Genomic DNA, 226687 nt, shown 5'->3' with positions numbered 1-226687 from the left:
GCCCCTCTCAGAGGGCAGAACCCGCGGAGTACCTCAAATGACCAGCACTTCGACCACCGTCACCCCCTCCACCACCCGCGCCGTCGCCGAGGCCGCCGCCGAGCCGGTCCGCCTGCACGCCGACCACAACGCGCTCAAGCGGCTGGGCAACTGGACCACCGCCGACCATTTCGAAGTCCGGGCCCGCCGCGGCTCCGTCGTCCTGGACCTGCGCTCGCCGCAGCTCCCCGACGGCGAGCTGGTCGTCGACCTGGACCTGGACCGCGCGATGGTGAAACTGCTGCTGCCCGACGGGGCGGTGGTCACCTACGAGGACGTCGCCTGGACCGGCAGCGGCAAGGTGAAGGACGGCGTCGGCCAGCAGTACGCCCGCTCCGGGGAGTACCCGGAGGGCGGCCGCCGGGTACGGCTCACCGGGCGGATCCACAACGGCGAGGTCCGCGTGGCCCGCGGCGGTGTGGCGATGCTGGCGGCGATGTTCAGCCGCGAGTACGTCGAGGACCTGAAGCGCGCGCACCGGGACGGCACCGTGCCGACGGTGGACGACCCGACGCGGACGGTCTGAGCGTTTTAAGAACACTGCGAAAACTGAAGCGGCCCGCCTCTCGTTCGGGAGGCGGGCCGCTTCGCGGTCTTCTGGGTGGTGGCGCTTGTATTGCTCAGAACCCGCTGTTGTGGTCGCGGTAGTTGGCGCTCGTGGTCTGCTCGGCAGTGAGGATGTCGGTCACCTGTTCTTGGGAGACGGCGTGCGTCCCGCCGAACACCGCGACGTCCGACAGGTCGTAGAGCCCTGCCTTCACCGCCGTCACGGCGTATCCGTTCGGGCTTGCCGGGTCGCTCAACAGCAGCGGACCGTTCGCCAGCGCCATGAAGGCGCCGCCGGTCAAAGCGTCAGGGAACTGATTCCCGGTGGCGACACCCATCGTCGCGGCGTGCAGTGCGCCGTCGGCGGTTCCCCAGCCGTGCTGCGCGACCATGAACATGGTCTGGTACCGGTCCTGGCCAACGATCGGCACGAACTTCCCGACCGCCCCGGGCAGCTGGTTCAGTGCCGCCTGTGCGCCGCCGCCGATCGCGGTGACCTCGGACCCGGCGAGCTTGGTCCGGACGTACGCGGCGGTGGCCGGGTCGAGGCTGGCGGAGGCGGCCGGTCCGTTGGACAGCACGATCGCGGCGGGCGTGTCAGTGGTGCTGGCGACGCTGGTGAAAGCGTTGGCGGCGTACGGGCCCGCGGCCAGCGCGTCCGCGAAGTCGTCACCGCGCGCCACGACGATGTGCGCGGGGTTGTTGAGCGCCCGGGGGTCGGTGGCGATGGCGAGCGCGGTGCCGGTGCGGGTGCTGCCGGCCAGCCGCACGACCTTGTAGCCCATCCCCTTGACCTGGTTCTCGACCGCGGTCGGGATCGCGCTGGTGCCGCCGAGGATGTAGACGATGTTGCCCGGTGCGAGCACCGAGTTCAGCCGCGTCTGCACGGTGGCGTCGAGGTTCGTGACGCCGGGTCCGCCCGGCGTCAGCAACAGGGCGGCGTTCTTCGCCTTGGCCAGCGGAATGCCCGCCAGGGCGTCGGCGAATTCGTCGCCGCGCGCCAGCACCACGGCGTTGGCCGGGGTGTTGGAGAACTCCTGCTGGGTCAGGCCGATCGCTGTCCCGTAGCGCGAAAGCCCGTAGTAGCGGTCGACACCCAGCGCCACCGGCGCCTTGACGGTGATGTTCATGGTGTCGCTGTAGGTCAGGCCGTCGGAACTGCTGGCGCTGACCGTCACCTCGTAGAACCCGGGCTGGTCGTACGAGCAGTCCGCGCTGCCGTTCACCCGGCTCCCCGGCGTGATGCCGGGGAGCGGGGCGACGGGCTTGTGGACCCAGTCGCAGCTGAACGAGACCGAGGTGATGGTCGCGCCGGATCCGGTCGGCGTCCCCGCGCTGAAACCGACGCCGACCTCCAGCGGCCCGTGCTTGGGCAGCGGGGCGGTCAGGTCGCCCAGCCAGTCCTTGGCCGCCTGCTGGTGGGTCGTGAACGTCATGCTCATGTCGAGCGGCCCGACCCCGGCCGACGCGGCCCCGGCCTCGGCCACGACTCCCGCGACCGCGAGCGACGACAGGATCGCGGCCGCCGCGGCCCGCCTGCGGATCCGTCTTGTCGACCCCACTGTTCCTCCCCAGCTGATAAGCCTGCTGACATGGTGCGCGGGGAGTCTCGCACGCGGCGGGAAGCTATGTCTGTACCGCCTTTGACGTACTACACCTGGTGTATCGCACCTGGCAGATCACGCCTGGCAGATGTGGTTGGCCTCGATCAGCCAGCGGTCGTCGTGGCGGGCCAGGAACCAGGTGACGAGGTGCTTGCGGTCGGCCGGCGTCGCGGCCTCGCCGGGCAGGACGGTCTCGCTCGCGGTCACGACGATCGCGTTGCGGCCGTCGGAGAGGAAGCGGACGCTCTGCGTCGTGTGCGGGCGCAGCGAGCCCTTGAGCGGTCCTGCGAAAGCCGCGGCCATGCTGCGGCTGATGTCGTCCCGGCCCCGGAGCAGGATCCCCGGTCCGATCACGGTCGCCTCGTCGGAGTAGCAGGCCGCGAACCGGGCCGCGTCCGCCTCGGCCCACGTCGCGGTCATCGTGTCGAACACGGCCTGCACGGCCTGCACAGCCTCGGCTGAGTACTCGGAACCCATCTTTGCCTCCTTGGTCGGTTGTGGACCCGACGCGGCACCCTGCCGGATTCGGACAGCGCGAGCTGTCCACAACGAGCTGTCCAAAACGCAGTAGCGCCGCGACGACTGGCAGAGGGCCCGATCGGGCTGAGCGCGAGGAAGGAACGAGCGACGATGGCGAGCAAGGAATCCCTGCGGGTGGACCGTTATTGGCGGACCGTCCGGCAGGCGACGATGAATCCCCAGCCGGACGACCTGGTGACGAACAGCCAGTGGGACGTGCTGACCGCCGAGCCGCGCGGCGTCGACTACCTGGAGGTGGACGCCGACGGAGTTCCGGCTCTGTGGCTGCTGCCGCACGGGGTCGCCGAGGACGCCCCGGTTCTGCTGTGCATCCACGGCGGCGGATACGTGGGCGGATCGATGTTCACCCACCGCAAGATGTTCGCGCACCTGGCGAAGGCGATCGGCGCCCGCGCGCTGGCGATCGACTACAAGCTGGTGTTCCAAGGCGGGACGTTCCCGACGCCGGTCGTCGAAGGCCTGACCGCCTACCAGTGGCTGCTCGACCAGGGGGTTCCGGCCACCCGGGTGATGTTCGCGGGCGACTCGGCGGGCGGCCAGCTGTCCGTGACCGTCCAGCTCCGGGCCCGGGCCGAGGGCCTGCCGCTGCCCGCCGGGGCGATGCTGATCTCGCCGTGGACGGACCTGGAGGTCACCGGCGAGTCGATGGTCTCCAACGACGGCAACGACGCGCTGTTCAGCAAGCAGTGGATCGTCGACATGGTCGCGGCGTTCCTCGACGGGACCGACCCGCGCTCGCCGGAGGCCTCGCCGGTGCAGGCCGACCTGACCGGTTTCGGGCCCCTCTACATCCAGGTGGGCGACCAGGAGCTGCTGCTCGACGACAGCCGCATCTTTGCCAAGCACGCGGAGCAGGCCGGGGTCGACGTCCGGCTCGATGTGTTCGCGGACCAGCAGCACACCTTCCAGATGGCGGCCGGGCTCGCGCCGGAGGCCGACGAGGCCATCGAGCGGCTGGCGGCCTGGGCTCGTCCGAAGCTGGGGCTCGGGTAGGTGCTCGTGTTCGTGTCGTAGGAGCCCGGGCCGGAACGCGTTCCGGCCCGGGCTGTCAGGCTCCTGTGATGGGACTCGTGCTGACGGTTTGTTGCGGGTTGCGGGTTGCGGGTTGCGCGTCGCGCGTTACGGATAGCGCATTACGGACTACGCATTACGGACCGCGCGTTGCTTGCCGGGGGCGGCCCCGGCTCACAGAGCCAGCACGATCTTCCCCCGCGTCCGCCCCGACTCGATGAACTCGTGCGCCTTGCTCGCGTCCTCCAGCGGGATCGCGTGCTCGACATACGGCCGCAGCTCGCCGGCGTCCGCCAGGGCCGCGAGCGCCTCCAGGCCGACATGGTCGGGCTCGACCGTCACGCCGGCGAACCGCTTGCCGGCGGCGAGCGTCGCCGTTCGCAGTTCCTCGCTGGTCCGGTCCACGACGGTGACCAGCAGTCCGCCCGGACGGAGCACCTCGATCGACCGCGGGCCGACCGGGCCGCCGACGGTGTCCAGGACGACGTCGAGGTCGTGGAGGGCGGTGGTGAAGTCGGTGGTGGTGTAGTCGAGGACCTCGTCGGCGCCCAGGCCGAGGACGAAGTCGTGCTTCGTCGCGCCGGCCGTGCCGATGACGTGGGCACCGCGGGACTTGGCGATCTGCACCGCCAGGTGGCCGACACCGCCGCCCGCCGCGTGGATCAGGACCCGTTGTCCGGGCTGGACGTCGGCGGTGTCGACCAAGGACTGCCACGCGGTGAGGCCGGCCAGGGGCAGTGCGGCCGCGTGGCTGTGGTCGAGGGCGGCGGGCTTGCGGGCCAGCTGCCGGGAGGGGACCGCGACGTAGTCGGCGTAGGCGTTGCCGGGGCGGGGGAAGAAGGGCATCCCGTAGACCTCGTCGCCGACCTGGAAGCGGTTCACGCCGGGGACGACCTCCTCCACCACTCCTGAGATGTCCCAGCCCAGGATGAACGGGGGCTCGCCGAGCAGGGGAAACAGCCCTGAGCGGACCATGGCGTCGACCGGATTGACCGCGGCGGCGTGCACGCGGACCAGGACTTCGGAGGGCAGCGGCGTCGGTTTGGGCACGTCGACGAGGTGCAGGACGTCCGGGTCGCCGAAGGATCGCTGCGAGATGGCGCGCATGTGCGGGGCTCCTAGCGAGGATGGATTGTGCAAATAAGGGGACTAATTCAGCTATCTGAAATAAGGGGTCTTGCGGGGCGAAGGCCTGACGGGCTCAGGCCGCGACCCGCTGCTCGGCGAGGAAGTCGGTGATCAGGCTCAGCCACCGCTCCGGCTGCTCGGCGAACGGCAGGTGGCCGGTGTCGATGGCGGCCAGGCGGGCGCCGGGGATGCCGTCGGCGAGCTGGCGGTGCAGGTGCGGGGCGACCAGCGGGTCGCCGGCGGTCGAGACGACGAGCGTCGGCGCGGTGACCCGGGCCAGGTCGTCGCGGACGTCGATGCGCCGGACCAGGTCCACGTGCTCGGGCGTCCCGGGCGGGACGGCGTCGGCCAGCGCCTCGATCCCGGCGCGCAGCGCGTCCGGGAGCGTGGCCTGGAGCGCCTCGGTGCTGAAGGCGGCCAGGACCAGGAACTCGGCGAGCTGCTCGCGGTCTGCGGACTCGTACAACTCGCCCCACAGGCGCGCCGCCAGATCCAGGCGTGCGTCCCGGTGGGCGAAGGTGGCGGTGAGGATCAGAGCACTGACGCGATCCGGGTGCCGGACCGCCGCGCGGACGGCGATCGGGCCGCCCAGCGAGAAGCCCGCGAGGGCGAAGGTGTCGAGCCCTTCGGCGTCGGCGGCGGCGATCAGCTCGTCGGCCAGCACGTCGGCGTCCAGCGGTGTCGCCGAGCGGGGCGAGTCGCCGGCGCCGGGCCAGTCGACGCCGACGACGGTGTGGCGGGCGGCCAGCCCGTCCAGGATCGGGCCGTAGTTGGCGGCGGTGCTGCCGCCGGCGCCGTGGGCGAGCACCAGGCCGGGGCCGGAGCCGCGGACGGTGCGGGCGAGCGTGGCGGCGGGCCGGGTGGCGGGTGGGGCGGCAGGTGGGGTTATGGACCGGGCGCCGGGCCGGGTGCGAACAGGCATGAGAGTCCCCTCCGAGTTGTGTAGTGGTCGCTACACAAGAACCGTACCATCTTTCTTAGCGATCGCTATACAATGAACTCATGACTCCTCGCGGACGCCCCAGAGGCTTCGACCGGGAAGCCGCGTTGGACGCGGCGCTCACCGAGTTCTGGCGCCACGGCTACGAGGCCACCTCCGTCGCCACCCTGACCAAGGCGATGGGCATCAACCCGCCGAGCCTGTACGCGGCGTTCGGCGACAAGCGGAAGCTGTTCAGCGAGGCTGTGCAGCGCTATGCCGACACCCACGGCAGCTACGGTGCCCGCGCGCTCGCCGAGCCGACGGCCCGCGAAGCGGTGGAGGCGATGCTGCGCTTGGCCGCCGCCGAGTACCCGGCCGCCGACCACCCGCCCGGCTGCTTCGTGATCGACGGCGCGACGAACACGACGGAGGCGTCGCAGGACGTGGCGGAGGAACTGCGCGGCTATCGCGAGGGGACGAAGAAGGCGATCGCCGAGAAGATCGCCGCCGACGCACGGGACGGCCTGCTGCCGAAGGACACCGACGCGCCGGCCCTGGCCACCTTCTACGCCGCCGTGATCCAGGGCATGTCGACGCAGGCGCGGGACGGCGCGACCGAGGCGGAGTTGCAGCGGGTGGCGGATGTGGCGCTGACGGCGTGGCCGGGGCGGGGTGCGTGATTCGGCGTGGTTGTGGGCCGCGAGGTCGAGCTCAGCGGTGAACTGTGCGACCGAACTGAGCTCTGATCCTTAGATCTCTGAACTCTATGCCGAGCTCAGCGCGGCGTGTCTTCGTCGGTCTTGAACGGCGCACCGTGGCCCGGCACGATGAGGCCGGCGGCGGCGATCACCCGGAGCCGGGAGGCGCGAAGCTGTTCGCGATCCGGCGCGACGGGATCGTCGGCCGGCCCCTGTGCGTGCCACCACAAGTCCCCGGCGAAGGCCACTACGCCGGAGCTCGTGCCGGCGAGCAGCGTGATGTCCTCGGGGCTGTGACCCGGAGTCCGGATGAGTCGGAGCGACGGAGTGAGGTCGTAACCCTCCGCGTCACGGTTCTTCCACTGGTCGCCCAGGTACTCCACCTTGTGGTCGTGGACCCGGGCCCGGGTGAACAGGGCGACGTTCATCGTGTTGTCGGGGTGATGGTGGCTGAGGACGACATCGGTGATGTCCTCCGGGCCGAGGCCCAGCTCCGCGAGCGGGGCCAGGATGCGGTCCCGGTCCGCCACCATGCCCGGATCGAAGATCACGTGGCGTCCGGCGTCGGAGACGTAGGAGACGGTGGCGGCCACGCCGGGACCCGTGGCGCCCACGTAGCCGGTGGTCAGGACTTTGTATTCGGCACTACGGCCGTGCGGTGCGTCTGTCACGGCTCTGATCCTCGCGGGCCCGACCGCGCCCGACGAGTGGCACATCTGCCCACCATCGCAGGATTGGTGCCAGCCGTGGCACACTGCGGCCGTGCCCCCTTTCAGGACCGTCGCCGCCTACGCCCCGCCCGGGGTCGGGATGCTCGCCGTGGGCATCGTCAGCGAGGTGTTCGGGCCGCACGAACCGGCCCTGCCCGGCTTCGACCTCGCCCTGTGCACCGACCGCCCGGGGACCGTCACCGCCGACGGCGGCGTACCCCTGGCCATCCCCCACGGCCTCGACCGCCTCGCCACGGCCGACCTCCTCATCGCCCTGCCCGGCACCGGCTTCCGCACCCCGCCCACCCCCGCCGTCCTCGAAGCACTGCGCTCCGCCCACGACCGCGGCGCCCTCGTCGCAGCCCACTGCGTCGGCACCTTCACCCTCGCCGCCACCGGCCTCCTCGACGGCCACCGCGCCACCACCCACTGGCGCTTCGCACCCTTGCTCGCCGACCGCCACCCGCACATCACCGTCGAAGCCGACGCCCTCTACATCGACGAGGACCGCATCCTCACCGGCGCCGGCGCCGCAGCCGGCTTCGACCTCTGCCTCCACCTCCTCCGCCGCGAACACGGCGCCACCCTGGCCAACACCATCGCCCGCGACATGGTGCTCCCAGCCCACCGCGACGGCGGCCAAGCCCAATACCTGCCGGCCCCCGTCCCCGAACACCCCCACAACAACCGCCTCACCGAGGTCCTCACCTGGGCCCACGAGCACCTCCACGAACCCCTCCCGATAACCGAACTCGCCCACCGCGCCCTGATGAGCAAACGCTCCTTCGCCCGCCACTTCACCGCCACAACCGGCACCACCCCCCACGCCTGGCTCAGCAACCTCCGCCTGACCCGCGCCGAAGAACTCCTCGAAACCACCAACCTCCCCATCGAAGAGATAGCCCACCAAGTCGGCTACAGCAGCGCCGCCGTCCTCCGCGAACAATTCGTCCGCCGCCGAGGCGTACCACCCCGCGCCTACCGCCGCGCCTTCGGGACTTCTGCTACGCCCGGCCGGCCACCGCTGACAGAACGATGAAAGCCGGTTCCCATCGAGTTAAGAGCGGAGCCGCAGCCAAGGCAGCAGCGCGCCAGCGGCCCGCAAATGACCCGCATGGTGGCGCAATCGATCTCGCGTGCAATCTGTGCAACGAAGCCTGGCGACGGCACGGATCCGGTGCAACCCTTCTCAATGTCCTGCACTACTGACTAAAGGGAGGGCGCCATGGCTCTGCGGTTCCTGGGTATTGACCCCGAAACCGGCGACAAGGATTCACCCACTATCTGGATCGAGGAGGAGAGCGGCGATCTGATCATCCAGTCATACCGTGCGGACGCCTTGACGCTGGCAGCAGCCGCCGAGGTCGGTTCGGTGCCGGGCCACCCCACCGAGGTTCCCGAGCACGAAACCGTGATCCGCCTGCCCGCCCGCATGCTTCAGTTCCTGCCACGTACCTGATGGGAGCACTGTGATCCCCCCGGAGTCCGACCCGTTCGACGATCTGATCGCCGCTGCCGAACGTTCCGCAGTCCACTTGGAGCTGCGCGACACGTACGCTGTCGATCCCGAGTCGAAGGACTACGCCGCGTGGCTGGCCGGGGATACCAGCTCTCGAACCCGCGACAGCGATAGGGAGCGCCGTAAGCCCTGGCTCGACCTGGTGCGCGACACGGTGGCCCGAGGTGTGGAGATGCGCCGCGCGCGGGTGGTCTCGCTTCCGCCCACCGACTACATCAGGTTCGAGCACTCCGGCGCGCCGCTGAATATCGAGGCGGGCGAGCAGGTGCGGTGGCTGGACCGGGCCGATGCCGTGGACCTCCTCCTTCCAGGGGCCGACCTGTGGCTGTTTGATCGCAAGGTGGTCCGCTTCGGACTGTTCTCAGGTGACGGCGCGCTGCTGGGGTACGAGATCATCGATGACTCTGCGGTGGCATCGCGGGTAGCGACGGCGTTTGAGGCCGTCTGGGAACGCGCCGTACCGCACGACCGATTTCGCATCTAGCGCCGGTGACGCCGTCCCCGTCCTCAAGCGCTCAGGCCGCGCGCAAGGCCCTAGCCGGGCGTCTCCGCGAAGTTATGCGGGACGCTCGGCTCAACGGGCGTCAACTGGCCGATCAGGCGGGCTGGTCCACTGCAAAGGTGTCACGCATCCTCAACGCCATCAGTCCGGTCTCGGAGGACGACGTACGCACTTGGTGTCGCGTATGCCGGGCTGAGGAAGCGACCGGCGACTTGCTGGCTGAGCTGCGTACTGCCGAGCAGGCCTACGTGACATGGAAGCGGCTGCACCGCACTGGCCTGTCGAAGGTGTATGAGACCTCGACACCGCTGTTTCAACGAACCCGGCACTTCCGCGTGTACTCCCCACACGTCGTGCCCGGCCTACTCCAGACCGCCGAGTACGCCGAGGCGGTATTGGCAATGATTGCGGAGTTTCAGGGCACTCCGGCCGACGACATCACCGAGGCGGTAGCCAAGCGGCTCCAGCGCTCCCGGGTGATCAGAGAGGGTGACCACCGGTTCGGCATCCTCATCGAGGAACAAGTCTTGCGGCACAGGATCGGCGACACAGCGGCGATGACGGCGCAACTTGGCTACCTCCTTGAGGTGATCTCGCTGCCTTCCCTCGTTCTCGGCGTGATCCCGTTCGGTACTCCGCGCGCCGGAATGTGGCCCATCGAGTCCTTTTATGTCTACGACGACACGATGGCGACTCAGGAGACTTTAACCGCGTCGATCACCATCACCGCGCCTTCGGAGGTGGCCTCGTTCGTCAAGGCACACAAGGCGCTGAGCGATCAGGCCGTGTACGGCAAGGCGGCGGTACACCGGATTACAGCGGCGGTTGAGGCGCTATAGGAATCGGCGTGTAACCCATGCAATGTTGCTCGACGTGGCTCCGGTGACGGCTCCATTGTCGAGCCATGACCCCTCAAACCACCCAATACGCCGCCGCCCTGGAGTTCGAGGGCGATCTACTCATCGGTGCCGAGCTCGACGCCTTCCTAGCCACTCAGAAGGACGACAAGTCCCTAGCGACTCCAACGGCGGCTGTCCGGGACGATCCTTGTCTTTGCCACGGCTGGGGCACCGTGGTCACGAACGGCAAGGATCACCCCTGCCCGAAGTGCAAGCCGGATTGGTACGCGTCATGGCTGCGCGCTGCGCTGCCTGGTGATGCGGTGGTCCTCGAAGGCGACGAGGCGACCTTGTGGGAAGTGCTCTCGCGCAAGCACCCGGCGGCCGAGACCGCGTACATGCTCCCCTCGGGCCTGTGCTGTGAGCCTGTGGCTCTGATCCGGCCCGCCATAGGCCGAACGGCTGCATGGGTGGCACGCGAGCGGCTGAGGGTCGTCGAGCGTGAAGGGTTCGAGCTTTGAGTCTCAATCAGACGCCTGCTGCGACCACGAGCCCGACGCCGGCTGATTTGCGCGAGCTGGCCAGGCGCGACTACCTGCGCTTGTTCCACCACGCGGCACGGTGCCCTGACTGCACACCCGGCAACCTGAAAGCCAACCCGCCAATCCCGCCCAGAATCCGAACGATCTGCGCCACCGGCATGGAACAGCGTCGCGAGTACGAAGCGGCTTACAGGGCGTGGGAAACCGCGTCGAGGGCCGAAGAGAAAGGGCAAAGCACATGATCAACCGCAAGGCGATCGGAACACTCCTTCTCGCGGTGGTCGTCATCATCGGGACTAGCGCGGGCTCTGACTTGCCACCGGCCCGAGGAAAGGCGGCGGATCGAGCCGAACGTACGGCGTGAGGACTTCCGGGCCATAGGTGCTCCCTGCGCTCTCTGTGCGACGCTTGTCGCACGTTGTCGCACGTCGGGAGTCAGAACACCAAAAAGCCGGTCCGCCCTTTTGGGTTAGAGACCGGCTCTGACCTGCTGTTTTCCTAAGAGCGGGCGACGAGAATCGAACTCGCGCTCTGAGCTTGGGAAGGTCTAGGTATGGGCTCGGCGATCGAGGTTCTGAGCATGTAGGGCGCTCACCTGCTCGCCAGCGAACACCTGTCCGTTAGTGGCCGTCAGTAGCCGCGAGATCAGCTCTGCACGGGCACGCTACGGGCACGGTGAGCGCCCTTCACTGAAACACAACCGCTTCCGAATTGGACCGAAGGTTTCAGAAGTCTGAGCTTCTCGCGGAGCTTCGAGCTACCCAACATCCATGGGCTAGCCCGGTGCGTTCCAACAACCAACAGGTCAGTTACCCTTCTTATCGCACATAGAAACCGAGGGTGGGCGATGTCGACCAATATTCCATATCGTATTTTCGAAGTACTGTTTGTGGGCGGCACATGATTTCCGCTCGACGATATCTTCATCCTTGACCATGATGATCGTTCTGTCGTCATCGACGAGAAAGGTGATCCAAACCTGAGAGTCGCTGATGACGTAGCCAGTGACGACTCTGCCCGAGTTAATCTTCATTGATTCGGCTGGAAGCCAGACCTGGTCATTCAATGAGTTTACAATGAAGGGTCCTATCGCAAAGATTGCGATGCCAATCGCGGCAGCGTCGAGACTTAACCGTCCTCGATGCTGAAGTAAGTCAAAGCGCTCCTTGGTCGCCCTGTAAAGATCACGTTCGTGCTCTCGTAACTTCTGCAAGTCCGCGAGATCAACCGCTCTCTGGCTAGTCAGGTCGCTGATATCCGTACGGAGCGACTTTCGTTTCACCTCAAGTCGCTCAAGCTCAATATCTTTAGAGTGCGGGTCGCTGCTGGATATCTTTCCGTGTGCGGATCTTCGCTTATGGTAAAACGACATGCAAAGCGCGTACAAAAGCGATGCCAGCGACGCGCATGTGCCGCTCCAGGGGGCAATCATTGAGAGGAGAAAAATTGCCAGGCAAATCCAGATCCATAAGCGGGCCCTTACTCTCCAGGTAAATAGATCTGAGCGTTCAGTGAGACCCAGAACGCTGAAAGTGATAAGCAAGGAGAAGAGTGGCAACCCCTAGGCTAGGATGCCGCCAACCGTTTTTATCGGATCGATATTGCCGATTAGTGCAAGACTTGTATCGATATTGCCATGGGATGCCGTAATTGCTCTGGCGATAATAAAGAGAAAGACGAAGAGGCCGGCAAGTACTGGCGCGATTCCAAATATTCGCTCGCGAAAGTCCCTGGCCTGCTCAAACTCGGCTGCGAGGTCTTCTATCCTCTCGCGCTGATTTCTAGCTTGCGTATTTCCGCCTTGAGTCGTCTTATTTCGCCTACCGCCCCAGGACACGGCCATCAACTGTAGCTGTACGGACTGGCTGAGTCATGGGTATCGCAGGATCCGCCTGTGCCAAGACGTGACTACAGCCAGTGGACGGATGTGTGGCTTGCGCTCGGTTGCTTGGGCTGGGATGTTTGTGGCGGCTTCATGTGGCCCGGGTCTGGCGGCTAGAAGTGGCCCGGTCTCTTGGCTATCCAGATGCTGGGTTTCGATCTGAGTGGCCCGGGCTGGGCCCGCAGGGCGGTGGCTAGACCTGCGTTGATGCGGCTGTGCGCCCGCGAGACGGGGTGGGCCAGCCGAGACCGCCACTAGATAAAACGGGCACGAGTGCAACTGGCCCAGGGCCACTTCTAGCCGCCAGACCCGGGCCACTTCAAACCGCCGCAGACACACGCGAGTGGGGTACGCCAACAGGTCCAGCGACGACCCAGCAGACCAAGAGCGATCAGAAGGCATGCTTTCCCGCTGCGCCGGCTGCCGCGCCCGGGATCGGCCGCCAGGCCGCACGCCCGGGATGCGGCGGGTCGGCGGCGGCGCGGTAGCGCCGCCTTGATCTGATACAGCTCAATTCGGCATTGCGCCGTGGTACGGGTCGCCGTGTTCCAGGTAGAGCGTGGCGGCCTGCAGGCGGGCGTCGATGGCGGCTTTGACACGGCGGGCCAGACGCGGGATCAGCAGGGTGTCGACCAAGTCGGGGTCGTGGAAGGCGATGCCGGCGATTTCGGCAGGGTCAAGCTTGATGCGGTCGCGGTATTCAGCTGCTAGCTCTCCACCGTCGAAGACGAACAGCAGCTTGTCGCCCTCGCCTGCGGCCGGCGCCCAGTCGGCGACCAGGAGGGCGCCGATTGGCGGCTGGATGCCCAACTCCTCCAGGACCTCACGTGCCGCGCCTTCGACCGGGCTCTCGCCGATCTCGACATACCCGCCTGGCAGGTCCCACCCGGGCCTGTACGACGGCCGAACGAGCATGATGCGGCCCTCGGCGTCGAAGAACAGCACGCCTGCGGCGACTCGTGGGGTGGCGAGCGACTCGGCTGGGTCCGGCTCGGTCATGAGTCGACTCTAGACGCGGTCACGAACGGATCAGCGGGACTCGATCACGTGAATACGCTGGGCGAGGTCGGCGAGGGCGGCGAGGGCGAAGCCGGGCTTGCCGTACTGACGTCGGATCCACGACGTCACAAGCTGGCGCGAGAGACGGGCGTCTGCGGTGACGGGTATCGAGAACCGAGGGCGGCCAATGTCCCGATGATCGCCAGTTTCACTGGTTCTGGCGGTTGGATCGACGGGGCCGAGATAGTCCACTCGTCGACCCGTGCGGCGATCAAAATCCGTCGCAAAACATTGCGAGCCCAGTGCCGGGATCTGCATCCTGGCCTGGGCTCCAACTGCGTGAGCGGGCGACGAGAATCGAACTCGCGCTCTGAGCTTGGGAAGCTCATGTTCTACCATTAAACTACGCCCGCGTCGGCGGCCTGGCTGGTGGTCAGCCGGGTGGTCGCCGTTCGAGCGTTCACTGTACCCGATTGTGCGTCGCCGTGTTGCCGACATCGGGGGTGGGGGTTGGTGGCGTCGTGTTGTGGGTGGTGGTGGGGGGTTTGGTCGCGCAGGGTAGCGTTGACTCCCGTGTTGCTCTCAGACAAGGACATCCGGGCCGAGATCGGGTCTGGGCGGGTCGTTCTGGATCCGTTCGAGGACGCGATGGTTCAGCCTTCCAGCGTTGATGTGCGGTTGGACCGGTACTTCCGGGTGTTCGAGAACCATCGGTATCCGTTCATCGATCCCGCGGAGGAGCAGCCGGAGCTGACGCGGATGGTGGAGCCGGACGGGGACGAGCCGTTCATTCTGCATCCTGGGGAGTTCGTGCTGGCGTCCACGTTCGAGGTGGTGACGTTGCCGGACGACCTGGCTGCGCGGTTGGAGGGGAAGTCGAGTCTGGGGCGGTTGGGGTTGCTGACGCATTCCACCGCCGGGTTCATCGACCCCGGGTTCTCCGGGCATGTCACGTTGGAGTTGTCCAACGTCGCGACGCTGCCGATCAAGTTGTGGCCCGGTATGAAGATCGGGCAGATGTGCTTCTTCCAGCTGTCGTCGGCGGCGGAGCATCCGTACGGGTCGCTGGTCAATCAGTCGCGGTATCAGGATCAGCGGGGGCCGACGCCGTCGCGGAGCTTTCTGAACTTCCATCGGACGGACATCGGCGCGGCCGACCGCGTGGCGTAGGACCGCGTGGCGTAGGGCCGCCTGGCGCAGGGCTTCGGGCGAAGTCCCGCCGACCGGGTGAATCTGCGCCCGGACACGAGTAGTGCGTGCCCACCGCTGACACAGTGACGATGTGGTCGCCTTGTCAGTCCGCTGGCCTTTCGCGCGTACCGCGGACTCGTCCGCGCCGCGTCCGGACCGCCTGCTCAGGGACAATCCCGTGCTGCTGTTGTCCGCCCTCCAGGCTCCCGACACCGTCGCGGGGCTGGTCTCGGAGTGGAATCCGCGGTGGAACCCCGACCTGGCCGCGGCCACGGACAACGCCATCCGCTGGCACGGCCCCTTCCGCCTGACCCCCATGCTCCGCGCGGAGGCGGGGCTGCCGGCCACCGGTCCCGCGGCCTCCCTCGGCTTGGCCTACGTCGCCGAGGTGCGCCGCGAGCGGGCCAAGATCGGCGACAGTCGGCACGCGGACCGCCTGCGCCGCTGCTATCCGCACGGCCTGCCGGCTGGCGCCGAGGCCGAGGCCTGGCACCTGGTGCGCGGACTGGCCAAGCGCCTGCGCGGCGTCGCCCGCCTGCCCGGCGGTCCGGTGCACGCCCCGCACCAGCACCCCCCGCTCCCCGGCGACACCGACCACGCCGTCTACAGCCACGACATGCTGCCGTGGATCGTGCTCCGCGAGATCCTCTGCCCGCTGGCCCCCGGCCTGGCCCGGGAGGTTCCGGACCGCGGCGGCTACATCCTGCGCCATCGGGACCTGTTCGAGGTCCGGGTCGGCGCCATCGGATCCGGGGCGGATGCCGCCGGCTCGAACACCGCCCGCTCGAACACCGCCCGCTCGCTCGCCCCGGACTCCGGAGCGGAAGGCGCCACCGCGCGCCTCCCCCACGCCCTCCGCGACCGCGCCGACGACGCCTGGCCGCACAGCGTCTACACGTTCTGCGATCTTTCCGTCCCGCTCGTCGGCGGTGCGCCCGGCAGCACGCCCGCGGCCGTCGCGGTGCGCTCCGCCGCCGCGCTCATCGCCGAGGTCACAGGCGGTGTCCTCGTGGACGCGGACGGTTTCCCGGCCGAAATCCGGACGTTCTCCGCCCGGCGTGGGATCAGCATCGGTAACACCCTTACCCCCCGTGTCAGGGGTTACCAGAACCGCGATACTGAGGTAGGCTAACTTTCGTCCCGAGGGCCGTCCGGGCCCCGGGGACGAACGCCTTCAGGGGGCCTGCCCAGCCGTGAAGTCAGCCACCTTCTCCTCGCTGTCGATCCGTAACTACCGGCTTTTCGCCAGCGGCATGGTGGTCTCCAACACCGGCATCTGGATGCAGCGGATAGCCCAGGACTGGCTCGTCGTGTCGATCACCGGTTCCGGCACCGACCTCGGCGTCGTCACCGCGCTGCAGTTCGGCCCGGCGCTGACCTTCAGTCTGTGGGGCGGCGCGCTGGCCGACCGCTACCGCAAGAACCGGCTGCTGATGCTGACCGCGACGCTGACCGGGCTGTGCGCGCTGGCGCTGGGCCTGCTGATCGTCTCCGGCGCCGTCCAGCTCTGGCACGTCTACCTCATCGCCCTGGTCGGCGGGACCGTCACCGCCTTCGACAACCCGGCCCGGCAGTCCTTCGTCGTCGAGCTGGTCGGGCCCGAGGCGCTGCCCAACGCCGTCGCGCTCAACGCCGCCACCTTCAACCTGGCGCGGATGCTGGGCCCGGCGCTGGCCAGCCTGGCGCTCGCGGTGATGGACGTCGGCTGGGTGTTCATAGCCAACGCGATCGCCGGCGTCGCGATCATCACCGGGCTGGCGCTGATCCGCCGGGAGGAGCTCTACGCGCCGATCCCCATCATGCGGGCCAAGGGCCAGTACCGGGAGGCCTTCGCCTACCTGCGGACCCGGCCGGACCTGCTCGCGGTGCTGTTCTGCATGTTCTTCCTGGCCACCTTCGGCCTGAACTTCCAGATCACCAGCACCCTGATGGCGGTGCAGACCTTCCACCTCGGCAAGGGCACCTTCGGCCTGCTGAACATCCTGCTGGCGCTCGGCGCGCTGTCCGGCGCGCTGGTCACCGCCCGGCGGCGGCGGGTCGGGGTGGCGATGGTGCTGCTCAGCGCCTGCGGCTTCGGGGTGGCCGCCACCGTGGTGTCGCTGATGCCGGACGCGGTGCTGTACGGGGCGCTGATGCTGCCCGTCGGCGTCATGATCATCATGGTCACCACCTCGGCCAACGCCACCATGCAGACCGGCGTCGAGCCGGAGATGCGGGGGCGGGTGATGAGCGTCTACATGGTGGTCTTCCTCGGCGGCACCCCGATCGGGTCCCCGCTGGTGGGCTGGATCGGCCAGCACTTCGGCGCCCGGTACGCGGTCGGCGGCGGCGGGCTGATATCGATCGTCGCCGCGGTCGCCGCCGCCTACGCGCTGGCCCGGGTGAAGGGCCTGTCGGTGCGGGAGCGCCTGGCCGCGCACACGCCGCCCCGGGTCGCCGAGCGCTTGGCCGCCTGAGTCCGCACACGTTGCGCAGGGGCCGCGCCGGGACTGCGCGGGGGCGGCGCGAACAGGCGAAGAAAAACCGTTGTCGCTTATCGACACCACGCCGGTCACACGCCGTATTGTGGGTGCTCTCACAAGGTGTGAAGCGCGCTGAGCGGTGCGGGCGTCCGTGTGCGGTGCCGGTGCGTGGGGGAACCTCAAGGAGACGCATGCGCTTGTTCGTGGCGATCACGCCACCCCGTGCGGTCCTGCTGGAGGTGCGGACCGCGGTGGACGCGCTGAAGCGGGGCAACACCCCCGGCGTCAACGCCCTGCTGCGCTGGACCCGGCCGGAGACCTGGCACATCACGGTCGCCTTCTACGGCGAGGTGGCCGAGGACAAGGCCGATGACCTGGCCGAGCGCCTCGGCCGGGTGGCGGCCCGGACCACCCCGATGGAGCTGTCGCTGGCCGGGGCCGGACGCTTCGGGCCGCGCGCGCTGTGGTTCGGCGTGCAGGGCCAGTGCGACCGGCTGGGGCGGCTGGCCGAGGCGGCCGGAGCGGCGGCCCGGCGCTGCCACATCCGGATCGAGGACCGCCCCTACCGGCCGCACCTGACGCTGGCCCGGGTCAGCGGTGTGCCGCGGGGCTCCACGCAGGACGACCACAGCGGGCCGCTGGACCTGGCGCCGCTGGTGGAGCGGCTGCGGGCGTTCCGGTCCCCGGGCTGGCTGGCCGGGGAGGTGGAGCTGTTCACGGTGGTCGACGGCGCCGAGGCCGCGCACGTCGGATCGGCGGCCGGCGGCGGACGCGCCGGTGCCCGGGGCGCGGCGCGGGCCGGTGGTGGAGTTGGTGGTGGAGCCGGTGGCGGCGGAGTCGGCGGCGGAATCGGAACCGGGGGGTCCAACGGATCCAGCGGGTCCAACGGGTCCAATGGGTCCAATGGGTCCAACGGCGTCCACACCGCGGTGAACGGCGGACACCTCGCCAGCGGCGTGTCGCCGGCCAAGCGCTACGAACGGGTCGCGCATTGGCCGCTGACCGGCCGCTGACCGGGCGTGGCCGATGGCCGGCCGCCGATTGCCGACCGGAGTGCAGATCAAGTGCTGATCCGGCCGCCGACCAAATCGCCGACCAACCGCTGATCCGGCCGCCGACCATGCAGCGCCCGGCCGCCGACCCGGCACCGCTGATCGGCGGCAGGTCCGCGCGCATTACCCTGGAGCGGTGAACACACGTACCCGCTCCAGGGTCGTCACTTTCGTCCTGGTCGCGATCCTCGCCGTCGTGGTGATCGCCGCCGCGCTGCGCTGACGCGACAGCGGGCGGCGGCCCACTCGGACCGGGCCCCGATCAGGCCAGGCGCTCCACCACGTAGTCGATGCTCGCGGTCAGCTTGTCGACGTCCTCCGGCTCGACCGCCGGGAACATCGCGATCCGCAGCTGGTTGCGGCCGAGCTTGCGGTAGGCGTCGGTGTCGACGATGCCGTTCTCCCGCAGCGCCGCCGACACCTTGTCCGCGCTGATCCCCTCGGCGAGGTCGATGGTGCCGACCACCTGCGAACGCTGGGCCGGGTCGGTCACGAACGGCGTGGTGTAGTCCGTGCGCTCGGCCCACGCGTACAGCCGCGAGGAGCTGTCGGCGGTGCGGGCGGTGGACCAGGCCAGGCCGCCGTTGCCGTTCAGCCAGTCCAGCTGCTCGGCCATCAGGAACAGCGTGGCCACCGACGGGGTGTTGTAGGTCTGGTTCTTCGAGGAGTTGTCGATCGCGGTCGGCAGGCTGAAGAACGGCGGGATGTAGCGGTCCGAGGCGCCGATCTCGGCGGCGCGGGCCAGGGCGGCCGGGGAGAACAGGCCGATCCACAGGCCGCCGTCGGAGGCGAAGTTCTTCTGCGGGGCGAAGTAGTAGACGTCGGTCTCGGCGACGTCCACCGGCAGGCCGCCGGCCCCGGAGGTGGCGTCCACCAGCACCAGCGCGCCCTCGTCGGCGCCGGCCGGCCGGGTGATCGGCATCGCCACGCCGGTGGAGGTCTCGTTGTGGGTCAGCGCGTACACGTCGACGCCGGCCTCGGCGACCGCCAGCGGGTGGGTGCCCGGCTCGGAGGAGATCACCGACGGCGCCTCCAGCCACGGCGCGGCCTTGACCGAGGAGGTGAACTTCGAGGAGAACTCGCCGAAGTTCAGGTGCTGGGACTTGGCGCGGACCAGGCCGAACGCGGCGATGTCCCAGAACGCGGTCGAGCCGCCGTTGCCGAGCACCACCTCGTAGCCCTCGGGCAGCCCGAACAGCTCGCTCACGCCGGCGCGCACCCGACCGACCAGGTTCTTCACCGGCGCCTGCCGGTGCGAGGTGCCGAGCAGTTGCGCGCCCTCGGTGGCCAGCTTGGCCACGGCCTCCGGCCGGACCTTGGACGGACCGCAGCCGAACCGGCCGTCGGAGGGGAGCAGGTCAGTGGGGATGGTGATGTCAGCCACGCGGTTCTCCGAGCTGTAGTAGCTGTAGTGGATAGGAGAAAACGGTGGCCCGGGGCGTCGTTGGCCAGGCCTACACGCATCGTAACGGTCCTGTGTCCGAGATTTGGCGTCCGGTCCGTGAAACGAGACACGCAAGTCCCTGCGCCAGGCTGCTCAGCTGGAGCCGGGCGTGGCACAGCGAAGGGACGAGTCACGCTGCGGGCCGAGGTTGTAGGGCTCTTATGGATTCACGAAACCGCTGCGGTAGGCGATGACCACGGCGTGGGTGCGGTTGCGCGCGTCGAGCTTGGCGAGGATGTTCGCGACGTAGGTCTTCACGGTCTGGGCGCCGAGGAACATCTCCTTGGCGATCTCGGCGTTCTCCAGCCCGGCCGCCATCAGGCGCAGGACCTCGCGCTCCCGCTCCGACAGCCGCTCCGCGACGGCCTCGGGCCGGCGCCGGTGCCGACGCGCCAGCTCCCGCACGGCCTCGGGGAACATCAGCGTGTCGCCGACCGCGGCCAGCCGGACCGCCTGGACGATCTCCGCCGGGCGCGAGCGCTTGAGCAGGAAGCCGCTGGCCCCGGCCAACAGTGCGTCGTAGACGTAGTCGTCGTTTTCGAACGTGGTGATGACGACCACGCGCGGAGCCGGCGCCGGACCCGCGGCGTCCAGGATGCGGCGAGCGGCCTGGATGCCGTCCAGCGCGGGCATCCGGACGTCGGTGAGCACCACGTCCGGCCGGAGCGAGCGGGCCAGCGCCACCGCCTCGGCCCCGGTCCCGGCCTCCCCGATGACGGCGAGATCGGGCTCGGCGGACAGGATCACGCGCAGGCCGGAGCGGACGAGCGATTCGTCGTCGGCGATCAGGATTCTGATCGGGGCGTCAGCGGTCGACGGCGGGACCGGGACGGGGACGGAGACGGGCGGCGGATCGGTGGTCATGCGTCCCCCTCGGAAGCGGTGGTGTCGGTGGTGTCGGTGGTGTCGGTGGCGGCGGTGGCGGCGGTGGTGTCGGCGGTACTGGCGGCGGTGGAGGCGTCGGCGGCCTCCACGAGCGGCTGCCGACGGGCCGGTACGAGCGGCAGGCGTGCGTGCAGCCGCCAGCTGGTCGGGGTCGGACCGACGGTCGCGGTGCCGCCCAGCAACGCCACGCGCTCAGCGATGCCTTCGGCGCCGCGACCGCCGCCGGAAGTGCGGAAACGCGTGCCGGGGCGGCGCTGGGGGAGCGGATTCTCCACGGTCACGGTCAGTCCCGTGGCGGCGGTGTCCGCGTCGCCCTCCAGCGCCACCGTGAGCGTGACGACGCCGCCCGGGGCGTGGCGCAGCGCGTTGGTGAGTCCCTCCTGGGCGATCCGGTACGCCTCGCGCGAGACCACGGCCGGTACCGCGGCCAGGGCGGCCGCCGGATCGCCGGGAACGCGCAGCTCGACCGGGGTGCCGACGGCGCGGGCCGAGGCGGCGAGGCGTTCGAGGTCGTCCAGGTCGGGCCGGGGCGTGCGCTCGGCGTCCTCTTCGCGCAGCAGGCCCAGGACGTGGTCGAGTTCGTCCATGGCGCCGCGGGCCGCGTCCTCGATGGCCCCGAGCGCCCGGCGGGCGAACGCCGGGTCCTGGTCCAGGACCCGGCCGGCGGCCGCGGCCTGGAGGGTCACGATGCTCAGCGCGTGGCCGACCGAGTCGTGCAGCTCCCGGGCCAGCCGGTTGCGTTCGGCCAGGCGCAGGTGGGCGCGCTCGGCGGCGGCCAGCCGCTCGGCCGCCGACGGGCCGAGCAGGCGCGGCGCCGCGGCCTGCAGGACCCGGGCGCCGGCCCAGGCCCAGGAGGCCAGTCCGGCCAGCAGGAACAGCGCGGCCGGGGGACCGGCCCAGGCCGGGACGTCGCTCATCCAGGCCCAGCCGCTGCCCGCCGCCACCGGCCGGACCAGCAGCACGGTCGCGGCCGGCGGGACGGCCAGCGTCGCCCCGGCGACCAGGGTGCCGATCCCCAGGTGCAGCACCGCCCAGGCGGCGGTGCGGCCCCGGGCCGCGCCCGCGTCGCTCTCGGTCGCCGGCACCTCGGCGGTCAGCAGGGCCCGGACGGCGGCCACCTCCAGCGGCCGCACGAACCGGGCCGCCAGCGCCGCGCCCCCGGCCACCAGCGGCAGCGCGGCGAGGAAGGAGCCGAACTGCAGCACTGCCTGCTCCGCGTGCCCCGGGTCCGGGACCAGCAGGCCGGCCAGAGTGTTCATCACGAGGTAGAACGGCGTCACCAGCGCCCCGCCGAGGATCAGGAAGACCCAGCGGCGCAGCGCCACCCGCCCGAACGCCGCCGCGGCGACGGCCCGGAGCTCCCCCTTGAGGCTCATTCCGCGATCATGTCACGCTCGGTGTCCGCGGCGAACGCCTCGTGGTCGCCGGCGGCGGTGGCCCGGACCAGTGCCAGACCACTGATGGCGGCGGCCACGACCGCCAGCGCGTGCAGCACGGCCGCGACGGCGAGGTTCTCCGGCAGGGCCACGTCGGCGGGGCGGATCGTCAGCAGGATCAGGGTGATGACCAGCTTCCAGCCGCTCCAGGCGAACAGCGTGCCCGATCCGATCCACGCGGCGCCGGCCGGGATCCAGCGCGGGAGCCGCCCCGGCCGGTCCCGCCGCAGCCGGGATATGGAGATCGCCATGATGACGGCCCACAGGCCGGAGACGCCGTTCAGGATCCGCCAGCTCGCGTCGGCGTCGACGGGATGGGCGACGCCGAGCCGGGAACCCGCCGTCCACGAGAGCCAGAACACGCCGACGACCGCGGCGAGGGCGGTGGCGATGCCGAGGGCGGCCGGCGGGAGATCGCGGCGCCGACTTGGGGCGGTGCCAGTGCCGGTGGCGGTGCCATTGCCGGTGCCAGTGGCGGTGCCGGTGCCAGTGGCGGGCAGCCGCACCGTGAACATGGCGGGCCAGCGTCGGCGCAGATACGCGGGCAGGCCGAGCAGCAGGCCCAGGCCCATGCCGATGAACCCGGTCTGGACCAGCGCGGCCTCCCAGCCCGGCATCGCCGCCGGATCGGCCTGCTGCCCGGCGGCCTGCTGCCGGGGCTGGAACACCGAGGTGAGCACCGCGTAGGGCAGCAGCGGGACCAGGAACCCGGTGGCCACCCAGGCGCAGAAGGCCAGCGGCCGGCCCGGCAGCCGCCGGCCCCACGGCCGGACCAGGCTGAGCGCGACCACGATCCCGGCCACGGCCATCCCGATCGTGGCCGTGTTCAGCAGTACCCAGCCGGCCAGGTTGAAGCCGGTGCCGACCGGCAGGACGCCGAACAGCGAGCCGATGACCCACGACGCCTTGATCACCACGTACGGCGTCAGCGTCACCGCCGCGCCGTAGGCGGCGATCCGGCCGATCCGGTCCCAGCGGGTCACGGTTTCCGGCGCCGGGGCCTGACGCGGCGGCGCGGTCCGCACCGCGATCACCGGGTGCTCCCGGGCCCCGCGGCGCACTCCCGCCGCGCCGACGCCTCGACCACCAGCAGCGCCAGCGCCGTCGCCAGCACCGCCCCGGCCAGCATCTGCGCCGCGCCGACCCCGGCGATCCCCCGCAGGTCCTCGCCCCGGGTCACCGGCGTGGGCACGGTGCCGGCCAGCTCCCACCACAAGCCCCAGGAGAACATCGCCGCCGTCCCGGTCCACGCCGCCACCAGCGCCCACCGCGCCGGGGCGCCGTCCCGCCGCCGCACCAGGATCACCGCCCCGATCACCCCGGCCAGCGGCACCAGCGCGAACACGCTCTCCAGCACGAACCGGCTCGCCGGACCGTCCGGATCCGCCGGGTGCCCCGCCGCCCCGCCCGCGGCCCAGTACAGGTGCACCCCGATCGGCACCAGCGCGAACACCCCCACGCCGGTGACCAGCGTCCGCCGCACCCCGTCCACGACGCCGCCGGGCAGATCGCACAGCCGCAGCGCGAACAACCGCCCCCACCGGTCTCGCACATGCAGGACGAAGCCCCCGGCCAGCGCCACACCCTGCACCCCGAACCCGCCGTAGACGAGGGCGAACACCCAGCCGCTCAACGACTCCGTCCCGCCCCCGCCCCGACCGCCCGCCCCGACGCCCCCCGACGCCGCCCCGGCCAACGCCGCCACCGGCGCCCCGACCACCACCGGCGCCAGAAATCCGGTGGCCACCCACATCGGGAACACCAGCACCCACGCCGGCACCCGCAGCCCCCACGGCCGCACCAGGGCCAGCGCCACAGCGACGGCGGTCCCGTCCATCAGCACGGTGACCGCGTTGGCACCGGCCATGGCGCCACCGCGCAGGGCGGATCCGTGCACGCCGACACCGACGCCGCAGATCCACAGCGCCTTGAGCGTCAGGTACGGGACCGCCGCCACGATCGTGACCGCGCACAGCGCCGACCGCAGGCGGCCCGGCACGGGGGAGGGAACGGCAGATGGAACAGCAGGCGGAGCGACAGGCGGAACGGCAGGTGGAGCGACGGGTGGTGCGACAGGTGGTGCAAGAGGTGGCGCGGGGCGGCCGGACAGGTCATCGGCAGCCGGCGCGCACGGCGGCCCGGAAACTGGAAGGGCCGGCGACGCGGGAGTCGGGATCGCGGCCAGGTCATCGGCGGCCGCCGGGCTGTCGGCGGCACCGGGTATTCGGGCTGTCCCGGCCGCCCCGGGTATCTCGGGCGAGAAGCCTGGGTCCGAGAAGCCCGTGCCCGACAAGCCTGTGCCCAACGAGCCCCGGTCCGACAAGCCCGGGTCCGAGAAGCGCGCGTCCGAGAAGCCTGTGTTTGACAAGCCCGGGTCCGAGCAGTCTCGGTGTGAGAAGTCAGTGATCGTCATAGCCCGAGCATCGCTCCGGACCGATCTGCCCAACTTCCCCCACGCAGGGGAAAAGGCTCCCCCATTTGGGGGAGCCCTCATCATCGTGCCGGACGGCTCTCGCGCCGTCCCGCTCGGGCGCTCAGCCCTTGTACGTGTGGAACCCGCTCGGCGGGACCATCGTGTCGAAGCCCTCGACCGTCTCCGGCTTGCGGGAGGCCGGGCCGGTGTAGATCGCCGAGGGGCGGATCAGGCGGCCGGTCTTCTTCTGCTCCAGGATGTGGGCGCTCCAGCCGGCGGTGCGGGCGCAGGTGAACATGGAGGTGAACATGTTCGCCGGGACCTGGGCGAAGTCCAGGACCACGGCGGCCCAGAACTCGACGTTGGTCTCCAGCACCCGGTCCGGACGGCGCTCGCGCAGCTCGGCCAGGGCGGCCTCCTCCAGCGCGGCGGCCACCTCGTAGCGGGGCGCGTTCAGCTCGCGGGCGGTACGGCGCAGCACGCGGGCGCGCGGGTCCTCGGCGCGGTACACGCGGTGGCCGAAGCCCATCAGGCGCTCGCCCTTGTCCAGGACGCTCTTGACGTACTTGCGGGCGTCGCCGATCTCCTCGACGGCCTCGACCATGTGCAGCACGCGGGCCGGGGCGCCGCCGTGCAGCGGGCCGGACATCGCGCCGACCGCGCCGGACAGGGCCGCGGCGGCGTCGGCGCCGGTGGAGGCGATGACGCGGGCGGTGAAGGTGGAGGCGTTCATGCCGTGCTCGGCCGCCGAGGTCCAATAAGCGTCGATGGCCTGGACGTGCTTGGGGTCCGGCTCACCGCGCCAGCGGATCATGAAGCGCTCGACGATCGTCTCGGCCTTGTCGACCTCGCTCTGCGGCACCATGGCCTGGCCCGGGTGCTCGATCGAGCGGGCCGACTGGGCCACGAACGACAGCGCCATGACCGCCGCGCGCGCCAGGTCCTCGCGCGCCTTCTCGTCCGACGTGTCCAGCAGCGGCTGCAGACCCCACACCGGGGCCAGCATCGCCAGCGCGGACTGCACGTCGACGCGCACGTCGCCGGAATGCACCGGCACCGGGTACGGCTCCGCCGGCGGCAGACCCGGGTTGAATTTGCCGTCCACCAGAAGGCCCCACACGTTGCCGAACGTCACGCGCCCGACGAGGTCTTCGATGTCGACTCCGCGGTACCGGAGAGCGCCGCCTTCCTTGTCGGGTTCGGCGATTTCGGTCTCGAAGGCGACAACGCCCTCAAGGCCCGGTACGAAGTCGGACATGTGTACTCCCTCTGTTTCTTTTGTGTGCCGCTCTAGTGCTGTGGCTCGATGCGGCCAGCTGGCTTTTGCCACGGTGTCGCCTTCCCTGGCGGCATCGCGACGACACGGTGGTGTCGTGATTAGTGCGTCTCTCCTATAGTGACCCTCCACACAGCGTGCTCTGTACCGGGGGCGGTGCTGTGTCTGGAATGTCACACGCGTTACCGTGGCTCCGTGGACTCTGAAGCGCTCGCCGCGCTCCGCCGGGAATACGGCATCGGAACGCTCCGTGAACAGGACGCTGCTCCCGCACCCCACCTCCAATTCGCCGTGTGGCTGGACGACGCCGTCCGGGCCTCATTGCCCGAGCCGAACGCCATGGTGGTCTCTACCACTGACCCGGACGGTCAGCCCTCCAGCAGGTCAGTGCTGTTGAAGGGGTTCGACGAAACCGGATTCATCTTCTACACCAACCTCGGCTCCCGCAAGGGCAGGGAGTTGGCGGCCAACCCGCGATGCTCGCTTTTGTTCCCTTGGTACACGCTGCATCGCCAGGTGATCGTCATCGGCGCGGCCACCAAACTGGACCGCGAGAGCGACGCCGAATACTTCGCCACCCGCCCGCACGGCTCGCAGATCGGCGCCTGGGCCAGCGAGCAGTCCACGGTCGTCCCGGACCGGGAGTGGCTCGACAAAAGGGCCGTCGAGCTGGCCGAACAATGGCCCGAGGGGGTGCCGGTGCCGCTGCCCGAGTTCTGGGGCGGGTTCCTGGTCCGCGCCGAGACGGTCGAATTCTGGCAGGGCCGCCCCGACCGGCTCCACGACCGCCTGCGCTACAAGCGCGACGACCAGGCCGGGGCCGGGTGGGCCCTGGAGCGGCTCAGTCCCTGACGACGTCCGTGGCGCCGGCCGGACCAGGTGCATCAGCTGCACCAGCCGTACCAGCTGCGTCAGCGCCGCCTGCGCCCTCCGGCCGCACAGCCTTTGGATCGACTGCGATCCACACCGCCTCGGCGCTCGCCACCGGCTCCCCCGAAGGGCCGTAGAGCGCCGAGACCGTGAACGTCTTGCGCCCCTCGGTGCGCAGATGCCGTCCGAGCACCACGTGCGGTGCGCCCGCGACCAGCGGCTCACCGTCGTTGAGCAGTTCCACGCTCATCCGTCCGAGCACCACCGGACGGCCCTCCAGGTCGCCGGCCGACCAGCCGCCCGGGCAGTCCAGCGCGGCCCACACGAACTCCGGCCCCGAGGTGTCCTCGGCCGGCGTCCACGGCGCGGCCACGACGCCGCGCCGACCAGGCACCGGACCAGCGAAGATGTGCAGCCCGGTGGGATGTTCCGGACCGCAGACGAAGCAGGTCGGGAACGGGTGGCCGACGGAACCGGCGTAGTCCTTCGACGCCGTCACCGCCTCGTCGTACGACACCGGCTCGACCAGTTCCCCCGCAGCCTCCACCAGCTCGGCCTCGGCGACCACGGTCCCGCCGTCCATCAGCCGCAGCACCTCGGTCTCCGGCGGCTGCCGCAGCGTCAATGACTTCTCCAACGGCGGCGGTTTGCGCAGCGTCACCTGCACTTTCGCGCCCGGCGTCGGTCCGAATTCGGCCAAGAACCGTTCGGCGAGAACGCCCGCGACGTAGCCGCCGTTGCCCGAGAGCGGGGGACCGTTGAACCGTCGCGCGATCATCACCATGTCCCCAGGCTCTCAGATTCGTGGCGGCTTGAAATTCTTAGGGACTCTTAAGCGAGAAGGCGCCCCACGAGAAGCAGATCGGCAACCAGTTCCTTATAAGCCGTCTCCTGGTTGTCCGCGCGCAACACCGCGGACGGATGCGAAGTCGCGACCAACGAGACCGCGCGCCGCCGCGACGGATCGGTCCCGAACCCGGCGTCCCCGCTCGGCGGCCACACCATCACCTTGCCCCGGTCCCGCGTCACCCGGAACTGCGGGCCGACCAGGGCCCGCCCCGCCGTCGCGCCCAGCGCCACGATCACCTCGGGGTCCACTATGGTCAGCTCCGCGCGCAGCCACGGCTTGCACGCCTCGATGTGCGTGGCGTCGGGCGTCTTGTGGATCCGGCGGCCGTTGGGCCGGTCCTGGAGGAAGCGGAAGTGCTTCACGCTGTTCGTGACGTACGCCTGCCGCGGGTCGATCCCCGCCTCGGCCATCGCCCGGTCGAACAGCTGCCCGGCCGGTCCGACGAACGGCAGCCCCGCGCGGTCCTCCATGTCTCCGGGCTGCTCCCCGACGAACACCACACGCGCAGCCGGATTCCCTTTGGAGAACACCGTTTGAGTCGGCCCGCTCAACGACCCGGGCTGGGCTTGATGCAGTTCGCATCCCTGACAGGACAGAGAAGCGGTGCGCAGCGCGTCGATCGAGACCCCGCGCGGAATCGGCAGCGACATCGTTATCGTTCCTTGATTTACGATGGGTGTTCCCCAGCTGAACCCAAGGACCCATTATTACGCAGGGGCACTGACAGAATCCTCAGATACCGGTTTCTCAGTCCCGCCACTCTCGCAGCGGCCGGATCGCCAGCACCGAGGCCGCCAGCCGCAGCAGGCCCCCCACCACCCACGGCGTCGCCAGCCCGAACCGCGCCGCGACCACCCCGCCGACCAGCGCCCCGAGCGGCTGCATCCCCCACACCACCATGATCCCGGCGCTCGACACCCGGGCCAGCAGATGCGTCGGGACCAGGCGCTGCCGCTGCGACACCACGGCCACGTTCCACAACGACGCGCTCAGGCTGGCGACGCCGAGCAGCACCGCGAGCACGATCGGGTTCGGGCCGAGCAGGCCCACCCCAATGCAGGCCAGCGGCGTCACCGAGGTCGTGAAGCGCACGACGACGCGGCCGCCGAGCCGGGCCACCGCGCGGCGGCTGACCAGCCCGCCGATCACGCCGCCGATCGCGGCGGCGCTCAGCAGCAGCCCGTACCGGTGGACGCCGACGTACAGCACGAGCGTCGCGTAGCCCATCGTGTTCCCGAAGTTCGCCACCGCCGACAGCATCGTCGTCGTGCGCAGCAGCCGGTGGCGGGCCAGCCAGGTCAGGCCTTCCTTGATCTCCGCGCGCAACCGGCGGCGCGGACGGTCCGGATCCGGGGTCGAGGCCGGCGCACCCGGCTTGGGCAGCCGCGCGATCAGGAGCATCGACACCCCGAAGGTCGCGACGTCGGCCCAGAATGGCAGCGTCGGAGCCAGCGCGAACAACGCCGCGCCCAGCGCCGGTCCGGCGAAGTCCCGGGCCACCGATTGCGCCGTGAACAGCCGGCCGTTCGCCGACACCAGGTGTTCGCGCGGCACGATCGACGTCATCAGCGGCTGCGACGCGCTCTTTGCCAGCGCCGCTGCCATGCCCAGTCCAAAGGCCAGGACATAGAGCGCGCCCAATCCCCAGCCGGCACCGCGAGCCAGCGCGAGCAGCCCGACCAGGGCCACGCACACCAGCTGCCAGCCCTGGGCCCAGATCGAGAGCCGTCGGCTTTCCGAGCGGTCGGCGATCGCGCCGGCCTGGAGCGAGAACACGAGCCAGGGCAGGGTCCCGGCGACCGTGAGCCCGGATATGAGCCGTGGATCCCGGGTGTAGCCGGCGGCGAGCGACGGCAGCGCGGCGACGAAGACGCCGTCGCCCAGGACGGAGATCGCTTCGGCGGTGAACAACAGGTGCCAGTCGCGGCCGAGCTTCTTGCCCGCGGTCTGGTCCGGCCGGGGGTCGGGCGGCTGGGGAGCCGGAGTCGTGGAACGCGCTGTGGAAGGCACAGAGAGTGAGGTCATGGAGAAAGACTCGAAGACCGCCCCAGGACGGAGCTACGATTTACCCCTCGCTAAATCCACCGGGGGATCAAGGGGGGCGGGCGATGGGGAATCCGGTCCGGATACCGATCAGCAACCACGAGATGGCGCGCGTGCGCTTCGCGATCTCGCCGGTCTACGAGGCGCTGCAAGCCGTCGACGTGCTGCACGTCCCCGGGAAGCACGGCATCCACCTGCCTTGGGTGCGCTGGGCCCGCCCGCTGCTGCACCAGGTGCCGGACCTGGAGATCCTGACCGGGTTCATCGGCCGCGACCCCCGCCCCGGCGTGCTGGTCCCGGTGCCGGACGTGCACATGCCCGCGCTGGAGGACGAGCTCGACACCATCCGCACCTCCGACCCGGCCAGGGTGCGGATGTTCTTCGACAACAACGAGCCGCCCGCCGACCGGTTCCAGCGCGAATTCTACGACGATCCGCCAGCCGGGCTGGCGCGGCTCGCCGCCGTCCTGCACCGGGTCTTCGACGTGCTCGTGGCGCCGCACTGGCCGCGGATCCTGGGCGTGCTGGAGGCCGACATCGCCTACCGCTCGCGGGTGCTGGCCGACTCCGGCGTCGCGGCGGTCTTCGACGACCTGCACCCCGAAGTGCGCTGGGCCGACGGGGAACTGCGGCTCAGCGGCGCCGGATTCAGCGCCGAGCTGTGGCCGCTGGCCGCCAAGCACGTGGCGCTGGACGGCCGCGCGCTGGTGCTGGCGCCGGGCGTGTTCAGCTGGCCGGACAAGTGCGTGAACACGAAGCCGACCACCGCCGGCATCCTGCACTACCCGGCGCGGGCGGTGGGCACGGTCTGGGAGACCCGGCGGCCGGCGCCGGACGCGCTGTCCGCGCTGATCGGGCGGACCCGGGCCGAACTGCTGGTGCGGCTCGCCGAGCCGGGGACGACGTCGCAGCTCGCGCAGCGTCTGGGAGTGACGGCGGGCGCGGTCTCGCAGCACCTCGGGGTGCTGCGCGGGGCCGGGCTGGTGGCGACCCGGCGGGACGGCCGGGCGGTGCTGCATCTGCGGACCGAGCGGGCCGAGGCCCTGCTGCGCTGACCGCCGCCGTACCGCTGCGCTGACCGCCGCCGTACCGCTGCGCTGACCGCCGTTGGACCACCGCCCGGAACGCCGCAGGTGGTGCCGCGTAAGGGTGGTGCTGGGTGGCGGGCATGGGAAACGCGTGGACGGTGCCCTCACCTGTCGGGGGAATGCGCAAGAATAGAGCACCGCTGTGCGTACCGGGCTGCGATAACCGGCGGCGAGTACCGAGAACAGCGGCCGTCGGGCCCGCGGGAAGGGACGGAGAACGTGAGCAGCGACCTCATCGACACCACCGAGATGTACCTGCGGACCATTTACGAGCTTGTGGAGGAGGGCATCGTCCCGCTGCGGGCCCGGATCGCCGAGCGCCTGGGGCAGAGCGGTCCGACCGTGAGCCAGACCGTGGCCCGGATGGAGCGCGACGGCCTGCTGACCGTCGAGGGCGACCGGCACCTGGAGCTCACCGAGGCCGGCCGCGAGCAGGCCACCCGCGTGATGCGCAAGCACCGGCTCGCCGAGCGGCTGCTGACCGACGTCATCGGCCTGGAGTGGGAGGACGTCCACGTCGAGGCCTGCCGCTGGGAGCACGTGATCAGCGAGGCCGTCGAGCGGCGGCTGCTGGAGCTCCTGGACCACCCGACCGAGTCCCCCTACGGCAACCCGATCCCGGGCCTGGCCGAGCTGGACTCGTCGGTCGGGGAGCAGGAGGCGTTCCTGGACGGGGACGTGGCGAACCTGCGGGACGTGGTCGAGCGCGGCGGCCGGACCGGCGCCGCGCAGAACCTGGTGGTCCGCCGGCTCGGCGAGCCGCTCCAGACCGACCCGCAGCTGATGCTGCGGCTGCGGCGGGCCGGCGTGCAGCCGGGGCAGACGGTGCGGGCGACGGTGTCGCCGGGCGGCGTGCTCCTGGGCTCGGTCGGCGAGACCGCGGAGCTGGACCTGGACCTCGCCGGTCATGTCTTTGTCACGGTCCGCGCGGCCTAGTCCCTGACGGCCCCGGACTGTCCGGGCGCTCCGGGCGCGAAGGGTCCCCGTTCTGGGGTACTCGGACGCGCCCGGATCGACTGACCCGGATCTTCCCGGGTTGGCGCGGAAATTCGAGTACGAATCCCCTGTGTGGGTGAATCCACGCTTTGTGATAGTCAGACCGCCCACAGTGAGCAAGAATGGCGAGGCTGTCCAAGAGTCTTTGGGGGTTCGCCGCTATGTCCTCGATATCCGTCCCGGATGCCGATTCAGGCGGGCCGATGCCTTTTTCTTGTGGGTCTCGGCGCCGTCGCCTCGTTTCCTGGGCCGCCGGAGCCGCCGCCGTGGCCGCGGCCGCCGGTACGACGACTTTCAGTGCGGCGCCCGCGCAGGCGTCGGTCCATGGCGTGGCCGCACCGGCCGCCGCCCCTGCCGCTCCCGCCGCCCCGCCGTCCCCGGGCACCGCCACCGCGGTCGCGGGCAAGGTCGATCTCGACCTCCAGCTGCTCACCGGGCTCCTCGGCGCCCTGCACCTCGGCGGCCCGGCCGGCCTCGACGTCCCCTTGGCGAACCTGTCGCTGGGCACCGCGAGCGCTCCGAACGCGAACGGGGACTCCGCGAACTTCACCAACTCGGTGCTGCGGCTGCGCGACGACCTCATCAGCACCCTGCACCTTCCGGGCCCGGAGGCGGACCTGCTGAAGGCGGACGCGGTCTCCGGCACCGCGCGGGTGATCCGGGGTCCCGGGGGCTACACCCAGGCCTATGCCACGGTGGCGAACCTGCGGCTGTTCCTGCCGCTGCTGAACCTCCCGGGGGCCAGCGCCGACAACGGGATCCTGAAGATCGACGCCGTGTCCGCGCAGGCGACCTGCGTGCCCGGCCAGAAGCCCAGCGTCTCGGCGAAGCTGCCGACCACCATCCTGCTGCTGGGGCGCCAGATCCCGGTGCCGTTGAGCGGCGACATCCCGCTCGACATCGGGGTGGCGAAGCTGGACGTGCACCTGTCCCCGGTGACGACGACGGACACCCAGGGCGCGTCGTCGGCCGTGGAGGCCAGGATCACCGTCGACGCGGTGGGTCTGGCGAAGGTCAGTGGGGCCATCGTGCTCGCCTCCGCGGCGTGCACGATGCCGGGCGCGGCGGCGGTGGGGAGCGGCGCGAACCCGGCGACCGGCGGTGCGGCGGGCACCCCCGGGACTTCGACGACCGGGACTTCGACGACCGGGACCACGGCGGTCGCGGCGGCGGGCAGTGCCAACGGGGGCACGGGGACCACGGGAACCACGGGAACAGCCACCGCGACGACCTCGGCGCCCCCCACCGGCGCGGCCGGCGGGAACGCCGACCACGACCTGGCGGCCACCGGTGCCAGCGGTTCGCTGCTGCCGATCGCGGGGACCGCGGCGGTGCTGGTGCTCGGCGGCGCGGGTCTGCTGGTGTTCCTGAAGCGCCGGACGGCGGGTGCCGCTCCGCCCGAGGATCCGGGCGCGGAGTAGGCAGAGCAACCGGAGAAAACCAGGAAGCCTGAGAAAACTGGCCGTCGGATAGGACCGGGCTGCCGGAGAAAATCGGGAACCGGCAGCCGGATAGGACTGGGCAGCCCGAGAAAACCGCGCAACCGTACCGGACCGGGCAACCGGAGCCATCAGCCGAATCGGCCGGCCGTCGCCATCGCCATCGACGTCGCCATTGCCGCCTGCTCTAGAACCGTTCCCGCCCGCACGCGTAAGCCAGCGTCGGGATCAGCTCCGCCGCCTCCGGCAGCCACCGGTTCGACTCGCCGGGCGGCCGTGCCCACTGCACATGTCCGCCGGTGCCCATCCGCGACGGCGGCGCCACCACGTAGTCCTTGTCGCCGTAGCACTTCAGGTCCAGTTCGGCCCGGCCCCAGCCGGCGCGCATCAGCATCTCCGGGACCTTCGGCTTGGCTCCCGGCAGCACGAAGAAGTACAGCCGCCGGGTCGGTGTCGCCGCCACCGGGCCCATCGCCGCGCCGGCCCGCTCCAGTCGGGCCAGCGCCAGGCAGCCGGCCTGCTCCGGGACGTCGATTACGTCGAAGGTGCGCCCGGTCGGCAGCAGGATGGCGGCCTCGGGGTGGTCCTGCCACCAGCCGTGGACCCGGGAGGGCTGGGCCGTGATCTGCTTCTGCCAGTCCCGGTGCGCCGGGTGCGCGCCCAGGGCCTCGCAGGCGATGTTGGTGCAGGAACAGCGCCAGCTGCCGTCGGCACGCACCACCGAGGTGCCCGGAAGGATGTCCCAGTGCCGCGCTTCGATGTACGCCAGCGCCGCGGCCCTCAGGCCCAGGTGGTCGCCGTCCGCGGGGGAGGGGCCGGGGGAGGAGAGGTCCCCGTCGGGCAGAGACAGCACAGTCATGTGCCCTTAACGCGAGTGACAGGAGTCTGGTTACGGGGCCCATGTCACCTGATTACCCGAATGTGCAAGAGGTCTGATATTTCGTCGCGGGCATCAGTGTTCGTCCGATTAGTCGCCCGGGTATCACCCGGGGTATGGAGCCGCCCCGTGGCCCGCGCGAACCCAATCGGAGACTCGCGGAGCTGATCGCCGAGGCCGGTTGCTCCAACGCCGGGCTGGCCCGCCGGGTCAACCTCGCGGGGGCGGAGCTGGGCCTGGACCTGCGCTACGACAAGACCTCGGTCGCGCGGTGGCTGCGGGGGCAGCAGCCGCGGGCCACCACGCCGGCGCTGATCGCCGAAGCCCTCGGACGCAAGCTCGGCCGACCGGTCACCGTCGAGGAGATCGGCATGGTCGACGAGCGCGACGGCAGCTCGTCGCTGGCGTTGGGGCTGGCCGCCGACCCGGAGGAGGCGGTGACCGTCGCCGCCGGGCTGTGGCGGGCCGACGCCGCCGGCCGGGAGCAGCTGCGCGCCGCGTCCTTCGCGGTCACCGCGATGGTGGGCCCCAGCCGGGACTGGCTGATCATGGCCGAGGATCCGGTGGTGGCTCGCGGCGCGGCGGCGGCCGGGGCCAAGAACGGGCACGCGCCGCTGCGGGTCGGCGTGGCCGACGTCGCCGCGGTCCGGGCCGCCACCGACGCGTTCCGGACCCTGGACCACCGGTTCGGCGGCGGACACGTGCGCGTGCTCGCCGTGCGGTATCTCGACGGCGTCGTGGCGGAGCTGCTGCGCGGCGTCTACGCCGAGAAGGTCGGCCGCCAGCTGTTCGCGGCCACCGCCGCGCTGACCGAACTCGCCGGCTATCTCGCCTGCGACACGGGAAGGCTGGGACTGGCCCAGCGCTATTACATCCAGGCCTTGCGGCTGTCCCAGGCCGCGGACGACCGCGCCCACGGCGGTCACATCCTGGCCGCGATGAGCCACCTCGCGAATTCCCTGGGCGCGCCGCGCGAGACGGTGCAGCTGGCGCGCTCCGCCGACGAGGGAGCCCGCGGCACGGCCTCGCCACAGGTCCGTGCCGAGTTCTACTGTGCGGAGGCGCGCGGGCACGCAGCGATGCGCGACCGGCGCGCGGCCGAGCAGGCATTGGGGCGCGCCAGCGACGAACTGGAGCACAGCAGCGGCGATTCCCCGGTCTGGTCCTCCTATTTCGACCACCACTACATCGCCGACACGGCCGCCGCCTGCTACCGCGATCTGGAGCAGCCGCGCCAAGCCGCCGAGCAGGCGGGCGCCGCGCTGGCCGGGTTCGGCCCGGACAAGACCCGGCGCCGGGTGCTCAACCTGTTCACGCTGGCCTCGGCCCGGGTGCAGGGCGGGGAGGTCGAGGCCGGGTGCGCGGCGGCGACCGAGGCGGTCAAGCTGTCCGGCCGGACGCGTTCCGCGCGGACGATCGAGGCGCTTCACGACTTCGAACGCCGGCTCGATCCGTACAACGCGGTGGCCGCGACCCGGGAGTTCCGCAGCTTGCTGGCCCAGCGGCGGCCGGGTGAACCCATCAACGCGTGAACGCGTTCGGTCACAGCTGTGACACTGATGTGATTCGTCGCACGAGCGATCGGGTAGGCTCGGACCCGCCTATGGATGAGACGTTTCACGAGAGCGAGTCGATCGCCGGGGGTGCCATGCCGCCGTCGGACGACGCCGCGACCGCAGGGGCGGGAATGCCGTATCCCGCGCAATTCGCCCCCGTCGACGCGCCTGAGCAGGCCGTCCCCCATGCCGGCCCGCAGGGCGACGGCTTTCCGGGCGGCGAGATCCCGGAATCGTCAGGATTCTCCTGGCGCCTGCCGGGGCAGCAGATGCCCGTGCAGCACGCCCAGGGCGGCATCCCCAACGAGTTCGACCACCTCTTCCGCGACGCGCCGGAGGACGACCGGCGATCGCTGATGCCCGGACAGGGCCCGATCGGCGTGTCGATCGCGGGCGCCCACGGCTACCCGCAGAACGGCGGCGGCCGCCCGCAGCCGCCGCAGGGCGGTCCTGGTGGTCCTGGTGGTCCTGGCGGACCCGGCGCGCCCGGCGGACCGGGTGGACCAGGCGGCCACGGCGGCCACGGCGGCCCGCCCCCCACCCAGTCGCTGCCCCCGGCCGGCGCCACCGGCCAGCAGCTGCCGGTCTACCAGCCCCCGACCCAGGACCAGGTCGGCTACCAGCAGGGCGGCCAGGGCCTGCCGAGCCGGGCCTACGACGCCGGCGGCTACCAGGCGCAGGGCCAGCCCTACCAGGGATCCGGCGGCGACCAGGGCGGCCCGGAGTACCACACCCAGGCGATACCGCGGGTCCAGGGCCCGTACGGCGGCAACCCGGGCGGACCGGATCTGCTGCTGGCCACGGCGCCGGGCAAGCGCCAGACCAACACCACGCTCCTGGTCTCGATCGGCGTCTTCGTGGTGCTGATCGTGGTCGCCGCGGTGGCGTTCTCCGGCGGCGGCAAGGGCAAGACCGACAACGGCAAGAAGGCCTCGAACACCGACACCCCGTCGGCGACGGTCAGCAGCTCGACCGGGTCCGCGGCGCCCGGGGTGGACCCGGAGGCCAAGAAGCAGGCCGACGCGGTCTACCAGGTCATCGCCCAGAGCAAGGAGCTGCGCAGCCAGGCCAACGGCGCGTACAGCAACGTGCAGGCGTGCAAGAGCATGCCGGAGAGCAAGCAGACCTTCAGCGACGTCGCCACCAAGCGCCAGGCGCAGGCCGACACGATGAAGGGCCTGCAGGTCGACAAGCTGCCGAACGGCGCGAAGCTGGCCACCGACCTGATCAACTCCTGGCAGCTGTCGGCCGAGTCCGAGAACGACTACGTCGCGTGGGCGAACGACAACCTCAGCTGCACCGGCAAGCCGGGCGCCAACGACAACCTCAACAAGGCCAACAGTGCCGGCACGAAGGCGGGCGCGGCCAAGAACGAGGCGGTCAAGGACTGGAACGCCTTCGCGACCCAGCTCGGTGTCCAGCCCATAGGGGTCAACGACCTGTAGGCCGCTGAGGCCTGTGACTTCAGTGCGACCAGTGAGCCCGGAGGCCTGACGGCTTCCGGGCTCGCATTGTTCTCGGACGCATGGCCGACTCCCCCCGCCGCCTCCCGGTCGGCTGCCGCGGCTAGCGCAGCTGGTCGACGTACTTGTCGGTCCCCGGCACCGTGGGGATGAAGGGCGCCGCGAACTCCAGCCGCCCGAGCCCCGAAGCGCCGACCACGGCCCCGTCGAGCGTGAAGAGGTCCCACCACGCGGCCGGATCCTGCTCCAGGAAATACAGCACCGTGATCCGCCTGCCGACCCCCTCGACCGGTTTGACGTACGTCGGCGTGGTCCCGGGCAGCGGCATCGGCTCGAACACCGTCGCCATCGCGATCGGCGTGTTGTCGAGCTTCGCCGGCAGGTGCTTCTCCTTCAGCCACGCCGCCAGCGCGGCCGGGTCCTGGCCGTCGGCGGCGTCGAAGACCTCGACGACCAGGCCCGCGTACGGATGGTTGAGGGCGTGGAGGTCGCGGGGGCCGCTGTCACCGTCGCGGTAGACGGCACCGAGGTAGCTCTGGAACGACGTGAACACGTGCGTCCGCTCCTGGAACACCCGGCCGTCCGGATACAGCCGCCGGTTGATCGCCACCGTCCAGTCCATGTGGTCCTGGTAGCGGCCCTCGTTGATCCAGTACACGGTGATGTAGGCGCCGGCCGTGACCGGCTTGGCGACCGCCGACTCGGCCGGGTAGCGCAGCAGTTGCAGCGGGCGCGGAGCGACCCATCGCCGTCCGGCGAACATCCACGGCATCGACATCGCGCCGGATATGTAGTGATCGTCTTCGTACCACCGGTTGTACGCGTGCTCGTGGCCCGGATGCGGCTCGACCATGGTGATCAGCGCGCTGCCGATGCCGGGGCCGTAGGGCCCCTCGCTGGCGAGCTTCGCGTAGAGGCGCTGTTCCTTGGGCTTGGCCTCTTCCGAACGTTCTGACACGGGCCCCTCCTCGTCGACTAGGAGATCTGACGATACGTCAGATGCCGTGGGAGGGCCATGGTCGCGTGATCACCGTCCGAGCCACCTACAGCAGGATACGTATACCGGGCACGCCTGTGAGTCGTTCTCGGCGGGCGGCCCGCGCCGTAGATTCGCCAACCGGCACACGTCGCCGAGGTCGGCCAAGGCAGGGGATGGGTCCAGTGACAACGCTGCGCTCCTCCCCCGGGCGCGTGGAGTCCCTGACAGGCATGCGGTGGTGGGCCGCCTTCGCGGTCTTCCTCTTTCACAGCCCCTATTGGGCGCCGTTCCCGGGTAGATTCCGGTCAGCTCCTACCTGTTCTACTACGTGTTCTACTTCGGCAAGCCGTACCCGTGGGGCGGCTTGTTGCATGTGTTGACTTTGACCCAGGCGTGGACGCATCGGAGCTACTACGCGGCGAACGATGCCACCTGGTCGCTCTCCTGCGGGGCCTTCTTCTACCTGCATTTTCCCTTCATCGTCCGGCCCTTGATGCGGCTGCGGCTGCGGCTCCGGTGGATCGCGATGGCCGCCGTCCTCGACCTGGCCGTAGCCCTTCGCCTGGTACCGGGGTCCGGCGACCCTCTTCGGGGACCTGGACCAGGTGTTCGCGCCCCTTTTCGCCCTCTGCGTCGCCGCCGTGGCGGTCAGGGACGTCGAAGGCGGCAAGTCCTGGCTCCGGTCCCCGGTCCTCGTCGCGCTCGGCAGGTGGTCCTTCTCCTTCTACCTGGTCGAGAGCACCGTGCTGAACGCCTGCGCCCAGTCGCTGGGCGGCCGGCGGCCGGAGGCGTGGCTCGGCAACGTGCCGTGGCTGCTCCTGGCGCTGGTGGTGGCCGTGGCGCTCTCGGCGTTCCTCCACCGGTGGGTCGAACAGCCGATGGAGCGGTATCTCAAAGGGCTGTGGCCGGACCGCCGCGTTCCCTTCCGCCCCGCCTTCCACCGAACGCCGTAAAGCCCGGCGACGTGCGGTTGCTGCGGGGATCGCGGACTCTGACGCTTGAGCCATGATCGGTACGCAGCGGGTCGTCGTCGCCCTCGGCGGGAACGCCCTGTTGCGTCGTGGCGAGCCGATGACGAGCGAGAACCAGCGGGCCAATGTCGCGGTGGCCTGCGAGCGCCTGGCGGCGGTCACCGCCGGCCGCGACGTCGTGGTCTCGCACGGGAACGGCCCGCAGATCGGGCTGCTGGCGTTGGAGGGCGCGGCGTACACGCCGGTCCCGGTCTACCCGCTGGACGTCCTCGGGGCCGAGACGCAGGGCATGATCGGCTACCTGATCGAGCAGGAGCTGCGCAACCGCCTGCCCGGCGAACGCCCGGTCGCCACCCTGCTGACGATGGTCGAGGTGGACCCGGCCGATCCGGCGTTCGGCGACCCGGGCAAGCCGATCGGGCCCGGCTACTCCGGGCCGGAGGCCGCGGACCTGGCCCGCGACCGGGGCTGGAGCTTCAAGCAGGACGGCGACCGGCAGCGGCGCGTCGTCTCGTCGCCCGCGCCGCGGCGGGTGCTGGGGGTCGAGCAGATCTCGCTGCTCCTGGACGCCGGCTGCGTCGTGGTGTGCGCCGGCGGCGGGGGCATCCCGACCGCGCGGGACGCCGACGGACGGCTGGTCGGCGTCGAGGCGGTGATTGACAAGGACCACGCCAGCGGCCTGCTGGCCCGGGTCCTGGAGGCCGACGTGCTGGTGATGGCCACCGACACGGCCGGGGTCTACCTGGACTTCGGGACCGCCGACCAGCGGCTGGTCACCGCGGCCCACCCCGACGCGCTGCTGCCGGCGCACGCCGGGCAGTTCGCCGCCGGGTCGATGCTGCCGAAGGTCACCGCCGCCTGCGACTTCGCGCGGGCCACCGGCCGCCCGGCGGTGATCGGGGCGCTGGCCGACATCGAGGGACTGGTCGCCGGGACGGCCGGGACCAGCATCCGGGTCGACGCCGACGGGGTGGTCACGGCTGCCGAAGGCCGCACCGGCACCCGCATTGGCACTGACACCGGGACCGACACCCGCGCTGGCACCCGAACCCGCACCGACACCGACACCGACGACGCGATCGGCACGGCCGCCGCGGCCGGCCCGGCGAAGGGGATCTGACATGGCTCTCGGCGTCTACTCCGAGGTGGGCCGGCTGCACAAGGTGATGGTGCACCGGCCCGGTCTCGAACACGCGCGCCTCACCCCGGCCAACGCCGCCGACCTCCTCTTCGACGACGTGCTCTGGGTCGCCGAGGCGCAGCGCGAGCACGACGCCTTCTGCGGCCACCTGCGGGACCGCGGGATCGAGGTCTTCGAGGCCCAGACCCTGCTCGCCGAGGCGCTGGCGCTGCCCGAGACCAAGGACTGGGTGGCCGCGCACATGCTGAACGAGCGCGAGGTCGGCATCGAGGGGTCGGTGCGGGCCTGCCAGTGGCTGGAGCAGGCCGCGCCGGCCGAGGTGGCCGAGTTCCTGATCGGCGGCATCGCGCGGGCCGACGTGCAGCGGGAGGCCGGTCTGGAATGGCTGGCCGAGGACCCGACGACGATGCTGCTGCCGCCGCTGCCGAACTTCCTGTTCCAGCGGGACCCGTCCTGCTGGATCTTCGACGGGGTGACGATCAACCCGATGACCAAGCCGGCCCGCAAGCCGGAGTCGCTGATCGTCGAGGCCGTCTACACCTTCCACCCGATGTTCGCCGCGGAGCGGTTCCCGGTCTGGCTCGGGGGCGACGACCAGGACTGGGGCCAGTGCCATGTCGAGGGCGGCGACGTCCAGCCGATCGGCAACGGCACGGTGATGATCGGCATGGGCGAGCGGACCACCCCCCAGGCCGTGCAGATCATCGCCCGCGCGCTGTTCCGGGCCGGGTCGGCCCGGCAGGTGCTGGCCGTCCGGCTGCCGAAGTCCCGCAGCTACATGCACCTGGACACGGTGATCACGATGTGCGACCGGGACCTGGTGACGCTGTTCCCGAACGTCGTGGACCACGCCCGGACCTGGACCATCCGGCCCGGCGACGGCGCCGACGACCTGGTCGTCGAGGAGTTCGCCGGCTCGCTGCCGGAGGCCATGGCCAAAGCCCTGGACGTGCCGCGGATGCGGGTGGTGCCGACCGCCGGCGACCGGTTCGGGACCGAGCGGGAGCAGTGGGACGACGGCAACAACCTGGTGGCGCTGGAGCCCGGCGTCGTCGTCGCCTACGAGCGCAACACCGGGACCAACACCGCGCTGCGCAAGGCCGGCGTCGAGGTCATCACCATCCGGGGCTTCGAGCTCGGCCGGGGCCGCGGCGGCTCGCACTGCATGACCTGCCCGCTGGAGCGTGAACCCCTCGCCTAGGAGCCGTCGCCGGGGCCCGCCCCCGGCCGTCCTTTCCTGTCCCACGCACCGGAAGAGAGCGCCATGTTCAACCTGAGGAACCGCAGCTTCCTGAAGGAGATCGACTTCTCGCCGGCGGAGCTGCGGTTCCTGCTGCGGATGTCGGAGGACCTCAAGCGGGCCAAGTACGCCGGCACCGAGCAGCAGCGGCTGGCCGGCCGGGAGATCGCGCTGATCTTCGCCAAGACCTCGACCCGGACCCGGTCGGCGTTCGAGGTGGCCGCGCACGACCAGGGTGGCCACGTGACCTACCTGGACCCCGGCGGTTCGCAGCTGGGCCACAAGGAGTCGATCGCCGACACCGCGCGGGTGCTGGGCCGGATGTACGACGCGCTGGAGTTCCGCGGCAACAGCCAGGACGACGTCGAAGAACTCGCCCGATACGCCGGCGTCCCGGTCTACAACGGGCTGACCGACGAATGGCATCCCACGCAGATGCTGGCCGACTTCCTCACCATGCACGAGGCCGGCGGCAAGCCCTACGACCGGCTCCGGTACGCCTACGTCGGCGACTGCCGGTTCAACATGGGCCGCTCGCTGCTGGTCATGGGCGCCCTGATGGGTGCCGACGTCCGGCTCGGCGGACCGGGCTCGCTGCGGCCGCCGGCCGAGGTGGTGGACCGGGCCGAGGAGATCGCCGAGCGCACCGGGGCCCGGATCACCGTCACCGAGGACCCCAAGGAGGCGGTCGCGGGCGTGGACTTCGTGCACACCGACGTCTGGGTCTCGATGGGCGAGGGCAAGGAGGTCTGGACCGAGCGGGTCCGGCTGCTCGCCGACTACCAGGTCAACGCCGCGCTGCTGAAGGCCAGCGGGAATCCGGAGGTGCGCTTCATGCACTGCCTGCCGGCCTTCCACAACAGCAAGACCGTGGTGGGCGCCGAGATCATCGCCGAGACCGGGATGGACGACGGGCTGGAGGTCACCGACGAGGTCTTCGAGTCGCCCGCCAGCATCGTGTTCGACCAGGCGGAGAACCGCCTGCACACCATCAAGGCCGTGCTCGTCGCCACGCTGGGCTCATGAGCGCCCCGGCCGACGTCGCCGCGGCCGCCGAGCCGGCGCGGTGGTACACGCGCAGCGCCGAGGAGGTGGCCGCGGCCTTCGAGGTCGACCCGGCCGTGGGGCTCACGCCGGAGCGCGCCGCCGAGATCCTGGCCCGCGGCGGTCCGAACGAGCTGCCGCAGGAGGAGCCGCCGCCCGGCTGGCGCCGGTTCCTGAACCAGTACCGCAGCTACATGCAGATCATCCTGGTCGGCGCGGCGATCGTGTCGTTCGCCATCCAGGAGTGGGGCACCGCGGTGCTGCTGGTGGTGCTGACCCTGGTGAACGCCGTCATCGGGCTGCGGCAGGAGGGCAAGACCGAGAGCGCGATGAACGCGCTCAAGTCGATGATGAAGGTCACCGCGCGGGTGCGGCGCGGCGGCACCGAGACCGAGATCCCGGCCGAGGCGGTGGTGCCCGGCGACGTCGTGCTGCTGACCGCCGGCGACCAGGTCCCGGCCGACGGCCGGATCGTGGCGGCCAGCGCGCTGCAGATCGACGAGTCCGCGCTGACCGGCGAGAGCGTCCCGGCCGGCAAGCAGCCGGACACCCTGGCCGCGACCGGGCCGCTGGCGCCCGGGGAGCAGGCCAACATGGCGTTCATGAACACGCCGGTGACCCACGGCAGCGGCGTGGTCGTGATCACCGGCACCGGCGCGGACAGCGAGCTGGGCAAGATCTCCGGGCTGCTGAAGGCGACGGCCAAGGAGCAGTCGCCGCTGACCAAGCAGCTGGACAACCTCACGCTGTGGATCGCCGGCGCGGCCGGGCTGACGATGATCGTGATGTTCGTGTTGGGCCGGGCCCGCGGCACCGCGTGGGACGCGCTGTTCATCAGCGCCGTGTCGCTGGCCGTCGCGGCCATCCCGGAGGCGCTGCCGACCGTCACCCAGGTCATCCTCTCGCTCGGCAGCGTGGAGCTGGCGCGGCGCAACGCGCTGGTCAAGGAGCTGCCGGCGGTGGAGACGCTGGGGTTCACCTCGTCGATCAACTCCGACAAGACCGGCACCCTGACGATGAACCAGGTGACCGTCGTGGAGGTGGTGGCCCCGGCCAACCGGTACACCGTCAGCGGCAGCGGCTACAGCCTGGAGGGCCGGGTGCACCACGCGGTCGGCACCCGGGACCGGATCGACGAGGCGATCCTGCCCTACCTGGTGACCAACGACGCCGCGCTGGTCGACGGGGTCGTGGTCGGCGACCCGACCGAGGGCGCGCTGCTGGTGCTGGGGCACAAGGCCGGGGTGGACATCGACGCCACCCGCGAGCGCTACCCGCGGCTGGCCACGCTGCCGTTCGACCCCCGCTACAAGCTGATGGCCACGTTCCACAAGGCCACCGACGCCGCCGGGGCGGACGTGATCCGGTGCTTCGTCAAGGGCGCGGCCCCGGCGGTGATCGGCCGGGCCGGCACCGCGCTGGCCGACGGCGAGAGCGTGCCCTGGGACGCCGACGCGGACGCGCTGGCCCAGCAGCACATCGACCGGATGGGCCGGGAGGGCTGGCGGGTCATGGCCGCCGCCAGCCGGGACCTGGACCCGGCCGCCTTCGACCCGGACGGCGACCTGCTCGCGCTGGTCACCGGACTGCGGATGACCAGCCTGGTGGCGATGGTCGACCCGCCGCGCGCCGAGTCCAAGGACGCGGTGGCGGCGGCGCAGGCCGCGCACATCCGGGTCCGCATGGTCACCGGCGACGACGTGGTCACCGGCGCCGCCATCGCGCAGCAGCTCGGCATCCCCGGTGAGGCCATCCTCGGCGCCGACTTCGCGGCGCTGCCGGAGGCCGAGCGGCTGGCCCGGATCGACCGGATCGGCGTGGTCGGCCGGGTCGCCCCGGAGCACAAGGTGCTGCTGGTCGACACCCTCAAGGCCAAGGGCGAGGTGGTCGCGATGACCGGGGACGGCGTCAACGACGCCCCGGCGATCAAGGCCGCCGACATCGGCATCGCGATGGGCAGCGGGACCGAGGTGGCCAAGGACGCCGGGCGGATGATCCTGTCCGACGACAACTTCGCCTCCATCGTCTACGCCGTGGAGCAGGGCCGGAAGATCTTCGACAACCTGCTGAAGTACGTCCGGTTCGTGCTGATCCTGCTGGTCGTCTTCGTCATCTCCTTCCTGGGCGCGAGCATCTTCAACATCGCCGCCGGCGAGCCGTTCACGCCGCCGCAGGTGCTGTGGATCCACTTCGTGGTCAACGCCGCCTTCGGCTTCTCCCTCGGCTTCGACCGCGAGACCCCGGGTCTGATGGCGCGGGTGCCCAGGGCGCGCGGGAGCTCGCTGCTGACCCGGAGCCTGATGACCACGGTGGTGCTCACCGGACTGGCGATCGCGGCGATGCTGCTGGCGCTGATCCAGCTCGGCGCGCGGCACTACGGCGACCTGGACGTCGGGGTCTCGATCGCCTTCACGGCGTTCGCGCTGTGCCTGATCGTCGCGGCCCTGGAGTGCCGCAGCGAGACGGACTCGATCCTGACCACGGCGACGTTCGACAGTCCGCAGATGAACCGGGCGGTGATCGTCGAGCTCGTCATCGCGGTCCTGACGACGCAGATGGACGCGCTGCGGCGGTTCCTCGGGACGACGGATCTGAATCTGATCCAGTTCGGGTGGGCGGTGCTGCCGCCGATCGCGCTGTTCGTGCTTTGGGAGCTGGGGAAGCTGGTCGCGCGGCGGGTGATGGCGGGGCGGGGCGGTGCGGGGCACGGGGTCGCGGTGGGCGGATCCGAATGAACGCGGGCGGCGACGGCGGTTCCGGGCGGGCGGGCGGTTCCGGGGGTGGAGCGGGGCCTGGCGATGCTGCTGGGCCTGGTAGCGCTGCGGGACCCGGCGGCGGCGCGGAGCCTGGCGGCGGCGCCCGGCTCAGCATCCGCCAAGCCGCGTTCATCGGCGTCGGTGCCATGGTCGGCGCCGGGATCTTCGCCCTGCTCGGCGCGGCGGGCGAGGTCGCGGGCTCGGCGGTGTGGCTGTCGTTCCTGATCGCCGGGGTCATCGCGATGCTCCAGGGCTACTCGTTCGCCAAGCTCGGCGCGCGGTATCCGTCGGCCGGCGGGCTCCTGGAGTACGTGGCCAAGGGGTTCGGCCTCGGCCACGCCACCGGCATCACGGCGTGGCTGACCTACATCGCCAACGCGATCGTCACCGCGATGGTCGCCGTGTCGTTCGGCAACTACGCGAGCGCCATGGTCGCCGACGGCGACACCGCGTGGTCGAAGGTCTTCGCGGCGCTGATCATCGTCGTGATGACGGCGGTCAACATCGTCGGGTCCCGGCTCGTCGCCCGGGCCCAGACAGTGATCGTGTACGTGGTGCTGGGCATCCTGAGCGTTTTCGCGGTGGTGCTGCTCGTCAACATGACGCCGTCGCTGCTGGCCTTCTCCGGCTATCCCTCGGTGCGCCAGATCGTCTCCAGCGTGGCGCTGACGTTCTTCGCGTTCCTCGGCTTCGGCATCATCACCTTCACGGCCAAGGACCTGCCCGACCCGCGGCGCCAGCTGCCCCGGGCGATGTTCTTGGCACTCGGCATCGCGACCGTCATCTACATGGCGATCGCGCTCGGTGTCTTCGGGACCCTGTCGGTGGACAAGGTGATCTCCTCGGGCGGCACCGCCTTGGCCGTCGCCGCCGAGCCGCACCTGGGCCGCGCCGGCTACTGGATGATGAGCGTCACGGCGCTGTTCGCCACGGCGGGCGCGACCAACGCGGGCCTGTATCCGGCCGCCGGCCTGTCCGAGCGGCTCGTGGACACGGGCATGTTCCCGCCGGTCATGGCCCGGAAGGTGAAGGGGGTGACGTCCGGGCTGCTGGTCGAGGCGGCGGCGTGCCTGGTGCTCGCCGTCTGCTTCAAGCTCGACGCCATCGCGTCCATCGGCAGCGCGGTCGCGCTGCTCATCTTCGTCCTGATCACGGCGGCGCACTTCCGGGTCCGTTCGGAGACCGGCGCCAACACCTGGGTGCTGGCGCTGGCGATCGCTACGGCCGGGGTTGTGCTCGTCACCTTCGTCCTCACCACCCTGATCCACGAGGCCGCCTCGATGTGGACCCTGCTGGCCATCCTGGTGCTCAGCGCCGGGCTGGAGTTCGGGTGGCGCAGGCCGTCAGCGGAGCAGTAGCGGGATGACGATCGCGAGCACGACGATGCCGACGAGGAAGGCCAACGCCGCGGGGCGGGCGAAGTTGACGGTCCAGCCGACGCCGAAGCGTTTCTGGACCCAGACCGCGGGGTCGTCGCGGTTGAAGTAGACGACGCCGGCTTTCCAGAAGCGGTCGTCGTCGCGGTTGACGGTGCCGGGGGCGGAGTTCCCGGCGGCGGCTCCGGCGACCTCGTTCCCGGCGGCAGCGGCAGCGGCAGCGGCGTCGACGGGGAGGCGGGAGCCGCCCTGGCCGACGCGGACGACGACCACGACGAGGCCGACGGTGGCGATCGCGACCGGGGCCAGGAGCAGTACCGGGGTCCAGCCGGTGCTGCCGATGACGTCCCAGGTGGTCAGCGCGGTGACGGCGAGGGTCAGGGCGGTCGCGGCGGCGAACAGCAGCAGGCAGCGGGACATGATCGCGACGAAGCGGCGCTGGCGCTCGGCGGCGTGCGGGTCCTGGACGTCGAGGTTCGCCTTGCCGCGGACGGTGACGCGGGTCAGCACCACGATCAGCGCGGTGATCGCGATCTGCACAGCGACCAGGGCGAACGCCGAGCCGAAGGACTTGTCGGCGTAGGAGGTGGGGTGGCCGGACGCGTCGTAGTGCGTCACCAGCCGGTCGGGCATGTCGGGATAGCGGACCGCGCCGAAGACGGCGGTGGCGGCGACGACCAGCACCGCCGGCAGGGACCAGGCCCAGGGGAAGGGCTCGGGGCTGGTGCGCAGGGCCGTGTCGGCGACCGTGACCTGCTTGAGGCCCTCGAACCAGCGGCCTTCGTGCTTGGCGGCGGCGACGTGGGCCCGGGCGACCAGGTACACGGCGAACGTCCCGGCCACCTCGACCGCCACTCCCGCCAACCACGCGGCCGTGCTGGTGGCGACGAACAACGCGATCAGCACCGCGACCGCCGTCACCGCGACGACGCCGGCGCGGTACCGCCGCAGCGCCTCCGCCAACGCCGGCTCCCCGAGCCGCTCGGCCGGCACCCGCACCCCGAACCGCACCGTCCTGGGCGTGAGCATCGGCGTGAGCAGCGTCAGCCCGCCGATCAGCAGGATCGGCACCACAACAGGCAGAGATGAAGAACTTTGCATCGGAGTCTTCCCGTATCTTCCGTGGCTTCCGTGTTTTCCGTGGCTTCCGTTCACCGGCCCGAGAACTCGTCCAGCAGCGCGCGACACCGCTCCACCACCTCCGGCGGCGGCATCCCCTTCGCGAACGCCTCCGCGAGCAGGGTCCGCGCCCGCCGCTCCCAGTCGGCCACCACCTCGGCCCCGGGCGCCCCGTCCCCGGGGCCCCGCACCACCACCGCCCCGGTCCGCCGCCCGAGCCGCACCAACCCCTCGGCCCGCAGCAGGTCATAAGCCTTGTTCACGGTGTGCATGTTGATGCCCAGATCCGCCGCCAACTGCCGCGTCGTGGGCAACGAATCCCCCGCCGCCAACTCCCCGGCCGCCACCGCCACCACGATCTGATCCCGAAGCTGCTGGTAGATCGGCACATCGCCGTCCGGCTCCACGCTGAGGAGCATGCGGACCTCCTTTGCTCTGTTGCTATAGAACAACTAGAACAATGGGAAGTCAACCGCGCGGGCGGGCCGGCGGCCTCCTCCAACGGTTTCCGGCGCTGGCCAATTCGGTCCCCGGCGCCTAATCTGACGCACCATCAGATGCCGATGGGAGGGACCGCGATGTTGCTTCAGGGCAAGACGGTGATCGTGTCGGGGGTCGGGGACGGGTTGGGGCGGGAGGTGGCGGTCGCGGCTTATGCGCAGGGGGCGAACGTGGTGTTGGGGGCGCGGACCGAGAAGAAGTTGGTGAAGGCGGCGGCGGAGTTCGATGAGGGGCGGGTGGCCTGGGCGGTCACGGACATCGCGTCGGGGGAGGCGTGCGAGGCGTTGGTGGCGCTCGCGGTGGGGCGGTTCGGGGCGGTGGACGGGCTGGTGAACGTCGCGGCGCAGGATCAGGTGTTCGGCGGGGTGGCGGACGCGGACTTCGAGGACTGGCGCAGGACGTATGAGGTCAACGTCGTCGGGACGCTTCAGTTGAGCAAGGCCGCGATCCCGCATCTGGCGCGGGAGAGCGGGCCGACGACGGGGATCGTGCACATCCTGTCGCAGTCGATGTGGTTGCCGGCGACGGAGGTGAAGCAGGCTGCTTATGCGGCGTCGAAGGGGGCGTTGTTGTCGGCGACGTACGGGATGGCGAAGGAGCTCGGGCCGCGGCGGATCCGGGTGAACGCGGTCGTGCCGTCGTGGATGTGGGGGCCGATGGTGCAGGGGTACGTGGCGTGGACCGCCGCCAGCCAGAAGATCTCGGAGGAGGAGGCGCTGGCGCCGATCACGTCCCGGATGGCGTTGCCGGAGATGGCGACGGACGGGGACGTGGCCAACGCGGCCGTGTTCATGGTCTCGCCGTACGCGGGCGGCATTACGGGGCAGTCGCTGGCCGTCAACGCGGGGGACTTCATGCGGTGATCGGGCTCCGGTCGCGGCGGGCTGTGGCGGGCTGTGGCGGTCTTGTGACGTCGCCGGGCTCGCCGCACCGGGAAGTGCCAGGTCAGCGCGGCAGTGACTGCGATGCCTGACACGCCCGGCTCTGTAGCGCCGCTGTGACCTGCCCCGGATCCTCCGGTCGCACGTCGCGGCCAGGATCCGAGCATGTCCTCAGCAGCCCGCTCCCGGCCGGTGCGCACCGGCGGTCATCGCGCCGACGGCTCCCCGGTCCCCGAGCCGCGAACCACCCGTTCCCGAAGCGGCGTCCGCGGCGCGGACCACGGCCGCAGTACGGACGGCAGTACGACCCGCAGTACGGACGGCAGTACGACCCGCAGCGCGGATCGCGGCACTCCTCGCGCCGCCGCCGACAGCACATCACCCCTCCTCCCCGTTCCCCGCTGGTTCCCCGTCGCGGTGCTCATCGGCGGCCCGGTCCTCGGCGTGGCGCTCGGCACGGCGCTCGGCGGCTACCACGGCCCCCTCTTCGCCGTTCTCACCGTGGCCTCCGCCGCCCTGGCCACGGCGAGCGCCAGGCCGAACGGCCGCTGGTGGGTGATGCTGTCCGCCCCTCCGGTCGCATGGCTGGTGGCGGCCGCCGCTGAACTCCTCCTGCACGACCCGCCGTACCGCGACACCAAGGCGAAGGCGGTCGGCCTGGTCCACGCCACCTCCCACGCCTTCCCCGTCATCCTCGTCGCCGCCGTCGCGATGGGCGTGGTGTGGACGGCGGCCGTGGTGGCGGCAAAGCCTTCGCGGAACCGCGCGCGCTCCCGCCCCCGTACGCGCCCCCGCCGCCCCGCCCCCGGCCTCGTCGCCGGCCGCGCCCTGGCCTCGTTCCTCGGCCTGGCCGTGGTCGCCACCACCGGTTTCGTCTGGTTCGAGAACAAGCAGCTGACCGACGGCGTCCACACCACCGGCTCGATCAAGGAGGTCAAGCAGGGCGACGACGGCTACGTCCCCCCGCACCTCGGCAACGACGTCAACCTGCTGCTGATCGGCCTGGACTCGCGCAAGGACATGGACGGCAACGACCTGCCGACGCAGTTCGTCGAGGACGCGCTGCACGCCGGCTCCTCCGGGATCGGCGGCTACAACACCAATGTCCTGATCCTGTTGCACATCCCCGCCAACGGCGGCCGGGTCACCGCCTACTCCATCCCGCGCGACGACTACGTCGAGCGTCCCGGCGGGACCGCGGACGTCCCGGGGCTGGGCTCCATCAAGGTCCCGGACCTGGGGGTGGGCAAGATCAAGGAGGCCTACGGCAACGCCAGGGCGTACGCCGAGAGCAAGATCGTCGCCTCCGGGCTGAAGGACAAGGCCAAGATCGAGGCGGAGAGCCGGGAGGTCGGGCGGGAGGCGACGCTGCGCGCCGTGCAGAAGCTCACCGGGGTCCACGTCGACCACCTCGCCGAGGTCAACCTCCTGGGCTTCTACGACGTCGTGAAGGCGATCGGCACCATCCAGGTGTGCCTGAAGGCCCCGGCCGACGACCCGATCGAGAACGGCGCCGGCACCGGCCTGAAGCTCCCGGCCGGCGTCTCCACCATCGACGCCGCCACCGCCCTGCAGTTCGTCCGCCAGCGCTACCACCTGCTCAACGGCGACCTGGACCGCACCCACCGGCAGCAGGCCTTCCTGTCCTCGGTGACGCACACCCTGCGCCAGAAGGGCGTGCTCGGCGACCTCGGCGCGATGCAGAGCCTGTTCGACGTCGTGAAGAAGGACATCGTGATCGACGACGGCTGGAGCGTCCTGGACTTCGCCCAGCAGGCCTCGAACCTCACCGGCGGCAACGCGACCTTCTACACGCTGCCCATCAAGTCCACCGCCGAGGTCCCGGACGCCCCCGGCAGCAAGACCACGACCTCGGTGAACCTGGTCGACCCGGCGCTGATCAAGAAGACCGTCACCGAAGCCTTCGGCAACGACGCGGCCGTCGCCCCGCCGGTGACGCCGTCGACAACGGCGTCCGGCGCGACCCCGCCCCCGCCGAACCCGTCGACCTCGCCCGCCGCACCCGCGGCGCCGAAGGGGACCATCACCGTCAACAACGGCACGAGGACCACCGGTCTGGCGTCCAAAGTCTCCGGCGCGCTGTTCGCCGAGGGCATAGCGGTCGCCAAGACCGGCAACGGCGGCAACAACGTCGCCCGCACCACGGTCCGCTACGGCGCCGCCTCGGCCGATCTGGCGAAGAAGCTCCAGACGCTGCTCGGGACCAAGACCGCGCCGGTCGCCGACAAGTCGCTGGCGGCCGACGCCGTCGTCGTCACCATCGGCTACGACTACAAGCTGCCGCCCGACAAGCCGGTGTCGACGCCGTCCGGGTCCGTGTCGTCCGGGTCCACGTCGACCGGCGCGACCGGCGCGACCGGTTCGTCGGGTTCGTCCGCCCCGGCCGAATCCTCGGGCCTGAGCAGCGGCGGCGCGCTCGACATGAGCTCGCAGGACGGCATCCCGTGCGTCTACTGACCCTTCAGGTACCGGTCGGCGAACCCCGCCAGCGCATCGGTCATCTCCGCCAGTGACGGGCCCGGCGCCCGCATGTTCTTGAGGTTCGCCATCCACGGCGCGTTGAGCAGGTCGGTGACGCCCCACTCCGCCAACCGCGCGCACAGCTCCGGTGTCGGCTCCGCCAGCACCGCGAGCATCGTGCGGAACGGACGGTCCAGCGTCCCGGCCTGCTCGCGCGCCGCCCGCAGTCGATCCATGATCGACTTCGCCTCGTCGACCGTGTGGTAGATCCCGATCCAGCCGTCGTTGCGGGCCGCGCGGCGCATCGCGATGTCGGAGACCCCGCCGATGTACACCGGGATCGGATCGTTCGGCGTCGGCGTGATCGAGCACGGCGGCAGCGTGTAGTTCGGGCCTGAGACGCTCACCACCTCGCCGCTCCACAGCTGCCGCAGCGCATCGAGCATCTCGTCCAGGCGCGCGCCGCGCTTGGCGAACGCCTGACCGGTCGCGGTGAACTCGTCCTTGCTCCAGCCCGGCCCGACGCCGAGGGCCACCCGGTGCCGGCCGTCCGGCGTGCCCTGGGACAGGTAGGCGGCGGTGGCCAGTTGGTTGGCGACGGTCAGCAGGTCGCGGGCCGGCGCCACGTAGATGTTCGTCGTGAAGCGCAGCCGCGTGGTCACCGCCGCCATCGCCGCGATCGCCACCCACGGCTCGGGCCAGTGGGTTTCCCTGGCCCAGTAACGGGATCCGTCGGGCGTATACGGGTAGGGGGATGACAGCTCCACCGGATGGAAGAGGTGGTCGGGGATCGCGATCCCCTCGTAGCCGTGCTCCTCGGCGGCCCGTGCCAGGCCGGTGAAGTGCGCGGTGTCGCAGAACGCCGGCGAAAGCCAGAACTTCATGGGCCGCCTCCCCTTCACTTTTCGCTTGGGAGGAATCAATCTGACACCTAGTCAGATGTCAAGCGCGGCAACGTGCGGGAGAGTCAGGGGACGCCGATGGGCAAGCTCGACGGACGGGTGGTGCTGATCACCGGCGCGGCGCGCGGCCAGGGCGCCGAGGAGGCGCGGCTGTTCGTCGCCGAGGGCGCGCGGGTGGTGCTCGCCGACGTCCTGGACGAGCTCGGCGAGGCGGTGGCCAAGGAGCTCGGCGACGCCGCCCGGTACGTCCGTCTCGATGTCACCGACGAGGCGGGCTGGACCGCCGCCGCGGACTTCGCCGTCGCCGAGTTCGGCAAGCTCGACGGCCTGATCAACAACGCCGGGATCCTGGCCTTCAACCCGATCGAGAAGACCACCGCCGAGGAGTACCTGCGGGTGGTGATGGTGAACCAGGTCGGCGTCTTCCTCGGGCTGCGGGCCTGCCTGCCCCGGATCCGGGAGGCCGGGCGCGGCACCGTGGTGAACACCGCGAGCGTCGACGGCTTCGCGGGCATGCCCTGGCTGGCGTCCTACGTCTCCACCAAGTTCGCCGTGCGCGGCCTGACCCGGGTCGCGGCCCTGGAGGCCGGGCCGGACATCCGGGTGAACTGCGTCTGCCCCGGCGGCGTGCACACCCCGATGGTGGCCTCGCTGATGCCGCCGGACGCCGACCCCGACGCCGGCTACCGCGGCATCCCGCTCAAGCGCGTCGGCACCGCCGCCGAGGTCGCCAAGGCCGCCTTGTTCCTCACCAGCGACGACTCGTCCTACTGCACCGGCGCCGACTTCGTGGTCGACGGCGGGGCGCTGGCCGGCGTCCACTTCGGCTGATCCGCGACTGCTGGCGACCACCCGCAACCACCCGCAACTGCCCGCTACCACCCGCGACGACCTGGAGGCGCCATGGAGTTCGGCATCTTCGTCCAGGGCCATGTCCCGCTCTCGAAGCTGGCCGCGGACCCGGACTACGAGCACACCTCCCTCCTGAACGACATCGAGATCGCCAAGGCCGCCGACCGGGCCGGCTTCAAATACCTGTGGGCCTCCGAGCACCACTTCCTCGACGAGTACTCGCACCTGGCCAGCAACGACGTCTTCCTGGGCTACCTGGCCGCCGCCACCGAGCGGATCCACCTGGGCTCGGGCATCTTCAACCCGCTGCCGCAGGCCAACCATCCGGTGAAGGTGGCCGAGAAGGTCGCCACCCTGGACCACCTGACCGGCGGCCGGTTCGAGTTCGGCACCGGCCGCGGCGCCGGCTCGCGGGAGATCCTCGGCCTCGGACTGCCGGACACCGGCGTCACCAAGGAGATCTGGGCCGAGGTGGTGCGCGAGTTCCCCAAGATGTGGACGCAGGACTCGTACTCGCACGACGGCAAGTGGTTCTCCATGCCCGAGCGCAACGTGCTGCCCAAGCCGTGGAAGAAGCCGCATCCGGCGATGTGGTACGCCGCCGGGAACCCGCCGTCCTACGAGATGTCGGCGCGGATGGGCCTGGGCGTGCTCGGCTTCTCGGTCGGCTCGGCGTCCGACGCCGAGGTGGCCGTCGCCGCGTACAAGAAGGCCATCCCGGCGGCCGAGCCGATCGGCGCGTTCGTCAACGACAACGTGATGGTCACCTCCTCCGCGGTCTGCCTGGCCGACCGGAAGCGGGCCCGCGCCGCCGCGGCCGGGATGGGCATCGGCCGGCTCCAGTCGCTGGTCTTCCGGTACCACGACACCTTCCCGCGCCCGTCCTGGGTGCCCGAGTGGCCGGCCGTGCTGCCGGAGCCGACGCTGGAGGAAGTGGAGTGGCGGCTGCACAACGGGTACCTGGTCTGCGGCGATCCCGACGAGGTGCTGGAGCAGGTCAAGCGCTACGAGGCCGCGGGCGTCGACCAGCTCGCCTTCGGGATGCCGATCGGGCTGGAGCAGGCCGACGCGCTGGAGACCATCGAACTGTTCGGCCGGCACATCATCCCGAAGCTCGACAAGGACCCGGTGCACCGGACGACCCGGTTCCGCAGTGCGGCCGCCGCACTGGGGAAATGACTCGGAGCACGGATATCAGCCCCTCGTGGAACGTCCCCGGTTAAGGAGTCCCCTTTTGCGTATCGGCGTCACGGTCTTCCTGACCGACCAGACCATCGGTCCGGCCGAGCTCGGGCGCGCGCTCGCCGAGCGCGGCTTCCAGTCCTACTACGCTCCCGAGCACACCCACATCCCGGTCTCGCGGGCCACCCCGGCGCCGCTCGGGGAGCCGCTGCCGGACTACTACTCCCGCACGCTGGACCCGTTCGTGACGCTGGCCACGGTGGCCGCGGTCGCGCCCGGGATCCGGGTCGGCACCGGCATCTGCCTGGTCGCCCAGCGCGATCCGATCCTGCTGGCCAAGGAGAGCGCGACGCTGGACCTGCTCACCGGCGGCCGCTTCGACCTCGGGGTCGGCTTCGGCTGGAACAAGGAGGAGATGGCCGACCACGGGGTGGTGTTCGGGCAGCGGCGCGACCGGGTGCGCGAGGGGGTGCTGGCGATGCGCGAGCTGTGGGGTCTGGACGTGGCCTCCTACCAGGGCGAGCACGTGCGGTTCGAGCCGTCCTGGTGCTGGCCGAAGCCGGCGGCGCGGGCGGTGCCGGTGCTGATCGGCGGGGCCGCCGGGCCCAAGCTGTTCCAGGCCGTGCTCGACTACGCCGACGGCTGGATGCCGATCGGGGGCCGCGGGCTGACCCAGGCGCTGCCGGTTCTGCGGGCCGCCGCCGAGGAGATCGGGCGGGATCCCGACACGCTTCGCGTCGTGCCGTTCGGGACCGAGCCCACCCCCGGCAAGCTGGAGCACTACCGGAAACTGGGCATCGAGGAGATCGTGTTCAACGTCCCTTCGGGACCGGCGGATCGGATCTTGCCGGTGCTCGACGACTACGCTCGCTATATCGAACGGGAATAACCCCGCTTCTTCGCCGCGTAGGAACAGGAATGACGATGCAGCCCACTGCCAACGCGATGCGCCGTGCCCTGCACCGGGCGGCTGAGGGAGTCGCGCTCTCCGTCGAGGAGGCGTCCGTCCTGCTGGCCGCCCGGGGCGACGATCTGGAAGCGCTGTCGGCCGTGGCCTCGCGATTGCGGGACCAGGGACTGGAGGCGGCGGGCCGGCCGGGGGTCGTCACGTACTCCCGGAAGGTCTTCATCCCGCTCACCCGGCTGTGCCGGGACCGATGCCACTACTGCACCTTCGTGACGGTGCCCGGCCGGCTGGAGTCGATGTACCTCTCGCCGGACGAGGTGCTTGACATCGCGGCCAAGGGTGCCGCGCTGGGCTGCAAGGAGGCCCTGTTCACGCTCGGCGACCGGCCCGAGGACCGCTGGCCGCAGGCCAAGGAGTGGCTCGACGCCCACGGCTACGACTCCACCCTGGACTACGTCCGCGCCATGTCGATCCGGGTGCTGGAGGAGACCGGCCTGCTGCCGCACCTGAACCCCGGCGTGCTGACCTGGCCGGAGTTCCAGCGGCTCAAGCCGGTCGCGCCCTCGATGGGCATGATGCTGGAGACCACGGCCACCCGGCTGTGGTCCGAGCCCGGCGGCCCGCACTACGGCTCGCCGGACAAGGAGCCGGCGGTCCGGCTGCGGGTGCTGGAGGACGCCGGCCGCTCCTCGGTCCCGTTCACCACCGGGATCCTGATCGGCATCGGGGAGACCGTCGAGGAGCGCGCCGACGCGATCTTCGCGATGCGCAAGGTGGCCCGCGCCCACCGCGGCATCCAGGAGATCATCATCCAGAACTTCCGGGCCAAGCCGGACACCGCGATGATGCACGCCCCGGACGCCGAGCTGGAGGAGCTGGCCGCGACCATCGCGGTGGCGCGGGTGGTCATGGGGCCGTCGGTGCGGCTCCAGGCGCCGCCGAACCTGGTGGCGTCGCAGTACGCGCTGATGCTCCGGGCCGGCATCGACGACTGGGGCGGCGTCTCGCCGCTGACCGCGGACCACGTGAACCCCGAGGCGCCGTGGCCGGCCGTGGAGGAGCTGGCGGCGCGCTCCGCCGACGCCGGATTCACGCTGCGGGAGCGGCTGACGGTCTACCCGGAGTACATCCTGCGCGGCGAGCCCTGGCTGGACCCGCGGGTGCTGCCGCACGTCCGGGCGCTGGCCGACCCGGAGACCGGGATGGCGGTGGAGGGCCGGATCCCGACCGGGATCCGGTGGCAGGAGCCGGACGGCGGCTGGGACACCTCCTCGGGGCGCACCGACCTGCACGCCTCGATCGACACCGAGGGCCGCACCGGCGACCGGCGGTCGGACTTCAGCGAGGTGTACGGGGACTGGGACGAGCTGCGCGAGCACGCGTCCCGGACCTCGGTGGACCACACCGCCGGCGTGGGCGCGCCGGAGCGGATCGACGCCGCCGTGAAGGCCGCCCTGGCCGCCGCGGAGCGGGACCCGGGGAACCTGTCCGACACCGACGCGCTGGCCCTGATCCACGCCGACGGCCCGGCCCTGGAGGCGCTGGCCGCCCTGGCCGACGGCCTGCGCCGGGACGCCGTCGGCGACGAGGTCACCTACGTCGTCAACCGGAACATCAACTTCACCAACGTCTGCTACACCGGCTGCCGGTTCTGCGCCTTCGCGCAGCGCCGCACCGACGCCGACGCCTACACGTTGTCGGTGTCCGAGGTCGGCGACCGGGCCGAGGTGGCCTGGCAGGTCGGCGCCACCGAGATCTGCATGCAGGGCGGGATCCACCCGGACCTGCCCGGGACCGCGTACTTCGACCTGGCCGCCGAGATCAAGAAGCGCACTCCCGGCCTGCATCTGCACGCCTACTCGCCGATGGAGGTGCAGAACGGCGTCGCGCGCACCGGGCTGTCGCTGCGCGAGTTCCTCGTCGCGGCCAAGGAGGCCGGCGTCGACTCGCTGCCCGGGACCGCCGCCGAGATCCTCGACGACGACGTGCGGTGGGTCCTGACCAAGGGCAAGCTGCCGGCCGCGCAGTGGATCGAGGTAGTGAAGACCGCGCACGAGATCGGCCTGCCGACCACCAGCACGATGATGTACGGGCACGTCGACAACCCGGCGCACTGGGTCGCGCACCTGCGGGTGCTGGCCCGGATCCAGGACGAGACCGGCGGCTTCACCGAGTTTGTGCCGCTGCCGTTCGTGCACTCCAACGCGCCGGTGTACCTGGCGGGCATCGCCCGGCCCGGCCCGACCGCGCGGGACAACCGCGCCGTGCACGCGATGGCGCGGATCATGCTGCACGGCCGGATCAAGAACATCCAGACCTCGTGGGTGAAGCTCGGCGTGGAGAACTCGCGGCAGATGCTGCGCGGCGGCGTGAACGACATGGGCGGCACGCTGATGGAGGAGACCATCTCCCGGATGGCCGGCTCGGAGTACGGTTCGGCGAAGGGCATCGCGGAACTGGAGGAGATCTGCGCGCCCCTGGGCCGTCCCACGCGCCAGCGGAGCACGCTCTACGGCGAGGTGCCGCCGGAGCGGATCGCGGCGGCCCGGACGGCCGACGAACGCGGGCTGCTGCGCACCATGCTGCCGCTCGCCTGAAAAATCTTCGCGGGTCTGTCGATGCCGGGCCCGGCTCGTTCGTCGGAACGGTGCCGGGCTCACCGGAGCCCACTGACGGCAGGAGGCGACACCCATGTCGAAGTATCTGGTTCTGATCTACGAGAACGAAGCCGACTACGGCACCCTTTCCTCGGAGGAGTCGGACACGGTGACCGAGGCCCACCGCACGTTCCTCGCCGACAACAAGGACGCGATCATCGGCGGCGAGGCGCTCCAGCGCGCCTCCACCGCCACCAGCATCCGCAAGGGCGTGGTCACCGACGGCGCGTTCGTCGAGACCAAGGAGGCCATCGGCGGCTACTACCTGATCGAGGCGCCCGACCTCGACGCCGCGCTGGCCATCGGCAAGCAGGTGCCCGCGCGGTTCGGCGGGGTCGAGGTCCGGCCGGTCCTGCTGTGGGACGTGTGAGATGACGGACGCTGGACGCGGCGGCGGTGGCGATGGCGCCGTCGCCGCGCCCGGCGACCTGCCTGTGCCCGATGACCTGCCTGCGGTCGCGGCTGTGGGCGCACCAGCCCCGGCCCCGGCCCCACCCGCCGTGGCGGCCGCCGTCGCCGCCGCGCACCGGCGGGAATGGGCCTTCGTCCTCGCCGCCACCGCGCGGGTCACGGGCGATCTGGACCTCGCCGAGGAGTGCGTCCAGGACGCGTACGCCAAGGCGCTGACCGCGTGGGCCGCGGACGAGGTGCCGAAGCGGCCCGCCGCCTGGCTGACCGTCGCCGCCCGGAACCGGGCGCTCGATCTGCTGCGGCGCGACGTCGCGCTGCGCAAGCGGCTGCCGCTGCTGCTCGACGAGCCGCCGGAGCCCGAGCCGGACTTCCCCGACGAGCGGCTGCGGCTCATCTTCACCTGCTGCCATCCGGCGCTCGCGCTGGAGACTCAGGTCGCGCTCACGCTGCGACTGCTGTGCGGCCTGACCACCGCCGAGGTCGCGTGCGCGTTCCTGGTCGGTGAAGCGACCATGGCCGCGCGCATCACCAGGGCGAAGAAGAAGATAGCGGGCGCGGGCATCCCGTATCGGATCCCGGATTCCGAGGAGCTGCCGGCCCGGGTCGAGGCCGTGCTCACCGTCGTGGACCTGGTCTTCACCACCGGGCACACCGCGCCCGCCGGGGCCGACCTGGTGCGGGCGGACCTCGTGGACCGGGCCCGGGACCTGGCGCGGATGCTCAGGACCCTGCTGCCGGGCGACGCCGGGGTGGCCGGGCTGCTGGCCAACATCCTGCTCACCGACGCCCGGCGGGCCGCCCGGGTGGACGCCGACGGGCGGCTGGTACTGCTCGCCGACCAGGACCGGGCGCTGTGGGACTGGGACGCGGTCGCGGAGGGACGGCGGCTGCTGCGGGAGGCGCTGCGCCGCCGGCCCCCGACCCGGCACGCGCTGATGGCCGCGATCGCCGCCGTCCACGCCGACGCCGTGAGCTGGGAGGCCACCGACTGGTACGAGATCATCGGCCTCTACGACGTCCTGCAACGGCACTGGCCCTCGCCGGTGGCGGCCCTGAACCGGGCCACCGCGATCGGATTCGCCTTCGGCCCCGAGTACGGCCTGCGCGCCCTGGACGCCCTGGCGCTCGAACCCTGTCTCGCCGGCTATGCGTACCTCGCCGCGGCCCGCGCCGGCATGCTGGGCAAGCTCGGGCGGGCCGACGAGGCGCGCGCCGCGTACGAGGAGGCGCTGCTGTTCACCGACAACGACGTCGAGCGCGAGTTCCTCGCCTCGGAGCTGGCGGCGCTGGCGGCGCCGGGCGCTCAGAGGTTGGACGGGAAGTCGTAGGGCCGGAACTTCACGTCCTGCCCCACGTTCAGCTGGATCGCCTCGTGCGCCTTGATCGGCACCTGCCGCGGATCGCCGTCGAACGGCAGCCCGTCCACCAGCACCGTGACCGCTCCGGTGGCCGGCCCCACCTGGTCCCGGGACAGCGGCTGGCCCCACACGTCGAAGAACTGCCCGAGCGTGAACGCGTGGAACTCGGGCGCCTCGGCGTGGATGATGCCGGACTCGTCGTGCGTGTGCAGCCAGTAGAAGCCGTGCGCCTCGGTGATGACCGGGTCCGCGCGGTCCGGGTCCAGCTTGATCGGCCGCTGGACCCCGACGCCGGCCGGGAGCCAGGCCTCGACCCCGTTGATGAACAGCGTCAGGTGCGCGTGGACGTGGTAACCGCCGCTGACCATCGGTCCGGACGGGATCCCGTCCACCGGTGTGCCGTCCCGCACCGTGGCGGTGGCCAGCACCGGCTGGTCGTCGGCGAAGCCGGGGCCGTCGTCGGCGGCGGCCCCGGGCGCGCCGCACAGGGCCGCGAGCGTGCCCAGGACCGCGCTCAGGACCGGGCCGGCGGTCCGGATGCCGACCCGCCGGAAGGGAATGCTGTGCCTCATGGAATAGAGATTCTTTTCGGGTATGCCGGTTCTGTCATCAATTGCGAATGTTCATCATCGTAGCCGCAGTGCGGCGGGCGCAGCGTCACTCGAAAGCGTGAAACGGCTGAGGTGTCATCGCAGCTCGCGCTTGAGCACCTTCCCGAGCGAGCTGCGCGGGAACGCCTCGACCAGCTCGACGTGCCGCGGCACCTTGTAGTTGGCCAGGCGTTCCTCGGCGTGCTTGATCAGCGCCTCGGGGTCGATCCCGTGGCCGGGCACCGGGATCACGAACGCCTTCCCGACCTCGCCCAGGCGCGGGTCCGGCACGCCGATCACCGCGGCCTCCCGCACCCCGGGGTATGTCAGCAGCACCTGCTCGATCTCCGCCGGGTAGGCGTTGAAGCCGCCGCAGATGAACATGTCCTTGATGCGGTCGGTGATCCGCAGGTTCCCGGCGCCGTCCAGCTCCCCGACGTCGCCGGTGTGCAGCCAGCCCTCGCCGTCGATGGCCTCGGCGGTGGCTTCCGGGTCCTCGAAGTAGCCGGACATCACGGTGTAGCCGCGGACCAGGATCTCGTTCGTGTCCTCGGCGATGCGGACTTCGACGCCGTCGATGGCCCGGCCCGAGGTCCGGGCCACGGTCTCCGGGTCGTCGCCGTCCCGGCTCATCGTCACCACGCCGGTCGCCTCGGTCAGTCCGTAGGCGGTCACGACGGTCGCCAGACCCAGCTCGTCCCGCATCCGCCGGATCAGCTCCACCGGGATCATCGCCGCGCCGGTCGCCGCCGCGCGCAGGGAGCTGAGATCGTGCTTCCCGAGGTCGGGGTGCGCCAGCATCATCTGGTAGACCGCCGGGGCGGCCGGGAACACCGTGATCCGCTCCCGCTCGATTGTGGTGAACAGCGCCTCCGTGTCGAACGAGGCCAGCGGCACCATCGTGGCGCCGCGGGTCAGGCAGGCCAGGATCCCGGCCTTGTAGCCGAAGGTGTGCGAGAACGGGTTCGCGATCAGGTAGCGGTCGCCGGCGCGCAGGCCGACTATTTCAGACCATTGATCGAAGGCGCGCGTGCTCTGTCCGTGCGTGGTCGCGACGCCCTTCGGGGCGCCGGTCGTCCCCGACGTGAAGAACAGGTCGCCGGGGGAATCAGGGCTCACCGAAGCCGCGGCCTCGTCGAACGCCGAGGCCGGGACCTTCATGCCCGGCGCCCGGAACTGGCGTCGTGACACCACCGGCGGCAGGCCGCCGTCCGTGAACGCGGTCATCGTCTCCAGGGCCGGCAGTTCGGCGCGCAGGGCCGCCAGCTGCCCGACGTAGTCCACCCCGAGGAACTCGCCGGACACCGCCGCCAGCTTCGTCCCCGAGCTGCGCAGGATGTGGCCCACCTCGGCCGGCTTCAGCCGGGTGTTCAGCGGCACCAGCACCGCGCCGACCGAGACCGCGCCCAGGGCGGTCACGATCCACTCCGCCGAGTTGGGGGCCCACAGCGCCACCCGGTCCCCGGGGCGCACCCCCCAGGCGATCATCGCCCGCCCCGCCTGCCGCACCCGCGCGGCCAGGCCGGCGAACGTCAGCCGCTCGGCGCCGTCGACCACCGCCTCCCGGTCGCCGAATTCCGCGGCGGCCCGCGCCACCAGCTCCGGGACCGTCGTTCCGCTCTGCCGCACCGTCATCACCGAGGGCCTTTCGCGCGAGGGAAAGTTGGCTCTGGCACCGTGCCGGGGCCCATGATAGGCAGATATCTGACGCCGCGTCAGATGGGAAGGTGCATGAGTCCGACGCCCTTGCAGGACCGGGCCGCGATCGCCGGCATCGGCCAGACCGAGTTCGCCAAACACCTGGAGCTGTCCGAGAAGGCGCTCGCCTGCCGGGCCATCGCCATGGCCCTGGACGACGCCGGCATCGCCGCGCACGAGGTCGACGCCTTCGCCGCCTACACCATGGAGGCCACCGACGAGGTCGAGGTGGCCAAGGCCGTGGGCGCCGGCGACGTCACCTTCTTCTCCCGCGTCGGCTTCGGCGGCGGCGGCTCCTGCGCCACCATCGGGCATCTGGCCATGGCGATCGCGACCGGCCAGGCCGAGGTCGGGGTCGCCTGGCGCTCGCGCAAGCGCGGCAGCGGGCCGCGGCCGTGGACCGACACGGTGAACCAGCTCCCCACCCCGGCGCAGTGGACCCGGCCCTTCGGCCTGCTGCGCCCGGTCGACGAGATCGCGGTCCTGGCCCGGCGGTACATGCACGAGTACGGGCTCACCCGCGAACACCTCGGCAACGTCGCCATCGCCTGCCGCAACCGCGCGAACGCCAACCCGGCGGCGATCATGTACGGCCGCGAACTCACGATGGACGACTATCTCCAGGCCCGGATGATCTCCGATCCGCTGTGCCTGTTCGACAACTGCCTGGAGACCGACGGCGCGCTCGCGGTGGTCCTGGTCTCCGCCGAGCGCGCCCGGGACTGCCGGCAGCCGCCGGTGTACGTGCACGCCTTCGGACAGGGCCTGCCCGCCCAGCACCACGGCATGGTCAACTACTGGAACGACGACCCGCTCGCCGGGCCGTCGTGGATCGCGGCGCGGCAGCTCTGGAAGCACTCCGACCTCGGGCCCGGGGACGTCGACGTCGCGCAGATCTACGATGCCTTCACCCCGCTGATCCCCTTGTCCCTGGAGGGATACGGCTTCTGCGGCAAGGGCGAGGGCGGCTCCTTCACCGAGGACGGCGCGCTCGAACTCGGCGGGCGGCTGCCGATCAACACCTCCGGCGGCGGCCTGTCCGAGGCCTACGTCCACGGCTTCAACCTGATCAACGAGGGCGTGCGGCAGCTGCGCGGGACCTCCACGAACCAGGTCGCCGGGGCCTCGACATGCCTGGTCACCGCGGGCGAAGCTGTACCGACGTCGGCCGTCCTGCTGCGCCGGGACTGAAGGAGGCTGCCCAGATGCTCAAACCGTTCGTCGACGCCGACGGCGCGCCGTTCTTCGAGTACGCCGCCCAGGGCGAGTTGCGGATGCAGACCTGCGCGCGCTGCGGCGAGGTCCTCTTCCCGCCGCGCCCGATGTGCCCGCGGTGTCAGAGCACTGAATTCGCGTGGAAGCGGATGTCGGGGCGGGGCCACATCTGGTCCTTCGCCGTGCCGCGTCCGCCGCTGCTGCCGGACTACGCGGCGCTCGCGCCGTATCCGGTGGTGGTCGTGGAGCTGGAGGAGGACCGGCGGCTGCGGCTGGTCGGCAATCTGGTCGCTTCTCCCGAGGCCGGCATCGACTCGGTGGACCCGGCCACGATCGAGATCGGGCAGCCGGTCCGCGTGGTGTTCCGGGAGTTGGAGGGGCTCGCCGTGGCGGCCTGGACGCCCGATGAGTGATCTCGAATTCAGTACCCTCCAATACCGGGAGCGGGACGGCGTCGCCCGGGTGACGCTGCACCGGCCCGAGCGGCTCAACGCCTTCGACCTGGTGATGGCCGACGAGATCCACAGCCTGTGGAAAACGCTGCGGCACCGCGACTCGGTGCGCTGCGTGGTCGTGACCGGCAGCGGGGACCGGGCGTTCTGCACCGGTATCGACCGGGACGCCCGGGTGCCGCAGCCGTCGTCGCCGTTCATGGTCGACGACCCCGGCATCGCGCTCGGCCCGAAGTCCGCCGACCTCTGGAAGCCGGTGATCGCCGCGGTCAACGGCATGGCCTGCGGCGGGGCGTTCTACCTGCTCGGCGAGTGCGAGTTCATCATCGCCGCCGAGCACGCCACCTTCTTCGATCCGCATGTCAGCTACGGCATGGTGCCGGCCTACGAGGCCGTGCACCTGGCGCAGCGCATGCCGCACGGCGAACTCGCCCGGCTGGCGCTGCTCGGCACCGCCGAACGGATGACGGCCCGCCGGGCGCACGAGATCGGCCTCGTCAGCGAGGTGGTGCCGGACAACGCGGCGCTGGCGACCGCCGCCGAGTGGGCCGCGCGGGTCGTCGCGGACAGCGAGCCGAGCGCGGTGGAGGGCACGGTGCGGGCGATCTGGGCCGCGCGGGAGATGGCGAAGGGCCAGGCGCTCGGGCTGGCACCGCATCTGGTGCGGCTGGGGAACCTCGGCGCCGAGCGGCAGGCCGAGCTGTTCCGGGAGCGGCCCCGGGGCGAGGGCTGGCGGGCCCGGTGAGGCGGGCCGCGAAGCCTTTCGCCCCAGCGGCGAAACGCTGGCGGCGTTCGAACCCTGACTCGTACGCTGCTGCGGCAGGTCAAGACGTGGGTGACCGCGGGATCGGCACCCACCCCGGTTGGCGATCCCCCCGAGTCAACCGGGTTCGCGGCTGGAGCCGTGTCGGGCTCCAGCCGCCTCCGCGTGCCCGCACCGGGATCCGGACGCCCCCGCGCCACCACGTTTCGCAGGACCTTTAATCCCTGCACGGAAACCATGGTCGGCGAGTACCTCAGGGTGCTACTTTGCATGCACCCCCCACGCGGCAACCACCTTCGAGGTGGTGACGGCGGCCGGTCCTTCCCGCGGGCCCGGCCGCCGTCTGCTTCGTGGCCGCCGATCGCGCAGCCGCGCTCAGGCCGGCAGCCGCACCGGATCGGTCGGCGAGGGGGGCAGACCACCCGCCGTCCGGGGCGCGGCCGGCAGGCCCGGCAACGCGGTCAGCGCGCTCAGCGCGGTCACGGCCGGCCCGGGAACCTGGGGCAGGGCCGGGCCGCACAGGGACGGCGGCGGTGGCACCGGCGTCGGGGTGAGGGCCGGGGCCACAGCCGGCGTCGGAGCCGGAGCGAAGACCTGAGCCGGAACCGGATTCACGGCCGGAGCCGGAACCGAAGTCAGGACCGGAGCCGGATTGGCGGTCTGGGTCAGGACCGGAGCCGGATTCACGGCCGAAGGGAAAGCCGGGGCCGTATTCGGGAGCGGTGCGAAGGCCGGGGCCGGATTCGAGGTCGGGAGCGGTGCGAAAACCGGGGTCCGAGCCGGGGTTCCGGCCGGGCCCGGGTTCGCGGTCGGGCCGGTGGCCGGCGCTGTCGACGCCGGCACCAGGTGGCCGGGCACCGGGTGGCCGGGTACCGCGCAGCCGTTGGCGGTCTCGCCGCGGACCGGCGGCGGTGCCTGCCCGTAGACGCGCGGCTGGTGCTGTGCCGCCCGGCTCAGGGCCGCGGCCAGCCGCCGGGCCGCCGTCGGGCTGATCCGCCCGACGGTCACCATCGGCCGGCCGTAGACGTTGACATCACCGCGCAGGCGCGGGATCTCCTCGGCGAGGCCGAGGGCGGCCAGTGCCGAGCGCAGGAGTTCCGTGGCCTCGATGGCCTCGGCCCACGCCATGCCTAAGAAGGGTTCGTCGTCCCCGCCAACAGCGGGTGCGACCAGGGGTACAGCGGCGGAATCGCCCATCGTCATCTCCTCCGGACTGTGCAAGAGTCGACACCCGGCTTCGGTCACGGTCAATCCTCCAACCGGGTGAAAGGGGACTGCGTCGCGTCTCCCCAACCCGGGTCCGGCGCGGGACGATCCGGGCGGAACCCGTTGTGGGAAGGGGCGGCGGAACGGTGGCGCGGGCCGGACTCCGGTGGACCGCGGCGTGGCCCGGTACGGCGAAATCATGGTTCTTCCGTGGTGGAGCGACCTCTGATACACAGGCGGATGTGACGTCGTTCGCCGGACGGGTCGCCGTCGTCACCGGCGGGACCCGGGGTATCGGACGGGCGGTCGCGGCGCGGTTCGAGGCCGCCGGGGCCACCGTGGTGACGCTGGCGCGCACCGAGCCCCGGCAGGCCGTCGGGCGCTTCCTGGCCGCCGATCTGGGCTCCCGGGCGGCCGTGCGCGCGGCCTTCGCGACCGTCGCCGCCGAGTTCGGCCGCGTCGACGTGCTCGTCAACAACGCCGGCGGCGCGCGGCCCGGCCCGGCGCTGGACTATCCGGAGGCGGCGGCCCGCGCCGCGTTCGACCTCAATGTCCTCGGGGTCCTCTACGCCGCGCAGTGCGCATACCCCCTGACCCCGGAGCACGGCGGCGCCGCCATCGTGAACATCGGCTCGGTGGCCGGCACCCGCCCGAGTCCGGGCACCGCCGTCTACGGCGCCGCCAAGGCCGCGCTGGCGGCGCTGACCAAGAGCCTGGCGCTGGAATGGGCGCCGCGGATCCGGGTGAACTGCGTATTGCCGGGGCCGGTGCTGACCGAGTCGCTGACCGCCTACCACGGCGGCCCGGAGGCGGCCGAGGCGGTCGGTCGCGGCCTGCCGATGGGGCGGATGGCCGAGCCCGACGACATCGCCGAGGCCTGCCTGTTCCTGGCCTCGGAGCAGGCCCGCCACATCTCCGGCGCCGAGCTGCTGGTCCACGGCGGCGGCGAAGTGCCGGGCTTCAACCGCGCCGCGCGGGAGGCGGCGCGTCCGCGAGGGTTCGGGGAGGGGAAGTGACGAGCATGATAACGCGTGCCGATCTTCGGCGATCACCCAGGTCTGGGCAGGTTCGAGGGCCCGCAGCGAATAAACTGACGGCATGACAGCTCAGCAAGTGCGCACCGTCGACGGGCGGATCGCGGGTAAGCGCGGCCAGGCCACCCGGGCCCGGCTGCTGGAGTGCCTCGGCGAGATGCTCGTGTCGCAGCCGTACCGCTCCATCACCGTGATCGACGTGGCGCGGCTCGCCGGGACCAGCCCGGCCACCTTCTACCAGTACTTCCCGGACATCGAGTCGGCCATCATCGAGATCGCCAACGACATGGCCAAGGACGGCGCGCACCTCAAGGAGCTCGCCGACGGCCGCACCTGGACCGGCCGGGCCGGCATGCAGGCGGCCGAGGCACTGGTCGACGGCTTCCTGGCGTTCTGGAACGAGCACGAGGCCATCCTGCGCGTGGTCGACCTGGCCACCGCCGAGGGCGACAAGCGCTTCCACAAGATCCGGATGAAGATCCTCAACAACGTCACCCTCTCCCTGGCCGACGCGATGACCGAACTGCAGTCCGCCGGCAAGGCCGACGGCGTGATGCCGCCGACGGCCACGGCCGGCGCCCTGGTCGCGATGCTGGCCTCGATCTCCGCGCACCAGCGCGTGTTCGAGGCCTGGAGCATCAAGCTGACCGAGCTCCGGGCGGCGATGATCGGGCTGGTGTACATGGGGATCACCCAGAAGAAGCCGGTCGCGGCCTGACCGGATCCGCTTCCGGCCCGGCGGACCGGATCTCCGGACCGGCCGTCGGGGCCGGGCCTGGCGAGGTTGCGCGATCCGGCTCGCGCTTTCCGGTCCCTGACATGGCCGGTTCCACCATCAATCACGTAGAAGTCTTGGATCGCGGGCCTCTGGATTAGCCACGCGGCGCGAGGGAAGATCTGAGCGCGAGTCAGATCGGTACCCATCCCTCAGGGAGCTCCGATGACCTTCCTCGCCCACGCCGTCCGCAAAGCCGCGCGCGACCACGGACCGGCCCCGGCCCTGGTGGCCGGCCGTGGCCCGCTCTCCTTGTCCTTCCAGCAACTCAACGCGTCCTCCGAGGCGATGGCCGCGCGCCTGGCGGTGCGGGGCGTCGGCCAGGGGCAGGTGGCCGCGCTGCTGCTGCCGAACTCCATCGACTACGTCGTCGCCTATTGCGCGCTGGCGAAGATCGGGGCCGTCACCGCGGGCATCGGCGGGCACTACTCGCCGGCCGAGCGGCAGGCGATGCTGGAGCGGGCGCGGCCGGACGTGGTGGTCGGGACCGAGGAGCTGCTGACCGGGCGGCTGCCGGATGCGCAGATCATTCCGGTGCGGCAGGCGCGCGATCGTCGCGAGTTCGCCGCGGGACTCCCGTTGCTGGGCCGCGAACGCGTGCGCGCCGTGCCGAAGCCCCGTTCGCACAGCGAGCCGGAGACGATCGTCTTCACGTCCGGAACGACGGGCCTGCCGAAGGGCGCGTTGTTCGGGGCGAAGCAGATCGCCGCGATCGCCGGGATGGACGGCGCGGCGCAGTCCGGGCCGATGCCGCTGCTGGTCGCCACCGGCCTGAACCACGTCGGTTTCATGACGAAGCTCGCCGGCCACCTGCTCTCCGGCAACTGCCTGCACCTGCTCCCGCGCTGGCGCGCCCGCGAGGCGCTGGACCTGGTCTGCGCCGAGCACATCCCGGTGATCGGCGGGGTGGCCTCCCAAGTCGCGCTGCTGCTGCGGGTCTCCGGCCTCGCCGCGTACCACACCGAGGACATCAAAGCCCTGATCATCGGCGGCGGTCCGTCGCCCGCCGATCTGGTGCGCCGGGCCCGCGCGACGTTCGGCGCGGGCTACTCGATCCGTTACTCCTCCACGGAATCCGGGGGCCTGGGCACCCTGACCGCCTTCGACGCCCCCGACGAGGAACTCTTCCACACGGTCGGTCGCCCGCGGGCCGGCACCGAGATCTCGATCCGCGACGAGGAGGGCCAGGCGCCGCCGGCCGGGGAGGCCGGCGAGGTGTGGATCCGGTCGGCCGCCGTCATGGCCGAGTACTGGCACGACCCGGCGGCGACCCGGGCCGCGCTGACCCCGGACGGCTGGCTCCGCACCGGCGACCTGGGCCTGCTCGACGACGTCGGCTGCCTGCGCCTGGCCGGCCGCCGCGACGACATGTACATCCGCGGCGGCTACAACGTGCACCCGCAGGAAGTGGAAGCCGTGCTGCAGGAGTACGCGGGGGTCGGCGAGGTGGCCGTGGTGCCCCGCCCGGACGCGGTGATGGGCCAGGTCGGGGTGGCGTTCGTGGTGCCCGCCGACCCGGACGCCCCGCCGACGCTGGAGGAGCTGCGCCTGTTCGCCGGGCCCCGGCTGGCCAAGCACAAGCTCCCCGAGGACCTGCGCCTGGTCCCCAGCCTGCCCCTGACCTCCGGCCAGAAAGTGGACCGTTCGGCATTGCGAAAGCGCGTGGGCCCCTGACAAACAGAACTCTGTGAACGCGAGATCTCCTGCCTGTTGCCTCTGGGCTAATTCGCAGCCGCGCCCTAAACTGACACATCGTCAGGTTACTGTTCGGTTCCCTTGAGAGGGCGGTGCGATGCCTGCCACCAGTGTGATGACCAGCGAGCAGAGCAAGGTGGCCCGGCACCGGCCCGCGCCGGAAGCCCACCGCCACCGGATCCCGCCCCGGCCCCCGCAGTCCGCCGAGCCGGCCCCGGCCGCCCCGGCGCTGGCCCTGGTGACGACCGGCGCGCACACCGGCTGTCCGCTGGTCACCGCCGAGGAGCTGGGCGTCCGGGTGGCCGGTTCGGTGCACTGCGGCTCCGGCGGGCCGGCCGGGACCGGGACCGGCCCGACGTTCGCGGAGGCGGTCGAGGCGTTCGCTCAGGCGGACGGCGTCGGCGCGATCGCCGCCTGCGTCGACGCGATCGGCACCGACCTGGACGGCCGGGCCCTGATCCGCGCCGCCGAGGCCGCCGCCTCGGCCGCCCGCCCGCTGGTGGTGCTGGCCACCGGCGGCGACCGGGTGATCGACGCGGTGCTGCGGCAGTCCGGCGTGGTCCGCGTCGACGGCTTCGACCAGCTCCTGGACTGCGCCGCCACCCTGGCCCGGTTCCCGCGCCCGGCCCAGCGCCCGGGCCCGGTCCGGATCGCCGCCGACTCCGGCGGCGCCGCCGCCCTGCTGGCCGACCTGGCCGGCCGCGCGGGCCTGCCGGTCGAGGCCGCGGACGCCGGCGCGGACTTCGGCGCGGGCTCCGGCGCGGACTCCGGGACGGGCGCCGACATCGCCGAGCTCGCCGCGCGCCCCGGCGCCGGGATGCTGCTCTACGCCGTCACCGAGACCGGCGCCGCCGCCGAGTGGACGGCCGCCGCGCTGGTCGAGGCGGCCCGGGCCAGCAGCACGCCGATCGGCGCCATCTGGTGCTCCTCCGGCGGCACCGAGACCGGCTACCGCCTGATCCTGCAACGGTCCCCGGAGATCGCGGCCTTCCGCACCCTCACCAACGCGGTGGTCGCCGCCAAGGCCTACTACGACCACTGCGACTTCCGCTTCCGCATCCCGGCGCTGGTCGAGGACAACGCCATGGCCGGGGTGAAGGCGCGGCAGATCCTCGCCTCCGGCTCCGGCGGCGCCCGGAAGAAGGACCCCGCCGCCGGCAAGGGCCTGTCCGAGTCGCAGACCCACCAGCTGCTGCGCGCCTACGGCATCCGCACCCCGCGCGAGCAGCTGGTCACCAGCGCGGCCTGGGCGGTCCGGGCGGCGGCGACCATCGGCTACCCGGTGGTGATGAAGGCTTCGGTGGCGGGGCTGCCGTCCGCCTCGTCGGCCGGGCTGACCCGGGCCGCCATCACCTCGGCGTCCCAGGTCCGGGAGAACTTCAAGGACCTGATGGACTCCGCCGGCCGCCAGGGCTTCGGCACCCTGGACGGCGTCCTGATCGGGCAGCAGATCACCGGCGGCGTCGACACCATGGTCGGGATCCGGCGCGACGACCGGTTCGGTCCGGCCGTGGTGGTCGGCGTCGGCGGGGCCTACGCCGAGACCCTGGGCGACGTCGCGATCCGGGTGGCGCCGTTCGACGCCCACCAGTCCCGCCGCATGCTCGACGAGCTGCACTGCCTGCCGCTGCTCACCACGGCCGGCGCCGACCTGGAGGCGCTGGCCGACACCGTGCTGCGGGTGCAGCGGATGGCCCTGGACCTCGGCGACGTGCTGGAGACCTTCGACATTGCGCCGCTGCGGGTGCTGGGCCGGGGCGGCGGGACCGTGGCGCTGGACGCCTCGGCGACCCTGATCCGGCGCTGATTCCCGATCCGGCGCCGATGCCCGACCGGCACTGATCCGTGACCGGCGCTGATTCCTGACCGGCGCCGGCCCCCGTCCGGCGCTGATTCCTCATCCTCGCGGGAGAACCGTATGTCCGAAGCGTCCGAGCGCTCCGTGGAACAGACCGTCCGCCACGAGCTCTCGGGCGGCGTCGGATGGATCACGCTGGACCGGCCGGAGGCGCTCAACGCCATCGACGCCGGGCAGCGCGACCGGCTGATCGCCTTGCTGCGGCAGGCCTCCGCCGATCCGGACACCCGCGCGGTGGTCCTCACCGCCACCGGCCGGGGCTTCTGCACCGGCGCGGACCTCCGGTCCCGGCCGGGGTCCGGGCCCGGGGCCGGGCCGCCGCGGCCGCCGGGCCCCGGCGACGTCGCGCGCACCATCCGGGACGGCGCCCAGGCACTCGTCGCCGCGGTTTTGGACTGCGAGAAGCCGGTGATCGCGGCCGTCAACGGCATCGCGGCCGGCATCGGCGCGCACCTCGCGCTGGCCTGCGACCTCGTCGTCGCCGCCGAATCGGCTCGGTTCATCGAGATCTTCGCCCGCCGCGGCCTGGTGCCCGACGGCGGCGGCGCCTACCTGCTGACCCGGCTGGTCGGCGTGCACAAAGCCAAAGAGCTGATCTTCCTCGCCGACGACGTGCCGGCCGCCGAGGCGCTCGCCCTGGGTCTGGTGAACCGCGTGGTGCCGGACGACGATCTGGAGTCGGCCGCGCGGGAGTGGGCCGAGCGGCTCGCCGTGGGCCCGACGCGGGCCTTCGCGCTGGCCAAGAACCTCGTGAACCGCGCCCTGGAAGTGGACCGGGCCACGGCCTTCCGGGAGGAGGCCGACGCGGTGGAGCTGAACATGGCCACCGACGACGGCCGGGAGGGCGTGCGGGCGTTCGCCGAGCGGCGCGCCCCGGAATTCTCAGGGCACTGACTGTCGTTGAACGGTTGACGCCAAGTCGGCCGATGTCCTCGGAGCGTTCGCCATGCCGAACGACAGCACACTTGACGGGTCGTCAGTTCCCACCCACACTGACCCTGTCCGTCCACGTATGCTGGACAGAGCTGCGCTTTTGGAATGGCGAACGAGCTGGGACCGCGCAGTCGCGAACAGCGTGACACCTAGGGGCTGGGACCATGCCTGCACAGGCCACCGCACGCGAGCACGCCGGGCACGTCGACCCCGGCGAACGCGCCGCGGCCGCGGAGAACACCGATAGCACCGAGAACCCTGAGAACGTGGAGGACACCGAGACCGTCGAGCTCGACGCCGGGTCCGTCGACGCCGCCGACTACCGCCGCGTCCTGGGCCACTTCGCCTCCGGCGTGACCGTGGTCGCCGCCGAGGACGCCGACGGCCCCGTCGGCTTCGCCTGCCAGGCGTTCTCCGCCCTGTCCCTGGACCCGCCGCTGGTCCTGTTCTCGGTCGGCCACACGTCCACCACCTGGCCCCGCATCAAGGCCGTGGGACGCTTCTGCGTGAACTTCCTCGCCGCCGACCACGAGACCCTGTGCCGGGCCTTCGCTGTCAGCGGCGGCGACAAGTTCGACGGCGTCGCCTGGCGCTCCTCCGAACTCGGATCCCCGATCCTCGAAGGCGCCCACGGCTGGGTGGACTGCACGATCGAGGCCACCCACCCCGGTGGGGACCACACCATCGTCGTGGGACGCGTGCACGGGCTCGACGCCGATCCGGCGTCGAGCCCGCTGATCTTCCACAAGGGTGCGTTTGCTTAGCTCAGCGGCGTGTCGTAGAGCTTGGTGCCGTCGGCGGCGTAGGCGTGGACGTACCCGATCGGCGGGTGCGTGTAGTCCGGGTTGAAGGGCGTCGAGGCCGTCGACAGGAAGGCGCCGTTGTCGACCAGTGCCGGGTACTCCTGCTTCTCGGTGCCGTAGCTCACCGTCACCTTCTTGACCTCGGGCCCGATCAGGCCCCAGTTGAACATCAGGTAGTGCTGACGATCGCTGTAGTCCGTTCCTCCGTCGTACTCCTTCAGGTGCGAGTTCCCCACGCGCAGGCTCGCCAGTGTGACGATCGTCGGGGTCTGGGACGGGAAGCCGGTGTTGCCCTTCGCGTCACAGAACACGTACTCGTGCTTCGAGTTCGTGGCGATCACCATCGCGTCCACGTGCTGGGTGGCGAAGGCGGTCTTCACCGCGACCACCTTCTGCCAAGGCCCGCCCGACGGCGCGCACGAGGCCAGGATCGCCTGGACCCGGTCGGCCGGCAGCGCCTCGTTCTGCCCCGGGGTGATGACCGGGCTGGTCGGCTCCACCGGCGGACCGGCCGGGGAGGAGGGCTCCACGGACGTGCAGAGCTTGGGGTCGATCAGCTTCGGCGACGGGCTCGCCGAGACCACCACCCGTCCGTCCCGGACGTCCAGCGCCACCTTGCACGCCGCGACGAAGTCCTGCGAGTTGTACGGCAGCGTGATCGTCTGCCCGTTCTGCACCACGACGACCTGTCCGCTCCCGGAGGCCGACGGCGTGCCCGCGCCTCCCGTGGCGTCCGGCGTCACGGTCGCGGTCTCCGCCGTCTTCAGCGCCGTCGTGCCGCCGGCCAGCGGACCCACGCCGCTGTCCCCGGCCGGCTTCGTCCCGCCGCCCAGCGCCAGCACCGCGACCACCCCGGTCGCGGACACCACGGCGGCCACCCCGAGCGGCAGCCCCCAGCGGCGGCGCACGCCGCCCCGGGCCTGTTCCTGGTCGATCATCCTCAGCAACTCCTCTCGCCGCCGCCCGTGTCCGGGAAGCCGGCGCTCGGGAGGAGGAACCGGCAGTCCTCTCATGTCCCCTCCTCCGATTCAATGAGATGTCCGAGGTCTGACGACAACCGCCGGCGGGCCCGCGACAGGCGCGACTTGACCGTCCCGACGGCTATGCCCAGCGCGGCGGCCGCCGCCTGCTGGTCCAGTCCGGACCACAGGCACAGCTCGACCACGTCGCGCTCGTGGCGGGGCAGCCGGGCCAGGGCCCGGTGCAGGTCCGACATCCGGCGCTCGTCGTCGATCCGGGTCGCGACCGCGTCGGCGTGGTCGGCGTCGTCCCGCGGCTCGTCTTGGATCACGAGCCGTTGGACGAGCGCCTGCGCCCGCCGCAGCCGCCGCCGGGTGTTCGACAGCGTCCCGTTGGCCACGCCCAGCAGCCACGGCAGCGCCGAGTCCCGGTCCAGCACGATGTCGGCGCGCCGGCGCCAGGCGTGCAGGAACACGGTCGAGGTCAGGTCCTCGGCCTCGCCCCAGTCCGCCGTGCGCCGGAACAGGTGGTTGTAGACCGCCGTCGCGTGCCGGTCGAAAAGCATCCCGAACGCCTCCCGGTCGCCGTCGACGGCCTGCGCCCACAGCTCGCGGTCAGTCGTCATCAGTCCTCACACCGGATTCGTGTCCGGCACGGCGGGAGGGGTTCCCGCTTTCGAGGACCGGTCCTACCGGGTGGGTTCCTTCCACACCACGACGCCGCCCTTGTGCACCCCGGGCGCGATCGCCTGGTCCAGGAACGCCCCCACCGCGTCCAGGTTCGGCGCGCCCTCGGCCATCACGACGCAGTTCGCCTGCCAGGTGCCCAGGTCCAGCGCCACCCGGCTCTTGATGGAGCCGTCCACCGGCGGGGTGGCGCCGCCGCCGTTCTTGAAGATGTACGACAGCCACTGCGCCGTCCACAGCACGTTGTTGCGGCCCCAGGTGACCTGCTTGTCGGTCGGCGAGCTGGGAGCCATCACCGGCCCCTGCGGGATCGCGAACGCGGTGTCGGCGGCCGTGGACCAGGTCTCGTTGGTCCGGTCCCCGCCGTCGGACAGCGGTACGCCGACGATGGTGTTCCGGCCCGGCGACACGCACTCCTTCCAGGTCCCGGCGGTGAAGTAGGCCGGGATCGGCGCGCGGTCGCTCGCCTCCAGCACCCGCGGCAGCAGCGGGAACAGCGCGACGGCGGTGCCCCCGACGGCCAGTCCCCGGACCCACATCCAGCGCTGCGCCAGCGCCTTGTCCAGGCCCATCGCCAGCAGGATCCCGACGATCCAGGACACCGCCAGCGCGCTGCGGATCGGCAGGCTGGAGGAGAACAGCGGCAGATCCTGGAGGTGCGACCAGACCCCGTCCTTGCGCAGCGGGAACCAGCCCCAGGTGATCGGCTCGTGGTCGAACACCGGCGTCGGCCCCACCGACAGCAGGACCAGGCAGGCCGCCGCGATCAGCAGCGCCCGGACCGCCGCGTTGCGCAGGCACCAGACCACCAGCAGGACCACCACCAGCAGCAGGGCCCAGCCGACCAGCGCCGCCTGCTCCGTCGCGCCGGGGGCCAGCGGGTCCAGCTGGTTCTTGTCGATCCAGATCTCCAGGTCCGGATACACCGCGTAGGACTTCAGATCCGCCGAGTAGTAGGCGATGTCGAACGGGATGCCCTTGAACGACATGGGCCCGGCGAACTGGAACGTCAGCGGATACGCCAGCAGCACCGCCGACGTGGCGATCGCGACGGCCGCGCCCTTGAGGAAGGTGGGGCCGTCCGCGCGGGTCTGCCGCGGGCGCATCGCCGCGTACGCGATCAGGAAGAAGAAGCAGCCCAGCGCGGTGAGGAACAGCAGTTCCTCGCCGACGAACACCTGCGCGACGATCATCAGGCCGAGCGCGACGCCGTTGCGCACCGCGCGGTCCCGCTCGCGCAGCCGCAGCAGCCGGCCCAGGATCAGCGGCACCAGCCACTGCCCGGCCAGGTTCGGGTGCGCCAGCGAGTGCGACATCATCGACGGCGAGAAGCCCATGAACAGGCCGCCGACGAAGGCCGCGGTCTCGGTCCGCACGACGTGCTTGCGCAGGAACCAGCGCCAGGTGGTGGCGGTCGCGGCCAGGTTGAACGTGGTCAGCAGGGCGAACGACACCGACGAGCCGAACAGATAGGTGATCGGCGTCAGGACCACGGCCGGTCCGATGATCTGCGGATTGCCCACGACGTTCATCCCGTCGGGGGCGTTCATCGTGTGCGTGAACAGCGGGTTCTGCAGGTGCAGCACGGCGTGCTGGACCCAGGTCAGCTGCCACTCGAAGTACTGCTGGTCGTAGGGGTTGCCGGCCAGCAGCTTGGCCACCGGGTGCGCCAGCAGCTGCCAGGTGATCCCGACGGCCAGCACGATATAGGCCAGCGAGAGGTAGAGCCCGGGGCTGGGGTCGACGAACTCCCGCGCGATCCGGCTGCCCAGGCGGCGCAGCACGTTGCGGGTGTCCGGCTCCGCGACCTCCTCGGGGGGATCGAGGAGCAGGACCACGTGGCCGTCCTCGATCACGTGCCGGGCCTGGACACCGGCACCCACGGCGGTACCTCCACCGGCACCCATGCCGGCACCGACCTCGACGCCGGCGCCGGGCGCCGGGTCCGACGGCGGATCGTCCGGAGCGGATTCGTCCGAAAAGGAGCCGTTCGAGTGCGGGGCGTCCGGATCCGGGGCGTCTGAGGTGCCGTTTGAGGTTTCCGCACGCTCCGTGTCGGTCTCGCGCGTCCCCTGCTCGGGAACGGCCGCCGAGGGCGCGGACGACTCGGTGAGCAGCGCCACGTCGACCTCGTGGTCGGGTGCACCCTGCCCGGTCGGGCTCTCCGTCACGGCCTTCCCCTCGTTCGGCTCAGAGCAAGAGGACTCCCCTTGCCAATGACCCGCTTTCCAGGTCGTGGATCGCCTCGTGGATGTGCTCCAGAGGGTAGGTCTTCGTCACGAGTTCGTCCAGGAGGAGTTCACCCGTCCGATAGAGGTCCACATACCTTGTGACGTCGAACTGGGGGTGAGAGGTTCCGTAGCGGCAGCCCATAATGGTCTTGTCCATATACATCCCGGAGACCAGGAACGAGGCCTCGGCGTCGGCGCGCGGAACCCCGAGCAGCACGGCCGTCCCCGACCAGCCCAGCATGTCGGTGGCCGCGCGGATCAGCGCGGGATGCCCGACGCACTCGAAGACGTGGTCCGCGCCGCCCGGGAGCAGCTCCTTGACCAGCGCCACGACGTCCGCGCCGGACGGATCCACGAAGTCGGTCGCCCCGAACGTCCGGGCCGCCTCCGCCTTGCGCGGGTTGGTGTCCACGGCCACGATCCGGCCCGCGCGGGCGATCCGCGCGCCCTGGATCGCGTTCAGCCCGATGCCGCCGACGCCGATCACCACGACCGTCTCGCCGATCCGCACCCGGGCCCGGTTCAGCACCGCCCCGACCCCGGTCAGCACGCCGCACCCGATGAGCGCGGCGGAGGGCATCGGGACGTCCTGAGGGATCGGCACCGCCTGCACCTCCTTGACCACGACGCGTTCGGTGAAGACCGACGTGTTGGCGAAGGAGGCCACCTTCTCGGTCCCGCCGCCGGCCCCGGTCCGGGTGAACGGCCGGCTCATCCGGCCGAAGGTCGACCGGCACATCGTCGGGCGGCCCCGGCTGCACGCCGGGCACACGCCGCAGTGGTTGATCGTGGTCAGGCACACGTGGTCGCCGGCCTTGACCCGGGTCACCGCCGCGCCGACCTCGGCCACGACGCCGGCGCCCTCGTGCCCGAGCACCGCCGGGCCCGGATACGGGATGGTGCCGTTGACCACGCTGAGGTCGGAGTGGCACAGGCCGGCGGCCACGATCCGGACCACGACCTCGTCCGCGCGCGGCGCGCGCACCTCGACGCCCTCGACGACTTCGAGCTTGCCGTTCTCGAAGACCGCCGCTCTCATCGGGCGCCGCCCTGCTCCGTGGCGGCCTGACCCGCGCCGTCCTGAGCTGCCCTGCCCTGCTCCGCGCCAGCCTGCTCCTCGGCGGCACCCTGCTCCCCGCCGGCCTGGCCCGCGCCGCCTTGCTCCTCGGCGGCCTTGCGGTCCTCGGTGGCCTTCGCGTACGCGGCCATCTTCGCGATCATCGGCATCGTCTCCACGCCCACCGCCTCCGGCAGCCGCTTCGCGATCGACTCCGCGGTCCACGGCTCCTCGCCGTACATCGACCGCAGCTCCCGCGGCTGGTTCCAGACCGCGATCCGGCGGCCGGCCACCGTGTAGATCTGGCCGGTGACGGCGCGGGCGGCGTCCGACAGCAGGTAGGCGACCAGCGGCGCCACGTCCTCCGGCTCGCCCATCTCGGCCATGTCGAACGGCACGTTCGCGCTCATCCGGGTCCGGGCCACCGGGGCCACCGCGTTGGCGGTGATCCCGTACCTGCCCAGGCCGAGCGCGGCGCTGCGGACCAGGCTCACGATGCCGCCCTTGGCCGCGCTGTAGTTGGCCTGCGACACGCTGCCCGCGTGGTTGCCGGAGGTGAAGCCGACCAGCGCGCCGCCGCCGGCCTTGCGCATCACGGCGCTGGCGGCGCGGAAGACCGTGAAGGTGCCCTTCAGATGGGTCTCGATGACCGGGTCCCACTCGTCCTCGGCCATGTTGAACAGCATCCGCTCGCGCAGGATCCCGGCCACGCAGACCACGCCGTCCAGGCGGCCGAAGGCGTCGACGGCGGTCTGCACGATCCGCGCCCCGCCGGCCATCGTCGTGACCGAGTCCGCGCACGGCACCGCGTGCCCGCCGGCGTCCCGGATCTCCTGCGCCACGCTCTCGGCGACCGCGCTGCCCGGCTCGCGGCCGTCGATCGAGACGCCGTAGTCGTTGACGACCACGGACGCGCCCTCGGCGGCGCAGCCGATCGCCACCGCGCGCCCGATGCCCCGCCCCGCCCCGGTCACCGCGATCACTTTGCCTGCCAGGTAGTCGGCCACTTCCGCTCGCTCCTCGGGTCCGAAGCCTACGAATCTGACGGCATGTTAGCTAAGGTTCGCGCGAGTGGACAGCACTAACTGACGCTGTGTCAGATCTCACCCGACCGGGGCCGACGCCCGAGGAGGACCGCCGTGCCGATGCCTGAGCAGTTCACCGAACTGGCCGCGCGCGTCAACAACTGGGGGCGCTGGGGCGCCGCCGACGAGCGCGGCACGCTGAACCTGATCACGCCGGAGGCCGTGGTCCGGGCGGCCGGCCTGGTCCGGACCGGGAAGCGGTTCGCGCTCGGGCTGCCGCTGGACGAGGACGGCCCGCAGATCGGCCTGATCCCCGGCCGGGACAACCCGAAGCGCGCCATGATCATGGTCAACGCCCAGGTGATGGGGGCGGAGCACCCGTTCCGGACCTCGGACGACCGGGTCGAGATGGGCTTGCAGGCCGGCACCCACTGGGACGCACTGGCCCACGCCTCGTACGAGGGACGGCTCTACAACGGCTTCGATCCCGGCGGCATCACCGACGCCGGCGCCGCGCACTGCGGGATCGACAAGGCCGGCCCGATCGTCGGGCGCGGCGTGCTGCTGGACGTGCCGCGCGCGCTCGGGGTGGAGCGGCTGGGCGAGGCGTCACAGGGACATGCTTTGACGCCCGACGACCTCGACGCGGCGGCCGAGCTGGCGCGGGTGCGGATCCGGCCCGGGGACGTCGTCCTGGTGCGGACCGGTGCGATGGCGCTGCTCAAGGCCGGGGACAAGAGCGGGTACTGCTTCCCGACCTCGGGCCCCTCGATGCGGACCGTGCCGTGGTTCCACGCGCACGACGTCGCCGCGGTCGCCACCGACAACCTCGCGTTCGAGGTGTACCCGCCGGAGCGGGACGACGCGCAGCTGCCGGTCCACCTGCTGCATCTGGTGGAGATGGGGATGCTGCAAGGCCAGAACTGGGACCTGGAGGCGCTGGCGGAGGACTGCGCGCAGGACGGCGTGTACGAGTTCTTCCTCTCCGCCTCGCCCGAGCCCTTCACCCACGCCGCCGGGGCGCCGGTGAACCCGGTCGCCGTGAAGTGACCGCCGCCGCGCCCTCCTTGCGGCCCTGCGGCGGTCCTACGGCGCGATCAGCATGACGGCGATCGTGCCGATCAGGAGCCCGGGGCCGTAGGGGAAGCGCTTGCGGCCCCGCGTCAGCATCACCACCGTGATGACCAGCAGGGTGAAGTAGGACAGCAGCGTGCCGTCGTAGACCTGGGTCCAGTCCTTGGCCGCCATGACCATACCCGCCGTGGCGCCGAGCTTGACGTCGCCCAGGCCCATGCCGCCGCGAGTGACGGCGTAGAGCACCAGGTAGAAGAGGGCGATCACCAGGCCGCCCTCAAGCTCGGTGACCAGGCGGTGCGGATGGTGGTCGGCCAGCGCCTCCAGCACCAGCAACGCGACCACGGCGAGCAGCATCGGCTCGGTCAGGGCGTTCGGCAGGCGCAGGATCGCGAAGTCGACGACGGCCAGCGCGACCGCCGGGGCGGCGAACGCCATCAGCGGCAGCGTGGACAGGTGCGGGCCCAGGCGCAGCAGGATGCCCGCCTCCAGCAGCAGCGTCGCGACGAGGATCGGGACCAGCCGGCGGGCGACGATCGGGCGCCAGGGGACCGGTTCGGGCTCGGGCTCGGGTTCGGTGCCGGACTCGGGCCCGGATCCGGTTTCGGATCCGGGTTCGGCCTTCCCGATCGTGTCCTCTGCCTCTGTCTCTATCTCTGTCCCGGCCCGCGCCGCCGCTTCCGTACGACCGGTCGCGGGGTTCTTCAGCGCGTCGTCGCCGTCGCCATGGCCGTCGCCGTCCTCGTCGAGCAGCTCGACGACGTTCTCCCGGATCTCAGGCACCCGGCACCGCCTGGATCACGTCGCGGAGCAGGGCGGTGGTCTCGGACTGCAAGTCGATGCCTTCCCGGTCGGCGTAGGCGATCAGGGTGTCGGCGTGCTGCCGGGCGCTGGACAGGTCGCCCAGCGCGGCCAGCGCCGTCAGCAGATCCCGGTACAGGAGCTCGGATTCCGGGGCGGCCTGGAGCCCCCGGTACGCCGCGCTCTGCGCACCGCGCGGGTTCTGCTCGCTCAGGCAGGCCTCGGCGACGTAGTGCGCGGTGTCGATGATCAGCGCGGTCATCTCGTGGCGCAGCGCCTCGGCCCAGCCGTAGCGGCGCAGCGGCGCGTCCTCGAAGGGCCGGCCGCGCACCAGGCCGATGGCGCTGACCAGCTCGCCGCTCTGCACCCGCCACACGAAGTCCAGCCAGTCGCAGGTTACCGACGGGCCCATCGCGTAGCCGTGCGGCGAGATCCGCAGGTGCTGCTCGCCGTAGGCGTCGGTGCCGAGCCACTCCCGCAGCCGCGCCACCTGCGCGTCCCGGATCGTCACCGCGCCCTTGCGGCCCGGCCACAGCTCGGCCGCGATCTGCGCCGCCGAACAGCCCGGGTGCAGCATGATGAACGCCGCCACCTCGGCCAGGTCCGCGGCCCGGCTGCCCTCGGTGGCCGCCGTCCCGGACAGCTCGATCGGGCCGAGGACGTTGATCGAGCGGGCCATCGTCGCCGGGTCGAAGCTGTGCTTCTCGGCCTCGGCGGCCTTGCGCTGGTTCCAATAAGCGTTCTGCCACTGTCCCGGCTTGCGGGGCTTGTCGGCCAGGTCGACGGCCTTCTCCAGGGTGCCGGTGCCGGTACCGGTACCAGTGCCGGTACCAGTGCCGGTCCCGGCCGCCGAGGCGCCGGCCGCGACCGGCTCCAGCCCCAGGCCGGCCAGCCGGTCCTCGGGATTCGGCGGCGCCTCCCCGAGGATCCCCGGCGCGGCCAGCGTGGTCAGCCCGAGCACCACCGGCTGCGGCGGCTTGGCCTGCGCGGCGTTCGGCACGCCGGTGACGCCGTCGGTGCCGGTCCGGCCGTGCCACGGCGCCACCACCAGGTCGAACTGCGGCAGGTTCGCCGGGTTCAGGGCGTGCCGGGCGTGCTTGGCGGTGCCCGGCTTGGGCAGCGGCCCCAGCAGGTGGGCCGCCGCCCCGACGGCCGGCGGCAGCGCGTCGATCCGGAACAGGTCCTCGACCGGGACCTGGAACCGGTTGGCGTGCTTGGGTTCCGGCGTGGCCAGGGGCTTGGCGCGGGGCGGGTCGGCCGACGCGGCGGCGCCGGCCGCCGCGGTCCCGGCAGTCCCGGCGCTGTCGCCGTTCGCCGCCCCGGCGCCGTTCTCCGCGCCGATGACGATGCCGGACCCGGCCTCGATCGAGGCCGGGACCCGGTGCGGCAGCGCCTGGCGCACCGGGCTCGGGGGCAGCTGCGGACGCGTCGCCTGGGCGCGCGCGGCGGTCCGTCCGGTGGGGGCCCCGGCCCGGGCGGCGTCGGGGTCGAAGACGCCGTCCTGCTGCGCCGAGGCCCACTCGTCGTCCAGGCCGGCGCCGGACAGGTCGCGCACGATGGCCGCGTACTGCGCGTCCCGCAGCGCCTGCATCCGGACCTTGATCCCGGTGCCGCCGGCCTGCGACGGCGGGGTCTGGAACAGCGGGCCGGTGACCGCCCACTGGGACAGCAGGTGGTCGGGCTCGGTGACCACCGCGACCACCGCCATCGAGGTGCGCTGGCGGCCGGAGAGCAGCTGCCGCAGCTGGTAGGCCGAGCGCGGGTCCAGCGGCGCCGCGGAGAGCAGGATGTGGGTCCTGGTGACCGGCGTCAGCTCCGGGTCCGGGTAGGTCCGGGCCTCGCGCAGCGAGACGTCGTGCCGGTCCAGGACCGCGTCCACGGTGGCCGACCAGCGGGCCATCGACTCCACCGCGCGCGGCAGGCTCTCGGTGTGGCTCAGGCAGCCGGGGTCGAACAGCGCCGGGAGTTCGGCGCCGAAGCCGACCATCGTCACCTCGATCCGGTCGGCCCAGGTGCCGGTGGCCAGTTCCACGGCCATCGCGCGCAGCATCCCGACCGACTCCTCGGCCGGGGCCAGCAGCGAGATGCCGTGCGTGGCCTCCAGGTCGACCAGGACCGCGTCGTCGCCCTCGTCGAAACCGAGCGACACCAGCGCCGGATACGGGGGCTGGGCGGTCGCGGCGCTCCCGGCCAGAGGCGCGCCGAGCGGGCACACCCAAACGCCGGGGCGCTGCGCGTCGGCGTAGAAGGGGGAGACCGGCGGCTCGGTGCGGGCCAGGTGGATCTCCAGGCCGTGCGGCTTCAGCACGGTCGCGGTGATGTCCGGCAGGATCCGGTCCACCTCGGCCAGCTTGGCGCTCAGGGTCTTCAGGGCGGCGTCGATGAAGACCCGGCCGGTCGGGTTCTCGATGGTGCTCAGCTCCAGCTCCCACTTGTCCGGCTGCCGGACCGCGATCCGCTCGCCGGGACGGCGCTGCATCAGCCGGCGCAGCCGCTTGGCGGCCAGGGTGCTGAGCAGGCCGGCGGCCAGCAGGCCGCCGATGCCGGCCATGGTCTTGCCGGGCTGGGACTCGACGTCGCCGAACGTGAGGGTCTCCGGGGCGGCGGGGTCGGCCGGCTGGTCGTGCCCGGTCGGCGCGGCCTGCGGGGCATTCTGGGACGTGCCCGGGGCGCCGTTCTGGGTCTGGCCGGTCGTCCGGTCGCCGGTCCGGGAGGCATCAGGGCTCGGACTGCCCGGCGCCGGCCCGGCCGGCGGGTCGACGTGGATCAGCGGCGGCTGCTGGACCGAACCGGGCGGTGCGGTCTGTGCCGTCTGTGGCGTCTGCGCGGTCTGCGCGGGCGGCGGGAGCTGCGGCTGCGACAGGGCCGTGGTCGCCTGCTGGCCGCCGACGTTCGCGTCGTCCGGCAGCACCAGCACGTCGCCCGGCCAGATCAGGTCGGCACGCCAGATCGGCGGGCCGCCGGCCTGGGGACGGCCCTGGTTCAGCTCGAACAGCTCGTCCCAGCGGCGCGGATCGCCCAGCACGTTCTTCGCGATGGAGCTGAGGCTGTCGCCCTGCCGCACGGTGTAGGTCTTGGCGCCGCTGGGCGCCGCGGTGTGCGCGGGCGCCTCGGTCTTGGTCCCGCCGGCGGCGTCGGCGCCGGCCGCGCCGATCGCGCCGGCGGCGGTGTCGGGGGCGTCGATGGTGTCCGTGTACCGCGACGCCGACCGGCTCTCGTCCGCCGATCCGGTCTGCGGGTTCTGCGGCGTCCCGTCCGCCGCCGCGTGGCCGGAGTCGGCGGGCATGATCAGGACCCATCCGGACTGGAGGAACTCCGAGTACCGGAACACGGTCCCGCCGGGCATCATCCGGCCGTCGTTCAGCTTCGCGATGTCGGCGAACCGGTTCGGGTCGCCCAACTGCTCCTGGGCGATGCGCCACAGCGAGTCGCCGGGCCGCACCGTGTACGTCGGACTGTCCACCTCGGCCTCCTGCACCGCCGCGCCGCGCGCGACTCCGTACCCGCCGCTCCCGTGCACCACCACCTGGGTGGCCGCGATCCCGCCGCCGCCCGCGTGCAGGTCCGCGGGAGTGTCCGCCATCGCCGCCACCGGCGAGGCCACGATCACCACCGCGGCGGTGACCATCGTCCCCACGCCCCGCTGGAGCCAGCCCAGCCCGGGCAGCCGCACCGCGGCGCGGTGCTGGACCTGCGCGACGATCTCCAGGAAGACCGACAGGAAGAAAAGGAACCAGCCGATCCAGGCGGCCAGATAAAGGCCTTGGAGGAAAAGGTGCCCGTCATCGGGACGGCGCAACGCCGCCCACATCACCGACGGCTTCACGACACTGCCCGGCAGCAGATCCCGGCCGAACAGCCACAAAGCCGCGGGCGTCCCGAATGTCAATGCCATCAACAGGATCAACGACGCCAGACTCGTCGCCGCCCCGACCGGCCGTCCGGGGGGTCCCGGCGGGCCGGCCGGCGTCGTCGGCGGTCGCTGTCCCTGCGCTGCCCGAGTGCTCATGAGACTCAGCCCCCTGCGTCAGTGACGCCCTGTGTCAGTTTGACTGTCGCGTGCCCGTGGTACTGGCCGCCAAACACCGAGTCCCGCAGGAAGTCGGCCGGCCGGTTCAGCACGACGGTGACGTAAAAGGTGTCCCGCGAAAGCGAGATCCCGATGTCGAAATCGACGGTGTAGCCGTTGGTCTTCTCGTTCGCGTTGACCAGGTTCACATACGGCGCGGCACAGGCTTTCGCCTGGGCGCTGCTCGCCAGTACCGCCGTGCCGTTGATCAGGTAGTTGCCGACGTTGACACACTGCGCGGCGGTGCGTCCGATCTCGAGCGCCAGGTCGTCGGCGGTCTGCTGGGAGGCCATGCCGCGGCCGCCGTCCCAGACCAGGCCGATGAAGGCCAGCATCGTGCCGCCCAGGATGAGCGCGACGATGCTGATCGCGCCGTCCTCGGCGCGCGGCGCCCGGAACACCCGGGGTGCCCGGAGCACTTGGAGCGCCCGGGCCGCGCGGCTCAGCATCCCCCGGTCCCGTCGCACCGGTAGGGATCCAGCGGGCTGTACGCGGTGACCTGCACCGTGATCGGAGTGCTGAACATCCCGAGCAGCCATTTCGTGTCCAGGGTGCACACGGCCCGGAACGCGAACATCGTCCGGGTCGAGCCGGAGGCGTCGTTGACCGCGACGGACTGCGGCGTGCCCGGGACGGTCTTGAACGCCGTCGAGTCCGGCACGCCCCCGGCGTCGGTGCACTCCAGGCCGTTGGTCGGCAGCCCGCTGACGGTGCCGTCGGTGACCAGGTTGTGCCAGGTCTTGTCCGCGTTGGCCTCGGCGAGCGCCGCGTCGCGGCTCATCGAGCCGGAGCGGGCCGCCGCCTGCGCCGCCTGCTCCACCGACTCATGGAAGTTCGCGACGCGCCCGAGCACCACCGCGAACGTGACGAGCACGATGATGATCGGGGCGATGATCACCGCCTCGAGGGTCGCGCTGCCGTCCTCGACGGCCCCGGGGCCGCTCCAGCGGCGCAGTCTCATCGTCGTCATCCATGCGTGAAGATCTCGGGGTTCGCGATCGCGGTCCGGGAGATCGGGAGGGTCATTGCGGGCAGGAAGGGCAGCGGCACCACGTTCGCGGTGACCACGAACTGGACCTGGTTCTGGGCGTTCACCACGCCGCCGAGCGGCTTCGCGGTGACGCCGCTCAGGCGGGTGCCCGCGACCTGGGCCAGGTAGGCGATGGCGGCCTTGCGGCCGTCGGCGACGGCGGTGTCCGGGGTGACGTCGGGCCGGCCGAGCTCCAGGGCCGTGACCCGGTTGCCCTCCTGGGCCGCCGCCAGCGCCACCTGCGCGGTGTAGTGGTACATCGCGGCCTGGAACACCAGCATCAGCGCGGCGAAGAAGACCGGGAACACAATGGTGATCTCGAGCGTCGTCACGCCCTCGTCCCCTCGTCCGGCGCGAGGGCGCTTCCACAGCTTCTCGATCATCATCGTGTTCCCGTCGTGGTCTCAGCCGCTGACGACGACGCCGGACTTGTCGCTGATGTTGCCCTTGTCGTCGGTCCAGACCTTGTTCAGCAGGACCGTCAGGGCCCCGGCCGCGGCCAGCAGGAAGCCGCCGATGATGACGACCTCCAGGGTGGTCACGCCCTCCTCGCCGCGACGCAGCTTGCCGACCATCACGCGCAGCGCGTCGAATTGGATCTTCATGAACACCAGTTGCTGCTCGATCATCGTGTGCTCCTGTCTCGGTGTGTGGGTGGTGTTCTTGGTGCACTCCCCGCTCAGCGGACACGGGCGAGCTCGACGACCGCCGGATAGGCCATCATGATCATGATCACGATTCCCATCAGCGTCACCGGGATCACCATGCGCTCGCTTCGTGCGTTCGCCACGGCCTTCTCCTCGGTCAGGACCGCGTCGCCGAGGCTGTCGGCCTGCGCGACCAGCCGTTGGAACACGGCCGTCCCCTCCTGGCTGGCCGACCGCAGGGTCTGCGCGGCTTCGACCAGGTGCATGACACCGAGCTCGGTGCCAAGTTCCTCCAACGCCCGCCAGGGCGTGGTGTTGGACATCTGCGAGGCCAGCAGCGTGGCCCGGATGCGCTGCAGCACCCAGGAGTCGCCGACGGTGGCGGCCTCGGTCATCGCCTGCACGATCCCCAGGTTCGCCCGGCGCTCCAGGGCGACGTTGATCAGATAGGCGTGCAGGACCTTCAGGAATTCCGCGCGGGCGCTGCGGGCCCGGCCGCGGATCTCCAGATCGGGTCCGAAGAAGCAGACCGCGCCGACCAGCAGCGCTATCCCGATCGGGATCGCCAGTGAGATGTGGATCTTCAGCGCGACCAGGAACAGCGTCAGCGCCGCCGGCAGCAGCAGGCCCAGCACCCCCATGCCGATCTTCTCGGCACTGTGCGTCGTCGCGTTCTTGCCCAGGATCGCCAGGTCCTCCGGCGAGGCGAGCACCAGGCCGCTGCCCTGCAACCAGGTCAGCAGCGGCTCGGGCAGGATCGAGCGGCCCTTCGCCCCGGGGGCCAGCCGCGGATCGGACGCCACCGGCGTGGCCTCGCGCAGCGGGGAGTTGAGCCGCTGCACCGCCGAGCGCAGCTCCGGCGGCGGGCTGGGCAGCAGGTGCGCCACCACGAGGGTCAGGCCGCCGCCCGCGACGACCCCGGCGACGATCGGCGCCACCAGGCTCATCAGGAGCCTCCCATCCCGAACAGCGAGGACTTCTCCTCGGCCGGCGCCCGGGCCGCGTCGGCGCCGAACAGCCGGGGCTCGGGGTCCAGGCGGGCGATCGACCGGGTCCACATCAGGCAGCCCAGGAAGGCGGCGACGAACACGATGAAGGCCACCTGGCCGCCCACCGTGCGGTAGCTCTCGATGAAGTTGACCTGGGTCAGCGGCGCGGTGAAGAACATCAGCAGGCCGACGATGGTGACCCAGCGGGCGGTCGAGGCCGGCTTGGCGCGGTCGGCCTCCAGGGCCTGCCGGACCTCGACCCGCTTCTTGACCGTGGCCGCCAGCCCGTCCAGGGACTCGGCCAGGCCGTCGATCGAGCGCCCGGAGACCATGATCAGCTTCTGGCAGGCGAAGTCGTAGGTGCCGTCGCCGATCTCGTCGGCGAACGCCATCAGCGCCGAGGAGGTCGGCAGGCCGGCGGCGATCGCCGCCGACATCCGCTGCAACTGCGGAGCGATGATGTGGACGTCCTGCGCCGAGACGCTCAGCGCCTGGTCCAGCGAGATGCCGGCGCGCATCCGGGCGGCGATGCCGCGGATCCAGGCGTCCAGCGCGCGCAGCCGCTCGGTCTGCTCCTTGCGGGACTTGTCCGGGATCACCAGCGCCGGCACCACCACGACCATCACGGCCGCCGCGAGCCCGAACATCGGGACCCCGGTCACCAGCCAGGTCGCCGCGCCGATCAGCACCGAGCTCGCGGCGATCGCCTGCCGCCGCTCCCGGGCGTGCGGCCCGGTCGCCGGGGCGACGAACTCGCCGAGCCGGGTCAGCGGACCGTCCTTGATCGGCCGCGCCGCGCTCGGCGTGCGCTCCTCGCGGCGCGTCAGCCCGACGACGGCCAGCAGCAGCCCGAAGCCGACGCCGCACCCGGCCGCCGCCGCGATCAGGTCACCGGAATCCACGGTCGCCTCCGCCCCGGTCCGAACGGTCGCCGCGCTCGGACCGCCAGCCGCGGCCGGTCCGGTCGTAGGGCTGGCCGCCGGTCCCGGCCGTGCCGTGGGCGCCCTGCTGGTGCGCGCCCCGGTCGCCGCGTTCGGCGTACCGGTCGATGCGCTGCCGGTCCTGGAGGTACTGGCGGTCGAACTGGTCCTGGTCCGGCACCGGCGCGGCCTGCTCGTGGTAGCCGCTCGCGGCCGGGGTCCCCATTCCCTTGAACGGGGCCGCGACCGTCTCGGCGCGGTGCTGGGCCGGCGCGGCGGCCTGCGCCTTGTGCTGCGCCGCTGCCGCCGCCGTGTTCCCGCCGCCGCCCGAGGTGCCGACCCCGGCCAGGCTCCAGCTGTCGTTCCCGTGCAGCAGCCAGTTCGGGTCGAAGCCGGCCTTCTGCAGCCTGGCCATCTTCTCCGGCCGGTGCGCGAACACCGCCCGGCCGTCGGCCCCGGCCGCGAAGACGTCGGTGGCCGACGGATTCATGCCGTCGCCCATGCCGTTCACTTCGACGATCTGGTCGACGAACCGCCGCGCGCTGCGGGTGTTCTGCATCCCGGACGCGGAGTCGGAGTCCATCTGGACGTTGACGATGTAGTGCAGCGACTCGGCGGCCAGCTGCACGGCCGAGTCCCGGGTCATGTTCGTCCTCGTGCACAGCGTCACGAACCGGCCGAACACGTCGCGCGCGGAGTTCGCGTGCATCGTGCACAGCGAGCCCCGGCCACCGGTGGACACCGCCTCCAGCATCGCGACCACCTCGGCGCCGCGGATCTCGCCGACGATCAGCCGCGTGAAGTTCATCCGGAGCGCGACCTCCATGATGTCGGTCAGCGTCACCTCGCCGGCCCGGCGCCCGTTGTAGCCCTGCTCGGCGGTGCCCACCAGGGACTGGTAGGCCACCATCCGCGGATGCCGGCCGACCTCGTCGAGGTGCAGCTCGTACTCCGTCTCCAGGGTCGCGTACCGCTCCATCGGCGGGATCTCCGCGGCCATCGCGCGCAGCAGCGTGGTCTTGCCGGAGTTCAGCGGCCCGGTGACCACGATGTTGCAGTTGGCCAGGATCGCGGCCCGCAGGAACGCGGCGATCGCGGGCGAGAGCATGCCGCGGCCCACCAGGTCGTCCAGCGTCACGTCGACCACGCGGTGCCGCCGGATCACCAGGTTCGGGCGCTTGCAGGTGCCGATGGTGGCGGTCAGCCGGGCGCCGTCCTCCAGCGTCAGGTACAGGCTCGGGCTGTTCGCCGACAGCGTCCGGTTCTGCTTGCCGGCCCAGTACTGGAGGTCGTTCAGCAGCGCCTCGTCGGAGTCCGCGATGGCCGGCGCGCGCTCCACCCGGCCGTCGCTGTAGACGACGTAGCCGTCGTCGCAGCCCCGGAACTCGATGTTCTCGATGTCCGGGTGCTCCAGCAGCGGGGTCAGCCGGCCCATGCCGAACACCGAGGCGGCGACCGCGCGGCGCATGGTGTGCTGCTGCGACTCCGACGGCGCCAGCCCGCGCGAGATCGCCCGGGCGTACCAGGAGTTGACCGCTTCCTCGATCATCGCCATGCCGAAGGCGCGGCGCTGCTCCTCGGTGCCGACGTCGCGGGCCGGGAACTGCTCGGTGATCCGGTCGCGGACCTGCTTGCGCAGCAGTTCCACGGCGGTCCAGTCGATCTCGGCGAAGGCGTTGATGTCGCCGGGGCCCGAGGACCGCTGCCCGGCGCCGGGCGGGGCGCCGAAGCCGGTGCCCGCCCCGGCGTACGCGCCGGCCGGGCTGCTCCGGCGGTCCAGCTGGGCGCCGGGCGAGGCCGGGCCGGGCTGTGCGTGCTGGGGGTGCTGGCTCAGCTGTCCGTGCTGGCCGTGCTGGGCCGGCGCGGGCAGCCCGGCCGGCTGCCGGGTCGCGGGCCACTGCGGGTTGTGCTGGTCCGGGGCCACCGGGAACTGCGCGCCGTTGATCACCGCCGGCGGCTGGCCGCCGGGCACCGACGGCGGCCGCAGCTCCCGGACCGGCGCCAGCGGCGGCTCGGTCCGGTGCTGGCCGCCGGGCCCGCCCGGGTTCGGCCGGGCCTCCCACGGCGGCGCCTCCGGCGGCGGCAGGGAGACGCTTTCCCGGTTCAGGAACGCGATCGCGTCCCGCAGTCCGGAGCCCTGCGCACTGCGGCCGGCGTTGTGCCCGCCGGAGCGCAGCCGCCCGGAGAACCGGTTGCCGTCCTGGTTCTTCTCACTGCGGTCAGCCGACATGGGCCGCCTCCCCGTGGCCGGCGGGCAGCGACAGATGCCCGGTGCGGGCGGCCGGCGCGGGCCGGCTCAGCTGCTGGTCGATGGACGCCTGCAGGATTTTGACGTCCCGCATGTAGGCCGAGCGCAGATAGCCCCCGGGCAGGTGGCGGCGGCCGAGGAGCTCGGCGCCGACGCGCTCGTCGTGGCGGACCTCGGCGATGGTGTCGACCTCCAGCGTGTGCTGGATCGCCTTGCGGTTGTTGTGCCGCTGCGCGGCCGAGGGCCGCACCACCGCGGCCAGCCGCCAGCGCGGGTCGGCGTAGGGCCGCGCGGCCATCAGGTGCGTGGTGAGGGTCTGGACCGCGTCGTGCGCGGCGCGGATGTGCTCCAGGTGGTCGCCGGTCAGCAGCAGCACCAGATCGGCGTTGCGGATCAGCGGCAGCGGGGCGTGCGGGGAGTGCAGCGAGCCGCAGTCGACCAGGACGTCGACCGGGCGGCGCTTGACGATCAGCGAGGGCAGCAGGTGGGACAGCGGCTCCCAGAGCGCGGCCACCCCGGCGGCCTGCGCCGGGACCTGGATCCCGGCCAGCAGCCGGGCCTCGGACCCCGGGCTCAGCGGCTGCACGAAGTTGTAGACCTGCTGCGTGATGTCCGAGCGCTGGTGGATCGCGGCCAGGCCGAGCAGCCCCTTGGTCATGTCACCGGTGCCCTGCTGGTAGCCGGCCAGGATGTCCCCGTAGCGGGGATCGCATTCGGCCACCAGCACCGGCCGCGGCCAGATCTCGGCCAGGGCCACGGTCGTCGTGGTCACCCCCGGCGCGTTCTTGGCCGACACGAGGCAGATCATCACCATGGTCTTCGTCGATCCGTCCCGTCGTCACTGACCGGTGGGCGGGACTATGACGCCCAGCCGCTGCTCGTCCGCGAACAGCTCGATGTTGGGCGCGTCGTTGGGGTCGACGGCCAGCGTCACCTTCCCGGCCGCGCCGGCCGCGGCCTGGCTCACGCTGACCACCGTGACCTTGAAGGTGGCCGGCTTGGCCCCGGACAGCACCCGGGCGCCGGCCGAGTCCGCGGCGATGGTGTACTTGCCGGCCTGGTCGCTGACCACGCCGTTGACCACCAGGGTCAGCTTCTTGCCGGGCACGATGCCGCTGGGCATCAGGAGGTTCTTGAGGTTGATCACCACCAGCGCGGCCCCGGGCGGGGTGGGCGGCACGCTGGAGACGTCGGCCGGGTTCAGCAGCGCCCCGCTGTGCAGTTCGGTGGTCGCCGACATGGCCAGCACCTTGGACTCCTGGTCGGCCCGGACGAAGGAGACGCCGGTGGTGTTCAGCGCGACCTGCACCGTGGTCAGGTCGCCGGGGGTGAGCTGCTGGCCGTAGGAGACGTCCTTGGCCAGCATCAGCACCGGCGTCTTGGCCGCGCTCTGGTGGTTCCAGAACACGAAACCGACCGCGGAGGCGCCGATCAGGGCGACGCCCAGGGCCAGGACGGCCGGCTGCCGGCGGGCCCGCGGCGGGTCGGGCTGAACGAACGGCGTCGGCGTGAAGTTCCCGCCCGTCGGCGGTGTCGCGGTTCCGGTGCGCATGGTCGGTGCTCTTTCCCGATGGGCCGGACCGCCGCCCGCGGCGGGGCTGCCGGGGTGTGGGGGCTGCCGGGTCTGGGGCGGTCGGGGCCGTGCTGTGGGGCGTGGGGTGGTGCCGGGCTTACGGGTGGTGCCGCGGTCGTACTGGCGATCGGGGTTGCCTATGGAGTTCTAACCACTCGGACCGTAATTCAGTCCTCTGATATTTACACCGACTGGTTACGGACTGGTGGCCAATGCCTGGATTTCTCCCACTCTTATCGGAGTGGAAGGCGTTAGGAGGTTCCCCGTGTAGCTTTTCGGCAGAACGACCGTTGTGGCCACGCCGTTGGTGTCGATCCGGGTGCACGAGATGTGCCAATAGACCTTCGCCGTCAGGGCGTAGACCCCGTCCTGGGTCTTGCCGTTGGCTTTGGTGTAGTACGGCGAGCTGAAGGTGTTGACGCACGCGTTGGGCTGACCGCTCGCCGTCGGATTGAAACCGAGGTCGTACGGGATCCCGTAGCCCAGGCCCGGACTGGGCGTCGGGTACGTCGTGGTGGGCGTCACCGGCGGGGTGGTCGCGGGCGTGGTCGGCGGAGTGGGCGTCCCGCCGCCGCAGCGGAACAGCGAGCCCTTGTCGGTGCTCCAGTCCACCTGGTCGATGACCGCCTGGTCGATCACGGTGTTCACGACCCCGGCCACGGTGACAGTGGTCTGCAACGCCGGCGGCACGCCCTCGATCCACAGCCAGGTCGGCATGCCGACCACCTCCAGCGCAGGCTTGGGCGCCGCCGGGTTCGCGCGCGGGGTCAGGCCGATGGTGAACGCGCCGGGGACCAGCTTCAGGACGATCTGGTCGGCCAGGTTGCCGCCGGTGTCCACGACCGTCGTGGTGCCCGGCGGCGGAACGACGACCGTCGCCGAGGGCAGCGCGGTGACGGTGTTGTTCGCGGCCAGGGCGGCCTGCGGGGCCGCCGCCGGCGGGTGGGGCAGCCCGCCGTCCCGGGCGATCGCGGCCGTGTCCTGATTCAGCGGCGAAGCCATGCCGGCCGTGTTAGCGTTGCGCGACGCACAGCCGGTCGCGGCCAGGGCGATCGCGAGGACGCCGACGGAGAGAGCCGCCGGGCGTGGCGTGAAGCCGCCGATGCCGCGACGCTCCGTTGCACTGCTGCGACGCGCCGTCATCACCGGTGCTCCAGGGATCGCGGTTGCTGCTGAGCTGGGAAGTCGTCTTCGTTACGCTAGGGATCCAGGTATAGGCGCAGCGTTGCGGAGTGTCAATATTCGTAGTCAGTCAACGCCCGAGTGTGTTCGCCGGGCCGCCGCGGCGACGTGCGGTGTTCGGGCCGGGACAAGGTGTCGTCGGTCGCGGAGGTGGCGGGATTTCTCTTACAGGGCTTCGGAAATCAGGTCGGCGTGCGCCGCGGCCCGGCCGTGGGCGAGCGAAAGCGCCCAAGCCCGCTTGAGGAAGTAGTGCAGACCCATCTCCCAGGTACAGCCCATCCCGCCGTGGACCTGGATCGCAGCCCTCGCATTCGCCACCGCCGCCTCGTCGGCGAGAATTTTCGCCGCGGCGACCGCGACGGCGGCGGCCGGCAGGTCCGCGCCGTCCCGGTCCGCGCAGTCGTCGTCGAGCTGCACCGCGGCCGAGTGCACGGCGGCCCGGGCCAGCTCGGCGCGGGCGAACATGTCGGCGCACAGGTGCTTGACCGCCTGGAAGGAGCCGATGGGGCGGCCGAACTGGGCCCGGGTCTTGGCGTAGGCGACCGCCCGCTCCGTCAGGGTCGCGGCGATGCCGACCTGGTAGGCGGCGGTGAGCAGCGCGCCCTCGCGCAGCAACGCGTCGGCGGTGGCGGCGTCGCCGACGATCTCCCCGCGCAGCGGCTTCTGGCGCAGGCGGTGCAGCGGGACGCAGGGGTCCACCGGATGCGGGACGGGTTCGGCGCGCAGCTCGACCGGCTCCACCCGCAGCACCTGGATCCGGGCCTCGCCGTCGACGACCTCGACCACCAGCAGTGCGTCGAGGGCGTCGAGGTGCTCCAGGTAGTGGGGCGCGCCGCTGGTCAGGTCGCCGAACCCGACCCGGTGGCGTCCGCTTCCGTACTCCGGCAGCAGCGCGGCGGCCAGCGCGGTGGCGATGTAGGGGCCGGTCGCCAGGGCCCGCCCCAGCTCCTCGAAGACATGCACCGATTCTGCGTGCCCCAGCTCCAGGCCGCCGTGCCCGGCCGGCACCCGGAGCCCGAAGACGCCGAGTTCGGCCAGGTCCCGCCACAGGGCCAGGTCCACACCGCCGGCCCCGGCCGCCGGCGTCTGCTCGCCCGGCGTTCCGGGCGAGGGGTGCTTGCCCAGCACGTCGCGCACGGCGCCGGCCAGGGCCAGCTGGTCCTCGGTCGGCCGGAAGTCCATTACCGCCCGCCCCCCTTCGCGATACCGCCCGCCGCCGGCTCCTTGGGCAGTCCCAGGAGCCGCTCACCGATGATGTTGCGCTGGACCTGCGAGGTGCCGGCCGCGATCGTGTATGCCAGGGATCTGAGACGTTCGTAACCCGGCTCGCCGTCGTAGGCGCGGTGCTCGTCGTCGAATGCCAGGGACTCCGGTCCGCGGACCTCGGCATGCAGATCATCGAGATGTTGCCGGGCTTCGGAGAACCTCAATTTGAAAACTGAGGAACCGGCGCCCGGAATGCCGCCCGGGGAATGTTCGGCCTCTGAGACATTGCGTTTCACCAACGCCCACAGCGCGTCGAACTCGGCGGCCAGCCGGGCGATCCTTCTGCGGATCCCGGAGTCCTCCCAGGTCGAGTTCTCCCTTGCCAGCGCGGCGATCTCGACCAGCCGGCGCCTGGCCCACACGACTTCGGAAACGAAACCCGTTCCGCGCTCGAAGGCGAAGGTGACCATGGCGATCCGCCAGCCGTCGCCCTCCGCCCCGACGCGATCGGAGATCGGGATCCGCACATCCTCCAGGATCATTTCCGAGAACTCCGTCGATCCGCCGGCGGTCATCAGCGGCCGCAAAGTGATCCCCGGGGTGTCCATCGCCATGATGAGCCACGTGATGCCCTGGTGCTTCGGGCCGTCGGCGGGGCCGGTGCGCACGAGCAGTTCGCAGAAGTCGGCCACCTCGGCGTGCGAGGTCCAGATCTTGCGGCCGGTGACGACGTAGTGGTCGCCGTCGCGCACGGCGCGCGTCCGCAGCGCGGCCAGGTCCGAGCCGGCGTCGGGTTCGGAGAAGCCCTGGCACCAGATCTCCTCGCCGCGCAGGATCCCCGGGATGTGCCGCTCGCGCTGCTCCGCCGAGGCCTCGGCGATCAGCGTCGGTCCGGCGTGCAGCAGTCCGACGAAGTTCACGCCGACATAGGGCGCCCCGGCCAGTTCCGACTCCTCCAGGAAGATCAGGTGCTCGGTCGGGGTGGCGCCCCGGCCGCCGTACTCGGCGGGCCAGTTGAGCCCGGCGTAACCTGCCTGATGCAGCAGGGCCTGCCAGTGCGCGTCGTGGGCCCGGCGTGCCGGCCAGTCGTCCTGGGACGGGCGCGGATCCAGCGTCGGGAGCACGTCTCGGAGCCAGGCGCGCAGCTCCTCGCGGAACCGCTGTTGGGCCGGGGTGTCGCGCAGCTGCAAAGCGGCCTCCTGGAAATCTGACGGTCCGTCAGGTGAGCGTATTGCCGGGGCGCGCGGGCGACAAGTGCCGCTCCTCATCCCACGGCGGGTCGGTTACCGTGCGCGCCATGCCCCTGGACCTGAAAGCGATGCTGGAACCGTCCCGCTGCGCGGTCGTGACCTCCGAGCTGCAGAACGGCGTCATCGGGCCGTCGGCCCTGTTCCCGGAACTGGCCCGGCTGGCCGGGCGCCGGCTGGAAGCCATGGCGGTCGTGGTGGACGCGGCCCGCGCGGCCGGCGTGCCGGTGGTCCACGCGACGGTCCACCGGCGTGCCGACGCCCGCGGCGCCAACACCAACGCCGGGGTGTTCGGCGCGGCGCTGAAACGGGCGCGCGAGGCGGACTTCGAGGACCTGCTGCCCGGATCGGCGGCGGCGGCCGTCGTCGACCGGATCGGCCTGGCCGAGACGGATATCGTGCTGCCCCGGTACCACGGCCTGGGCCCGATGCACGACACCGGGCTGGCCGCGGTGCTGCGCAATCTCGGGGTGCGCACCGTGGTCCCGGTCGGGGTGTCGGTCAACGTGGCGATCACGAACCTGGTGATGGACGCGGTCAACGCCGGGTTCGCCGTCGTGCTGCCCGGCGACGCGGTGGCCGGGGTGCCCGAGGAGTACGCCGAGTCGGTGATCGCCAACACCCTGTCGCTGCTGGCCGTCGTGGTGCCCGCCCGGGAGATCGCCGGGCTCTGGGGTGTTCAGCCCCCGAGCTGAGCCTCCCGCTGGCGGGTGGTCGAGTGCACCGGGTCGGTGTCGAACCGCGGCAGCACGTGGCGGCCGAAGGTCTCCACCGACTCGATCGCCACGTCGATCGGCATCGCGGTGGACAGCATCCCGAACACCAGCTGGTCGGCCCCGATCGCCCGCACCGCCTCGACCGCGCCCGCCACCTCCTCGGGCGTGCCGACGCACATCTGCTTCGCCGCGATGATCGCGTCCAGCGCGGGCACGTCCATCTCCGGGATCCGGCCGCCGAGGTCGGTGACCCACTGCGGGCGCGGGAAGGTGTCCAGGTACTTCCACAGCAGCGTCTGGTGGTAGCCCGAGCCCATGGCGGCCGCGACCTCCCGGGCCCGCCGGCCGTCCTCCAGGCACATCAGCTGCGAGGTGATCATCACGTTGTTGTTGACGTAGCCGCCGACCGGGTTCTCGCAGCGCTCGATCTCCTCCTTGTAGACGGCGATCAGCTTGGCGAGGTCGTCCATCGACGCCTGTGCGAAGCAGAGCACGCCGATCCCCATCTCGGCGGCCTTCTTGAAGGTGCCCGGCGAGCCGGCCGCCACCCACAGCGGCGGGTGCGGATCGGTCAGCGGCTTGGGCAGCACGTTGCGGGTGGGCATGGAGAAGAACCGGCCGTCGTGGGAGTAGTCGGTCTCCTTCCACATCCGCACGATCTGCGGCAGCGTCTCGTCCACCATCTCCCGGGTGAGCTCGGGCTCCTCGATGCCGAAGCCCAGCTGCTCGGTGGTCGAGGAGCCGCGGCCGACGCCGAACTCGAACCGGCCGCCCGACAGGTGGTCCAGCATCGCCACCTTCTCGGCGACCCGGGCCGGGTGGTTCACCGGCGGGGTGATGTTGAAGATCCCCGAGCCCAGGTGGATGCGCTCGGTGGCGGCCGCCAGATAGCCCAGGAAGGCCTCGTTGGCGGACAGGTGCGAGTACTCGTCGAGGAAGTGGTGCTCGGTGGCCCAGGTGTACTTGAACCCGGCGCGGTCGGCCGCCTTGACGAGCTCGATCTCGTCGCGCAGGCGCGATGCCTCGGTGATCCCCGGCTGGTCCTGCGGCACGTACAGGCTGTTGAAGAGGCCGAACTCCACGGTGGGCTCCTACTCGTCGTCGTGGCGCGTCGGCATCTGACGCACCGTCAGATATCGTACTGATCGGCTTTGCGCCCGCAAGGGGCACGCGCGGTACGCCTCTTCCCACCGGTGGTGGTCCGAGGTAGAACTGACTCACCGTCAGATCGGTGGAGGAGGCCCGGATGCTCGACGCACCAAGCCTGTGGGACCTGATCGAGCTGCGCGCCGACGCCGACCCCGGCCGGGAGCTGCTGGTGGACTCCGGCGGCTCGCGCCTGACCAACGGCGGGTTCCGGGACGCCGCGCTGCGGACCGCCGCCGGCCTGCACGCGCTCGGCGTCCGGCCCGGAACGGTCGTGTCCTGGCAGCTGCCGACCTGGACCGCCGGCTACGTGCTGATGGCCGCGCTGTGCCGGCTGGGAGCCGTCCAGAACCCGATCATCCCGATCTACCGCGACCGCGAGGTCGGCTTCATCGTCCGGCAGATCGCCCCGGAACTGGTGATCACGCCGTCGGAGTTCGGCGGCTTCGACTTCGCCGCGATGATCGCGCGCCTGACCGGCGGTACCAGCACCCGGCACGTGGCGGCGGACCGGACGCTGCCCGAGGGCGACCCCGCGACGCTGCCCGCGTACCGCGCTCCCGGCGAGCGCGAGCTGCGCTGGTACTTCTACAGCTCGGGCACCACCGCCGACCCGAAGGGCGCGCGGCACACGGACACCGCGATCCTGGCCGCGGCGCGCGGCATGCACACGTGCCTGGCCCTGACCGCCGACGACATCAACGGCATGGCGTTCCCGCTGACCCACATCGCCGGGCCGATCTGGCTCGGGGCCTCGCTGATGGCCGGCGCCTCCAACGTCCTGCTCGACCGGTTCGACCCGGGCGCCGCGGTGGAGCTGTTCGGCCGGGAGAAGGTGACGCTCGGCGGTTCGGGGACACCCTTCCATCTGGCCTATCTGAAGGCGCAGCGGGAGTTCGCCAGGACCCGGCCGGGCGAGCGGGCCTTCCCGACCTTCCGGCTGTGCAACGGCGGCGGCGCGCCGCGGCCGGCGACGCTGCACGCGCAGATCCGCGACGAGGTCGGCGGCCTGGGCGTGATCGCGGGATGGGGGCTGACCGAGGCGCCGATCCTGACGATGTCGACGGTCCACGATCCGCAGACCGCGCTGGACGACTCCGAGGGCCGGCCGATGCCGGGTGTGGAGCTGCGGGTGGTGACCCTGGACGGCCGGACCGCGAAGCCCGGCGAGGAAGGCGAGCTGCGGGCCAGGGCGCCGCAGCTGATGCTCGGCTACGTCGACGCGGCCCTGGACGGCGAGGCCTTCGACGAGGAGGGCTACTTCCGCACCGGGGACCTCGGGACCGTGGACGAGGACGGCTTCGTGCGGATCACCGGGCGGCTGAAGGACATCATCATCCGCAAGGGCGAGAACATCTCCGCTAAGGAGATCGAGGACCTGCTGTTCACCCATCCGCACGTCGCCGACGTCGCCGTGATCGGCCTGCCGGACCCGGAGCGCGGGGAGCGGGTGTGCGCGGTGGTCGTCGGGGCCGAGGGCGCGGCGCCGTTGCAGTTCCTGGAGATGGTGGAGTTCCTTCGCCGCGAGGGGCTGATGACGCAGAAGCTGCCCGAGCAGCTGGAGCTCCTCGACCTGCTGCCGAGGAACCCGACCGGGAAGGTGATCAAGCGGGACCTGGTGGGCCGCTTCAAGGACTGACGGTCCCGCTCATATTCTCCCTATATATAGGACAAGCGGCCGGAACCATCCCGGGCCTCATGAGGCTGTGACACCCGGGACATAGAGCACCGACAGGCGCAGGTTCGGCTCCTGCTCCGCGAACTGCTGGAGCAGTGCCGCGAAACCCTTGCTGATGACCGCGATCCTCGTGCCGGGCGGGCAGATGCGCAGGTAGGCCTTGACCGAGTCCATAGCGGCCTGGACGTCGGCGGCCACCGGCAGACCCGGGGCCGCGTCGGGGAGGCGGTTGAGGAGCTGGAACGGCTGATCCACGCGGGTGATGCCCGGGGGCATCCAGACACTGGTGAAGGTGTCCGGATCGAGGGGGAGCAGGAAGACGTGGCCCACCTGGTGGCTGACCGTCGTCGCGATCTGCGTCATCAGGTAGCTCTGGTGCGAGGTGCCGTAGGTGAACACGGTCGGGACACCGTCAGCGACCACGCCTCCGGCCCGGACATAGGCGGCGTACAACGAGGCCCAGGTCGCGGGGATGTGGCCCCGGGACCAGATGACGGTGGCGCTGGTGGCCTGCGGTTGCGGGGGGTGGTTCTCCCAGTGGGCCGACATAGGGAACCCGTTGGTCACGGCCAGCGGCAGCGCGACCGACGCGGCGGCCAGCGCGGCCTCGGCCCGCCGGGAGACCCGCTGACCGTTCAAGAACAGGCCCAGCGCGCCGATCCCGCAGAGCGTCAGCACCCATGACGACTCCACCAGCTTCGAGCTGTAGTACTGCGGTGTGCCGGAGCGGACGCGGCCGTAGAGCTCCATCGACACCGCGATCGCGAACGAGGCGCCGATGGTGACGGCCGAGGCCCGCCACACCGGTGACCGCCGGCCGGTCCTGGTCAGGACACCGGCGACGGCCACGATCGTCAGCGCGATCATCAGCCCCCGGGGGAGATCGACGAAGCCGCCCCGCTCGGTGAACATGGCGCTGAGCGGATGCAGCTTGAGCCCGGCCGCGACCGTCACGGCCGATACCGCGAAGGCGACGGCCGCGACGCGGATGAGCAGATCCCGCGCGGGGCCGGCCGCCCGGATCGCCGGGCGGGTCCGGAAGGCGATGATCGCGGCGATGCCGGCGTTGATCAGGAACATGCTGTAGACGGTGGCGATGGCGGTGAGCAGCACACCGGCCAGAAGGATCTGTTCGTACACGCTGGCCGGCGGCCGGAACATCAACGCGGCCGTCACGGCGAGGAACGCCAAGCCCAGGATCTCGCCGTCGAACGACATCTGGAACATCGTGACCAGTTGGCCGAACACCGCGAAGGCCGAGGCCGTCGCGGTGATCAGCACCCGCCGCCAGCCGATGACCGACGGACCCGCGATCCACCGCGCGGCCCAGGGGATCGCGAGCGTCAGCAAGCAGAATCCGAGGACCTCGTACTGCGAGTAGCGGACCACCTCGCCGACCGGCGCCCCGGGATCGGTCGAGGACCGCCGGAAGATGTCGAGCAGCGCGTAGAGGTAGTGCGCTCCCGGCGGGTAGCCCGACATCTCGAAGCGGTACGGCGCCTTCACCCCGCCGCGCAGGAACGGGTAGCCGCCGTCGCGGTGGATGACGTCGAACAACGAGAAATGGTTCGCCGTGTCGTGGTGCGGCATCAGGAACGGGAAGGCGTCGGTGAAGCTCTTGCCGCGCAGCGGGCGCCGGAGCAGGACCCAGGTGACGACCGGGCCGGCGAGGATGATCGCGTCGGTCGCGCGCACCCGCTCGGGAAGGCGGGGCAGGCGCCCATGGCGGTGGTGGAGGACGACGCCGACGACGACGAGCACCGTGTTCGAGAACCCGGCCACGGCGACCGGATGCAGATGCCACGGCCAGAACGTGAACATCATCCCGGCGGCGATGAGCAGGCCCGTGCTCAGGGCGCCGGCGATCACCAGCCGATCGAGGAGATCCCGGCCGACGCGGAGCAGCGACGCGGTGCCGAGGAGGATCGCCAGGGGGAGGATCTCGTCGACGCGCAGCGCGTGGGTGAGGGCGGGGAAGGCCCACGCGGCGGCGAGCAGTCCGGCGGCCATCAGAGCCTTGCGATGGTGGAACGGGGTCGATGACCTGGTGTTGTCACTGTCCGCGCCAGCGTCGCGACGATCTATGACGGCCATTCCCGAAGGATCGCAGAATCCTTCTGCCGGGGGTAGGGGTCGTGGCCGGGCCCGGAGAAATGGCGGCGGTACCGGCGGGGTGTACCGGTACCGCCGCCATCAAAAGACCGAACCCCGTTGTCCGGCCCCGTTTTGTGGGGCACGCGGCCGCGCCACACGACCTCGTGCCCCGGGCTGCCCGACGGTCCCAGGCCGAGCAGCCGGCCACTTCGCGCCGCACCCAACCTGTGCGGCGCCCAAACTTTGCGGTGCTCGAACTCTGTGCCACTCGAACCATGCGGCACCCAACCTGTGCGGCGGCCAAACCGAGCGCCGTCCAAGCCCTGAGCCGCACAGCCCGCCCGCTACGCCACCGCGGCCTTCAGCACCCGCTCCGCCTCAGCGACCACGTCTCCCGCATGCGCCATCGCCCGAGCCCGGGCCTGGGCGCCGGTCGCGGCCCCCACCCCCCGATAGGTCCGCGTCCGGTCCCGCCCTGACAGCCGCTCGGCCAGCACCTCGGCCTGCGCCTCCACCACGTCCCGCGCCGCGGACAGCACCCGCCGATGCTCCGCGCAGGCGCCGAGCGCGTAGACGGCCGGGTCCGAGACCGACCTCAGCGTGTCGTCGACCACGATCCCGCGCGCCACCGCCAAGCCGGCGGTCCATGCCAGCGCGACGTTGGGCGCGGTCCCGCAGGTGACGACCGCCAGATCCGCCGTCAGGCGGTACCCGTCCGCCAGCGTGAGCGCGGCGAGCGAGCCGTCGGGCCCCTCCTCCACGCTGCGCACCCGGCAGTCCTGATAAGCGACCACTCCGGCCTGGCGCAGCTCGAAGTAGGCGTCGGCGGGCGTGATCTCGGGCGTCGCCGGCATCTGGTCGATCAGCTCGACCGGCAGCGGCGGACGGTCCGGATCGGCGCTGCGCAGCGCGTGCAGCGCCGCGGCCACGCGCAGTCCCGTCGCGCTGCCGCCGATCACCACCGCCCGCGAAGCGTCCCGGGCCGCCGTGGCGAGCGCGCGGAAGTCGGCGGCACTGTGGGCCGGAAGCACCCCGGGGAGCAGGTCCTCGGCGGCGGCCCCGCCGCCACCGCCGCCGGCCCGCAGCCCCCGGATCGGCGGCAGCACCGGGTTGGTCCCCGTCGCCAGGACCAACGCGTCGTACGGCTGCACCTGATGATCAGTACCGTGCACCACCCGGTGCATCCGGTCCACCGCCGTGGCCCGGACCCCGACCCGGAGCCGCAGCCGCGCGTCGTCGGGCACCGCCAGCGGAGCCGGCGCCGTGCCGGCGGCCAGGGCGTCCGGGAGGGCGTCTCGGTCGTAGGCGTCCGGGCCGTCGGCGGCGTAGACGGTGACGGCAAGGTCCTGGTCACCAGCAAGCAGGCCGGTGACGAGCCGCTGGGCGGCGAGCCCCCAGCCGACGACGACGATCTTCCTGGTCATCGAGGATCCTTTCGCTCGGTGTCGCTGTTCTCCGATTCGGTGGCGGTTCTCCGATTACGTGGTGCTCCAACTCGGTGACACCACCATGACCGACCCAAGTTTCCAGTCCGATTCGGCATTGTTTCGGCCGATGACCCACGGCGTACGCTAGGAGTACGCTTCAACTGCTTGCTGCCGGAGACGGCAGGTCAGGCGGCTCGGGCGGATTGGCAGTTTCGGGGGCGAAACAGACTGCGGGGAGGGCGCGCGATGCGCGACCAGTTGATGAGGCAACGGACCAAACTTCTCGTCGGCGGCATGCTGTCCGCCGCCGTGATCGGCTGGGGCGTCACGGCCTGCAGCCACGACGACCACGAACGGTGCGTGGACACGCGGGACAACACGGTGATCGCGGACTCGTACTGCACCGACCTTTCCTCCAGCTACGGCTACGCGCACTGGTACCGCGGCGGCAGCGGGTTCACGATGGGCTCCAAGGCCGGCGGCGGCGAGGTCGGCGAGCACGGTGTGGCCCGCGGCGGCTTCGGCGGCCACGGCGGCGACGGCGGGCACGGCGGCTGATGCGCAGGGTCCAGAGCCGTCCCCGTGACGGCTGGCAGCAGGCTGTCGAATCGCAGGGCCTGGTCTTCCCGGTCACCGAGAAGGAGGACGGCACCTCCGTCCCCTACTGGTACGAGTCCGCGCACTACGCGCTGACCATGGCCGAGGTCGACGCGCTTGAGGAGACCACCGAGGAACTGCACGCCATGTGCCTGGCCGCGGCCGAGCACATCGTCGCGCGCGACCGGTTCGCCGACCTCGGCATCACCGACCCGGCCGTGGTGCGGGCCGTCCGCGAGTCCTGGGCCGCGCAGCCGCCGACCCTGTACTCCCGCTTCGACCTCCGCTACGACGGCGAGGACGGCCGCGGCGCCAAGCTGCTGGAGTACAACGCCGACACCCCGACCATGCTCCTGGAGTCGGCGATCTGCCAGTGGTACTGGCTCCAGAACACCCGGCCGGAGCTGGACCAGTGGAACTCGGTGCACGAGCGGCTGGTCGACGCCTGGCAGCGGATGCGGGTCCGGCTGTCCCACGGCCCGGTGCACTTCGTCTACGCCGAGTCCGACGAGACCGGCGAGGACTTCATGACCTCCGCCTACGTCGCCGAGACCGCCGAGCAGGCCGGGCTGACGCCGGTCCAGCTGCCGATCGAGCAGGTGGGCTGGGACGAGGCCGCGCAGTGGTTCGTGGACCTGGACCGGACCCGGATCCGGACCGTCTTCAAGCTCTACCCGTGGGAGTGGCTGGCGGTCGAGGACTTCGGCCCGGCGGCGCTGCGGACCCTGGACCGCACCCAGTGGATCGAGCCGGTCTGGAAGATGCTGCTGTCGAACAAGGCGCTGCTCGCGGTGCTGTGGGAGCTCTACCCGGACCACCCGAACCTGCTCCCGGCCTACCTCGACGGCCCGCGCGACCTGAAGGACTACGTCGCCAAGCCGCTGCTGGGCCGCGAGGGCGCCTCGATCAAGATCGTCACCGGCGGCGAGCGGTTCGAGCAGCCCGGGGACTACGGCGAGGAGGGCTACGTCTACCAGGCGTTCGCGCCCCTGCCCTCGTTCCCCGGCCCGGACGGCGGCGGACGCGCGGTCCTGGGCTCGTGGCTGGTCGCCGGGGAGCCGGCCGGGCTGGGCATCCGCGAGTCCGACGGGCTGATCACCGACACCTACGCGCGGTTCGTGCCGCACGTCATCGACGGTTAGCGGGGCCGGCGCCGGGCCGCCGGACCGGGCCGGCGCCTCCGCTCCATGGGGCCGATAGCCGGACGCTACTGGGACCAAGCCCCGCGATCAGCCACAATGGCGGGCATGGCTGAGCAGAAGAAGCAGCAGTGGGTCCTCACCCTGTCGTGCCCGGACACGCCCGGCGTCGTCCACGGCGTCGCCAACTACCTCCTCATGACCGGTTGCACCATCCTGGACAGCCAGCAGTACGGCGACCCGGACACCGGTCTGTTCTTCATGCGCGTCAGCTTCAGCCGGGTCCACGACGAGGTCACGCTGGAGCAGCTGACCAGCAGCTTCGAAGCCGTGGGCGCGACGTTCCGGATGGCCTGGCGCTTCCACGACGCCGAGGAGCGGATGCCGGTCGTGCTGATGGTCAGCAAGTTCGGCCACTGCCTGAACGACCTGCTGTTCCGCGCCTCCACCGGCGCGCTCCCGATCGACGTCGCGGCCGTGGTGTCCAACCACCGCGACTTCGAGGACCTGACCCGCTCCTACGGCGTGGACTTCGTGCACCTGCCGGTCGCCGCCGGCGACGCCGAGGCCAAGGCGAAGGCCGAGACCGCGCTGCTGAAGCTGGTCGAGTCCCGCGGCGTGGAGCTGGTGGTGCTGGCCCGCTACATGCAGGTGCTCACCGACGACGTCTGCAAGGCCCTGGAGGGCCGGATGATCAACATCCACCACTCCTTCCTGCCGAGCTTCAAGGGCGCCAAGCCCTACCACCAGGCCCACACCCGCGGCGTGAAGCTGATCGGCGCCACCGCGCACTACGTGACCGCGGACCTCGACGAGGGCCCGATCATCGAGCAGGAGGTGGCCCGCGTCGGCCACGCCGTGACCCCGGAGCAGCTGGTGGCGGTCGGCCGCGACGTGGAGTGCCAGGTGCTGGCGCGCGCCGTGAAGTGGCACGCGGAGCACCGGGTGCTGCTCAACGGGAAGCGGACGGTCATCTTCTCCTAGCGCCGGGCCGCGGCCTGAGGCTGAGCTGCGGTGCGCCCCGGAACCCTCGCGGGTTCCGGGGCGCACCATTCGGATCGAGGCGGCTCGGGTCAGTTGCCGCTCCCGGCCGTGCTCAGGCTCGACTGCGACCCGCTCGACCCTGGCCCGCTCGAACCCGACGCGCTCGAACCCGGCCCGCTTGGCTGCGACCCGCTCGACTGCGAATCGCTCGAGCCCGGCCCGCTCGACTGCCAGTCGCTCGACCGCGTCGGCCAGTTCACCGTGTCGCCCGCCGAGATCGAGGTCGGCACCGTGCCGTACGGCGGGTGCGCCGTGGAACCGGTCGCGCTCGGCGGCGTCATCACGCGGAGCCGGTTCTCAAGGTCGAGGTAGTGGGCCCACTGCGTCGTCGCGTACTGCACGAACGCCGCGTTCCCCGTGATCCGCAGCAGCTGCTCGTTGGTCAGCAGCTGCCCCGCCGTCGGTGGTTGGATGCCGCCCAGGGTGCCGCTCCCCTTGATCCCGATCGTGATCGTGATCCGGGGGTCCTTCAGCTGGTCCTTGACGTAGCCGGCGCTCTGCCCGCCCGACGGCCCGCCCTGCACGACGACGCTCCCGCCCGCCGTGCTGGTCTGCACGCAGCCCTCCGGCGGCGTGCGGCACGCGGGTGCCTGCCCGTCGAGCGTGCTGGCGAAGGTGACCGACGGGAACAGGTAGTTCGTCCCCCCGGGCCCGGTGAGGATCAGCGCGTGGTTGCCGGTGCCTTGGACCGTGAACCCCGGCGGCAGCGCCGCCTGGATGTACGGCGCCGAGCCCTGTGCGAAGGCCGTGTCGAAGTTCTGCGCCTCGTTGAACGCTGTGCAGTAGTCGCTCGCGCCGCCGGACGTCGGCGGGTTCTGGATGTTGCACAGCTCGGTCCCCGCGGTCCCCGGCCCGTCGAGCGGGAACGAGCGCGGGGTCCGGGGCGCGAGCGGATCGCTGCCGGTCGCCGAGGTGCTGCCCGACCCCGTGCCCAGGGCGGCGGCCCCGGCGCCGATCGCGAGCACCATCACGGCGGCCGCCGCGGTCAGCGTCCAGTCCCGGCGCCGCCGCCGGTCGCCCCATTCCATCGCCGGACCGACGACGTCCCGCGGCTGCGGCTCGTCCTCCGGCGGCGGGAAGGCGCTGGACAACAGCTTGCGCATGTCGTTCACAGAAGTTCTCCCTCCTAGTCGTGGATGAGCTCGCCGACGGCGGCGCCGAGGCGCTGACGCAGGATCGCGATGGCCCGCGCGGTCTGGCTCTTGACCGTCCCGGTCGACACGCCGAGCGCGTCGGCGGTCTGCTCGACGGTCAGGTCCTCCCAGAACCGGAGCACGACGACGGCCCGCGCCCGCGGCGGCAGCGTGTCGAGTGCGCTGCGCACCGCGAGCCGGAGCTCGGCGTCGTCCCGGCGGGCGGCGGGCTCGGGGGCGTCCTCCAACGCCACCGTCCGCCGGTCCTTCTTCTTGAGGTCCAGATAGGCGCGGAACAACACCGTCCGGGCGTACGCGTCGACCGAGTCGGCGCGCAGCACCCTCGGCCAGGACCGGAACAGCCGACCGAAGGTCGTCTGCACCAGGTCCTCGGCGGTGTGCCAGTCCCCGCACAACAGGTACGCGCTGCGTCGCAGGTGCGGCTGGGCCCCCACGGCGTACTCGCGGAACTGTTCACGGGCTTCGGCCGGACCGCCCCGGGCCGGCGGGCTCTTGAGTGTCCTCACATCAGATAAGACCGGAGCCGGCGTCGCAGGGTTGGAAGCTGTTTTCCGGACGGCGGAAATCGCCGCCCGGGGTGCGGGCCCGTGCCGGACTCAAGCGGGAGTCCACCGGGTTGTCATGGCAGGTTGTCACGGCGGGTTGCCACGGCAGGGTGTCCCGGCGGAGCCTCACACCGGGATCTCGTGCCCGATCGCCATCAGCAGCGCGCCCAGCTGCACGATCAGCTGCTGTTGGATCTCCTCGCGCGCCATGTCGCGGTGCTTCAGCCAGTCCAGCACCCCGGTCTCGGCGGCCGCGACCCAGCACTTCAGCGTCATCCGGACCAGCGGGTCCACCGGCTTCGGCTCGTCGAGGCCCTCGACCAGCAGCTCGTAGACGGTGTCCTCGACCGAGTGCACCAGCTCCGCGGACTCGCCCCCGGAGCCGTAGGCCGCCGAGCCGCCGAGCAGCGCCACGAACCCGGCCGAGTGCGCCTCGGCGAACTCCACGAACGCCCGCACCGCGCGGTCCAGGCGCTGCAACGGCGTGTCGCCGGGCTCCACCTGCGCCAGCCGGCGCGTGAGCTCGGCCGCGGCCTTGGACAGCGCGGCGGCGTAGAGCTCCTGCTTGGTCCCGAAGTAGTGGTACACCAGCGCCCGGGACGCCCCGGCGGCCTGCGCCACGTCGTCCACCGACACTTCTTCCGGGCCGCGTTTGGACAGCAGGTCCAACGCGGCCTCGATCAACTCGTCGCGGCGGCGGTCCACCGAGAGCCGGCGGCGCGGCGCGGTGCGTGAGGGGGACCGGACGGGGCGGGAGCTGCGGGACTCGGACTGCACATCGCCATGCTGCCATGTCCGGTGGGGGGAACGAATCGCGAAGCCGCCCACGGCGATTCCCGTCACCTTCCCGTCTGTGCGCCGTTCTTCCCCCTCAGGGGCCTCCAACCATCGGCAACAGCTCGGGAACGGGTCGGAAACGGGTCTTGTCCGGACGGGGCCCCGGACCTACATTAGACATCGTGTCCAATAAAACCGGCCCCACGCCGCCCGCCCCCGAGGCCCTGGAACGCCACCGTGCGGCGCAGGCGCTCGCCTACCGCTGCGCCGAGACCGTCGGCGCGGGACTGGAACCGGGCGTCACCGAACGCGAGGCCGCCCGCCGCATGCGCGCGTTCCTCCGCGACAACGGCGTCGAGGACTTCTTCCACATCCCTTTCGCCTGGTTCGGCGAGCGCACCGCCTTCCGCTCGCTGAAGGGCCCGTGGACGCCGCTGCACTTCTTCCCCAGCGCGAAGCGCCTCCAGGAGGGCATGCCCTACGTCCTGGACTGCTCCCCGGTCGTCGATGGCTATGTCTCCGACATCGGCTACGCCGGCGTCCTCGGCGGCCCCGGTACGAACCGCATCTTCGACGCGCTCATGCGCGACCTCGCCGAGTACCGCACCCTGATCCCGCAGCGGATCAAGGCCGGCGACACCCTCGCCGAGGTCTACGCCGCGGTCGACGCCCTCATCGCGCGCCAGGGCTACGAATCCCGCCACAAGGTCTATCCGGGCCGGGTCATCGGCCACCAGGTCGGCCACATGAGCCAGCGACGCAACATGGGCCGCTACGCCTTCGGCTTCGGCCTGCGCACGCTGGAGACCCTGGGCCGCGAGATCGTCACTGAGGGGATCAAGGGCCGCTCCCCGCTGTGGGCCGGCGGCCGCGCCTCCCGCCACGCGCCCACACCGGGGCTGTGGGCGGTCGAGCCGCACATCGGATTCCGCGGCGTCGGCGTGAAGTTCGAGGAGCTGCTCGTCGTCACCGGGGACGACGCCTACTGGCTCGACGACGATCTGCCGCACGTGCGGCGGTGGCAACTGGAAGGCGCATACGCATGACCCAGGACGTCCGCACCCTGGCGGTGACGGTGGAGGGCGGCAAGCTCTCCGTCCGCACCTACGGGGACCCCTCGAAACCGACCGTGCTGCTCGTCCACGGCTATCCCGACACCCAGGCGGTGTGGGACGGCGTCGTGTCCGAGCTGGCCGACGAGTTCCACGTCGTCACCTACGACACCCGCGGTATCGGGGCTTCCAAGGGCCCGCTGTTGAAGCACGGATACACCTTGGACCGCCTCGCCGACGACCTCTACGCCGTCGCGGACATCGTCGCCCCCGATCAGCCGATCCACCTCGTCGGCCACGACTGGGGATCGATCCAGGCCTGGGAAGCGGTCACGCGCGCGGATTCCGCACAGCGATTCCTCTCCTATACGTCCATCTCTGGGCCCTGCCTGGACCACGCCGCTATGTGGACGCGCTCCGGACTGCGCAGGCCCACTCCCAAGGCCGCCGCGCGCTCGCTGAAGCAGGCGCTCGCCTCCTGGTACATCGTCATGTTCCACCTGCCGGTCGGCCCGCGCGTCGTCTGGCGCCTCGGACTGGCCAAGCAATGGCCGCGGATCATCAAAGCTATAGAGGGAACGTCTATAGAGACCTCTGCCACGCTCTCTAAGGACGGCTCCCGCGGAGTTCTCTATTACCGCGCGAACATGCTGCCCAAGATGAGGCACCCCGAGGAACGACCCACCTCTGTACCGGTCCAAGTCCTCACCCCCACCGGCGACCGCTTCGTCACACCGGCGCTCGCCGCGCAAGCACCGGCGCCGTGGACCGAGCGTCTCTATGTGCGGAAGGTCAGCGGCGGCCACTGGATCGTCGTGAAGAAGCCCGCGCTGATCGCCGAACGCATCAAGGAGTTCGTCCTGTCCGACATCGCCACCCCCGGAGGGCCCGAACCGGTGCGCTCGCTGCTCCGAGCCGAAGCCAGACAAGGCACCAAGGACCGCCGCGAGTTCGAGGACAAGCTGGTCGTCATCACCGGCGCCGGCTCCGGAATCGGGCGCGCCACCGCGCTGGCGTTCGCGGAGAAGGGCGCCGACATCGTCGTCGCCGACATCGATGCCGTCGCCGCCGCCCGGACTGTGGAACTGGTGGAACTGCTCGGCGCGCGCGCCTACCTGTACACGGTCGACGTCGCCAGTGCTGACGCCATGGAGCGGTTCGCCGCGGACGTGAAGGCCACTGCCGGAGTACCCGACGTCGTCGTCAACAACGCCGGCATCGGGATGTCCGGCCCGTTCCTCGCCACCGAAGTGAAGGACTGGGAACGGATCCTCGGCGTCAACGTATGGGGCGTCATCCACGGCGCGCGGTGCTTCGGAGAGATGATGCGGGAACGAGGGGAGGGCGGCCACATAGTGAATCTCGCCTCGGCCGCCGCCTATACGCCGTCGCGCGCGCTGTCCGCGTACTCGACCTCCAAGGCCGCCGTGCTCATGCTCTCCGAATGCCTGCGCGCGGAGTTCGCCCGCTACGGCATCGGCGTCTCCGCGATCTGCCCCGGCTTCATCGCCACGAACATCACCCGCACCACGAAGTTCGTCGGGCAGAGCGCGGAGCAGCAGGAGCGGACCCGACAGCGCGTCACCGGCCTGTACCGGCGGCGCAACTTCGGGCCGGACAAGGTGGCCGAGCGCATCGTCGACGCCGTGCGGCGCGACAGGCCGGTGGTGCCGGTGGCGCTGGAGGCCAAGGCGAGCAAGGCCATTTCCCGGCTGTCCCCGGCGCTGGCGCGGCGGATGGCCAAGATCGACCCGACCGGCTGAGGAACTGACTCATGGCTGACACATCGGCGGTCCCGGACCTGGACCGGCACCCGGACCTGAAGCCGCGGCGCGTGAAGTTCGACTGGGAGAACACGCCGCTGCACTGGGTTCCCGAGGACCCGTACGCGACGCACATCATCAACGTGCTGCACCTGCTGCTGCCGGCCGGCGAGCGCTGGTTCGTGCACGTCTACAAGCAGGTGCTGCCCCACATCCACGACGAGCAGCTCAAGGCCGAGGTCAAAGGCTTCATGGGCCAGGAGGGCACGCACGCGGTCGCGCACCAGAACGTGCTGCACCACATGAAGGTGCAGGGCCTGGACCCCGACCCGTTCGTCGAGCAGGTGGAGTGGCTTTTCGAGCAGCTGCTCGGCGACAGCACCATGCCGCCCTTCGCCCGCAAGAAGTGGCTCCGCGAACGCCTGGCCATCATCGCGGCGATCGAGCACTTCACCGCCGTACTGGGCAAGTGGATCGTGGACTCCCGGGGCCTCGACGAGGCCGGCGCGGACCCGGTGATGCTCGACCTGCTCCGCTGGCACGGCGCCGAGGAGGTCGAGCACCGCTCGGTCGCCTACGACCTGTTCATGCACCTCGACGGCTCCTACGCCCGCCGCGTCCGCGCAATGCTGCTGACCGCGACCGCGTTCGCCTGGATCTGGGGCCGCGGCGCGAAGTTCATGGTCGCCGCCGACCCGAACGCGATCCGCACCGGACACCGCGAACAGCGCATGACCGAGCGCGAGTTCCTGGCCCGCTTCCGCGCGGCGTACAAGCGCGGACGCCTGCCATCGATGTCGAGCCTGGTACTGGAGGTCCCGAAGTACCTCAAGCCCGGCTACCACCCGTCCCACCACGGCTCCACCCAGAGCGCGCTGGACTACCTCGCCAGATCCCCGGCCGCCGTCTACGCGGCGGAGCTGGCGGCGGCGCGGAAGGGCGGCGTCGACGGGGCTGGCGGGGTCGACGGGGCCGAGGAGCGCGGGTAGCGCGCCGCGGACCCCCACGAGCGGCGGGGCCGTGGCAGATCAGGGCTGCCGCGGCTCCGCCTTGTCACGCGGCGGTAGGTCCTTAATCAAGTTCCTATGAGTACGGCGGCGACCGCTTCGACTGGGACGACCAGGCGGAACGGACAGGGTGGCGCTACCCGACCGACTACCGCGACTTCCTGGAGACCTACGGCGCCGGCGGCACGTTCTGCGCGGCGCTCCACAAGCCTGGCTCCGAGCACGACTACCTGGACGGATGCCGTGACTGGCATCAGCTCAGCATCGTGTCGCCGAAACCGCAGGGCGTGGAGTACCAGGTCGACCGGCGCGCGCCACGGTGGCCGGGCACAGGGCTGAAGGTGTGGGGCTGGGGCAGCGACTGCCTGGGTTTTGGCCGGTCGGCTGGACCTGTCGCCCTTCCTGACCCTGCCGGGGCCGCCGGTCTTCATCGGATGGCGGGCGGCGGAGCTGCGGTTCCGCGAGCGGCACTATGAGGACTTCCGGACGTGGGCCCCGTCGCCGTTGCCGAGCCGCTGGTTCGAGCCATAGGCAAGTCCTATACACCGCCTCTATCCGAAGTTATGCAGGAGCAGGCGGTATGTCCTTCCCCGGCGTCCTAGAGTGAGCACATGCATCAAGCCATGGACGTCTCCGACCCTGTCTGTCAGTCCGGCCGCGCCTGGGTGGACGAGGCGATCCGCCGCGTCTCGGCGGACGCGAACCGGTCCGCCGACACCCACCTGATCCCGGTGCCGCTCCCGGCACCGTGGGCCGAGTGGGGGATCGACGTGTACCTGAAGGACGAGTCCACGCATCCCACCGGCTCGCTGAAGCACCGGCTGGCGCGGTCGCTGTTCCTCTACGGGCTCTGCAACGGCTGGATCCGGCAGGGGACGACCATCGTGGAGGCGTCGAGCGGCTCCACCGCGGTGTCGGAGGCGTACTTCGCGAAGATGCTGGGCCTGCCGTTCGTGGCGGTGATGCCGCGGTCGACGTCCAAGGAGAAGTGCGAGCTCATCGAATTCCAGGGTGGCGTATGCCATTTCGTAGATGATCCGGGAGCGCTGTACGAGGAAGCGCGGAAGGTGGCCGCGAACGCGCCGGTGGAGACCGGCGGCGGGCACTATATGGACCAGTTCACATATGCCGAGCGGGCAACCGATTGGCGCGGCAACAACAACATCGCGGAGTCGATCTTCGGGCAGATGGCCCAGGAGCGGTTCTCCTGCCCGTGCTGGGTCGTGGTGGGCGCCGGGACCGGCGGCACCTCCGCGACCATCGGCCGGTATCTGCGCTACCAGCGCCACGGTACCCAGCTGTGCGTGGTGGACCCCGAGAACTCGGCGTTCTTCGAGGGCTGGCGGCGCCGGGACCCCGGCTACGCCACCGGCCGGGGCTCCCGCATCGAGGGCATCGGACGGCCCCGGGTGGAGCCCTCCTTCCAGCCCGACGTGGTGGACCGGATGATCCAGGTCCCCGACGCCGCCTCGATCGCCGCGATGCGCGCGGTCTCCGAGCTCACCGGCCGCGACGCCGGCGGCTCCACCGGAACCAACTTCTGGGGCGTGGTGAAGCTGATGTGCGAGCTGCGCGCAGCCGGGGCCCGCGGCTCGATCGTCACCCTGCTGTGCGACGGCGGCGAACGATATCGCAACACGTACAAGTCGGACTCATGGCTGGCGGAACAGGGCCTCGATGTGGCACCGTACGCGGCACGGTTGCGCTCAGCGCTCAGTACCGGAAAGTGGGCCGAGTAAGGCGGGAAAAGTCACCGGCCCACGGCGATTGTTCCAAAGCTGTAGAGAACTCTTTACCTGCGGCAGGGCAACCATCAGCGCTACGTATGAAGGCCCATGTTTTCTACGTACATCGCAGGATGCGCAGATGTCCGAACCCGGGTGAGGGTGGCTGGAAAGCTCGGTTCCAGCCTCCCTCAGCAGCCTACCGATCGGGCGACTGAGGGATCTCACAACAGAACATGGAAGCAAGTTCGCCGGAGGAGCCAGTCCCAGGCACCCGGCCACATCCGGAGGTCCCCCCGCTCATGGGAAACCACACCAACCCCTCTCTGGCCCGTAAGCGTCTGTCGACGCTGGCCGTCACGACCACCCTCGCCGCGGTGGGTGTCGGCGTCATAGGCACTGGCGTCGCGAACGCCGCGACGCCGGCGGGTGTCGGGCATACGCAGGTCAACCCCGCGCTCGACACGGCGGCGGCCCTGAACTCGGTCAAGGTCACTGGTGCCGATGGCCTGACCGTGACTGCCGACATCGCGGGCACCCAGATCGCCGAGGCGATCACCGACTACACCAACGTTCACGTCACCATTGACTGGAACGAGGACCACGTCGATCCGCAGGCGATCGATGTGCATCCCAACTCGGGTGATGCCGGCAAGCCGGCTTCGAACTCGGTGGCGCACACGTTCAAGGCGCCCGGCACCTACCACGTCACGGTCAAGGTCGATGACGGTTCCGGCGGTGCCGCCAAGACCGCGACCAAGGACGTGACCGTCTTCGCCGCCCCGACGCTGGTCGCCGCGGTCTCCACCAAGACCCCCGCCCCGGGCAGCCCGGTCGTGGTGAACCTGACGGGTTCCTCCGTCGACAAGTCGGCAGCCGGCGCCACCACCACCATCAAGTGGGGCGACACCGCTTCGGACTCGGTGCTCACCGGTGACCCGTCGAAGATCCTGACCACCGACGCCAAGCTGTCGCACACCTACGCCGCCGGCAACTACACCCTGTCGGTGCAGCTGAACGACGGCCTGGGCAACGCCAACTCGAAGACCGACGCCCAGACGTTCGCGATCACCGTCGGGGCCAACGGCAAGATCGTGGTCAACCGCGCCTCCGGTAGCGACCACTACGCGACTGGCGACCGCTACACGACCGGCCTGGTCATCGCCCAGCGCGCCTGGGCCGACAACGGCAAGGCCGCCACCGACACGGCGCATCGTCAGCAGGCCAAGGCGGTCGTGCTGGCCACCGGTGTCGCGTTCCCGGACGCGCTGGCCGGCGGGCCGCTGGCGAAGAAGGTCGGCGGCCCGCTGCTGCTGACCGACGGCGGTGCCGCGACGACCAACCCCGACGTGCTCAAGGAGATCCAGCGGGTCCTGCCGCCGACCAGCGCCACGGTGCCGGCCGCGAGCAGCACCGTCTACATCCTGGGCGGCGAGAAGGCGATCAGCACCGGCATCGAGAACGAGCTGACTGCCAAGGGCTACACCGTCAAGCGGCTGGCGGGCGCCGACCGGTACGAAACGGCTCTGAAGATCGCCAAGGACGGCATGGGCGACCCGTCGCGCCTCATCCTGGCGCGCGGCGACGAGGGCACCAACCACAACGGCTTCGCCGACGCGCTGGCGGCCGGCCCGTACGCGGCCAACGTCTTCGGCGGCGCCGTGGTGCTGAGCAACGGCTCGACCATGGACCCGGCCACCAAGGCCTACGTCACGAGCAAGCTGCACGTCGGCGCCAAGAACGTGGGAGTGGTCGGCGGCCCGGCCGTCGCCGCGATCAAGACCATCCCGGGCTCGGCCGACCTGTACTCCGCTTCCTTCGGGAACGACCGGTACGAGACCGCCGCCATGCTGGCCGACAAGTTCCCGCACAACGTCACCGTGGGTGTCGCCACCGGCTTGCAGTTCCCGGACGCGCTGACCGGCGGGGCCTACATGGCCAGCATCGGTGGTCCGCTGCTGCTGAGCGACCCGACCGCGCTGTCGGACGCGACCGCGAAGAAGCTGGGCTTGATCTACACCACCACCCCGGAGGTCGACATCTTCGGTGGCGAGAAGGCCGTCACCCCGGCCGTCGCCAACGCGATCGCGACGCTGGTCAAGGTCGCCACCATCGGCAAGTTCTAGGCACGACGCGGTTTGGGCCGCCGACCTGACGGCAGCCGAGACCGAACAGAAAGACCCTGCTGGGCCCCGCCGACCTGTGACGGCGGGGCCCAGCGTGTGTCAGTGCCTAGGGCGATCAGTCGGAGCGCTACCGGTCGGAGGCGTGCTACCGGTCGGAGTTCCGCTGGTCGACGGGATAGTGCTCGGCGAACTCTGTGACCCCTCCGGGCTCTGCGACTGCCCCTGCGACTGCGACCGCGACTGCTCCGGAACCACTCCCATCCCCGTCATCCCCGCCGGTCGCGTGAAGTACGACTGCCCGTTCTGCAAGCCCACACCCTTCATCAGAGTGCTGACCGTCACGAACGTGTACCCCTGCTGCTTCAACTGCTGGATCACCGACGGCATCGCGTCGATCGTGGTCTTGTGGATGTCGTGCGACAGCACGATCCGGCCCGGGGCCGCGTGGCTCACGATCTGGTCGGTGACGCGGGCGGCGTTCGGGTACTTCCAGTCCAGCGGGTCGACGCGCCACATCACGAACGGGTACCCGGCATAGGTGCGGACGGTGTCGTTCACCGCGCCGTACGGGGGGCGGACCAGGGTCGGGCGCGGGATGCCGGTCGCGGCTATCGCGTCGGCGCCGCGCTTGATCTCTTCCTGGACCGCGGGGGCGGACAGCGTTGACAGATCCTTGTGGTCCCAGGTGTGGTTGCCGACCTCGTGGCCTTCGGCGTATTCGCGGCGGACGGTCGCCGGGTACTTCTCGGCCTGGTCGCCCAGGACGAAGAAGGTGGCCGGGACGTTCTCGCTCTGGAGGATGTCCAGCAGTCGGCCGGTGTCCGGGCCCGGGCCGTCGTCGAAGGTCAGCGCTATGCACTTGGCGGTCGAGCAGTCGACGTCGGCGTTCATGCGGGGTGTGGCCGGGGGCTGGTAGCCGGGCTTGGTGGGGATGGTCGCGGTCTGGCCGGCGGAGGAGGGGGAGGAGCTGGAGGAGCCGCTGCTGGGCGGGGTCGCGGTACCGGTGCTGCCGCCGCTCGATGCGGAACCCGGCGAGCCGGCCGACCCCGACGACCCCGACGAGCCGCCGGACGACGCCGCCCCAGGGCTCGTAGTGGCCCCGGCGCGGCCGGAGGAGCCCTGCGAGCCTGCCGAGCCGTCCGTGGCCCCGCTGGACGGCGATCCCGTCGACTCCGGCGACCCCGGCGATCCCACCGACCCCGTCGACTCCACAGACGGCGCAGACGGCTCCGACGAAGGCCGGGAGCCCGCCGCGGCTCTGGGCTTCCCGCCCGATCCGCCCGACCCGCCGCCCGCGCCCGCCACGGCCGCGACCCCGACCATGCCGACCGCGCTGACGGCGGCGACGATGGCGAGGGTCTTTTTGCGGGCGGGGAAACGGGACATCCACGGGCGAATCATCCGACAATCATTCACTGATCGTCCGGGGGTTCCCAAACTCCACTGGTCAGCGCATCGCCCCTGATCAAGCCATGACCGTGCGTGATGGGATCAACACACGTCGATTCGATATCTTCCTAGGGTGCAATCCGACGAGCACCGGACGCGGGTCCGCAGCGGCGTGCCCGGGATCGGCGGTCCCGAGGACCGGGCCGTCGAGCCGTCCTCGGCGGCCCGGGTCATCGACCTCGCGCTGCGGATCGGCGAGCTGCTGCTGGCCAGCGGCGAGGGCAGCGAGGACGTCGAGGTGGCGCTGGTCGGCATGACCGAGGCGTACGGCCTGGCGCGCTGCGAGACCAACGTCACCTTCACCGTGATCACGCTGTCCTACCAGCCGAGCCTCACCGACACGCCGATCTCGCTGGAGCGCGTGGTGCGGCACCGCACCGTCGACTACACCGGGCTGGCCGACCTGCACCGCCTCGCCGTCGACATCAGCCTGGGCGGCGTCACGCTGGAGGAGGCGTACGGCCGCCTGGCCACGATCCGGCGCAACAAGTACCCCTACTCGCACTGGGTGATCGTCGCCAGCCTCGGCGCCATCGCGGCCAGCGCCGCCATCCTGGTCGGCGGCGGCTACCGGGCCTCCCTGGTGGCGTTCGTCTGCGCGATCGTCGGCGACTTCCTCTACCGCCTGCTCGACCGCCTCGGCCTGCCGGCCTTCTACCTGCTGGCGGTCGCCGCCATGCCCGCCGCGATCGCGGCGATCGTCCTGGACCGCGCCGGCGTGCACATCAACAGCTCGGCCGTGGTCGTCGGCGGCGTGTTCACGGTCCTGCCCGGCCGGGCCCTGGTCGCGGCCATCCAGGACGGGCTGACAGGCTTCTACATCACCGCCTCGGCCCGGCTGCTGGAAGTGGTGTTCCTGGTCGCGGCCCTGGTCAGCGGCATCACCCTGGTGCTGATGATCGGACGGCAGGTCGGCGCCAGCTTCATCGTCGACGAACAGCTCGCGCCGGTCCGCGCCGAGCCGGAGTACGCGCTGGTGGCCGCGGCGCTCGGCGTGTCCTTCGCGGTGGCGGTCCACACCCCGCGCCGGATACTGCCGTTCGCCGCCGGCGGCGCCGCGTACAGCTGGGCCGGCGCCACCTACGGTGTCCAGTGGGGGTTGTCCCCGGTGATCGCCACCACCGCCACGGCGATGACCGTCGGCGTGATCGGCCACCTGATCGCGCGCCAGTACCGCACGTCGGCGCTGCCCTACGTGATCCCCGCCATCGGCCCCCTGCTCCCCGGCTCCGCGGTGTACTTCGCGATGCTCCAGATCACCAGTGGCGACAGCGGACGCGGCGTCGCGTCGCTGGAGACCGCGGTGTCCCTGGGCCTCGGCATCGGCGCGGGGGTGAACCTCGGCGGCGAGCTGGCCCGGGTGATCGGCCGGATGGCGGGGGAGAAGGAGCTGGTGTCGCGGTTCCGGCGGCGGCTCGGCTCCGGGGGCAGCGCCCTCGGCGGGGAGTGACCGACCGGTTCCGGACAGCAGCGAGGGACGTTCCCGCAGTCCCTCGGAAACGTCCCCCAGCCGCTTGTGCGCTCTAATTTATACGCCGGTCTGTGGCGCGGGTCACCCACCACTCTTGCGGCGGAACTGCCGCTTGGCACCGGCCCGGCCATGTGCGGAGTGGATCTTCGAATCGCCGGGCCCGCCCCCGGCCCCCCGCGCCGAGTTCCCCTTCTTGGCCTCCAGCGCCTCAAGGAACTTCCGCTTCTGCTCCTCAGCGTCCGAAGCCGCCTCCGGCCCACCCCCCGGCTCGCCGGGCTCCGACTGCGATCCCGCCGCCGTGGTGTCCATTCCGGCCTCCTGATGATGTGCGATGTGACGGACGTGCTGTCCCCGCCAGCCTGCCACGACGGGCCCACCCCGCACCACACGGATATCACGCGTCACCCCGGGCGTCGCAGCGGGTAAGCTGTCAGCGCTACGCGCGCCCTCGTAGCTCAGGGGATAGAGCACCCGCCTCCTAAGCGGGGGGTCGACAGTTCGAATCTGTCCGGGGGCACCCTGAAAGGCTCGAATCTGTAGCCTCTGGGCCAGGCATTTCTGGTTCTACCAGCCGTGATTCCCTCCCCTAGTTAACACCCCGGCGGCTTCGCCCGGGAGGGGGAGACGACAGGCCCGGTCCCACTGGATCCCATCGGCTCCCCCTGACTACGGCAATCTGCGGGGAAATAGCGGGGAGATTTCGAGCCCTCCCCGCACCGTTTCCGCAGCTCACAACCCGTAACGATCAGCTACTGCCGGGGTCACGTTCCGTTCCGCCCTCGTCTTCCCCATGTTGCGGGTCTGCTCCGCCGGGTTCGTCATCCCGTTCGGCGGACTCCTCCGGGCTCGCATAGCGCTCCAGCGCCTCGGCGATGAGCCTGCGGGCCAGGTCTTCCTGTCCGTCGATGCACTTGGCGTACACCTTGTACATCACCTCCAGGCTGTGGCCGGCCCATTCGGCCACCAGTGTGGGCGGGGCTCCGGCGTTCAGCTGGAGGGAGATCCCACCGTGCCGCAGGTCGTAGGGCCGCTGGGCCAGCGGCGACTTGTGTTGCTTGACGGTCAGGGCTGCCTGCCTGGCGCTTCGCCAGACCCTGGCGTAGACGGTCTTGCCGACCATGCCGCCGTTGGGGCCGACGAACATCTGCGCACCCTCGGCGATCTTGAACTCCTTGATGTGTCGGCGCACCCAGTACACGCCGCGCGGCGGGATCGGGATGTCGCGGTACTCCTCGGGCGTGCGCTGCTTGAGGCTCTTGCTCTTAGCCTTGCCTCCGTCGGAGGTCCACGCCTGCTCGGCCTGCGGGTTGGAGGTCTTCAGCCGAACCGTCCCCCACTGCGTCTCCGGCTCGCCCTCGGCCGGTTCCGGCGGCAGGTCGAAGGCGTCCTCGGTGACGTCCAACGCCTCTGAGGGCCGCATCATGCAGTAGTAGAGCAGCGCGAAGAACGCCTGGAGCCGGGGGGAGAACTCGCGGGTGTCGCGGTGGCTGCCGTGCAGCCCGACCTTGGCGATCAGCGCCTCGACCTGCCGGGGGTTGGCGACCACGGCCCGGTCGACGATGGCCAGGCGCTTGCCCCCCTTGCCGTAGTCGCGCCACTTGGGGTTGTTCAGCGGGTTCACCGCCAGCACCCCGTTTTCGACCATGTACTCCAGCGCCTGGTTGAAGCCGGCCCGCTTGCGTTTGACCGACACCAGTGCCGCTGGCTCGCCCGTGGTCGGCTGGAGTCTGATCGCCTCCAGCGCCGCGCGGATCGTGCTGTCCTCGGCCAGTGCCGTATCCGGCAGCGAACGGGCCTGGATCCACGCCAAGGCGTCCACGTGCTCTTGCGTCGGCAGTGCCTGGGAGCGAGTGTGCTTGTTGAACACGTACTTGATCAGGGTGTGGTTGAGCACGGCCCGCTCGGGCCTGCCGTCTTCGTCGGTGACCAGGGCAGCGGCCACGGTCGATAGCGAGTCGGCCAGGTTGGCGCGGGCCTTGTCGGCCAGCGCGGGCCACTTGGTGTCGAAGAACGTGATGAAGCGCTGAAGGCAGGTCGCGGCCTTCTCGGCGGCCTCTCGCGCCGCCTTCTCCGCGGCCTCCTTCTCGGCGATCTTCCGATACTCCGACATCGGCAGGCCGGTCTTGATGTGGAACGCCTCTGCCCGGCTGACGGCCTCGGCGAGCTGATCGCGGCGACGCTTGGCCTGGTTGTAGGAGGGGTAGTTCTTACCGCACTCCCGGCCGGCGACCGTCCAGCGGGGCGAGTAGGTGCGCTTGCGTTTCGCTTCAGGCTTGGCCAACTCGGTCTTCGCCGTGCTGACGAACTCCTTGATCGAATCCCATACGCGCACGTCGTACGTGAACTCTTCGTCGTCCAAAAGTCTCTTCCATGAGGTGGATCCGGCAGGGGTTAGACGGTTGTCGCGGCTACTTCTGCTCGCGGGTCTTCAGCCACCGCTCGATCTCGGCGATGCGGAACCGCAGGTCGCCGTTGGGGTACTTGATGTGGACCTTGGGGGCGTCGCCGTTCGCCTTCCAGCGGAAGAACGTGCTGCGCGCCAGCGGCTTGCCGGGCTCGCCCAGCTCCGTCAGCAGCTCGTTGAGGGATATGAGGCCGAACTTGTTGCTCATGACAGGGCGCTTCCTTACAAGGGAAAGGCCCGGCCAGCCCGGCGGGCGGCCGGGCTGGACTGTTGATCGGTGCTCAGGGGGACGGGTTCGGGCTCACCGCGGGATGGGGAACGTCTCGGCGCTCAACCCGCCCTTGGGCAGCTGCACCTTCTGGAGGGTGCGGCGGGACCGGTAGGCGTTCCAGGCGGTGATCACCAGCGCCAGGGCTATCTCGGTCTTGAGCTGGCCGCTGCTGTCGTCGCGCTCGCGGCGGATCCGCTCGCGGAGGGCCAGGACGGGGTGGCCGGCGCGCAGGTCGACGCCGTCGCACAGCCGGTCCAGGAACCAGGTGCCGTCCTCGAAGTCCACGCGGGTCAGCAGCCAGTGGACGAACCCGAGCTGGGAGGCGACCAGGCCGGCGGCGCGGGCGTTGGTGGTGCCGTAGGCTGTGGACTCCCGCATGAACGGGAACTCGGTCAGCGTGTTCTCCAGCTCGGGGCGGGTCGGCTTGTAGCTGCCGGAGTGGCCGCGGTATCCGGCCTCCCACAAGGTGGCGCGGCGCACGATCGAGGACAGGATCGGGGCGTTGGCCTCGCCGTCCATGGTGAGTTGGTCGGCGAACTTCCGGCTGGCGCCGACGTCGATCGTCTTCTGAGCGCTCATCGGCAGGCCGCGCACGATCAGCAGCAGCGCCGGCTCCTTGGCGCGCACGATCGCCATCAGCCGGTGTTGTCCGTCCAGCAGGGTGCCGTCGGCGGCGAACTTGACCGTCTCGCCGTTGAAGTCCCAGGTGTCGGCTTCCAGGTCGCGGGCGTAGGAGTTGACCAGCTGCTCGCGCTTGTTGCGGTTGTGGGTGTTGCCCTCCAGCCAGCGGCTGGCCATCTCGGGGGTGACGACGATCAGTTCGTGCGTGATCCCGGCGGCCATCTTGGCCAGGTCGCGGCGGGATGCGGTCGGCGTCTTCGTGGTGCTCAAGGCGGTGCCTTTCGGAGAAGGGAAAGGCCCGCCCCGCCCGCTGGCGATGCGGGCCGGTAAGGGTGGTGCTTTTGGGGGTCAGGGCGCGCCAGGCGCGCTTCAGGTCAGGTCGTTCGTGTCAGGGCCACTAGGTGCCGTGGCGGCGAGCGGACAGCGCCGTTCACGCCGCCGCAGGCTGCGCGATGGCTGAGCCCGCACGGACGTGGGTCAGCCGCTGGTTGGGGAAGGCGGATACGGCGATGCCAAGGAGCCGGTCGAGTTCCCTCAGCTCCTCGCGGCGGTATCCGGCGGTGAACGCGGCGTCGACCCGGCTGACCGCGGCGCGGGCCGCCTCCAGCGTCGTGCGGCCGGCGGCGGTGAGGCGCAGCGCGGCCGAACGGTCCGGCGGGGTCGCCGGGCGCCTGCTTATCAGGCCCGCCTCTGCCAGCCGCAGCAGCACAGTGGTGGTGCTCTGCTTGCTGACGTTCATCCGTGCCGCCGCCCAGGGCACGGTGATTCCCGGGTCGCGGGACAGGATGTCGAGAAGCTCGAACCCGGCGACGGTCAGTCCGAGGGGATGAAGGGCTTTGCGTTCGGCGGCGTCGATCGCGCGCCGGAGCGTCTGGATGTTGGTGGTCCTGTTGCCTATGCCGGACATTCCGGTGCCTTTCCTTGGGTTCGTCTACTGGGTGGGTGGCGCCGTCGGCGCGGTGGCGGTGACGTGCAGGGCCATCTGCCGTGCGGGCCGGGTGGGGCCGAGCATGAAGGTGACGGCGAGCAGGTGCCGGTGGTCGTCGTCGGGCAGCACGTGTGCGTCCACCAGGCCGTCGATCGCGGCTTTGGCCGACGGGCCCCAGTTGTGCGGGTCCAGCCGCCTGCGGTTGTGCGGGTAGAGCACGACGGTGATCCACGCTTGATACAGGGGCGGGACTTTGCCCGCGCGAGCCAGCGCGGCCGCGGCGACGCGTATCGCGCCGGTGATGGCGCGCTGCCGGGTCCAGTGCGGGCGCTCGTTGGCGTTGAGCAGCACCAGCCCGGCGGGCAGTTCCACGGTGTAGCAGGCATGCCCGACCGCGCGGCACGGCGGGTCGGGCGTCGTGCCGGCCATGCCCGGCGGGACCGGGCAGTCGGCTCCGGGGTTCGTTCCGCTCACCGGTTCCCCTGTCGTCACCGGGTTCCGGAGGGGTTCCCGGCGCCAACAAGCGGGGTCAGCTGGCGGGCGAGGCGGCGCCGGACCAGCTCTATGCCGGAGGGCAGCACGAACAGTGTGAAGTGCGAGCAGTCCCGCCCCTGGTGGGTGATGACGGTCTCGGCCGCCTTGAAGTGGTGGGCGACGGCGGCGTACGCGTCGTACTGGGTCACCCCGCACGGCGCGTGCCGGACGTAGATGAGGTGCTCGGCGATGAGGAAGCCTCGCAGCCAGTGCTCCTTGTGGCCCAACAGGTGCGCCACTTCCCGGATAAGGCGCTCGCCGTTGCCGGCGGCCAGGTACGCGTCGTGGGCTTCGGCTTTCGGCGCCAGTTCGGCGACGGCGGCCTCGGCCAGGGCTGCGCGCTGGGCGGCGGCGATCCGATCGAGCTCGGCCTCCCGTGCCAGGTCGATCAGCTCCAGCCGCGTGAGTTCGCGGCGGGGCTGGGTGGTCTCGGCCTCGTGGGTGCGGACCGCGAAGTAGGTCTGTGCGGCGGCGACCTCCGGTTTGCGCGGGTCGCCGTTCATCGCGATGAGGTAGCAGGCGTATCGGGTCAGGGTGTAGTCGATGCGCGCAGCGCGACCAGGTGTCCAGTTTGTCGCGACTTCGCGGCGCCGGGAAGCGTGCTGGCCTGCATCGACGCCGGAGTTGCTGATCGCGGCGATGGCGCGTTCGATGGCTTCGGCGAATCGTTCCCAGCGCTGGTATCCCAGCAGCGGCATCAGCTCGCGGGCTGACCAGTATTCGGTGCCGTCATCATGGTGGCGGCGTATCGCGTCGAAGGGCGAGTCGGTGCTCGCGGCGGGTATGTGATCAGGCAAGTTGGTCATCGCGCAGTCCTAAGCGGTGGCGGGCAAGTCAGTGGGTTGATCGGTCGGCACGGCGTGGGCGGTCACGCGGAAGTGCAGCGCGGTCTCCTCGGCGATGTCCGCAACCGTGGCGGCCACATCGTCGAAGATCGCCAGCACCCGGTCCGGGCATCCGGCGGCGGCGCACAGCAACCACAGGCCGCCGTCGTTGGCGACTAGCAGCGGGCCCTGGTTCCCGATGCCTGCCATGACGTGCAGCAGGGTGCTGGTGACCGAGGCGGCTGGTCCGCGGTGCTCGATGGTGTCGGTGATCTGGCCGTTGGCGAAGGTGCGGCGCACGCGCAGTGTGAACGTCCCGGTGATGGTGGGCAGCTGGTCGTGCTGGCGGTGCGCCCCGGAGGCCAGCCGGCGCATCAGGCAGTGCCGGTCACCGAAGCATTCGGCGGGGTGTTCGAGGTGGTAGACCCAGTAGCCGGGGTCGAACGGGATCCGGTCTGGCCGCACTGTGTGCCAGGCGCTGACCTGCTCGCGGCAGGTGTGGACCTTCTTCTGCTCCTCGACGTAGGCGCGGATGCCGCCGGCGACGTCCCAGCCGCACAGCGTGCACGTCGTGGAGTAGCGGGTCCTTCCCGGGCACTGTTCGCCGTCCTCGGGTGTTCCGCTCGGCCGTTGGCGGTGGGTGCAGGCGGTGTCGTCGGCGTGCAGAGCCACGATCGGGCTGGTGGTGGTGCGATTCATGCGGTCTTCCATCGTTCGATCAGGGACGGGCAGTGCCGGCTATGGGCAGGCGCCGCAGATACAGGCCGGTGCCGGCGTGGCCGAGGACGAACGTCAGGCCGGTGACCACCTCCTCGGCGGTCATAGCCGTGCGCATGACGGAGGCGTCGCTATACAGGTTGAGCAGGACCGCCCCGAGTTCTGCCGGGTCGCCGCGGAACAGGGCGAGCTGGTAGGTGACGAATGCCTCAGAGACGCGGGCGAAGTGGCCACGGACCCGGGGGTCGGCGCGCCACAGGGCGTCCTCGAAGGCTGCGGCTATTCGGTCCAGGCGGGGATCGGCGGCCATCGCAGGCACCTTTCTTCGAAGAGGGCGGGTCAGCGCTTGGCGGACTTCTTGGTGGCGTCCAGGACGGCGTGGCGGAAGGTGCTGGCGGCGTCGTCAACGGCCGTGGCCAGGCGGGTGGCGAACTGCTCGGCGATGTCGGTGCGGATCGCGGCGTCGACGAGGGTGCGGATGCCGCTGGCGTGCTGCTGCATCTGCACGGTCACGGTGTTCTCGACCTCTTGGCGCAGCGGGCTGGCCCAGGCGGGGCGGTAGCTGCTGTGGTCGCGCTTGTCGAACAGTTCGACCTGGCGGCCGATGACGTCGGTGACCTGCTTGGCGAAGCTGCGCTCGGCTCCGATACCCGCGCCGCGGGGGGTGTGCAGGGCGGCGTGGACGACCGGCTCCAACTTGGCCTGGATCAGCTCGTCGCGGATCTTCGTCATGTCGAAGCGGCTGAAGTGCTTGGCCACCAGGCGCTCGGCGATGCGGTCGGCGATGACGTCGGCCAGCGTGAGCGGTCGGTCCTCCACCGGCTCGCCATCCTCGTCGTATCCGGCGTATTCGTGATCGACGACGGTGTTCAGGTCCAGGTCGGCGACGTTGATGACGATGGGGTAGGCGCCGACGGGTGCACGGTCGCTCACTCGGACTCCTCGGTGATCTCGGCGGCGTTTCGGTGCCCGGCCAGGTGGGTGTTGATCGATGCCAGCAGCGCCGCCTGTGCGATCTGGGCGTGCGCGGAGGCGATGGCCGCGCAGGCGGCTCCCTTACCGGCGGTGTTCGGGTGCTGCGATAGCGCCTCGGCCTTCTCGATCCAGTACCTGGCGCGCGCCAGGTGCGTCGGGTTGCCGGGTATGCGCTGGCCTGTGCGGACGGTCATCGTGGTCCCTCGTGTCGGCCCTGTTCAGGGCATGAAAAAAGGCCCCGGAGTTCGGGGCCTTGCTTGATCTGGAATTGTTGGGGCGAGCCTGCGGCTAGAACGGGGCCTCCTGGCTGCTGCCCCAGCCGGTGGCCGAAGCCGCCCAGGGGTCGCCCTGCTGTCCGCCGCGGGCCTGCTGATACGCCTGCTGTCCCGGCCGGGCCGAGCCGCCTCCATTGCCCCAGCCGCCGCCGTTGGCACCGGCCTTCTCGCGGTCGGCCTTGACGACCTTCGCTGTGGCGTATTTCAGCGACGGGCCGATCTCCTCGACCTCCAGCTCCACGACCGTGCGCTTCTCGCCTTCCTTCGTCTCGTACGACCGCTGGCGCAGCCGGCCGGAGACAACCACCCGCATACCGCGGGTCAGCGACTCGGCGACGTTCTCCGCCGCCTGCCGCCAGATCGAGCAGCGCAGGAACAGCGCGTCGCCGTCCTTCCACTCGTTTGTCTTCGGATCCATCACCCGCGGGGTGGAGGCGACGGTGAAGTTCGCCACTGCCGCGCCACCGGGAGTGAAGCGCAGTTCGGGGTCGTCGGTGAGGTTGCCGACGACGGTGATGACGGTCTCGCCCGCCATAACATTCATCTCCTTGCTGCCGGGCTCATGCCCGGCCTGGGGGGTGGGTGCGGGCAGGGCCGGGAATGCGCTTGCCGACGGCTAGGGCATGACGCCGAGGTCGCGGCGGATGCTGGACACGGTCAGCAGGTGGGCCAGGTTCCACCGGTTCTTCCGGGCACCGGGCGGGCCGACAGTGTCGATGACCGGGATGAAGGCCCCGGCAGCCTCCGCGCGCCGGATCCGGGCGCGCGCGGCCAGCTCGGAGATGCCGAGCAGCAGACCCAACTGCTGAGCGGTGACCAGCCGGTTGCTGGTCGCCGCCTCGCGGATGAACCTGCCGGGGTCGGAACCGGCGCGCGAGAGAGCGCAGACGGGGTGCTGGCACTCCCATCCAGTGCTGCCGCCGAATACCAGGGCAGGGATGAGCGTCCGGGCCGGGATCCGCTCCCACGGCGCCTCCTGGGTGTGCCCTTCCGGGCAGCGCTGCGGCTCGTACCCTTCCAGCCGCGCGAACAGCAACCCGAGAAGGGCACGGTGCCGTAGGAACGTCACAGTCGTGTGTTCGGCGACCTCGGAGGGAATCTGCGTGACCGTCTTCTCCAGGAACGCCGCCCCGGATGTTCGATTGGGGAAGTCAGCGCGCGGCGGTACACCGTCCACCGTCCCCAACGCCCGCTTGTGGATCGCAAGCTCCTGCTGCAAGTCGCGATCGAACTCGTCCAACGCCGAGACCAGTGGGATGGAGATCGGCTCGCTGCCGCCCAGCTTCCCGCTGGAGCTCCCGCCGCCCTCGTCACCGCCGTGCTGCTTTACCCGGCCCTGGGCCACTCGGGGGGCAAGCTCGTCCGCGATCCTCGCGGCCTGCCCGATGAAGCGGTACTCCTCGCCCGCCATGGCCCCTCCCCGATGGTGCGTCCGCCACCGGTCGAACCGAGCCAGCGGAAGTTGAACTTTTGAGCGTGTGCAGCTAACAAATCACAAGCCACTGACAGTCAAATGGCTGGTGGGAGCGGAAAGACCGATCTACCCCGCTGGCCTGAACCTGCCCGGCATGGTATGGCACGGAAGAGTTTGGCCGGACCTGGTTATCCGGGCGTTGGACGCCTCAAGGGGCGGGAGCAGCACGCAGTCGACGTCGTCCTTTCGAACATTTGACCGAGTGCATGGAGTCATCCTTTGCCAGAACGATCGGCGGTGTCAACCAGTGAGCCCGCTAGATCTAGTTAGAAGTCTTATAAGGTGACGATCTTAGCTCTGGCCTGGTGTTTTGCGACGGGAAATTAAGTCGCCGGTTGAACAAGGTTTAACGCAGAAGACCCGGGCAGCGGCGGTGCCGCGGGCCCGGGTCTTCGGGTGGGTGTTCGATTCAGCCGTTGCGCAACAGGACCGCGCTGGCATCGAACAAGTAGTTGCGAGCCTCCTCGCTGATCGAGCCGTTCGCGACAGCGTTGTCGACCATCGACATGTGGACGGTCAACGCGGCGTCCCATCCCCGGTTGAACGCCGGCTCGCTGCCGGCGACCGCCTCGATCATCGCAACCAGCGCCTCAGCATGGGCACGTTGGTCGTCCCCTTGCAGGCCAGTGGCAGCGTAGGCGAGCACGGCGGCCATCGCCCCCAGGAACCCGGCGTGTTCGGCTTCCTGGGTCAGGTCGGCGCCAGCAGCTGAGGCGTTGCGTCGGAGCATTTCGGCGATTCGCTCCCGGTCCTGCTCCGGCGTCACATCGCCGGCGGTGCTCTCGGTCATCGTCGCTCCCTCAAAGCTGTTCCCCCGCGTGATGCAAGGCCCGTGTCACCCGGCGGAGTAGTCGCCGAGCCCCACGGGCCACAGTATTCGTCGGGTCAGACAATAGCTTGTCGCTGAACGAGTCCATGCAGGCCAGATGCTTGTTTGCCAAAGCTTTTAGCAGCAGCCTGTTGTCAATATTGTCACGACTACGGGCGATAGTAACGCGCTTGACGCATCAGCCGACAGGTGCCTTCGGCGGTGATACTACGCGCCGTTGCTATGGGTTTCCGCGTACGGCGACCGGTTCGAACTTGGCGGTCGTCTTGGTGCGGATCTTAGGGGTGCGTACCGCCCGCTGGAACAGGCCGGCACCGCACAGGTCCCCGACGACGGCCAGGCGGCGTGCCAGCGGTGCGAGTTTCCTGACCGACCAGATGCCGCTGCCGACCCCGATGGCGGCCCTGGCGGTGGTCGCACCGTCGCGAACCCCGGCCTCGTAGGCGTCGCCGTAGACAGCGGCCAGGAACCCCGGGGTTCCCTCCGGCGCCCGGTATTCCGACCGCAAGGCCGCGGCAATCAGAGCGATCACCGCGTCGTCGTCGAACACCTTGGTGACGGTGTGCCCCCGGGACAACCTGTAGCGGGTGCCATCGGCACCGTCGACGTACACCGCCTTGCCCTCGACCAGCCCGGTGGTGGCATCAGCGCCGAGCGCGTCCAGTTCGGCGTCCAGCTCCTCCCGGGCGGCATTCGCCGCGTCGGTGAGCGCCTTGGCGCCGTGGTTCAGCATCTCGGCGGCGGCGATCATACGCGGTGTCACCGCCGCCGGGTCCTGCTTGCGCAGCGCGCTGGCGTGCTCGGTGACGGCGAAGGCCAGGGCGTCCTCGGTCCGGGCGTCCGGATCGTTGGATGCGGCCAGCAGCCGGTGCAGCAGCGCGGTGACGGCCGCCCGCGGGTCGGCCGGGACGGCATGGGTCAGGTCATCAGGCATACCGCCTCCGAAGCGTTCGGCATCACCGTTCCGCCGGTCTGAGCTGCGGGATCCACGTGCGCCAGCCACGCCGCCGCGAGCAGCGCGTTGCGCCGAGCGGCACTGGCCGTGGCGGGGATGACCTGATCGATGCTCCAGCCACAGCCGGTGCAGGCCAGGTCATGGGACAGGATCAGCACCGTGCCGACGAGTTCGACCTTGACCCCACCGGGCATCGCAGGGCTGTGCGCGCCCAGGTGCTCGGTATGGTCCGGGCACAGGTCGATGTCGATCCCCGGGCCGTCCGAGCCTGCCGAAGGCTGACCACCGATCGCCGCCAGACGCCGCCAAGCGGCCGGGATGTCGTCGGGGACGACGAACGTCTGGACTCCGCATTCGGTGACGTCGCAAGTGAACCGCAGCGTGGCGGTGGCGACGCTCACCGGGATCCCTCCCACGTCACGGCCGTGGCGAACAGCGTCAGGAACGGCGAGCCCTCTGCATCGGCCAGCCCGAGCAGGACAGCGCCGGGCCTGCGGTGCCGGCCGATATAGCCGTTGGGCGCCTCGGCCACGGTCGGCGGGGCGGCGCGCCGAGACTGGTAGGGAACCACCGTAATCTGGGGCATCGGGTTCTCGATTCAAATTGGACAGTTGAACAGGGGAACGGCGCGACGCCCGGACCACGTGGTGTGATCCGGGCGTCGTGGCCAGGGAAGTTCTCAAGCGGCCTGTGGTTCGGACGCCCCGGTGTGGGTCGCGACGGCCTGGTACACGGCCTTGCACTGCTCCAGCAACTCGGCCGCCTCGGCCTGCGGCAGAGCGCCGGAGGCGGCGTGCTGGTGGATCAGGGCATGGATCCGGCCAACGTCCTGAAGGCTGTTCCGCTTGGATGCGGCGCGGGAGAGTATCGCCGTCAGCGCACCGGCCGCCGGGTTCACCGGCGGCGGAGCACCCAGCTCGGCACGGCGCTCGGCCACAGCGATGGCCAGGTCGACGAACATGGCGTTGTTGATGGCGGTGGCGTGGAAGTCCCGGATGATCCGGGACTCGACGCGGTCCACCGCCTCCAAGTGCTTGGCATCGGTCAGCGACTTGCCGAAGTCCTCCACCCCGGGCCGGGACCGCGGCGGCTCTGCCGCCACCTGTTCCAGCGCCGGGATCACCGGCAACGGCGACGGCTGCTGGCCGTCCTCACTTGGCTTGGTGCTCTCGGCGGGCTGACTGGCCTCGCCAGCGTGCTCGGGTGGTTCGGCGTCGCCGGGTTCCGGCGCTCGCAGGGTGCTGATGACAGTCTGGGCCTGCTGCGGGTCCAGGTCGCCGGGTCCGGAGACGGCGGTGCCCAGGATTTCTGACACCAGGCGAAGGCGCGAGGGTCCATCAGCTGGGCCGACGCGGTCCAGCAGGTCCAGGATCTCGCGCACCTGCTCGGCGCTGGCGCGCGGGCTGCCGGGTCCGGCCGGACCGACGCCGCCTTGGCCGGTGCTCTCGGCCGCGGTCAGGGCGAGGGCGTCTACAGGGTCCGGCCTCGGCGCGACGTAGACGCGCGGCTCGGTAGCACCGGCGGCGTCTAGGCCGAGGCGCTGCATCAGATCGTGGGTGGTGAAGTCGGGGATCAGCCGCTTCTCCCCGCGCGGGATCTGAAGGCGCAGCGAACGCACCCCGGAGACCTCGAAGGTGCGGTACTCCGGCATGGTGATCACCACGTCGACCTCGAAAGGGAGGTTTTTCTCGGCCCGAATCTTCCAGTCCTTGTCCTTGGTGGGCTGGCCGGAGGCGTCCACGATGGTCGTGTGCTCCAGGCGGGCGATCAGCAGGACCGGGCCGTCGTGGGCGCGCAGCACGTCGATGAAGTCGCCCCAGCGCTTCTTGGCCACGTTCCACAGATCCATGGTGATCGTGGCTTCGGTGTCTGGATCCTTGCGCCGCCGGTTGGCGATGGCCTGGATCTCGGCGGTGAGCATCTCCCACAGCTGCGTGACGTTGTCCACGACGATGGCGTTCGGCCGGTCGTCGTACCGCAGCTGCTTGGTCGCCGCCCACGCGGCGTACATGATGCCCTTGTAGCTGCCGTCGTGGTCGACGATCTCGTAGTGCGCGCCGGGCACCTCGCCGTAGTGGTTGGCGTCACCCTCGCCGATCTCGATCCAAAACGTGCGGCCGATCAGGTCCGAGCCGGAGAACTCCGCGGCCGTGTAGGACTTGCCGCACTTGTGCACGCCGGCCAGCAGTACCAGCGGCCACGGCGGTTTGCCGGTGGGAAGGCGGGTCTTCAGGAACGGGATCGCGGGGTTGTTCGCCGGCGGACCCGGCGGTGCGGCAACGGACATGGGGTCCTTCCTGAAGGGAAATGCGAACGGCCCGCCGCGCCGGAGGCGTCGACGGACCGCAAGGGAAAGCACGAAGCCCTCGGATCCTCAGGGAATCCGGGGGCTTAGAAGGTGAACAGACAGGTGTGCGGGCTCCGAACGCAGCAGAGCCCCCGGGGATCCTGGCGGACGCCTCGGGGGCTCTGATGGAGGAAGAAGAAGTGGGTTAAGGCGGCCAGCGGCTACACCTCTACCAACTAACGAGAGAGACCCTACGGTCTTCAGAACTGAAGGTCAACGCTTTGGCGGAAATCTCGCCGATGTGACCGTGATCACGTTATACCGGCTGCGACTCACGGTTTGGCAGCGCTGTGTGGACGCTCTCGGCATCGGTCGCTGCGGCTTCAGCCACTAGTGCCGGGGCCAGCTGATTCAACAGGCGAGTCGCTCGGCCGGTCCCAATCCCGAAGGTCCGCACCAACCAGTTCGCTGAGAACGGCCCCTCCGGCCGCAGCCTGCGGGCCTCGGTGAGGATCTCCCCGTCCGTCGGCTTCTCCGGTTCGTCTTCCTCGGACTCCGGAGCGGCCGGTGAGGAGCCAGCTTTACCGGAGAACACCTGTGGCTCACCGTCCTCACCGGTGACGGTTATGACGCTCACCGGTGAGGACGACGGTGAGGCGAGCAGCGGGGAACCGGTCTCACCGGCGAACAGCGGTGAGGCTGGGCCGACCGCTGCTAGGCGCGTCATCGCACCGACGGGCCGGGCAGGTCGGGTATCGGTGAGCCCGGCTTCTCCGCCGGGCTCACCGACCGAACCGTAGTGCTCACCGGTGAGCGCCTCCGGTGAGGGCGGTATCACCGGTGTAGTCAAGGGTGCGATGTGCTGCTCGGCGCGTAGCCGCTGGGCTCTGGATTGCAGCGCCGCCGTGCACATCAGGGTTGCTCCGTCGATCGCGAGAGGACCGAACCAGACGGTGAGGCGGTCGTCGGGGAAGAAGTGCCGATACAGCCCGGACAGATGGTGGTAAGAGGCGTTGGCCACCGGCGCGGCAACCAAGACCATCGATACGCACCGCACCGTGGTCCACAGCCACCCCTGTGACCAGCCCTTCCAGAACATCACCTCGGTCGTGATGAACAGCAGGATCGGCCAGGCCGCCGACAGCAGCAACGCGCCGGGCGGAGGGCTGTAGTGCGCCGGATCCCAAGGTTTGCCGACCGGCCAGGACGGCGGGGCGTTGCGTGGTGGGATGAAGGCGTAGGCCAGGTTCGCGTACAGCGAGTATCCGGCGCCGACGAGCAGGCCGGCGTAGACCCAGAACAGGTTGTGCGAGGACGGCGGTTCGTCCAGGGACGGTGCGGACAGCCGGATCCTCCTCTCTTGGGGACGGAGGAACGGGGCAAGGCAGTGAGGTCACTGGTGAGCCGTGTCGGCGCACCATGCCTCACCGGTGAGGGTTGCCGGTGAGGTGGAACATGATGGTGACCTCACCGGTGAGGGACCCGCGCAGGCACGGCTCACCGGAGGGCGATAGGGCGGTGAGCCGGCTCGGGCGTGCAGCCCTCACCGGTGAGCCCTGCATTGGGGCCGTCATACCGGTGAGGGTGGGGTGGTGATGCCGGGGCTACGGCTGCGGGTTGGCTTCCATCGACTCGACGGAGGAGGCGAGTACTCGAAGGCCCAGGTCGGCGAGTGCCGTGTTGAGAACCTCCGGGTTCTCCAGCAGTAGCTGCGCGTTCCGCTTCGCGGTGTCGACGTCGGCTGAGATCACTGCTGAATCAACCCGAAGTAGTGTGACTACCCGGTTGACCGCGGGAACGCGTTCGCCGCCGTTGCGTTCTAGCCAGTGAGCGGCAGCATCTTCGTCGATCGAGTCGCCCGCAGCGCGCGCCTTCGCCAGCAAGGCGTTGAGATCCCACACGTGAGCGATTGAGCCAAGCTGAAACGACGGAGGGGCCAGTGTTCCCTTGAACTGCCGTGCCCGGTAGGCCGGAACGGTCAGCCCGAGGGCTTGCGCACCTTCCGCCGTTCCGACAGGGACGAACCCCTTTTGTGCGGCGCGCGCCTTCTTCAGGTTCTTCACCACGGACTTGTCGACCGTCCACCCGGCGTTGCGGGCTGCTTCTAGAGCCGTGTCCAGTGTCCAGGTCGGCTTCCCGTTGACGAGTGCCGCTGGTTCCGGAAGCTTCGCCTCAGGAGCGCCGGCTTCCTTAGCGATCCTGCTGAGGTATGCCTTGGTGAGACCGGTGAGAGCGACGAGATCCGGCACGCCGACGAACACGACAGTGTCGATGTCGGTGTCCACGGTCGGCCTCCTGGTCCGGGGTGACGCCGGCGTGAGTGCGGCGTGCTGGAACCATGGTGCCACGCCTGGACCGGGCTGCTATTCCTGCTCCCGGGCCTGCTTGGGCGTCGTGACGTACCTCCAGTTCATACCGAAGGGCTGCCCGGTGTCCTTCTCCCACGTGGTGACCGCCGTGAAGCGGTGTTCGTCGGTGTCGGTGGTGGCGCGCAGGACGTCGACGGCGAAGGTCCAGGCGTTGGTCTCGGTGCGGGCCAGGCTGTTCTCGAAACCGGCCGCGGAGTTGTCCGTTGCGGCTGCGGCGTGGTGTTCGCCATGGGCGTCAGCGGTCTCGGCGAGGTCCGTGAGCAGCAGGGCGATGGTGGCGGCCTGGACGGCGGCGGCGTTGATTCCCGCGATGCGACGGCGCGTTGGCTCGGCGAGTTCCTCGGGCATCGCGACGGTGCGGGTATGGATGAATTGCTGGGCGTGGCGGACCGAGGTGAGCATCTGCTCGCACTGCGTACGCCGCTTTCCGCAGGCCACAGCCACCATGCTGGGCAGTTCCGCGTCCTGGTGGCCGGCGTCGTCCTGGGTGGCGATGGCGGCGATGACTGCGCGGGTCAGGGCAGCGGCTGCGAATACATCCAGGGGGATTCGGGCCGGGCCGATGAGGTCGGCGATGTCGTTCTCAGCCTCTTCGAGCCCGTCCTCTGCGTCCTGTGCTTCCCGAGTCAGCGCTTCCGGGCCGGCGGTCTGGGCCGGACTGGGGGCGTGGTGATTCCACTGGGCGAGCGCCCGGCCAAGGCGCCAGATCGGGCCGTCCGGGTCGGACGTGGCGGTCTGAGCGATGGTGCGGGCGGTCTCCATGGCGACTTCGGTCAGAGCAGGTCCGGTCAGGGCCAGCAGCGGCAGCCGGCCGCGCCTCGGCCGCGCCACGGCGGTGAGCGGTGCGCGTCCCGGCGTCGGCCGGGTTCCCAGCAGCACAGCGCTGGCCATGAGGCGACGCAGCCGTACCAGCGTATCGGCGATTCGTTCGACCCCGGTGAGGTCGGGGTTGATGAGTTCGGTGACAGGGACGGGGCCAGCGCGCAGCAGTCGGCTGTTGCGGTCGAACTCGGCGCAGATCCACACGGTGCGGTCGGCGTGCGTTAGCGTCGTGGTCTCGATGCTGGGCCGGTCAGCCAGATCGGCGAAGGCCCCGCTCAGGGCGGCGTCGTCGATGAGGGTCTCGATGGCGGCGGCCAGGCCAGGTCCGCCGGTCATGACGGTGCCGGTGCTGTCCGGCAGCCCGACGTCGGCGGCGAGGCGTGCCGCGAGGGCGGTGAGGTCGTCGCGGTTCACGGGCGTCCCCCATCCCGGTGTGTGGTGTAAGTGATGTCGGTGAAGGTGGTGTCGGTGTTCTTCACGTGTCCGGGGTCGGCGCCGTGTAGGCCGAAGTACTCGGTCAGCACCTCTGGCGTGACCGGGGTGCCGCGGTCCCACAGACCCGAGTCGTCCAGCATGGCCAGGGCCAGGGTGCCGCGTCCGGTGGAAGTCTCGGTGAAGTCGTAGCCGACGGCGCGGTCCAACAATCCCGGGGCCTGCGGCAGCCCGGCCCGGTATTCGGCGGTCTGGGCATCGGTGGCGGGGGTGGCGGCGTCAATCCAGGGGTCGTCGACGATCTGGGTGTCTACCGTGGTGGCGCGGCCGGCGGCGGCGACGGTCTGGATCCAGTGGTCCAGGCCGCGTTCGTGGACGTTGCCGCGTACCTGCCAGTGCACATCAGCCGAGGACGTGAACGGCTCGACGTCGCCGCCGGTGCCGGCCTGGAGGGCCTTGTGCAGTTCGGCGGCGGTAGCCAGCACCCGGCAGTGACGCTGCACCGCAGCGGTCCACTCCACCACGAACATCGCCTCGGGCTCGGGGGCCGGCGGGGCGGTGGCCGGGCGGATCCACGCGATCGTGGCCGCGCCCGCCGGAAGGTGCGGGTCGGCCCAACCTCCGGTGTGCTGGCGGAGGTATTCGGCCGGGTCGGCGTGGCCGTCGGGGACTTCGACGACCAGTTCACGAGCGCGGGGGACGTTCTCTTCGATGCGGATCTCGTACTTCAACGCATCCTTCGTCTTCTCTATGCGACGGCACCGGTGCGGTCAGGCCGCGATGCTGTCTGGGGCGATGGCCGAAGCGGTGTGGTCGGGGCTGAGCAGATCTCGGCCCGATGAGGCCAGCGGAGCGATGCCTCGGACTGAGGCTTCGGCGGCGTCTGGGGCCAGGGCGTCCAGGAGTTTCCGGGCGTGGCGTGCGTCGATGGCAGCGCTGCGCAGCTTGGCCAGGGCTTGGTCGCGTTCGTGCTTGGCGCGGGCGGCGATGACGGCTGCGGTCTGGATCCGCCAGGTGTGTTGAAGCGGCTGAAGCCAGTTCGAGGCGAGGGCATGGCGGGCCAGCGCGCGGCGGATATCGGAGGTACGTCGGTCGGCGGCGGTGATGACCCAGCTCAGGTCAGGGATCGGGGCGCCGGCCAGGGACTTCAGTCCGGTTGGGCGGTCGCCGAGTTGGAACTTGGACGCCTCAGCTCGGTAGCACGTGAGTGGGTTGATCCGCACCGGGTCGTTGAGCCGGTCCAGGGCGCCGGTGGCGTCGCCGGAGTACAGCCGGCAGCGGTAGGTGCCGGGGTCTTCGGTGTAGTGGATGTCGTGGGGGTCTTCGCGGGTCAGCCACACCACGCCGGTGATGTGCGGGCCGCGCAGCACCCAGCGCACGGTGCCGCGGGTGAGGTCTACAGCCTCGGCGAGGATCCGCAGGCTTCCGCCGAGCTCCAGCGGCAGCACGGCGACCGGCGCCGGATCGGGAACGGGGGTCATCGGGAGTGGGTTCTCCTTGTCTCGCGTGCGCGGGCACGCCGTCGCCTGGTCCGGGCATGCCGGCGCGCCGACGGCTGTGACCGACTGTGAGGGGCGGTGGCGGAAGTGCGCAGGCGCGCGGCGGCGCGGGCGAGGGCCAGCAGTTCGACGCGGGTCAGATTATTGATGGTTAGGGAGCTACGGCAGTCGTGTTGGTAGGCATCCAGGCGGAACTCCACGCTGATGCCGCCCCCGCTGCCCCACGATGCGGCTTCCTCCCGGCGGCTACTTCCCGGGTCGCGCCAGTGCAGGTTCGCGAACAGGTCCTTGACGGCGGCGAACACAGCATCGTCCACGGCGGCCGCCGCGCTGATCCACGCTGCGGCGGCGTCCAGGATCCGGTTGTTCTCGGCCACGGTGGGCAGCAGACGGCGGCGGATCTCACCAGCCATGCGCGCCGGGCCCTTGGCAGCGGAGAACCTGATGCGCGCGTGCCGGTACCCGGCGACGTCCCACGCCCGGGTGCGGCCCAGGTCCTGCTCGTGGATGCCCAGGGCCTCGATCCGATGCTCGCCGACGCGCAACTGGACGATGTCGCCGGCCGGGCCCAGCAACTCGAACCAGCCGTGAAACCCCACGCCCGAGGGTCGAGCCTCCCACCCGTCGAGTTCGTAGGCGATGGCTGCGGCGACGTGTGCCGCGAGCTGCCTGGTCACGGGCGCACCGCCTTAGCCTGCGCGCTGCGACGGGTAGCGCGGCGGCGGGCGTGGCGACGCGGCCCGGTGCCACGCCGGTGTCCCGGACGCCGGGAAGGAACACGGCCCTCGACGACGTCGATGAGGGCGCACGCCACCTCCAGCGGCACCTGCCGGAGGTCCAGGTGGACGGTGTCACCGGAGTTGTCCAGGCTCGCGCGGTTGTGGGAGCCGTGCCGGTCGGTCCAGTAGGTATGGAACCGGCAGTCGTTCACATCCCGGTCGCGGTGCCCGCTTGCCGGCAGATGGGTCTGAAGGCGCGCGGCGGCGGCACCGAAGTGCTCGCGCCGTGCCAGCTCGACGGCGATGCCTGCGCGCTCGACGATCAGGGCGTGGGCGTAGGGCGGAAAGAGCCTGCGCCTCAGGTCCGCAGCGATGGCTTCGGGGTCACGGGTAGCGGTGAACCCGATCCGGGCCTTGTCGCTGTCCCGCCACCACCGCCCGGCCAGGGTCGGGGTGAGTCCGGTAGCCGTGGCCTTATGCCGGCCAGGGGCGACCTCGATGCTGATCCGCCAGTCGTCGTCGGGGCACACCAGTTCGGTGCGCCAGTAGGTGTGGTTGGTGCGGTCGTGTTCCCACGGTGGGCCGAGGGCTTCGGCGATGTCGTCGGCCAGGGCGAGTAGGCCCTCCTTGGACAGGCGGCCGTCGTCATTGAAGCGCACAGCGCCTCCAGGGGTCGGGGCATTGGGCGGGCGGTCGCAGCGACACCACCCGGTGCAGCGCGCACAGGTGCAGTCGTGAATACACACCTCGCAGGTGTGCTCATCGCACGCAACACCGTGGATCAGATGGGTGCGGTAGGACTCGGGAGCGTGGATCCGGCCGTCGGCGGCGCTGATCGTGGACGAGAGGCGAGGGTGCCAGTGCAGCGGGCGGGCCTTCGCCTCCGCCTTGGCAGCGGACGCGTCGGCTGCGGCCGGGTCCAGCCCGAGCCACCCGAGCAGGACCGGGAGGTTCTTGTCCGGGCCGTACCGCAGGTAGGTGCCGTCGCATGAGTCCGCGCCGTAGGACTCTGCGATGTTCATGCGGCGGCGGGAGTTGACCCTCCCGACGTGCACCGCCTTGCCTCGGGCCTTCGCCTCGGCCGCCAAGGCGCGGGCGTGCTCGCCCTCTTTGAACTGGTCTGACCCAGCGATGAACAAGGTGTCGAATTCGTCCCACGGGATCATGCCGGGGGCTTCGGATCCGTCCTGGGCGCAGAACGCGGCCGGGATGTCCAGGGTGCGGATCATCGCCAGCCACTTCAACGAGCAGGCCAAGGTAGCGGCCGCGTCGAAAGGCACGTCAGGGGCGACGGCAAACAGGCACTTGTCGCTACCATAGGCACGGACCTTGGCACATAGCCAAGCAAACCAGCTGATATCACCTACATAGTGACGCCCGAATTTTCCGTTATCGGCGGCCCACCATGACCCCTCGGGGATGCGGTTGCCTTGGGTGGGGGTGGTCATGCAGCCGATCAGCCCAGCCGACATCGCCTTCCGCACAGCCGGGCTGGACGGGGTGGACAGATACTGCACGCCCGACCCCCGCCTCAGTCCTCGGGTGCCGGCCGGAACATGTCCGCGGCGGTAACCGGCGCAGCCTGCCCGGCATCACGCTCGGCAACGGCGGCGGCGATCAGGTCCAGCAGCTTGGCGGCCTTGGCCTCGGCCTGCGCCCGCAGGGACGCCGGGCAGCGGGTGTCGATGCTGTAGGTGCGCTCGCGCACATCGAGGCGGATCCGGGTGCGCACCGTGACCTGGCGGCGGATCTCCAGGTTCAGGTCTGCGGTGAGGAACCCCAGGAAATCCGGATCCGGGCGAACGGTCACGTACTCGTGGCCCCAGGCCACGAACTGGCTGTCGGGGGCGACGCGCATGCTGGCCGGTTCCAGGTGCCTGCCGTTCGGTGGGCGGCGCCAGAACGGCCAGGTGCCGGGGCCGTAGGCGATGGCGTAGTCGTCCACGATGTACGACCACTGATCCGGCAGCGGCGGCCCGGGATAGTAGTTGAAGCGGGCGCCGGGCGGGTCGTCTGGGCGAAGCGTCATGCTCAGCGGGGATTCCTTCCGCGAAGGCGGGATGACTCGGTGAAGTTAGGTCCGGGCGGGTCGGTCAGGCGGCCAGGTCGAAGACGCGGCGGCCAGGGGTGTGGACGGCGTCTTGGATGGTCTCGCCGATCCAGCGGGCCATGTTCGGCGGGACCGCGTTGCCGATCTGCAAGGTGCGTTCCTCGCGCTTGTCGCCGTGCACGATGTAGTCCGGGCGGAAACACTGTGCGAGCTTCTGTTCGTGGTCGGTGATGACGCGGTAGGTCAGATCCCCGACGTCCAGCGGCTCACCCGGGCTCCACCCGGGCGGGGGCAGAACGATCCCGTGGTGGTTGCCTTGGGCGGAGATGCCGGAGAACGGCTCCCACCCAGACGCGCCGTCACAGTGGTTGCGCCACTCGATCACGGCCACGCGCTGGGCGCCGTTCGGGCGCAGGCGGCGGGTGCCAGTACGTCGGGTGTTGTCGGCCTGGAGGTAGTCGATGCAGGCGGCAAGCCGGGCCAGGGTGTACGGCTTGGGCGGGCGTCCAGCAGCGGTCTTCTCGGCGATCGTGGTGCCGCGGTCGGTGAAGTCGATGATCGAGGCGGCCGGGCGGGTGTGCGGTTCGGTGACCGCGCCGCATGCCGGGCAGCGGTAGTCGTACTGCCGGTTCCACTTGCCCACGACCGGGCGACCGGTGCGCGCCGCACGGACAGAGGCGGCCTTGCGCCACACCTGCATGCCGCGCACCGTTCCGCATCCGGGGCAGTGCGAGCGGGGCCGAAGCGTCAGGTCGGGCTCGGGCATGTCCACACGCGAAAGGACGATGATCACCCGGTCGCGGTGCTGCGGGGCGAGGTTGGCGACGTGGTCGCCGATGTGCGCCGCTGAGGCAGAGACGACCTGCATCCGATAGCCCATCAGAGGCCAGATACCGGCCCAGCCGGGGAAGACTTCCCAGTCCGATACGAACTCGGTCACGTTCTCGATGACGATGTAGGGGAACCTGAACACCTCGGCGGCCCGGACGATGTCGAAGGCAGTCGCCCGGGTGCGGCCGAACCGGCCCGCGCCTATCGGCCGTCCTGCCGCATCCACGGCCAGCGGGCCGGTGTGGCGTTTGCGTCGCCCGGCCGGGGCGATCTCGGTGCAGATCACCGACGCCCACAACACGTCGGTCTCCGGCAGGGTGCGCATGTCCAGCTGCGACACATCGGCGCAGTGGTGCGCCACCTGCGGGAAGTTCGCCCGGTGCGACGAGATCGCCACGGGCAGGTGGTTGAGCGCGTAGACCGGGGCCAGGCCGGCCAGGCGGAAGCCTTCGGTGTCGCCGCCGATCCCGCACAGCAGGTGCGTTGAGGTCAGGCTCACGGGACCTCGTCTCGCCTGCCGTCGGTGTCGTCGTGTCGGCCGAGGTGCCGGTGCAGCACGGTGAGGATGTGCCGTGCGGCCTCGCGTGCCGGCACGGGGCCGCGCGGGGTCGGGATGAGTTCGCTGACGTCTACGGTAATCTGCTGGCCGTCGCCGCAGAACAGGCGGCAGCCCGCACGGTTCTGCGAGATGTCCCAGTCCTCGGCGGGCAACAATCCTTCCTCGATGGCGGTGGTCACGATCAGGTCGATGTGCCGGGGCCCGACGGTGATGTGGCCGAGCGGGTTGAGCCCGGCCAAGGCCAGCAGCCGCTCCAAGGCGTTGCCGGTCAGGCCCGGCAGCTCGGGTGCGTACCTGGCGGCGCGGTCGTGCCCGTCCAGCACGTTGCGGGTCCGGCACACGCGGTGGATCAGCTGCTTCTGGTCCTGACTGAGCAGGTCTTCCCAAAGGTCGGGGTCGGTGTTGTCGGCGATGTGGGCCAGGACGCGCACGATCTGTGGGAGGTCGGCGAGCGTCAGATCGCCGAGTTCGGGTCCGGCGGGGTCCGCGGCGGGCCCGCCCGTCTGCGGCGTCCGTGGCAGGTGTGCGCGTACCTCGATTTCGACGCGCTGTTCCAGCGGGTGTGCGTCCAGGTCGATGCCGTCGGCGTCGGCGCCGTTCCAGCCGTCGCGGTCGTCCTCGGCGACCAGGTCCCACAGGTCCTCTTCACGGTCGTACAGGTAGCGCTCGTACTCCGCGGCTGTGTCGAATCCGGTGAGGTCGCCGGGGAAGTCGGCCGGAGTGAGCTCGGCATCGTGTTCGATCTCGACGCCGCCCTCCAGGGTCTCGATGAACCTGACGGTGGCGGTCAGCGGGAGGGCCTGCCTGCCTGGCAGGCGCAGCTGGAGGCCGGTGATGCTTGCTGAGGCGTACTCGTGGCCGTCGCGCGCCTCGGTGTCGCCGAAGGTGGCCAGGGCCACTGGCTCGCCCGCCGAGCTGATCCGGCCGTCGGCGCCTTCGTGCCCAGGGGTGACGGTGTCGAACAGATTGTGCAGGCCGTCGATCCTGACCTCGGTGATGTCCTGGCCGTCGGCGGTGGACATCCCCGCGGCGATGAGCGCGGCCGGCAGGGTGTAGAAGACGGTAGCCGTCTGGGCGTTGTGCCGGACGAGCTCATACAGCTTGCCCAGGGGCAGCGCGGCGTGGTCGATCGTGACGTCGATCAAGAAGGGGGTCTCCATCCCAAAGGGTGGTCAGGCCGCGAGTGCGGCCGGGGACAGGTCGCGGTGCAGAAGCGCGATCACCTCGGCGGTGGGGATCGACCAGCCGATGACCTCGCCCTCGTCGTATTCGACGCTGCTGTACCGGACCACCAGCCAGTGCGCCGCTGGATCGAGGTCGGGGTCTTCGGTAGCGGTGATCCCGAAGTAGTAGTCGTGACCGGTGGGGACGTTGACGAGCATGCAGAACCCGCCAGTCTGATCGACGCCGAACCCGATCCCGGCCTCCCGAAGCGCCTCGCAGATCGGGTCCAGGCCCTGAGCCGTGGCGGCGCGGCGGCACGCTTCGCTGTAGGTGATCGGCGGTTCGGCTGGGATGTGCACGGCCAACCAGGCATCAAGAGCTGCCTGCCGCTGCCCGTCCTCGACGGTTGCGGGCAGGTGCCCGGCAGCGAAGCGGGCGTGCTCCACCACGGCCGAATCCACGTGCTGAGCGCCCAAGACGTTGGCGAGCGCCCGCGCAGCGGGGTAGCACCGCACCGCCCGGCGGATCGCCAGCATCGCGCGCAGCCGCAGCGGCAGCGGCCAGTCGTGCAGCGTCGCCACCTGATCAGCCGTCCACGTCAGCGCTGCGAACGCCGAGTGCGGGTTGTCGTCCAAGCCGGCCGGCACGTCCAGGGTGTACACCTGCGGGTCACCGCCGAAGGTGTAGGTGTGGGCGGCCTCGCCGGGGCGGCGGACGGTGAGTACATGCACCGGAGGCGGTGTGGTGAGCTTGTTCAGGGCTGCGGCGGCCGATGCGGTGCGGGCGGCCATGAACTCCAAAACCTCCCGCACCTGGGTGGCGGTGTCGGTGGCCTCGGCCTCGGCCATCTTGTCGTCGTTGAAGTCGGCGGCTTCGATGAACAGGGTCTGTACATCGGCCATCGCCATCACATCCGGCAGCCGGATCCAGCCACCCTCGCTGGATTCGGGCTCCCCGTCCATGACGAACCACACCTGCCCGGGAAGCAGCCCGGTGTTCTGGGCGGCGTCGAAGAACCCGTGAAGGTCCCCGCCGTCATCGATCCGCAACCGGTCGCCATCGGCCAGGTCCAGGTGCTTCATCAGCGCCGAGATGTGCGCGCTGGTGTAGGTGGGGACGGCCCCGGTCAGGCACAGCTCGCCGATTGGCTCGGCGGCCACGACCGGCAGTTCGGGGCGGCCGGGGGCCGGCGGCCCAATCGGGGACCACTGGGCCTCGGTCAGTACGGCGATGAGCATGCCGTCCTTGTGCACGGACAGCGACCGGTCGGTGAGGTCGAAGAGGTAGGCGTAGTCGTAGCCGTACACGTCCTCACCGGTGGCGGTCATGTCGATGTCGTCCTCGGTGCGGGCGACGCCGACCCCCGGCACGTCCAGGAATCCCGGCCTGTCGGCCGCGAACTTCGCGGCGTACGCGGGGTCGGCGGTGAGCAGGGACCAGCCTGCTGTGTGCTTGAGCAGAACGGTGCGCATCTGGTGCAGGTCGCGGAAGAAGGCTCGGTGGTGAATGTCAGCCAGGACCGGCAGTATCGCGGCCGGGGAGCCGTCGGAGTGTACGTACATGCTGGTGGTGGAGGACCCATCGCGGAAGGCGACGACAGCGCAGGTACTCACAGAACTCCCGTAGAAGAGGGGTGGCGGGGATGGCGAAGGCCGCCCACGCTCGGACGGCCCGTTTGCCGAAACGCTGTACAACTGGCGGGTTCAGGCGGCCAGGGACACGGTGATCTCCGATTCGGAGTCCGTGCAGCGGGAGTCGTCGAACCCGTCCCACCCGGCATCGCGGGCCGCGTCTTCGTCGGCGGCCTCCACTGTGAACTCGTAGTCCCGGTGCTCGCTGATCCGCACCGTCCACAGCCTCAACCCGTCGTCGTCCTCGTCGCCGCCGTCCGGGGCCTCCGGGGCGGGGGCGGGAGCTGGGGCGGTTGCGAAACTGCCCAGACTTGTGGCGCCGGGGTCGGCCGGTGCCGGCGTGTGGCGGCGGCGGTAGCGGCGGGCGCTCTTGCCTAGCACCGCCCCGACCGGGAATCGGCCTGCGACCGTCAACACCTGCCCGGCCAGCACGGCGGCCTGGTCCTCGTCGACGCCTTCGGCCTTGGCCAGCAGCCGGTTCAGCTCGGCGATGGTGATCGGGACGTCGGCGACGGCGAAGGTGGTGGTGCGGCGGCCGGACTCGGCACCGACCAAGGACTCCAGGCAACCGCAGGCATGCCCAGGCTTCGGTTCCGCGCACGCCCCCTGGTAGACGATCTCTGCGGGCAGAGTGTGGCAGAAATCGTAGGTCTGCTGCCCCTGACCGGAGGCGGTGGCAACCAGCAGCCGCAACACCGACGGCTCGGCCATCTCCGGCTCGGATCGGACGTCGAGCGGGCGGGTTTCAGCGTGGAAGTGGGTGAGCCCTGTATCCAGCAGCAGATGCGGGTCCATTGTCTGGTCGTCGTGGGCGTAGCGGAGCAGGTCGGCGATCATGTCGGAGATGTGCTGTCCCCAATCCGGCGTGGACAGCTCCTCGATGCCGTCGAAGGTCTGGTAGTGCTCGATGAGGGCTTCGGCGCGACGTACCGCAGCGGGGATAGCGTTCAGCAGGGGCCAGCCGTCGGCGGCGTCCCACTCGAACCGCATCCGATAGCCGTGCGGATCCACGCCGAGCACCTCGATCAGTGCATCGCGCAGTCTGCCGACGGTGCCGTAGGCGGCCACGGCCGCTTCGGTGCCGATGTCCTGGATCTGGTAGCGGTAGCAGTCCGCGGCCTTCAACAGTGCCCATGGGTCCACGTCGAGGGGGCGGTGGAAATAGGGCGGGGCTTCCTCGTCGGTGCCGGTGCTGCGGTTGGCGGCTGTGTAGTTGGCGTCGACCAGCACCTGGCCGACGTCGTCCGGCTCCACGCCGTTCGCTAGGTCGCGGTCGCAGATGGCGGTGGTCAGGGCACGGATATGGCCTGTACCCAGGATGAAGGCGATGGTGTGGGCTCCCTCCATGAGCGGACGGCCCGGGGAAAGGGCACGTCGGGCCCGCAACTGCATCACGTGCAGCACGGACTTCCGCGCCGGGACCGCCGGGGCCTCGGATAACCCGGTGTCGATGTCGGCCACGGTCAGGCCGAAGTCCCGAGCCACCTCCAGCAGATGGTTCTCGGCGGCCAGGACGGTGAGCATCCGGGCCTGCTCGGCGGCCGGTCGCATGTCGTTCCACGCCTGCCCGGGGCTGTCGTCGGGCCAGTGCGGCGGGCCGGGATACGACTGCTCCGGCACGAACACGACGTCGGGGCGGATTGCCGGGTCGTACCCGAGGCGCCACACGGGGCCGTGGCCGGTGTCGGTGCGGATCTCGACGGCGCGCAGGTCATGGCTGGCGGCGTGATATTCCAACGCCAGAGTCCGGGCGGAGTGCTCATGGTCGGCGTGCAGCACGTAGGTGTAACCGGCTTCGCCGTCGTGGCGTTCGGGACCAGCAACGGTCACCGTGAACACCGGCGTCTCCACCATGGTGTCCGGTGCGGGCAGGACGAGGCAGTCAGCCATCGGCGGCTCCCGGCGGTGTGGCCAGGATGCGCCCGATGATGGCCAGGACTTCGGCGCTGCTGTTGAACGGGTTGAACAGCAGGCGTGCGGTGGCGGTGTCGATGCCGAGCAGCCGCTGCGCCGCCAGGGAAATACGCTCACTGTCGGGCAGCGATTCAGGGCGCACCACAGCGCTGGTGAGCACGTGGCGGCGTCGGGCGTGCTGGGCACGGTAGCGGGGCGTTCGCCAGTCGAAGCGGCCGCCGGCCAGCACGATCGCCCAGCCTCCCGCGCAGTGCGTGGTGAACGATGCCGTCCCAGTCTTGATGCGCGCCGCCCAGAACTGGTTGTCGTGCAGGTCGGGGCTGGTGCGTATCTGGTCGGCGACGGAGGTCAGAAGGATGCGGTTGGTCATCGGGGCTCCCGTGCGTCAGAGGGGTGTTGTTGGAAGGCGTTGTACGGGGCGCAGTGCGGGCCGCAGGTGGGCTCGGCCGTTTGGGCCCAGGTGAGGAACGCCCCGGTCTCGGTGATGATCTGGTTCATGTTCTGGGTGCCGCGTTCCTCAAGCCAGTCCGCGGACTCGGCGTCGACACCGGCCCGCAGCATCGCGATGGTGCCCCGGGCGTCGCACTGCTCCTGGCGGGCGGCGGCCACCGCCCGACCCAAGCACCCGGTGTCGAGGTCTGCCATGAACTGCGCCGCCTGCTCGTCGTTCACGCCAGCTCCGGTGTGCTGGTGGAGGCGACGGGCTCGGTGGGCTGCTGCGCATCGGTGGCAGGGCTGTCGGGCTGCTCGGGCCCAGTCGGCTCCGGCTCAGGATTGGCTGCCGCCTGCCCGGGGACGCGCAGCGGCATCATCAGGTAGCGGTAGCCATCGTAGTCGTCGCCGGTGTGGTGGTGTCCGGTCAGCACGGCCGGCTTCGAAGCGGTGGTGAAGCCGAAGCGGACGAAGCCGGTGCCCAGGGTCTTCAGCCCGTCGATGAGGAAGCTGGGATTGAACGAGGTCACCAGCGGTACCGGGCCCGACCAGGCGGCCGGCACCGTTTCACTGGCCTGCGCTTCGTCTCCGGCTCCGGCCTCCACCAGGACCGTGGTGCCCTCGAAGCTCATCCGGATCGGTGAGGCGCGGTTGGCGACCAGGCCGACCCGTTCGACAGCGGCCAGCAGCGCCTTGGTATCGGCCACTGCACCGCTGTTCTGCTCCGGGAACAGCGACCGGTACCTCAGGAACTCGCCCCGAAGGCACCGGGTGAGGGTGTGCTGCTCCCGGAAGGACAGCCCGACCAGACCGGCCCGGCGTTCAGCGGCCAGACGCGCCTTGGTGCGCCGGTTGGCGATGTCCTGGGCCTTGATGTAGTCCGGGTGGCCGTCCCAGTACCTGGTCTTCAGATCCTCCAGGACCTGGCGCGCCTCGGCTTCGGCGGTGACCTCGTCGGCCGCGTCGGGCTGCCAGGTCAACCGGATGTCACCGACGGCCTTGGACCAGCGGGCGGCCACAGCCTTCAGGGCCTTGGCGGGCAGCAGCGCCGTCCACAGCTCGGCCTCGACGTCGTCGGGGGTCCAGGCCAGGTCGGCGGTGGCCAGTCGGAACCGGTCGGTTCCGGCCAGCGTCAGGGTTTTGCCGTCGCCGGTGATGAGGATGCCGGTCAGCATCGGGATCGTGTCGTCCCGGGCCGCCGCGACCAGGACCCGCTTGATCGCCGCCACCATGGCGGGGGCGTCGACCCAGCCACCGCCGGTCGGGGTGGCGGGCAGGGGCGGGTAGTCCTCGACCGGCAGTGTCTGAAGGGTGTAGCGGGTGAGCCCGGCGTGCACGACCAGCTTGGAGCCCTCAGCGGCCAGGGTGACCCGGTCTGCGTCCAGCTTTTTCAGCAGGTCGCGCAGCAGCTTGCCGTGAACCAGCAGCCTGCCCGGCACGGTTACCTCGGCCCGGACCCGGTCGCGGGTCGCCAGGTCGTAGTCCCACGCAGACAGGGTCAGGTGCTGGCCGTCGGCATCCAGCACGATCCCGGCCAGCACCGGCGCGACCGGCCTGGCCGGCAAGGAGGCGGCCACACCGTTGGCGGCTTCCAGCAGGGCTTTGCGATCGACGGTGGCGGTGAACCGGGGCCGGGAAACAGTGACGCCCGCCGCCTGGTCGGCTGCGGGCGTGGGAACGTCGAGGATCGTGGTCAAGCGGGTCCTCCGTATCGGCGGGTTTCGGGGGTGCGGGCTGGGTTTAGGCGGCGATGGCGTACAGGCGCTGCTGCCCGATCGGCCGGTCCAGCACGGCGGTGAGCAGCTTGATGGTTCCGGCGTCCAGGTTGTCGACTTCGCCGTTGACGGCGCGCAGCATGTTCCGTTCGGCCCGGGTGGTGCCGCGCACGCCCTGGGAGTGATGGGCCCAGGTGTTGACGGCCTGCACCACGCCCCAGCCGGTCCCGGACCACGGGGAGACCCGCGGGTCGGCCTTCCACAACTGGGTGATCTGCTCCCGCTTGGTCTCGGCCCGGGTGATGGTGCCCTTGTGCGCGTCGGCCTCCGGCAGCGGCGCCCAGGCGTCGACGAACTTCGACCACTCCTTCGGGCTGACGTCGGTGCGGATCAGCTCCTGCACCTCGGCCTCGAAGTCGGAGGCGGCGGCGATCACCAGATCCAGGGCCTGCCGGGCCTCGGAGATCCGGCCCAGGCTGTTGCGGGAGTGCTTGACCTTGATCTGGTGCCCGGTCTCGGCCAGCCCTGCCGCCATCGTGTTGTCGCAGACGATATTGGTGACGGTCCGCTTGTACGTGGTGGCCAGCGAGCCGTCGAAAGAGGTGGCCGCCAGCAGATTGGGCCGGTACTCCACGCCGGCCTCGGAGATGACGAACGTGTCCGGGACCTCGACCTGCACCCAGGCGACTGCGCCGCCCTTGAGCAGCCCGGCCGAGCCCACGCCCAGTTCAGAGTCGTCCAGCATGGTCTGCACGTTCCCGACAAGCCAGGGCCGGTACTGGTGGCCCTTGTAGCCGTCCTTGAACACCCCCAGGGCGGATTTGGTGTCGGGTCGGATGAACACCTGGCGGCTTGGGTCTTCGATGATTTCGCCGGTTCCGGGATGCTTGAACTGCACCAGCCACGGCTCGGCCTCCCAGTGGAACAGGCGGCGCAGGATGTCTGCGACCGGCACCGCGCCGGGATAGTGGTTGGACTCCCCGCCCTGGTGCTCCTCCCGGTAGTGCCAGGCGTGGCCGCGCTTGTCGGTGAACCCGATCAGCGTGTTGGTGTTCAGGTGCTCAAGGGTTTCCTTCGACACGGGGCAGACTCCTTCAACAGTGCGGGAACACAGCTCGGTTCAGGGCTTGCGGTTCGGGGCGGTAGCGGCCAAAGCGGCCCGGGATGCCTCAAGTTCGGCGAGTATCCGCTTGTAGCGGGCGGCGAAGCGTTCGTCTCGGGTGTGGGCACGGGACAGCACGTGCACCTCGCCAGGGGTGTGCACCAGCAGCAGACGGCTGGCCGGATCGGCGGGAAGGGCGAGCACCAGGCAGGCGTCCGGGTCGGCATCATGCAGCACCGACGCCAACGCCCACGGGGTCAAGGCGATCTCCACCATGCCGCCGGTCACGTCGTATTCGCCGGGCAGGCTTCCGGGGTGGGCGTCGTCGATCTGCCTGATCTTCTTGTCGGTGTAGTGCCGCAACGTCGGAGCCTGCACGGTGACGGTGATGCTGTACCGGGACAGGCGCAGGGAGATCAGGGCCACGTCCGGTTTCGCGATCCGGCCAGAGGACTTGCGGTACACCTCGGTCGCCTCGGCGTCGATCCGCTTGACCCAGGCACACGCCTTGCCCCACAGCTCGGCCAGGTCCCCGGCGCGGACCGCGAACCGTGAACCCAGGGCGGGGAGCAGGGATCCGTAGTCCGGATGTGTGCCCCCGGGATGCCAGACCCGCACCCGGTGCGGACCTGCCGACAGCGTCAGCAGACAGGAGTCCGCGCCGACGCTCACAGCTCCCGCCCGGGTCATCTTGGCGGCGGCCACCGCAGCAGCGCCGGGCACGAACGCCCGCACCGGATCATCCAGCCCGACCAGCGGCAACACGTCGGCCGCGATGCTGGTCTGCGCCAGGCGGAACCGATCGGTGCCGGTGACGGTGAGGACGTCGGGATGCAGCGCGAACCACAGATCCCTGATGTAGGTCTTGTCCGCGCCCGGGTCGGCAAGCCGGTCGGCGGTGGCCACGGCACGGGCGAGGCGGCGGATCGGGACCGCCAGCATCGGGCGGGGGTCTTCGGTGTCCTCCGCCGGGACGGGCCACATCGGTTCCAGGCTGGTGCCGCCGAGCTCTACTCGTCCGGCGGGGACGTCGACCAGCAGCGGCGCGGCCCGGTCCTTCCGGGCGGCGGCCCGCAACGCGCTCAGCGTGAGTGCGACCCGTCCTGGGGTTGTGACTGTGGCCGGCATGACGGATGTCGCCTGCACCGGCGTCGTGCCGATCGACGTGGTCACCGACAGCTCCACCGTGTCGGGCCCGGCGGACAGGGTGATGCTGTCGGTGCTGTCGCCGATCCGCACCAAGTGCGTCAGCGCCGACTTCAGCTCTGCGGCCTCGACCTTGAAGCATGCGGATCCGGAACGCGGCGCGCCCTCCGCCGGAGCGATGATGCGTCCGGTGACCGGGTCCAGACCGGTCTCCGTCGGCAGCCCGGCGGCGTCGTTCACGTTCATCAGACACACCGTGCAGGTGGCCGGGCCGTGCTCGGGAAACCACACCGGTTCGGCCAACTCCGGATGCATCCTGGCGTATGCGGCCTGAACGGCCCGCCCGTCCACCATGAGCCGGTGCTGCCAGAACTCGCCGTCGTCTCGGCCGTCGTACTCGGCGTAGTGCTCTGCCCAGCGCGGCGCGATGCGGTGGAACGCGGCCGCCGTGTAGGCGCTGCCGGTGACCGGGTCGATCTCGAACGCCTGCGCGCCACTGGCCAGGGAGATGGCGCAGCGCAACACCGCCCGCTCCTCCTCGGAGGCGGCGGTGACGATCTGCCACCCCAGGCTGCGGCACACGCGATCGGTCTCGGCGTCCTCCTCCTGCTCGGCCGAGCCCGCTTCGTGGTCGTCATTCACCGGTGCCGCCGGGGTAGTAAGCGACCGGCCCCTGCACCGTCTGCACCACCGTCCCGTCCGCCAGGCGGTAGAACACGGTCACGTTGTAGAACCCAGGGGCGGGCCGCCAGGCATCCATGGCGTCGCAGAAGCCGCGGCCGTCGAAGTACTCCGGATGTCGGCCAGCCTCGGTGGCGTTCGCACCCGGCACGGGAACGGCCCGGCCGCGCTCGACCCGGTTGAGCTGCACCGTGCACGAGCGCACCCGACCCGAGGAAGGGTCGATCTGCTCGTCCGGCCCGAAGCCGGTGAGCGCCTCCCCACCGAAGCTTCCATCCGGCAGCAACCCGTCGCACGCATCAGACAGGACACCCCCGGTCCGGTAGGCACCGACGTGGGCCGAGCGGCACGAGTACGGGTTCGCGTCGGAGGAGGCGGCGGCCGGGACCGGGCAGCCGCCCACGGTCGTGGCGGCCGTCAGCAGCAGCGCGTGAACTGTTCGAAGGAGTCTCAACCCAGCCACCCCCGCCGCCACAGCGCCGAGCCGAGCAGGTAAGCCACGGACACGCCCCCGGCGGCCAGCACCCGGTTGTCCCCGTGCAGCAGGCACAACGACCACCAGCCGAAGTAGGCGGCGTAGACGGCCGCGACCCCGAGCAGGACGTTGCCGACGATGCCATGCCGGTGACGGTCACGCCGCCTGCCCCTGATTCGGGCAACGGCGGCCCGCACCGACACCGGGGCCTGGGCTACGTCGGTTTCGGCAGACTGGGTGGCGTCGGCCATCAGGATGCCACCCCCAGGCACAGCGCCACCAGCACGGTGACCGCCCAGCGGCGGGCCGACCAGTCCTCCCAGTCACCCCAGCCAAACACCAGGAGTAAGGCCAGCCACCCACAGGCGTTCTCAGTGACATGGTCCAGGTTCATCAGTACGCATCCCTTCAGCCGTAGCTGCTACAGGAGAATCAGAGGGCGGATACACGGCGCGGCCCGGACCGGCCAGGGGCAACCGGTCCGGGCCGCACGATGGGTCAGCCCGCCGAGGCGCGGATCAGGGGTTGGCGGTCGCTATCACCGCCGGCGGGGATGGATGTCCCGGCTTCACGGTGGTCACGATCCGGATGATGTTGGGGAAGATCCCGACGTTGTCGTGGCGCGCGCCGCGCACCTCCACCTGGTACACCCCGCCGTACATCAACTGCCCGAACAGCATGTCGGAGTTCAACTTGTGCGCCGTGTACTCGTCGTGGTTGGCGAACACCCCGGCGTCGGTGTAGATCTCGTAGTGACAGGACTGGGTGGCTTCGGCCCCGGTGCCGACGGTGTGGCACACGTTTCGCTTGTCCTGCACGGTGATCGTTACTGTGGTGTCGGTGGCGGCCCGTTGGTGCTGGATCGCCTTGTAGACCACGCCGATGGCGCCGAGCGTCAGGACGACGACGGTGAACGCGATCACCGCTATCGTCCACTTCTGCCTGCGCGTCATCTCCGCGTCGGCCAACTGTTCCTCCCGAAGGGGGTAGGTGAGGCCGTGCCGGCTGGCACGCGGCACCGTCCCGACGCGGGCACCGGGACGGCACCCCGCATCAGCCGACCGGCCGTAGCCGGGCATGTCGAGGGACGGACAGCCGGGGCGGTCGGGCAGCCGCGAACTCCGCGATCAGTTTCCGCAGCTCGGCCATGCTGGTGCCCGGGGCGAACAGGCGCCGGGCCTGCGCTCCGGTCAGGTCCAGCACCTCGGCGGCGACGTCCCACACCTTCACCGACCGGTACCCAACGCGCACCCACAACGAGGGCAGCACGACGTACCCGGCGTTCTCCACTGCGATGGCGGCGAAGCAGTCCAACCATGAACCCTGATCCCACAAACCGGGGTTGGCCTCGACGAACCCGAGCGTGGACCGCAACCTGTGCACGTTGGCCACCGGATCAGCCCTTCCCGACCGGCACCGGGACCCCGCTGCGCCAGTCGGTCACGCTGGCCCGGCCCAAGTCCCGGTCCATAAACAACGCCAACACCAGCCGATCCGGCAGCACGATTCCGTGCCTGGCCAGCACCGGCAGGAAGCGATCGAGTTCGTAGAACTCTCCCGCCGCGAGCCCCAGCCACACCTGGTCGCCGTCGGATTCCTCGGGCGGGCGGATCAGCAGGAAGAACGTGGACAGCGGCCGGTCCCAACCGACCACCGTCTCCGTTCCGGACACGAAGTCCGCAGGATTCGGTATCAGGTGACGGCTCAACAGCCGTCCCTCCTTTCGGTATGCGGTTCAGTTCAGGTGATGGGGGTGGGTTCGCCGCTGCGCCAGTCCAGGTGCGGCACCTCCGCGCCCGGCACCGCCAGCAGTTCCAGGCGCAAACGAGCCACCAGCACGGCAGGCAGCCGCATTCCACGGGCGGACAGCACGGCCGCCAGTGCATCGGCCCGGCCGATCTCCCCACGCGTGCCACCGGCCACCGGGGTGAGCACACCGCCGGGGAGCTCGACGTCGCAGAAGTACGTGGCTAGCGCCGGATCCCACCCCACGACCGTCGAAGCCTCGGGATGCCCTGAAGCTGGACCTGCGACCAGATGACGGGAACTCAACGGCCGACCTCCCCGACCAGTAGGCGAGCATGGCAGCGGGCCGCGCGAAGACTCACGCGGCCCGCCGTTCCGGTCGTGCTGGGCGCTTCACGCCTCCACGGCGACGGTGTTCACCGGCGTGTGGTTGATCGGCTTCGTCCGCACCAGCACCTTCGGCTCCACCACCGGCTCGGGCTCCGGCTCCTCCTCGGCCACCGGGGCCAGGTCCTGTGGGGCGGAGATCAGGGACTCGATCAGCGACGACGGGACCTCGTTCCCCGACAGAGCCGTCTTGATCTGCTTGGCGTTGCTTTCGAACGCCACCTTCAGCGCCGTACCCAGCAGGAACAGCACTGCGTTCCGCATCGCCTCCGCCGTCTCGACCACCGTGTCCAGGCGCGTGGTCGGGTCCGCGCTCGCCTTGCCCTTGGCCGGCCGCTTCACCGTGCGGCCGTAGCCGGCGGCCATGTCGTCGAACAGGTCCTCCAGCTCGGTCGCCAGGTCCTCGCTGCCCTCGGCTGCCGCGACGATCGACAGCGGCGACCGCTTGCCCTCGATCAGCACGCCGTTCAGCTTGCGCGACTGGAGACGCACCACCTCGATGAGGGAGTCGATGTCGTCCAGGTAGCCCTGCGCCCGCCGGGCGGTCTGGTAGATGCCCGCGGCCTGGACGTCGGCGGCCAGAGCGAACTGCGGAGCCTTGGTGAAAGCAGCCATGGTCATGTCTCCCTTGATGGTTGTGGCGATGCTGAACTCGGTGGCGCTGAACTCGGTGGTGCTGGTCTGCGTGGTGCGGTTCTTTCTGCGGCGGAACCAGAGGCGCATCACGGCCCCCCTTCCGATCGGACGGATATCGGCCCGGGGCTCACAGGTCCTCGACCTCCGACAGGTCCGTGATCGCGGCGATCTGCTCACCGGTCGCGGCGTCGCGCACCACGAACCCGGACACCCCCGGGTTGATCAGGTAGGTGCGGTGGCCGTCGGTGGCGGTCCAGGACGATGCGGACTCGTCGATCTCGATGGACATGGGATACGACCCCTTCGATGGATGAACAGGTAGGTGAATGCGCGGGCCCGGCCGGAGCGGCCTCCCTTTGCGCGAACAAGCAGCGGCCCCTCAAGGCCACGCAGTCCCCGAGCCGCCACGACAGCAGGCGACGAGGCGACGGGAAACGACGGCCCCCGCCGGGCCGAACCACCAACCGGACCGGTCAGACGGCCACGGTCACACCGCACACCCGGGCACGGGCCTGCGACCACGCCTCCGGCACGCCCCAGCCTCCGAAGCGCATCACGTCGCGTATCGCACGGGCCTGCGCAGTCTGCCGCGCGTCCTCACCGAACAGACACGGCACACACGCCGGACCACCAGTGAGCACCCCGTGCGTGCACGAGTCCCGACCCGTGGAGGCAAACATCGCCCGATGCGCCTCCATCACCTCCAGGTGCCCGGCCATCAGCAGCGTTACGTCCCGCCCGTCGAACGACCGGGACCGCCACGCCTGCCGCAACGCACCCAGGCGACCGCCCAGGCCACGCACGGCACGAACCACATCGCCACGCGCACCATCCGGACGCGCAGACACACGACGCATCACAAACTCCTTGCACACGTTGTTGGGGAAGACAGGACACCGGATCTGTTCGGCGCGCCGCAGCAGGCGACGGGTCATGACCCGGGAAGACGTGACAACAGCCGGTCACGCCACAAGATCTGTCACTTCGCCGAGCCAGCTGACGACTTGGTCCCGCTGCCGCCCATCGTCGTGGTGACCCCGTTCGGGGAGACCTGGTGCGCGAGCGTGGGGAGGATGCCGTGGCCGGACAACAGCACGGCCAGACTGACGACGATGAGGACCGCCCACACTGCGGCGGCGATGCGGTACACCGTGTCTTCGTTGCTGACCGGCGGCTTCATGCGGACGCGGTGGTGATGGCGTTGACCGTGGCGCGCGCCGGGACGACGGCCGTCGGGGTCCATGCGGCTGCCTTGAACAGCAGTCGGACGACGTCGGCGGCGGTGCGGCCGTCGGTGTCGTTCCAGTCGATGACGTGATCCGTCCCGTACTGGTGCATCAGGTAGCCACGCAGGTGGCCGGTTGCGGCCGTGATGCGCGGGTTCTCGTGGTAGCCGACTGGCAACGGGTCGCCGGAGATGGCGACGTGCACGCCGCCGAGGGTGCACAGGCGCGCCTCGCGGAACCGGATGCCGGAGGCGATGGCCTGGTCGTAGTCGCAGTAGTTGTGCTGCATTAGGCCGTTGGTGCGGATGATGCGGGCGGCGTTGCGCAGGTCGGTGCGGACCTGGGCGAGGGGGTCAGGGCTCAACGGCCGTGCCTCCATCAGTGCGTGGGTGTGTGGGATCCCCCGGGCCGGATGCCGGTTCCGGGTTCGTGTCCGGGCACGGGGTTGCACCGTGCGCCCGCGCCATGCCCCGGGAGACGGGGGTGGGGTGCGGGATGCTCACCGGTCCCCACGCGGGGCCGGTGCCGGACTCCTCACCCGTGCCCGCTCCTCTACAACGGGGCGGGCTAGGGGTGATGGGATTCCCTTATTGGCCGCTTGCGCGGACCGTGGATAGCAGGGTGGACAGACCGGCTCCCGACCGTCTGCCGCTGGGGTCACCCTCCGAGGCTTAGCTCCCCTGCATCCACACGTGATCAGCTCACGATGGGCTTGTGACCATCGGCGCGCTTCGCAGCGTGGCGTGATGGTGTTTAGCGTCCACGTCTGGCAGCCGTGGGCGTCCCCCGACCCGTGCCGGACCCGAGGACACGCGCACCCCCATATGGGCGCAGGCGTGTCCCTTCGCCGGGCGAGGCTTGGGCGCGCGGGGTCTGTGCAGTTGTGTTCGGCGGTCAGACCGCCGCGCCAGCCACCCGACCGTGATGGGGGTCGAGGGGTTCGCGCGGCGACCCGTCACCGGGCCGTGCGAGCGGGCTACTGGTTTGCGCCGGTGGCGAACCACTTGCGGTCCGCGCCCACCTTGTCCATCACCTGTGTGAAGGACTCCGGGGCACGCGGTATCGCGGCGCGCGCCGTCCCCGACACGGCGGACGTGGTGACCGCAGCGGTAACCGGTACGCCGGAGCGCTTGCGCCTTCCCCCGCTGTAGGGGGTGAAGCGCGGCCCGGACAGTTGCCACGCCGCCTGCCTGTTCGCCTGTTCGTCCCGCTGGCGCTCCCGTTTCTCACGGAGCGCAGCGGCGAGACGCGGGTCTGTGGCGTGGACGAACCGGCGTGCCGTTTTGGTGGGGATCCCCGTCACGGCCCCGGCGGTGCGCGCCTTGACCCGTGCGAGTTGTTCGGCCCGCTCCGCCGCGAGCCGCGCGGCCGTGGCCGCCTGCCCCGCCTGCCGCCTGTCCGGCGGTGTCTGCGCCTCACTCTCGTGCATCCGTCCCGCCTCCCTTCCCGTCCCTGTCCGCCGGACCGTCCGGCTGACAGCGAGAAGTAAACGGTGATGACAGCGAGAAGTCAACAATGCCAGGTCGGGACCTGTTTTCGGCGTGCAGCCGAACCGTCCCCCGCACCCCGCCGCACACGCCGCCGGAAAGCGGGAATCAGCGCCGGAACGGCAAGGGAATCAGGGGATTGATTAGCGCCGTCACCAGCGCGGGAGGTGATCTACAACGCCAATGGATCTTTATCTTGTTATTAAGGAGTTAATGGATGGTGTGGGCTCCCGGGATTTTTGACTCCCCGGAAGTCGATTTATCAGAACCCTGATTCGTCCTCAGCGGCTACGCGTGCGGCGGGAAGGTCTTTGCGTTCGGCTTGACGCCTGCGTAGCCTCTTGATCGTCAGGGTGGACAGCTGTACCCGAACGGGATCCCACCCCTGGCCTTCTTCGGGCGGCCCCGGCGCGAGCTCCCGGACCTTTCGCGGTCTGGTCGAGATGTGCCGGCGGTCGCCTTCGTCGTGTCTGCTCGATCAACCGGAGGGGGTGGTGTTGTGGCTGTGCGCGTGACCCCTGGCGGCTACGGCCAGATGTTCCAGAACCTGCCCGGCTGGATGGCCGAGGCCGAATGCCGGGACTCCGAGCCGGACTTGTTCTTCGGCGCGGATCCCGGATGGGGCCGGATCACCGAGACCATTGCCCAACGCAGGGCACGGGAGGCGCAGGCCAAGGCAATGTGTGCCCGCTGCCCGGTACGGAACTCCTGCCTGGAGTACGCGATGACCACCCCCGAGCACGACGGACTGTGGGGCGGTCTGACCGACGCCGAGCGCAAAGCGATGCGCCGCGCCACGATGCGCCTGAAGGCCCCCGCCTCCGTTTCCTGACGCGAACCCTTCCAGGTTCCAGCGTCTTCCCTCTGATCCCCTCGGCGCCGCCGGGGCGTGGATCTCCTTGTCTGCCGGCCGCCGGATGCCTGAGTGCGCCTCCGGCCCTCCTGCCCGCGTGCACCCCCCTCGCAGCGGCGGTGCGGCCCGCGCCTTCCCGATCCCTTCCGGGGCGGCACCGCGGCCGGCGCTTCTTCTTCCCACAACTCCACAACAACTGAATCAGGGGGCTGCCATGACGGCGTTTCCTCCGCCGCCGAACGGCTCTGTGCCCCCACCCCGGCCGTGCGATGCACCCGGCTGCACTGAGCCCGCTGTGCTCCAGTGGGCGCGCCTGGCGTCCCCGGTCGAACTGTCGAATCTGACCGTTCCGGCCGGGGAGACCAACGTGCGTCTGGCCGTGTTCGGCTGCACCACCCACGCCCTGGGCCTGGAACCGGCGGCACTGCTGCACGAGGCCACGTGCCCGTGGCCGTCCCCGTGCACCTGCACCGGCGCAGTGGTGCCGACATGAGCGGGCCGAAGCGGTCCTCCCGTTCTCGCGCCGCCGGGGCCGTTGTTGCCGAGCGCCGCGCCAAAGCCGTTCGCATGAAGGTCTCCGGCGCCCGTCTGGAGGACATCGCCGCCGCGCTGGGCTACAACTCGGTGAACCACGTCTCGGTGGACATCAAACGCGCGCTGGCAGCGAACCTTCGCGAGCAGAGCGCGGCCACCGAGGAGTACATCGCCATCGAGATGCTCCGCCTGGACGAGTTGCTGTTCGCCGTGTGGGAGGAGGCGATGGCTGGCTCCCCGCGGCACGTGGAACTCGGGGTGCGGATCGTCGAGGCCAGGCGCCGTCTGTTCCCGACCCAGCAGGTTGTGGCTTTGACCACGGTGGAGTCGGAGATCTTGCGCCTGGAATCGGAGCTGGCCGCGCGCCGCCCGGTCACCGGCGAGATCGAAGCCGAGTGAGCACCGGCGGCCCGCTGATCCCGGAGTCCCTCCAGGCGGTGAAGCTGGCCCGTCTTCAGCGGCTGCGGGAGCTTCAGGAAGAACTGGACGCGGTTGCCGCCGCCGAGGCTGCCGGCCGCGACGTGTTCGCCGCCTTGGACTACGTGCCCACCGCCAGGCAGCAAGAATTCCACGAGGCGACCGAGTTCGACGTGTTGATCGGCGGAAGCGCAGGCGGCGGCAAGTCGGCCGCGCTCACCATGGAGGGGGTACGGGCCTGCATCCGCTACCCGGGAATCCGGGTCGGCGCGTTCAGGCGCACGTACGGGGAGCTGAAGGAATCGCTGCTCGCCGAGTTGGCAAACCGCTCCTACGCCCAAGCGTTGGGCGGGGTGTGGAACGGCAGCGAGTTCGAGCTCCGGTTCCCCAACACGAGCGTGATCATGTTCCGCTACGCGGAGACGATCCTGGACGCCACCCGCAGGCAGGGCGGTCAGTACCAGCTGTTGCTTTTCGACGAGCGGACGTTGACACCCCCCGATGTGATTGCCTTCCTGGAGTCCCGCCTGCGGTCCGGCCGCGCCGACATCCCAGTGATCGGCATCCGCTCCGGCTCCAACCCCGGCGGCCCCGGCCACCTGGCGGTGAAGACCCGGTACGTCGACGCCACCGGCTACGGACGGCGTGTCGTTACCGACAACCGCGGCCGCAAGGTGCGGTTCATCCCGTCCTCGGTCACCGACAACCCGCACCTGAACCGCGAATACGTCGACGACCTGAAGGCGCTGCCGGACAAGTTGCGCAAGGCGTTCCTGGAAGGCGACTGGAACAGCTTCGCCGGGCAGGCCTTCGACTTCCGGGCCGACCGGCACGTCGTCGCACCCATCGCCATCCCCGAGTCCTGGCGCAGGTACAACGGCGTCGACTGGGGCTTCGCCAAGCCGTACTGCGTGCTGTGGGGTGCGGTCGATGAGGACGGCCGTGTCTATATATACAGAGAGCACTACGGCCCCGGAGTCGGCGAAGGCGAGCAGGCTCAGCGGCTCGCCGCGGCCGAGACGGACAAGGAGACCGTTGTCGCCCGGTACGCCGACGACGCGATGTGGGCGACCCGCGGCGACGCCAAACCGATCGCAGACGTCTACGCCGAAAACGGGGTGCAGCTCACCCCGGCCGGCAAGGGCAAGGGCTCCCGCGTCACCGGGTGGCAGCGGGTCCGCTCCTACCTGGCTGAGGCACCAGCGTGCCCGCACCATCGCGCGCTCGGGTGGGAGACGTGCCCGCTGCTGCACGTCTTCGACGTGTGCGAGAACCTGATCCGCACGTTGCCGGCGATGCCGCACGCCACCACCGGCGACCCCGAGGACATCGACACCGACGCTGAAGACCATGCAAGCGATGCCCTGCGCTACATGCTGATCAACCTTGGCGCCGGGCCCGAGTTCGTCATCTTCGACACCGCGACCTCGGAGGTCGTCCCGGCCGTGATCGGCGCCTTCGGGTACCGGCCGCCGGAGTATGAGGCTTCGCCGTGGTGGGAGCAGACCGCTCCCGTTGTCGACGGCGAGGGCCAGGACCACAACGAGCAGTGGTGGCCCTGACACAACTGAATAAACAACTTCATATAGAGGGGCGGCGGCGCCGTGGGACTTCGTGCCGCGCTGCGTCGCCGCCCAAGTAAAGACATTGTCTACGCACTGGCACAGGTTGAGCGCAAGGGTTTCGAGTACGGGATCCCGGACACCGGGATCGGCGAATACGACCAGGGCATCGGCAACGCCGGCCCGGCCGACCGCCGCACCACCCTCAAGACCATGTACGACGCCTACGTGGCCTGCCCCTGGGCGTTCTCCGCGGTCAACGCGATCGTGCGCACCATCACCGCGGGCGGTCTGGTCACCGACTGGGACTCCGACACCGGACAGGGCGACCAGCCCCAGCCGGTGAAGCCGGCGAACGTGCTGGCGTTGGAGCGGATGCTCGCCTGGTGCAACCAGCGCGACGACATCCGGCAGGTGATGCGCGGCGCGATCGTGGACCTGCTGGTCTACGGCGACGCCTACCTGGAGCTGGTGTGGGTCGGCGATCAGCCGGTGGCCCTGTACAACCTGGACTGCCCGTCCATTTATCCGGTCGCCGACGCCCACGGCCACATATCCGGGTACGTGCAGGTCACCGAGTACGGGCAGCGCGCGAGCTTCGAGACGCGCGAGGTCATCCACATCCCCTATGACTCCCTGCGCACTGGCGTGTTCGGGCTGTCCCCGACACAGGCCGCGATGCTGCCCATCACGTGCTGGCTGTTCGCGGCCGGGAACTCCAAGCAGGTGTTTCGCCGTGGCAACCCCCCGACCGTGCACGTGGACATGCCAGCCGGGATGTCCTCCTCCGACGTGCGCCGCTGGGATGCGATGTACGCCCAGCGCAACCTCGGCTCCGACAACGTCGGCCGCCCGATCATCACCAAGGGCGGCGCCCACGTCCAGGAGCTGGCCCCGGCCCGCATCGTCGACGCCATCTCCTTCCTGGACCAGAAGCGCGACGAGATCCTGGCGGTCTACGGCGTGCCCCCCGCGAAGGGCGGCGTCATCGAGGCCGGGCACCTGGGTGCAGGCACCGGCGAGGCCCAGGACAGAACGTTCCGCGTCAACACCTGCGCGCCGATCGCCGAGATCGTGCTGGAGAAACTCAACTTCCACCTGGTCCGGCACGGCTTCAAGATCGACGGGTGGCGGTTGAAGTTCGGTGACATCGATTGGCGGGACTCCAAGGTCGTGGAGGACATCCGCGACTCCCGACTGCGCAACGGCTCCTGGACGTTGAACCGCTACCGCGCCGAGATCGGGGAGCCCCCGGTGCCCGGCGGCGACGCCGCGGTGTTGGTCGACCGCCAGAACCTGGTGCTGTGGAAAGACATCGCGGTCATGTCCGAGGCGATGGTCCTGGCCAAGCGCGCCCCCGGCGTCGCCGCCCAGGACCCGACCATCTCCGCCAACCCCGCCGCCGACCTCAATGGCCGCCTGGCCAAGCCTCTCACCGGCATGGAAGAGAGCAGTGGGGACGCGTTCGAGAACGCGCCACCGTGGGCGTTGGCAATCCTGGCGGGTCTGGCCGATCTGTCCGCGGCGCTACGGGCAATCGAAGCCGTCGAAGCCACCGCAGAGCGGACCCCGGCACCCGTGTGAGCAGGCCTTACGCACGGCGGCATCCGATGCAGCGCCCAACGTGCTGACAGAACCCAGCGTGCAGAGAATGGCATACGGGAAATGCCGCATGGGTAATGGCTGGACGTGAATGCGGGATTGTGTAGCCACCATAGTGTGACCTGATGCTATTTTGGAGCCAGAGCTTGTTTACAAGGACAACGTTCCCGAGACGGTGAACGGCCCCCATAGACGACGAAGGCCCGCGGTGCATACGCGGGCCTTCGCCGTTAGATGACGTGCTTCGTGGCTAGCAGCTGAAGCACCTCGACGCCGAGCATCGCGATCCCCAGGAACCAGCTCCGGAACTTGTCACCCATTGCCTCGTCTCCCTTCTCAGTCAGCCCACGTGGGTGACGGACAAAAGCCGGGAGACCAAGGCTCAGTAACCGTACCAGGACCCAGAGTGCCCGAGAGTGAAGTTCAGGACATTGCCTCGGAGGCCGAGGTCGGCGCCGAGACGTTAGAGGCAGCTGCGCAGCCGGAGACGGTGATGGCTTTGGAACCGGCCACGCTGCCGTCCCATCCCCTGCGCGCGATGGACGTGCCCTGTTTTATCCCCAAGCTGATCGGCTGAGCCGAGAAAGGACGCCCGTGTCCAACCCGGTGTACGCCCCCAACGCGGTCACGCTGTTCAACTCCGCGGTCAACGGGTTCGAGAACTTCGCCGTCGGATCGGTTAGCTCGGGGCCGGTGGACTTGTCTGCCAGCACCGATGTGCTGCTGGCGGTGACCGTGCTGCCTGGTGCACTTGCCGGGACTGCGCCGTCGTTGACGGTGCAGATCGACGGCGTCGATCCGGCCGGCAATCCGATCCCGGCGATGCTGAAGACCACCGTCATCGCGGCCGCCGGAACCTACACGGTGTGCGGCGGCCTGCACAGCTCCGCGCTGGTGCTGCCCGCGATGGGACGGGTCACCGTCACCCTGGGCGGCGCCGGAGCGGCCGCAACCGGAATCCAGATCACCCTGACCGGCCGGTGAGGTCCGCTATATAGCGGGGGTGACCGCCTCCCACAGCCCGGCCCCGGGCGTGCCGAGTGCGGTGTTGACGATCCATCGGATGATCGCCGCTCCGTCCTCGGCGAGTGCGGGTTTGGCTGCGGTGATCTTCAGTACCTCGATGCTGGCCGTCGAGGCATCGTGGTCTGCCGCGAGCGTGCACATGCCCTCGACGGTGAAGGCGATCTCCTGCTCCGGCTTGGCGTCTGCGAGCACCGTTGCCTCAGCGAATGGGTCGCCTTCCAGCGCGACCAGTGTGCCGTCGCCGACTGCGGTGAACGTCCCTTCCACCACGATCCCGGCGGTCAACGGGCCCTGAGCCAAGTCGCGCTCGGGGTCGAGGTCACGAAGGGCCACGGTGCCGGAGGCTGCGGCGAACTCCGCTGACGGAAAGGCCCAGTCGAGTGTCTTCGTGGTCAGGGGTCGTGCCGCCGCGATGACCTTCTGATCCGCCGGATAGCGAGGGCCGGCCGACGCCCACCACGAATGGGAGTACATCTCCACGACAATCTCCGAGCGTTGGGCGCGCGCCGCATTCAAGGCGTCGTCCTCGCCGGGCTGGTCGGCAAGCCATGAGCACCGCCGGTCGGCTACCCAAAACGCCGCCTTCAGCCTCACCAACTCATCGAACTTGCGCTTGCCGTCATCGTCAGCCACAGCTGATCATGCTACGGCACGCCGCCGGTCGCGAACTTGCAGGTCAAACCACAACTTCATAGGAGTCCGGCGTGGCCAAGCCGCTGGCGCAGATCACCGGTGTCGCGATCGCCCCGGGTGTCTCGCGCAACAACCGTCTGTACACCAGCCAGAACATCGGCCGCCTGGTGGAGCGTGCCAACACCCGCATCAACAGCGGCGACTCCCCAATCACCATGCGCACCCACCACGGCGCCGGGGACGACTCGACCCGCATCGTCGGTAGGGTCACGCGCCTGTGGCAGGACGAGACAGGCGCGGCCCGCTACGAAGGCGAGATCTCTGACGCGGGTCACGGACCCACCATCGCCGGACTGCTGCCGAAGTCGGAGACCGACACCTCGGCGTCGCTGCGCGGGGTGAGCATCCGCGGCCGCTGGGCGGCACCGCCCCGCAAGACCACCGCCGAGAATGGCCAGGCCGTAGAGACCGCCGACGATCTGGAGATCGACGGCCTGGACTTCACCGCGAATCCCGGGGTCGCCGGCGCCCATGCCGTGGTCGTGTCCGCCCAGGACGTGCCGAACGTCCCGCCGACGCCCCCGAACTCCGGCAAGTCCTGGGAGACCACGGTGGAGTTCGGGATCGTCGAGGCCGCACCCGATGCGATGTTCGTCGAGAGCGCTGATCCCGCCGACCCGGCGCCGGTCGCCGAGCACCCGCCGGTGGCCTACGCCGACCGAGGCGACTACTTGCCGGGCGGGGTGAAGCGGTTCCCGCTGGACACGGTCGAGCACGCCAAGCACGCCTGGTTCGCGCTGCGCGAGACCGCCACCGCCCGGCAGTACACCGCCGCGCAGCTCAAACGGGTTCGCGGCCGGGCCACGAAGGCCTTGACCGAGTTCGGTGTCTACACCGACCCGGCGGCCGGGTGGCTGATCGAGGCGCCGACCCGCGTCGTGACGGAAGGGGTGGACGACGGCTCCCCGGGCTACGGCGGGGCCTACCGGATCTGCCTGACCAACGGTCCCACGCAGGTGTCCGTCTCCTGCTACCAGCTGGACCCGCATGACCTGGACGCGGTCGGCCGTGCCGCCATGACCGGCGCCCTCGCGGCGATCAAGGCCATCGACCCGGACCTGGACGCCGATATCGACATCCCCGCCGACGGCGCTGAGGCCGCCCCGGCCACCACCGCCGTCGAGTCGGGCCCACCTTCCACCGCGCCGGTCCCGGCGCCGGACACCCCTGACCCCGAACCTGAGAAGGACGATGCTGTGGCCGAGGAGCCGACAAACCAGACCGCCGGGTCCGCGCCGGCCGACACCGCACCTGCCGCCGCGCCGACCACGGCCGCCGGCGAGCCGGACAAGCTCGACAAGCTCACCGACATGATCGGCAAGCTGATCACCGCGATCGCCCCCGCCGCCCCTGCTGCGGCCCCGGTGCCGGTCGAGACGGCACCGGCCGCGCCTGTCGCGGAGACCGCCGCGACGCCGACCCCCGACCAGCTTGCACTGCTGGCGGGCTTGATCCAGAGCCCGGGTATCGGCGCCGCAGTGGCGCAGGCCGCGGCGGCACAGACCGCCGCAGCGCAGGCACAAGCCGCCGCCGCTCCGGCCCCGGTGGCCGAGACCGAGGACCAGCGCATCGCACGCCTGGTCTCCGAGCAGGTCGCCGTGCGCGTGCAGGATCTGGTCGAGTCTGGGCAGCTCGGCGGCGGACGCAAGGGCCTCACAGCCACCGCCCCCGGCACCGCCCCGAGCGCGACCGTGGGCACCGCCCTGAACGAGAACGGCCTGCCGGAGAGCTGGCCGAACAAGCCTCTGCACGAATACACCGAGCAGGAGTTCAGCCGGTACGCCTTCCCGCAGCTGGAGAACTACGTCTTGAACGGTCGGGTTCCGCGCGCCTGAGCACGGCCCCACCCCGAACGACTGCACCACCTCGCGGCGGGTAGCCGCACGTCCCCAGACCGCCACACCCCCGGGATCCGGGGATGGTGCCTCACGGCAGCGATGGTCACACCCGTGATTATCAGAAGCTTGAGGTACCGCTTTGACTGCCGAATTGCGCGAGGCGCTCAACGCCGTCGGCGCATCCCCGTTCTTGCCCAAGGTGATCGACCCGGTCATGGTCGAGCTCCAGCGCCGGTACTCCCCGCTGGTCACCGCCATCCCGGCCATCCAGTGGCCTACAGACATTTACAACTTCAATACTCGAACACAGATTTCAAGTGGGGGCTGGGTAAGCGACGGGGGCGCCTCCCCGGTGGCCAACGGCACCTACGTCCAGAACCAGTACAAGATGTCCCACTTCCAGACGGTGGGCAGCGTCACCGGCTACGCCCAGGAAGTGACCCAGCAGCTGGTCAACCTGCGGGAGACGGACATCAAGGGCTCCATCCGCGGCATGACCTGGGACGTGGAGACCGCGCTGCTGTGGGCGAACAGTGCCTGCTCCGCCAACGGGCCGCGCCCCCAGTTCGACGGCCTGGACACGATGATCTCCAACTACGGGGGCGCGAACCAGAACGCGATCGACGCCAACGGCGCATCCCTGAACCTGTCAGTGCTGGACCGGCTGATCGACATGGTGGAGACCAACTCGGCCGAGCCCACCGGCAACTCCCCGTGGGCGCTGGTGATGTCCTCCACCGCCAACTCCAAGATCGCGAACCTGTTGACGCCGCAGCAGCGGTTCGTCGACAAGGTCGAGATCGCCCCCGGCCTGAACGTGATGTCCTACCGCGACATCCCGATCCTGAAGTCCAGCTTCCTCCAGGCCCGCGCACTGTCTATGGGCACCGTCACCGCCACCCCGTCCGCCAACGGCGGGTCGCTCGCGGCCGGGCAGTACTTCTACCGGATCTCCCCGGTCATCGCCCGCCAGGGCGAGATCTCCCCCTCGGCCGAGGTGTCCGCCACCACTACCGGCGCCACGGGTCAGGTCGCCCTGGCCTTCACCATCCCCACCGGCCTGGAGGGCGCACAGCCCACCCTGTACAAGGTGTGGCGCGGCACCGCCGCCGGCCAGGAAACGCTGCTGGGCTGGGTGGACGCGACGGTGGGCCTGGCGGCCGACGGCATCACGGCGATCATGACCGCCACCATCACCGACACCGGCACCGCCCTGGTCCCCTCCAACGGTGCCACCGTGCCCGGCATCCTGCCCACCACCTACTACGGCACCAACACTGGCATCGGGCCGGGCGGGGCCGGGCTGGAGAACATCTTCCTGATCTCCCGCGACCCGCAGAACCTCGTGCGCCCGTGGGTGCGGCAGTACAAGCCCCTCGACTTGTACCCGACCACCGCCTCCCCGGACTCCATGCCGTACGCACTGATCACCGACACCACCCTGGGTGTGCGCGCGGCGAAGTTCGTCGGCCGCGCATCCCGCGTCGCGGTATCCCTGTCCTGATCCCCCCTGATCGTGTGCGCAGGCTGCCAACCACAGGCCGACACGCCACGCACACCCGGCCAGGCCCCGAACAGCGCCGGGGCCCGGCCACCCCCTTGATCGTCCCGTGGCGCGCGGCGCGCCTGGAGAAGGCGCGCCACGGGCACCCCCCTCTTCTCCACCTTCGTGCGTGGGCGCGGCTGCCGGCGCGCAACACGGAATGCGGACCCGTCGCCCACCCCAGGCAACGAGCACGTATCGGCCCTGGGGCGCGCGACCCGGGCCCCCGACTTTCCCTGCCACCTGTTCAAGGAGTACCCGGCTGATGCCCGACCTGGTCAACGTCTGCAAGGCCCACGCCGGGACCGACTCGGCCGGCCACACCTGGCCAACCGACGGCGCCGTGATCAAGGTGCCGGTGGAGCACGCCCTGGTCCTGGCCCGCATCCCCGATGGCGGCTTCACCATCATCGAGAACGCGAACCCGGAGACCACCAAGATCGTCGGCAACGCCGAGTCGGCGGAGCCCGCGGAGAAGGCGGCAAAGCCGTCGGCCGCAGGTGCTGCGCGCGCCAAGCCCGAGGGCAAAGCCTCTGCTAAGTAGCCGCCAATGCAGGCCTCCGCTGTCGTGGGGGCCGTCCAGCGGTCAGCGCCTACGCAGCGACCGCGACCGGAGCCCCTTCGCTGAATCGACGCGACCCCCAGTCCGAGCAGGCCCGTCCCGTTCTCTGGTCTTCCCCTTCGGCCCCGCATGAGCGAGGTCTACCTCATCACCGGCCGTGCGCCGGGGAATGCGACGGTGCCCGGTGACCGACACCGTCACGCCGCTGGCCACCGTTGCCCAGCTGATGGGCGGCCCGTTCGCGGACCTGTTCGTCCACTTCGACCCGGACGTGGTGCAGGAGTTCCTGGTCGACGCCACCCGCATGTGCGAGGACGAGACCGATCGCCGCCTGGCACCGTTCACCGGCCTGGTCGAGACGCACCGCGCCTCCGGGGTGGACCCCGACGAGTACGGCGACGCCGGTGGCATCCCGATCGATCCCCAGGGCGTGGTCGGCGCCTCCTACGCTGCGGCGCTGGGCACGACGTCCCTGATCCGGCACGTCTACCTGGACCAGTACGCGCCTCGCTATCCGGAGATGTGGACCTACACCGACGTACAGGTGCTGATCCTGCGCAGCTTCGGGGGTTCGCAGCTGATTGAGCCCGCCCGCCTGGTCGGGCCGGAGAGCGACAGCGGGCACGTGTGGTTTCCGCTGGGCACCTACCTGCCGGCCGGGTCGCTGATCCGTGTCACCTACTCCGGCGGTTACACCCTAAACGTCCCAGCTTCCCTGTCTCGGGCGTGCCGGTTGATGGCGGCGCATCTGGCGGTGACCGAGCTGCGGCCCGGCACCACCCAGCACGACGCGGATACGCTGCGCGGGCAGGCCGTGGACATCCTTGTGTCCTACGTGCGGCCGAACTGATGGCGCGTCGACGTCGGCGCCGCACCCCGGCGCGCAGCGCGCACTCCAAGTACCGGCGCCGGACCCGCCCGGCCTACCAGCTGCCTTCCCGCCAGCGGCGGGTGCGCCGCGGCTACTCCAACGCGCTGCACCACCGCACCGGCCGCCCGGCCTACCGGCGCCGCCCCGGTCACAAGATCCGGCATCCACATCGCTGGCGCGTGCGCCGGGTCGGCCAGCACCAGCGTGCCATCCACCGGGCCACCGCCCGAAAGCACCGCATGTCGGATGAGGCCAGGGCCCGGCTGTCCGCCGCGCTGAAGGGCCGGCAGATGTCCGCGGCCGCGCGGGCGAAGCTCGCCGCGCGGATGAAGGGCCGCCACATGTCGGCGGCGGCGCGCGCCAAGCTCTCGGCCCGGATGAAGGGCCACCACATTCCCCTCACGCCTGCTGGGCGGGCGAAGCTGTCGGCGCGGATGAAGGCCCGCTGGCTGGCCATGTCGGAGGCGCAGCGCATCAAGGTGCTGCGTTTCCTGCGCTACCAGCACTATCTGAAGACGGGGCAGTGGTTCCACATCAAGGGCGAGCAGATGACCGCCGCCCAGAAGGCCGCCCTGGCCAAGGCCGCCCGCGAGCGCTGGACCCGCATGTCCCTGGATCAGAAGGACAAGATCCTCGGGTTCCTGGCCTGGCAGCGTTTCCAGAAGACCGGGGTGTGGACCCACCGCAAATGGTCGACGATGACCCCGGCTCACCAGGCGAGGCTGCGTGCGGCGTTGAAGGCGCGCTGGCACACCATGGACCCGCAGAAACGGGACAAGGTGATCTTGTATCTGGTCTGGAAGAACCACCAGCGGACCGGGCGGTGGACGCACCCGAAGTGGTCCACGATGTCGCCGCAGTGGCAGGCCAAGCAGCGCGCGAAGCTCAAGGCGCGCTGGGCGCACATGGACCCGGACAAGAAGCAGAAGATCATCGCGTATCTGATCGCGCGCGACGGCGACAACTCCACATTCAACTCCGGCGGCTGGGAGTAGACCAATGCCCTCCACCGCCGATGTGGTGTCCCGCGAGACCGAGTGGCTGAACACCGCCGGCGACGGCCTGCCTGCCCTGAACGCTGTGGCGGGCGGGCCGTTCGGTGTCGTCTCCGGCTACTGGCCGCGGACCCCGGCCACCATGAGAACCTCGCTGTATGTGACCCGCACCCAAATCTCGGAGGAGCGGACCGCCCACATCCGCATCATGGCCCGGCACCGGATGGTGCTGCACGCCCTGTGGCCGCTGAACAACTCCGGCGGCTCCGCCGAGCTCGACCAGCAGAACCTGGACGACGCAGTCGAGGCGACGCTGGCCCGCATCCGCGGCTTCCCCCACGACCACTCCCACGGCGGCCGGTTCCTGTCCGCCGGCGAGAACCCCGGCATGGTGACCGTCGCCTTCACCCCGGCCTCCGAGACCGTGACGCTAGGGATCTTCAAGGCCACCATCACCTACACCATCGACGACCTTGAACTGCTTGCTTGACGGATCAGCAAATCAACTCCTGCGTAAATATATCAATGCTATTTCCCCAAGCGGTTGCTACCATCGAAGGTCGTCATCGCTAAGATTTTGCATGATTGCAAGTATCGCGTCGTCTATGCCCTCGAATAGGCCAAGGTTTGTGGCGAAGACGCGTCCGCGTTTATGGTGATGGGCGCTCCAGTGAGAGCTGCTGCTGGTGAGTACGGCGTAACCGACGCGCACGCCATTCATATTCAGTGTTACCACTTCGCGACCATCATCGAGCTCCTCGTGGATGTAGAGGCCAACCCCTTCCACATGTCTCTTCACGCTGTTTTTTATCCGAGTCATGTAAACCTTCTCCCGTTCCTGGGGCGTTCTCGGACGTGATCGGTGCTGCTGAGGCTGTGGACGTTCCTGATGTCGTTTGCTAGCACTTCGAGGTGTTTTGCCTGCTCTCCAGGCGATGACGATGAAACAGAGGCCTGATTCTGTAGTACCCAACACCGCTGTGGACGGAACAGGGCCCTAAACGGTCGCCAAGGCATCGCGCCTGCCATCGCCCTCGCAGTCTGCGCACCTCAAGAAAGACCACCACCCACAACTTCATACCAGAGGCGGCGTCGTGCGCTATCGCAATCCTCACCCGCACCTCGCGCAGGTGCCCGAGCACCGCGCCGAAGACGGCCAGGTGTACCCGTCCGCCGCGGTCGAGCCGGGCGAAGCGCTGGAGTGGCCGATCCCGATCGCCGGCTTCGAGCCGCTCGGGCCCGACCGTCCCGCCAAGAAGCCGCCGACTACCGCCGGGCCTGAGACGGCCCGGCCGGTAGCCAAGGCTGCTCCCGCCGAGGGGGCCGCCGCATGACCCAGCTCTCCCGCGCCTCCACCCTGGGCATCGCCCGCGAACTCGCCCTCGGGCAGTACCTGGCCCCGACCATGGCCGTGCCGTTCACCAAAGCCAGCTTCGAGGACGTGTACGCACAGATCAAAGACGAGTCCGTGCGTGGCGACGACTCGATCCTGCACGGCATGTACCAGGGCACCGTCGACGCCTCCTGGGACATCGAGTGCCTGTGCTACCCCGACATCGTCGGGATGTTCCTGCGCGGCATGATCGGCCCGGACACCGTCACCCCCGGGGTCTCCACCACCATTGCCGGCACCGGAACCGCCGTCGGCGCCAACTCCATCCCCCTCACAGCGTCGGTCCCGGCCGGCTCCACCATCGCCATCGACACCGGCACCAACACCGAATACGCCATCACCGGCGTGCCCACCGGCACCGGCCCATACGTGACCCCGCTGACCTCCACCGGCTCCGGCACCGCCCTGGCCAAGACACACGCCGTCGGGGCCACCGTCGTCTCGCAGGCAACCCACCTGTTCAAGCAGAGCGCTTTCCAGCGCTCGACTTTCAGCCTGACCGTGTTCGACACCATCGGGACGCTCGGGTTCTCCTCGGCGGCGATCTCCGACATGCAGATCAAGATCGACCCGAAGTCCGCGGTGACACTCAGCATCAAGATGCTGTCCTACCCGTCAGCGCCGCAGACCCCGATGGCCCAGCCCTACAGCGCGCTGCCGCCGATGCTCGGATGGCAGTGGCAGATGAGCAACGGCGGCGCCGCCTCCACCCGCGGCATCAGCCTGGACCTCACACTGAAGCGCGCCACCGAAGCCCTGCACCTGTCCACCGGCCAGCAGGCACCCCGGGAGATCTTCGCCGGCCCGCTGGAAGCCGACGGCTCCTACAAGGCGATCTTCGAGAACATGGCCGACCTGGCCCTGTACCAGCAGTACATCCAAGGCCCGGCCACCTCCACGCTGGTCCAGCCGCTGCCGTTCGGCGGTGCCAGCTTCGCGCTCACCATGTCCCAGTCCGGGTTCTACAAGGGAGCCCGCGACCTGTCCGGCCCGTACGCCGCAGCGTCGTTCTCGCTGTCCGGGATCGCCAACGCCGTCGACGGGGGCGGTGTTATCCAGGCCACCGTGAAGAACTTCGTGCAGACTGCATACTGACGTATCCGGCAGCCCTCATACGTTTGCCTTCGGCTTGAGGTGCCGATAGCACGGCGTGCTATTCACCCAACGGGGAGGCCAGACCGCCCGGATCATCGTCGATGCCAGCCTCCACCGCGCGCCCGTACAACTGCCGGGCCTCATCCCGGCGACCTGTTTCGCCCGCCAGCAGGAGGGCCAGGTTGTACTGAGCCGCGGTGTTTCCGGTGGTGATGGCGCGGCGGTACAGCTGTTCGGCTTCCTCCCGGTGCTCCGGATCCTGGGCCAGCAGGAGGGCCAGGTTGTACTGAGCCGCGGTGTTTCCGGTGGTGATGGCGCGGCGGTACAGCTGTTCGGCTTCCTCCCGGTGCTCCGGATCCTGGGCCAGGAGGAGGGCCAGGTTGTTCAGGGCTTTGGTGTTTCCGGTGGTGATGGCGCGGCGGTACAGCTGTTCGGCTTCCTCCCGGCGTTCCAGATCCTGGGCCAGCAGGTTCGCCAGGTTGTTCAGGGCGTTGGTGTTTCCGGTGGTGATGGCGCGGCGGTACAGCTGTTCGGCTTCCTCCCGGCGTTCCAGATCCTGGGCCAGCAGGTTCGCCAGGTTGTTCAGGGCTTTGGTGTTTCCGGTGGTGATGGCGCGGCGGTACAGCTGTTCGGCTTCCTCCCGGCGTTCCAGATCCTGGGCCAGCAGGTTCGCCAGGTTGTTCAGGGCGTTGGTGTTTCCGGTGGTGATGGCGCGGCGGTACAGCTGTTCGGCTTCCTCCCGGTGCTCCGGATCCTGGGCCAGCAGGTTCGCCAGGTTGTTCAGGGCGTCGGTGTTTCCGGTGGTGATGGCGCGGCGGTACAGCTGTTCGGCTTCCTCCCGGCGTTCCAGATCCTGGGCCAGCAGGAGGGCCAGGTTGTTCAGGGCGTTGGTGTTTCCGGTGGTGATGGCGCGGCGGTACAGCTGTTCGGCTTCCTCTCGGCGTTCCAGATCCTGGGCCAGCAGGTTCGCCAGGTTGTTCAGGGCTTTGGTGTTTCCGGTGGTGATGGCGCGGCGGTACAGCTGTTCGGCTTCCTCCCGGTGCTCCGGATCGTCGGCCAGCAGGTTCGCCAGGTTGTTCAGGGCGTCGGTGTTTCCGGTGGTGATGGCGCGGCGGTACAGCTGTTCGGCTTCCTCCTGGTGCTCCGGATCCTGGGCCAGCAGGTTCGCCAGGTTGTTCAGGGCGTTGGTGTTTCCGGTGGTGATGGCGCGGCGGTACAGCTGTTCGGCTTCCTCCTGGTGCTCCGGATCGTCGGCCAGCAGGTTCGCCAGGTTGTTCAGGGCGTCGGTGTTTCCGGTGGTGATGGCGCGGCGGTACAGCTGTTCGGCTTCCTCCTGGTGCTCCGGATCCTGGGCCAGCAGGAGGGCCAGGTTGTACTGAGCCGCGGTGTTTCCGGTGGTGATGGCGCGGCGGTACAGCTGTTCGGCTTCCTCCCGGTGCTCCGGATCCTGGGCCAGGAGGAGGGCCAGGTTGTTCAGGGCTTTGGTGTTTCCGGTGGTGATGGCGCGGCGGTACAGCTGTTCGGCTTCCTCCCGGCGTCTGGGCTCCTCACCTGCGATGAAGGCGAGAGCGAAGTATGCCTGGGAGTCGTTGGCTGAGGCTGCCTTGTTGAACGCTTTTTCAGCGATGTCGGTCAGCTGCTGTTCATAGGCGGCGCCGCCGATGGTGTGGCACTCCGGGATGGTGGCTGCTTCGATCGCGGCCTGCCACAGCGCCGGTGGGATGGGTGGGGCGGTATCGGAGTATCGCTGGGCCTGGTCGGTGAGGTAGTCGAAGACTTCGAACCGGTCGGTTTCGATCTGTTCCAGGCAAGGCTGGGTGTCGCGCTCGCTGTCGCAGGCCCACGCCAGCGCGGCATCGAAGTCGTGGTCGTTGAACAGGCGGTGCCTTTTCAGTAGGTGCTCTTGGCACAGCGTGTGCAGCATGGGTTCGGGGATGGGCGAGGTGTACCCGGCCCGGCGCAGGTTTACGGCGGCGTCGATGATCGCAGCTCCGATGCGGTTGCCGCCGTTGCGTCCGTCGCGCCAGCGGGCCAGGGCTGCCGGGCCTCCGGCCAGGCGGGGCCCGAAGCCGTCGCTGGCGTTGTGCGCAGCGGCATCGGAAAGCCGCGGGTCATTGCCGTTGGCGGCTTTGGCTCGCGGTAGTTCTGTGGGGCTGAGATGTGCGTCGATGTAGAAAACGCCGGTGTGTTCGGCACGCTCCACGATCCTTAGAGCCTCGGCACGCAGCGCGCGGTCGGTTCTGCCGGCCTCGGATCGGCCCAGTGCGGCCTTGGCGCCGCTGTTCAGCGTCGCCAGTACCGACACTCCTTTGCGGGGTGAGACCAGGCGGTCCAGGACGCGTTCGGTCAGGCCGTCGGGGGTCAGGTAGCGCTGGAGGTCGTCCAGCCACACCAGAGTCCGGGTCGGGGCCAGGTCGGCGAGCGCGGCCAGCGCGCCGGGTGTGGTGGCCGGTGGATCCGGGACGACCATCGTCCAGTCCGGTACTGCGGTGCGTGCGGCCTCGAAGGCCAGACGGCTCTTGCCGACTGCCGAACCGCCTTGCAGCAGTACGAAGGATCCGGCGGCGATGAGATCGGCCAGCGTGTCGTGCAGGTCCCGTTTGACGTACGGCACTGGTGTGAGTCGCCCGGCGCCATCTGCGGCTCCGGATGGATGGATGCGCAGGTGCGCAGGATTCACTGCCGCGACCGACAGCGGTTTCCTGCTCTGTCCAGGGCTGATGAGCAGCTGCTTGCGAGCGGTGCGTTGCTGCCGGAACTGGCCCTGTGTGGATTTCGCTGCTGAGCGGCCCAGTTTGGTTGCTGCTGGTGCGGCGGCCAATGCGGCCGAGGCCCAGGCGGCCGGGACCAGCGCATGCTTGTTCGCCCACGCAAGTGCTGCTCCGGCCGCCAGCAAGACCAGCGAGGCTGCCGCCGAGAGCATCACAGCGGTGCCCAGCGTGCCGACCAGCTTGTCCCTGAGTCCTCGCATCCACGCCCCCCTGCCGGTACCGCGTCCCCACCGCCGATCCTATGGTCCACGACCAGGTGGCATGGTGTAGAGCACTGATTTCCCTGCCGTCGCGGACGCCTATTGCGCCCAGGGTCGGCGGCAAAACCACAACCGAATATTTGAAGGAGCTTCCCGTGCCGGGCTACGCCAACCGCATCATCCGCTTCGACTTCCCGGAGTTGTCTGAGCCTGGGGATCAGGTCTATGTCGTGTTGCGGAACCGGAAGACGGTGCCGTTGGAGATGCTGACCGGCCCGGAGGATGGGGTGCAGGAGGAGACGAAGGATCCGGCGCGGTTCTCCCGGGAGGCGATCGCCCGCATGGTAACCGACTGGCATGTCTACGATGCTTTCGGCGCCGGTGCGGATCAGGAGCCGCTGCCTCTGCCGGCCACCCCAGAGCTGGTGGCGAAGCTTCCGATCGAGATCCGCACGACGTTGTCGAAGGCGTTGTCGCCGGACCCTACCCCGGCGGGCTAGACCCCTACTTCGAGGAGGTCCTGCTGCCCGCCGAATCCATCTATGAGGGCACGTGGAACTCCGGCGCGCCGCCGGAGGAGCTGGTCGATTTCGAGGTGATGCGCGAGATGGGCTGGACCTGGCACCAGCTTCAGGAAACCCCCTGGTACGTGCGCCGCTTCACCTGGGATCTGATCTGTGCCCGGCGGGCTGCGGAGAACGAGCGGCGTAGCCGCGACAGCTGACTGGCGAAGGGAGCCGTGCGTCATGCCGGAGATCCTGGAACCGGGGCTGTTCACCCAGCTGTTCACCTCGCTGGTGGAGGAGTCGGCGGCCGAGACCGCGTCGATGATGAACACGCTGGCCGACATGTCGGTGGCGCGGGCCCGTGAACTGCTGCTGACCTACCGGGCCGATGTGCTCGGGCCGTCGACGTCACCGCATGGGGAGCCGCCGGCGTTCCGGTCGGGGAATCTGCGGGCCTCTCTCGGTCATGACGAGCCGAAGCCGGGGGACTACGGCACCTTCTCGGTGTTGATCGGGCCGCGCCCGGGGTTCCGCACCGGCTACGGCACGCACCGGGAGGCGTCGCTGTACGGCGGGTACCTGGAGCACGAGCAGGACCACCCGTTCTTGAAGCGGGCGGTGCGGGAGGCGACCGCGCTGCACCGGGATCTGGGTGGGTTCCGGTTCACGCAGTGGATGGGCAGGGGCAACGGCCATGCCTGGGGGTTCCGCTGAGGGGGTTGTCACACACATAACTGAATAGCGCACAGCCTGGGAGGCCGCGGTGGCCGATGTCATCGCGGACTTCGCGGTCCGTATCGGCGCGATCGTCTCGCCGTACAACGCGGCGCTGGCTGATGCCGCGGTCCGCGGGGAGCGTTTCACCGCGCTTCAGACGGCCAACGCGGATGCGATTCGCGCCTCCAACCGGAGGCTGGCTGACGGGTTCGGGGCGGTCAAGGTCGCTGCCGCCTCGGTCGGGTTGGCGGTCGCCGCCTCGGCGACGGAGTCGGTGCGGTGGGCCGCCACCTTTCAGACGCAGGTCACCCGGCTCTACACCCAGGCTGGTCTGGATGCGAAGCAGCTTGCTGCCGCGCACCTGACCGCTGACGGGCTGACCAAGCAGCTCCTGGAGATCGGGAACGAGGCCGGGTTCGCCGGGGACCAGGTCGCCGAGGCCCTGTACTTCCCTATCTCCGCGGGTCTGGGCCTGTCGCAGGCCTTGGGGATGGTGGAGCAGGCCGAGCGTGCCGCGAAGCTCTCGGGCGCCGATCTGACCGATACGACGGTCGCGCTGACCTCGGTCATGCGGGGCTACGGGGACCAGCTCCGTGATCCGGCCAAGGCGATGGCCGAGATCAACGCGGTCGTCGGCCAGGGGATGATGGTTTTCGGCGACTTCAACGCCTCAGTGAAGAACTGGTCGCCGACGGCCGCCACCCTGCACGTTGATCTGCTGTCCGCGGGGGCGGCGCTGGACTTCTTGACCGACCGGGGTGATTCGGCGGCGACCGCCGGAACCCGGCTGTCGATGATGCTGGCGATGATGGTCGGCCAGTCCAAGCAGGCGTCGAAGTTCACCTCCGAGCTGGGGCTGTCGACCACGGACGCCATGTCCAGCCAGGCGGCTTTCAACACGGTGTTGAAGGACACCGGGCTGACGGTCACCACGCTGGCCGATGACCTTCAGAAGCCGGACGGTGTGTATGTCGCCCTGAAGCATCTTCAGGATGCGATGAACGCCAAGGGCATGAGCGAGAACGCCCAGAACAGCCTGTTGACCAAGCTGTTCGGTGGCGGCAAGTCTTTCCGGGGCGTCGCTGAGCTCACCACCCAACTCGACCAGCTCCAGATCAAATACACGCAGGTCGTCGACCAGGCCAACGGCGATGCGTGGGAGGCAGCCTGGACCCGCAACGCCGGCACGCTGCGCCAGCAACTGGATGTGATCGGCGCCCGCTTCCACAACGTCGGTGTCGAAGCCGGCGACTACATGATCCCGAAGATCTCCGCCGGGATCACCTGGCTGGAGACGACCGGGGCGGCGGCCTGGAACAAGTTCTGGGGCGGCCTGACCGGGGCGTCGGGCCAGACCGAGGGAAAGACCGGTGCCAACCCTTTCGCCCCCGGGCACCGGAACAGCCACACTGGTGTGCCGCTGGCGGACACCGAGGACAGCTCCAACTGGCGTAAGGCCGGTGAGGCGGTCCGCTCGGTCGCCGCCGACGTCTCCACGTTCGCCGGTGAAGTCCGGGACGCCGCCGCCGTGGTGCTGCCGATCCTGCTGCACATCGGGCAGTCGGTCGCCGACACTGTCGGCCACGACCTGCTTTCCGGCGCGCACACCCTGGTCGGTGTGGTCGGGCCCGGCATCGAATGGTTCGCCGACCTGGTGCGTGACCACCAGGGCGAGTTTCAGTTCTTCATCGACGGCGTGCTCGGCGCCCTGGCGGTGAAGTGGACGGTGCTTGCCGGGCTTCGCACCATCTCCTTCATCGGGGAGATGGCCACCGCGATCATCGGCTTCCCGCTGCGGCAGGCAGGCCAGATCGGGGAGGCCATCTCCGGTGTCGGCACCGCCTGGTCGGCGTTCGGCCGCAGCGCCGGCGCGATCGGCTCCAGCGTGGCCGGGACGTTCGGCACGGTCTACCGCGGGGTGGCCGACGGCACCGAGGCGATGGCCCGCTACGTCGCGATCGGCACCGGATCCTTCGATCCGGCGCTGCTGGCGCAGGCCCGCGCCGCGCAGGTGGCGGCGAATGCGCAGCAGGAGCTGGCGCTGCAAACCCTGGAAACCTCCCAGGTGGAGGCCGACGCTGCCGCCGAGCGTGCGGTGTTTCTGGCGCGGGCGTCGGCGGCGGCCACCGGGGTGTCGGACGCGACGCAGAAGGCGATGATTGCCGATGCGGCCGCGGCCCAGGTCAGCGCCGAGAAGCTCGGCGTGTACGCGCAGATGGCCGAGGTCGACGCGGCGCAGGCGGCCGCGGCAGCCGAGCAGGCCGCGACAGTGGTCGCCGCGGCGGAGGGCCGGATGGCTACTTCGACGGCGGCGATGTCCGCCGACGCCGCGGCGGCCGAGACGGCCGGGGCCGGTTTAATGGGCGGGCTCGGCGTGGGGCTGCCGATCATCGGCGGGGTGGTCGCCGGGATCGCAATGCTCGGCACGACCCTGCTGTCCACCTCCGACGACGCCAAGACCGCGTCGGTGTCGGTCGATCAGTTCACGGCGGCGATGGTCCGCAGCCGCTCCGGCATGTCGGATGCTTCGGCTGACCTCGGCCGGGCGGCCCAGGACCTGAAAGCCTTCGACGCCTGGGAGAACACAGCCTCGCACGTCAAGGACAAGTTCGACGGCCAGAACATGATCGACATGGTCAACGGGCTCAACGAGCTCAAGACCGTGATCCCGCAGACGCTGGATCCGATGGCCCGCCTCGGCGTGGTCCTGGGCAAGCTGAACCAGCAGTACGGCGCGGACGGCGCCACCTTGAAGTCCTATGACGGGGCGCTAGCGCAGCTGGTCACCTCCGGCCGCGCTGACCGGGCGGCAACGCTGATCGACCAGATCCGGTCGGTGGTCGGCACCAACCACGAGGCGCTGATCAACGCCGAGCGGGACTTCCCGCAGTACTACGCCGCCCTGGCCAAGATCGACGCCGAACAAGCGCTGGGAGTTGCTACTACCGACCAGGCCGCTGCCGCCAACACCGGTCTGGACGACACGCTGAAGAAGCTGTCGGACACCACCGACCGCACCAAAGCCCAGTACCAGGCCATGTCCGACGTGATCACCAAGTCCGCGTCGATCGACTCGCTCCAGCGCCAGTTCAACGACTTGAGTCAGACCCTTGAGCGCAACGCGACCGATTTCAAGGGCTCGGCCAAGGACATCACCGGCAACTCCGATGCCGCGATCGCCAACCGCCAAGCCATCTCCGACATGGCCACCGCGATCTTGGACATGCACGGCAAGGAGATCGACGCCGGCGGCGACATTGCCGCAGCCAACGTCAAGATGGCCGAGCAGGTCGTGCAGCTGGAGGCGGTGGCCACCCAGGCCGGGTTGTCCCGGGACCAGATCGACCAGCTGCTGAAAAAGTACGGCCTGATCCCGCCGGAGCTGGACACCAAACTCAAGCTCGACTCCAGCAGCCTGGACGCAGCCCTGAACAAGCTGACCGAGATCCAGACGATCACCGGCGGCGGCACCTCCGGCCACCGCATCTTCGCCAGCTACGACGTCGGCGGCTGGGTACCCGGAGCCGCTGGGCAGCCAGTCCCGGCCATCGTGCACGCCGGCGAGTACGTCCTGTCCAAAGACATGCTCGCCGGACGCGCACCGATCGACCCGCGCGCACTGGCGATGCTGGCCGCCCCACGCGGCGGCCCGCTACCAGGCCTGTCCGGCGGCGGTACGGGCGGCACGACCATCATCGTGCCGGTCACCGTGCAGGGCGCACTGCTATCCACCGAGACCGCAGTACAGCAGGCCGTTATCACTGCAATGACAAGGTTCGGGCTTCGTAATTCCAGCACATACGTGCCGTATGCGGCAGCGAGGAGTCGAGGCTCGTAGTGGCTACGGACAGCAGTGCGTTACTTTGGCAAACGACTGCGGGCTTGGACGGCCAAATGCTCGGCGGCGGCGCAGCTTTCTGGAAAAGGGGCAGTGGATGCAGTAGGGACCTGGAATATAATAAATCCAAATGATGTGCCCCAGCTCATGACGCAGTCTCTCCAAGGCCTTTCCCACATCTTGGCATCCGAATGTGGGATTCCAGGAATTGGTGAACTGGCATCGGTGAAGAGATTCTCGCTGGTTCTATAATATTCAACAGTGACGAATTCTTGATTCTTTGAAATCCATCCGCAAGCTCTTTTGCTTTCGACTCCTTCTGATGGGACATCGTCGCCAGGGTTGAGATTCATCGAACTCATGTCAGATTCAGTCAAGGCGTTGCAGGGGGATGGCAAGCTATTCAGGCTAGGTGGCCCAAAGAGCCAATTGAAAACGGTAGCCTTGGTGTCGCCGATAAAAGTCGTGACGCTGTTCGCTGTATACGTGGCCAGGCTAATAATAACAACAGTGAGTGTGAGGCTAGATGTCAGACGGGGCCTTTCGGCGCAAAATCTAAAGGCTTCGATAGCTAGTCGAAGCGGAACGAGCACCATAAAAATCAGGAATCGGCGCGCGGGGCTAGCGGGGCGCCGCTTAGGCGCGGCTGGCCTCAACGTGTAGGGGGTCCTTGTCGTCTGTGAGTTCAGCTGCGGAGTATCTGCGGCGTTCGGGAGAGTAATGCCGGCGGCCGGAGAGGCGATAGGGTTGGCTGGTTGCTTGCTATTGACCACTGCGGTTGTGGCCGCCATCATGGCGCGAACCACCGGAACTGCGGGGCGTTTTAGAGGATTTTTCAGCAGTAGGTGTGAGATCGTTTCGGCAAGTTTTCCCGCATTTGCTGGTACAGGCGCATCCTCGGTCTTAATTGCCAGCAGGGTGGCCAAGTCAGTGCTGCGCCTGAAGGGTGGAATGCCCTCTAGCGCTTCGTAGAGAGTGGCGCCGAGTGAGAAGAGATCTACCGAAGGTGTATCTTCTCGGCTCTCAAGGCGTTCTGGTGCTGTATAGTCCACAGATCCGACGAATTGGCCACTGCTAGTAATTGACGTATCGGTGTAATGTCTTGCGATGCCGAAGTCAGCGAGCAGTACGCGTCCATCGTCCGCCAGTATGATATTTGCTGGCTTCACATCCCGGTGCACGATACCCGACTTATGCGTTGCCTCCAGGGCATCAAGCACGGCAAGCCCGATCATGACTGCCTGTTCTGGAGAAACGGGCCCCCTAGTCTTCAGTACGGAGGCGAGGGAGGGTCCTTTAACGTACTCCATTACCATCCATGGCGCGTCGTCATGCTCAACGACGTCGTAGGTGGCGACAACATTGGGATGGTGGCGAAGCCGTGCAGCATGCTGCGCTTCTCGCCTCGCACGAGTCAAAATTCCGCGTCGCGCATCGTCGCCTATGCCGTGAACGAAGTTGACTTGCTTGAGTGCTGCGTCGGTGTTGAGCACTTCATCCCAAGCATGCCAGACACAGCCCATGCCGCCATGGCCAAGTAGAGCTATCAGCCGAAAGCGTCCGGCAACTATGGTGCCTTCTTCAACGCTCTGCATGGCAGCCCCTCCAAGCGACACCTTGTATGAGGCAAGCGTACGACTCCGGCCAATCGGGCGGTATGGAGTTGGACAACTGTGCAGAAGAGGTCAACAGTGGCAACCAACCTGAACTGGCCGCGCCTCCAAGCGTTGTGGGCGCCGACCGGTCACATCGGCTACGGCCCCTCGGCCGGTTCCTATGAGCTGTTGCCGTGGGTGGATGTGACCCGGCGTCTGATCGGGCCGTGGCAGATCAACCGTGGCCGGCAGTACGAGCTTGACCAGGTGACGGCCGGAACCTGGTCCGGAGTGCTGGACAACCGGGACGCCTTGTTCGATCCGGGCAACACCGGCTCGGCCGTGGCCGGGCAGGTGGTGCCCTATCAGCCGTTCCGGATCCGGGCGCAGTGGCCGGCCACCGCGAACCTTCTCACCCCAGCCCAGGCGATCGCGCTCACCACCGCACAGGCCAACACCAGCCCCGGAACCACTCCGGACCCGACCGGCTGCGGCTGGACCGCCACCGCAGGTGTAAGCGCTCTGACCTACCCTTCCAGCAGCAGCGCTTTCGTCGGCAACTACGTGCTTCAGGCAGTCGCCGGGGCAGGGGCTTCGGCCTGGATCACCTGCAACCAGCCCGCTACCGCTGGGATCGCCTACAGCTTCCAGATCCGGGCGCGCATCACCTCCGGTCCGGCGCTGCAACTGCTTCCCAACATCGAGTGGCGCTCCCCGACCGGGGACACCGTCGATGGTGCGAACGGGGCACCGGTCACCGTCGGGACGGCCTGGACTTTGCTGACGGTGTCCGGGACCGCGCCGGCCGGGACGGGCTTCGCCGTGCCGGAGATCGCGATCCACACTGCGGCGGCCACGACGCTGCAACTGTGCGCGGCGCAGTTCGAGGCCGCGCCGGCACCCACCGTCTTCACCAACCCGGGTATCTGGTTTCCGTTGTTCACTGGTGGGATCGAGCGGTATCCGCAGACGTGGCGGCAGCAGGGCACGCTCGGGTTCATCCAGGCCACCGCGGTGGATGCGTTGGCGCTGCTGGCCCAGTCCCGGTTGGGTGATCCGTTCATGGCGGCGGCGTTCCGCTTCGCTGGGGACGGTGCGCTGGCCCCGTCCCTGGCCTACCTGCTGGCCGACCCCTCAGGCGGGCTGTTCCTGGACAGCACCGGGCAGCGTGACCCGGCACAGGTCGCGATCAGTAACCAGGGCCCTGGGACGCTCAATGCCGGTGTCGCCCGGACCTCGGCCACCCCGGCCGGAATGTTCATCTGCCCGCCGGGCGCGACGGTGGTGAACATCGCCAGCAGCGCCGGGGCCGGTCGCGGCGACTACGACCTGCCATGCAACATGTCCTACATTCAGCTGCCGCCTTCACGCGCCGGGATCACCGGTCCGGGCGCCACCGGGGCGGGTTTCACCCGGATGATTGCCTTCCGGGTGTTGGCAGCGCCCAAGACGCAGTCGGCGCTGTGGATGGCCACCGCCGCAGCTCCAGGCCCGGCATACAGCTACATGCCTTCGGCTGGGCTGTGGGTGGGTCCGGATCTGACGGTGTCGGCGGTGCTGATGGACGGCAACCACCAAAACGCCGCTGGTGTTCAGGCGTTGGGCAAGGTCGAGCTCGGCCAGTGGCATGTGGCCTTCATCGGCCTCAGCGCCGATGGCAGTACGTGGAGCGGAAACCTGGATGGCGCCGGGTTCACCGCTGGGCTCAGCCCGGCGTGGGTGCCGCCGGTCGGCGGGTTCACCCAGGACTTGATCGGGGCGGCGGCCGGGGCCGGCGGGTTCGGGTCCACGCGGTACAACCTGTCCGGGGACGTGGCGCTGGCGATCGAGTGGCCCGGGGTGCTCAGCGCCGCGCAAACCGCCGCGATCGTCACGGCCTGGCGGGGCGGCTGGGCCGGGGACTCCACAGCTATCCGGTTCACCCGGATCCTGGCGGCGGCCACATGGAACGGGCCGCGCGCGGCGGCCGGCAACACAACGTCGATGGCCGCGGCGGTGGACCTGGACGGCACCGATGCCGCCTCGGCGCTACAGGCAGTCGTCGACACCGAGGGCGGTGTCATGTACTGCGACGCCGCCGGCACCATGCAGCTGATATCCCGTTCGGCCCGGTGGAACCCGGGCCCGGCCACAGTGGTGTTCGGGGAGAACACCACGACCGGGGAATGGCCGTTCGCCGACCAGCCGGTGTTCGATTTCGATCCGACGCTGGTGACGAACCTGGCCGAGGTCACCCACAGCTCCACCGGACTGGTGCTCACCGCCCAGGACTTCATCTCCCAGCGGCTCAACGGTGTCCGAGACCGGCAGGTCAGCTCCCAGGCCAGCGACATGCAGGAATGCCAGGACAAGGCGGCCTGGCTGGTCGCCCGCTACGCCGCACCCCACACCCGGGTCGCGTCCTTGACCGCACATCCGGCGGCGATGCCGACGATGTGGCCGATCGTGCTGGGACTGGATCTAGGCGCACGAGCCAAAGCCATCCGGCGCCCACCGGCTCCGGCCGCGCCGGTGGTCGTGGACGGCTGGGTGGAGAACATCGCCTGGAGCGTCGATACCAGCGGCGATGCCACCGTGACCTACCAGATCTCCCCGGCCGACCCGGCCATCTACGGGTTCGCCGACACCGCCGTGTTCGACCGCTTCGTGTTCGGCTACTAGGCCTGGACACCCGCCAGCTTGGAGGGTCGCGGTGGCCGCTGTTCTGGTGCCCGCACCGGTCACGGTGGTCGGCGGGGTCACCGTGTTCACCAAAGACCTGTGGAACAACGGCCCGGCCCTGGCCGATGCCTGGCTGCGCGACCCGCCCCGGGCGATCCTCGCCCAGACCGTTTCCCAGTCCATCCCCACCGGCGTCGACACCCCTGTGGCATTCGACCAGGTCATCGTGGACAACCGTGCGGGACGCAGCAGCGATGGCACCGCCTGGAGCGCCCCAGCCGCCGGTATCTACCTGGTCACCGCCACCTCCAACCTGGCCTGGAACGGCGCCGCCGGGGCGTTCGTCGGCAACCACATCACCGCCACCGGCCAAGGCACCTGCGCCGCCACCGAAATCCCGGCCACACCAGGACCAGCCCGGTTCCAATACAACCTCGGCGCGCTGATCGCCCTGAACGCCGGCGACGCCATCCAGCTGCGCATCTTCCAAAACAGCGGCCAACCCTTACCCACCGGCTTCTCCGCCACCGGCAGCCGCCTCAACGCCCGCTGGATCGCCTCCCCCTAACCCGCTGCTGATCGGAGCTGACCCGTTGGCCAGGCTGCCGCCCCACGTACCCCAGATCTCGACCGGCGATCCGATCACCGCCGCCTTGTGGAACTCCTTCATCTACGCCGCCAACTTCCACCTGCGCGCCCCCTCAGCCCTGCTGTACCAGTCCGTTTCCCAGTCGGTACCGCCGATCACCCGGGTCCGCATCACCTACGACTCCCCGGTCCGCGACACCGACGGCGGCCACGACCCGGCCAACAACTCCAGCCGCTACACCATCAAAACCGCCGGCACCTACCTGGTCGCCGTAGCCTCCGGCACAGCCCTGCAAGGCCCGGCCGGAGGGGAGCAGTCCGTGGGCATCCTGGTCAACGGCACCACCTTCTGGGCTGACCACCTGCGTGCCCGCGACCAGGCGTTCTCCGCCATTCTCGGCAGCTGCACCGCCGAGATCCCGTTCCAGATCGGCGACTTCGTCGAAACCAGCCTGTGGCAGGACTCCGGCCTAACCCAAACCACCATCGCCTCCACCACCGTTGGTAGCTGGATGGGACTGCACTGGGTGGGGGTGTAGATGCCCCCGCCATACCCGCAGCCGATCCCGGGCGGAGCCAACGTCACACAGACCGGAACCGCCGCCCTGTGGAACGCCAACATCCCACCGATCACCAACTTCCTGACACACCGGCCGTTCGCCTACCTGTGGCAGACCATCGCCCAGGTACTGCCGGGCACCTCCGACCGGCCCAGAACACCGATCCTGCTCAACGCCGGATACGACAACTCCGGAGCCCACAGCACCACCGTCAACACCTCCCGCTACACCTGCCAGCTTCCCGGGCTCTACCACGTCATCGGCCAGCTCGGACTACAACTCCCGGTCATCGTCGGCACCGCTGAGCGCACCTCGCACCTGGAGATCCGAATCAACGGCACCGCCTACACCGATGCCCCGCTCATCTTCGACACCGGCCCGGCCAACACCGGAGGCACAGTGCAAGCCTCGATCTACGCCCAGCTCAGGCTCGGCGACTACATCGACATCACCGGCGAGTCCTACTTCAACCCTATCACCACCTTCACCGACTACCGCCGCCCGGCGATGTTCGTGCACTGGGTCAGCATCTGACCCGACGCACTGACCCCGGCCAGGCCACCAGACCATGACCGCTGCACTCGCTATTGCCGTCCTGCTGCTGTGGTGCTGGGGCGCCGCCCTGGTACTACAACCCCTGCTGGGCCCAGCCGTCCGCCAACTCGCCGCCGAAAGCCGGGCTCTGGCACGACGGCTACGCCGAACCCTCCGCCGCTGACCTGCTCACCGAACACCACAACTGAACACGAGGCCCGATCATGAACCTGGAAGGCTGGTCCGTCACCGCCGCCTCCGCCACCGCCGTGGCCGGAGCCGCGTGGACCGCGCTGATACGCGGCGGCCGACACACCCGCCGCATCATGCACGCCGTGGAAACCATCGAACGCCACTCCATCGAACTGGTCCCCAACCACGGCTCCAGCTTGCGAGACCAGGTCGACCGGATCGCCACCGAACAGAACCGCCACAGCCAAGTACTCGATGACCACACCGCTGTGCTCGGGGAGGTGCAGCGCACCGTCGCACAGGTGGCGGCCGTCGTCGCCGAGCACGCCGCCCGCAGCAGCACACAGAACTAGAACCTCCCGCACCAGCACTAGCACCGGCACCGGCCCTCACCTGACCTGCCACGCCGGGACGACGTCTTCACCCCAGCGCCGACGCCCCTCGGCACACACTCTGATGCCCTAACCGGGCCGCAGCCGCGCTCAGTCTTCCTCGCCCGCACCCTTCCCGGCCGCCGCCCCGGCGTCGGCCGACACAACTGAATAGGGCAGCTCGCATGACCGTGTTCTTCCCCGATATCAGCTCCTACGAGGCCGGGCTGACCATCCAGCCCGGCACCGTCGCCGTCATCGCCAAAGCAACCGAAGGCGTCTACTACCGCGACGCGCAATACACCAACTTCAAGAACCAGGCCGCCCGCGTCGGCGCGATCTTCTGCGCCTACCACTTCCTGAAAGCTGGTGATGGCGCCGCGCAGGCCGAGTACTGCCACGCGATGGTCGGCTCCACCCCGGTGATGCTCGACGTGGAGACCGAAGGCACATCAAAGCCGACTGTGGCCGACTGCCTGGACTTCATCGTCCGCATGCGCTCCCTCGGCGGCCGCGTCTGGGGCTGCTACTTCCCCCGCTGGTACTGGCAGCAGGTCGGCGGGAACCTCGCGGAGCTCGGCGTGGCCATCGTCGCCTCCGGCTACCCCGGCGGCTACTCCGACACCGACCCGAACTGGAACCCCTACGGCGGGGTCGCTCCGCTGATCTGGCAGTACACCGACGCCCAGCCGTATGGCGGGCAGCACATCGATTTCAACGCCTACCGCGGCACCCCTACGCAACTGGCCGACCTCATAAACGGCACCAGCCCTGCCGCCCCCGAACCGCCCGCCACCACTCCGACGGAGGACGACCACATGCCCGCTTTCGCCACCGGTGAGATCCCGAACGACACCGCCGCCCACATCATCGCCCCGCCGCCGGCCAACATCGGCAGCAACTGGGGCAACGTCTGGTTCTCCCTCGGGTCGGACTTCGGCGACGTGACCGTGCGCGTCGCCGCCTACATCCACGGCCGCGGCTGGGACGTCCACGACAACGTCGTGGTCCCGGCCGCCGGCGACCGGGTCAACCCCTGGGGCGGCCCGCTCCCGGCCGGCGTCCAGAAAATCAGCATCGTGCGGGCCAACACCGGCCCGGCGCTGACCTACCTCATCGAGGCCGCCGCCCGCTAAGGACACAGTCCACAGCCCGCACGGTCCACGCTCCACCCGATCGCCGCCCATGCTGAAGCAGGGCGGTCCTTTCACGCCCATCCACAACTGAATAGGGACACCCAGTGGCATCTCTGCTGTCCACGCTGGAGAAGCGCCTCGCCGAGGACTTCGCCCGCTACCACATCCGCACCCAGGCACTCCGGTTCATTGGCTCCGTCGCGGCCACCTTCGCCCTCCAGCTGGCCACCGGCACCGGTGATGTCGGTTGGAAGGCGGCGCTGGCTGCGCTGTTCGCCATCGCGGTTACCACCGGCCGGCAGATCTGGCCGACCCTGCCGTGGCAGTTGGTCACCGACCATCTGCACGCCGCCCAGGACGCCGAGACCGCCCCGCATACCGGCCTGGCCGCCAACCCCCCGGCGCCCGGCCCCGGGGCCTGACCCGACGACACCGTTCCGGACATCCGGAACGCCGGTGCCGCGTCCCCTTTTTGCGTTTCAGAGCTAAGTGTTCTTCATCTGGTAGACGGCCTGGTGATGGATCGACTGTTCACACCGGCCTGCCCGCCCCGGCGCGAACCTGCGCGATGTCGATCCCGTCTTGCAGATCGGTGCAGGGGCCGTCGCCAGCGCGGGCGCGCATGGCTGCGGCCAGGCGCCGGAAGTGCACGTCAGGCATCATCGCCTGGGCCTGCTCGATGGTGACGAACCGGTATTCCGACAGCTCTCCATCGGTGAGCTGGATCCGTGCGATCTGCGCCTCGTCCAGGACCCCGCCGTCGTAGGCGTAGGTGATGATCGGTGGCCGGTCGGTGGCGTGCATCCAATCGGTGCACAGCAGCTCGCCGGGCTCGATGTTCAGCGCCAGTTCCTCCGCGCACTCCCGGCGGGCGGTGACGCGTGGCGGCTCGTCGTCATGCGCGCCGCCGCCAGGCAGCGACCACTTGAGGTTGGCGGGGCTGTAGGGCTGGTGGACCAGCAGCACCCGGCCGTCGGCGTCGACACAGACCATCACTGCGGCGAGCAGGACTTTGGGCAATTCGGCCAGCCAGATCGGGCGCGGCTTGTGGACGGCCTTGGGTAGCGGCGCGGCTCCGTGTTCCAGAGACCGGGTGTAGACGTGGCCGAGCTTGGCCGCCAGCACACCGCGGGGATCATCAACGATTGCGGCTAGTGCGACCAGGCTCGCCAAGGCGACATCGGCGAGCTCGTCGGCGACGTCGGCCATGGTGTGCGTCTGGCCCTTCCTGGGGTTCGCGGCAGTTGCGCCGCTGAGGGCGGAGGCGGCCTCGCCGGCCTCCTCCATGATTTTCAGCAGGCCTAGCCGAGCAAACTCAGCAGCGTTGACGTCTGCATGCTGGTCGATCCACGCTCTCTGCTGTTCGATGATTGCCCAAGCGTGCTGGTCCATGATCTTCGCCTCCGATACGTGGTCCATCCGTCGCAGCAGGCTGATGCCGCGGGGCTTCGTGGCGGTGGCCTTCTCTCACTTGCCTGAACGTGTGGCTCTCGCTTCTGTGCGGTCCGACGCGTCAGGCCACTTGCTCCCCGAGCTCGAACTGGGCCTTCTGGAGGCGGAACAGCTCGGCGAAGCCGGCGTCGGCTGCCATCAGTTGCTCGAAGCTGCCCTGTTCCACGACGCGGCCGTGGTCCAGGACGTAGATGTAGTCGGCAGTGCGGACGCTGGCTAGGCGATGGGTGATGAACAGCACGGTCTTGTCCGCAAGTAGGGTGCCGACCTTCTCGTAGGCGGCGATCTCGGCTGCCGGGTCCAGAGCAGCGGTGGGCTCATCCAGGATCACCACGTCGCCGTCGCGGAAGTATCCGGAGCGTGCCAGTGCGATGGTCTGCCACTGGCCGCCGGAGGGTTTGACGCCGTTGGTGTAGTCCCGGCACAGCAGAGTGTCGCCGCCGAAGGGCAGATCGTGGACGAAGTCCGCGCCAGCGTCGCGTATCGCGGCCGACACGGCGTCGGGGTCGCCGCTGCCGTGTCGGCCGATGCGGATGTTCGCGGTGGCGGTGAACGGCCAGCAGTAGAAGCCCTGTGACAGCAGGCCGACGTGGGAGAACATGCCGCGCCGGTTAATGTCGGTCGTGGCGATGCCGTCCCAGGCGACGTGGCCGCCGGTGGGCAGGTACAGCCCGGCAAGGATCCGCGCCAGGGTGGTCTTGCCCGAACCGTTGTGGCCGACTAGCGCGATGGTTTGTCCGGCGGTGATGGTCACGTTGACTCCGGACAGGGCAGGGGTGTCGGAGCCGGAGTAGGTGAAGGCGACGTCTACGGCCTCGATTCGCTGCGGCGCTGCGGTCACGGGTGCGCCGTGGTGTGGGATCGCCAGTTTCCGGGCTTCCACGCAGGCACGTTCCCAGTCCGAGACGTACAGTCCGAGTTCGTAGAGCTGGTTCATGTAGGAGACCAGGGCCGACAGGTGGGATGTGCCGGTGCGCAGTGCGTAGGCGGCGGTTCCGACTGCGGCTAGCGCGATGGTGCCGTGGGCCAGCAGCAGTCCGAGCAGGAGGTAGGCGGACGCGGTGGCCGTGCCGGTGGCCGCACCCGCGGCGATGTTGCTGCGCATTTGTGTGCGGCCCAGACGGCGCTTCTCGATGTCCATGCGTTGCGTGAGGCGGCGGTAGTGCTGGAGCACGAAGGATCCGGCGTCGTGGACACGGATCTCCTCGGCGGCGTCGGCCGAGGTCAGCAGCCAGGACAGTTGGCGTTGCTGGCGGGCAAGTGTCAGGGTCTTGAGGCGGGAGCGGTACATGTGTTGGGAGCGCTTGAGCGCCGCATAGCCCGAAGGCAGCACGATCAGCGGTAGCAGGACCAGCAGTATAGGATGCAGCACCGCTAGGACCCCGCCTACAGCGACCAGGGACAGGATGCCGCCGGTCAGGTCGACCAACCGGTCCACGGCGTTGGATACCCAGCTCGCGCCGTACTGTGCGGTGTCGACCAAGGTCCGGAACTCCCCGTCCTCGTAGGCCAGCAGCTCGACCTCGTTGGTCAAGGCGAACAGCTCGTCTTGGGCCAGGGCCTGCACGGCGGGCTCCAGCCAGGTCTGCGTTCCCAGCGACACGGCCTTGGCGACCCGGTTCGCTCCGGCCGCCGTGCCGGCCAGGATGACGGCAGGGATGGCCGAGCGGATGCGTTCGGGTGTGGCGCCGCCGGCCAGAAGTGCGCGCAGCACCCCGTTGACGGCCAGCAGCCCGAAGACGCTGAACACCGCTCCGAACAACTCGCAGGCGGCGAGTATTAGCGTTCCGCGGCGGCTGGCCCGCCAGGAGATCTTCAGGCAGGCCCACATCTGCCGGGGTAGCCGGGTGGCGATGGTCCTCAGGTCGGTGGTGCCAAGAGCCCGGTCGTGGACCGACCACTCTCGGGAGTAGTCGCCGGCCGCGCCGAACAGCTCGTCGATCTCCTGTGCTTGCCCGCCGGTTTGCGCCGGAAGTGAAGCGGCGGTGGGCGTGGCGGCGGTCACCGCGTCGAGCCTTCCTGGACGGACGTTCTGGTGGTCGCGATCATTGCCTCACTCCGATCCGCGAATCCGCTCCGATGTTCGATGCATGGGTTCAACGAGTACATCCGTGTGAAGGTGTTCGCTCGTTCGAGCGAATCGCGGCCCTCGCGTTCCGGGGCCAGCTACCGCCGAGGATGGGAGGTGGCCCAACTCGTCTCCACCTCAGCGTGGATCTCCTCCGCCACGGCTGCGGCAGACCTACCGGCGACCTTGACGCGCCGCACTGGGTAGCCGTGAGCGGCCAGCGTTTCGGCGAGGGCGGTGAACATCTCGCCTTCGGTCGCGGCGGTGGCCGGGTCGTTCTGATGGAACCTGCTGTAGCCGCCCCGGGCCGCGGCCCGCTCGCGGCAGCGCTCGGGTTCGTCGTGGAGCACAAACGCGAAGTCGGGAAGCGGTAGGTGCCGGTACAGGTCGGTGATGAAGTCGGCGTCCACCCCGTCGAGTTGTTCCAGCACCAGCGAGGACAGCAGGTACCGGTCGCAGACCACGATGGTGCCGGCGGCGATCGCCGGTTCGATCACTGTGGTGGTGTGCAGGTATCGGTCGGCGGCGACCAGTAGGGCCAGCGGTAGCCCGTGGTAGTCGAAGGTGCCGTGGCGGGCGAGTTTGCCGATCTCGGAGTCTGAGGGCTGCGTGGTGTGCAGGACTGGTGCTAGCGCCGCGAAGCGTTCGGCCAGCAGCACGCTCACCGTCGACTTTCCGACCCCGCTTGGCCCGTCGAGCGTAACCAAGAGCCCTCGGCCGGATTCGTCTGAATTGCTAGGTCTCCGAGTTGTTGGTGTTTGCAGCGGTTTCATCGTTTCACCCACGATCATCCGTGTGCGCGCAGTAGGGTCGAGCGCATCGCAGTCGCGATAGCCCGGCGCGGATCGCAGCTTGACAACTGGTCGCCGGGATCGAACAAGGACCCTGCGACCCCGATGGCCGGTCCGGTCCGCGATGTGCATGGAGAGCTGATCGAATGACGAACGCGGTGGCGACCCACGGTGCCGACACTCGCCGGCACAAAGTCACGGTGGACGTGCACCTGCTGCTCACTGACGGCGAGCAGGTGTTGCTCGGCCGGCGGGCCGGTACCGGGTACGCCGACGGGGCGTTCCACCCGCCGTCGGGGCATCTGGAAGAGGGCGAGTCGGTCGTGGCCGCGCTGATCCGGGAGGCGGAGGAAGAAGTCGGCGTCAGGATCGATCCGGAGGACGTCGAGTTCGCACACGTCATGCACAACTCCTCCACCGGCGGACGCGTCGCATACTTCTTCCGCGTCCGCCGCTGGAACGGCGAGGTCACCAACCGCGAGCCGCACAAGTGCGACCAGCTGTCCTGGTTCCCCCTCGACGCCCTGCCCGACGACATGATCGAGTACTGCCGGGCCGCGCTAGACAGCATCGACAAGGGCGTCGAGTTCTCCGTCTTCGGTTGGTGAGGACGGACGGACGACCGGCCGCCGGGTGTCCAGAAACGCCTGGATGGCCTGGCGGTCCGGCAGCGGCGCGCGCTGCGGCAACTCGCAGCGCAGCGCTCCTGAGGCGCAGCCCCACAGCAGCGCCTCACGCGGCGACAGGTCGGCGGCCAGGGCCGCGAGCAACCCGCCGGAGAACGCCGCTCCGGCGCAGTGCGTGTGCCGCACCTGCACCGCGAACCCCGGAACCTGGACGAATTCCCCGCCGGTGCGGCTGAGCGCGATCGCGCCGTAGGCCCCGGCGGTGACGACCGTCAGTCGCGCGCCGGTTCGGTTGGACAGGCCAGCGGCGATGGTCACGGCGTCCTCGTGCCGCTCGTCGTCGACGTTGGCCTGAACGATGATCTTCGGGTGCGCGCGCATCGCATCCTGGACGGGCGCGGTGAGTTCGGTGCTTCCGATGTTGACCAGCGTCAGCGCCGAGGCGGCAGCGCGGATTGCGGCGACCGCCACGTCCTGGATCACCGGGTAGGCGTCGATGTAGGCGAGCGGGGCGCCGTCCAGCGCCGCCAGGTCAACGCTTGCCAGGTCTTCGGCGGCGCCAGCCAGGTGCAGGAACCACGTGCGGCTGTCCGCGGCGTCGCCGACGACTGTGATGTGTGGCGTGGTCACGCCCCGGCGGGATCCGGCGGTCGTGGTGATGCCGCGCTCGGCCAGCCAGCAGGTGATGCGCTGCCCGGCCGGATCGTCACCGACTCGGTTGGTCAGCAGCAGGGTGGGGTGCCCGAGAGCGGCGAGGACTGCGGCGGTCATCGGGGCGTCTGCGGCGATGGACTGCTCGACGGCGGTGATGACGGCGCCGCTGTTGGCGTCGGGGTAGCGCGGCACGGTCCAAAGGTCGGCGGCGGCCAGGTAGCTCAGGCATACCACCGGTGCGAGGGCGGCGGCGTTCATCTCAGGTCAGCCCCCACACGCGAAGGTTGCTGATCCGCTGCTGGAGCCGGTCCTTCGTCATGCGCTTGGCTGCGGCGTCCTCGGGGCTCTCTTGGGCGGCGCCGTACTGCCACCAGGCGGTGCCGGCGTTGCGGTCCATGACCAGGAACCGGTCCTTGACGGCCGGGCCGCGCACGATCAGCGAGACGGTGTCTGCCTCGGCGGTGACGGCGTGGACCATCGTGTGGTGCAGGGTGTAGGTGTCGCCGGCGGACTCGGTGCGGCAGTGTAGCGTCCGCAGCGCGGCCGGTTTCTGGTTCTCGTCGACCTCGACGTTCCCGAACTGGAAGTGCTGGTAGGAGCCGGCCAAGATCCGGGAGGCGTAGCTCCAGCGGTGGTTGTGGGGCCGGTCGAAGTGGCCGGGGCCGAAGATGTGCAGCCGGATCCGCACGCCGGTGGGATCGTCGTGCAGCACGAGCTTGTCCAGGATGTCGTAGTGCTCGCACAGCGCGCGCAGCTCGGGCCGGTTGGTGATGTCCTCGACGGCTTTGCCGAGCAGACCGGGGGTGTCCAGGGCGTTCAGGGCGTCGGTCGCGGCGGCGTGGACGGTCTCGATGTTATTCCAGTCGATGTCGCGCAGCGGCGCGACGATGCTGTCCAGCACGGAAGGTTCCTTCGTCTCTCAGGGAGGGCTATTCGGGCTTGGCGCTGGACTTCCACAGCCGGCACACCGGAACGATGTCCTCGTAGGTGTCGCAGGAGGAGGCGCCCATGACGACCTCCTCGGCCGGGCACCCGCCGAGGCATGCCGCGGCCTTGCAGCCTCCGCAGGAGAAGGTGGAAAGCGGCTTGGTGAACAGGTCGAACTCGTTGGCCCCGGTGTTGATCCTCACTTGGCCGTCGACCATGTTCGCGAAGTGCAGGTCGGTGTCGAACAGGTAGGAGCACACGTAGGCGCGGCCGTCGGGGAAGACGCTGATCCGGTCCAGGGTGCGGCCGATGCAGCCCTGGTAGCCCTCGGCGGCGTAGCGCTCCATCTGGTCGCGGCGGGTGTAGGTGGGCTGGTACCAGGCTTTCGTCTTGTACTCCGGTGCGGCCTGCGCGAGCCGGTCGCAGAACTCGACCCACTCCGGCGGGGTCATCGCCATGTCTGCGTTGCCGTGGCCAGCACCGATGGTGGAGAAGACGTGGAACTTCACCAGCGACACCCCGACCTCGTCGGCGATGCGCAGCAGGTCCAGGGCATCGCCCTCGTTGGCCTTGTTTACGGTGCAGATGATCCGCACGTCGAAGCCGCGCTCGGCGATCTGCGCGCACGTCTCCAGCGCGGTGTCGAAGGTGCCGGGTCCGCGGATTGCGTCGTTCGTGCCGGCGCTGCCGCCGTCGAGGCTGACCTGTACGTAGGCGAAGTCCGCTGGCTCCATCTGCGCGAACTTCTTCGCTGCGGGCTTCTGGGCGTTGGTCGTGGTGATGACGTCCTCGAAGCCCATCTTGCGGGCCAGCCGGATCGAGTCGATGAAGTCCGGGTGCGTCGTGGGCTCCCCGCCCAGGATCGTCAGCTTGCTGCTACCCATCCGCCGCCAGGTCTCCAACGTGGTGACGATCTGCGGCAGCGTCAGCTTGAGTGCCCGCTCCAGCCGCTCGCCCATGTAGCAGTGCTCGCACCGCAGCTGGCACGCCTCGGTGATGTAGAGGTACAGGTTGCGGAAGCGGCCGTAGGCGATCTTGTCGATCAGTTCGGTCTCGGGCACGTCCTTGCGCCGGGGCATGCGGGCATGCCCGTAGCCGTCGCCTCCCTTGGCAGGTATGGCGGGCATGGGCAGGTCGACTGTGGTCATTGATCAACCCCCTTGTTCGTTGGTGAGCAGGCGGGTCAGCAGAGCGCGGTGCCGCTGCTGGTCGAGCGATCCGTCCAGGGTCCAGACGGGCAGGCCGTGGTCGGCGAAGGCGATGCGTATCGCAGCCGAGGCGCGGCGGTAACGCAGGATCCGGTGCGCGAGCGTCCTGGGCTCGTCGGTCGGGCGGCGGGCCAGGATTGATCCGCAGTCGCCGCAGCGGCTGGGGTTGGCTTTGGCGATGGCGGCAGGCAGCCGCGGCTCGCCGGCGGCGTCCGGTTCGCAGTCCGCGCAGACTCGGCGGCAGGCGGCCCGCGACAGCAGGACCGAGTCCTCGGCATCCAGCTCCACCGGCACCACGCGGTAACCGGGAGCCGCCTCGGCCATGATCGACAGCCACTGGTGGACCTGGTCGCCGGTGCCGGGGAAATTGTCCAACAGCACATCGCCGGAATCCGGAGCCGTGGCGTCCGAGGTGAAGTACTCGTGCAGCACGCGTGCAACCTCGTCCGGCTCGATCCACCCCAATGACGTCGCTGTTGTCTGGGTGGCCCGCAGGGTCTGCCCGCTGACGTGCTCGCGCAGCCTGAAGACCCGGGCCGGGTCAAGAAGGGCGCGGCACAGGGTGGATTTGCCGGCGGCCGGCGGCCCGAATACCGCGATTGCGGCGGGCCGCTTCGTAGCGGGAAGCGGGCGCTCCGGGATCTCATCGGTCACTGCGGCCACCCACCATCGGCCTGGTTTTTCTGGGTTTCTCCCGTAACGCCGGACCTTGAGACGCTAGCCTGCCTACCTGATGTGCCGACCGAAGGGGTCTGCCACAACATGTAGGGGTTGGTTGTCTGATGAGTACGGACGCTGCTGGGTCCTGGGACAACGAGTACGCCACCGGCACGCGCTACGTCGCCGACGAACCGCCGGTCGGATTCGTCGCAGAGATCCTGGCGCTGGCCAAGGCGCACGGCGTCGAGTCCGGGATGTATCTGGGCTGCGGCAACGGGCGGAACTTCATCCCGCTGTCCGATGCCGGTCTGGAGCTGGTGGGCCTGGACATCTCGGCGACCGCCATCGAGCAGCTGACCGAGCGCGCGCCGCGCTACGCCGGGCGTCTGGTGGTCGGTGACTTGACCGCGCTGCCGGACGGGCAGCGCTACCCGCTCGTGATCGCCTTGCAGGTGATCCAGCACGGCAACCGGGAACAGGTCCACGGGCTGCTTGCCGACACATTGGCGCGGGTGGACGACGGCGGGCTGTTCGCGATCCGGGTCAACGCGGTGGGCACCGATGTGCGCCACACTCACGAGGTCATCGAACGCGACCCGGACGGCTCGTTCTCGGTGCGGTACACCGCCGGTCCCAAGGCGGGCCTGACCGTTCATTTCTGGGCTGCGGCCGAACTGGACGCGGCGATCCGCGCTGCGGGGCTGGTGCCAGTCGCCCGGCTGCGGCCGGAGTCGACCTGGCGCGAGCCGGCCGAGGCCGGGCAGTGGCTCCAGTGGGAGGGCGTCTACAGACGCTGAGACCGGCATCGTCAGCCCCGGTGCCCGGCGGTGATCAGGTCGCGGCCGAAGTCGCCGCCGGGCGTGCGCAGCACCGTGTGAGCGTGGTCGCCGGTGTTGTTGCAGTACTCGATCAAAAGGTCCGGGCCGGTGATGCGGTAGTAGTGGCCGGCGCCTTCCTTGTTCCGACCCAGGAAGGCGAAGTGCAGCTCAGTCTCCTTGACCGACGGCCGCAGCGGCGGCGCCAGACGTTCCAGATACAGCGCCAGCAATGCCGCGAACATCTGCCGCTGCTCGTCGTCCAGGGCGGCGACTGGGACACCCGAGGGGTCAATCAGCCGCGGGTTGACCTGCTCTTGGTTCCGGCTGCGGATGTCGCTAGGCGGGACAGGGGTGATCAGGGCTTTCTTGTGCAGATCGACGGGAAGAGACGCGAGCAGGTCACGGGCGAGGTGTTCCTCGGCGCCCAGCGGGGCGAGCACGGCGGTCCGGCCAGCGCGGACCCGGTGCGGGTTGGCCCCGAGGAACACGGGACCGACCGCGACCGCGTCACCCACGATTGTGGCGGTGACCGACAGGTGGTGGCCCTCGATCCGCCAGGACATCCGGGGGCTGCCGGGACGGCCGAATACGGCCAGGTAGTAGCCGCCGCTGTGCCGGTCCTTCCGCCCGGACTCGTCCAGGTCCAGCACCTCCTCCAGCGCCATGATTGTCACGGCCTGGGCCATGGCGTGCCGGGACAAGGCGGTGGCCAGCAGCCGGTGGAACGCCTTGCGCGTCGGCACGTCCATCTCCGTCAGCGACAAGCCGTGGTGGTCACGCGGGGTATAGGACCAGCGCGTGCGGTCGGGATCGGCGAAGCCGTGCAGGACGCGGTCCGACTGTGTCTGGCTCAGCCCGGCCAGGACGGTCTCGGTGGCGGCGCGCATCGCCTTGGCGGCGTCCTTCATCGCCGGCCTCATGCCGCCGCCCCGTGGGCTTCGGCGGCGATCTCGTCCAGAACCAGGGCGATGACGCTCTGGTGCTGGTAGGCGAACCGTATCGATAGATACCGGCCGGTCAGAGCCGCGCGCAGCTCACTGACCGCCGCCGATGCCGGCAGATCGCCGGCGCGGAGCTTGCGCCGAAGGTCCAGCAGCGCGTCGAGCCGGTGCTCGAACCAGCCCCGCTCGGGGATCAGTCCACACCACGGCCGCACGTCGATGCCTGCCATCACTTCCCACAGGACCCGGTCGGTTACCGGGCCGTCGGCTGCGGCGATAGCGACCAGGTGCGGGATGCGGACCGCGCCGCCAGCCGGCTCGGGCCGGTGTTCAGATACCGCTGGTAGGCCAACGCCGGGACTCTGGGTCCGCTCGGCGCGCACCGCCGCGAGATGCTCGGCGAATCGCGGGACTAGATCCGGACCGTCCCGGAACACCTTCTCCACCGTCGGGGTATCGGGCGTTTCGGAGCGCTGGGCATAGCACCACGGCTGGTGCTCGTACGGCGGGCAGTCGGTCGCGGAGGGGGTCAGCAGTTGCCGCTGGGTCTCCTCGGCATACAGGGTGAGGTAGGCGTCCATCACCGGCGAGGCCGCCAGGATCGCGTCGACCAGCGGCACATTCCGGCCGGGGCCGTGGCCGCGTGCGCCGGGCTCTGCCAGGACGGCCCCGCCGGCCAAGAGCGCGGCGAACACCAGGTCGCTGATGCGGTTGGGCATCGACTCGCGGTGGTGGAAGTTCAACGGCAACCCGTCGCCGAGCACGCACAGCTCGATGTCGCCGGGCATCACGTAGGCGTGTCCGATGTCGCCGAGGCTGCCGACGTGCTCCGCGGCGTCGGCCCACTCGGATAGGGGGAACTCGTAGTCCCGGGAGGTCATCGATGCCAGGTAGGCCGGGGCGGTGAAGTCGTAGGCGTGAGCGCCGGTCAGGCTGCCCGCGCCAGCCGCACCGAGGACAAGCAGCGGCCGGTGCTCGCGCAGCAGCTGGCCGAGGTCCTGGCCGACCCGGAAGCCGTCTTGGTGGGCGGTGACCAGCATGACCGGCTCGCGGTCGAACACCGCCACCCGCATCCGCTCGGTGTCCCGCAAGATCTTCGCAGCCTGGCGGCCAAGCTTGCCGTATCCGATCACCAGCGCCGGCCGTCCGGCCCAGGTCTCATCGCGTACCAGGTCGGTGACCGCGTCGATGACCGAGGCCGCGACGTGCGGAGCCTCCACCGCGGCCTTCAGCGCCGACTCGGCGACGGAGAACACCGGGACTGGTATGTGCTCGAAGCGGTCGAGGGCCCGGATACCGGATGTGGTCTGCTCGACCACCCCGACGAGCTCCGCCACGCGCTCGGGCATCGTGTCCAGCACCACCGGCAGCACGTAGCCGCCGTCGTCAAACACCAGCGTCCGCTTGTCGGCCGCGGTGGCGCGGTCCAGGTGCGCGGCGATGCCGGCCGCCCGCGCCGGGTAGGGAACCATCGTGGCACCCAGATCCCGCAGCCAACCGTCAACCGCGTCGCGGTTGTGGTACGGGTAGCCCTTGTCAATGATCGTCATCACGGCCGGGTCGGCGCCGCAGGAAGCCAGGGCCGTGGCCATCGCAGTGAAGTCCCGCATGTGGTGAATGGCGCAGATGACGGCGAGTTCTCTGAACGCCTCCGAACCGATCGCTGCGGCCTGAATCGTAGTCAGCGGCATCGATGAGACGACCTGACGGACACTGTCTTCCGGGAGCGTGTCCGTTGCGGCGCGTGCTGACGGTGGCTGGGTTTGCACGTTGGTTCCCCCTTGCAAGTTGAATCAGTGCCTGGCGGAGTGCTTCGGATGGATGCCGTCTATCGGGTACGGCCAGGAGATCAGGACCCGGCTGAGTGCTTGCCACGACGCGGTCAGCGTTGGGCAGTTCGAGGATTTGGGAGTGTCTGGCTAGGAGGCGTCGCGACAAGCGCGGTCGTAGAGTTCTTGGGCCTTCTCGAAGTCGCCGTCTTCGAGGGCTTTCTCGTACTCGTTGTATGTCTCCGTGGTCGTCTCCCCGCCGCTGTTCTTGATCAGGTAGTCCCACGGTGCCTGCGGCCCCTTGTCAGCCACGCCTTGTCCTTTCGTTTTCAGAGCGGCCCGGTGGCCCGGAGGGGAACCATCGGGAAATCGGATTGGTCTAGCGCCAGCCGACCAGGCACCCGTGCTGGCTGGTTGCCGCGCGGCGGTATACGTCTCCTCCCGCCTGGACTGCGGCTCACTGGCTGCACCTATCGCGTCGCTCCGGCTGTTGACACAACCCGCAGGGCTCTGCGGCGCGGACTGACTGGGGTGGTCGCGTTCCAGCACAAACCCGATGATGATCAGGGCAATCAGAGCAACCAACACTTCGTCCTTCACCGCGTCCTCCACATCGAGTCGTTCACTGGCCGGCCGCCGCGCGAGAGATCCGCACCTGCCCCACGAGGTGCGACCTGGCGCCCGCGCGGCAGCCGGTTCTCCTCCCGTTCCCTCATCGGCGCCGAGGCGCCTTAGCGGGAGGAGGTCGTGCGCCGGCAGGTCAGGGGGATGTCCGAGCGGGGGACTCTGACCTGGCGGCAGTCTGGGGAACTCAGGGGCCGTGGCTGTCGCTGTCGTCGTCTGTGTTGCTGCGGTGCGGGGAGATCACGTCCATCGGTGCCTTCCATTGCACGAGCCCGCCGGGAGAGGCCAGCACCGCGTGCGAAGCCGGATCACCCGCGGCGGTGGCGAACAGGTCGACGACGCGGGCGGTCTTGTCGTTCAAGGTGTCGTGGACCAGCGCCGCATACTCGGCCACGGCCTGCGTCCAGCTGCGGACGGTCATCGGCTCTGGCGGTTTCACGCTGATTCGGCCGCTGGCCCACCCGGATACTGCTTCGCGCAGCGCCTCGTAGGTCGCCGGGATCAATCGTTGCCCGTGCTGGCGCAGCAGCCGGCCCAGTCCTTCGGTGTCGTATCCGATTACCGGCACTCCGCAGGCCAATGCTTCCAGCACGGCAAGGGGTTGGCCGTCGGCGAAGCGGTAGGGAGCGACCAGCAGATCCGTGCCGTCCAGGAAGTCGAGCATCTGCTCGTCGGCGAGCCGGTGGCACAGCTGGATCCCGGGGGCGGGAGTGTCGGGTGCGGCGTGGACGGTGTTGGCCGCGAACTCCAGGCCGCTGTGGGCAAGATCGGCAGCCAGGCGGGTGAAGTCGTCCCAGCCTTTCTGCGGCATCGGGCGACCGATGAACGACACCGTCTTGCGTCCCTTGGGCCGGGTCGGCGGTGCGGCCAGGCGGGCGGCGTTCTCAATGACGACGATCTGCCAGTCCCCGCCGTCGGCCGTCGGCATGCAGCGCAGGGCCTTCTCTACATCCGTGGACACCGCGACCACTGAGGAGCTCGCGTCCAGCAGCCGAGTCAGCCACGCGGCCTGGACGTCTCGGTAGGTTGCCTCGGGCCGGGAGTGCGAAGAGGTGTGCACGACGGTCAGCGCCGGCTTGGGCCTGTGGGTCAGGAAGTCCGCCGCCAGGCCAGCCAGCAGGCGAGTGTTGAAGCTGGTCTGAACCAGCAGCACATCGGCAGCTTCCATCGCTGGCCACGCCTGCCGCAGGTCGCCGTAGTCCAGCGTGATCACGCCGCGGAACCCGTCAGGGACCACTGCGTCCGGCAGCCAGGTGAGCAGGGTGCACTCGAACCCGTCGGTGAACCCGGCGAGCAGCTCGGAGACCATGTGTTCGACGCCGCCGGAGGCGTAGGCGTAGTCAGACACGACCAAGACCTTGGGCTTCCCGGCTTCCGACGGCTCCGGGCTCACGTCGGGGCAGTGTCCGATCTTGCCGGGCTGGTTGTTGGCTGTCGTCGTGTTGTCGTTGTTCATCGGTTGGTTAGTGCTTTCGTGAACGTGGCGGCGCGGCGGGCGGCGCGGGCCAGAACGGCGGCGCGGCGTGCGGCGCGAGACGGTTGTAGGACGGCGGCGAAGTCGGCGGCGGCGTCCGTGCAGGTGTCGGTGCTGTTCGGGTTGATGGCGGGAAGTTCCAGCACAACGGTCCGCAGGCCAGTGCCGCTCCTGTCCAGGGCGGGGCGGCGAGCGAAGATCCTTGCGGCCGGGTCGTAGTAGGTGGAGTCCTTCACCCGGTCAGGCTCGATGCCAGGGTCGTGTTCGACCTCGATGTAAAACTCGGCGGCGGCGTATGCCTGCCCGGCCAGGGCTACGGTGCGCATCGGGGTGTGGTCGCAGTCGGGGAAGATCTGGTCCTCGGTACGGATCATGGTGACCGGCACATAGCCGAAATGGCCCCGATCGAACAGGTTCGTCTGCCGCATCCGGTACAACTGCCCGTCCGGCAGGTCGATGCGCTGGACGGTGGCGGTGACCGGGCCAGGAGCCGGCCGGCCCTTGGGCCAGGAGAGCATCGTCACGGCAGTCTCAGAACCCTTCCAGCGCGGCCTGGGCGCGACCCTGGGCCACACCGGCCAGAACTGATGCCAGGTCCAGCGGGGTGCGTCCCTGGCTCGTGGAGTCAGGGAACCCGTCGAAGGAGCTCAGCGGCGGCAGCGGCTGGCTGTCGGGCAAGTCGGGGCTGAACGCGTGCAAGCTGTCGATCAGGTCGCCGAGGCGGGGCAGCGGCACCGGGGAGCAGCCGGTACCGGTGGCGTGCGCCATCGGCCCGGCGATGCGGTACTTGACCGTCAACGCCATCGCGATCGCGGTGTGCGCGGCGCGCCTATCGGCAACGGGGAGCCGGTCCATCAGTGGGCACTTCCTTCGTCATTGCGTCCAGGGGGTGGGGCAGGCGAGGCGCGCGGGTCGGCCCCCTCAGACCAGCGCGCGCCTCGCCCGCGTGGTGCGGCGTCCCCTCGGCGGCTTTCGGGGGGCCTTCACCGCCGAGGGGAGCCGGTCAGGGCGGCGTCGTCACGGTCATGACGGCGCTGGAGTCCTGCACGGCCCGTCGTTGCGGCCGGTATCTACGAAAGCTGAGACAGTGGGACGTCTCCAGGGCATGCTTGAAGCGCATTGGTGGCATCAGTGGTGCATCGGGTACCGCAACGTGGGCGGGAGTGCCGCAATGGCCGTACATCGGCGACGCGAGGAGCTGAAGCGCCGGCGTGAGGCGGTCGGCCTCACCCAGGAGAAGTTGGCCGCGGTCTTGGGCGTCGACAGGAGCACCGTCGCCCGGTGGGAATGGGGCCGGTCGACACCGCAGCCGTGGATCCGGCGCCGGCTGGCGTCGGCGCTGCTGGTCACGATCGACGACCTGGAGGCGCTGCTGCATCCGGTCCTCGCCGACCCGACCCCGGTGTTCGCCGCCGGTACCCTGGCAGCCGGAGACTGGGAGGAGTTCGACGAGGTGTTGCGCAGACGCTTCCTGGCCTCGACGGCGTCGACTCTGACCTCCCTGGGGGTTCAGATCCCGGCCGAGGCAATGGGCAGGCCCGCCGGTGCGGGCCGCCGGATCGGCGCGTCCGATGTCGCGTCGGTGCGGAGCATGACCAAGGTCCTGGGGGATGCTGCATCGGAGTTCGGCGGCGGGCACCTGCTTACCCCGACACTCCAGTACGTCACCGGGAACGTGCAGCACATGCTCGACGGGCAGCCCGGCGCCCACGGTCGAGACCTTGATGCGGCGGCCAGCGAGATCACGCAGCTGGCGGCGTGGATGGCTCAGGACGGCGGGGATTTCGACCAGGCCGCCCAGCTGTACTGGAAGGCACACGATCTCGGGTGTGACGCGCGTGACCCGGAGCTGGCCGCCACCGCGCTGCGCGGGTTGTCCTCGATGGCTGGGGAACAGCACGACTTCGCCGAAGCCGTCCGGCTGGCGGAGATGGCCGTCGATGCGGCCGGCGGGCTGGACCATCCCAAAGCCAGGGCCTACTACTACTGTTCGCTGGCCACGGCCAGCTCGCTGGATGGGGACAGGGCGCTGGCGCTGTCCTCCCTGGAACTGTCGCGAATGCAGATCGAGCACGCGCAGACCGAGCCCGGATCGAGCTGGGCCTCGCATTACTCTCCGGGCCGATGGGCCCACGAAGCGGGCCAGATCCTGGCACGGGCCGGGGAGATGGATGCCGCCGCGGAACACATGCGCCGCTCGCTGGAGATCTACGGCCTGGACCGCAAGCGGACTAGGGCCATGGTCCTGGCCGATCTGGGGACGGCCCAGCTGAAGCAGGGCGCTGTCGATGCCGCTGTGAAGACCTGGCGGGAGTTCCTGACCTGTGCCGACGGGGTCAGCTCGACCCGCATCGACAAGGCGACTCGGGAGATGGTCGCCCGTCTGGCGAGGGTCGGCGGCACTGACGCCGAGCAGTTGCGCCAGGACGCCCGCGTCGCCCTGCGTGCCTCGGGCTGACTGGTGGTCCCCGGCCAGAGCGGTGAAAGTCCGGTCTGAGGCGGAGCTCTGGGAGGTGGCTACGGCAGCTTCGGGGCCGGTGGCCTGCTGTTCTGTTGTCGGCCTCCTCACCGGGATCTGCTGATCGGCCCAGACGGCGGGCCAGGTGGGCGAATCTGTCGGGTGCGGACCGGGCTGGAGGTGGATGTTGACGGTGCCGGTGTCGGCAAGTTCCTCCGCCCGCAGCACGATGCGGATCTTGGTGTTGAAGTAGAGACGGTCCCCGGCCAGCAGCTCAGAAGCGACTGGCATGGCATCGGCGTAGCCGACGGGCGGGAAGCCGTGTGATCCCGGGAAAGCCGCCGCCACAGACGGCCGAGGGTCCGACATCTCAGACACCTACTCCTCCCGCCGTGGCGGTCACGAGGGTTTCGGTGCCGGTCTTCGCCACGCGGGCCATCGCCGCGGGTGGGTATTGGCCGCAGGTGTTCGCGATCTGGGTGACCCGGTACTGCTGGCCGGTGGCCTCGTCGATGAGGACCGCGGCGACCGCGCCGTAGTCGGCGTGTTCGGTGCTCCACATGCAGCACGCCACGTTGAACGCGTCGACGGGGCTGGTGAAGTCGGCGTAGAAGTGGCGCTCCAGGGGCTGCCCGTCCACGGCGGGGAACAGCAGCTTGATCGTGACGGTCAGCACTCCCGGCCAGACCGGCGCGGCCAGCTCGGCGCCCGCCCTGGTCACGACAGCCCCGCGCACAGGCGTGCGGCGGCACCGCCGACGAGGCTGGCGGCTTCCTTCACCCCGGCCTGGGCCTCCTCCACCGTGTCGAAGATGGAGAACACCTTCAGCAGACCCATCACCCCCAGTACGTGGCGGACGTGCTGGGACGGGTTGGCGAGCCCCAGCGCGCCGTGGTGCTTGCGAACGCGTTTGCACCCGAGCACCAGCGCGCTAACCCCGGAGGAGTCGATGAATGTCACCGCCGACAGATCCAGCACCGCCAGTGGACTGTGTCCGGCGGTGGTCTGAAGTAGCTCCCTGCGCAGCGCCGGGGCGGTGTAGAACTCCACCTCACCGGACACCTCGAACACGGTCACCCCATCGCCGGAGATCCAGGACTTCACGGCGAACGGCGGGGTGGCGACCGTCTTCGTCTTCTTCATCGCCTTCCCCTTCCGATTGACAGGGCCGTCTGGTTCACTAGCTCACTAGTGAGGTTGTCTGGTAACCGCAAGGTAGCAGTCTGCGATGACGACTTCAACACCTCACTAGTGAGGTTGATGTGTAGGATGCGCGCATGCCTATCGATTCGACGGATCCGCGGTCGCCGTCTGTGCAGATCGCTGACCATCTCCGCGAGGAGATCGTCGGCGGCGTGTACGGGCCCGGCGACAAGATCCCTTCCGAGCGAGAGCTGTCCGATGAATGGGACGTCTCGCCCCAGACCATCCGCCAGGCCATCGCCATCTTGAAGAACGAGGGCCTCGTCGAGGGCCAGCCCGGCCGAGGCGTGTTCGTACGGACCCAGCCCCCGCTGATCCGACTGGGGACGGAGCGCTTCTCCCGCGCCTACCGTGCCGCAGGCAAGTCCGCCCAGCAGGCCGACGCCGAGGCGGCCGGCCTCAGCTTCCGGCAGGAGGCACTCGAACTGGCGGATGTCCCGGCTCCTGCCGACGTCGCCGAACTGCTCGCTGTCGCGGCCGGTGCCACGGTGTTCAAGCGGTACCGGCGCGAGTTCGTCGACGAGAAGCCGAACCAGCTCGCCGCCTCCTACTACCGCCTGGAGGACGTCGAGGGCACCGCGATCCGCGAGACCAAAACCGGCCCCGGCGGCAGCATGGCCCGGCTGGAGGACGTTGGGTTCGTCCTCACCGAGATCTACGAGGAGTGGGGCCCGTCGCGGATGCCCAACCCGCGCACCCAGGAGCGGCGGCTGCTGCAACTGTCCAAGGGTGTTCCTGTCGCCCAGGTCGAGCGCCGGTTGTACGGCTACCGCGCCAGCGCCGGCGAGACCGAGGCGGACGAGCGTGTCCTGGAGGTCTTCCAGTCCATCATCAACGGCGCGATGATCAAGTTCACCCACCGCTTCCGAATCCAGTAAGGACCCTGCATGCCCGAGCACTACCGCCACTCGGTCTCCGTCGCTGGCGTCGTCGTCCGCGACGACGGCAAGATCCTCGTCATCCGCCGCGCCGACAACGGCCAGATCCAAGCCCCCGGCGGCATCCTCGAACAAGAGGAGGCCATCGAGGCCGGCCTGGTGCGCGAAGTTCTTGAGGAGACCGGCTACCAGGTCCGACCTCAACGCCTCACCGGCGTCTACAAGAACATGGTGCTCGGGGTGGTCGCGCTGGTGTACCGCTGCGAGCTGATCGGCGGGAGTGCCACCCCGAACAGCGAAGCCAAGGAGATCCTCTGGCTTGATCGCCAAGAGGTCGAGAACTCTGCGGTCGAGGCATTCTCGGTACGCATCACTGACGCTCTCGATGGCGACTGGCCAGCGGTGAGAAGCCACGATGGTACGAAGCTGGTGTCGTAGCGCCCGATTGGGTGAGCTGAGCTTGGCATTCATGACTCTCCTGCCTCGCCGACTCGGAGATGCGGATATCTGCCTTGCAGGTGGTGTCGTCAGCGCACGGCTATCAGGCGTGTTCCGGACGTGGTGATTTGCGCTGCGCGACTGTTCGCGACGTCACGCGGTCCGAGATGGTGCCGCGACAGCAAGACGACCCCGTACGGTTGCTGGGTACTGAGGGTCGCGAGAAGCGAGCTGAATACCGAGCCGTCCGCGTCGTCAATCCACTCGGTGAACACCCTGCTGAGCGTCAGCTCGTGTTGCTCGCAGTACGCCTTGAGCGCCGAGGACAGGGCTCGGAGCCGGCCGCTCGGCGCGGCCGCTCCTCGCAGATACCCGTAGACGACAAGCTCGTCCACTGCCTGGTGCTCGGTGATCCTCACCACCGGAACCTCCTCGCTCAGTAGGGGAAGGTGCGGTGAGCGCCGGACAACCACGTGCCGGGCGCCGCGATCTCCAGGATTGCTCTACCGGGCTAGCAGCGGGAATGACCGGGTGTAGCACTTCCGTAGCACTTTTGGTTCACCCCTTGCCGCCGCCATGATTCGATGGCTGATGAAGGGAGGAGTGCGCAGTGGCCGAAGTACGGAGTTGGACGGGGCTGGAGGCTCTCGCGCTGCGCAAGGCGCTGCGCGACTCCGTCCGCGGGTTCGCCGAACGGCTCGGAGTCGCCCCGCGCACCGTCGGTAAGTGGGGCCAGTTGCTGGCGTCCACAACGCCGTATCCCGACACGCAGGCGATCCTGGACACGGTGTTGGCACGAGCCGAGCCGGAGGTGCGCCTTAGGTTCGAGGCCATGGCGGCGGAGCTGCGGCGAGCTGAGCCCTACGGGCACGCACCGGCGGCCCGCACCATGTCCGGCCTGGACTTCGAGGCGTGGGCCGAAGACCTGGACCGGGCTGTGGTCGCCCTGAGCTGGCAGAACTTCAGGCACGCCGGCGAGCTGCTGAACCGCTGGCTGGCGCCGCTGGATCCCGACCTTCTGGATGACCGCGGCCTGTACCTCTACGGCAGGTCGCTGACTCTGCTCGGCGACTACCACTGCGACCAGGGCGCACTGCTCGGGCCGAGGTCAGCCGAGTCGACCTACCGCAGGGCCCGCAGCGTATTTGCCCAGCTCGACATCCCCCGCCGCGTGGCACAGATCGACCTGTCGCTCGCGGTGGTGAAGGAGATGTCCGGCGACGCCGCCGCAGCCAGCGGCCAGTACGACCTGCTCGCGGTCGACAACCGGCTCAGCGCCCGCGACCGTGCCCGCGCCGCCCTGTGGGTCGGCACCGCACTAAGCAAGCAGGACCAGCACGAGGAAGCAGTCGCCGTGATGATCGCAGCAGCCCGCATGTTCGAGACCCTCGGCGAGCCGGAAGACTGGTCGAGCGCCCAGCAGAAAATCGCGTTAGCGCACCGCGGCACCGGCAACCTGCCCGGAGCTCTGCGGCACATCGACATCGCCCAGTCCACCGGCCGCGCGCACTCCCCGCTTCAACAGGTCCAGCTGGGCACCGCCACCGCCCACATCCTGCTGACCGACCCGGCGACCCGACAGGAGGGCCTGGCCCGGCTCGACGCCGCCCACCAGGTCGCTGCCGGCGCCGGCCTCGGGCACCAGATCCGCAGCATCCAGAACATCCGCAAGACGCTCGCGGCCCCGGCCGCTGGCGCCACCCCGTGACGCAAGGAGCGTGCGTGACCGCGCAGGACATCACCGACGAGCACCACCGAGATGCCCAGACCCTCTGGGACTACCACCAGCTCGGACACGAACCACAGAACACCGAAGTCGCCGTCGTCCTGGGCAGCTACGACCTCGGCGCCGCACGCCACGCCGCCGCCCTCTACCACCAGGGCCGCTTCCCCTTGATCGTGTTCACCGGCGCCACCAACGACTACACCATCGACGTCTTTCCGCAGGGCGAGGCCGTCGCCTTCCACGCCGCAGCCACCGCCGCCGGGGTCCCGGATACCGCGACGATGATCGAGGACAAGGCCACCAACAGCGGTGCGAACATCACCCTGTCCAGACAGCTCCTGCTCCAGGCCGGCATCGTGCCGAAATCGGTGATGCTCATCGCCATGCCGTTCATGGAGCGGCGCGCCTTCGCCACCTGCCGAGCCCAGTGGCCCGAGGTCGACGTGGTCTGCTCCTCCCAGCCGATCAGCCTCGCCGACTACCTCGTCTCCAGTGCCGACCCGCGCCACGTCCTGTGCGACATGGTCGGCGACCTCCAGCGGATCATCGAATACCCCAAGCACGGCTACATGATCGAACAAGTCGTTCCGGAGGAAGTCCATGCCGCGCTCAAACGCCTCATCGTCGCCGGATACGACAGCGTCCTACCCAAGCCCTGACCCCAGCCGACCGACGGCCGCGGTCGCGATCCACCAGCCGAACCTGTTCCCGAGGTTGTCCACCCTGGCCAAGCTCTACGCCTGCAACACCCGCATAGTGCTCGACGACGTCCAGTTCACCCGCCGCGACTACCAGCACCGCACCAGGCTCGCCCAGCTCACGGACCCTACCCGCACGCAGTGGCTCTCGATCGCGGCCCACCTGCCCGACGGCCGAGCGACCGTCATCGGCGAGGTCCTGGTGGCAGAGCCCGAGCGAAGCCGCCGCCGGCTCGCGCTGCTCATCGAGCAGTACTACCGGCACAGCCGTCACTGGCTGGCCATTGCCCGAGTCCTGGAGGCCACCCTGGCCGCCTTCGACGCCACCGGCCGCATCGGCGCCATCGCCGAGGCGTCAACCACCGCCCTGCTCGATGAGCTCTGCTGGAGCGGGCAGACCGTGATGAGCAGCGGACTGCCCTCTGGCAACGGCAGGTCCGAACGACTCGGTGATCTCGCGGGTTTGGTCGGCGCCACCACCTACCTGTGCGGCACTGGCGGCATGCGCTACCTGGAACCAGAGTACTTCGACAGCCGGAACATCGGCATCATCCCGTTCCGCACACCAGCTGAGGCAACCGGCGAGATCTGGGCCACTGCCCGTCGAATCAGCGCCCTGTGGGCACTAGCGACCGTCGGGCCGCAGGGGCTCACGCAACTGCTGTCCGCAGTTGCGGCGTTCAACCGCGGCTTGTTCGACCTACGGCCAGTTACAGCCTACTAACCGCAGACGAAGGGGGCTCGGTCACGATGGGCATCGAGTACAACCGGCACATGCAGAACATGGCCGACGGCACCGCACACGTCCAACAGCAACTCCTCCAGGAGGAGAGCGTCGGCCACACGTTCAAAAACTTCGCCTCGGCGGTGGTACCAGGCAATTACCAAACCCGCGCCTACGCCACCACGCGCTTGACCGAGGCGCACGAACTGCTCGGTCTGCCCGACACTGTCACCCAAACGGTCGACCTCCGCATGTCGCGCGGGCAACTGATCAATGACCCCGGCCGGAGCTTTCACGCTGTTATCGCCGAGAGCGTCCTCTACGGTGCCACTGCCGACAGCGACGTTATGGCCGAGCAACTAGAACACCTGCTGGCCTTGGCCACCAAGCCGAACGTACGGCTGGGAATTCTGCCAACGCGCGCCCGCGTTCATGCCGCGCCGATGAGCCACATCGACATCGTCGACGACGCAAGCGTAAACATCGAGACCATGGCCGTCACCATCACGATCAGCAAGGCGCCCGAGGTCGCGATGTATCTGCGAATGTTCGATGAGTTCGCACAGGCCGCTGCCTACGGTGAGCAAGCCGCCGCCATGATTGGACGTGCCCAGTCCGGTAGCTGACGAGGCTACAAGTCGATGCCGAACAGCTCCGGCTGCCACGGCTCCGCAGCCGGAGCCTTCGCCACCGCGGCGTCGGGGATGTCCTCGACGCCGAACAGCGGCGCCTTCGCGCTTACCGCATCCGGGCTGCCGGCTGCCACCACCCCAGTCACCACGGCCTCCAGCAAGACCGGATCGGACACCCCGGAGTCGAGGGCCTCCAGTACTGCGAACCGGATCGCCCGCGACTGCGCCGCCAGCCCCCGAGTGTCCGCCCGGTCCAGCCGCACCCGCCCGGCAAACCGAGCTAGCCGGTCCCGCCGGGCCGCGTCGGCGATGTTCTGAGCCTGACTGCCTACCGACAAGTCAGCAAGCCGGACGCATATCGGCAGGTCACACCCATGCAGTATCCGCATGCCTCGGGGGATCGGACCATGGTGGGCCGTCCATAGCCACCGCGTCGCGGTCACCGTCGCCTTGTGGTCGGCCAACTCCAGGTCCCAGTCCCGGAACCCGTCGTCGTGGAACGTGCCGTAGCCAGACGACAGCCCGCCAGTCCAGATCACATGTTCGGCCGTCACCACCGTCTTCGCGCAGAACCGACCCCAGGCCCGCGCCGTCGCATGCGGCGGAACCGCCGCCGGATCCAGTGAGTACCCCACCCGGCCAGCATCAGGCACACCACCAACACAAGACAGAGCGCTGCTATCTGGCGGTACACTTCCTCAGCTTCGGCGGCGCCGAACCGCGGGATCCTGACGACGATGGTCCCGCCGACATCATTCGAGGCCGCAGAAGCTCCTGTGCGGTAACCCAGACCTCAGCTCACCGGCAGTGGGAAGGGAGCAGATCCTGCTGCTGGTGGGTCAACCCGCATCCACACCCCGCACACGTCCTTCAGCTGCTCCGAGTGCCAGGGGTAGGTGCCCAGCCCGTACCAGTGGGTGCCATCGGCGGTAACACCGTGGCGGAACCACCGTTCGTTGTCGAAACCGTCGGGGTCCGGACCCGCTGACGCCGTGATCCGCTGGTAGGCGTCCACCAGGGGTACTGGCATCGAGATCTGGGTGTGGGTCAGGTTCGTGGTCGGCCAGTCGTGCAGCCATCCGCAGTTGCCGCCGCAGCCCTCGACCAGCCGATGATCCTGCTCATCCGGAGCATGAACCTGATCCAGGTCGACGAAGCTGAAGTGCGCCCAGTCGAATCCGGGCCCTGCCGTCGTGTACGACGGCGCGACGGTGTCCAGCCGCGGGCTGATGTAGGCAACCCCGGGGATCTCGCCACCCAGCACAACCGCCATGGCCTTAATGTCCTCGGCCGGATCGGCCAAGACGGCAGCCCCACCTGTCCCGGACCGCGCCGCCCCCAACAGCCGCTTGACCGTGGTGCGCCACACGCCAGCCGGGCGCAACTGATCGTCGCCCAGCCCCATTTCCAGCCACAAGCTGGCTCCGCTCGGAGGTAGCCCCCAGTCGGAGCCGGACGTTCGAACGGCCAGCGCCGGCTCGGCCTGTGCAACGACGATCACTTCGCCGTCGCCGTCGCCGTCGCCGCTGAAGGCGAACGGCAGCACGCCCTGGTAGTTGACCTCGTCGCTTCCAGGCAGATTCAGCAACGCCTGGCCGGAGCCCGAGCCGGTGAGCACCGGCTCCAGGTCGGCCAGGCTCACCCCGGCGGGCAGGGCCCGCAGCACCTGAACCGTCGTCAGGCAGCTCTGGTACGGCATCCCGGTCATAGCAGCCAGGTCCCGGGCCGAAGACTTGTTCACGTTCTTCGCAGTCATGATCGAACACCTCCGGAGAGCAGGCCGCGGACACCCGCATAGGCGAGTGCCAGCGAATCTCACGAAATCGAGGGGAGACGTCGATGCGAACACCTTCGGCCGGAACCCGGATCAGCGCCGGTGGCCTGGCGCGACGAGCGCCACCACGAGACTGGCACACCGCCGGCAGCCGGCGCAACCTGCTGCCCCCGGTCCCGTCGGCGTCCCGAGCCTGGTGCGGCGGGCTGACCGCACCGGGCAGTCCCTCTCAGGGCCGTGATGCTGAGCCGCCCTGGAGGCGACCAGACCGGACCCGGTGCACTGACCCGGGGTCGGGGACCGCCGGGCGTGTGGCGAAGTCCGCGGCCCGCACCGCAATCTGCCGAGCCGACGGGTCCGCAATCCCGGCGGCGGCGAGTTCGGCGATGGCCTCGGTCATGAACGGCTCGACCTTGCCGCCCAGGGCCATCAGGATCTCGTTCGCCGCCGCATACTCGGCTTCGTCCGGCTCGAACCCACCACTTGCCAACACTTCGCCTTGATCGTCTTCGCCGACGGCGTCAAGTGAGGTAGCCACCTGAGGCAACCCAGAGATTGGTTGGTGAGGGTTAGTAGGGTTAGTGGGCGGAACCGGGGTTCCGGTAGAGGCGCTTCCAGTTTCCGGTACGGCTGCACCCGGTTTCCGGTGCCCCTGAGCCCCGGAATCCTCGCTACCGGAACCAGGCTTCCGGTCCCCAGCGTTATCCACAGCCCTATCCACAACGTCGTTCACATGTTCGTCCACAGGATCCGGGGTTCCGGTGGCGGCGCGGCGACGCTTCGGCACGGCTGGCTTCAGCATCTGCCAGTTCTTGTCCATGCGCATCGGCACGGTGTCCACCGCCCCGCCAGGAAGGGTCAGCTGGTACACGTCGGCCCACTGGCCGTGCTCCACCCGCTCGATCAGCCCGATCTCCCGCAGCTTGGCCAGATGCGAGCGCACCGCCCGCTCGGTCAAGTCCAGGATCTTCGCGAGCTTCTTCTCCCCGGGGTGAACCCGGGAGCCGTCTGCGTTGGCGAAGTGCGCCAGGAACATCGCGACGGCCTTGGTGGTCAGCGGCAAGTCGGCCTTGGCGACCTTGTGCTGCCAGTCGAAGGTGCCTATCGGGTGGTGCTGCATGGATGACGTCCTTATAGGCGTGCCGGCGAGAGCCGGAAGAAGGTGCGGCGCGACGGCGCGCGGAAACGACTCAGCCCCCGACCGGAAGTCCGGGCAGGGGCTGAGCGGAAAGGAGAGGGGAGAGCCGGGCACTAGGCTCGGCGGCACGAGAGCAGCGCCGTTTGAGCCCTCACGTGGTCTGCGGGGAAATAGCGGGGAGATTTCGGCAGGGCCCTACAGACAGGTTGGACCGGTGGGAGGGTTCGGATCCTCGGGGTGCGCTGACCTCGTACTACGCTAGGGTTTCTGGGTATGGCCCTCGTAGCTCAGGGGATAGAGCACCCGCCTCCTAAGCGGGGGGTCGTTGGTTCGAATCCAACCGGGGGCACCCACGGTGACCAGTGCGGGAACGACCCCGCCGCCCCGAAGCCGGGTGCCCCGGCCACCCGCTTCCGCGCTACGCCGACGGCGTCCCGTTCGGCCACACGCACGGCGCGCTGACCGTCAGACTCAGCCCCTGGCCCCCGAGGACGCTCTGCTCCATTCCCACCCGGAATCCATCCTTCGGGTTCTGGTACGTGAGAATCGTCGCGTTGTCCTCGATGGACTTGTAGCCGTTCTGACTCGCGTACGACCGTAGGGCGGCGAACATGGCCGGGTTCTCCGCCGCCGGGACGCCGCGCAGGAAGTAGTCGATGCTGGCGTCGTACCTGCCCTTGGGGCCGCCGTCGTCCGGGTCCTGGCATTCCGCGCTGGTGAGGGCGCCGTTGGGGACGAGTTGCGGTTTCACCGGGAAGATCGCGGCTATCTGGTCCACGTAGGTCTGGACGCGCTGCTTCGCCGCGTCCAGGGTGATGGTCTGTGCGCTGGTCGAGCCCGGGGTGTCCGGGGTGCCCTTCGACGAGCATCCGGCCCCGGCCAGGAGCACGACCGTGAAAGCTGCCGCCGCGCCGACGCGCCGCGAAGCCGTCCGTCCCCTCGATCGCCCGACCGATCGCCCGACCGATCGCCCCATCAACCGCCCCCGTTCAGACATGCGGAGTCCCTCCGACCACGATCTGGCCGATCGCCTTCAGCGACGGCGAGTTGGGGTCCCAGTATTGCGAGTGCGACCCGCCGTCCGTCACCGGCTTGCCGTTCGCGGTCGGCAGGATCTGTCCGCCGAACTCCGGTGCCGCCGGGTTCTGGCCGAACCAGCCGCCGTGCGTACCGCCGTCGTTGAGGTACGACAGATACGCCCCGGCGATCGGGATCGCCAGCAGCGCCGCGTTCCCGTACGTGTTCAGCTGCGGCACCGGGTCGTTCGCCGAGGCCCCGGCCCAGAACCGGGACGGGTCGATGTGCAGGTCCGAGGCGTGGTCTACGCCCACGCCCGGGCTGCCGACGAAGACGACGCGGTCCACCGGCAGGCCGTAGTCGCGCATCGCGAATCCGATCGCTGTCGTGCCGTAGCTGTGCCCGATGATCGTGTTCAGCGACGGCGCGCCCTGGTGGGTCGTGCGGATGGCGGCCTCGAAGTCGCGCAGCTTGCCCTCGGCCGCGTCCGCGTAGTCCGCGAACGGGGAGTCGAACTCGATGCTCTGCGGGGCGTCGTAGCCGACCCAGGTGATCGACGAGGTCACCTGGGTCCCGTTGCTGGCGTCGTTCGCCGAGCCGACCATCCGGTCGGAGCGGCTGATGTCGGCGCCGATGGTGCCCAGCCGCGCGGTCGTGCCCGGCACATAGGTGATCACGTTGTTCGCGGTGTCCGGGTTGTTGATCGCGACGATGGCGTGGCCCAGCCCCTGCCGGTCCAGCCCGATCAGGAACGCCGGCGGCATACCGTTCTGGTCGTGGAGCCGGGCGTCGATCGCCTGGAGTCCCTTGAGCTGGTCCTTCAGCGCGTTGCGCTCGGCATTCCACTTGTCCCAGTCGGCGCCGTCGGTGTCCTTGTCCGGCTGGGACGCGTCCAGCACCTTCAACCGGTCCTGGACACTCGTGAGCTGGGAGGCCAGCACCGAGCGGTTCGCCTTGTCCCGGTCGGCGCAGGGGATCCCGTTCAGCGCGCCGACGATGTCGGCGTGCTCCTTGATCAGCTGGTCGCGCTCGGCCTGGCTCAGCGAGGCCCACCACCAGGAGACCTCGGAGGAGTCCGAGCCCGGCCCCGGGAACATGGCGTCCTCCAGGCCCAGCGCGGCGTCCGGGTTCAGGACCAGGTCCGCGACGCTGCCGCCGAGCGCGGCGAAGCGCTGGTCGAAGTCCATCGACTTGGCCCCGGTGCCGCCGGCCGACTTCAGGATCCTGGACGCCAGGTCGGTGGCATCGTTGATGGTGTTCTCACACTTGGCCTTGGCCCCGGTGTACTGCTCGTACAGGTTCGGCATCTTCGCCCGCAGCGGCTCCAGCGCCAGCCGGGACGCCGACAGCGCGTCCAGGGCGTTCAGGAAGCCGTCCTGGCCCAGGCTGCTGCGCGTCTCCATGTGGCTGGACTTCATCAGCTCGACCATCCGGGCGTCGGAGTCCGCGGTCGCGCATGTCAGGGCGTCCTCCTCGGACAGGCCGCCGTCCGCCCTCATCTTCTGGAGCAGCGCGTTCGCCTGGTTCCAGTAGCCGTCGAGCTGCCCCTGGAGGGTGCGGACCTGCTTGCTCAGGTCGTCCCACGCGTCCCCGACGCTGCGATACGCGGTCTCGGCCGTGCCGAGCATGCCCGGGAACGGCGCGCAGGCGTCCTTGAACGCCTGCCCGGACCTGCCCATCCAGCCGGTGATCGCCGGATCGGCGAGCAGCCCGGTGGTCCCGGCCTGGGCCCGCGCGATCTCGTCGGCGTAGTCGTGCCACATCCGCGCCCAGGTGTGCAGGTCGTCGGGATCCTGCGGGATCGGGACGGAGTCGAAACCCAGGATCCTCCAGTCGGTCGGCTGAGCCACCGTGCATCCCCCGAAGTCCAGAGTGAATCAGTACCCGCAGGCCCCCCGGGCCGCGGTCCGGGGCCGGTCCCCGACCGGATAAGTATGCTGGTCACATGACGCGTCCCGGCCGTTCCGCCGACCCCGTGGAGCCCCTCGGCCCGGCCGGCGGGCGCTCGCTGGCCGACAACGTCGCCGTCGGCGGTCCGCTGGACCCGGCGGCGCTGCGGTGGCTCGGCGCCGGACTCGCGGAGGAGTTGCGGGCCGCGCGCCGCTCCAGGCGCGTCCATCGGGAGCTGACGCCCGAGAACGTGCTGGTGACCGCGGACGGGCCGCGGTTGATCATGGACTCGGAGCCGCCCGCCGGGCAGAAGCGGCCGACCGCGGCAGCCGAGGTCCAGGCCTTCGGCGCGCTACTCGCCTTCGCCGCGACAGGCAAGAGGCTGGCCGGTTCCGGACCTGCACGGTCGACAGGGGCGCGGGAGGCTTCGTCGGACTCGGATTCCGCCGCCGCCGTCACCGCCACAACCCCCACCGTCACAACCCCCACCGCAATCGTTGTCGCCTCGATCCCCGAGGGCCTGCGCGAGATCGTCACCCGGTGCCTGGCCATCGATCCGAGCGCCCGCCCCTCGTTCGCCGAGCTGCTGATCCTTTTCGACGATTCCGGTCCGGCCGATCAGCCGTCGCCGAGGATCCCGAAGCAGAACCCCGGCGAGGCGGCCGCCAAGAACTCCGCCCTGAAACCCACGCCGAGACCCGCGCCGAGACCCGCCAAGAGTTCCGGAACACAGCCCTATCCCACCCGCCGCAAGTTCCTCCTCCTCGGCGCCCTCGGCCTGACCGCCGGCGGCATCGCCCTCGGCATCGACAAGATGCCCGGCGGCGACACCAAGCCCACCGGCGGCGAGGCCGGCCCGCGCCCCAACGCCGCCTCCGGCGCCGAGCTCCCCACCGTGGCCCGGCCGGGGCTGATCGGCGGCCCGCTCAAGGACCCGCTGTGGACGAGGTCCGTGCTCCACGGCGTCGACGCCCTCACCGCGGCCGGCGGCCTCGTCCTGGCCGGCGGCGCCGGGATCGCCGCCTACGACGGCGCCAGCGGCGAACCGGGCTGGTCGGTGCCCGTGGACGCTTCCGGGACTTTCAGCGAGAGCCGTCTCCCGGTGGACGGCGGCACCGTCTACGCGCTCACCCCCGGCGGCGAGCTCGACGCCTTGTCGAGCACCGACGCCACCCAGCTGTGGAGTGCTCCGCCGCCCCCGCGCTGGGTTCGGGCCGGGCTGGTCGGCGCGTCGCCCGACGCCGTCGTGGCCTGGGCGCTGAGCACGCCCGGCGGCGACGGCGGCCCCGGTCTGTGGGCCGCCGACCCGAAGGCTCACAGACCGACCTGGAACACCCCGGTGGCCCCTTTCGACGGCATGCCCTATTTCAGCGCGGGCGCCGGCCTGGTCGTCGTCTCCCGCCCGAACAACTTCCAGCTCGCCGCCTACAGCGTCGCGGACGGCGATCTGGCCTGGACCGCCGAGGACGCCGTCGCCCGGAGCGGCGGCCGGGACGCCGCCTTCGCCACCTCCGTCGCCGGCCACGGGGCGACCGTCTACTGGGCCACCAACCGCCTCTACGCCCTCGACCAGCACGGGAAACACCTGTGGCCGGCCGGCGTCTCCGAAGGCGGCGACGACGGCATGTTCCACGCCGTCGTCGCCGACGACACCCTCGTCTACGCCGCCGCCGAGGTCGTGCTCGGCACCGACACGATCGTCGCCTACGGGGCCGCCGACGGCGCGCTGCGGTGGCGCGCCTCTTGGCCCAAGCAGTTCTTCACCCCGAGCCTCGAATGCGAGATGGCGCTCGGCGGGGGAAACCTCTACGTCGTCGATCGCTTCTCCCAGACCCTCGTCGCCCTCGACGCCGCCACCGGCCGCACACTGTGGCAGTTCCACGAGAAGACGCCCGCGAAGAACAGCGATCAGTACTGGCACGTGGCCGCCGACTCCGACCACGTCTACATCGGCTACGGCTCGACGCTCCGCGCCTTCACGGCAACCTGAGCTCTCCGAGGCTCCGAGTTCCGAGTTCCGAGCTTCGGACTCCGAGCTCCGAGCTCCGAGCTTCCGGCCCGGCGGCTCAGAGCTTCGTCTCCGGCCCCCATCCGGGGAGCGCGTAGTTGAAATACGCGTTGGGGAACGTGTACCGGCCGTCGTCGAGCCCGTTCAGGCCGCCCGACCCGTCGTACGCCTTGAAGATCTCGATCGAGCGCGTCAGACAGTTGTCGGTGGCCAGGTCGTAGGACCGGGCGAACCCGGCCGTCGCGGTGGCGGTCGCCGCCGCCTGGTCGTCCGCGGCCGTGTCCTTGCACCGGTAGCTGCGGTAGCCGCCGGACTCGTCGAGCGTCGCGAAGTCGTGCAGCATCTGCTTCTCTGTGCCGCTCTTACGCCAGTTGTGACTCGACTCCGTCGCTCCGTAGTCCCAGCTGCCGCTTCCGTCCGACCACCGGTAGGCCCACGCCACGTGTCCGAGCCCGTACGCACCGTCAGGGGCGTCGAAGATGCACACCCGACCGGTCGGCCCGGCGGCCGCCGACGCGGTCCCGGCCCCGGCGGCGACGACGCCCGCGGCCATCACTCCGGCCGCCACGACCGCTGCCGCCCTGCTCCTGCGCATACCCATCCAGACCTCCCGAAGACGCTGACGGGGATCCCGGTGATCCCGTTGAATGTCAACGCCCTGACCGGCGGTCCGGACACGCCCTTTGTCTCATCCGATGGAATGATCTAAACCGCGCCAGCGTTACCACGACGAGCACGGATTCGAAGGTCACACCGAAGGAGAACCCACCATGGCAGGCACCCTTCTCATCGCGTACGACGGTTCCGCGGACGCCAAGACCGCCCTGGAATACGCCGCCAAGACCTTCCCCGGCCGCGAAGCCGTCCTGCTCACCGTGTGGGAGCCGCTGATGGCCCAGATGGGAGTCGCCGAGGCGTTCGTCGGCGTCACCGTCTCCGAGGACGAGGAAGCCGTCGTCGCCAAGGGTGCCGAGCAGGTCGCCGAGTCCGGCGCGAAGCTGGCCGCCGAGCTCGGCCTGAAGGCCACCGCCCGCTGGGAGTCCGAGGGCGCCCAGTCCGTCGCCGACACCATCGACCGCCTCGCCGACGAACTCGACGCCGACCTCGTCGTGACCGGCTCCCGCGGCCTCACCGGGCTGCACTCGCTGCTGGTGGGCAGCGTCTCGGCGAAGGTTCTGAAGCACGCCCGTCGGCCGGTGCTGGTGGTCCCGTCCGCCCACCTGGCCAAGGCGCGCAGCGAGGCGCCGGCCGACGCGGACGCCGCGGCCGACACGACTGCCGACACCACGGCCGGCGCCACCGCCGACGCCTGATCCCCGTCGGCGCACAGACTGCGGCCGGTCGCCCGATGAGCTCTGCGACCGGTCGCTGCTATTTCACAGAGGGCTTCCGCGCTTCAGCGCTTAAGCAGACCTTCCATCCCGCAACTGCCGCGTCAACGTCTGCATCCCCCGACTCGTGGCGGACTTCACAGTCCCCCGGGTGATCCCCAGCGTCCGCGCGATCTCCGCTTCGGACAGATCCGCCCAATATCGGAGAATCAGAACATCGCGCTGCCGTATGGGCAACGCCCGCACGGCCTCCAAGACCTCGCGATGCTCCAACGGCAGCAGCGCCGTCGCTTCCGCCGGCTCGACACTCGGCACGAACTCCGGAAGATGCTCCCGCTCCGTCTTCCGTCGCCGCTGCACCGACCGCGCGCGGTTCACTACAGCGGTCCGCAGATAAGAAGGCGGGCTAGCGACGTTCTCCAGCAACTCGCACCGGGACCAGAGCTTGACGAACACCTCCTGCACCGCGTCCTCGGCGCTCGCCGTGTCACCAAGCATGAGCACGGCCAGCCGGGTCAGCGGCAGCCGGTGCTGTTCGTACAGCTCAGCCACATCATGCGAGCCGCTGTGGCGGCGGCAGTCCGGGGCGGACAGAACCATCGTGGTCATACATCCAGGTTCGCCTCGGAACCTCGCTCACCGATAGCCGCCGAAGGTCTATTCGCACCCCTCCTATAGGCCTACGCCCACGTACGCCTCAGTGGGGACCGGCAGGCGCCGCGACCGCCTCAGGGCTCATATCTCTTACGTCCCCAGGGAGAGCCTCAACGTCGACGCGCCGCGTGTAACGCATATGGATCACCACGGTGAGCCCTATAGAGAACGACAGTATGTGACCGATGGCTGTGTAGTCGGCGTCCTCGATGTTCTGCAACAGACTCGGCGTCGCCCCGGCCAACGCTATAGCCCACAGCACGCGCACCCACAGTTGCCGCGCGCAGCCGATGGCCACGACCATCGCGGCGACCACCAGGTACGACGGCCCGGTGTCCCAGTCATGCGCCTCGGAACTCGGCAGCGATCCTTGATGTATGCGCCACCACACCAGTCCCTCCGTCACGATGCTCACGCCGATGTGCACCGCGGCCAGCAGCATCACGGCCTTGCGCGCTCCCAGCACCGCCACCACGCTGAAGACCGACAGCGCGAACAGCGGCCACACCCCGGCCGACTCCTGCGGCACGAACGCCGACGCCACGAACGCCTCCGCCGGATGCCCGGCCGGCCGCAGGTTGTCCAGATTCGTCGACGCCCAGCCCATCAAGCGCTGTAGCCGGTCGGCGGAGATCCGCTCCTCGACCTTCCCGACGATCGCCAACGTCGCCACGTACCAGAAAGCGGGATTGCGCAGCAGCCACCCCGGCAGCGCGCGGAGTCGGGCGGCGGTCAAGGTGGCCCCTTTCGACAGATCCTCCCGGCCATGATCGCTCCTTGATATCTCTTGGGGGAAACACGGCGACTGAGAAAGGTACGACAGATGTCGGACGGAGAGTTCCTGGCCGAGCGGTTCCGCGAGTATCGGCCCAGGCTGCGCGCGGTGGCCTACCGGATGCTCGGATCTCTCAGCGAATCCGACGACGCCCTCCAGGAGGCCTGGCTCCGGGCCGACGCCGCCCTGGCCGGGAACCAGGGTCCGGAGACGGAGGAGATCCGGAACTACGACGCCTGGCTGATCACCATCGTTGCCCGCGTCTGCCTGAACATGCTGCGGTCGCGCGCGCGGCGCCGTGAGGACTCCCTGGAAGTCCACATCCCCGATCCCGTGGTCTGCGCCGAGGACGACACCAACCCCGAGACCCTCGCGCTGACGGCGGACTCGGTCGGCCTGGCGATGATGATCGTGCTGGACACGCTGGCCCCGGCCGAGCGCTTCGCGTTCGTGCTCCACGACATGTTCGCCGTGCCGTTCGAGGAGATCGCCGAGGTCCTGGAGAAGACGCCGGCCGCGACCCGGCAGCTGGCCAGCCGGGCCCGCCGCCGGGTCGAGGGCCAGGCCCCGGTCCCGGATCCGGACCTGGCCACCCAGCGCGCCGCCGTCGACGCCTTCTTCGCCGCCGCGCGGGACGGCGACTTCCAGGCGCTGGTCGCTGTGCTGCACCCGGACGTCGTCCTGCGGGCCGACGGCGGCCTCCTGCGCCCCCGACGGGGCGTGGTCCTCACCGGCGCCGAGACTGTCGCCTCGCAGGCCGCGCTGGCCCGGCACATGGCGCCGTTCGTCCGGCCGGTGCTCGTCAACGGCACGCCGGGCGCGTTCGCCACCAAGGACGGCAAGCCGTTCGCGCTGATGGCGTTCACCGTCGTCGGCGGCAAGGTGGTGGCGATCCAGGTGATCAACGACCCCGAGCGGCTGGAGGAGATCGCGCAGGCGATCGCTTAGAGACGCGTCTGGCAAAAACGCATAAGCGGACTGCGGCGTCGATTCGACGCCGCAGTCCGCTTATGCGTTACCGGTGTTATCCCTTAACCGATCGGGACCCGCCCCGGCTCGAAGGTCCGCCCCGGAATCGGCGGCGCCGACTTCTCCAGCGAGATCCCGGGGATCCACCGCAGCGCGCGCGGCAGCGTCCAGTTCCGCTCGCCGAGCAGGCTCATGATCGCCGGCACCAGCACCCCGCGGACCACGGTCGCGTCCAGCGCCACCGCGAACGCCATCCCGACGCCGATCATCTTCATCGGCGCGAAGGGCATGAAGGCGAACAGCGAGAACACCGCCACCATGATCATCGCGGCGCTGCTCACCACGCCGGCCGAGGAGCTGATGCCCCCGGCGACCGCGTCCCGGGTCGGCACCCCGCGCAGCCGCAGCTCGCGGATCCGGCTCACGACGAACACGTGGTAGTCCATCGAGAGCCCGAACAGGATCACGAACATGAACAGCGGGAGCCAGGCCACGACGCCGCCGTAGGCGTGGAAGCCGAGCTGCTTCTCCAGGTGGCCGTCCTGGAAGATCCACCGCACCACGCCGTAGGAGGCGAAGACCGACAGCAGGTTCACCACGACGGCGGTCACGGCGATCGCCAGCGACCGGAACGCCGAGATCATCAGCACGAAGGCCAGCAGCAGCACGAACCCGACGACCAGCGGAGTGGTGCTGTGCAGCCGGTCGCTGAAGTCGCTCTGCCCGGCCGCCTCGCCGCCGACGTTGTAGTCGATGCCGGAGACGTGGCCGAGCGTGGCGGGCAGCACCCGGGAGCGCAGGTCGCCGAGCGCGGCCGCCGAGGCGCTGTCCGCGCCGTCGCCGGCCAGCGGCACCGAGACCACCAGGTAGTGGCCGTCGGCGCTGGTCTCCGTGGTGACCTGGGCGCCGCCGGGCACCATCTGGCGCAGTGAGGTGATCGCCCCGGCCAGCTGCTGACCCCGCAGGACCTGCGGATCGCCGTGCACGACCAGCTGCGCCGGCGCGGGCCCGCCCGGGAACGCGGTCTGGAGCCGCTCCAGGGTGTGGCTGATCGGCTTGCCGTACGTCAGGTCGACGCCGCCGGAGTTCTTCGCCTTCAGCCCGATGGCCGGCACGGCCAGGGCGACCAGCCCGAGGAACACCGGCAGGCCCCACAGCAGCGGACGCCGCACGACGCGCTGCATCAGGAACCGCCAGAACCGGGACTCGCGGGCCACGGTCCGGCGCTTGCCCAGGAACGGCACGCGGCCCTTGTCGACGCGGTCGCCGAACCAGGACAGCAGCGCCGGGACCACGGTCACCGAGCCGAGCATCGCCATGCCGACCACCAGGATGGTGCCGATGCTCCAGCCGGAGAACTCGTCGATGCCGGTCAGGAACAGCCCGCCGAGGCAGGCCATCACCGTCAGCCCGGACACCACGATGGAACGGCCGGAGGTGGCGGCCGCGATCCGCAGCGCTTCGCGCGGCGACCGGCCCCGGGCCCGCTCCTCACGCTCGCGGCGGATGTAGAACAGCGAGTAGTCCACGCCCACCGCCATGCCGATGAGCAGCACGACCGAGGAGGTGCTCTCGCTGATCGGCAGCCAGTGGCCGGGGATCGCCAGCAGCGAGATCGAGGCGGCCACCGCGGTCAGCGCCAGCAGCAGCGGGATCGAGGCCGCGACCAATGCGCCGAAGACCACGACCAGCAGGAACAGGGTCACCGGCACCGAGCTGAACTCGGCGCGTTGCAGCCCCTGGGCCACGATGTCGTTGATCGCCTTGCCGACCGAGGCGGTGCCGGCCTCCTCGATGCGGACGCCGGGATGCGAGGCCTGGAGCTGGTCGACGGTCTTCAGCGCCTTGGCGACCGTGTCCGGGGCCTTGTCCTTGTCGCCGGCCACCACGAAGGCGACCAGGGCGGACTTGCCGTCCTTGGCGAGCAGCGCCTTGCCCTCGGCGGCGTCGTCGAGCGGGGAGCGGACCTGCGCGGCGACGTCCGGAACGGCGCGCAGCGCGGCGGCGACGTCGGAGACCGCGGCCCGGAAGTCCTTGTCGGTGGCGAACGAGGCCCCGGACAGGCTCTGCACGAGGACGTTCTCGCTCTGCTGCGAGACGCCGGAGTCGTGGAGCGCGCGCTCGGCGCGGCCGGCCTCGCCCGGATCGTAGGAATCCTTCTTGGCCGTGCTCGCCATCCCCCCGATCACGACCGCCGCGACGATCAGGGCGAGCCAGCCGAAGACCGCGGTCTTCTTGTGGCGGGCGCTCCAGCCCGCCACCCTTTCCACCAAGGGCGGACGTGCTGCTAGCTTGGACATGAGAGATCCCCTCCATGGCTGGGCCATCGATGTGTGAGAGCTGACGTGACTGGCTGGTGCGGGGTCTTGCCTGGCCGGGCGGATGCTGCAACATCTGCCCGGCCCTTGTCGTCGGTGCCGGTCGTGCTGGTGCGGGCCGTGCCTGTGCGGGACTTACATGTGCGGGGCTTTACGTGTGCGGGACTGCTTCGTGCGGCTGTTCCGTGCGGATCAGGCTGCTTCCGGGGCGCGTTCGGCGCCCGCGCCCTCGCCGCTGTCGGTGACGTGCGTGGCGGTGCTCAGCGGCCCGGGGGAGGACAGCACCCGCCGCGCCGGGCCCAGCGGGTCCCGTCCGGCGACCACGACGCGCAGGGCGTTCGCGTGCACCCGGGCGGTGGCGACCAGGACGTAGTTCCAGGCCAGGAACAGGGCCAGGGCGACGGCCGCTGCAACGGACGCCGACAGGTCGCTGCCGATGAAGAAGCCGACGGCGTCCTTGCCGTGCGGGCCGTGCGGGAAGTAGCCCCAGGCCATGCCGTGGATCCGCTCGCCGTCGAACTCGTTGGGGATGTACCGGTACCAGATCGGGAGCGTGACCGTCCCCAGGAAGGACACCCAGATCGCGAACACGACCGTGCTCAGCGCCAGCAGCGGGACGTAGAGCAGGGTGAAGTGGGCCAGGCCCCGCTGGGTCACCCGGTCCTGCCACACCGCCTTCAGGTTCGCGAAGAACCCGTCGGCGGTGGGCATCGGCTCCAGGGCCGGCAGGCCCTCGGGCACCACGGCCCGGGTCCGTCCGTGCTCCAGCACCACGCAGCCGCGGATGAAGTAGGCGGTGCCGATCAGCAGGGGCAGGCCGAGCCAGATGATCACCAGCGCGGCCGAGGTCACGGCCATCGTGAAGACCAGGCCGAACAGCACGGTGCCGACGACCAGATAGCTGACCAGGTACCAGGCCGAGGCCCAGACCCCCGACGAGACGGCCATCCGGAGCGGGTTGCGGTGCATCCGCAGGCGGGTCCAGACCGGGGTGTCGTACAGCTCGGCCGGGTCCTGGGCGCTCATTCGACGCTCCTCAGAAGATGCTCGATCTCACCGACCTTGAGGTCCAGGGCCCGCAGCTCGGTGAGCAGCTGGTCCTGCTTCTCGACCGCCTCCTCCGCGAGCTTGCGGTAGGCGGCGTAGGCCACCGAGTCCGCCCGGTGCTTCTGCAACTGGAAGAACGACACGATGCTCACGGCGATGGCCGTGAAGATGATCGCGACGATCACCACCGCGATGATCCCGCTGTTCCCGCCGCTGCTCCCGTCGGCGAGCACGACTCCCGTGTTCATCCGATTCCACCCTTCGTGTTCGCGTCCGTCCCGGTGGGCTCCGCGTCCCGTGCCACGGTCTCGGCGATCGTCTCCGCATCGAGCGTCAGCGCGAACGGCATGAGCTCGAAATACTTCATGGCCTTGCCGTCCTCGGACAGCTCCAGATGGCCGACCACCAGTCCCGCCGCCTCCAGCCGCTCCAGGTGCATATAGAGCAGCGGACGTGACAGGCCCAGCCGCCGGGCCAGTTCGCTGACGTGGACGCGGCCGCCGTCCCGGGCCGAGGTGTACAGCTCGGCGACGATGCGCAGCCGCTGGGCGTGGCCCACGGCGCCCAGCTTCGCCAGCAGTTCCTCGGTGTTCAGGGCCGCCTCCTCGTTCCTGGTGACTTCCTCGCTATCACCTGTAAGACGAGACTGACAGGTGCCGGAACAAACTGTCAAGTGTTGGGTGGCGCCGCCCACCCGCCCCGGCTGCCCTACACTGGTGGCCATGAGTGAGAACTCTGGCTGGGACGCCGACGAGCGCGTCGTGGACTGGGACGAGTTGTTCGGGGACGTGCTCCCGGAGCAGACCGAAGACGATCTCGGGGACCGGGATCCGTCCGCCACCTCCGGATCCGGGGACACCGCCCGGCTGCTGGAACTGATGGCCGACCGTCCCCCGCACTACGAGGACTGACCCCCCGACCGACCGCCGGCCGGGCTGCCGCAAGCCCGGCATCCGAATCAGCAGTGCGCTGTCCGAAGGGCACCGCCTCTTCCGAACACCACTGCCTCTCCTGAACACCACTGCCTCTCCCGAACAGCACTGTCTTTCTGAACAGCACTGGCCCTTTGAGCAGTACTACCCCGTCCGTGATCAGCGGGCTTGACACAGCGCCGCACGCGGACTAAGTTTTCACGACGTTGCCCCTAAGGGACGCACCGCGCGAGCGGATGGTCACCCGGGGTGATCTTCAGCGAGAGCCAACCCGATCGTCAAAGTCGTCGTCTTGAGTCCTGTCCGGGCCCAATGGCGTCGGCCGCGTCGTGTTCTCTCGGTGTCGGAACCTGGATTCGCATTCCGAACGGCCGGCGAACGGCCGATTTGGAAGCGGGAAACAAGTACCGATACAGTCTGGAGCACCGCGAGGGAGTGAATAACCCCGAGCGGGCCGAAGGCCAGGTGGAAGCGCAGGACGCAGAACCGATCTGCTAAGATCGGAAATGCGAAAGGCGAAAGAAACCAAGCCGGAAGCGAAATCGCAAGAAATTGCGAAGAACGCGGAGGATCTGCTAAGATCTAAAGCGAAGCAAGACAAAAACTGAAAGACCTGAACAACACCGGGTCGCCAGCGATCAGAACGCAGGTTCTGAGACGAGTGGTTCGGGTGTCTGTTACTTGAGAACTCAACAGTGTGCCGATTAATTTCGATGCCATGGACCTCAGCGCCAGCGCTGAGAGTCATTGAACACATGGTTGGTAGACGGCTCTCCGACCCCCGTCGGGGATGTCCGAGCTACCTGCCAGGTGACTCTTCTGACACCTCTACCAGTCCT

At 70.1% G+C, this 226687-nt stretch carries 222 protein-coding genes, 3 tRNA genes and 1 pseudogene; 94 read left to right on the top strand and 132 right to left on the bottom strand.

Annotated features, from left to right (window positions below; genetic code table 11):
- The first annotated feature begins 37 nt into the window (after nt 1-37).
- Nucleotides 38-565 carry a hypothetical protein gene (locus ABD481_RS07670; RefSeq protein WP_344664839.1) on the top strand — a complete coding sequence of 176 codons (528 nt, stop codon included), beginning with the start codon at nt 38-40 and terminating at the stop codon, nt 563-565.
- A gap of 94 nt (nt 566-659) precedes the next feature.
- On the opposite strand, the gene ABD481_RS07665 is transcribed toward ABD481_RS07670, so the two are convergent.
- Both ABD481_RS07665 and ABD481_RS07660 read right to left on the bottom strand, forming a co-directional pair.
- A complete protein-coding gene (locus ABD481_RS07665) occupies nt 660-2147 on the bottom strand; it encodes a cell wall-binding repeat-containing protein (RefSeq protein WP_344664838.1) in 1488 nt (495 codons plus the stop codon).
- A 117-nt stretch (nt 2148-2264) separates the two neighbouring features.
- Nucleotides 2265-2666 carry an SgcJ/EcaC family oxidoreductase gene (locus tag ABD481_RS07660; protein ID WP_344664837.1) on the bottom strand — a complete coding sequence of 134 codons (402 nt, stop codon included), beginning with the start codon at nt 2664-2666 and terminating at the stop codon, nt 2265-2267.
- Nucleotides 2667-2819: 153 nt separating this feature from the next.
- Between ABD481_RS07660 and ABD481_RS07655 the strand changes: the two genes are divergently transcribed.
- A complete protein-coding gene (locus ABD481_RS07655) occupies nt 2820-3722 on the top strand; it encodes an alpha/beta hydrolase (RefSeq protein WP_344664836.1) in 903 nt (300 codons plus the stop codon).
- A 192-nt stretch (nt 3723-3914) separates the two neighbouring features.
- On the opposite strand, the gene ABD481_RS07650 is transcribed toward ABD481_RS07655, so the two are convergent.
- Nucleotides 3915-4847, bottom strand: a complete 933-nt coding sequence (locus ABD481_RS07650; protein WP_344664835.1) for an NADP-dependent oxidoreductase — start codon at nt 4845-4847, stop codon at nt 3915-3917.
- Between the two features lie 94 nt (nt 4848-4941).
- Nucleotides 4942-5790, bottom strand: a complete 849-nt coding sequence (locus tag ABD481_RS07645) for an alpha/beta fold hydrolase (RefSeq protein ID WP_344664834.1) — start codon at nt 5788-5790, stop codon at nt 4942-4944.
- Between the two features lie 80 nt (nt 5791-5870).
- Between ABD481_RS07645 and ABD481_RS07640 the strand changes: the two genes are divergently transcribed.
- Entirely contained in the window at nt 5871-6470 is a 600-nt protein-coding gene (locus tag ABD481_RS07640) for a TetR/AcrR family transcriptional regulator (RefSeq protein ID WP_344664833.1), read from the top strand.
- A gap of 95 nt (nt 6471-6565) precedes the next feature.
- On the opposite strand, the gene ABD481_RS07635 is transcribed toward ABD481_RS07640, so the two are convergent.
- Nucleotides 6566-7159, bottom strand: coding sequence for an MBL fold metallo-hydrolase (locus ABD481_RS07635; RefSeq protein ID WP_344664832.1), 594 nt, complete (start codon nt 7157-7159; stop codon nt 6566-6568).
- A gap of 139 nt (nt 7160-7298) precedes the next feature.
- On the opposite strand from ABD481_RS07635, the gene ABD481_RS07630 reads away from it, so the two are divergent.
- The 5 genes from ABD481_RS07630 to ABD481_RS07610 all read left to right on the top strand — a co-directional run bounded on the left by ABD481_RS07630 (nt 7299) and on the right by ABD481_RS07610 (nt 10579).
- Nucleotides 7299-8237, top strand: a complete 939-nt coding sequence (locus tag ABD481_RS07630) for a GlxA family transcriptional regulator (protein ID WP_344664886.1) — start codon at nt 7299-7301, stop codon at nt 8235-8237.
- A gap of 186 nt (nt 8238-8423) precedes the next feature.
- Nucleotides 8424-8657, top strand: a complete 234-nt coding sequence (locus ABD481_RS07625; protein WP_344664831.1) for a hypothetical protein — start codon at nt 8424-8426, stop codon at nt 8655-8657.
- A gap of 10 nt (nt 8658-8667) precedes the next feature.
- The gene (locus ABD481_RS07620) at nt 8668-9201 is read left to right on the top strand and encodes a DUF6879 family protein (protein WP_344664830.1); all 534 of its coding nucleotides are present in this window, start codon (nt 8668-8670) and stop codon (nt 9199-9201) included.
- A gap of 5 nt (nt 9202-9206) precedes the next feature.
- Nucleotides 9207-10058, top strand: a complete 852-nt coding sequence (locus tag ABD481_RS07615; RefSeq protein ID WP_344664829.1) for a helix-turn-helix domain-containing protein — start codon at nt 9207-9209, stop codon at nt 10056-10058.
- A 65-nt stretch (nt 10059-10123) separates the two neighbouring features.
- Nucleotides 10124-10579, top strand: a complete 456-nt coding sequence (locus ABD481_RS07610) for a hypothetical protein (protein ID WP_344664828.1) — start codon at nt 10124-10126, stop codon at nt 10577-10579.
- Between the two features lie 826 nt (nt 10580-11405).
- On the opposite strand, the gene ABD481_RS07605 is transcribed toward ABD481_RS07610, so the two are convergent.
- The 5 genes from ABD481_RS07605 to ABD481_RS07585 all read right to left on the bottom strand — a co-directional run bounded on the left by ABD481_RS07605 (nt 11406) and on the right by ABD481_RS07585 (nt 13894).
- Complete coding sequence (locus tag ABD481_RS07605) at nt 11406-12032, bottom strand: hypothetical protein (protein ID WP_344664827.1); 627 nt, start codon at nt 12030-12032, stop codon at nt 11406-11408.
- Between the two features lie 129 nt (nt 12033-12161).
- On the bottom strand, nt 12162-12437 hold the full coding sequence (locus ABD481_RS07600) for a hypothetical protein (protein ID WP_344664826.1): 276 nt from the start codon (nt 12435-12437) through the stop codon (nt 12162-12164).
- Between the two features lie 555 nt (nt 12438-12992).
- Nucleotides 12993-13481 (bottom strand): NUDIX domain-containing protein, encoded by a 489-nt coding sequence (locus ABD481_RS07595; RefSeq protein WP_344664825.1) that lies wholly within the window; start codon nt 13479-13481, stop codon nt 12993-12995.
- A 30-nt stretch (nt 13482-13511) separates the two neighbouring features.
- Complete coding sequence (locus ABD481_RS07590; protein WP_344664824.1) at nt 13512-13799, bottom strand: hypothetical protein; 288 nt, start codon at nt 13797-13799, stop codon at nt 13512-13514.
- A gap of 24 nt (nt 13800-13823) precedes the next feature.
- A tRNA-Gly gene (locus ABD481_RS07585) sits at nt 13824-13894 on the bottom strand.
- Nucleotides 13895-14054: 160 nt separating this feature from the next.
- Between ABD481_RS07585 and dcd the strand changes: the two genes are divergently transcribed.
- The 4 genes from dcd (at nt 14055) to thpR (ending at nt 18147) form a co-directional block, all read left to right on the top strand.
- A complete protein-coding gene (gene dcd, locus ABD481_RS07580; protein ID WP_344664823.1) occupies nt 14055-14651 on the top strand; it encodes a dCTP deaminase in 597 nt (198 codons plus the stop codon).
- Between the two features lie 199 nt (nt 14652-14850).
- On the top strand, nt 14851-15804 hold the full coding sequence (locus tag ABD481_RS07575) for a hypothetical protein (protein WP_344664822.1): 954 nt from the start codon (nt 14851-14853) through the stop codon (nt 15802-15804).
- 61 nt (nt 15805-15865) lie between these two features.
- Nucleotides 15866-17128 carry an MFS transporter gene (locus ABD481_RS07570; RefSeq protein ID WP_344664821.1) on the top strand — a complete coding sequence of 421 codons (1263 nt, stop codon included), beginning with the start codon at nt 15866-15868 and terminating at the stop codon, nt 17126-17128.
- A gap of 197 nt (nt 17129-17325) precedes the next feature.
- A complete protein-coding gene (thpR, locus tag ABD481_RS07565) occupies nt 17326-18147 on the top strand; it encodes an RNA 2',3'-cyclic phosphodiesterase (RefSeq protein WP_344664820.1) in 822 nt (273 codons plus the stop codon).
- 301 nt (nt 18148-18448) lie between these two features.
- On the opposite strand, the gene serC is transcribed toward thpR, so the two are convergent.
- The 6 genes from serC to ABD481_RS07535 all read right to left on the bottom strand — a co-directional run bounded on the left by serC (nt 18449) and on the right by ABD481_RS07535 (nt 25622).
- Entirely contained in the window at nt 18449-19570 is a 1122-nt protein-coding gene (gene serC / locus ABD481_RS07560; protein ID WP_344664819.1) for a phosphoserine transaminase, read from the bottom strand.
- 219 nt (nt 19571-19789) lie between these two features.
- The gene (locus ABD481_RS07555) at nt 19790-20494 is read right to left on the bottom strand and encodes a response regulator (RefSeq protein ID WP_344664818.1); all 705 of its coding nucleotides are present in this window, start codon (nt 20492-20494) and stop codon (nt 19790-19792) included.
- Nucleotides 20491-21891 (bottom strand): sensor histidine kinase, encoded by a 1401-nt coding sequence (locus ABD481_RS07550; protein WP_344664817.1) that lies wholly within the window; start codon nt 21889-21891, stop codon nt 20491-20493. The genes ABD481_RS07555 and ABD481_RS07550 overlap by 4 nt, the downstream gene beginning before the upstream one ends.
- A complete protein-coding gene (locus ABD481_RS07545; RefSeq protein WP_344664816.1) occupies nt 21888-22985 on the bottom strand; it encodes a hypothetical protein in 1098 nt (365 codons plus the stop codon). Before ABD481_RS07545 ends, ABD481_RS07550 begins: the two co-directional genes overlap by 4 nt.
- Nucleotides 22982-23950, bottom strand: coding sequence for a hypothetical protein (locus ABD481_RS07540; RefSeq protein WP_344664815.1), 969 nt, complete (start codon nt 23948-23950; stop codon nt 22982-22984). The genes ABD481_RS07545 and ABD481_RS07540 overlap by 4 nt, the downstream gene beginning before the upstream one ends.
- A 535-nt stretch (nt 23951-24485) precedes the next feature.
- Entirely contained in the window at nt 24486-25622 is a 1137-nt protein-coding gene (locus ABD481_RS07535) for a citrate synthase 2 (protein ID WP_344664814.1), read from the bottom strand.
- A gap of 213 nt (nt 25623-25835) precedes the next feature.
- On the opposite strand from ABD481_RS07535, the gene pdxH reads away from it, so the two are divergent.
- The gene (pdxH, locus tag ABD481_RS07530; RefSeq protein ID WP_344664813.1) at nt 25836-26492 is read left to right on the top strand and encodes a pyridoxamine 5'-phosphate oxidase; all 657 of its coding nucleotides are present in this window, start codon (nt 25836-25838) and stop codon (nt 26490-26492) included.
- On the opposite strand, the gene ABD481_RS07525 is transcribed toward pdxH, so the two are convergent.
- The 3 genes from ABD481_RS07525 to ABD481_RS07515 all read right to left on the bottom strand — a co-directional run bounded on the left by ABD481_RS07525 (nt 26482) and on the right by ABD481_RS07515 (nt 29385).
- Nucleotides 26482-27294, bottom strand: a complete 813-nt coding sequence (locus tag ABD481_RS07525; protein WP_344664812.1) for a hypothetical protein — start codon at nt 27292-27294, stop codon at nt 26482-26484. The two genes, pdxH and ABD481_RS07525, sit on opposite strands and share 11 nt — an antisense overlap.
- Nucleotides 27295-27341: 47 nt before the next feature.
- On the bottom strand, nt 27342-28010 hold the full coding sequence (locus ABD481_RS07520; RefSeq protein WP_344664811.1) for a UdgX family uracil-DNA binding protein: 669 nt from the start codon (nt 28008-28010) through the stop codon (nt 27342-27344).
- Between the two features lie 97 nt (nt 28011-28107).
- Nucleotides 28108-29385 carry an MFS transporter gene (locus ABD481_RS07515; protein ID WP_344664810.1) on the bottom strand — a complete coding sequence of 426 codons (1278 nt, stop codon included), beginning with the start codon at nt 29383-29385 and terminating at the stop codon, nt 28108-28110.
- Between the two features lie 83 nt (nt 29386-29468).
- Between ABD481_RS07515 and ABD481_RS07510 the strand changes: the two genes are divergently transcribed.
- The 3 genes from ABD481_RS07510 (at nt 29469) to ABD481_RS07500 (ending at nt 32908) form a co-directional block, all read left to right on the top strand.
- Nucleotides 29469-30458, top strand: coding sequence for an ArsR/SmtB family transcription factor (locus ABD481_RS07510; protein WP_344664809.1), 990 nt, complete (start codon nt 29469-29471; stop codon nt 30456-30458).
- 282 nt (nt 30459-30740) lie between these two features.
- Nucleotides 30741-31427: an iron-dependent transcriptional repressor DtxR gene (locus ABD481_RS07505; protein ID WP_425559119.1), complete on the top strand. Its 687-nt coding sequence runs from the start codon at nt 30741-30743 to the stop codon at nt 31425-31427.
- 326 nt (nt 31428-31753) lie between these two features.
- Nucleotides 31754-32908 (top strand): hypothetical protein, encoded by a 1155-nt coding sequence (locus ABD481_RS07500; RefSeq protein ID WP_344664807.1) that lies wholly within the window; start codon nt 31754-31756, stop codon nt 32906-32908.
- A gap of 205 nt (nt 32909-33113) precedes the next feature.
- Here the strand turns inward: ABD481_RS07500 and ABD481_RS07495 are convergent, their stop codons facing one another.
- Entirely contained in the window at nt 33114-33785 is a 672-nt protein-coding gene (locus ABD481_RS07495) for a bifunctional DNA primase/polymerase (protein ID WP_344664806.1), read from the bottom strand.
- A 134-nt stretch (nt 33786-33919) separates the two neighbouring features.
- Here ABD481_RS07495 and ABD481_RS07490 point away from each other — a divergent pair, with 134 nt between their 5' ends.
- On the top strand, nt 33920-35335 hold the full coding sequence (locus tag ABD481_RS07490; protein WP_344664805.1) for an NsdA family TPR-like regulatory protein: 1416 nt from the start codon (nt 33920-33922) through the stop codon (nt 35333-35335).
- Between the two features lie 71 nt (nt 35336-35406).
- Nucleotides 35407-36804, top strand: coding sequence for a hypothetical protein (locus ABD481_RS07485; RefSeq protein ID WP_344664804.1), 1398 nt, complete (start codon nt 35407-35409; stop codon nt 36802-36804).
- 121 nt (nt 36805-36925) lie between these two features.
- Here the strand turns inward: ABD481_RS07485 and ABD481_RS07480 are convergent, their stop codons facing one another.
- A complete protein-coding gene (locus ABD481_RS07480; RefSeq protein WP_344664803.1) occupies nt 36926-37780 on the bottom strand; it encodes a hypothetical protein in 855 nt (284 codons plus the stop codon).
- A gap of 614 nt (nt 37781-38394) precedes the next feature.
- Here ABD481_RS07480 and ABD481_RS07475 point away from each other — a divergent pair.
- From ABD481_RS07475 to ABD481_RS07450, 6 genes and pseudogenes are all read left to right on the top strand, one after another.
- Nucleotides 38395-38754, top strand: a pseudogene (locus ABD481_RS07475) (DUF418 domain-containing protein); the annotation flags it as partial.
- 52 nt (nt 38755-38806) lie between these two features.
- Complete coding sequence (locus ABD481_RS07470) at nt 38807-39892, top strand: carbamate kinase (protein ID WP_344664802.1); 1086 nt, start codon at nt 38807-38809, stop codon at nt 39890-39892.
- A gap of 1 nt (nt 39893) precedes the next feature.
- Nucleotides 39894-41114 (top strand): arginine deiminase, encoded by a 1221-nt coding sequence (locus ABD481_RS07465; protein ID WP_344664801.1) that lies wholly within the window; start codon nt 39894-39896, stop codon nt 41112-41114.
- Between the two features lie 63 nt (nt 41115-41177).
- Nucleotides 41178-42179 (top strand): ornithine carbamoyltransferase, encoded by a 1002-nt coding sequence (gene argF / locus ABD481_RS07460; protein ID WP_344664800.1) that lies wholly within the window; start codon nt 41178-41180, stop codon nt 42177-42179.
- On the top strand, nt 42176-44932 hold the full coding sequence (locus tag ABD481_RS07455) for a cation-translocating P-type ATPase (RefSeq protein ID WP_344664799.1): 2757 nt from the start codon (nt 42176-42178) through the stop codon (nt 44930-44932). The genes argF and ABD481_RS07455 overlap by 4 nt, the downstream gene beginning before the upstream one ends.
- On the top strand, nt 44929-46311 hold the full coding sequence (locus ABD481_RS07450; protein WP_344664798.1) for an APC family permease: 1383 nt from the start codon (nt 44929-44931) through the stop codon (nt 46309-46311). Before ABD481_RS07455 ends, ABD481_RS07450 begins: the two co-directional genes overlap by 4 nt.
- Here the strand turns inward: ABD481_RS07450 and ABD481_RS07445 are convergent.
- Nucleotides 46297-47400, bottom strand: a complete 1104-nt coding sequence (locus ABD481_RS07445; RefSeq protein WP_344664797.1) for a DUF1648 domain-containing protein — start codon at nt 47398-47400, stop codon at nt 46297-46299. The two genes, ABD481_RS07450 and ABD481_RS07445, sit on opposite strands and share 15 nt — an antisense overlap.
- Nucleotides 47401-47480: 80 nt before the next feature.
- Nucleotides 47481-47867, bottom strand: a complete 387-nt coding sequence (locus ABD481_RS07440) for a GntR family transcriptional regulator (RefSeq protein ID WP_344664796.1) — start codon at nt 47865-47867, stop codon at nt 47481-47483.
- A gap of 159 nt (nt 47868-48026) precedes the next feature.
- Between ABD481_RS07440 and ABD481_RS07435 the strand changes: the two genes are divergently transcribed.
- Both ABD481_RS07435 and ABD481_RS07430 read left to right on the top strand, forming a co-directional pair.
- Complete coding sequence (locus tag ABD481_RS07435) at nt 48027-48812, top strand: SDR family oxidoreductase (protein ID WP_344664885.1); 786 nt, start codon at nt 48027-48029, stop codon at nt 48810-48812.
- A gap of 183 nt (nt 48813-48995) precedes the next feature.
- Nucleotides 48996-51308: an LCP family protein gene (locus ABD481_RS07430; protein ID WP_344664795.1), complete on the top strand. Its 2313-nt coding sequence runs from the start codon at nt 48996-48998 to the stop codon at nt 51306-51308.
- Here the strand turns inward: ABD481_RS07430 and ABD481_RS07425 are convergent.
- Entirely contained in the window at nt 51302-52195 is an 894-nt protein-coding gene (locus tag ABD481_RS07425) for a TIGR03619 family F420-dependent LLM class oxidoreductase (RefSeq protein ID WP_344664794.1), read from the bottom strand. The genes ABD481_RS07430 and ABD481_RS07425 overlap by 7 nt on opposite strands.
- A gap of 96 nt (nt 52196-52291) precedes the next feature.
- On the opposite strand from ABD481_RS07425, the gene ABD481_RS07420 reads away from it, so the two are divergent.
- The 6 genes from ABD481_RS07420 to ABD481_RS07395 all read left to right on the top strand — a co-directional run bounded on the left by ABD481_RS07420 (nt 52292) and on the right by ABD481_RS07395 (nt 59550).
- Entirely contained in the window at nt 52292-53044 is a 753-nt protein-coding gene (locus ABD481_RS07420; RefSeq protein WP_344664793.1) for a glucose 1-dehydrogenase, read from the top strand.
- 72 nt (nt 53045-53116) lie between these two features.
- Nucleotides 53117-54244, top strand: a complete 1128-nt coding sequence (locus ABD481_RS07415) for an LLM class flavin-dependent oxidoreductase (protein ID WP_344664792.1) — start codon at nt 53117-53119, stop codon at nt 54242-54244.
- A gap of 55 nt (nt 54245-54299) precedes the next feature.
- Nucleotides 54300-55136 carry an LLM class F420-dependent oxidoreductase gene (locus tag ABD481_RS07410; RefSeq protein ID WP_344664791.1) on the top strand — a complete coding sequence of 279 codons (837 nt, stop codon included), beginning with the start codon at nt 54300-54302 and terminating at the stop codon, nt 55134-55136.
- Nucleotides 55137-55165: 29 nt separating this feature from the next.
- Complete coding sequence (locus tag ABD481_RS07405) at nt 55166-57751, top strand: bifunctional FO biosynthesis protein CofGH (RefSeq protein WP_344664790.1); 2586 nt, start codon at nt 55166-55168, stop codon at nt 57749-57751.
- 94 nt (nt 57752-57845) lie between these two features.
- Nucleotides 57846-58181 (top strand): YciI family protein, encoded by a 336-nt coding sequence (locus ABD481_RS07400; RefSeq protein ID WP_344664789.1) that lies wholly within the window; start codon nt 57846-57848, stop codon nt 58179-58181.
- Between the two features lies 1 nt (nt 58182).
- Nucleotides 58183-59550: an RNA polymerase sigma factor gene (locus tag ABD481_RS07395; protein WP_344664788.1), complete on the top strand. Its 1368-nt coding sequence runs from the start codon at nt 58183-58185 to the stop codon at nt 59548-59550.
- On the opposite strand, the gene ABD481_RS07390 is transcribed toward ABD481_RS07395, so the two are convergent.
- The gene (locus ABD481_RS07390; RefSeq protein WP_344664787.1) at nt 59526-60152 is read right to left on the bottom strand and encodes a hypothetical protein; all 627 of its coding nucleotides are present in this window, start codon (nt 60150-60152) and stop codon (nt 59526-59528) included. The two genes, ABD481_RS07395 and ABD481_RS07390, sit on opposite strands and share 25 nt — an antisense overlap.
- Nucleotides 60153-60266: 114 nt before the next feature.
- The gene (locus ABD481_RS07385) at nt 60267-61805 is read right to left on the bottom strand and encodes a FadD3 family acyl-CoA ligase (RefSeq protein WP_344664786.1); all 1539 of its coding nucleotides are present in this window, start codon (nt 61803-61805) and stop codon (nt 60267-60269) included.
- 96 nt (nt 61806-61901) lie between these two features.
- On the opposite strand from ABD481_RS07385, the gene ABD481_RS07380 reads away from it, so the two are divergent.
- The 3 genes from ABD481_RS07380 to ABD481_RS07370 are packed head-to-tail and all read left to right on the top strand — an operon-like array spanning nt 61902 to nt 64280.
- Nucleotides 61902-63059 (top strand): lipid-transfer protein, encoded by a 1158-nt coding sequence (locus tag ABD481_RS07380; RefSeq protein WP_344664785.1) that lies wholly within the window; start codon nt 61902-61904, stop codon nt 63057-63059.
- A gap of 14 nt (nt 63060-63073) precedes the next feature.
- On the top strand, nt 63074-63496 hold the full coding sequence (locus ABD481_RS07375; RefSeq protein ID WP_344664784.1) for a Zn-ribbon domain-containing OB-fold protein: 423 nt from the start codon (nt 63074-63076) through the stop codon (nt 63494-63496).
- Nucleotides 63489-64280, top strand: a complete 792-nt coding sequence (locus ABD481_RS07370; RefSeq protein WP_344664783.1) for an enoyl-CoA hydratase/isomerase family protein — start codon at nt 63489-63491, stop codon at nt 64278-64280. Before ABD481_RS07375 ends, ABD481_RS07370 begins: the two co-directional genes overlap by 8 nt.
- 393 nt (nt 64281-64673) lie before the next feature.
- Here the strand turns inward: ABD481_RS07370 and ABD481_RS07365 are convergent, their stop codons facing one another.
- Entirely contained in the window at nt 64674-65495 is an 822-nt protein-coding gene (locus ABD481_RS07365) for a hypothetical protein (protein ID WP_344664782.1), read from the bottom strand.
- Between the two features lie 251 nt (nt 65496-65746).
- Between ABD481_RS07365 and ABD481_RS07360 the strand changes: the two genes are divergently transcribed.
- From ABD481_RS07360 to ABD481_RS07335, 6 genes are all read left to right on the top strand, one after another.
- The gene (locus tag ABD481_RS07360; protein ID WP_344664781.1) at nt 65747-66520 is read left to right on the top strand and encodes an SDR family oxidoreductase; all 774 of its coding nucleotides are present in this window, start codon (nt 65747-65749) and stop codon (nt 66518-66520) included.
- Between the two features lie 82 nt (nt 66521-66602).
- Complete coding sequence (locus ABD481_RS07355) at nt 66603-67256, top strand: TetR family transcriptional regulator (RefSeq protein WP_344664780.1); 654 nt, start codon at nt 66603-66605, stop codon at nt 67254-67256.
- Nucleotides 67257-67478: 222 nt separating this feature from the next.
- Nucleotides 67479-68987: a class I adenylate-forming enzyme family protein gene (locus tag ABD481_RS07350; RefSeq protein WP_344664779.1), complete on the top strand. Its 1509-nt coding sequence runs from the start codon at nt 67479-67481 to the stop codon at nt 68985-68987.
- 118 nt (nt 68988-69105) lie between these two features.
- Complete coding sequence (locus ABD481_RS07345; RefSeq protein WP_344664778.1) at nt 69106-70815, top strand: acetate--CoA ligase family protein; 1710 nt, start codon at nt 69106-69108, stop codon at nt 70813-70815.
- Between the two features lie 111 nt (nt 70816-70926).
- Nucleotides 70927-71760 (top strand): enoyl-CoA hydratase/isomerase family protein, encoded by an 834-nt coding sequence (locus ABD481_RS07340; RefSeq protein WP_344664777.1) that lies wholly within the window; start codon nt 70927-70929, stop codon nt 71758-71760.
- A gap of 203 nt (nt 71761-71963) precedes the next feature.
- On the top strand, nt 71964-72563 hold the full coding sequence (locus ABD481_RS07335) for a flavin reductase family protein (protein ID WP_344664776.1): 600 nt from the start codon (nt 71964-71966) through the stop codon (nt 72561-72563).
- Here ABD481_RS07335 and ABD481_RS07330 read toward each other — a convergent pair.
- From ABD481_RS07330 to ABD481_RS07310, 5 genes are all read right to left on the bottom strand, one after another.
- Nucleotides 72560-73540 (bottom strand): TrbL/VirB6 family protein, encoded by a 981-nt coding sequence (locus ABD481_RS07330; protein ID WP_344664775.1) that lies wholly within the window; start codon nt 73538-73540, stop codon nt 72560-72562. The genes ABD481_RS07335 and ABD481_RS07330 overlap by 4 nt on opposite strands.
- A 71-nt stretch (nt 73541-73611) precedes the next feature.
- Complete coding sequence (locus ABD481_RS07325; RefSeq protein WP_344664774.1) at nt 73612-74187, bottom strand: RNA polymerase sigma factor; 576 nt, start codon at nt 74185-74187, stop codon at nt 73612-73614.
- A gap of 63 nt (nt 74188-74250) precedes the next feature.
- On the bottom strand, nt 74251-76419 hold the full coding sequence (locus ABD481_RS07320) for a DUF6311 domain-containing protein (protein WP_344664773.1): 2169 nt from the start codon (nt 76417-76419) through the stop codon (nt 74251-74253).
- A 19-nt stretch (nt 76420-76438) separates the two neighbouring features.
- Nucleotides 76439-77518 carry a Zn-dependent alcohol dehydrogenase gene (locus ABD481_RS07315; protein ID WP_344664772.1) on the bottom strand — a complete coding sequence of 360 codons (1080 nt, stop codon included), beginning with the start codon at nt 77516-77518 and terminating at the stop codon, nt 76439-76441.
- On the bottom strand, nt 77515-78543 hold the full coding sequence (locus ABD481_RS07310) for an SDR family oxidoreductase (RefSeq protein WP_344664771.1): 1029 nt from the start codon (nt 78541-78543) through the stop codon (nt 77515-77517). The genes ABD481_RS07315 and ABD481_RS07310 overlap by 4 nt, the downstream gene beginning before the upstream one ends.
- A 132-nt stretch (nt 78544-78675) precedes the next feature.
- On the opposite strand from ABD481_RS07310, the gene ABD481_RS07305 reads away from it, so the two are divergent.
- Nucleotides 78676-79611 (top strand): cyclase family protein, encoded by a 936-nt coding sequence (locus ABD481_RS07305; protein ID WP_344664770.1) that lies wholly within the window; start codon nt 78676-78678, stop codon nt 79609-79611.
- Between the two features lie 36 nt (nt 79612-79647).
- Here ABD481_RS07305 and ABD481_RS07300 read toward each other — a convergent pair whose 3' ends face one another.
- The 14 genes from ABD481_RS07300 to ABD481_RS07235 all read right to left on the bottom strand — a co-directional run bounded on the left by ABD481_RS07300 (nt 79648) and on the right by ABD481_RS07235 (nt 95490).
- Nucleotides 79648-80418: a prepilin peptidase gene (locus ABD481_RS07300; protein ID WP_344664769.1), complete on the bottom strand. Its 771-nt coding sequence runs from the start codon at nt 80416-80418 to the stop codon at nt 79648-79650.
- Complete coding sequence (locus tag ABD481_RS07295) at nt 80411-84331, bottom strand: AfsR/SARP family transcriptional regulator (protein ID WP_344664768.1); 3921 nt, start codon at nt 84329-84331, stop codon at nt 80411-80413. Before ABD481_RS07295 ends, ABD481_RS07300 begins: the two co-directional genes overlap by 8 nt.
- 119 nt (nt 84332-84450) lie before the next feature.
- Nucleotides 84451-84954, bottom strand: coding sequence for a hypothetical protein (locus ABD481_RS07290; RefSeq protein ID WP_344664767.1), 504 nt, complete (start codon nt 84952-84954; stop codon nt 84451-84453).
- A complete protein-coding gene (locus ABD481_RS07285; protein WP_344664766.1) occupies nt 84948-85466 on the bottom strand; it encodes a TadE/TadG family type IV pilus assembly protein in 519 nt (172 codons plus the stop codon). The genes ABD481_RS07290 and ABD481_RS07285 overlap by 7 nt, the downstream gene beginning before the upstream one ends.
- Nucleotides 85467-85471: 5 nt before the next feature.
- Nucleotides 85472-85867, bottom strand: coding sequence for a TadE family protein (locus ABD481_RS07280; RefSeq protein ID WP_344664765.1), 396 nt, complete (start codon nt 85865-85867; stop codon nt 85472-85474).
- A 72-nt stretch (nt 85868-85939) separates the two neighbouring features.
- Entirely contained in the window at nt 85940-86164 is a 225-nt protein-coding gene (locus ABD481_RS07275) for a hypothetical protein (RefSeq protein ID WP_344664764.1), read from the bottom strand.
- Nucleotides 86165-86214: 50 nt separating this feature from the next.
- Nucleotides 86215-87129: a hypothetical protein gene (locus ABD481_RS07270; RefSeq protein ID WP_344664763.1), complete on the bottom strand. Its 915-nt coding sequence runs from the start codon at nt 87127-87129 to the stop codon at nt 86215-86217.
- The gene (locus ABD481_RS07265; RefSeq protein ID WP_344664762.1) at nt 87129-88073 is read right to left on the bottom strand and encodes a type II secretion system F family protein; all 945 of its coding nucleotides are present in this window, start codon (nt 88071-88073) and stop codon (nt 87129-87131) included. Before ABD481_RS07265 ends, ABD481_RS07270 begins: the two co-directional genes overlap by 1 nt.
- Nucleotides 88060-90321 carry an ATPase, T2SS/T4P/T4SS family gene (locus ABD481_RS07260; protein WP_344664761.1) on the bottom strand — a complete coding sequence of 754 codons (2262 nt, stop codon included), beginning with the start codon at nt 90319-90321 and terminating at the stop codon, nt 88060-88062. The genes ABD481_RS07265 and ABD481_RS07260 overlap by 14 nt, the downstream gene beginning before the upstream one ends.
- Complete coding sequence (locus tag ABD481_RS07255) at nt 90311-91135, bottom strand: hypothetical protein (RefSeq protein ID WP_344664760.1); 825 nt, start codon at nt 91133-91135, stop codon at nt 90311-90313. Before ABD481_RS07255 ends, ABD481_RS07260 begins: the two co-directional genes overlap by 11 nt.
- Nucleotides 91136-91177: 42 nt before the next feature.
- Entirely contained in the window at nt 91178-91891 is a 714-nt protein-coding gene (locus ABD481_RS07250; RefSeq protein WP_344664759.1) for a CpaB family protein, read from the bottom strand.
- 216 nt (nt 91892-92107) lie between these two features.
- The gene (locus ABD481_RS07245; RefSeq protein WP_344664758.1) at nt 92108-93055 is read right to left on the bottom strand and encodes a hypothetical protein; all 948 of its coding nucleotides are present in this window, start codon (nt 93053-93055) and stop codon (nt 92108-92110) included.
- Between the two features lie 204 nt (nt 93056-93259).
- Nucleotides 93260-94276, bottom strand: coding sequence for an acyl-CoA dehydrogenase family protein (locus ABD481_RS07240; RefSeq protein ID WP_344664757.1), 1017 nt, complete (start codon nt 94274-94276; stop codon nt 93260-93262).
- The gene (locus ABD481_RS07235) at nt 94276-95490 is read right to left on the bottom strand and encodes an acyl-CoA dehydrogenase family protein (protein ID WP_344664756.1); all 1215 of its coding nucleotides are present in this window, start codon (nt 95488-95490) and stop codon (nt 94276-94278) included. Before ABD481_RS07235 ends, ABD481_RS07240 begins: the two co-directional genes overlap by 1 nt.
- Before the next feature lie 107 nt (nt 95491-95597).
- Here ABD481_RS07235 and ABD481_RS07230 point away from each other — a divergent pair, with 107 nt between their 5' ends.
- On the top strand, nt 95598-96242 hold the full coding sequence (locus ABD481_RS07230; RefSeq protein ID WP_344664755.1) for an isochorismatase family protein: 645 nt from the start codon (nt 95598-95600) through the stop codon (nt 96240-96242).
- Here ABD481_RS07230 and ABD481_RS07225 read toward each other — a convergent pair.
- Nucleotides 96227-97345, bottom strand: a complete 1119-nt coding sequence (locus ABD481_RS07225; protein WP_344664754.1) for an LLM class flavin-dependent oxidoreductase — start codon at nt 97343-97345, stop codon at nt 96227-96229. The two genes, ABD481_RS07230 and ABD481_RS07225, sit on opposite strands and share 16 nt — an antisense overlap.
- Nucleotides 97346-97509: 164 nt before the next feature.
- Here ABD481_RS07225 and ABD481_RS07220 point away from each other — a divergent pair, with 164 nt between their 5' ends.
- Nucleotides 97510-99048 carry a class I adenylate-forming enzyme family protein gene (locus ABD481_RS07220; RefSeq protein WP_344664753.1) on the top strand — a complete coding sequence of 513 codons (1539 nt, stop codon included), beginning with the start codon at nt 97510-97512 and terminating at the stop codon, nt 99046-99048.
- A 57-nt stretch (nt 99049-99105) separates the two neighbouring features.
- Here ABD481_RS07220 and ABD481_RS07215 read toward each other — a convergent pair whose 3' ends face one another.
- Both ABD481_RS07215 and ABD481_RS07210 read right to left on the bottom strand, forming a co-directional pair.
- A complete protein-coding gene (locus tag ABD481_RS07215) occupies nt 99106-101181 on the bottom strand; it encodes a hypothetical protein (protein ID WP_344664752.1) in 2076 nt (691 codons plus the stop codon).
- A 344-nt stretch (nt 101182-101525) separates the two neighbouring features.
- Nucleotides 101526-102605 (bottom strand): FAD-dependent oxidoreductase, encoded by a 1080-nt coding sequence (locus tag ABD481_RS07210; RefSeq protein ID WP_344664751.1) that lies wholly within the window; start codon nt 102603-102605, stop codon nt 101526-101528.
- A gap of 249 nt (nt 102606-102854) precedes the next feature.
- On the opposite strand from ABD481_RS07210, the gene ABD481_RS07205 reads away from it, so the two are divergent.
- The 3 genes from ABD481_RS07205 (at nt 102855) to purU (ending at nt 105328) form a co-directional block, all read left to right on the top strand.
- Nucleotides 102855-103166, top strand: coding sequence for a hypothetical protein (locus ABD481_RS07205; RefSeq protein WP_344664750.1), 312 nt, complete (start codon nt 102855-102857; stop codon nt 103164-103166).
- On the top strand, nt 103166-104347 hold the full coding sequence (locus ABD481_RS07200) for a glutathionylspermidine synthase family protein (RefSeq protein WP_344664749.1): 1182 nt from the start codon (nt 103166-103168) through the stop codon (nt 104345-104347). Before ABD481_RS07205 ends, ABD481_RS07200 begins: the two co-directional genes overlap by 1 nt.
- Before the next feature lie 96 nt (nt 104348-104443).
- Entirely contained in the window at nt 104444-105328 is an 885-nt protein-coding gene (purU, locus tag ABD481_RS07195) for a formyltetrahydrofolate deformylase (protein ID WP_344664748.1), read from the top strand.
- 89 nt (nt 105329-105417) lie between these two features.
- Here purU and ABD481_RS07190 read toward each other — a convergent pair whose 3' ends face one another.
- From ABD481_RS07190 to ABD481_RS07180, 3 genes are all read right to left on the bottom strand, one after another.
- The gene (locus tag ABD481_RS07190) at nt 105418-106500 is read right to left on the bottom strand and encodes a hypothetical protein (protein WP_344664747.1); all 1083 of its coding nucleotides are present in this window, start codon (nt 106498-106500) and stop codon (nt 105418-105420) included.
- A gap of 14 nt (nt 106501-106514) precedes the next feature.
- The gene (locus ABD481_RS07185; RefSeq protein WP_344664746.1) at nt 106515-107048 is read right to left on the bottom strand and encodes a SigE family RNA polymerase sigma factor; all 534 of its coding nucleotides are present in this window, start codon (nt 107046-107048) and stop codon (nt 106515-106517) included.
- A gap of 165 nt (nt 107049-107213) precedes the next feature.
- The gene (locus ABD481_RS07180) at nt 107214-107864 is read right to left on the bottom strand and encodes a TetR/AcrR family transcriptional regulator (RefSeq protein ID WP_344664745.1); all 651 of its coding nucleotides are present in this window, start codon (nt 107862-107864) and stop codon (nt 107214-107216) included.
- A 182-nt stretch (nt 107865-108046) separates the two neighbouring features.
- Here ABD481_RS07180 and ABD481_RS07175 point away from each other — a divergent pair, with 182 nt between their 5' ends.
- The 5 genes from ABD481_RS07175 (at nt 108047) to ABD481_RS07155 (ending at nt 115536) form a co-directional block, all read left to right on the top strand.
- A complete protein-coding gene (locus ABD481_RS07175) occupies nt 108047-108910 on the top strand; it encodes a M24 family metallopeptidase (RefSeq protein WP_344664744.1) in 864 nt (287 codons plus the stop codon).
- Nucleotides 108907-110679: an SDR family oxidoreductase gene (locus ABD481_RS07170; protein ID WP_344664743.1), complete on the top strand. Its 1773-nt coding sequence runs from the start codon at nt 108907-108909 to the stop codon at nt 110677-110679. The genes ABD481_RS07175 and ABD481_RS07170 overlap by 4 nt, the downstream gene beginning before the upstream one ends.
- A gap of 11 nt (nt 110680-110690) precedes the next feature.
- Complete coding sequence (locus ABD481_RS07165; RefSeq protein WP_344664742.1) at nt 110691-111668, top strand: metal-dependent hydrolase; 978 nt, start codon at nt 110691-110693, stop codon at nt 111666-111668.
- 629 nt (nt 111669-112297) lie between these two features.
- Nucleotides 112298-113425 (top strand): L-cysteine desulfhydrase Cds1, encoded by a 1128-nt coding sequence (cds1, locus tag ABD481_RS07160; protein WP_344664741.1) that lies wholly within the window; start codon nt 112298-112300, stop codon nt 113423-113425.
- Nucleotides 113426-113712: 287 nt separating this feature from the next.
- Nucleotides 113713-115536 carry a cell wall-binding repeat-containing protein gene (locus ABD481_RS07155; RefSeq protein ID WP_344664740.1) on the top strand — a complete coding sequence of 608 codons (1824 nt, stop codon included), beginning with the start codon at nt 113713-113715 and terminating at the stop codon, nt 115534-115536.
- A gap of 99 nt (nt 115537-115635) precedes the next feature.
- Here ABD481_RS07155 and ABD481_RS07150 read toward each other — a convergent pair whose 3' ends face one another.
- On the bottom strand, nt 115636-116922 hold the full coding sequence (locus ABD481_RS07150; protein ID WP_344664739.1) for a polysaccharide deacetylase family protein: 1287 nt from the start codon (nt 116920-116922) through the stop codon (nt 115636-115638).
- Nucleotides 116923-117058: 136 nt separating this feature from the next.
- Here ABD481_RS07150 and ABD481_RS07145 point away from each other — a divergent pair, with 136 nt between their 5' ends.
- Complete coding sequence (locus ABD481_RS07145; protein WP_344664738.1) at nt 117059-118435, top strand: threonine/serine exporter family protein; 1377 nt, start codon at nt 117059-117061, stop codon at nt 118433-118435.
- 102 nt (nt 118436-118537) lie between these two features.
- Here ABD481_RS07145 and ABD481_RS07140 read toward each other — a convergent pair whose 3' ends face one another.
- Complete coding sequence (locus ABD481_RS07140; RefSeq protein WP_344664737.1) at nt 118538-118765, bottom strand: DUF5302 domain-containing protein; 228 nt, start codon at nt 118763-118765, stop codon at nt 118538-118540.
- A gap of 135 nt (nt 118766-118900) precedes the next feature.
- On the opposite strand from ABD481_RS07140, the gene ABD481_RS07135 reads away from it, so the two are divergent.
- Nucleotides 118901-118973, top strand: a tRNA-Arg gene (locus tag ABD481_RS07135).
- Between the two features lie 228 nt (nt 118974-119201).
- Here ABD481_RS07135 and ABD481_RS07130 read toward each other — a convergent pair.
- From ABD481_RS07130 to ABD481_RS06900, 47 genes are all read right to left on the bottom strand, one after another.
- The gene (locus tag ABD481_RS07130; RefSeq protein WP_344664736.1) at nt 119202-120815 is read right to left on the bottom strand and encodes a tyrosine-type recombinase/integrase; all 1614 of its coding nucleotides are present in this window, start codon (nt 120813-120815) and stop codon (nt 119202-119204) included.
- Between the two features lie 49 nt (nt 120816-120864).
- Entirely contained in the window at nt 120865-121068 is a 204-nt protein-coding gene (locus ABD481_RS07125) for a helix-turn-helix transcriptional regulator (protein WP_344664735.1), read from the bottom strand.
- A gap of 93 nt (nt 121069-121161) precedes the next feature.
- On the bottom strand, nt 121162-122022 hold the full coding sequence (locus tag ABD481_RS07120) for a hypothetical protein (RefSeq protein ID WP_344664734.1): 861 nt from the start codon (nt 122020-122022) through the stop codon (nt 121162-121164).
- 160 nt (nt 122023-122182) lie between these two features.
- Nucleotides 122183-122659 (bottom strand): MarR family winged helix-turn-helix transcriptional regulator, encoded by a 477-nt coding sequence (locus ABD481_RS07115; RefSeq protein WP_344664733.1) that lies wholly within the window; start codon nt 122657-122659, stop codon nt 122183-122185.
- A gap of 24 nt (nt 122660-122683) precedes the next feature.
- A complete protein-coding gene (locus ABD481_RS07110) occupies nt 122684-123154 on the bottom strand; it encodes a hypothetical protein (RefSeq protein ID WP_344664732.1) in 471 nt (156 codons plus the stop codon).
- A gap of 14 nt (nt 123155-123168) precedes the next feature.
- A complete protein-coding gene (locus tag ABD481_RS07105; protein ID WP_344664731.1) occupies nt 123169-124020 on the bottom strand; it encodes a phage antirepressor KilAC domain-containing protein in 852 nt (283 codons plus the stop codon).
- A 9-nt stretch (nt 124021-124029) separates the two neighbouring features.
- Complete coding sequence (locus tag ABD481_RS07100) at nt 124030-124737, bottom strand: hypothetical protein (protein ID WP_344664730.1); 708 nt, start codon at nt 124735-124737, stop codon at nt 124030-124032.
- 19 nt (nt 124738-124756) lie between these two features.
- A complete protein-coding gene (locus ABD481_RS07095) occupies nt 124757-125065 on the bottom strand; it encodes a hypothetical protein (RefSeq protein ID WP_344664729.1) in 309 nt (102 codons plus the stop codon).
- A 29-nt stretch (nt 125066-125094) separates the two neighbouring features.
- Nucleotides 125095-125688 carry a hypothetical protein gene (locus ABD481_RS07090; RefSeq protein ID WP_344664728.1) on the bottom strand — a complete coding sequence of 198 codons (594 nt, stop codon included), beginning with the start codon at nt 125686-125688 and terminating at the stop codon, nt 125095-125097.
- The gene (locus tag ABD481_RS07085; protein WP_344664727.1) at nt 125685-125924 is read right to left on the bottom strand and encodes a hypothetical protein; all 240 of its coding nucleotides are present in this window, start codon (nt 125922-125924) and stop codon (nt 125685-125687) included. The genes ABD481_RS07090 and ABD481_RS07085 overlap by 4 nt, the downstream gene beginning before the upstream one ends.
- A 94-nt stretch (nt 125925-126018) precedes the next feature.
- A complete protein-coding gene (locus ABD481_RS07080; protein WP_344664726.1) occupies nt 126019-126540 on the bottom strand; it encodes a single-stranded DNA-binding protein in 522 nt (173 codons plus the stop codon).
- An 81-nt stretch (nt 126541-126621) separates the two neighbouring features.
- On the bottom strand, nt 126622-127416 hold the full coding sequence (locus ABD481_RS07075; protein ID WP_344664725.1) for a hypothetical protein: 795 nt from the start codon (nt 127414-127416) through the stop codon (nt 126622-126624).
- A gap of 472 nt (nt 127417-127888) precedes the next feature.
- Nucleotides 127889-128269: a hypothetical protein gene (locus tag ABD481_RS07070; RefSeq protein WP_344664724.1), complete on the bottom strand. Its 381-nt coding sequence runs from the start codon at nt 128267-128269 to the stop codon at nt 127889-127891.
- A 259-nt stretch (nt 128270-128528) separates the two neighbouring features.
- The gene (locus tag ABD481_RS07065; RefSeq protein ID WP_344664723.1) at nt 128529-129242 is read right to left on the bottom strand and encodes a hypothetical protein; all 714 of its coding nucleotides are present in this window, start codon (nt 129240-129242) and stop codon (nt 128529-128531) included.
- Nucleotides 129227-129664 (bottom strand): hypothetical protein, encoded by a 438-nt coding sequence (locus ABD481_RS07060; RefSeq protein ID WP_344664722.1) that lies wholly within the window; start codon nt 129662-129664, stop codon nt 129227-129229. The genes ABD481_RS07065 and ABD481_RS07060 overlap by 16 nt, the downstream gene beginning before the upstream one ends.
- Nucleotides 129661-129849, bottom strand: coding sequence for a hypothetical protein (locus tag ABD481_RS07055; protein ID WP_344664721.1), 189 nt, complete (start codon nt 129847-129849; stop codon nt 129661-129663). The genes ABD481_RS07060 and ABD481_RS07055 overlap by 4 nt, the downstream gene beginning before the upstream one ends.
- 93 nt (nt 129850-129942) lie before the next feature.
- Entirely contained in the window at nt 129943-131550 is a 1608-nt protein-coding gene (locus ABD481_RS07050; protein WP_344664720.1) for an AAA family ATPase, read from the bottom strand.
- A gap of 316 nt (nt 131551-131866) precedes the next feature.
- Complete coding sequence (locus tag ABD481_RS07045; RefSeq protein WP_344664719.1) at nt 131867-132700, bottom strand: hypothetical protein; 834 nt, start codon at nt 132698-132700, stop codon at nt 131867-131869.
- A 454-nt stretch (nt 132701-133154) separates the two neighbouring features.
- Nucleotides 133155-133835, bottom strand: a complete 681-nt coding sequence (locus ABD481_RS07040) for a hypothetical protein (protein ID WP_344664718.1) — start codon at nt 133833-133835, stop codon at nt 133155-133157.
- A 78-nt stretch (nt 133836-133913) separates the two neighbouring features.
- Nucleotides 133914-135155, bottom strand: coding sequence for a hypothetical protein (locus ABD481_RS07035; protein WP_344664717.1), 1242 nt, complete (start codon nt 135153-135155; stop codon nt 133914-133916).
- Nucleotides 135152-135904, bottom strand: coding sequence for a hypothetical protein (locus ABD481_RS07030; protein ID WP_344664716.1), 753 nt, complete (start codon nt 135902-135904; stop codon nt 135152-135154). Before ABD481_RS07030 ends, ABD481_RS07035 begins: the two co-directional genes overlap by 4 nt.
- A 39-nt stretch (nt 135905-135943) precedes the next feature.
- On the bottom strand, nt 135944-136654 hold the full coding sequence (locus ABD481_RS07025) for a hypothetical protein (RefSeq protein ID WP_344664715.1): 711 nt from the start codon (nt 136652-136654) through the stop codon (nt 135944-135946).
- Nucleotides 136651-137349 carry a hypothetical protein gene (locus tag ABD481_RS07020; RefSeq protein ID WP_344664714.1) on the bottom strand — a complete coding sequence of 233 codons (699 nt, stop codon included), beginning with the start codon at nt 137347-137349 and terminating at the stop codon, nt 136651-136653. Before ABD481_RS07020 ends, ABD481_RS07025 begins: the two co-directional genes overlap by 4 nt.
- Nucleotides 137346-138839 carry a hypothetical protein gene (locus tag ABD481_RS07015; RefSeq protein WP_344664713.1) on the bottom strand — a complete coding sequence of 498 codons (1494 nt, stop codon included), beginning with the start codon at nt 138837-138839 and terminating at the stop codon, nt 137346-137348. The genes ABD481_RS07020 and ABD481_RS07015 overlap by 4 nt, the downstream gene beginning before the upstream one ends.
- An 83-nt stretch (nt 138840-138922) precedes the next feature.
- Complete coding sequence (locus ABD481_RS07010) at nt 138923-139420, bottom strand: hypothetical protein (protein WP_344664712.1); 498 nt, start codon at nt 139418-139420, stop codon at nt 138923-138925.
- 64 nt (nt 139421-139484) lie between these two features.
- Nucleotides 139485-140771, bottom strand: coding sequence for a DNA cytosine methyltransferase (locus tag ABD481_RS07005; protein ID WP_344664711.1), 1287 nt, complete (start codon nt 140769-140771; stop codon nt 139485-139487).
- Nucleotides 140768-141991, bottom strand: a complete 1224-nt coding sequence (locus ABD481_RS07000; protein WP_344664710.1) for a hypothetical protein — start codon at nt 141989-141991, stop codon at nt 140768-140770. The genes ABD481_RS07005 and ABD481_RS07000 overlap by 4 nt, the downstream gene beginning before the upstream one ends.
- Nucleotides 141992-142003: 12 nt before the next feature.
- Nucleotides 142004-143608 carry a hypothetical protein gene (locus ABD481_RS06995; RefSeq protein WP_344664709.1) on the bottom strand — a complete coding sequence of 535 codons (1605 nt, stop codon included), beginning with the start codon at nt 143606-143608 and terminating at the stop codon, nt 142004-142006.
- A 90-nt stretch (nt 143609-143698) separates the two neighbouring features.
- Nucleotides 143699-145516, bottom strand: a complete 1818-nt coding sequence (locus ABD481_RS06990; RefSeq protein WP_344664708.1) for a DUF7715 family protein — start codon at nt 145514-145516, stop codon at nt 143699-143701.
- Complete coding sequence (locus ABD481_RS06985; protein WP_344664707.1) at nt 145509-145910, bottom strand: hypothetical protein; 402 nt, start codon at nt 145908-145910, stop codon at nt 145509-145511. Before ABD481_RS06985 ends, ABD481_RS06990 begins: the two co-directional genes overlap by 8 nt.
- Nucleotides 145907-146212: a hypothetical protein gene (locus ABD481_RS06980; RefSeq protein ID WP_344664706.1), complete on the bottom strand. Its 306-nt coding sequence runs from the start codon at nt 146210-146212 to the stop codon at nt 145907-145909. The genes ABD481_RS06985 and ABD481_RS06980 overlap by 4 nt, the downstream gene beginning before the upstream one ends.
- A complete protein-coding gene (locus ABD481_RS06975; RefSeq protein WP_344664705.1) occupies nt 146209-147669 on the bottom strand; it encodes a DNA polymerase III subunit beta in 1461 nt (486 codons plus the stop codon). The genes ABD481_RS06980 and ABD481_RS06975 overlap by 4 nt, the downstream gene beginning before the upstream one ends.
- A 43-nt stretch (nt 147670-147712) precedes the next feature.
- Nucleotides 147713-148768, bottom strand: coding sequence for a DUF932 domain-containing protein (locus ABD481_RS06970; RefSeq protein ID WP_344664704.1), 1056 nt, complete (start codon nt 148766-148768; stop codon nt 147713-147715).
- Between the two features lie 39 nt (nt 148769-148807).
- Entirely contained in the window at nt 148808-150577 is a 1770-nt protein-coding gene (locus ABD481_RS06965) for a hypothetical protein (protein ID WP_344664703.1), read from the bottom strand.
- Nucleotides 150570-151070: a hypothetical protein gene (locus tag ABD481_RS06960; protein WP_344664702.1), complete on the bottom strand. Its 501-nt coding sequence runs from the start codon at nt 151068-151070 to the stop codon at nt 150570-150572. The genes ABD481_RS06965 and ABD481_RS06960 overlap by 8 nt, the downstream gene beginning before the upstream one ends.
- Entirely contained in the window at nt 151067-151342 is a 276-nt protein-coding gene (locus ABD481_RS06955) for a hypothetical protein (RefSeq protein WP_344664701.1), read from the bottom strand. The genes ABD481_RS06960 and ABD481_RS06955 overlap by 4 nt, the downstream gene beginning before the upstream one ends.
- The gene (locus ABD481_RS06950) at nt 151342-151485 is read right to left on the bottom strand and encodes a hypothetical protein (RefSeq protein ID WP_344664700.1); all 144 of its coding nucleotides are present in this window, start codon (nt 151483-151485) and stop codon (nt 151342-151344) included. The genes ABD481_RS06955 and ABD481_RS06950 overlap by 1 nt, the downstream gene beginning before the upstream one ends.
- A gap of 124 nt (nt 151486-151609) precedes the next feature.
- The gene (locus ABD481_RS06945) at nt 151610-152059 is read right to left on the bottom strand and encodes a hypothetical protein (protein WP_344664699.1); all 450 of its coding nucleotides are present in this window, start codon (nt 152057-152059) and stop codon (nt 151610-151612) included.
- Nucleotides 152060-152144: 85 nt separating this feature from the next.
- A complete protein-coding gene (locus ABD481_RS06940; RefSeq protein WP_344664698.1) occupies nt 152145-152483 on the bottom strand; it encodes a hypothetical protein in 339 nt (112 codons plus the stop codon).
- Between the two features lie 4 nt (nt 152484-152487).
- Nucleotides 152488-152799, bottom strand: coding sequence for a hypothetical protein (locus ABD481_RS06935; protein WP_344664697.1), 312 nt, complete (start codon nt 152797-152799; stop codon nt 152488-152490).
- Between the two features lie 32 nt (nt 152800-152831).
- Nucleotides 152832-153143: a hypothetical protein gene (locus ABD481_RS06930; RefSeq protein ID WP_344664696.1), complete on the bottom strand. Its 312-nt coding sequence runs from the start codon at nt 153141-153143 to the stop codon at nt 152832-152834.
- 87 nt (nt 153144-153230) lie between these two features.
- Nucleotides 153231-153947 carry a hypothetical protein gene (locus ABD481_RS06925; protein ID WP_344664695.1) on the bottom strand — a complete coding sequence of 239 codons (717 nt, stop codon included), beginning with the start codon at nt 153945-153947 and terminating at the stop codon, nt 153231-153233.
- Between the two features lie 40 nt (nt 153948-153987).
- Nucleotides 153988-154149: a hypothetical protein gene (locus tag ABD481_RS06920; RefSeq protein WP_344664694.1), complete on the bottom strand. Its 162-nt coding sequence runs from the start codon at nt 154147-154149 to the stop codon at nt 153988-153990.
- Between the two features lie 184 nt (nt 154150-154333).
- The gene (locus ABD481_RS06915) at nt 154334-154717 is read right to left on the bottom strand and encodes a hypothetical protein (RefSeq protein ID WP_344664693.1); all 384 of its coding nucleotides are present in this window, start codon (nt 154715-154717) and stop codon (nt 154334-154336) included.
- Nucleotides 154718-154839: 122 nt separating this feature from the next.
- A complete protein-coding gene (locus ABD481_RS06910; RefSeq protein WP_344664692.1) occupies nt 154840-155040 on the bottom strand; it encodes a hypothetical protein in 201 nt (66 codons plus the stop codon).
- A complete protein-coding gene (locus tag ABD481_RS06905; RefSeq protein ID WP_344664691.1) occupies nt 155037-155450 on the bottom strand; it encodes a DUF6197 family protein in 414 nt (137 codons plus the stop codon). Before ABD481_RS06905 ends, ABD481_RS06910 begins: the two co-directional genes overlap by 4 nt.
- A gap of 612 nt (nt 155451-156062) precedes the next feature.
- Entirely contained in the window at nt 156063-156515 is a 453-nt protein-coding gene (locus ABD481_RS06900; protein WP_344664690.1) for a hypothetical protein, read from the bottom strand.
- 563 nt (nt 156516-157078) lie between these two features.
- Here ABD481_RS06900 and ABD481_RS06895 point away from each other — a divergent pair.
- The 7 genes from ABD481_RS06895 to ABD481_RS06865 all read left to right on the top strand — a co-directional run bounded on the left by ABD481_RS06895 (nt 157079) and on the right by ABD481_RS06865 (nt 162525).
- Nucleotides 157079-157405 carry a WhiB family transcriptional regulator gene (locus ABD481_RS06895; RefSeq protein WP_344664689.1) on the top strand — a complete coding sequence of 109 codons (327 nt, stop codon included), beginning with the start codon at nt 157079-157081 and terminating at the stop codon, nt 157403-157405.
- Between the two features lie 316 nt (nt 157406-157721).
- Entirely contained in the window at nt 157722-157919 is a 198-nt protein-coding gene (locus ABD481_RS06890) for a hypothetical protein (RefSeq protein WP_344664688.1), read from the top strand.
- A complete protein-coding gene (locus ABD481_RS06885; protein ID WP_344664687.1) occupies nt 157916-158359 on the top strand; it encodes a hypothetical protein in 444 nt (147 codons plus the stop codon). The genes ABD481_RS06890 and ABD481_RS06885 overlap by 4 nt, the downstream gene beginning before the upstream one ends.
- Nucleotides 158356-159939 (top strand): terminase large subunit domain-containing protein, encoded by a 1584-nt coding sequence (locus ABD481_RS06880; protein ID WP_344664686.1) that lies wholly within the window; start codon nt 158356-158358, stop codon nt 159937-159939. The genes ABD481_RS06885 and ABD481_RS06880 overlap by 4 nt, the downstream gene beginning before the upstream one ends.
- Nucleotides 159940-159981: 42 nt before the next feature.
- Complete coding sequence (locus ABD481_RS06875) at nt 159982-161523, top strand: phage portal protein (protein ID WP_344664685.1); 1542 nt, start codon at nt 159982-159984, stop codon at nt 161521-161523.
- Between the two features lie 424 nt (nt 161524-161947).
- Nucleotides 161948-162118 (top strand): hypothetical protein, encoded by a 171-nt coding sequence (locus ABD481_RS06870; protein ID WP_344664684.1) that lies wholly within the window; start codon nt 161948-161950, stop codon nt 162116-162118.
- Between the two features lie 17 nt (nt 162119-162135).
- Entirely contained in the window at nt 162136-162525 is a 390-nt protein-coding gene (locus tag ABD481_RS06865; RefSeq protein WP_344664683.1) for a hypothetical protein, read from the top strand.
- A 6-nt stretch (nt 162526-162531) separates the two neighbouring features.
- Here ABD481_RS06865 and ABD481_RS06860 read toward each other — a convergent pair whose 3' ends face one another.
- Nucleotides 162532-163200, bottom strand: coding sequence for a hypothetical protein (locus ABD481_RS06860; RefSeq protein WP_344664682.1), 669 nt, complete (start codon nt 163198-163200; stop codon nt 162532-162534).
- A 71-nt stretch (nt 163201-163271) separates the two neighbouring features.
- Here ABD481_RS06860 and ABD481_RS06855 point away from each other — a divergent pair, with 71 nt between their 5' ends.
- The 8 genes from ABD481_RS06855 to ABD481_RS06820 all read left to right on the top strand — a co-directional run bounded on the left by ABD481_RS06855 (nt 163272) and on the right by ABD481_RS06820 (nt 171557).
- Nucleotides 163272-165095 (top strand): hypothetical protein, encoded by a 1824-nt coding sequence (locus ABD481_RS06855; RefSeq protein WP_344664681.1) that lies wholly within the window; start codon nt 163272-163274, stop codon nt 165093-165095.
- A 142-nt stretch (nt 165096-165237) separates the two neighbouring features.
- Entirely contained in the window at nt 165238-166602 is a 1365-nt protein-coding gene (locus tag ABD481_RS06850) for an SU10 major capsid protein (RefSeq protein ID WP_344664680.1), read from the top strand.
- Between the two features lie 304 nt (nt 166603-166906).
- On the top strand, nt 166907-167185 hold the full coding sequence (locus tag ABD481_RS06845) for a hypothetical protein (RefSeq protein ID WP_344664679.1): 279 nt from the start codon (nt 166907-166909) through the stop codon (nt 167183-167185).
- Nucleotides 167186-167387: 202 nt separating this feature from the next.
- Nucleotides 167388-168053 carry a hypothetical protein gene (locus ABD481_RS06840; RefSeq protein ID WP_344664678.1) on the top strand — a complete coding sequence of 222 codons (666 nt, stop codon included), beginning with the start codon at nt 167388-167390 and terminating at the stop codon, nt 168051-168053.
- Entirely contained in the window at nt 168053-169069 is a 1017-nt protein-coding gene (locus ABD481_RS06835) for a hypothetical protein (protein WP_344664677.1), read from the top strand. Before ABD481_RS06840 ends, ABD481_RS06835 begins: the two co-directional genes overlap by 1 nt.
- Before the next feature lie 4 nt (nt 169070-169073).
- Nucleotides 169074-169559, top strand: a complete 486-nt coding sequence (locus ABD481_RS06830) for a hypothetical protein (RefSeq protein WP_344664676.1) — start codon at nt 169074-169076, stop codon at nt 169557-169559.
- A 604-nt stretch (nt 169560-170163) separates the two neighbouring features.
- Entirely contained in the window at nt 170164-170403 is a 240-nt protein-coding gene (locus tag ABD481_RS06825; protein WP_344664675.1) for a hypothetical protein, read from the top strand.
- Nucleotides 170400-171557 (top strand): phage tail tube protein, encoded by a 1158-nt coding sequence (locus ABD481_RS06820; RefSeq protein WP_344664674.1) that lies wholly within the window; start codon nt 170400-170402, stop codon nt 171555-171557. The genes ABD481_RS06825 and ABD481_RS06820 overlap by 4 nt, the downstream gene beginning before the upstream one ends.
- Before the next feature lie 58 nt (nt 171558-171615).
- On the opposite strand, the gene ABD481_RS06815 is transcribed toward ABD481_RS06820, so the two are convergent.
- A complete protein-coding gene (locus ABD481_RS06815) occupies nt 171616-174528 on the bottom strand; it encodes a tetratricopeptide repeat protein (protein WP_344664673.1) in 2913 nt (970 codons plus the stop codon).
- 155 nt (nt 174529-174683) lie between these two features.
- Between ABD481_RS06815 and ABD481_RS06810 the strand changes: the two genes are divergently transcribed.
- The 4 genes from ABD481_RS06810 (at nt 174684) to ABD481_RS06795 (ending at nt 179589) form a co-directional block, all read left to right on the top strand.
- On the top strand, nt 174684-175028 hold the full coding sequence (locus tag ABD481_RS06810; RefSeq protein ID WP_344664672.1) for a hypothetical protein: 345 nt from the start codon (nt 174684-174686) through the stop codon (nt 175026-175028).
- 98 nt (nt 175029-175126) lie between these two features.
- Nucleotides 175127-175252: a hypothetical protein gene (locus ABD481_RS06805; RefSeq protein ID WP_344664671.1), complete on the top strand. Its 126-nt coding sequence runs from the start codon at nt 175127-175129 to the stop codon at nt 175250-175252.
- Nucleotides 175253-175274: 22 nt separating this feature from the next.
- Nucleotides 175275-175748 (top strand): hypothetical protein, encoded by a 474-nt coding sequence (locus tag ABD481_RS06800; protein WP_344664670.1) that lies wholly within the window; start codon nt 175275-175277, stop codon nt 175746-175748.
- Nucleotides 175749-175797: 49 nt separating this feature from the next.
- Complete coding sequence (locus ABD481_RS06795; RefSeq protein WP_344664669.1) at nt 175798-179589, top strand: phage tail tape measure protein; 3792 nt, start codon at nt 175798-175800, stop codon at nt 179587-179589.
- A gap of 20 nt (nt 179590-179609) precedes the next feature.
- Here the strand turns inward: ABD481_RS06795 and ABD481_RS06790 are convergent, their stop codons facing one another.
- Complete coding sequence (locus tag ABD481_RS06790; RefSeq protein ID WP_344664668.1) at nt 179610-181184, bottom strand: serine/threonine-protein kinase; 1575 nt, start codon at nt 181182-181184, stop codon at nt 179610-179612.
- Nucleotides 181185-181280: 96 nt separating this feature from the next.
- On the opposite strand from ABD481_RS06790, the gene ABD481_RS06785 reads away from it, so the two are divergent.
- The 7 genes from ABD481_RS06785 to ABD481_RS06755 all read left to right on the top strand — a co-directional run bounded on the left by ABD481_RS06785 (nt 181281) and on the right by ABD481_RS06755 (nt 187648).
- Nucleotides 181281-183845, top strand: coding sequence for a hypothetical protein (locus ABD481_RS06785; RefSeq protein WP_344664667.1), 2565 nt, complete (start codon nt 181281-181283; stop codon nt 183843-183845).
- A 31-nt stretch (nt 183846-183876) separates the two neighbouring features.
- Nucleotides 183877-184413, top strand: a complete 537-nt coding sequence (locus ABD481_RS06780) for a hypothetical protein (RefSeq protein ID WP_344664666.1) — start codon at nt 183877-183879, stop codon at nt 184411-184413.
- Between the two features lie 25 nt (nt 184414-184438).
- Nucleotides 184439-184972 carry a hypothetical protein gene (locus ABD481_RS06775; RefSeq protein ID WP_344664665.1) on the top strand — a complete coding sequence of 178 codons (534 nt, stop codon included), beginning with the start codon at nt 184439-184441 and terminating at the stop codon, nt 184970-184972.
- Nucleotides 184973-185527, top strand: coding sequence for a hypothetical protein (locus tag ABD481_RS06770; RefSeq protein ID WP_344664664.1), 555 nt, complete (start codon nt 184973-184975; stop codon nt 185525-185527). It abuts the gene before it with no gap.
- Between the two features lie 224 nt (nt 185528-185751).
- A complete protein-coding gene (locus tag ABD481_RS06765) occupies nt 185752-186072 on the top strand; it encodes a hypothetical protein (protein ID WP_344664663.1) in 321 nt (106 codons plus the stop codon).
- Nucleotides 186073-186275: 203 nt separating this feature from the next.
- Nucleotides 186276-187226 (top strand): GH25 family lysozyme, encoded by a 951-nt coding sequence (locus ABD481_RS06760; RefSeq protein ID WP_344664662.1) that lies wholly within the window; start codon nt 186276-186278, stop codon nt 187224-187226.
- A 104-nt stretch (nt 187227-187330) separates the two neighbouring features.
- Nucleotides 187331-187648 (top strand): hypothetical protein, encoded by a 318-nt coding sequence (locus tag ABD481_RS06755; protein WP_344664661.1) that lies wholly within the window; start codon nt 187331-187333, stop codon nt 187646-187648.
- A 109-nt stretch (nt 187649-187757) separates the two neighbouring features.
- Here ABD481_RS06755 and ABD481_RS06750 read toward each other — a convergent pair whose 3' ends face one another.
- The 3 genes from ABD481_RS06750 to tmk form a co-directional block, all read right to left on the bottom strand.
- A complete protein-coding gene (locus ABD481_RS06750; RefSeq protein ID WP_344664660.1) occupies nt 187758-188645 on the bottom strand; it encodes an NUDIX domain-containing protein in 888 nt (295 codons plus the stop codon).
- Between the two features lie 94 nt (nt 188646-188739).
- On the bottom strand, nt 188740-190683 hold the full coding sequence (locus ABD481_RS06745; protein WP_344664659.1) for an ATP-binding cassette domain-containing protein: 1944 nt from the start codon (nt 190681-190683) through the stop codon (nt 188740-188742).
- Nucleotides 190684-190844: 161 nt separating this feature from the next.
- Nucleotides 190845-191519 carry a dTMP kinase gene (gene tmk / locus ABD481_RS06740; RefSeq protein ID WP_344664884.1) on the bottom strand — a complete coding sequence of 225 codons (675 nt, stop codon included), beginning with the start codon at nt 191517-191519 and terminating at the stop codon, nt 190845-190847.
- Nucleotides 191520-191683: 164 nt separating this feature from the next.
- Here tmk and ABD481_RS06735 point away from each other — a divergent pair, with 164 nt between their 5' ends.
- Nucleotides 191684-192145, top strand: a complete 462-nt coding sequence (locus ABD481_RS06735; RefSeq protein WP_344664658.1) for an NUDIX hydrolase — start codon at nt 191684-191686, stop codon at nt 192143-192145.
- Here ABD481_RS06735 and ABD481_RS06730 read toward each other — a convergent pair.
- The 4 genes from ABD481_RS06730 to ABD481_RS06715 are packed head-to-tail and all read right to left on the bottom strand — an operon-like array spanning nt 192098 to nt 195606.
- Nucleotides 192098-193075, bottom strand: coding sequence for a carbohydrate kinase family protein (locus ABD481_RS06730; protein ID WP_344664657.1), 978 nt, complete (start codon nt 193073-193075; stop codon nt 192098-192100). The genes ABD481_RS06735 and ABD481_RS06730 overlap by 48 nt on opposite strands.
- A 1-nt stretch (nt 193076) precedes the next feature.
- Entirely contained in the window at nt 193077-193718 is a 642-nt protein-coding gene (locus ABD481_RS06725; protein ID WP_344664656.1) for a hypothetical protein, read from the bottom strand.
- Nucleotides 193719-193746: 28 nt separating this feature from the next.
- Nucleotides 193747-194892 carry a radical SAM protein gene (locus ABD481_RS06720; RefSeq protein ID WP_344664655.1) on the bottom strand — a complete coding sequence of 382 codons (1146 nt, stop codon included), beginning with the start codon at nt 194890-194892 and terminating at the stop codon, nt 193747-193749.
- Between the two features lie 3 nt (nt 194893-194895).
- Entirely contained in the window at nt 194896-195606 is a 711-nt protein-coding gene (locus tag ABD481_RS06715) for a nucleoside monophosphate kinase (protein WP_344664654.1), read from the bottom strand.
- A gap of 128 nt (nt 195607-195734) precedes the next feature.
- Here ABD481_RS06715 and ABD481_RS06710 point away from each other — a divergent pair, with 128 nt between their 5' ends.
- Nucleotides 195735-196409 carry a class I SAM-dependent methyltransferase gene (locus ABD481_RS06710; protein WP_344664653.1) on the top strand — a complete coding sequence of 225 codons (675 nt, stop codon included), beginning with the start codon at nt 195735-195737 and terminating at the stop codon, nt 196407-196409.
- Nucleotides 196410-196420: 11 nt separating this feature from the next.
- On the opposite strand, the gene ABD481_RS06705 is transcribed toward ABD481_RS06710, so the two are convergent.
- The 6 genes from ABD481_RS06705 to ABD481_RS06680 all read right to left on the bottom strand — a co-directional run bounded on the left by ABD481_RS06705 (nt 196421) and on the right by ABD481_RS06680 (nt 202093).
- On the bottom strand, nt 196421-197350 hold the full coding sequence (locus ABD481_RS06705) for a DUF3500 domain-containing protein (RefSeq protein ID WP_344664652.1): 930 nt from the start codon (nt 197348-197350) through the stop codon (nt 196421-196423).
- Nucleotides 197347-198981, bottom strand: a complete 1635-nt coding sequence (locus ABD481_RS06700) for a Rossmann-fold NAD(P)-binding domain-containing protein (protein ID WP_344664651.1) — start codon at nt 198979-198981, stop codon at nt 197347-197349. The genes ABD481_RS06705 and ABD481_RS06700 overlap by 4 nt, the downstream gene beginning before the upstream one ends.
- Before the next feature lie 309 nt (nt 198982-199290).
- Nucleotides 199291-199452, bottom strand: a complete 162-nt coding sequence (locus ABD481_RS06695) for a hypothetical protein (protein WP_344664650.1) — start codon at nt 199450-199452, stop codon at nt 199291-199293.
- Nucleotides 199453-199951: 499 nt separating this feature from the next.
- Complete coding sequence (locus ABD481_RS06690; RefSeq protein ID WP_344664649.1) at nt 199952-201220, bottom strand: glycosyltransferase family 4 protein; 1269 nt, start codon at nt 201218-201220, stop codon at nt 199952-199954.
- Nucleotides 201217-201762: a hypothetical protein gene (locus ABD481_RS06685; protein ID WP_344664648.1), complete on the bottom strand. Its 546-nt coding sequence runs from the start codon at nt 201760-201762 to the stop codon at nt 201217-201219. The genes ABD481_RS06690 and ABD481_RS06685 overlap by 4 nt, the downstream gene beginning before the upstream one ends.
- A 7-nt stretch (nt 201763-201769) precedes the next feature.
- Nucleotides 201770-202093 carry a hypothetical protein gene (locus tag ABD481_RS06680; protein ID WP_344664647.1) on the bottom strand — a complete coding sequence of 108 codons (324 nt, stop codon included), beginning with the start codon at nt 202091-202093 and terminating at the stop codon, nt 201770-201772.
- Nucleotides 202094-202409: 316 nt separating this feature from the next.
- Here ABD481_RS06680 and ABD481_RS06675 point away from each other — a divergent pair, with 316 nt between their 5' ends.
- Nucleotides 202410-203696: an NsdA family TPR-like regulatory protein gene (locus tag ABD481_RS06675; RefSeq protein ID WP_344664646.1), complete on the top strand. Its 1287-nt coding sequence runs from the start codon at nt 202410-202412 to the stop codon at nt 203694-203696.
- Nucleotides 203697-204066: 370 nt separating this feature from the next.
- Here the strand turns inward: ABD481_RS06675 and ABD481_RS06670 are convergent, their stop codons facing one another.
- Entirely contained in the window at nt 204067-204417 is a 351-nt protein-coding gene (locus tag ABD481_RS06670; RefSeq protein WP_344664645.1) for a hypothetical protein, read from the bottom strand.
- Nucleotides 204414-204839 (bottom strand): STAS domain-containing protein, encoded by a 426-nt coding sequence (locus ABD481_RS06665; RefSeq protein ID WP_344664644.1) that lies wholly within the window; start codon nt 204837-204839, stop codon nt 204414-204416. The genes ABD481_RS06670 and ABD481_RS06665 overlap by 4 nt, the downstream gene beginning before the upstream one ends.
- Nucleotides 204840-204973: 134 nt before the next feature.
- Here ABD481_RS06665 and ABD481_RS06660 point away from each other — a divergent pair, with 134 nt between their 5' ends.
- On the top strand, nt 204974-205777 hold the full coding sequence (locus tag ABD481_RS06660; protein WP_344664643.1) for a GntR family transcriptional regulator: 804 nt from the start codon (nt 204974-204976) through the stop codon (nt 205775-205777).
- 9 nt (nt 205778-205786) lie between these two features.
- Nucleotides 205787-206215 (top strand): NUDIX hydrolase, encoded by a 429-nt coding sequence (locus ABD481_RS06655; protein ID WP_344664642.1) that lies wholly within the window; start codon nt 205787-205789, stop codon nt 206213-206215.
- 89 nt (nt 206216-206304) lie between these two features.
- Here ABD481_RS06655 and ABD481_RS06650 read toward each other — a convergent pair whose 3' ends face one another.
- Nucleotides 206305-206634, bottom strand: a complete 330-nt coding sequence (locus ABD481_RS06650; protein WP_344664641.1) for a hypothetical protein — start codon at nt 206632-206634, stop codon at nt 206305-206307.
- Nucleotides 206635-206825: 191 nt separating this feature from the next.
- Between ABD481_RS06650 and ABD481_RS06645 the strand changes: the two genes are divergently transcribed.
- The 4 genes from ABD481_RS06645 to ABD481_RS06630 are packed head-to-tail and all read left to right on the top strand — an operon-like array spanning nt 206826 to nt 209989.
- Nucleotides 206826-207923, top strand: coding sequence for a hypothetical protein (locus ABD481_RS06645; RefSeq protein ID WP_344664640.1), 1098 nt, complete (start codon nt 206826-206828; stop codon nt 207921-207923).
- A 14-nt stretch (nt 207924-207937) separates the two neighbouring features.
- Nucleotides 207938-208600 carry a YdcF family protein gene (locus ABD481_RS06640; RefSeq protein ID WP_344664639.1) on the top strand — a complete coding sequence of 221 codons (663 nt, stop codon included), beginning with the start codon at nt 207938-207940 and terminating at the stop codon, nt 208598-208600.
- The gene (locus tag ABD481_RS06635) at nt 208542-209363 is read left to right on the top strand and encodes a WbqC family protein (RefSeq protein ID WP_425559118.1); all 822 of its coding nucleotides are present in this window, start codon (nt 208542-208544) and stop codon (nt 209361-209363) included. Before ABD481_RS06640 ends, ABD481_RS06635 begins: the two co-directional genes overlap by 59 nt.
- A gap of 26 nt (nt 209364-209389) precedes the next feature.
- Entirely contained in the window at nt 209390-209989 is a 600-nt protein-coding gene (locus ABD481_RS06630; RefSeq protein ID WP_344664638.1) for a DUF5753 domain-containing protein, read from the top strand.
- A gap of 5 nt (nt 209990-209994) precedes the next feature.
- Here ABD481_RS06630 and ABD481_RS06625 read toward each other — a convergent pair whose 3' ends face one another.
- From ABD481_RS06625 to ABD481_RS06615, 3 genes are all read right to left on the bottom strand, one after another.
- Complete coding sequence (locus ABD481_RS06625) at nt 209995-210630, bottom strand: HNH endonuclease (RefSeq protein ID WP_344664637.1); 636 nt, start codon at nt 210628-210630, stop codon at nt 209995-209997.
- A gap of 158 nt (nt 210631-210788) precedes the next feature.
- Entirely contained in the window at nt 210789-211751 is a 963-nt protein-coding gene (locus ABD481_RS06620) for a hypothetical protein (RefSeq protein ID WP_344664636.1), read from the bottom strand.
- 247 nt (nt 211752-211998) lie between these two features.
- A complete protein-coding gene (locus tag ABD481_RS06615) occupies nt 211999-212889 on the bottom strand; it encodes a helix-turn-helix domain-containing protein (RefSeq protein WP_344664635.1) in 891 nt (296 codons plus the stop codon).
- 294 nt (nt 212890-213183) lie between these two features.
- Between ABD481_RS06615 and ABD481_RS06610 the strand changes: the two genes are divergently transcribed.
- Nucleotides 213184-213256: transfer RNA gene (locus ABD481_RS06610), tRNA-Arg, on the top strand.
- A gap of 69 nt (nt 213257-213325) precedes the next feature.
- Here the strand turns inward: ABD481_RS06610 and ABD481_RS06605 are convergent.
- A complete protein-coding gene (locus ABD481_RS06605; protein ID WP_344664634.1) occupies nt 213326-213796 on the bottom strand; it encodes a hypothetical protein in 471 nt (156 codons plus the stop codon).
- A gap of 100 nt (nt 213797-213896) precedes the next feature.
- Entirely contained in the window at nt 213897-215774 is a 1878-nt protein-coding gene (locus ABD481_RS06600; protein WP_344664633.1) for an alpha/beta hydrolase, read from the bottom strand.
- 95 nt (nt 215775-215869) lie between these two features.
- Between ABD481_RS06600 and ABD481_RS06595 the strand changes: the two genes are divergently transcribed.
- Nucleotides 215870-217804, top strand: coding sequence for an outer membrane protein assembly factor BamB family protein (locus tag ABD481_RS06595; RefSeq protein WP_344664632.1), 1935 nt, complete (start codon nt 215870-215872; stop codon nt 217802-217804).
- A gap of 76 nt (nt 217805-217880) precedes the next feature.
- On the opposite strand, the gene ABD481_RS06590 is transcribed toward ABD481_RS06595, so the two are convergent.
- Nucleotides 217881-218423 (bottom strand): hypothetical protein, encoded by a 543-nt coding sequence (locus tag ABD481_RS06590; protein WP_344664631.1) that lies wholly within the window; start codon nt 218421-218423, stop codon nt 217881-217883.
- Between the two features lie 169 nt (nt 218424-218592).
- Here ABD481_RS06590 and ABD481_RS06585 point away from each other — a divergent pair, with 169 nt between their 5' ends.
- Nucleotides 218593-219135 (top strand): universal stress protein, encoded by a 543-nt coding sequence (locus ABD481_RS06585; protein ID WP_344664630.1) that lies wholly within the window; start codon nt 218593-218595, stop codon nt 219133-219135.
- Between the two features lie 90 nt (nt 219136-219225).
- On the opposite strand, the gene ABD481_RS06580 is transcribed toward ABD481_RS06585, so the two are convergent.
- Together ABD481_RS06580 and ABD481_RS06575 are read right to left on the bottom strand one after the other, a co-directional pair.
- Nucleotides 219226-219762, bottom strand: a complete 537-nt coding sequence (locus ABD481_RS06580; protein WP_344664629.1) for an RNA polymerase sigma factor — start codon at nt 219760-219762, stop codon at nt 219226-219228.
- 88 nt (nt 219763-219850) lie between these two features.
- On the bottom strand, nt 219851-220543 hold the full coding sequence (locus tag ABD481_RS06575) for a rhomboid-like protein (protein WP_344664628.1): 693 nt from the start codon (nt 220541-220543) through the stop codon (nt 219851-219853).
- A gap of 87 nt (nt 220544-220630) precedes the next feature.
- Between ABD481_RS06575 and ABD481_RS06570 the strand changes: the two genes are divergently transcribed.
- Complete coding sequence (locus ABD481_RS06570) at nt 220631-221530, top strand: sigma-70 family RNA polymerase sigma factor (RefSeq protein ID WP_344664627.1); 900 nt, start codon at nt 220631-220633, stop codon at nt 221528-221530.
- Between the two features lie 83 nt (nt 221531-221613).
- Here ABD481_RS06570 and ABD481_RS06565 read toward each other — a convergent pair whose 3' ends face one another.
- The 4 genes from ABD481_RS06565 to ABD481_RS06550 form a co-directional block, all read right to left on the bottom strand.
- Entirely contained in the window at nt 221614-223851 is a 2238-nt protein-coding gene (locus ABD481_RS06565) for an MMPL family transporter (protein WP_344664626.1), read from the bottom strand.
- Nucleotides 223852-224061: 210 nt separating this feature from the next.
- On the bottom strand, nt 224062-224895 hold the full coding sequence (locus ABD481_RS06560; protein ID WP_344664625.1) for a sensor domain-containing protein: 834 nt from the start codon (nt 224893-224895) through the stop codon (nt 224062-224064).
- A complete protein-coding gene (locus ABD481_RS06555; RefSeq protein WP_344664624.1) occupies nt 224892-225164 on the bottom strand; it encodes a hypothetical protein in 273 nt (90 codons plus the stop codon). The genes ABD481_RS06560 and ABD481_RS06555 overlap by 4 nt, the downstream gene beginning before the upstream one ends.
- Nucleotides 225161-225511 carry an ArsR/SmtB family transcription factor gene (locus ABD481_RS06550; RefSeq protein ID WP_344664882.1) on the bottom strand — a complete coding sequence of 117 codons (351 nt, stop codon included), beginning with the start codon at nt 225509-225511 and terminating at the stop codon, nt 225161-225163. The genes ABD481_RS06555 and ABD481_RS06550 overlap by 4 nt, the downstream gene beginning before the upstream one ends.
- Nucleotides 225512-225638: 127 nt before the next feature.
- Between ABD481_RS06550 and ABD481_RS06545 the strand changes: the two genes are divergently transcribed.
- Entirely contained in the window at nt 225639-225827 is a 189-nt protein-coding gene (locus tag ABD481_RS06545; protein ID WP_344664623.1) for a hypothetical protein, read from the top strand.
- The last annotated feature ends 860 nt before the right edge of the window (nt 225828-226687 follow it).

Origin of the sequence: Catenulispora yoronensis, assembly GCF_039531695.1 — a bacterium.
GTDB classification, from domain to species: domain Bacteria; phylum Actinomycetota; class Actinomycetes; order Streptomycetales; family Catenulisporaceae; genus Catenulispora; species Catenulispora yoronensis.
The sequence above is the reverse complement of the archived record's forward strand: the minus strand, read 5'-3'. Positions and strand labels throughout refer to the sequence as shown.

Excerpts from the sequence above, each read along its gene's own strand:
- ABD481_RS07670 (WP_344664839.1), top strand. The coding sequence starts at position 38 with ATGACCAGCACTTCGACCACCGTCACCCCCTCCACCACCCGCGCCGTC.
- ABD481_RS07660 (WP_344664837.1), bottom strand. The coding sequence starts at position 2,666 with ATGGGTTCCGAGTACTCAGCCGAGGCTGTGCAGGCCGTGCAGGCCGTG.
- ABD481_RS07655 (WP_344664836.1), top strand. The coding sequence starts at position 2,820 with ATGGCGAGCAAGGAATCCCTGCGGGTGGACCGTTATTGGCGGACCGTC.
- ABD481_RS07650 (WP_344664835.1), bottom strand. The coding sequence starts at position 4,847 with ATGCGCGCCATCTCGCAGCGATCCTTCGGCGACCCGGACGTCCTGCAC.
- ABD481_RS07645 (WP_344664834.1), bottom strand. The coding sequence starts at position 5,790 with ATGCCTGTTCGCACCCGGCCCGGCGCCCGGTCCATAACCCCACCTGCC.
- ABD481_RS07640 (WP_344664833.1), top strand. The coding sequence starts at position 5,871 with ATGACTCCTCGCGGACGCCCCAGAGGCTTCGACCGGGAAGCCGCGTTG.
- ABD481_RS07630 (WP_344664886.1), top strand. The coding sequence starts at position 7,299 with ATGCTCGCCGTGGGCATCGTCAGCGAGGTGTTCGGGCCGCACGAACCG.
- ABD481_RS07625 (WP_344664831.1), top strand. The coding sequence starts at position 8,424 with ATGGCTCTGCGGTTCCTGGGTATTGACCCCGAAACCGGCGACAAGGAT.
- ABD481_RS07610 (WP_344664828.1), top strand. The coding sequence starts at position 10,124 with ATGACCCCTCAAACCACCCAATACGCCGCCGCCCTGGAGTTCGAGGGC.
- ABD481_RS07605 (WP_344664827.1), bottom strand. The coding sequence starts at position 12,032 with ATGATTGCCCCCTGGAGCGGCACATGCGCGTCGCTGGCATCGCTTTTG.
- ABD481_RS07595 (WP_344664825.1), bottom strand. The coding sequence starts at position 13,481 with ATGACCGAGCCGGACCCAGCCGAGTCGCTCGCCACCCCACGAGTCGCC.
- ABD481_RS07590 (WP_344664824.1), bottom strand. The coding sequence starts at position 13,799 with ATGCAGATCCCGGCACTGGGCTCGCAATGTTTTGCGACGGATTTTGAT.
- thpR (WP_344664820.1), top strand. The coding sequence starts at position 17,326 with ATGCGCTTGTTCGTGGCGATCACGCCACCCCGTGCGGTCCTGCTGGAG.
- ABD481_RS07555 (WP_344664818.1), bottom strand. The coding sequence starts at position 20,494 with ATGACCACCGATCCGCCGCCCGTCTCCGTCCCCGTCCCGGTCCCGCCG.
- ABD481_RS07550 (WP_344664817.1), bottom strand. The coding sequence starts at position 21,891 with ATGAGCCTCAAGGGGGAGCTCCGGGCCGTCGCCGCGGCGGCGTTCGGG.
- ABD481_RS07535 (WP_344664814.1), bottom strand. The coding sequence starts at position 25,622 with ATGTCCGACTTCGTACCGGGCCTTGAGGGCGTTGTCGCCTTCGAGACC.
- ABD481_RS07525 (WP_344664812.1), bottom strand. The coding sequence starts at position 27,294 with ATGGTGATGATCGCGCGACGGTTCAACGGTCCCCCGCTCTCGGGCAAC.
- ABD481_RS07520 (WP_344664811.1), bottom strand. The coding sequence starts at position 28,010 with ATGTCGCTGCCGATTCCGCGCGGGGTCTCGATCGACGCGCTGCGCACC.
- ABD481_RS07515 (WP_344664810.1), bottom strand. The coding sequence starts at position 29,385 with ATGACCTCACTCTCTGTGCCTTCCACAGCGCGTTCCACGACTCCGGCT.
- ABD481_RS07510 (WP_344664809.1), top strand. The coding sequence starts at position 29,469 with ATGGGGAATCCGGTCCGGATACCGATCAGCAACCACGAGATGGCGCGC.
- ABD481_RS07505 (WP_425559119.1), top strand. The coding sequence starts at position 30,741 with ATGTACCTGCGGACCATTTACGAGCTTGTGGAGGAGGGCATCGTCCCG.
- ABD481_RS07495 (WP_344664806.1), bottom strand. The coding sequence starts at position 33,785 with ATGACTGTGCTGTCTCTGCCCGACGGGGACCTCTCCTCCCCCGGCCCC.
- ABD481_RS07490 (WP_344664805.1), top strand. The coding sequence starts at position 33,920 with ATGGAGCCGCCCCGTGGCCCGCGCGAACCCAATCGGAGACTCGCGGAG.
- ABD481_RS07485 (WP_344664804.1), top strand. The coding sequence starts at position 35,407 with ATGGATGAGACGTTTCACGAGAGCGAGTCGATCGCCGGGGGTGCCATG.
- ABD481_RS07470 (WP_344664802.1), top strand. The coding sequence starts at position 38,807 with ATGATCGGTACGCAGCGGGTCGTCGTCGCCCTCGGCGGGAACGCCCTG.
- ABD481_RS07465 (WP_344664801.1), top strand. The coding sequence starts at position 39,894 with ATGGCTCTCGGCGTCTACTCCGAGGTGGGCCGGCTGCACAAGGTGATG.
- argF (WP_344664800.1), top strand. The coding sequence starts at position 41,178 with ATGTTCAACCTGAGGAACCGCAGCTTCCTGAAGGAGATCGACTTCTCG.
- ABD481_RS07455 (WP_344664799.1), top strand. The coding sequence starts at position 42,176 with ATGAGCGCCCCGGCCGACGTCGCCGCGGCCGCCGAGCCGGCGCGGTGG.
- ABD481_RS07450 (WP_344664798.1), top strand. The coding sequence starts at position 44,929 with ATGAACGCGGGCGGCGACGGCGGTTCCGGGCGGGCGGGCGGTTCCGGG.
- ABD481_RS07440 (WP_344664796.1), bottom strand. The coding sequence starts at position 47,867 with ATGCTCCTCAGCGTGGAGCCGGACGGCGATGTGCCGATCTACCAGCAG.
- ABD481_RS07435 (WP_344664885.1), top strand. The coding sequence starts at position 48,027 with ATGTTGCTTCAGGGCAAGACGGTGATCGTGTCGGGGGTCGGGGACGGG.
- ABD481_RS07430 (WP_344664795.1), top strand. The coding sequence starts at position 48,996 with ATGTCCTCAGCAGCCCGCTCCCGGCCGGTGCGCACCGGCGGTCATCGC.
- ABD481_RS07425 (WP_344664794.1), bottom strand. The coding sequence starts at position 52,195 with ATGAAGTTCTGGCTTTCGCCGGCGTTCTGCGACACCGCGCACTTCACC.
- ABD481_RS07420 (WP_344664793.1), top strand. The coding sequence starts at position 52,292 with ATGGGCAAGCTCGACGGACGGGTGGTGCTGATCACCGGCGCGGCGCGC.
- ABD481_RS07415 (WP_344664792.1), top strand. The coding sequence starts at position 53,117 with ATGGAGTTCGGCATCTTCGTCCAGGGCCATGTCCCGCTCTCGAAGCTG.
- ABD481_RS07405 (WP_344664790.1), top strand. The coding sequence starts at position 55,166 with ATGACGATGCAGCCCACTGCCAACGCGATGCGCCGTGCCCTGCACCGG.
- ABD481_RS07400 (WP_344664789.1), top strand. The coding sequence starts at position 57,846 with ATGTCGAAGTATCTGGTTCTGATCTACGAGAACGAAGCCGACTACGGC.
- ABD481_RS07395 (WP_344664788.1), top strand. The coding sequence starts at position 58,183 with ATGACGGACGCTGGACGCGGCGGCGGTGGCGATGGCGCCGTCGCCGCG.
- ABD481_RS07390 (WP_344664787.1), bottom strand. The coding sequence starts at position 60,152 with ATGAGGCACAGCATTCCCTTCCGGCGGGTCGGCATCCGGACCGCCGGC.
- ABD481_RS07385 (WP_344664786.1), bottom strand. The coding sequence starts at position 61,805 with ATGACGGTGCGGCAGAGCGGAACGACGGTCCCGGAGCTGGTGGCGCGG.
- ABD481_RS07380 (WP_344664785.1), top strand. The coding sequence starts at position 61,902 with ATGAGTCCGACGCCCTTGCAGGACCGGGCCGCGATCGCCGGCATCGGC.
- ABD481_RS07375 (WP_344664784.1), top strand. The coding sequence starts at position 63,074 with ATGCTCAAACCGTTCGTCGACGCCGACGGCGCGCCGTTCTTCGAGTAC.
- ABD481_RS07370 (WP_344664783.1), top strand. The coding sequence starts at position 63,489 with ATGAGTGATCTCGAATTCAGTACCCTCCAATACCGGGAGCGGGACGGC.
- ABD481_RS07365 (WP_344664782.1), bottom strand. The coding sequence starts at position 65,495 with ATGGGCGATTCCGCCGCTGTACCCCTGGTCGCACCCGCTGTTGGCGGG.
- ABD481_RS07355 (WP_344664780.1), top strand. The coding sequence starts at position 66,603 with ATGACAGCTCAGCAAGTGCGCACCGTCGACGGGCGGATCGCGGGTAAG.
- ABD481_RS07350 (WP_344664779.1), top strand. The coding sequence starts at position 67,479 with ATGACCTTCCTCGCCCACGCCGTCCGCAAAGCCGCGCGCGACCACGGA.
- ABD481_RS07345 (WP_344664778.1), top strand. The coding sequence starts at position 69,106 with ATGCCTGCCACCAGTGTGATGACCAGCGAGCAGAGCAAGGTGGCCCGG.
- ABD481_RS07340 (WP_344664777.1), top strand. The coding sequence starts at position 70,927 with ATGTCCGAAGCGTCCGAGCGCTCCGTGGAACAGACCGTCCGCCACGAG.
- ABD481_RS07335 (WP_344664776.1), top strand. The coding sequence starts at position 71,964 with ATGCCTGCACAGGCCACCGCACGCGAGCACGCCGGGCACGTCGACCCC.
- ABD481_RS07330 (WP_344664775.1), bottom strand. The coding sequence starts at position 73,540 with ATGATCGACCAGGAACAGGCCCGGGGCGGCGTGCGCCGCCGCTGGGGG.
- ABD481_RS07325 (WP_344664774.1), bottom strand. The coding sequence starts at position 74,187 with ATGACGACTGACCGCGAGCTGTGGGCGCAGGCCGTCGACGGCGACCGG.
- ABD481_RS07315 (WP_344664772.1), bottom strand. The coding sequence starts at position 77,518 with ATGAGAGCGGCGGTCTTCGAGAACGGCAAGCTCGAAGTCGTCGAGGGC.
- ABD481_RS07295 (WP_344664768.1), bottom strand. The coding sequence starts at position 84,331 with ATGGCATTGACATTCGGGACGCCCGCGGCTTTGTGGCTGTTCGGCCGG.
- ABD481_RS07290 (WP_344664767.1), bottom strand. The coding sequence starts at position 84,954 with ATGCTGAGCCGCGCGGCCCGGGCGCTCCAAGTGCTCCGGGCACCCCGG.
- ABD481_RS07285 (WP_344664766.1), bottom strand. The coding sequence starts at position 85,466 with ATGAGACTGCGCCGCTGGAGCGGCCCCGGGGCCGTCGAGGACGGCAGC.
- ABD481_RS07275 (WP_344664764.1), bottom strand. The coding sequence starts at position 86,164 with ATGATCGAGCAGCAACTGGTGTTCATGAAGATCCAATTCGACGCGCTG.
- ABD481_RS07270 (WP_344664763.1), bottom strand. The coding sequence starts at position 87,129 with ATGAGCCTGGTGGCGCCGATCGTCGCCGGGGTCGTCGCGGGCGGCGGC.
- ABD481_RS07260 (WP_344664761.1), bottom strand. The coding sequence starts at position 90,321 with ATGTCGGCTGACCGCAGTGAGAAGAACCAGGACGGCAACCGGTTCTCC.
- ABD481_RS07250 (WP_344664759.1), bottom strand. The coding sequence starts at position 91,891 with ATGCGCACCGGAACCGCGACACCGCCGACGGGCGGGAACTTCACGCCG.
- ABD481_RS07245 (WP_344664758.1), bottom strand. The coding sequence starts at position 93,055 with ATGACGGCGCGTCGCAGCAGTGCAACGGAGCGTCGCGGCATCGGCGGC.
- ABD481_RS07240 (WP_344664757.1), bottom strand. The coding sequence starts at position 94,276 with ATGGACTTCCGGCCGACCGAGGACCAGCTGGCCCTGGCCGGCGCCGTG.
- ABD481_RS07230 (WP_344664755.1), top strand. The coding sequence starts at position 95,598 with ATGCCCCTGGACCTGAAAGCGATGCTGGAACCGTCCCGCTGCGCGGTC.
- ABD481_RS07220 (WP_344664753.1), top strand. The coding sequence starts at position 97,510 with ATGCTCGACGCACCAAGCCTGTGGGACCTGATCGAGCTGCGCGCCGAC.
- ABD481_RS07215 (WP_344664752.1), bottom strand. The coding sequence starts at position 101,181 with ATGGCCGTCATAGATCGTCGCGACGCTGGCGCGGACAGTGACAACACC.
- ABD481_RS07210 (WP_344664751.1), bottom strand. The coding sequence starts at position 102,605 with ATGACCAGGAAGATCGTCGTCGTCGGCTGGGGGCTCGCCGCCCAGCGG.
- ABD481_RS07205 (WP_344664750.1), top strand. The coding sequence starts at position 102,855 with ATGCGCGACCAGTTGATGAGGCAACGGACCAAACTTCTCGTCGGCGGC.
- ABD481_RS07200 (WP_344664749.1), top strand. The coding sequence starts at position 103,166 with ATGCGCAGGGTCCAGAGCCGTCCCCGTGACGGCTGGCAGCAGGCTGTC.
- purU (WP_344664748.1), top strand. The coding sequence starts at position 104,444 with ATGGCGGGCATGGCTGAGCAGAAGAAGCAGCAGTGGGTCCTCACCCTG.
- ABD481_RS07170 (WP_344664743.1), top strand. The coding sequence starts at position 108,907 with ATGACCCAGGACGTCCGCACCCTGGCGGTGACGGTGGAGGGCGGCAAG.
- ABD481_RS07165 (WP_344664742.1), top strand. The coding sequence starts at position 110,691 with ATGGCTGACACATCGGCGGTCCCGGACCTGGACCGGCACCCGGACCTG.
- cds1 (WP_344664741.1), top strand. The coding sequence starts at position 112,298 with ATGCATCAAGCCATGGACGTCTCCGACCCTGTCTGTCAGTCCGGCCGC.
- ABD481_RS07155 (WP_344664740.1), top strand. The coding sequence starts at position 113,713 with ATGGGAAACCACACCAACCCCTCTCTGGCCCGTAAGCGTCTGTCGACG.
- ABD481_RS07150 (WP_344664739.1), bottom strand. The coding sequence starts at position 116,922 with ATGTCCCGTTTCCCCGCCCGCAAAAAGACCCTCGCCATCGTCGCCGCC.
- ABD481_RS07140 (WP_344664737.1), bottom strand. The coding sequence starts at position 118,765 with ATGGACACCACGGCGGCGGGATCGCAGTCGGAGCCCGGCGAGCCGGGG.
- ABD481_RS07125 (WP_344664735.1), bottom strand. The coding sequence starts at position 121,068 with ATGAGCAACAAGTTCGGCCTCATATCCCTCAACGAGCTGCTGACGGAG.
- ABD481_RS07115 (WP_344664733.1), bottom strand. The coding sequence starts at position 122,659 with ATGTCCGGCATAGGCAACAGGACCACCAACATCCAGACGCTCCGGCGC.
- ABD481_RS07105 (WP_344664731.1), bottom strand. The coding sequence starts at position 124,020 with ATGACCAACTTGCCTGATCACATACCCGCCGCGAGCACCGACTCGCCC.
- ABD481_RS07100 (WP_344664730.1), bottom strand. The coding sequence starts at position 124,737 with ATGAATCGCACCACCACCAGCCCGATCGTGGCTCTGCACGCCGACGAC.
- ABD481_RS07095 (WP_344664729.1), bottom strand. The coding sequence starts at position 125,065 with ATGGCCGCCGATCCCCGCCTGGACCGAATAGCCGCAGCCTTCGAGGAC.
- ABD481_RS07085 (WP_344664727.1), bottom strand. The coding sequence starts at position 125,924 with ATGACCGTCCGCACAGGCCAGCGCATACCCGGCAACCCGACGCACCTG.
- ABD481_RS07080 (WP_344664726.1), bottom strand. The coding sequence starts at position 126,540 with ATGGCGGGCGAGACCGTCATCACCGTCGTCGGCAACCTCACCGACGAC.
- ABD481_RS07075 (WP_344664725.1), bottom strand. The coding sequence starts at position 127,416 with ATGGCGGGCGAGGAGTACCGCTTCATCGGGCAGGCCGCGAGGATCGCG.
- ABD481_RS07070 (WP_344664724.1), bottom strand. The coding sequence starts at position 128,269 with ATGACCGAGAGCACCGCCGGCGATGTGACGCCGGAGCAGGACCGGGAG.
- ABD481_RS07065 (WP_344664723.1), bottom strand. The coding sequence starts at position 129,242 with ATGCCTGATGACCTGACCCATGCCGTCCCGGCCGACCCGCGGGCGGCC.
- ABD481_RS07055 (WP_344664721.1), bottom strand. The coding sequence starts at position 129,849 with ATGCCCCAGATTACGGTGGTTCCCTACCAGTCTCGGCGCGCCGCCCCG.
- ABD481_RS07050 (WP_344664720.1), bottom strand. The coding sequence starts at position 131,550 with ATGTCCGTTGCCGCACCGCCGGGTCCGCCGGCGAACAACCCCGCGATC.
- ABD481_RS07025 (WP_344664715.1), bottom strand. The coding sequence starts at position 136,654 with ATGACCCCCGTTCCCGATCCGGCGCCGGTCGCCGTGCTGCCGCTGGAG.
- ABD481_RS07015 (WP_344664713.1), bottom strand. The coding sequence starts at position 138,839 with ATGACCACCCCCACCCAAGGCAACCGCATCCCCGAGGGGTCATGGTGG.
- ABD481_RS07010 (WP_344664712.1), bottom strand. The coding sequence starts at position 139,420 with ATGACGCTTCGCCCAGACGACCCGCCCGGCGCCCGCTTCAACTACTAT.
- ABD481_RS07000 (WP_344664710.1), bottom strand. The coding sequence starts at position 141,991 with ATGGAGACCCCCTTCTTGATCGACGTCACGATCGACCACGCCGCGCTG.
- ABD481_RS06990 (WP_344664708.1), bottom strand. The coding sequence starts at position 145,516 with ATGGCTGACTGCCTCGTCCTGCCCGCACCGGACACCATGGTGGAGACG.
- ABD481_RS06985 (WP_344664707.1), bottom strand. The coding sequence starts at position 145,910 with ATGACCAACCGCATCCTTCTGACCTCCGTCGCCGACCAGATACGCACC.
- ABD481_RS06955 (WP_344664701.1), bottom strand. The coding sequence starts at position 151,342 with ATGGCCGACGCCACCCAGTCTGCCGAAACCGACGTAGCCCAGGCCCCG.
- ABD481_RS06950 (WP_344664700.1), bottom strand. The coding sequence starts at position 151,485 with ATGAACCTGGACCATGTCACTGAGAACGCCTGTGGGTGGCTGGCCTTA.
- ABD481_RS06925 (WP_344664695.1), bottom strand. The coding sequence starts at position 153,947 with ATGCGCCTCTGGTTCCGCCGCAGAAAGAACCGCACCACGCAGACCAGC.
- ABD481_RS06920 (WP_344664694.1), bottom strand. The coding sequence starts at position 154,149 with ATGTCCATCGAGATCGACGAGTCCGCATCGTCCTGGACCGCCACCGAC.
- ABD481_RS06915 (WP_344664693.1), bottom strand. The coding sequence starts at position 154,717 with ATGCGTCGTGTGTCTGCGCGTCCGGATGGTGCGCGTGGCGATGTGGTT.
- ABD481_RS06910 (WP_344664692.1), bottom strand. The coding sequence starts at position 155,040 with ATGAAGCCGCCGGTCAGCAACGAAGACACGGTGTACCGCATCGCCGCC.
- ABD481_RS06900 (WP_344664690.1), bottom strand. The coding sequence starts at position 156,515 with ATGCACGAGAGTGAGGCGCAGACACCGCCGGACAGGCGGCAGGCGGGG.
- ABD481_RS06885 (WP_344664687.1), top strand. The coding sequence starts at position 157,916 with ATGAGCGGGCCGAAGCGGTCCTCCCGTTCTCGCGCCGCCGGGGCCGTT.
- ABD481_RS06845 (WP_344664679.1), top strand. The coding sequence starts at position 166,907 with ATGCCCGACCTGGTCAACGTCTGCAAGGCCCACGCCGGGACCGACTCG.
- ABD481_RS06835 (WP_344664677.1), top strand. The coding sequence starts at position 168,053 with ATGGCGCGTCGACGTCGGCGCCGCACCCCGGCGCGCAGCGCGCACTCC.
- ABD481_RS06830 (WP_344664676.1), top strand. The coding sequence starts at position 169,074 with ATGCCCTCCACCGCCGATGTGGTGTCCCGCGAGACCGAGTGGCTGAAC.
- ABD481_RS06820 (WP_344664674.1), top strand. The coding sequence starts at position 170,400 with ATGACCCAGCTCTCCCGCGCCTCCACCCTGGGCATCGCCCGCGAACTC.
- ABD481_RS06815 (WP_344664673.1), bottom strand. The coding sequence starts at position 174,528 with ATGCGAGGACTCAGGGACAAGCTGGTCGGCACGCTGGGCACCGCTGTG.
- ABD481_RS06805 (WP_344664671.1), top strand. The coding sequence starts at position 175,127 with ATGCGCGAGATGGGCTGGACCTGGCACCAGCTTCAGGAAACCCCCTGG.
- ABD481_RS06800 (WP_344664670.1), top strand. The coding sequence starts at position 175,275 with ATGCCGGAGATCCTGGAACCGGGGCTGTTCACCCAGCTGTTCACCTCG.
- ABD481_RS06790 (WP_344664668.1), bottom strand. The coding sequence starts at position 181,184 with ATGCAGAGCGTTGAAGAAGGCACCATAGTTGCCGGACGCTTTCGGCTG.
- ABD481_RS06770 (WP_344664664.1), top strand. The coding sequence starts at position 184,973 with ATGCCCCCGCCATACCCGCAGCCGATCCCGGGCGGAGCCAACGTCACA.
- ABD481_RS06765 (WP_344664663.1), top strand. The coding sequence starts at position 185,752 with ATGAACCTGGAAGGCTGGTCCGTCACCGCCGCCTCCGCCACCGCCGTG.
- ABD481_RS06760 (WP_344664662.1), top strand. The coding sequence starts at position 186,276 with ATGACCGTGTTCTTCCCCGATATCAGCTCCTACGAGGCCGGGCTGACC.
- ABD481_RS06750 (WP_344664660.1), bottom strand. The coding sequence starts at position 188,645 with ATGGACCACGTATCGGAGGCGAAGATCATGGACCAGCACGCTTGGGCA.
- tmk (WP_344664884.1), bottom strand. The coding sequence starts at position 191,519 with ATGAAACCGCTGCAAACACCAACAACTCGGAGACCTAGCAATTCAGAC.
- ABD481_RS06735 (WP_344664658.1), top strand. The coding sequence starts at position 191,684 with ATGACGAACGCGGTGGCGACCCACGGTGCCGACACTCGCCGGCACAAA.
- ABD481_RS06730 (WP_344664657.1), bottom strand. The coding sequence starts at position 193,075 with ATGAACGCCGCCGCCCTCGCACCGGTGGTATGCCTGAGCTACCTGGCC.
- ABD481_RS06720 (WP_344664655.1), bottom strand. The coding sequence starts at position 194,892 with ATGACCACAGTCGACCTGCCCATGCCCGCCATACCTGCCAAGGGAGGC.
- ABD481_RS06710 (WP_344664653.1), top strand. The coding sequence starts at position 195,735 with ATGAGTACGGACGCTGCTGGGTCCTGGGACAACGAGTACGCCACCGGC.
- ABD481_RS06705 (WP_344664652.1), bottom strand. The coding sequence starts at position 197,350 with ATGAGGCCGGCGATGAAGGACGCCGCCAAGGCGATGCGCGCCGCCACC.
- ABD481_RS06700 (WP_344664651.1), bottom strand. The coding sequence starts at position 198,981 with ATGCGGGACTTCACTGCGATGGCCACGGCCCTGGCTTCCTGCGGCGCC.
- ABD481_RS06690 (WP_344664649.1), bottom strand. The coding sequence starts at position 201,220 with ATGAACAACGACAACACGACGACAGCCAACAACCAGCCCGGCAAGATC.
- ABD481_RS06680 (WP_344664647.1), bottom strand. The coding sequence starts at position 202,093 with ATGGACCGGCTCCCCGTTGCCGATAGGCGCGCCGCGCACACCGCGATC.
- ABD481_RS06675 (WP_344664646.1), top strand. The coding sequence starts at position 202,410 with ATGGCCGTACATCGGCGACGCGAGGAGCTGAAGCGCCGGCGTGAGGCG.
- ABD481_RS06665 (WP_344664644.1), bottom strand. The coding sequence starts at position 204,839 with ATGAAGAAGACGAAGACGGTCGCCACCCCGCCGTTCGCCGTGAAGTCC.
- ABD481_RS06660 (WP_344664643.1), top strand. The coding sequence starts at position 204,974 with ATGCCTATCGATTCGACGGATCCGCGGTCGCCGTCTGTGCAGATCGCT.
- ABD481_RS06655 (WP_344664642.1), top strand. The coding sequence starts at position 205,787 with ATGCCCGAGCACTACCGCCACTCGGTCTCCGTCGCTGGCGTCGTCGTC.
- ABD481_RS06635 (WP_425559118.1), top strand. The coding sequence starts at position 208,542 with ATGCCGCGCTCAAACGCCTCATCGTCGCCGGATACGACAGCGTCCTAC.
- ABD481_RS06630 (WP_344664638.1), top strand. The coding sequence starts at position 209,390 with ATGGGCATCGAGTACAACCGGCACATGCAGAACATGGCCGACGGCACC.
- ABD481_RS06620 (WP_344664636.1), bottom strand. The coding sequence starts at position 211,751 with ATGACTGCGAAGAACGTGAACAAGTCTTCGGCCCGGGACCTGGCTGCT.
- ABD481_RS06615 (WP_344664635.1), bottom strand. The coding sequence starts at position 212,889 with ATGCAGCACCACCCGATAGGCACCTTCGACTGGCAGCACAAGGTCGCC.
- ABD481_RS06595 (WP_344664632.1), top strand. The coding sequence starts at position 215,870 with ATGACGCGTCCCGGCCGTTCCGCCGACCCCGTGGAGCCCCTCGGCCCG.
- ABD481_RS06590 (WP_344664631.1), bottom strand. The coding sequence starts at position 218,423 with ATGGGTATGCGCAGGAGCAGGGCGGCAGCGGTCGTGGCGGCCGGAGTG.
- ABD481_RS06585 (WP_344664630.1), top strand. The coding sequence starts at position 218,593 with ATGGCAGGCACCCTTCTCATCGCGTACGACGGTTCCGCGGACGCCAAG.
- ABD481_RS06580 (WP_344664629.1), bottom strand. The coding sequence starts at position 219,762 with ATGACCACGATGGTTCTGTCCGCCCCGGACTGCCGCCGCCACAGCGGC.
- ABD481_RS06570 (WP_344664627.1), top strand. The coding sequence starts at position 220,631 with ATGTCGGACGGAGAGTTCCTGGCCGAGCGGTTCCGCGAGTATCGGCCC.
- ABD481_RS06565 (WP_344664626.1), bottom strand. The coding sequence starts at position 223,851 with ATGTCCAAGCTAGCAGCACGTCCGCCCTTGGTGGAAAGGGTGGCGGGC.
- ABD481_RS06560 (WP_344664625.1), bottom strand. The coding sequence starts at position 224,895 with ATGAGCGCCCAGGACCCGGCCGAGCTGTACGACACCCCGGTCTGGACC.
- ABD481_RS06555 (WP_344664624.1), bottom strand. The coding sequence starts at position 225,164 with ATGAACACGGGAGTCGTGCTCGCCGACGGGAGCAGCGGCGGGAACAGC.
- ABD481_RS06545 (WP_344664623.1), top strand. The coding sequence starts at position 225,639 with ATGAGTGAGAACTCTGGCTGGGACGCCGACGAGCGCGTCGTGGACTGG.